This window comes from Paucibacter sp. B51, assembly GCF_027863535.1.
GTDB lineage: Bacteria > Pseudomonadota > Gammaproteobacteria > Burkholderiales > Burkholderiaceae_C > Paucibacter_A > Paucibacter_A aquatilis.
In genome coordinates, this window is the sequence record NZ_JAPIVN010000001.1 from 346030 (window position 1) to 571214 (window position 225185).

207 protein-coding genes, 1 tRNA gene, 3 pseudogenes and 1 riboswitch (2 of these 212 only partly in view) are annotated in these 225185 nt (G+C 67.1%); of the genes and pseudogenes, 112 read left to right on the forward strand and 99 right to left on the reverse strand.

All coding sequences use genetic code 11. From position 1 onward, the window contains the following. The 5 genes from OOB33_RS01380 to OOB33_RS01400 all read right to left on the reverse strand — a co-directional run. On the reverse strand, positions 1-1037 hold the start of the coding sequence (locus OOB33_RS01380; protein ID WP_102769213.1) for a PAS domain-containing hybrid sensor histidine kinase/response regulator. Its footprint begins 2161 nt before the window's first position; the window shows 1037 of its 3198 coding nt (coding positions 1-1037); its start codon is at positions 1035-1037; the stop codon falls past the left edge of the window. Between the two features lie 24 nt (positions 1038-1061). Further along, the gene (locus OOB33_RS01385) at positions 1062-2216 is read right to left on the reverse strand and encodes a response regulator (protein ID WP_165794679.1); all 1155 of its coding nucleotides are present in this window, start codon (positions 2214-2216) and stop codon (positions 1062-1064) included. 137 nt (positions 2217-2353) lie between these two features. Then, the gene (locus OOB33_RS01390; protein ID WP_102769211.1) at positions 2354-2935 is read right to left on the reverse strand and encodes a TMEM165/GDT1 family protein; all 582 of its coding nucleotides are present in this window, start codon (positions 2933-2935) and stop codon (positions 2354-2356) included. A gap of 96 nt (positions 2936-3031) precedes the next feature. Then, positions 3032-3164: riboswitch (yybP-ykoY riboswitch) on the reverse strand. Positions 3165-3185: 21 nt separating this feature from the next. Next, entirely contained in the window at positions 3186-4718 is a 1533-nt protein-coding gene (locus OOB33_RS01395) for a M16 family metallopeptidase (protein ID WP_271007358.1), read from the reverse strand. 11 nt (positions 4719-4729) lie between these two features. Continuing rightward, positions 4730-6151, reverse strand: coding sequence for a M16 family metallopeptidase (locus OOB33_RS01400; RefSeq protein WP_271007359.1), 1422 nt, complete (start codon positions 6149-6151; stop codon positions 4730-4732). A gap of 305 nt (positions 6152-6456) precedes the next feature. Here OOB33_RS01400 and OOB33_RS01405 point away from each other — a divergent pair, with 305 nt between their 5' ends. Genes OOB33_RS01405 through OOB33_RS01415 form a run of 3 tightly spaced genes read left to right on the forward strand, consistent with a single transcriptional unit; the run spans position 6457 to position 7724 of the window. Next, positions 6457-6846 carry a VOC family protein gene (locus OOB33_RS01405; protein ID WP_271007360.1) on the forward strand — a complete coding sequence of 130 codons (390 nt, stop codon included), beginning with the start codon at positions 6457-6459 and terminating at the stop codon, positions 6844-6846. Positions 6847-6851: 5 nt separating this feature from the next. Then, positions 6852-7100, forward strand: a complete 249-nt coding sequence (locus OOB33_RS01410; protein ID WP_171828424.1) for a TfoX/Sxy family DNA transformation protein — start codon at positions 6852-6854, stop codon at positions 7098-7100. A 27-nt stretch (positions 7101-7127) separates the two neighbouring features. Next, the gene (locus OOB33_RS01415; RefSeq protein WP_271007361.1) at positions 7128-7724 is read left to right on the forward strand and encodes a DinB family protein; all 597 of its coding nucleotides are present in this window, start codon (positions 7128-7130) and stop codon (positions 7722-7724) included. A gap of 25 nt (positions 7725-7749) precedes the next feature. On the opposite strand, the gene OOB33_RS01420 is transcribed toward OOB33_RS01415, so the two are convergent. Continuing rightward, a complete protein-coding gene (locus OOB33_RS01420) occupies positions 7750-9285 on the reverse strand; it encodes a hypothetical protein (protein WP_271007362.1) in 1536 nt (511 codons plus the stop codon). Between the two features lie 100 nt (positions 9286-9385). Further along, positions 9386-10081 (reverse strand): glutathione S-transferase family protein, encoded by a 696-nt coding sequence (locus OOB33_RS01425; protein WP_271007363.1) that lies wholly within the window; start codon positions 10079-10081, stop codon positions 9386-9388. Positions 10082-10373: 292 nt separating this feature from the next. Here OOB33_RS01425 and OOB33_RS01430 point away from each other — a divergent pair, with 292 nt between their 5' ends. Continuing rightward, positions 10374-12437 (forward strand): S9 family peptidase, encoded by a 2064-nt coding sequence (locus OOB33_RS01430; protein WP_102769203.1) that lies wholly within the window; start codon positions 10374-10376, stop codon positions 12435-12437. Positions 12438-13173: 736 nt separating this feature from the next. On the opposite strand, the gene ureG is transcribed toward OOB33_RS01430, so the two are convergent. From ureG to OOB33_RS01470, 8 genes and pseudogenes are all read right to left on the reverse strand, one after another. Next, a complete protein-coding gene (ureG, locus tag OOB33_RS01435) occupies positions 13174-13848 on the reverse strand; it encodes an urease accessory protein UreG (RefSeq protein ID WP_271007364.1) in 675 nt (224 codons plus the stop codon). Continuing rightward, positions 13845-14519 (reverse strand): urease accessory protein UreF, encoded by a 675-nt coding sequence (locus tag OOB33_RS01440; RefSeq protein WP_271007365.1) that lies wholly within the window; start codon positions 14517-14519, stop codon positions 13845-13847. The genes ureG and OOB33_RS01440 overlap by 4 nt, the downstream gene beginning before the upstream one ends. Positions 14520-14521: 2 nt before the next feature. Next, positions 14522-15067 (reverse strand): annotated as a pseudogene (gene ureE, locus OOB33_RS01445) (urease accessory protein UreE); the annotation flags it as partial. Then, on the reverse strand, positions 15064-15552 hold the full coding sequence (locus OOB33_RS01450; RefSeq protein WP_102769199.1) for a GNAT family N-acetyltransferase: 489 nt from the start codon (positions 15550-15552) through the stop codon (positions 15064-15066). The gene OOB33_RS01450 and the pseudogene ureE, both read right to left, overlap by 4 nt. Before the next feature lie 14 nt (positions 15553-15566). Beyond that, on the reverse strand, positions 15567-17318 hold the full coding sequence (ureC, locus tag OOB33_RS01455; protein ID WP_271007366.1) for an urease subunit alpha: 1752 nt from the start codon (positions 17316-17318) through the stop codon (positions 15567-15569). Continuing rightward, positions 17318-17623, reverse strand: a complete 306-nt coding sequence (locus tag OOB33_RS01460) for an urease subunit beta (RefSeq protein WP_271007367.1) — start codon at positions 17621-17623, stop codon at positions 17318-17320. Before OOB33_RS01460 ends, ureC begins: the two co-directional genes overlap by 1 nt. After that, positions 17620-18201: a HupE/UreJ family protein gene (locus OOB33_RS01465; RefSeq protein ID WP_271007368.1), complete on the reverse strand. Its 582-nt coding sequence runs from the start codon at positions 18199-18201 to the stop codon at positions 17620-17622. The genes OOB33_RS01460 and OOB33_RS01465 overlap by 4 nt, the downstream gene beginning before the upstream one ends. 46 nt (positions 18202-18247) lie before the next feature. Next, positions 18248-18550, reverse strand: a complete 303-nt coding sequence (locus tag OOB33_RS01470) for an urease subunit gamma (protein WP_102769195.1) — start codon at positions 18548-18550, stop codon at positions 18248-18250. Positions 18551-18648: 98 nt separating this feature from the next. On the opposite strand from OOB33_RS01470, the gene OOB33_RS01475 reads away from it, so the two are divergent. Beyond that, on the forward strand, positions 18649-22131 hold the full coding sequence (locus tag OOB33_RS01475; RefSeq protein ID WP_271007369.1) for a hybrid sensor histidine kinase/response regulator: 3483 nt from the start codon (positions 18649-18651) through the stop codon (positions 22129-22131). Further along, a complete protein-coding gene (locus tag OOB33_RS01480; protein ID WP_271007370.1) occupies positions 22125-23114 on the forward strand; it encodes a response regulator in 990 nt (329 codons plus the stop codon). Before OOB33_RS01475 ends, OOB33_RS01480 begins: the two co-directional genes overlap by 7 nt. Before the next feature lie 22 nt (positions 23115-23136). Here the strand turns inward: OOB33_RS01480 and OOB33_RS01485 are convergent, their stop codons facing one another. From OOB33_RS01485 to OOB33_RS01495, 3 genes are all read right to left on the reverse strand, one after another. Then, positions 23137-25311 carry a putative bifunctional diguanylate cyclase/phosphodiesterase gene (locus OOB33_RS01485; protein WP_271007371.1) on the reverse strand — a complete coding sequence of 725 codons (2175 nt, stop codon included), beginning with the start codon at positions 25309-25311 and terminating at the stop codon, positions 23137-23139. 151 nt (positions 25312-25462) lie between these two features. Further along, positions 25463-26404: a glucosamine inositolphosphorylceramide transferase family protein gene (locus OOB33_RS01490; protein ID WP_271007372.1), complete on the reverse strand. Its 942-nt coding sequence runs from the start codon at positions 26402-26404 to the stop codon at positions 25463-25465. After that, the gene (locus OOB33_RS01495; protein WP_165794675.1) at positions 26397-27497 is read right to left on the reverse strand and encodes a glycosyltransferase; all 1101 of its coding nucleotides are present in this window, start codon (positions 27495-27497) and stop codon (positions 26397-26399) included. Before OOB33_RS01495 ends, OOB33_RS01490 begins: the two co-directional genes overlap by 8 nt. Positions 27498-27826: 329 nt before the next feature. Here OOB33_RS01495 and OOB33_RS01500 point away from each other — a divergent pair, with 329 nt between their 5' ends. From OOB33_RS01500 to gtfA, 5 genes are all read left to right on the forward strand, one after another. Continuing rightward, on the forward strand, positions 27827-28948 hold the full coding sequence (locus tag OOB33_RS01500; RefSeq protein ID WP_333780308.1) for a LacI family DNA-binding transcriptional regulator: 1122 nt from the start codon (positions 27827-27829) through the stop codon (positions 28946-28948). Positions 28949-29169: 221 nt separating this feature from the next. Further along, entirely contained in the window at positions 29170-31479 is a 2310-nt protein-coding gene (locus tag OOB33_RS01505) for a TonB-dependent receptor (protein ID WP_271007373.1), read from the forward strand. A 13-nt stretch (positions 31480-31492) separates the two neighbouring features. Next, entirely contained in the window at positions 31493-32512 is a 1020-nt protein-coding gene (locus OOB33_RS01510; protein ID WP_271007374.1) for a PfkB family carbohydrate kinase, read from the forward strand. Continuing rightward, positions 32509-33840 carry an MFS transporter gene (locus tag OOB33_RS01515; RefSeq protein WP_271007375.1) on the forward strand — a complete coding sequence of 444 codons (1332 nt, stop codon included), beginning with the start codon at positions 32509-32511 and terminating at the stop codon, positions 33838-33840. Before OOB33_RS01510 ends, OOB33_RS01515 begins: the two co-directional genes overlap by 4 nt. Further along, positions 33837-35330, forward strand: a complete 1494-nt coding sequence (gtfA, locus tag OOB33_RS01520) for a sucrose phosphorylase (protein WP_271007376.1) — start codon at positions 33837-33839, stop codon at positions 35328-35330. Before OOB33_RS01515 ends, gtfA begins: the two co-directional genes overlap by 4 nt. Positions 35331-35923: 593 nt before the next feature. Here the strand turns inward: gtfA and OOB33_RS01525 are convergent. From OOB33_RS01525 to OOB33_RS01535, 3 genes are all read right to left on the reverse strand, one after another. Next, positions 35924-37471 (reverse strand): methyl-accepting chemotaxis protein, encoded by a 1548-nt coding sequence (locus tag OOB33_RS01525; RefSeq protein ID WP_271007377.1) that lies wholly within the window; start codon positions 37469-37471, stop codon positions 35924-35926. 188 nt (positions 37472-37659) lie between these two features. Next, entirely contained in the window at positions 37660-39705 is a 2046-nt protein-coding gene (locus tag OOB33_RS01530) for a S9 family peptidase (protein WP_271007378.1), read from the reverse strand. A gap of 225 nt (positions 39706-39930) precedes the next feature. After that, on the reverse strand, positions 39931-40830 hold the full coding sequence (locus OOB33_RS01535) for an SIR2 family NAD-dependent protein deacylase (RefSeq protein ID WP_271007379.1): 900 nt from the start codon (positions 40828-40830) through the stop codon (positions 39931-39933). Between the two features lie 155 nt (positions 40831-40985). Here OOB33_RS01535 and OOB33_RS01540 point away from each other — a divergent pair, with 155 nt between their 5' ends. Beyond that, the gene (locus OOB33_RS01540; RefSeq protein WP_102769185.1) at positions 40986-41135 is read left to right on the forward strand and encodes a DUF3149 domain-containing protein; all 150 of its coding nucleotides are present in this window, start codon (positions 40986-40988) and stop codon (positions 41133-41135) included. Positions 41136-41176: 41 nt separating this feature from the next. Here OOB33_RS01540 and OOB33_RS01545 read toward each other — a convergent pair whose 3' ends face one another. The 3 genes from OOB33_RS01545 to OOB33_RS01555 form a co-directional block, all read right to left on the reverse strand. Continuing rightward, entirely contained in the window at positions 41177-42574 is a 1398-nt protein-coding gene (locus OOB33_RS01545; protein ID WP_271007380.1) for a diguanylate cyclase domain-containing protein, read from the reverse strand. A 97-nt stretch (positions 42575-42671) separates the two neighbouring features. Next, positions 42672-42953 (reverse strand): hypothetical protein, encoded by a 282-nt coding sequence (locus OOB33_RS01550; protein ID WP_102769183.1) that lies wholly within the window; start codon positions 42951-42953, stop codon positions 42672-42674. Positions 42954-42966: 13 nt separating this feature from the next. Continuing rightward, positions 42967-43446 carry an SRPBCC family protein gene (locus OOB33_RS01555; RefSeq protein WP_271007381.1) on the reverse strand — a complete coding sequence of 160 codons (480 nt, stop codon included), beginning with the start codon at positions 43444-43446 and terminating at the stop codon, positions 42967-42969. Between the two features lie 213 nt (positions 43447-43659). Between OOB33_RS01555 and urtA the strand changes: the two genes are divergently transcribed. From urtA to urtE, 5 genes are all read left to right on the forward strand, one after another. After that, complete coding sequence (gene urtA / locus OOB33_RS01560) at positions 43660-44952, forward strand: urea ABC transporter substrate-binding protein (RefSeq protein WP_271007382.1); 1293 nt, start codon at positions 43660-43662, stop codon at positions 44950-44952. Positions 44953-45028: 76 nt separating this feature from the next. After that, the gene (urtB, locus tag OOB33_RS01565; RefSeq protein ID WP_442952980.1) at positions 45029-46657 is read left to right on the forward strand and encodes an urea ABC transporter permease subunit UrtB; all 1629 of its coding nucleotides are present in this window, start codon (positions 45029-45031) and stop codon (positions 46655-46657) included. Positions 46658-46982: 325 nt separating this feature from the next. Continuing rightward, positions 46983-48080: an urea ABC transporter permease subunit UrtC gene (gene urtC / locus OOB33_RS01570; protein ID WP_271007383.1), complete on the forward strand. Its 1098-nt coding sequence runs from the start codon at positions 46983-46985 to the stop codon at positions 48078-48080. Further along, complete coding sequence (gene urtD, locus OOB33_RS01575) at positions 48077-48934, forward strand: urea ABC transporter ATP-binding protein UrtD (protein ID WP_102769179.1); 858 nt, start codon at positions 48077-48079, stop codon at positions 48932-48934. The genes urtC and urtD overlap by 4 nt, the downstream gene beginning before the upstream one ends. A gap of 49 nt (positions 48935-48983) precedes the next feature. Further along, positions 48984-49697 carry an urea ABC transporter ATP-binding subunit UrtE gene (urtE, locus tag OOB33_RS01580; RefSeq protein ID WP_271007384.1) on the forward strand — a complete coding sequence of 238 codons (714 nt, stop codon included), beginning with the start codon at positions 48984-48986 and terminating at the stop codon, positions 49695-49697. A 19-nt stretch (positions 49698-49716) separates the two neighbouring features. Here urtE and OOB33_RS01585 read toward each other — a convergent pair whose 3' ends face one another. The 9 genes from OOB33_RS01585 to OOB33_RS01625 form a co-directional block, all read right to left on the reverse strand. Beyond that, the gene (locus OOB33_RS01585) at positions 49717-50694 is read right to left on the reverse strand and encodes a TIGR02285 family protein (protein ID WP_271007385.1); all 978 of its coding nucleotides are present in this window, start codon (positions 50692-50694) and stop codon (positions 49717-49719) included. 61 nt (positions 50695-50755) lie between these two features. After that, positions 50756-51589: an urease accessory protein UreD gene (locus OOB33_RS01590; protein ID WP_271010001.1), complete on the reverse strand. Its 834-nt coding sequence runs from the start codon at positions 51587-51589 to the stop codon at positions 50756-50758. Positions 51590-51718: 129 nt separating this feature from the next. After that, the gene (locus tag OOB33_RS01595) at positions 51719-52552 is read right to left on the reverse strand and encodes a hypothetical protein (RefSeq protein ID WP_271007386.1); all 834 of its coding nucleotides are present in this window, start codon (positions 52550-52552) and stop codon (positions 51719-51721) included. Between the two features lie 11 nt (positions 52553-52563). Continuing rightward, positions 52564-54093, reverse strand: coding sequence for a hypothetical protein (locus tag OOB33_RS01600; protein WP_271007387.1), 1530 nt, complete (start codon positions 54091-54093; stop codon positions 52564-52566). A gap of 53 nt (positions 54094-54146) precedes the next feature. Further along, a complete protein-coding gene (locus tag OOB33_RS01605) occupies positions 54147-55829 on the reverse strand; it encodes an OmpA family protein (RefSeq protein WP_271007388.1) in 1683 nt (560 codons plus the stop codon). A 291-nt stretch (positions 55830-56120) separates the two neighbouring features. Beyond that, positions 56121-56807 (reverse strand): PEP-CTERM sorting domain-containing protein, encoded by a 687-nt coding sequence (locus OOB33_RS01610; protein ID WP_271007389.1) that lies wholly within the window; start codon positions 56805-56807, stop codon positions 56121-56123. Between the two features lie 44 nt (positions 56808-56851). Next, the gene (locus tag OOB33_RS01615; RefSeq protein ID WP_271007390.1) at positions 56852-59068 is read right to left on the reverse strand and encodes a phosphocholine-specific phospholipase C; all 2217 of its coding nucleotides are present in this window, start codon (positions 59066-59068) and stop codon (positions 56852-56854) included. A gap of 73 nt (positions 59069-59141) precedes the next feature. Continuing rightward, the gene (locus tag OOB33_RS01620; RefSeq protein ID WP_171828393.1) at positions 59142-59720 is read right to left on the reverse strand and encodes a PEP-CTERM sorting domain-containing protein; all 579 of its coding nucleotides are present in this window, start codon (positions 59718-59720) and stop codon (positions 59142-59144) included. A gap of 136 nt (positions 59721-59856) precedes the next feature. Further along, a complete protein-coding gene (locus OOB33_RS01625; protein WP_171828392.1) occupies positions 59857-60531 on the reverse strand; it encodes a GNAT family N-acetyltransferase in 675 nt (224 codons plus the stop codon). A 156-nt stretch (positions 60532-60687) separates the two neighbouring features. Between OOB33_RS01625 and OOB33_RS01630 the strand changes: the two genes are divergently transcribed. From OOB33_RS01630 to OOB33_RS01640, 3 genes are all read left to right on the forward strand, one after another. Beyond that, positions 60688-61392 (forward strand): helix-turn-helix transcriptional regulator, encoded by a 705-nt coding sequence (locus OOB33_RS01630; RefSeq protein ID WP_102769727.1) that lies wholly within the window; start codon positions 60688-60690, stop codon positions 61390-61392. Between the two features lie 93 nt (positions 61393-61485). After that, the gene (locus tag OOB33_RS01635) at positions 61486-61680 is read left to right on the forward strand and encodes a YgaP family membrane protein (protein WP_102769172.1); all 195 of its coding nucleotides are present in this window, start codon (positions 61486-61488) and stop codon (positions 61678-61680) included. A 60-nt stretch (positions 61681-61740) separates the two neighbouring features. Continuing rightward, complete coding sequence (locus tag OOB33_RS01640) at positions 61741-62289, forward strand: lipocalin family protein (RefSeq protein ID WP_271007391.1); 549 nt, start codon at positions 61741-61743, stop codon at positions 62287-62289. Between the two features lie 8 nt (positions 62290-62297). Here the strand turns inward: OOB33_RS01640 and OOB33_RS01645 are convergent, their stop codons facing one another. The 4 genes from OOB33_RS01645 to selD form a co-directional block, all read right to left on the reverse strand. Beyond that, positions 62298-63425, reverse strand: a complete 1128-nt coding sequence (locus tag OOB33_RS01645; RefSeq protein ID WP_271007392.1) for an acyltransferase family protein — start codon at positions 63423-63425, stop codon at positions 62298-62300. Between the two features lie 198 nt (positions 63426-63623). After that, positions 63624-65492, reverse strand: a complete 1869-nt coding sequence (locus tag OOB33_RS01650; protein ID WP_271007393.1) for a S8 family serine peptidase — start codon at positions 65490-65492, stop codon at positions 63624-63626. A 143-nt stretch (positions 65493-65635) separates the two neighbouring features. Continuing rightward, the gene (locus OOB33_RS01655) at positions 65636-67984 is read right to left on the reverse strand and encodes a serine/threonine-protein kinase (protein ID WP_271007394.1); all 2349 of its coding nucleotides are present in this window, start codon (positions 67982-67984) and stop codon (positions 65636-65638) included. A 28-nt stretch (positions 67985-68012) separates the two neighbouring features. After that, positions 68013-69101 carry a selenide, water dikinase SelD gene (gene selD / locus OOB33_RS01660; protein WP_271007395.1) on the reverse strand — a complete coding sequence of 363 codons (1089 nt, stop codon included), beginning with the start codon at positions 69099-69101 and terminating at the stop codon, positions 68013-68015. Positions 69102-69223: 122 nt separating this feature from the next. Between selD and OOB33_RS01665 the strand changes: the two genes are divergently transcribed. Then, on the forward strand, positions 69224-70870 hold the full coding sequence (locus OOB33_RS01665; protein ID WP_271007396.1) for a sensor domain-containing diguanylate cyclase: 1647 nt from the start codon (positions 69224-69226) through the stop codon (positions 70868-70870). A 54-nt stretch (positions 70871-70924) separates the two neighbouring features. On the opposite strand, the gene OOB33_RS01670 is transcribed toward OOB33_RS01665, so the two are convergent. From OOB33_RS01670 to OOB33_RS01685, 4 genes are all read right to left on the reverse strand, one after another. Next, on the reverse strand, positions 70925-71230 hold the full coding sequence (locus OOB33_RS01670) for a hypothetical protein (protein ID WP_271007397.1): 306 nt from the start codon (positions 71228-71230) through the stop codon (positions 70925-70927). Between the two features lie 804 nt (positions 71231-72034). After that, positions 72035-72391: a hypothetical protein gene (locus OOB33_RS01675; RefSeq protein ID WP_133155288.1), complete on the reverse strand. Its 357-nt coding sequence runs from the start codon at positions 72389-72391 to the stop codon at positions 72035-72037. A 135-nt stretch (positions 72392-72526) separates the two neighbouring features. Continuing rightward, complete coding sequence (locus tag OOB33_RS01680; RefSeq protein ID WP_133155285.1) at positions 72527-72916, reverse strand: hypothetical protein; 390 nt, start codon at positions 72914-72916, stop codon at positions 72527-72529. An 857-nt stretch (positions 72917-73773) separates the two neighbouring features. Beyond that, entirely contained in the window at positions 73774-74802 is a 1029-nt protein-coding gene (locus OOB33_RS01685) for a LysR family transcriptional regulator (RefSeq protein WP_271007398.1), read from the reverse strand. A 216-nt stretch (positions 74803-75018) separates the two neighbouring features. On the opposite strand from OOB33_RS01685, the gene OOB33_RS01690 reads away from it, so the two are divergent. Further along, complete coding sequence (locus OOB33_RS01690; protein WP_271007399.1) at positions 75019-75969, forward strand: alpha/beta hydrolase family protein; 951 nt, start codon at positions 75019-75021, stop codon at positions 75967-75969. Positions 75970-76039: 70 nt separating this feature from the next. After that, positions 76040-76639, forward strand: a complete 600-nt coding sequence (locus OOB33_RS01695) for a DUF3617 domain-containing protein (protein WP_271007400.1) — start codon at positions 76040-76042, stop codon at positions 76637-76639. A 38-nt stretch (positions 76640-76677) separates the two neighbouring features. Here OOB33_RS01695 and OOB33_RS01700 read toward each other — a convergent pair whose 3' ends face one another. Continuing rightward, a complete protein-coding gene (locus OOB33_RS01700) occupies positions 76678-76818 on the reverse strand; it encodes a hypothetical protein (RefSeq protein WP_271007401.1) in 141 nt (46 codons plus the stop codon). A gap of 94 nt (positions 76819-76912) precedes the next feature. Here OOB33_RS01700 and OOB33_RS01705 point away from each other — a divergent pair, with 94 nt between their 5' ends. Together OOB33_RS01705 and OOB33_RS01710 are read left to right on the forward strand one after the other, a co-directional pair. Next, complete coding sequence (locus OOB33_RS01705; RefSeq protein WP_271007402.1) at positions 76913-77917, forward strand: XdhC family protein; 1005 nt, start codon at positions 76913-76915, stop codon at positions 77915-77917. Continuing rightward, the gene (locus OOB33_RS01710) at positions 77905-78615 is read left to right on the forward strand and encodes a hypothetical protein (RefSeq protein WP_271007403.1); all 711 of its coding nucleotides are present in this window, start codon (positions 77905-77907) and stop codon (positions 78613-78615) included. Before OOB33_RS01705 ends, OOB33_RS01710 begins: the two co-directional genes overlap by 13 nt. Positions 78616-78633: 18 nt before the next feature. Here the strand turns inward: OOB33_RS01710 and OOB33_RS01715 are convergent, their stop codons facing one another. The 7 genes from OOB33_RS01715 to OOB33_RS01745 form a co-directional block, all read right to left on the reverse strand. Then, positions 78634-79389, reverse strand: a complete 756-nt coding sequence (locus OOB33_RS01715) for a substrate-binding periplasmic protein (RefSeq protein ID WP_271007404.1) — start codon at positions 79387-79389, stop codon at positions 78634-78636. Positions 79390-79492: 103 nt separating this feature from the next. Beyond that, positions 79493-80107, reverse strand: coding sequence for a GNAT family N-acetyltransferase (locus tag OOB33_RS01720; RefSeq protein WP_171826753.1), 615 nt, complete (start codon positions 80105-80107; stop codon positions 79493-79495). After that, entirely contained in the window at positions 80104-80556 is a 453-nt protein-coding gene (locus OOB33_RS01725; protein WP_271007405.1) for a GNAT family N-acetyltransferase, read from the reverse strand. Before OOB33_RS01725 ends, OOB33_RS01720 begins: the two co-directional genes overlap by 4 nt. A gap of 105 nt (positions 80557-80661) precedes the next feature. Beyond that, positions 80662-82605, reverse strand: coding sequence for a serine/threonine protein kinase (locus tag OOB33_RS01730; RefSeq protein WP_271007406.1), 1944 nt, complete (start codon positions 82603-82605; stop codon positions 80662-80664). Between the two features lie 113 nt (positions 82606-82718). Further along, on the reverse strand, positions 82719-83582 hold the full coding sequence (locus tag OOB33_RS01735) for a c-type cytochrome (protein WP_271007407.1): 864 nt from the start codon (positions 83580-83582) through the stop codon (positions 82719-82721). Between the two features lie 61 nt (positions 83583-83643). Then, a complete protein-coding gene (locus OOB33_RS01740; protein WP_243392843.1) occupies positions 83644-84684 on the reverse strand; it encodes a helix-turn-helix transcriptional regulator in 1041 nt (346 codons plus the stop codon). Then, positions 84681-85595 carry a GGDEF domain-containing protein gene (locus tag OOB33_RS01745; RefSeq protein ID WP_271007408.1) on the reverse strand — a complete coding sequence of 305 codons (915 nt, stop codon included), beginning with the start codon at positions 85593-85595 and terminating at the stop codon, positions 84681-84683. Before OOB33_RS01745 ends, OOB33_RS01740 begins: the two co-directional genes overlap by 4 nt. Positions 85596-85820: 225 nt before the next feature. Here OOB33_RS01745 and OOB33_RS01750 point away from each other — a divergent pair, with 225 nt between their 5' ends. After that, positions 85821-88412 carry a TonB-dependent receptor gene (locus OOB33_RS01750; protein ID WP_271007409.1) on the forward strand — a complete coding sequence of 864 codons (2592 nt, stop codon included), beginning with the start codon at positions 85821-85823 and terminating at the stop codon, positions 88410-88412. Positions 88413-88414: 2 nt separating this feature from the next. Next, entirely contained in the window at positions 88415-89998 is a 1584-nt protein-coding gene (locus tag OOB33_RS01755; protein ID WP_271007410.1) for a phytase, read from the forward strand. Between the two features lie 50 nt (positions 89999-90048). Here OOB33_RS01755 and OOB33_RS01760 read toward each other — a convergent pair whose 3' ends face one another. The 6 genes from OOB33_RS01760 to OOB33_RS01785 form a co-directional block, all read right to left on the reverse strand. Continuing rightward, on the reverse strand, positions 90049-90615 hold the full coding sequence (locus OOB33_RS01760; protein ID WP_271007411.1) for a porin family protein: 567 nt from the start codon (positions 90613-90615) through the stop codon (positions 90049-90051). 78 nt (positions 90616-90693) lie between these two features. Continuing rightward, positions 90694-92451 carry an MFS transporter gene (locus OOB33_RS01765; protein WP_271007412.1) on the reverse strand — a complete coding sequence of 586 codons (1758 nt, stop codon included), beginning with the start codon at positions 92449-92451 and terminating at the stop codon, positions 90694-90696. A 118-nt stretch (positions 92452-92569) separates the two neighbouring features. Beyond that, positions 92570-93181 carry a response regulator gene (locus tag OOB33_RS01770; protein ID WP_171826744.1) on the reverse strand — a complete coding sequence of 204 codons (612 nt, stop codon included), beginning with the start codon at positions 93179-93181 and terminating at the stop codon, positions 92570-92572. Between the two features lie 164 nt (positions 93182-93345). Next, positions 93346-94038, reverse strand: a complete 693-nt coding sequence (gene aqpZ / locus OOB33_RS01775) for an aquaporin Z (RefSeq protein ID WP_102769138.1) — start codon at positions 94036-94038, stop codon at positions 93346-93348. 168 nt (positions 94039-94206) lie between these two features. Further along, entirely contained in the window at positions 94207-94845 is a 639-nt protein-coding gene (locus OOB33_RS01780; RefSeq protein WP_271007413.1) for a glutathione S-transferase, read from the reverse strand. A gap of 19 nt (positions 94846-94864) precedes the next feature. Beyond that, positions 94865-96322 (reverse strand): amidase, encoded by a 1458-nt coding sequence (locus OOB33_RS01785; protein ID WP_271007414.1) that lies wholly within the window; start codon positions 96320-96322, stop codon positions 94865-94867. Between the two features lie 264 nt (positions 96323-96586). Here OOB33_RS01785 and OOB33_RS01790 point away from each other — a divergent pair, with 264 nt between their 5' ends. Beyond that, positions 96587-97492, forward strand: a complete 906-nt coding sequence (locus OOB33_RS01790; RefSeq protein ID WP_271007415.1) for a hypothetical protein — start codon at positions 96587-96589, stop codon at positions 97490-97492. On the opposite strand, the gene OOB33_RS01795 is transcribed toward OOB33_RS01790, so the two are convergent. From OOB33_RS01795 to bufA2, 3 genes are read right to left on the reverse strand one after another with little or no spacing between them, the layout of a single operon-like run. After that, positions 97493-98365 carry an HvfC/BufC N-terminal domain-containing protein gene (locus OOB33_RS01795; RefSeq protein WP_271007416.1) on the reverse strand — a complete coding sequence of 291 codons (873 nt, stop codon included), beginning with the start codon at positions 98363-98365 and terminating at the stop codon, positions 97493-97495. It lies immediately after the preceding gene. After that, positions 98362-99225, reverse strand: a complete 864-nt coding sequence (gene bufB, locus OOB33_RS01800) for an MNIO family bufferin maturase (protein WP_271007417.1) — start codon at positions 99223-99225, stop codon at positions 98362-98364. Before bufB ends, OOB33_RS01795 begins: the two co-directional genes overlap by 4 nt. A 42-nt stretch (positions 99226-99267) precedes the next feature. Next, positions 99268-99531, reverse strand: coding sequence for a BufA2 family periplasmic bufferin-type metallophore (gene bufA2, locus OOB33_RS01805; RefSeq protein ID WP_102769132.1), 264 nt, complete (start codon positions 99529-99531; stop codon positions 99268-99270). A 927-nt stretch (positions 99532-100458) separates the two neighbouring features. Between bufA2 and OOB33_RS01810 the strand changes: the two genes are divergently transcribed. Both OOB33_RS01810 and OOB33_RS01815 read left to right on the forward strand, forming a co-directional pair. Beyond that, on the forward strand, positions 100459-101760 hold the full coding sequence (locus OOB33_RS01810; RefSeq protein ID WP_271007418.1) for an MFS transporter: 1302 nt from the start codon (positions 100459-100461) through the stop codon (positions 101758-101760). Further along, positions 101757-103361: a glycoside hydrolase family 10 protein gene (locus OOB33_RS01815; protein ID WP_271007419.1), complete on the forward strand. Its 1605-nt coding sequence runs from the start codon at positions 101757-101759 to the stop codon at positions 103359-103361. The genes OOB33_RS01810 and OOB33_RS01815 overlap by 4 nt, the downstream gene beginning before the upstream one ends. Here OOB33_RS01815 and OOB33_RS01820 read toward each other — a convergent pair. Further along, the gene (locus OOB33_RS01820; RefSeq protein ID WP_271007420.1) at positions 103334-105643 is read right to left on the reverse strand and encodes an ATP-binding protein; all 2310 of its coding nucleotides are present in this window, start codon (positions 105641-105643) and stop codon (positions 103334-103336) included. The genes OOB33_RS01815 and OOB33_RS01820 overlap by 28 nt on opposite strands. 81 nt (positions 105644-105724) lie before the next feature. After that, a complete protein-coding gene (locus tag OOB33_RS01825) occupies positions 105725-106837 on the reverse strand; it encodes a DUF2332 domain-containing protein (RefSeq protein WP_271007421.1) in 1113 nt (370 codons plus the stop codon). An 80-nt stretch (positions 106838-106917) separates the two neighbouring features. Between OOB33_RS01825 and OOB33_RS01830 the strand changes: the two genes are divergently transcribed. Then, on the forward strand, positions 106918-107616 hold the full coding sequence (locus OOB33_RS01830) for a Crp/Fnr family transcriptional regulator (RefSeq protein ID WP_165794668.1): 699 nt from the start codon (positions 106918-106920) through the stop codon (positions 107614-107616). Here OOB33_RS01830 and OOB33_RS01835 read toward each other — a convergent pair. Continuing rightward, positions 107613-108467, reverse strand: coding sequence for a sterol desaturase family protein (locus OOB33_RS01835; RefSeq protein WP_271007422.1), 855 nt, complete (start codon positions 108465-108467; stop codon positions 107613-107615). The genes OOB33_RS01830 and OOB33_RS01835 overlap by 4 nt on opposite strands. Positions 108468-108516: 49 nt before the next feature. On the opposite strand from OOB33_RS01835, the gene OOB33_RS01840 reads away from it, so the two are divergent. After that, positions 108517-109134 (forward strand): Crp/Fnr family transcriptional regulator, encoded by a 618-nt coding sequence (locus OOB33_RS01840; RefSeq protein ID WP_271007423.1) that lies wholly within the window; start codon positions 108517-108519, stop codon positions 109132-109134. On the opposite strand, the gene OOB33_RS01845 is transcribed toward OOB33_RS01840, so the two are convergent. Both OOB33_RS01845 and OOB33_RS01850 read right to left on the reverse strand, forming a co-directional pair. After that, positions 109124-109612 carry a glutathione peroxidase gene (locus OOB33_RS01845; RefSeq protein WP_102769125.1) on the reverse strand — a complete coding sequence of 163 codons (489 nt, stop codon included), beginning with the start codon at positions 109610-109612 and terminating at the stop codon, positions 109124-109126. The genes OOB33_RS01840 and OOB33_RS01845 overlap by 11 nt on opposite strands. 40 nt (positions 109613-109652) lie before the next feature. Then, a complete protein-coding gene (locus tag OOB33_RS01850; protein ID WP_102769124.1) occupies positions 109653-110555 on the reverse strand; it encodes a DMT family transporter in 903 nt (300 codons plus the stop codon). Between the two features lie 370 nt (positions 110556-110925). Between OOB33_RS01850 and OOB33_RS01855 the strand changes: the two genes are divergently transcribed. Then, on the forward strand, positions 110926-111861 hold the full coding sequence (locus OOB33_RS01855) for a hypothetical protein (RefSeq protein WP_102769123.1): 936 nt from the start codon (positions 110926-110928) through the stop codon (positions 111859-111861). 89 nt (positions 111862-111950) lie between these two features. Here the strand turns inward: OOB33_RS01855 and lplT are convergent, their stop codons facing one another. After that, on the reverse strand, positions 111951-113231 hold the full coding sequence (gene lplT, locus OOB33_RS01860; RefSeq protein WP_102769122.1) for a lysophospholipid transporter LplT: 1281 nt from the start codon (positions 113229-113231) through the stop codon (positions 111951-111953). 202 nt (positions 113232-113433) lie between these two features. Between lplT and alr the strand changes: the two genes are divergently transcribed. Further along, positions 113434-114549, forward strand: a complete 1116-nt coding sequence (alr, locus tag OOB33_RS01865) for an alanine racemase (RefSeq protein WP_271007424.1) — start codon at positions 113434-113436, stop codon at positions 114547-114549. Positions 114550-115211: 662 nt separating this feature from the next. On the opposite strand, the gene OOB33_RS24480 is transcribed toward alr, so the two are convergent. After that, positions 115212-115520, reverse strand: coding sequence for a helix-turn-helix domain-containing protein (locus tag OOB33_RS24480; RefSeq protein ID WP_442952981.1), 309 nt, complete (start codon positions 115518-115520; stop codon positions 115212-115214). 347 nt (positions 115521-115867) lie between these two features. On the opposite strand from OOB33_RS24480, the gene OOB33_RS01870 reads away from it, so the two are divergent. The 5 genes from OOB33_RS01870 (at position 115868) to OOB33_RS01890 (ending at position 118391) form a co-directional block, all read left to right on the forward strand. Further along, positions 115868-116248 carry a hypothetical protein gene (locus OOB33_RS01870; protein WP_271007425.1) on the forward strand — a complete coding sequence of 127 codons (381 nt, stop codon included), beginning with the start codon at positions 115868-115870 and terminating at the stop codon, positions 116246-116248. A gap of 112 nt (positions 116249-116360) precedes the next feature. Beyond that, on the forward strand, positions 116361-116993 hold the full coding sequence (locus tag OOB33_RS01875; RefSeq protein ID WP_271007426.1) for an antitoxin Xre/MbcA/ParS toxin-binding domain-containing protein: 633 nt from the start codon (positions 116361-116363) through the stop codon (positions 116991-116993). A gap of 24 nt (positions 116994-117017) precedes the next feature. Then, a complete protein-coding gene (locus OOB33_RS01880; RefSeq protein WP_271007427.1) occupies positions 117018-117218 on the forward strand; it encodes a hypothetical protein in 201 nt (66 codons plus the stop codon). 121 nt (positions 117219-117339) lie between these two features. After that, complete coding sequence (locus OOB33_RS01885) at positions 117340-117909, forward strand: Uma2 family endonuclease (RefSeq protein WP_271007428.1); 570 nt, start codon at positions 117340-117342, stop codon at positions 117907-117909. Then, positions 117906-118391 (forward strand): hypothetical protein, encoded by a 486-nt coding sequence (locus tag OOB33_RS01890; protein WP_271007429.1) that lies wholly within the window; start codon positions 117906-117908, stop codon positions 118389-118391. Before OOB33_RS01885 ends, OOB33_RS01890 begins: the two co-directional genes overlap by 4 nt. 613 nt (positions 118392-119004) lie before the next feature. On the opposite strand, the gene dgt is transcribed toward OOB33_RS01890, so the two are convergent. Together dgt and OOB33_RS01900 are read right to left on the reverse strand one after the other, a co-directional pair. After that, the gene (gene dgt / locus OOB33_RS01895; RefSeq protein ID WP_271007430.1) at positions 119005-120408 is read right to left on the reverse strand and encodes a dGTP triphosphohydrolase; all 1404 of its coding nucleotides are present in this window, start codon (positions 120406-120408) and stop codon (positions 119005-119007) included. Between the two features lie 58 nt (positions 120409-120466). After that, complete coding sequence (locus OOB33_RS01900; protein ID WP_271007431.1) at positions 120467-120637, reverse strand: hypothetical protein; 171 nt, start codon at positions 120635-120637, stop codon at positions 120467-120469. Positions 120638-120961: 324 nt separating this feature from the next. Here OOB33_RS01900 and OOB33_RS01905 point away from each other — a divergent pair, with 324 nt between their 5' ends. The 5 genes and pseudogenes from OOB33_RS01905 to OOB33_RS24485 form a co-directional block, all read left to right on the forward strand. Beyond that, positions 120962-121129: a ribbon-helix-helix domain-containing protein gene (locus OOB33_RS01905; RefSeq protein ID WP_271010002.1), complete on the forward strand. Its 168-nt coding sequence runs from the start codon at positions 120962-120964 to the stop codon at positions 121127-121129. Positions 121130-121155: 26 nt separating this feature from the next. After that, positions 121156-122073: a DNA adenine methylase gene (locus OOB33_RS01910; protein WP_271007432.1), complete on the forward strand. Its 918-nt coding sequence runs from the start codon at positions 121156-121158 to the stop codon at positions 122071-122073. Further along, complete coding sequence (locus OOB33_RS01915) at positions 122070-123845, forward strand: AAA family ATPase (RefSeq protein WP_271007433.1); 1776 nt, start codon at positions 122070-122072, stop codon at positions 123843-123845. The genes OOB33_RS01910 and OOB33_RS01915 overlap by 4 nt, the downstream gene beginning before the upstream one ends. Before the next feature lie 11 nt (positions 123846-123856). After that, positions 123857-125149 carry a 5-methylcytosine restriction system specificity protein McrC gene (locus OOB33_RS01920; protein ID WP_271007434.1) on the forward strand — a complete coding sequence of 431 codons (1293 nt, stop codon included), beginning with the start codon at positions 123857-123859 and terminating at the stop codon, positions 125147-125149. 266 nt (positions 125150-125415) lie between these two features. Then, positions 125416-125844: pseudogene (locus OOB33_RS24485) on the forward strand (N-6 DNA methylase); the annotation flags it as partial. A 360-nt stretch (positions 125845-126204) separates the two neighbouring features. On the opposite strand, the gene OOB33_RS01925 reads toward OOB33_RS24485, so the two are convergent. Further along, positions 126205-126495 (reverse strand): hypothetical protein, encoded by a 291-nt coding sequence (locus tag OOB33_RS01925; RefSeq protein ID WP_271007435.1) that lies wholly within the window; start codon positions 126493-126495, stop codon positions 126205-126207. 964 nt (positions 126496-127459) lie between these two features. Between OOB33_RS01925 and OOB33_RS01930 the strand changes: the two genes are divergently transcribed. The 10 genes from OOB33_RS01930 to OOB33_RS01975 all read left to right on the forward strand — a co-directional run bounded on the left by OOB33_RS01930 (position 127460) and on the right by OOB33_RS01975 (position 141045). Next, entirely contained in the window at positions 127460-128254 is a 795-nt protein-coding gene (locus OOB33_RS01930) for a sigma factor-like helix-turn-helix DNA-binding protein (RefSeq protein WP_271007436.1), read from the forward strand. After that, positions 128247-128858 carry a hypothetical protein gene (locus tag OOB33_RS01935; RefSeq protein ID WP_271007437.1) on the forward strand — a complete coding sequence of 204 codons (612 nt, stop codon included), beginning with the start codon at positions 128247-128249 and terminating at the stop codon, positions 128856-128858. The genes OOB33_RS01930 and OOB33_RS01935 overlap by 8 nt, the downstream gene beginning before the upstream one ends. Position 128859: 1 nt before the next feature. Continuing rightward, complete coding sequence (locus tag OOB33_RS01940) at positions 128860-132171, forward strand: ATP-dependent helicase (protein WP_271007438.1); 3312 nt, start codon at positions 128860-128862, stop codon at positions 132169-132171. A 92-nt stretch (positions 132172-132263) separates the two neighbouring features. After that, positions 132264-132746, forward strand: coding sequence for a hypothetical protein (locus OOB33_RS01945; RefSeq protein WP_271007439.1), 483 nt, complete (start codon positions 132264-132266; stop codon positions 132744-132746). Between the two features lie 9 nt (positions 132747-132755). Beyond that, on the forward strand, positions 132756-133205 hold the full coding sequence (locus tag OOB33_RS01950; protein ID WP_271007440.1) for a DUF7665 family protein: 450 nt from the start codon (positions 132756-132758) through the stop codon (positions 133203-133205). Then, entirely contained in the window at positions 133186-133659 is a 474-nt protein-coding gene (locus tag OOB33_RS01955) for a Mov34/MPN/PAD-1 family protein (protein ID WP_226881089.1), read from the forward strand. The genes OOB33_RS01950 and OOB33_RS01955 overlap by 20 nt, the downstream gene beginning before the upstream one ends. A 13-nt stretch (positions 133660-133672) precedes the next feature. After that, complete coding sequence (locus tag OOB33_RS01960) at positions 133673-134944, forward strand: hypothetical protein (RefSeq protein WP_271007441.1); 1272 nt, start codon at positions 133673-133675, stop codon at positions 134942-134944. Between the two features lie 569 nt (positions 134945-135513). Beyond that, entirely contained in the window at positions 135514-136959 is a 1446-nt protein-coding gene (locus OOB33_RS01965; RefSeq protein ID WP_271007442.1) for a hypothetical protein, read from the forward strand. Continuing rightward, positions 136956-140324, forward strand: a complete 3369-nt coding sequence (locus OOB33_RS01970; RefSeq protein WP_271007443.1) for a VPA1269 family protein — start codon at positions 136956-136958, stop codon at positions 140322-140324. The genes OOB33_RS01965 and OOB33_RS01970 overlap by 4 nt, the downstream gene beginning before the upstream one ends. A 1-nt stretch (position 140325) precedes the next feature. After that, positions 140326-141045 carry a hypothetical protein gene (locus tag OOB33_RS01975; protein ID WP_226881085.1) on the forward strand — a complete coding sequence of 240 codons (720 nt, stop codon included), beginning with the start codon at positions 140326-140328 and terminating at the stop codon, positions 141043-141045. A 324-nt stretch (positions 141046-141369) separates the two neighbouring features. On the opposite strand, the gene OOB33_RS01980 is transcribed toward OOB33_RS01975, so the two are convergent. The 3 genes from OOB33_RS01980 to OOB33_RS24490 form a co-directional block, all read right to left on the reverse strand. Further along, a complete protein-coding gene (locus OOB33_RS01980) occupies positions 141370-141774 on the reverse strand; it encodes a hypothetical protein (RefSeq protein ID WP_271007444.1) in 405 nt (134 codons plus the stop codon). A 513-nt stretch (positions 141775-142287) separates the two neighbouring features. Then, complete coding sequence (locus tag OOB33_RS01985) at positions 142288-143553, reverse strand: hypothetical protein (RefSeq protein WP_271007445.1); 1266 nt, start codon at positions 143551-143553, stop codon at positions 142288-142290. A gap of 36 nt (positions 143554-143589) precedes the next feature. Beyond that, entirely contained in the window at positions 143590-144045 is a 456-nt protein-coding gene (locus tag OOB33_RS24490; RefSeq protein ID WP_442952982.1) for an antitoxin Xre/MbcA/ParS toxin-binding domain-containing protein, read from the reverse strand. 27 nt (positions 144046-144072) lie between these two features. Between OOB33_RS24490 and OOB33_RS01990 the strand changes: the two genes are divergently transcribed. From OOB33_RS01990 to OOB33_RS02005, 4 genes and pseudogenes are all read left to right on the forward strand, one after another. Further along, positions 144073-145434, forward strand: coding sequence for an IS630 family transposase (locus OOB33_RS01990; protein WP_271007446.1), 1362 nt, complete (start codon positions 144073-144075; stop codon positions 145432-145434). A gap of 329 nt (positions 145435-145763) precedes the next feature. After that, positions 145764-146162: an alternative ribosome rescue aminoacyl-tRNA hydrolase ArfB gene (arfB, locus tag OOB33_RS01995; protein ID WP_226882496.1), complete on the forward strand. Its 399-nt coding sequence runs from the start codon at positions 145764-145766 to the stop codon at positions 146160-146162. 255 nt (positions 146163-146417) lie between these two features. Next, positions 146418-146756 (forward strand): annotated as a pseudogene (gene arfB, locus OOB33_RS02000) (alternative ribosome rescue aminoacyl-tRNA hydrolase ArfB); the annotation flags it as partial. 141 nt (positions 146757-146897) lie between these two features. Next, positions 146898-147314 carry a PspC domain-containing protein gene (locus OOB33_RS02005; RefSeq protein ID WP_171826727.1) on the forward strand — a complete coding sequence of 139 codons (417 nt, stop codon included), beginning with the start codon at positions 146898-146900 and terminating at the stop codon, positions 147312-147314. Between the two features lie 8 nt (positions 147315-147322). On the opposite strand, the gene OOB33_RS02010 is transcribed toward OOB33_RS02005, so the two are convergent. Then, positions 147323-148039, reverse strand: coding sequence for a hypothetical protein (locus OOB33_RS02010; protein ID WP_271007447.1), 717 nt, complete (start codon positions 148037-148039; stop codon positions 147323-147325). A 262-nt stretch (positions 148040-148301) separates the two neighbouring features. On the opposite strand from OOB33_RS02010, the gene fumC reads away from it, so the two are divergent. After that, entirely contained in the window at positions 148302-149705 is a 1404-nt protein-coding gene (fumC, locus tag OOB33_RS02015; protein WP_271007448.1) for a class II fumarate hydratase, read from the forward strand. Positions 149706-149788: 83 nt separating this feature from the next. On the opposite strand, the gene OOB33_RS02020 is transcribed toward fumC, so the two are convergent. From OOB33_RS02020 to OOB33_RS02035, 4 genes are all read right to left on the reverse strand, one after another. Beyond that, positions 149789-150304, reverse strand: a complete 516-nt coding sequence (locus OOB33_RS02020; protein ID WP_271007449.1) for a PEP-CTERM sorting domain-containing protein — start codon at positions 150302-150304, stop codon at positions 149789-149791. 135 nt (positions 150305-150439) lie between these two features. Continuing rightward, a complete protein-coding gene (locus OOB33_RS02025; protein ID WP_102769115.1) occupies positions 150440-151096 on the reverse strand; it encodes a PEP-CTERM sorting domain-containing protein in 657 nt (218 codons plus the stop codon). 177 nt (positions 151097-151273) lie between these two features. Beyond that, positions 151274-152164, reverse strand: coding sequence for a DMT family transporter (locus OOB33_RS02030; protein ID WP_271007450.1), 891 nt, complete (start codon positions 152162-152164; stop codon positions 151274-151276). A 91-nt stretch (positions 152165-152255) separates the two neighbouring features. Further along, positions 152256-152885 carry a LysE family transporter gene (locus OOB33_RS02035; protein ID WP_102769113.1) on the reverse strand — a complete coding sequence of 210 codons (630 nt, stop codon included), beginning with the start codon at positions 152883-152885 and terminating at the stop codon, positions 152256-152258. Between the two features lie 135 nt (positions 152886-153020). On the opposite strand from OOB33_RS02035, the gene radA reads away from it, so the two are divergent. Next, the gene (gene radA / locus OOB33_RS02040) at positions 153021-154388 is read left to right on the forward strand and encodes a DNA repair protein RadA (RefSeq protein WP_102769724.1); all 1368 of its coding nucleotides are present in this window, start codon (positions 153021-153023) and stop codon (positions 154386-154388) included. 10 nt (positions 154389-154398) lie between these two features. Here the strand turns inward: radA and OOB33_RS02045 are convergent, their stop codons facing one another. The 3 genes from OOB33_RS02045 to OOB33_RS02055 are packed head-to-tail and all read right to left on the reverse strand — an operon-like array spanning position 154399 to position 157692. Beyond that, a complete protein-coding gene (locus tag OOB33_RS02045) occupies positions 154399-154926 on the reverse strand; it encodes a hypothetical protein (RefSeq protein WP_133155278.1) in 528 nt (175 codons plus the stop codon). A gap of 34 nt (positions 154927-154960) precedes the next feature. Beyond that, a complete protein-coding gene (locus tag OOB33_RS02050; RefSeq protein WP_271007451.1) occupies positions 154961-156913 on the reverse strand; it encodes a sensor domain-containing diguanylate cyclase in 1953 nt (650 codons plus the stop codon). Continuing rightward, positions 156910-157692, reverse strand: coding sequence for a substrate-binding periplasmic protein (locus OOB33_RS02055; protein ID WP_442952983.1), 783 nt, complete (start codon positions 157690-157692; stop codon positions 156910-156912). The genes OOB33_RS02050 and OOB33_RS02055 overlap by 4 nt, the downstream gene beginning before the upstream one ends. A gap of 227 nt (positions 157693-157919) precedes the next feature. Between OOB33_RS02055 and OOB33_RS02060 the strand changes: the two genes are divergently transcribed. From OOB33_RS02060 to OOB33_RS02110, 11 genes are all read left to right on the forward strand, one after another. Continuing rightward, positions 157920-158321 carry a hypothetical protein gene (locus OOB33_RS02060; RefSeq protein ID WP_271007452.1) on the forward strand — a complete coding sequence of 134 codons (402 nt, stop codon included), beginning with the start codon at positions 157920-157922 and terminating at the stop codon, positions 158319-158321. A gap of 85 nt (positions 158322-158406) precedes the next feature. Further along, positions 158407-158613 carry a zinc-finger domain-containing protein gene (locus tag OOB33_RS02065; protein WP_102769108.1) on the forward strand — a complete coding sequence of 69 codons (207 nt, stop codon included), beginning with the start codon at positions 158407-158409 and terminating at the stop codon, positions 158611-158613. 5 nt (positions 158614-158618) lie between these two features. Further along, positions 158619-159071 carry a YybH family protein gene (locus OOB33_RS02070; RefSeq protein ID WP_102769107.1) on the forward strand — a complete coding sequence of 151 codons (453 nt, stop codon included), beginning with the start codon at positions 158619-158621 and terminating at the stop codon, positions 159069-159071. A 26-nt stretch (positions 159072-159097) separates the two neighbouring features. After that, on the forward strand, positions 159098-160123 hold the full coding sequence (locus tag OOB33_RS02075; RefSeq protein WP_271007453.1) for a YheT family hydrolase: 1026 nt from the start codon (positions 159098-159100) through the stop codon (positions 160121-160123). Between the two features lie 136 nt (positions 160124-160259). After that, positions 160260-161261, forward strand: coding sequence for an ABC transporter ATP-binding protein (locus tag OOB33_RS02080; RefSeq protein ID WP_271007454.1), 1002 nt, complete (start codon positions 160260-160262; stop codon positions 161259-161261). Further along, positions 161258-162028: an ABC transporter permease gene (locus OOB33_RS02085; RefSeq protein ID WP_102769104.1), complete on the forward strand. Its 771-nt coding sequence runs from the start codon at positions 161258-161260 to the stop codon at positions 162026-162028. Before OOB33_RS02080 ends, OOB33_RS02085 begins: the two co-directional genes overlap by 4 nt. 39 nt (positions 162029-162067) lie before the next feature. Continuing rightward, a complete protein-coding gene (locus tag OOB33_RS02090) occupies positions 162068-162628 on the forward strand; it encodes a DUF2946 family protein (protein WP_271007455.1) in 561 nt (186 codons plus the stop codon). A gap of 144 nt (positions 162629-162772) precedes the next feature. Beyond that, positions 162773-163672, forward strand: coding sequence for a TraB/GumN family protein (locus tag OOB33_RS02095; RefSeq protein ID WP_271007456.1), 900 nt, complete (start codon positions 162773-162775; stop codon positions 163670-163672). Then, on the forward strand, positions 163659-164753 hold the full coding sequence (locus OOB33_RS02100; RefSeq protein ID WP_271007457.1) for a sensor histidine kinase: 1095 nt from the start codon (positions 163659-163661) through the stop codon (positions 164751-164753). The genes OOB33_RS02095 and OOB33_RS02100 overlap by 14 nt, the downstream gene beginning before the upstream one ends. Next, positions 164750-165481: a LytR/AlgR family response regulator transcription factor gene (locus tag OOB33_RS02105; protein WP_271007458.1), complete on the forward strand. Its 732-nt coding sequence runs from the start codon at positions 164750-164752 to the stop codon at positions 165479-165481. Before OOB33_RS02100 ends, OOB33_RS02105 begins: the two co-directional genes overlap by 4 nt. Positions 165482-165583: 102 nt before the next feature. Next, entirely contained in the window at positions 165584-165949 is a 366-nt protein-coding gene (locus OOB33_RS02110; protein ID WP_271007459.1) for a DUF2845 domain-containing protein, read from the forward strand. Between the two features lie 15 nt (positions 165950-165964). On the opposite strand, the gene OOB33_RS02115 is transcribed toward OOB33_RS02110, so the two are convergent. Next, positions 165965-166756, reverse strand: a complete 792-nt coding sequence (locus OOB33_RS02115) for a hypothetical protein (RefSeq protein ID WP_133155277.1) — start codon at positions 166754-166756, stop codon at positions 165965-165967. A gap of 196 nt (positions 166757-166952) precedes the next feature. Beyond that, the gene (locus tag OOB33_RS02120; RefSeq protein WP_102769097.1) at positions 166953-167507 is read right to left on the reverse strand and encodes a c-type cytochrome; all 555 of its coding nucleotides are present in this window, start codon (positions 167505-167507) and stop codon (positions 166953-166955) included. 156 nt (positions 167508-167663) lie between these two features. On the opposite strand from OOB33_RS02120, the gene OOB33_RS02125 reads away from it, so the two are divergent. Continuing rightward, positions 167664-167738, forward strand: a tRNA-Arg gene (locus tag OOB33_RS02125). 104 nt (positions 167739-167842) lie between these two features. Here OOB33_RS02125 and OOB33_RS02130 read toward each other — a convergent pair. Together OOB33_RS02130 and OOB33_RS02135 are read right to left on the reverse strand one after the other, a co-directional pair. Continuing rightward, positions 167843-168508 carry a hypothetical protein gene (locus OOB33_RS02130; protein ID WP_271007460.1) on the reverse strand — a complete coding sequence of 222 codons (666 nt, stop codon included), beginning with the start codon at positions 168506-168508 and terminating at the stop codon, positions 167843-167845. A gap of 6 nt (positions 168509-168514) precedes the next feature. Continuing rightward, positions 168515-168736, reverse strand: a complete 222-nt coding sequence (locus OOB33_RS02135) for a hypothetical protein (protein WP_102769095.1) — start codon at positions 168734-168736, stop codon at positions 168515-168517. Positions 168737-169082: 346 nt separating this feature from the next. Between OOB33_RS02135 and OOB33_RS02140 the strand changes: the two genes are divergently transcribed. Beyond that, on the forward strand, positions 169083-169958 hold the full coding sequence (locus tag OOB33_RS02140) for a DUF1521 domain-containing protein (protein WP_271007461.1): 876 nt from the start codon (positions 169083-169085) through the stop codon (positions 169956-169958). Between the two features lie 189 nt (positions 169959-170147). Here OOB33_RS02140 and OOB33_RS02145 read toward each other — a convergent pair whose 3' ends face one another. Then, positions 170148-170843, reverse strand: coding sequence for a hypothetical protein (locus OOB33_RS02145; protein ID WP_271007462.1), 696 nt, complete (start codon positions 170841-170843; stop codon positions 170148-170150). Between the two features lie 64 nt (positions 170844-170907). Further along, positions 170908-172008, reverse strand: coding sequence for a hypothetical protein (locus OOB33_RS02150; protein WP_271007463.1), 1101 nt, complete (start codon positions 172006-172008; stop codon positions 170908-170910). Between the two features lie 253 nt (positions 172009-172261). On the opposite strand from OOB33_RS02150, the gene OOB33_RS02155 reads away from it, so the two are divergent. Together OOB33_RS02155 and OOB33_RS02160 are read left to right on the forward strand one after the other, a co-directional pair. Next, positions 172262-173350 (forward strand): LysM peptidoglycan-binding domain-containing protein, encoded by a 1089-nt coding sequence (locus tag OOB33_RS02155; protein WP_271007464.1) that lies wholly within the window; start codon positions 172262-172264, stop codon positions 173348-173350. Positions 173351-173474: 124 nt separating this feature from the next. Continuing rightward, positions 173475-174176: a lysozyme inhibitor LprI family protein gene (locus OOB33_RS02160; RefSeq protein WP_271007465.1), complete on the forward strand. Its 702-nt coding sequence runs from the start codon at positions 173475-173477 to the stop codon at positions 174174-174176. 20 nt (positions 174177-174196) lie between these two features. On the opposite strand, the gene OOB33_RS02165 is transcribed toward OOB33_RS02160, so the two are convergent. From OOB33_RS02165 to sctU, 4 genes are all read right to left on the reverse strand, one after another. After that, entirely contained in the window at positions 174197-174841 is a 645-nt protein-coding gene (locus OOB33_RS02165; protein WP_271007466.1) for a DUF6683 family protein, read from the reverse strand. 246 nt (positions 174842-175087) lie between these two features. Further along, a complete protein-coding gene (locus tag OOB33_RS02170) occupies positions 175088-176371 on the reverse strand; it encodes a hypothetical protein (RefSeq protein WP_271007467.1) in 1284 nt (427 codons plus the stop codon). A gap of 171 nt (positions 176372-176542) precedes the next feature. Next, positions 176543-177235, reverse strand: coding sequence for a hypothetical protein (locus tag OOB33_RS02175; protein ID WP_271007468.1), 693 nt, complete (start codon positions 177233-177235; stop codon positions 176543-176545). Positions 177236-177461: 226 nt separating this feature from the next. Beyond that, positions 177462-178769: a type III secretion system export apparatus subunit SctU gene (gene sctU, locus OOB33_RS02180; RefSeq protein WP_271007469.1), complete on the reverse strand. Its 1308-nt coding sequence runs from the start codon at positions 178767-178769 to the stop codon at positions 177462-177464. A 272-nt stretch (positions 178770-179041) separates the two neighbouring features. Here sctU and OOB33_RS02185 point away from each other — a divergent pair, with 272 nt between their 5' ends. The 21 genes from OOB33_RS02185 (at position 179042) to OOB33_RS02285 (ending at position 199702) form a co-directional block, all read left to right on the forward strand. Then, the gene (locus tag OOB33_RS02185) at positions 179042-179944 is read left to right on the forward strand and encodes a lytic transglycosylase domain-containing protein (RefSeq protein ID WP_271007470.1); all 903 of its coding nucleotides are present in this window, start codon (positions 179042-179044) and stop codon (positions 179942-179944) included. Further along, positions 179941-181971, forward strand: coding sequence for an FHIPEP family type III secretion protein (locus OOB33_RS02190; RefSeq protein ID WP_271007471.1), 2031 nt, complete (start codon positions 179941-179943; stop codon positions 181969-181971). The genes OOB33_RS02185 and OOB33_RS02190 overlap by 4 nt, the downstream gene beginning before the upstream one ends. 15 nt (positions 181972-181986) lie before the next feature. Then, positions 181987-183831, forward strand: a complete 1845-nt coding sequence (sctC, locus tag OOB33_RS02195) for a type III secretion system outer membrane ring subunit SctC (protein ID WP_271007472.1) — start codon at positions 181987-181989, stop codon at positions 183829-183831. Further along, entirely contained in the window at positions 183828-185102 is a 1275-nt protein-coding gene (locus OOB33_RS02200; protein WP_271007473.1) for a SctD/MshK family protein, read from the forward strand. The genes sctC and OOB33_RS02200 overlap by 4 nt, the downstream gene beginning before the upstream one ends. A gap of 51 nt (positions 185103-185153) precedes the next feature. After that, on the forward strand, positions 185154-185450 hold the full coding sequence (locus OOB33_RS02205) for a hypothetical protein (RefSeq protein ID WP_207795981.1): 297 nt from the start codon (positions 185154-185156) through the stop codon (positions 185448-185450). Continuing rightward, a complete protein-coding gene (locus OOB33_RS02210; protein ID WP_271007474.1) occupies positions 185447-185899 on the forward strand; it encodes a hypothetical protein in 453 nt (150 codons plus the stop codon). Before OOB33_RS02205 ends, OOB33_RS02210 begins: the two co-directional genes overlap by 4 nt. A 9-nt stretch (positions 185900-185908) precedes the next feature. Then, positions 185909-186697 carry a type III secretion system inner membrane ring lipoprotein SctJ gene (gene sctJ / locus OOB33_RS02215; protein WP_271007475.1) on the forward strand — a complete coding sequence of 263 codons (789 nt, stop codon included), beginning with the start codon at positions 185909-185911 and terminating at the stop codon, positions 186695-186697. Next, positions 186690-187286, forward strand: a complete 597-nt coding sequence (locus OOB33_RS02220) for a hypothetical protein (RefSeq protein ID WP_271007476.1) — start codon at positions 186690-186692, stop codon at positions 187284-187286. The genes sctJ and OOB33_RS02220 overlap by 8 nt, the downstream gene beginning before the upstream one ends. Continuing rightward, on the forward strand, positions 187283-187930 hold the full coding sequence (locus tag OOB33_RS02225; protein WP_271007477.1) for a FliH/SctL family protein: 648 nt from the start codon (positions 187283-187285) through the stop codon (positions 187928-187930). The genes OOB33_RS02220 and OOB33_RS02225 overlap by 4 nt, the downstream gene beginning before the upstream one ends. Further along, a complete protein-coding gene (locus OOB33_RS02230; RefSeq protein WP_271007478.1) occupies positions 187930-189273 on the forward strand; it encodes a FliI/YscN family ATPase in 1344 nt (447 codons plus the stop codon). The genes OOB33_RS02225 and OOB33_RS02230 overlap by 1 nt, the downstream gene beginning before the upstream one ends. Next, positions 189270-189785, forward strand: coding sequence for a hypothetical protein (locus OOB33_RS02235; RefSeq protein WP_271007479.1), 516 nt, complete (start codon positions 189270-189272; stop codon positions 189783-189785). Before OOB33_RS02230 ends, OOB33_RS02235 begins: the two co-directional genes overlap by 4 nt. Next, a complete protein-coding gene (locus OOB33_RS02240; RefSeq protein WP_271007480.1) occupies positions 189776-190513 on the forward strand; it encodes a hypothetical protein in 738 nt (245 codons plus the stop codon). The genes OOB33_RS02235 and OOB33_RS02240 overlap by 10 nt, the downstream gene beginning before the upstream one ends. Beyond that, positions 190500-191186, forward strand: coding sequence for a GNAT family N-acetyltransferase (locus OOB33_RS02245; protein WP_271007481.1), 687 nt, complete (start codon positions 190500-190502; stop codon positions 191184-191186). Before OOB33_RS02240 ends, OOB33_RS02245 begins: the two co-directional genes overlap by 14 nt. Continuing rightward, the gene (locus OOB33_RS02250) at positions 191183-192124 is read left to right on the forward strand and encodes a hypothetical protein (RefSeq protein ID WP_271007482.1); all 942 of its coding nucleotides are present in this window, start codon (positions 191183-191185) and stop codon (positions 192122-192124) included. Before OOB33_RS02245 ends, OOB33_RS02250 begins: the two co-directional genes overlap by 4 nt. Positions 192125-192136: 12 nt before the next feature. Next, positions 192137-193309 (forward strand): sensor histidine kinase, encoded by a 1173-nt coding sequence (locus tag OOB33_RS02255; RefSeq protein WP_271007483.1) that lies wholly within the window; start codon positions 192137-192139, stop codon positions 193307-193309. 6 nt (positions 193310-193315) lie between these two features. Next, positions 193316-194008 (forward strand): response regulator transcription factor, encoded by a 693-nt coding sequence (locus tag OOB33_RS02260; protein WP_102769074.1) that lies wholly within the window; start codon positions 193316-193318, stop codon positions 194006-194008. Beyond that, positions 194002-194904, forward strand: a complete 903-nt coding sequence (locus tag OOB33_RS02265) for a hypothetical protein (protein WP_271007484.1) — start codon at positions 194002-194004, stop codon at positions 194902-194904. Before OOB33_RS02260 ends, OOB33_RS02265 begins: the two co-directional genes overlap by 7 nt. Further along, complete coding sequence (gene sctR, locus OOB33_RS02270; RefSeq protein ID WP_271010004.1) at positions 194901-195545, forward strand: type III secretion system export apparatus subunit SctR; 645 nt, start codon at positions 194901-194903, stop codon at positions 195543-195545. The genes OOB33_RS02265 and sctR overlap by 4 nt, the downstream gene beginning before the upstream one ends. 11 nt (positions 195546-195556) lie before the next feature. Next, positions 195557-195826, forward strand: a complete 270-nt coding sequence (gene sctS, locus OOB33_RS02275) for a type III secretion system export apparatus subunit SctS (protein ID WP_102769071.1) — start codon at positions 195557-195559, stop codon at positions 195824-195826. A gap of 15 nt (positions 195827-195841) precedes the next feature. Beyond that, a complete protein-coding gene (gene sctT, locus OOB33_RS02280) occupies positions 195842-196645 on the forward strand; it encodes a type III secretion system export apparatus subunit SctT (RefSeq protein ID WP_271007485.1) in 804 nt (267 codons plus the stop codon). A 144-nt stretch (positions 196646-196789) separates the two neighbouring features. Then, positions 196790-199702 (forward strand): serine/threonine-protein kinase, encoded by a 2913-nt coding sequence (locus OOB33_RS02285; protein WP_271007486.1) that lies wholly within the window; start codon positions 196790-196792, stop codon positions 199700-199702. A gap of 18 nt (positions 199703-199720) precedes the next feature. Here the strand turns inward: OOB33_RS02285 and OOB33_RS02290 are convergent, their stop codons facing one another. Both OOB33_RS02290 and OOB33_RS02295 read right to left on the reverse strand, forming a co-directional pair. Beyond that, on the reverse strand, positions 199721-201163 hold the full coding sequence (locus tag OOB33_RS02290; protein ID WP_271007487.1) for a M56 family metallopeptidase: 1443 nt from the start codon (positions 201161-201163) through the stop codon (positions 199721-199723). Beyond that, the gene (locus OOB33_RS02295; protein WP_271007488.1) at positions 201156-201554 is read right to left on the reverse strand and encodes a BlaI/MecI/CopY family transcriptional regulator; all 399 of its coding nucleotides are present in this window, start codon (positions 201552-201554) and stop codon (positions 201156-201158) included. The genes OOB33_RS02290 and OOB33_RS02295 overlap by 8 nt, the downstream gene beginning before the upstream one ends. Before the next feature lie 309 nt (positions 201555-201863). Here OOB33_RS02295 and OOB33_RS02300 point away from each other — a divergent pair, with 309 nt between their 5' ends. After that, positions 201864-202484, forward strand: coding sequence for a hypothetical protein (locus OOB33_RS02300; protein ID WP_102769066.1), 621 nt, complete (start codon positions 201864-201866; stop codon positions 202482-202484). Between the two features lie 12 nt (positions 202485-202496). On the opposite strand, the gene OOB33_RS02305 is transcribed toward OOB33_RS02300, so the two are convergent. After that, on the reverse strand, positions 202497-204347 hold the full coding sequence (locus tag OOB33_RS02305; RefSeq protein WP_271007489.1) for a mechanosensitive ion channel family protein: 1851 nt from the start codon (positions 204345-204347) through the stop codon (positions 202497-202499). Positions 204348-204402: 55 nt separating this feature from the next. Here OOB33_RS02305 and OOB33_RS02310 point away from each other — a divergent pair, with 55 nt between their 5' ends. The 4 genes from OOB33_RS02310 (at position 204403) to OOB33_RS02325 (ending at position 208746) form a co-directional block, all read left to right on the forward strand. Next, positions 204403-205830, forward strand: a complete 1428-nt coding sequence (locus OOB33_RS02310) for a circularly permuted type 2 ATP-grasp protein (RefSeq protein WP_271007490.1) — start codon at positions 204403-204405, stop codon at positions 205828-205830. A gap of 207 nt (positions 205831-206037) precedes the next feature. After that, on the forward strand, positions 206038-207006 hold the full coding sequence (locus tag OOB33_RS02315) for an alpha-E domain-containing protein (protein ID WP_271007491.1): 969 nt from the start codon (positions 206038-206040) through the stop codon (positions 207004-207006). A gap of 123 nt (positions 207007-207129) precedes the next feature. Further along, on the forward strand, positions 207130-207960 hold the full coding sequence (locus OOB33_RS02320) for a transglutaminase family protein (RefSeq protein WP_271007492.1): 831 nt from the start codon (positions 207130-207132) through the stop codon (positions 207958-207960). 72 nt (positions 207961-208032) lie between these two features. Next, the gene (locus OOB33_RS02325; protein WP_271007493.1) at positions 208033-208746 is read left to right on the forward strand and encodes a proteasome-type protease; all 714 of its coding nucleotides are present in this window, start codon (positions 208033-208035) and stop codon (positions 208744-208746) included. Between the two features lie 22 nt (positions 208747-208768). On the opposite strand, the gene OOB33_RS02330 is transcribed toward OOB33_RS02325, so the two are convergent. Further along, complete coding sequence (locus tag OOB33_RS02330) at positions 208769-209488, reverse strand: YebC/PmpR family DNA-binding transcriptional regulator (RefSeq protein ID WP_102769061.1); 720 nt, start codon at positions 209486-209488, stop codon at positions 208769-208771. Between the two features lie 23 nt (positions 209489-209511). Between OOB33_RS02330 and OOB33_RS02335 the strand changes: the two genes are divergently transcribed. Continuing rightward, positions 209512-209709 (forward strand): hypothetical protein, encoded by a 198-nt coding sequence (locus OOB33_RS02335; protein WP_102769060.1) that lies wholly within the window; start codon positions 209512-209514, stop codon positions 209707-209709. Positions 209710-209804: 95 nt separating this feature from the next. Beyond that, a complete protein-coding gene (locus OOB33_RS02340; RefSeq protein WP_102769059.1) occupies positions 209805-209999 on the forward strand; it encodes a hypothetical protein in 195 nt (64 codons plus the stop codon). Positions 210000-210090: 91 nt separating this feature from the next. On the opposite strand, the gene OOB33_RS02345 is transcribed toward OOB33_RS02340, so the two are convergent. Beyond that, a complete protein-coding gene (locus OOB33_RS02345) occupies positions 210091-211125 on the reverse strand; it encodes an SdiA-regulated domain-containing protein (RefSeq protein WP_102769720.1) in 1035 nt (344 codons plus the stop codon). A 48-nt stretch (positions 211126-211173) separates the two neighbouring features. Next, entirely contained in the window at positions 211174-211881 is a 708-nt protein-coding gene (locus OOB33_RS02350; RefSeq protein ID WP_102769058.1) for a lamin tail domain-containing protein, read from the reverse strand. Between the two features lie 199 nt (positions 211882-212080). Between OOB33_RS02350 and OOB33_RS02355 the strand changes: the two genes are divergently transcribed. The 3 genes from OOB33_RS02355 to OOB33_RS02365 all read left to right on the forward strand — a co-directional run bounded on the left by OOB33_RS02355 (position 212081) and on the right by OOB33_RS02365 (position 215407). Continuing rightward, positions 212081-212845 (forward strand): ParA family protein, encoded by a 765-nt coding sequence (locus tag OOB33_RS02355; RefSeq protein WP_102769057.1) that lies wholly within the window; start codon positions 212081-212083, stop codon positions 212843-212845. 177 nt (positions 212846-213022) lie between these two features. Then, on the forward strand, positions 213023-213814 hold the full coding sequence (locus OOB33_RS02360) for a substrate-binding domain-containing protein (RefSeq protein WP_271007494.1): 792 nt from the start codon (positions 213023-213025) through the stop codon (positions 213812-213814). Positions 213815-213853: 39 nt separating this feature from the next. Continuing rightward, complete coding sequence (locus OOB33_RS02365; RefSeq protein WP_271007495.1) at positions 213854-215407, forward strand: methyl-accepting chemotaxis protein; 1554 nt, start codon at positions 213854-213856, stop codon at positions 215405-215407. Between the two features lie 64 nt (positions 215408-215471). Here the strand turns inward: OOB33_RS02365 and OOB33_RS02370 are convergent, their stop codons facing one another. The 3 genes from OOB33_RS02370 to OOB33_RS02380 all read right to left on the reverse strand — a co-directional run bounded on the left by OOB33_RS02370 (position 215472) and on the right by OOB33_RS02380 (position 217778). Next, the gene (locus OOB33_RS02370; RefSeq protein ID WP_271007496.1) at positions 215472-215972 is read right to left on the reverse strand and encodes an FxDxF family PEP-CTERM protein; all 501 of its coding nucleotides are present in this window, start codon (positions 215970-215972) and stop codon (positions 215472-215474) included. A gap of 197 nt (positions 215973-216169) precedes the next feature. Beyond that, a complete protein-coding gene (gene nadC / locus OOB33_RS02375) occupies positions 216170-217036 on the reverse strand; it encodes a carboxylating nicotinate-nucleotide diphosphorylase (RefSeq protein ID WP_171826669.1) in 867 nt (288 codons plus the stop codon). Between the two features lie 40 nt (positions 217037-217076). Beyond that, positions 217077-217778 carry a fumarylacetoacetate hydrolase family protein gene (locus OOB33_RS02380; protein ID WP_171826668.1) on the reverse strand — a complete coding sequence of 234 codons (702 nt, stop codon included), beginning with the start codon at positions 217776-217778 and terminating at the stop codon, positions 217077-217079. A gap of 145 nt (positions 217779-217923) precedes the next feature. Between OOB33_RS02380 and OOB33_RS02385 the strand changes: the two genes are divergently transcribed. The 6 genes from OOB33_RS02385 (at position 217924) to OOB33_RS02410 (ending at position 224457) form a co-directional block, all read left to right on the forward strand. Further along, a complete protein-coding gene (locus OOB33_RS02385) occupies positions 217924-218934 on the forward strand; it encodes a septal ring lytic transglycosylase RlpA family protein (RefSeq protein ID WP_271007497.1) in 1011 nt (336 codons plus the stop codon). A gap of 123 nt (positions 218935-219057) precedes the next feature. Then, positions 219058-220254: a GGDEF domain-containing protein gene (locus OOB33_RS02390; protein ID WP_271007498.1), complete on the forward strand. Its 1197-nt coding sequence runs from the start codon at positions 219058-219060 to the stop codon at positions 220252-220254. After that, the gene (locus OOB33_RS02395; RefSeq protein WP_271007499.1) at positions 220251-221426 is read left to right on the forward strand and encodes a GGDEF domain-containing protein; all 1176 of its coding nucleotides are present in this window, start codon (positions 220251-220253) and stop codon (positions 221424-221426) included. The genes OOB33_RS02390 and OOB33_RS02395 overlap by 4 nt, the downstream gene beginning before the upstream one ends. Before the next feature lie 117 nt (positions 221427-221543). After that, the gene (locus OOB33_RS02400; protein WP_271007500.1) at positions 221544-223031 is read left to right on the forward strand and encodes a PhoX family protein; all 1488 of its coding nucleotides are present in this window, start codon (positions 221544-221546) and stop codon (positions 223029-223031) included. Between the two features lie 37 nt (positions 223032-223068). Beyond that, positions 223069-223656 (forward strand): PEP-CTERM sorting domain-containing protein, encoded by a 588-nt coding sequence (locus tag OOB33_RS02405; protein WP_271007501.1) that lies wholly within the window; start codon positions 223069-223071, stop codon positions 223654-223656. Between the two features lie 33 nt (positions 223657-223689). Beyond that, positions 223690-224457, forward strand: a complete 768-nt coding sequence (locus OOB33_RS02410; RefSeq protein ID WP_271007502.1) for a DNRLRE domain-containing protein — start codon at positions 223690-223692, stop codon at positions 224455-224457. Between the two features lie 42 nt (positions 224458-224499). Here OOB33_RS02410 and OOB33_RS02415 read toward each other — a convergent pair whose 3' ends face one another. Then, positions 224500-225185 carry the end of a tetratricopeptide repeat-containing diguanylate cyclase gene (locus tag OOB33_RS02415; RefSeq protein ID WP_271007503.1) on the reverse strand. It continues 988 nt past the right edge of the window, so 686 of the gene's 1674 nt are visible here — the last part of the coding sequence; its start codon lies beyond the right edge, outside the window; it ends in the stop codon at positions 224500-224502.

A 225185-nucleotide genomic window follows, 5' to 3' on the forward strand; every position in this document is an offset into this window, starting at 1 on the left:
ACACAGGCCTGGCCGGCCAGGCGCATGCGGTCCATCTTCATGTCCCACCAGATCGGCGTGCCATCGCGACGGCGCGACTGCCACTCGAAATACTGTGGCCCCTGATCCAGGGTGCGCTGCACCCATTGCATCAGCTGCTCCTTGGCGTACAAGCCACCGGGGTACATCAAGGCCTCGGCCAGATCGGACGGTCGCGCACAGCCGAACTTCTCCAGGGTCTGCGCATTGGCAAAGCGCAGCGCGCCGGTCTCGCCTTCCAGGATCTGGATGCTGGTGATGGAGCTGTCCAGCAACATGCGCAAGCGCTCTTCGCTGTCGCGCAGCTCCTGCGCCACCTTCTGCTGCGCACGCACGGTATCGGCCAGCAATCGGCGAGAGCCCTCGAGCGAGGAGGTGACCTCCCAGAACACGGTGCCGTAGCGCAGCACCAGCCAGCCAATCATGACGGCGCCAAAGCTGTAGACGACCGCGAAGCTGCTCAGCGGCGGCGTGTTCTGCACCACCAGGCCCGGGATCAGGCCGCGCACCTCGGCCTGCCAGAGGCCGAGAAAGCCCAGACAGGCCAGCACCGTGCCGCGCATGGCGGCCCTTGGCCCGACCATCAGGCCCATCACCACCAGGGCCGCCAGCACCGCGCCCATGCCCGAGGAGCGCACCCCGTTGCCATGCCAGGCGGCCGAGGCAAACAGGGCCAGCATCACCGCAGCGCTGAAGAATCCTGCCGCCAGGCGCACGCCCCAGCGCAGCGCCAGCAACAAGGCCAGCGCACAGATCAACAACACGGCCGTGGCCGGCCCGGCGCGGCTCAGGCGCAGAGACCAGGCCAGCTCGGTCTGGTTCAAGGTACCGGCAATCTGGAGCAGGGCCCCCAGCATCACCAGCACCAGGAACACGCGCGCGCTGCGCAGCATCATCGCGTCCAGGCGCGATTTGAAACCGCGCAGGGATTCCTCCTGCTGCGCGGCGTTCAGCGGGGGCTCGATGGCCGAGGGCTCGTCAAAAGCCTCGGCCGGCGGTGCAGATTGGAGGGCGGCCATGATCTGGACGCAGCAGGCCTGGACTCAATTCGCAGCCTGGCCCAGCTTGTGGATCACACGGCCCAGGAAGGCCTCCACCTCCTGACTCTTGCCCAGCACCGCCAAGGCCGCCTCCAGATGCTGCTTGATGATGCTGCTGAGGTGGTCCTCCTGGCTCTGGGTCAGCCCCAGATGCAGAAAGCTGTTCTCGACCTCGGCATTGAGGCTGTCGAACACCTGCTTGACCTCGCGCTGCTGCGCCTGGTTGCGGGCCGAAATGTCGGTCAAGGCATTGCGCGTCATGCTGACCAGATGACGCACATCGGCCAGATCGCGGGTGGCGACCAGGGACTCCAGCGCCCCGACCCGCTGCACCGCGCCCTCGACCAGCAGGGCCACGTTGTCGATGGCGCGGCCCATGCGTTCGGATTCGGCCCGGTCCATGTCGGCGCCGCGGTCCATGCGCAGGTCGCGCACGAACAGCACCACGCGGTCGTAAGAGAAACCGGTGTGGTGGCCGAAGGGGCGGATTCGCTGGCCCTCGGTCTGGGCCTGCAGATGGTCGAGGATGGAGTTCTCGAGCGCGCTGCAGGGCCCGCGGGCATTGCCCGAATACACCTCGCCACCGCCGCGGATGCGCACGCATCCATCGAGCGAGTAGCGGTGCAGGGCATCGAGGATGGCCCGCGCCACGGCCGCGTTGTCCGCGCAGCCGACCAGGGCGCGCTGGAACTCCAGCACCACGCCGGCCTCACCCACCATATCGGCGGACGAGAGCACGGCATTCATCACTTCGTCGAGCTGGCCGCTGAGCTCGCGCTGCCGGTCGCGGTGGGCCAGCACCAGATTGATTTTGGCCAGCAGCTCGGGCGCATCAAAGGGCTTGGGCAGGTAATCGGCGCCGCCGGCGGCATAACCCTGCAATCGCTCGTCAATGCTGGTGCGAGCGGAGTGAAAGATCACCGGGATGTCGGCTGTGGAGAAGTTGTCCTTGAGGCGGCGGCAGGTCTCGTAGCCGTCCATCTCAGGCATGTCCACATCGAGCACGATCAGGTCGGGCGGGTCGCTGTCACAGCGACTCAGGGCTTCCGCCCCGCTGCTGACCTGACTGACCTTGAAGTCAGCTTCCAGTGTGGCTTCCAGCATTTGCAGCGTCAGCTCGTCGTCGTCGACCAGCAAGACATGAGATCGCACCGTCATTGTTAGAACTCCCCTGGCGAACTGTTCCATGTCCGGGCGCAACTCTGACTGTGCGTGTTGCGCCCGTCGAAGCATTGAACCAGCAAACCGGGCCGGCGACCAGCCCCGCTGCGCAACAGCATGCAGAAGTAAACGGCTCAGAAACCGAGCTTTTGTCCCGCACCAGCCAAGGTGGCCACCCCGATCACCGCAAAGATGGCTGCGGCAATGCCATGGACCAGGCGAACGGGAATACGACCGGCGATGCGCTCGCCCAGCAAGACGGCCGGCACATTGGCGATCATCATGCCCAAGGTGGTGCCTGCCACCACAGCCACAAAGGCGTGGTACTGAGCCGCCAGCGCCACGGTGGCCACCTGGGTCTTGTCGCCCATCTCGGCCAGGAAGAAGGCCACGATGGTGGTGCCCAACACGCCCAGCTTCAGGCCCTTGCCGCCCTCCTCTTCCTCGTCGATCTTGTCCGGGATCAAGGTCCAGACAGCCATGGCGACAAAGCCCACGCCCAGCACCCAGCGCATCACGGTGGGGCTGACTTGCGCGGTGATCCAGGCGCCCAGGGCGCCGGCACCGGCATGGTTGACCACGGTGGCGATGAAGATACCCAGGATGATGGGCAGGGGTTTGCGGAAGCGGGCAGCCAGCAAAAAGGCCAGGAGCTGGGTTTTATCGCCGATTTCAGCGAGGGCGACGATGCCGGTGGAGACGAGAAAGGCTTCCATGGTGGGCGAACACTGTTCCTGCGGCCGGCATGAAAACAACCGATGACCACGCACACGCCGGCCGCAAAGCAGGTGTGGGTGGCCAAAGGTCTTGCCAGGGGTCAGGTCTTGCGCACTGCACAAGAGATGACACTGCCCGCGCCATGGCCGAACGCTCGACCAAGTGTGTTGACGCGGGCCGGCAGCCAGGGCGGCTGCAGCGGCTACTCCCCAATGACCCGACCATTGTAGCCGCGGGCTTGAAGCCGGCCTATTTGCGGCCGCCGCGGCGCAGCGTCGGGCTGGCCAGGTCCAGCTCCTCGGCCTTGAGCACCAGGGCATCCGGGAACTGCTGGCGCAGGGCCAGACCGCCCTGCTTGAAATCGGCCACGATGACGGTGCGCAAGCGCTCGCCCTGCCAGTGGCGGGTGGCCAGGGTGCGCACGATGTCGCCGTCCAGGGCCGCCAGTTCATCCGGCACCCGGCCCAGCTCGGCCAGGGGTCGGCCGCGCATCAGGCCCTCGGCCGCCAGGGCGGCCAGGCCGGCCGTGGTTTCCAGCTGGCGGCCGAAGTCGCCGATCAGCACCGCGCGGCGTGCCACCAGCTCGGGGTCGGGCACACGCTCCGTAGACAGGCGGCGGATCTCCTGCTGCAGCAAGGCCGCCACCTCACCGGCGCTTTCATGCTTGGTCTGGGCGCTGGTGATCAGCTGGGCGCCCCCGGGCTGCGCGTCGATGCCGCTGGTGGCACCGTAGCTCAGGCCGCGTTTGATGCGCACCTCCTGGTTGATGCGCGAGGAGTAGCCCTGACCCAGGACCGCATTGGCCAGGGCGTTGGCCTGCTGGGTCAGCACCTCGGTGGCCTGGGCTTCGGGTGTCAGGCGGGCAAAGGGCACGGGGCTTGGGCCGGCGGTCGGGGCCATCACCTGCACCGCACTCTGGCCGGCACCGGGCAGGTCGACCAGTACCGTGCGCGCCGCCAGCGGCTTGGGCACCAAGGACGGTTGTTGCGGCAGTGCCATGCGATGGGCTCGCCATTTGCCGAAATGCTTGTCCGCCAGGCTGCGCGCCTGGGCCGGCGTGATGTCGCCGGCCAGGATCAGGGTGACCCGCTCGGGCCGCACATGCAGGCGGTGGAAGGCGCGCACATCGTCAAGCTGGATGCGGCTGAGGCTGGCCAGGGTGGGCTGCTGACCATGCGGGCTGTCGCCCCAGTAAAGGCGGCGGCCGATCTGGGCGGCCAACTGGCCCGGGTCGGAGCGGCCGAGCTTGAGCGCATCGACCGCCTGGGCCTGCAGGCGCTGGAACTCCTCTTCCGCCAGGCTGGGGCTGCGCAACATCTCGGACAGCAGGCCCAGGCTGGCGTCCAGGCGGTGGCTGGCCACCGTCACGCCCAGGTGGCTGCTGCGAGCGGCGCTGCCGATCTCCAGCTGCGTACCCAAGGCCTCGATCTCGGCGGCCAGGGCCGCGGCCGACACCGGGCCGGCGCCACGCTGCACGCCCTTGCCCATCAGGGCCAGGCTCAGCTCGGCCAGGCCGGACTTGCCGCCCGGGTCATAAGCCCCACCCGACTGGACCAACAGCCAGGCCGTGACCAGAGGCTGGGCATGACGCTCGACCACGGCCAGGCCCAGGCCATTGGCCAGGCGCTGCTGAATGAAATCGGGCACCTGCAAAGGCTGGGGCGAGGCCGGGCGGGGCGGCGACTCAAACCCGGTCTGGGCCCAGGCGCAGCCCAAGGAGGCGGCCAAGGCCAGGCCCAGGGCCGCAGCCAACACAGGCGGGCGGCGAACGAACGAAAACATGGTCCGGCGGCTCATGGCTTGCCCACTTTCTTGCGGGCCGGCGCTGCCTCGGCCTCGTACAACACGGTCACCCGGGCGCCGCGCAGCACATCGCGCTTGAGCACGCCTTGCACATCGGCGGCGCTGACCGCCTGCAAATCGTTCAACTCGCGGTTCACCCACTGCACATCACCGCGCAGCAAGGCCGCCTCGCCCAGCACCTCACCCAGGCCCAGCGGCGTTTGCCGGCGAATCAAGGCAGCGGTCAGCAGCTGAGCCTTGACCTTCTCCAGCTCTGCCGCGGCGATGGGCTCCTCGGCCAGCTTTTGCAGCTCACGCATCAGCGGCGCCACCAGTTCGGCGGCGCTCTGCTTGCCGCTGGCAATGGCATGGGCCACCAACAGGCCGGCGTCGGCATTGAGCTGGGCTTCGAAGCCGGCACTCTGCGCCAGCTGCTGGCGGTAGACCAGGCTCTCGTTCAGGCGCGAGGACTCGCCCATGGCCAGCAGCCCTTGGGCCACCTGCCAGACCGGCGCATCGGCGCTGGAGGCCTTGGGACCTTGCCAGATCAGCAAGGCCGCCGGCAGCGGCACATTGGGCGCCTTGAGCTGATGCAGCTCGTCGCGTGCACGCCGCGGCTCGCTCTGTTGCACCCGCGGGATGGCACTGGCCGGTTGGCGGATGCTGCCGAAGTAATGGTTCACCCAGCGATTCAGCTGCACCGGGTCAAACGCGCCGGTGACAATGAGCACCGCGTTGTCCGGCCGGTAGTACTGGGCATGGAAGGCACTGACGTCCTGCAGGGTCGCTGCGTCCAGCTCGTCGATGCTGCCGATCACCGGGCGGCGGTAGGGGTGCAGCTGGTAGCCCAGGCGCGGCACGGCGTGAAACAACCGGCCGTAGGGCTCGGCCAGCACGCGCTGGCGGAACTCTTCCTTGACCACGGCGCGCTCGCTGTCGAAATTGACCTGATCCACGGTCAGGTTGGACATGCGCTCGGCCTCGGCCCAGAGCAGGGGTTCCAGGTGGTTGGCCGGCACGACGCTGTGGTAAGCCGTCATGTCATCGGCGGTGAAGGCATTGTTGTTGCCGCCGACATCCTCGGTCATGCGGTCGAACTGTTCGTTGGCCATGTAGCGGGTGCGCTTGAACATCATGTGCTCGAACAAATGCGCAAAGCCGCTGCGACCGGCCGGGTCGTCCTTGCCGCCCACGCGGTACCAGACCTGCACGCTGACCGTGGCCCCGGCCTGAGGCAGGGCAATCAGCTCCAGGCCATTGGCCAGAATGCGGCGCTCGAAGGCCAGGGGCGCAATCTTGAGCGGCGCCACGGTGCCCTCGGCGGCGGTCTGCGCCCAGACCGCCGGGCTGGCGCCGGCCAGCAAGGCCGAGCCGGCCGTGCCGAGGCTCAGACCCAGGCCCAGGCTCAGAAAGCGGCGACGCGCGCCGCTCATGCCCTGCGCTTCCCCGGCCCCTCCCGCACCGACCTGCTGTCCTGGCTCTCGTCGTTCTCTGCTGTGCATGCTGCTCACGCTGATCCCATCATCGTCTTCTTCTGATGCGCCCACGGCGGCCGAAGCGCCGTGCGCAGGCGCCCATGCTGCCACAAGGAACCGGCTCGGCCGTGTCGGCCCGGCTGCGGATGCCGCCGCCGGGCGCCCTCCCCCTAACTGCTGACAGCCGATGTCAGCAGCGGGCAGGCAAGATGCGCCGCAGCCATCCCCCCTCCCCGTCCACACGCACTGCCGGAGACCCTCGCATGAACTATGCCTACACCATTGTTTACGTGGCCGATGTGGCCGCTTCCCTGGAGTTTTTCGAGGCCGCCTTCGGCCTGAAGCGCCGCTTTCTGCATGAATCGGGCGCCTACGGCGAACTGGACACCGGCGCCACCGCCCTGGCCTTTGTCGACCACGAAACCGCGCTGGAAAGCGTCGGCCAGCCCTATGTGGTGGCGGCTGAGAGCGCCCGCCCGCTGGGCATGGAGATCGGCTTCAGCACCGAGAACGTGCCCGCTGCCTTTGCCCGCGCCGTGGCCGCCGGCGCCGCGCCGCTGAAAGAACCGGTCACCAAGCCCTGGGGCCAGACGGTCGCCTATGTGCGCTGCCCGGATGGCAGCCTGGTCGAGCTGTGCACGCCCATGGGCTGAGGACCATGCGCGGTCTCGGGCCCCGCAGCCGGGAACAACTTGCTGCGCTCGGCATCCACGATCTGGACCAACTGCGCCAGCACGATGCCTATGCGCTCTACGCAAAGCTCAAGGCACGGTGGCCCGGGGCCAGCCTCAATCTTCTGTACGCTTTGATGGGTGCACAGGAAGATCGTGACTGGCGCGACATCGCCCGCGAACGGCGCAGCGAAGCCTTGCTGCGTCTGGACGACCTGGGGTTGGCACCCCGTTGAGACCTGACGACACTGGATACGGCAAGCATGAAGCCCAACCCCCACACCGACCCTCTGGCCCACCATCTGCTCAGCATGGCCTACAACAATGCCTGGGCCAACCACCGCCTGCTGGCGGCCTGCGCCCATCTGAGCCCGTCTGAGCTGCAAGCGACCCGCTGCAACTTCTTCCCCAGCATCCTCGCGACCCTGAACCACAATCTCTGCGTGGACTGGTTTTACGTCGATGCGCTGGAGCGCGAGCTGGCCGGCGACGCGCCGCACCCCGACTGCTACCAGTTCTTTGCCGTGGAGCAGCCGTTTCAGACCGCCGCCGAGCTGCAGCGCGAGCAGGCGGCCGTGGACCAGCGCCTGCGGGCCTACTGCGCCGCCCAGCGCGACGGCGAGCTGGGCCGCATCGTCACCATCGCCCGGCCGGGGGGCGCGCAGCAGGACAGCCGCACACGCCTGCTCGCCCATCTGTTCCAGCACCAGATCCACCACCGCGGTCAGGTGCACGCCATGCTGGCCGGCACCGCCGTCAAGCCGCCTCAGCTGGACGAGTTTTTCTGTGCCGGCGAGGCGGATCTGCGCGCCACAGAGTTTCAGGATCTGGGCTGGACCGAGGCGGACATCTGGGCCTGATGAGTCCGCTCGGGACGGGGCCGGATCACGCCTCTGGCGCCCCCAGGGCCTGCATGGCCTGGCGCGTGTCCTGGATCACACGCTGCGCCACCCGGCGCTCGGTCTCGGGCAGCTGGCGCGCCGCTTCGGCCTCCAGCAGCAACGGCCGCAGCAAGGCATTGGCGCTGGCACGGAACTCCTGGCCCAGGGTGTCGAGCTGGGCGAAGCTGTCGACGCGCATGGCGGACAGGCGCTCGCGCAGCGCTGCCTCAAATGCCTCGCGCTTGTGGCGCAGCTCTTCATCCTTGCGGCCGCTCTTGTCCATCATCCACTTGAGCAGGCCGGCCACCAGCAAGGCACCGCCCGCAAACGGCGCCACCGGCGCGATCACCGGCAGCACGGCGGCTGCACCCAGGGCATAGACCGCCGCGCCCGTGCCTGCGGCAGCCACCGCGCCGGCGCCCAGGGTCAGCTCGGCCGCACTCTCGGTGGAATTCTTCAGCCGCGTGCTGATCTGCAGGGCCGGCATCAGGCGGCGCAGCTGGCTGTGGTGCGGGCGCTCGAGCACGCTGGCGTGGACCAGGCTGAACTCTTCGCGGAACAGGCGCAGCTCTTCCTTCAGCAGGCGCAGCTGCCCCTCCTGGCGGCGGGCGGCACGGTCCAGGCGGCGCTCCAGCTCCTTGGCAAAGGTCGAGCGGGCCATCTCGGCCCAGACCTTGTGCTCGGTCCAATCGTCCGTGCGCAGGCGCTCCAGCATCTGCAGCTCGACGGCATTGCCGGCATCGTGGATCAGCTCTTCAAAGTCCTCTTCGAAGCTGCGTTTTTCATGCGCGATGCGCGCTTCCACCATGGCGATGCGCTGACCCACCTGCTGGAACAGCTGCTCCACCCGCTGCGCGTACGCGGCGGCCGAGCCGGCCTCCGGCGGCGGCGCCTGCAGGCCGCGCTCGAACTCGCTGAGTCGCCGCGCCAGCACGGTCAGGCTGGAGCTCATACCCTGCTGCAAGACCTGATCGCTGCTGGCGCCGTCCAGGTAACGGCCCACGCCCAGGGCCAGATCGATATCGCCCGACAGTCGCGCCGCCGTCTGCGCCGCCGGCAACAATGGCCGGCCGCCGAACAGCCGGGCCGATTGGCGGCTGACGGTTTTCCACAACGAGGGCGCCGGGCCCACCGCCTCGGCCAGGCGCGAAAGCTCCTGGCTGGGCAGCAGCAAGGCTACCGCCAGCTCCTGCGCAAACTTGTGCGCCTGCTCGCCCTGCAACTGCAGCAGAGGCTGGGCATCCAGGAAGGCCTGGCGGCGCTGGGCCTCGGGCAGCTCGGCGCTGGCGCGCTTGAGCTGAGCAAAGGCGGCTTTTTGCTCGCCAGGCGACTCCAGCGCCCGCAGGGCTGCGTGGGCGCCCAGGGCCGAATCCTGCAGCCGGGCGGCCAAGGCCGACACCCGCTCGAACTCCCCCAGCGTGACAAAGCCGTCGGCCGCGGCCAGCGCGGCCAGGGCGCGGATGAAGGCCTGCGGGAAGCCGCCATCTTCGCGTGCGAACTGTTCCAGATCGGGCCGATCCAGAGTGATAGCGACGGGCATGACGGAAGGGCTGGGCGGTGGCGAAGAAACACTCACGGGGACGGGGCTCCAGGCTTGAAGGTCAGACCCGCATCGTCCCAGATTCTGGGCCACCCAAGATTCATGCGGGCGCAGAGGCGCGCAAATCCTGCAGCCAGAGGCCCGCCGCCCGGGCCTCGGCCTCATGCGCTTCATCACGCCAGGTTTCAGCCAGGGCCGCGCGGTACCAGTCCTGCATGGCCGGCAGCTGCAACAAGCGCTGGGCATAGGCCTGCGCGGCCTCGCCCAAGGCCGGCCCATAGCTCTGCACCCGAAAAGCCACCGGGGCGAAAAACGCATCCACAGCCGTGAAATCGGGGCCGGTGAGGTAGGGGCCGCCGAAGCGCTTCAAGCCCTCCAGCCACAAGGCCTCGATGCGCTGCCAGTCGGCCACCAAGGCAGGCGACCAATCGCCCACCTGCACTCGCAGGCCGCAGTTCATGGTGCAGACATCGCGCAGGCGCTGGAAGCCGGAGTGCACTTCAGCGCAGACGCTGCGCGCCCAGGCGCGCGCCGCACGGTCCTGCGGCCAGACCCGCGGGTCCAGCTCGGCCAGATACTCGACGATGGCCTGGGAGTCCCAAACTGTCAGGCCCTCGTGATGCAGGCAGGGCACGCGGCCGCTCGGCGAGAACAAGCAGTAGTCCCCGGCGCTACCCGGCGCCTGGCCGAACACCACCAGTCGCTCCTCGAAGGGCAGTTGCAGCTGCTTCAGCAGCACCCAGGGTCGCAAGGACCAGGACGAATAGTTTTTGTTGGCGATGAAGAGTTGCAGCATGGTGGGCACCCGTGAGCCAAGTGGCGGGCGCCAGCATATGCCAGAGCGCGGCAGGGCAGCGGCCCCAGGCTGTCGATGGGTTGCACCCATCGGGCCGATCGGCAGCTCATGTCGGCCAGCCTCCCGTCTGTCGCCGCAAGCGGGTGGAGCTCTAGCAAGTTTGACTATGCTGCAAGCCTGCAGTTCCAAATCCTGGGCCCAGCGCATGCCCGACGTCCCCTTCCTCAGAATGGGCCGCCGAGCTTCGAAGGCCCGCACGTTTCCACCTGCCCTGTCTCTTTCTGAGGTGCACATGACATCGTCTGCTTCTGCGGTTCGCCCCTTCGCCCCCACCCTGTTGGCTCTGGCCAGCCTGGCCTTGAGCGCCACGCTGACCCAAAGCGCCGTGGCCGCCACGGCCAATGCCCGTGGCGAAACGCCGCTGATCGCCCGCTCAGCCTTGTTTGGCAACCCGGTCAAGAGCGGCGCCCAGCTGAGCCCGGATGGCCAGTGGCTGTCCTGGATGGCACCGGTGAATGGCGTGATGAACGTCTGGGTGGCGCCGGCTGACAAGCCCGAGGCGGCCAAGGCCGTCACCGACTCCAAGGACCGCCCGATCCCCGGTCATTTCTGGTCGGGCAACAGCGAGCAGGTTCTGTTCATCAAGGACAACGCCGGCGATGAGAACTTCCGCCTCTACGGTGTCGATTTGAAGAGCGGCCAGCAGCGCGACTACACGCCCTACAACAAGGTGCGGGTGCGCATGATGGCACGCTCGAACACGCGACCCGACGAGCTGCTGATCGGCATTAACAACCGCGACCCGCGCTGGCACGATGTGCATTTGCTCAATCTCAAGACCGGCGAGCTGAAGCTGCTGATGCAGGGCGACGGCTTTGCCGGCTTCCTCGGCGACGACGATCTGAATGTGCGCATGGCCCTGCGCCCCAATGCCGCGGGCGGGCAGGATTTCTTCCCGGTCCAGAACGGCAAGACCGCCGACAAGCCAGTGCTGAGCACGACGCTGGAAGACAGCGCCACCTCGCCGCTGGGCTACACCCGTGACGGCAAGACCCTGTACTGGATGGACTCGCGCGAACGCGACACCACGGCCTTGTTCGCCGAGGATGTAGCCAGCGGTAAACGCACCCTGCTGGCCGAGGACGCCAGGGCCGATCTGGGGGCCAGCTTGCGCGACCCGGTCAGCGGCGTGATCCAGGCCTATGCTGTGGACTATCTGCAGACCGAATGGAAGTTCCTTGACAAGACGCTGAAGGCCGACTTCGACTGGCTGCAAAAGCAGCTGGGCCAGGGCGAGGTGATCGTTTCCAGCCGCACGCGCGCCGACGACAAGTGGATCGTCGGCATCGATCCGGTCTCCAAGGTCGCTGCCACCTACCTCTACGACCGCAAGGCCAAGAAGCTGCAGGCGCTCTATGTCGCCCGCCCCGAGTTGCAGGACGCACCGCTGGTGCCCATGCAAGGCCTGGAGATCAAGGCCCGCGACGGCCTGATCCTGCCCAGCTACCTGAGCCTACCCAAGGAGGCCGACAAGAACGGCGACGGCAAGGCCGACAAGCCTGTGCCCCTGGTGCTGTTTGTGCACGGCGGCCCCTGGGCCCGCGACGGCCATGGTTACAACGGCTACCACCAATGGCTGGCCAACCGCGGCTATGCGGTGCTGTCGGTCAACTTCCGCGCTTCCACCGGCTTTGGCAAGAAGTTCCTGAACGCCGGCAACAAGCAATGGGGCCTGGCCATGCACAACGACCTGCTGGACGCCGTGGACTGGGCCGTCAAGCAAGGCGTCACAACCAAGGACAAGGTCGCCATCATGGGTGGCAGCTATGGCGGCTACGCGGCCCTGGCCGGTGTGGCCTTCACGCCCACCACTTTTGCCTGCGCCGTGGACATCGTTGGCCCCTCCAACCTGGAAACCCTGCTCAGCACCATTCCCCCGTACTGGGAGGCCGGCAAGAAGCAGATGTACAGCCGCATGGGTGACCCGACGACCGAGGAAGGCAAGGCCATCCTGCGCGCCGCCTCGCCGCTCTACAAGGCCGACCAGATCGTCCGCCCCCTGCTGATCGGCCAGGGTGCCAACGACCCGCGTGTCAAACAGGCCGAAAGTGACCAGATCGTCCAGGCCATGCAAGCCAAGAAGATCCCGGTCACCTATGTGCTCTACCCCGACGAAGGCCATGGCTTCAACAAGCCCAACAACCGCATCGGTTTCAACGCCGTGGCGGAGGCCTTCCTGGGCCAATGCCTGGGCGGCCGTGTCGAGCCCCTGGGCGAGACCGTGCGCCAGTCCACCGCACAAATCGTGACCGGTGCGGAGCATGTGCCGGGCCTGGAGGCGGCCGCGAAGAAGTAAATCGCTGAACCGCTGGCCCACTCATCGCCCGATCCTGGGCGGTGATCAGCGCCCTCGAGTCTGTCATGGCTCTGGGGCGCTTTTCTTTGCCGCGACAGCGAGAACCACCTGGGCCCAGTGGCGGGGAGCAGAACCCTGCGGTCGACTCTTGTGCGGATCGCTCACGCTGCGGTGGCTCGTCCCGCCGCCGGGCTCATGGTTCGCGGGTCGGCTCTTCGAGCCGACTCCGCTCGCTGCTCACTGCGCGGCTCAGCGGCGCCAAACTCCCTCCGTTCGCTGCGCTCACTGTGGTCAAACAGTGGCGCCGAGTCAGTTCTTGAAGCGCGCGAGTACGCGCACCTGAGCCGCTCCGCTGCGCCCTCGGCCGCGCACAAATCGCCCGTCGGCGGGCCGAGCCACCTCCGGATTCGGCGGGATCCACCGTTGATGGGGCCGATCGATCGCGATGCAAGCGCCCTGCAGCCCGGGCCGCTGCCGGGCGATTTGTGAAGGGCCGAGCAGCACAGCGCCTCGGGGCGCGCACGTACTCGTGCGCTTCAAGCTCTGACTTGGCGCTTCTGTCTGAACGAAGCGCACGCAGGGAGCGGAGTGAGTTATGCGCCAGCCCCGAGGCGCGAGCAGCGCAGGGAAGTCGGCCCGCCAGGGTCGACCCCGGAACCATGAGCCCGGTGGCGGCACGGGCTGCAGGGCCTCACGAGAAAGACCCAAATCAGTTTCGTAACGAACATGCCCTCGCTCAGCCTCCGGAGCTCAACATCCCCCGCTCTTCGATGAATCGCACCACCTCAGCCACACCGGCCAGGGTCTTGAGGTTGCTCATCACGAAGGGCTTGCTGGCGCCGCGCATGCGGCGGGTGTCGGCTTCCATGATCTCGAGGTTGGCGCCGACATGCGGGGCCAGATCGGTTTTGTTGATGACGAAGAGATCGCTCTTGGTGATGCCGGGGCCGCCTTTGCGCGGGATTTTTTCGCCGGCAGCGACGTCGATGACGTAGATGGTCAGGTCGCTCAGTTCGGGGCTGAAGGTGGCGGCCAGGTTGTCGCCGCCGGACTCAACGAAGACCACATCGGCGTCGGGGAACTGCGCGAGCATGCGGTCGATCGCCTCCAGATTGATGGAGCAATCTTCGCGGATGGCGGTGTGTGGGCAGCCGCCCGTCTCCACGCCCAGGATGCGCTCGGCTGGCAGGGCGCCGCTGAGGGTCAGCAGGCGCTGGTCTTCCTTGGTGTAGATGTCGTTGGTGATGGCCACCAAGTCCCAGCGCTCGCGCATGGACTTGCACAGCATTTCCAGCAAAGTGGTCTTGCCCGAACCGACCGGGCCGCCGATGCCCACGCGCAGAGGCGGCAGGCGTTTGCTGCGACCGGGAATGTGGTGCAGCGGGGTCGGGTGCGAAGTGCTTGGATTCATGATCGGAACAGGCGGGAGTACTGGGTTTCGTGGCGGGCCGAGAGAATCGCCAGCATGGGAGAAAAAGCCTGACGCCGAGATTCATCGGTGGCAAGCGCCTCGGCAACCGCCGCGGGAATCTCGGCGGCCAGGCGGGCCAGGATGCGCTGTCCAGCGCTCTGCCCCAGGGGCACCGACTTGATGGCGGCGCCGACCATGGCCTCGGCCCAGGCGAAGGCGTAGGCCAGCAGCGCATCCTCGGGCGCAGCCTCGCTGGCTGCCAGGGCCAGGGCCATCACCAGCGGGTAGCAGGGCTGGCCCAAAGCCTGGCACTGCGCGATCTGTGCCGGCGTGGCGGTGTCGTGGTTGCGCAGCCAGTCCAGCAGCGAACGGCCCATCTGCTCGGACTGCAGGCGCAGCTCGGCACTCTCGCGGGTTTGCAGCAACCAGTCGTTCAGGCGGCGCAGAGTCGCCCGGTCGTCTTCGCGCCAGGCTCGCAAGGCCTGGGCCGCCAAGGACAGGTCACCGCGCGCTTGGCTCAGGCGCAGCTGCTGCGAGAGCCAGTGCGCGGTGCTGGTTTCGTCATGCACCCAGCCATGGGCCACGGCCGATTCGATGCCCTCGGAATAGGAGAAGCCGCCGATGGGCAGAGCCGGCGAGGCCAACCAGAGCAGTTGCAGCAGGGCGCTCATGGATGGGCGTGATGATGATGGTGAGGAGGGTGAGCATGACCGTGGTCGTGCCCATGGTCATGGCTGTTCCCATTCCCCGCCGCATACGCCCCGCCCTCCGGTTCAAACGGCGCGTCCAGCGCCTGCACCTGCAGATGCGGCTGGGCGCGCAGCATCTCGGCCAGCACATGGTCGGGCTCGATCTGCAAATATCCGGGCTGCAGCTCGATGGGCACATGGCGGTTGCCCAGGTGGTAGGCCGCGCGAGTCAAGTCAAAGGGCGAGCCGTGCTCCGCGCAAGCGCTGATGCGCAGCAGCGCCTGGGGCGCCGCCTCGACGCGGATCAGGCTGCCATCCTCGGCCAGCAGCACATCGCCGCCGCGCAGCTGGGTGCCGCGCGGCAGGAACACGCCCAAGACTCGACCACTGGAGTCCTCAGCCTGAAAGCGGCTCTTCTGCCGCGTGTCCCAGTCCAGGCTGAGGCAGGCCGCACGGCGCAGCAGCACCGGCGCCAGGCCCTGGCCTTGCGGGATCAGACGGGCCACTTGCAAGAGCGCTGCGGCGCTCATGCCAGCGCCAAGGTCATGTAGCAGCTGTGGGGGTCGATCCGGTAGCTGCCGAAGGGCTCGCAGACGACAAAGCCCTCGCTGGCGTAGAGCTGGTGGGCCGGCTCGAAAAATGCCTGCGTGCCGGTTTCCAGGCTCAAGCGGCGATAGCCGCGCTGACGGGCCTCGGCCAGCACATGGCGCAGCATGCGGCGCGCCAGGCCGCGGCCACGCAGCGCGGCCGCGGTGCGCATGGACTTGAGTTCAGCGTGCTCCGCATCCAGGCGCTTGATCGCGGCGGTGGCCGCCAGCACCGGGCCTGCGGGCTCGTTCAGCCACGCCGTCCAGAAAGCGATCTCCGGTTGGCGCAGCTTGTTCATGTCCAGCGCGTGCACACTTTCCGGCGGCGAGGTGGCGCGCATGTCCTGCATATGCTCTTCCATGAAGGCGGCAATGCGCGGGTCGCTCAGGTCATCGAGGCGGATCAGCAAGTCGGTTTCGGTGGTCATGGCAAGTGGGGACATCAGAACAAGAAATAGCGTTGGGTCATGGGCAGGCTCTGCGCCGGCTCGCAGCTGAGCAAGAGGCCATCCGCCCGCACGGCATAGCTTTGCGCATCGACCTCCATGCGCGGCGCGTAATCGTTGTGGATCATGTCGCGCTTGCCCAGGCCACGGATGCCGCGCACGGCAGCCAGGGTCTTTTGCAAACCATAGCGCTGGCCCACCCCGGCCGCCAGGCCAGCCTGCGACACAAAGCTCAATGAGCTGCGCGCCAGGGCGCCGCCGAAGGCCGCGAACATGGGCCGGTAGTGCACCGGCTGCGGAGTCGGGATGGAGGCATTGGGGTCACCCATGGCGGCCAAGGCGATGCTGCCGCCCTTGAGGATAATGCTGGGCTTGACGCCGAAGAAGGCCGGTTTCCAGAGCACCAAATCGGCCCACTTGCCGACCTCGACGCTGCCCACCTCGTGGCTGATGCCATGCGCAATCGCCGGGTTGATGGCCAGCTTGGCCACATAACGCTTGACCCGCGCGTTGTCATTGCCAGGGCCGTCGCCAGGCAAAGGCCCTCGCTGCAGCTTCATCTTGTGCGCCGTCTGCCAGCAGCGCAGGATCACCTCGCCGACCCGGCCCATGGCCTGGGAGTCGGAGCTGAACATGCTGATAGCGCCGAGGTCGTGCAGGATGTCCTCGGCCGCAATGGTCTCGCGGCGAATGCGGCTTTCGGCAAAAGCCAGGTCCTCGGCAATCGCCGGGTCCAGGTGGTGGCAGACCATGAGCATGTCCACATGCTCGTCCAGGGTGTTGATCGTGTAGGGCCGGGTCGGGTTGGTGGAGCTGGGCAGCACGTTCGCCTCGCCCACCACCTTGAGGATGTCGGGTGCATGGCCACCGCCTGCCCCCTCGGTGTGGAAGGTGTGGATGGTGCGGCCCTTGAAAGCCGCCACCGTGTCCTCGACAAAGCCGCTCTCGTTGAGCGTGTCGGTGTGGATGGCGACTTGGGTGTCGGTGGCCTCCGCCACGTTCAAACAGTTGTCGATGGCGGCCGGCGTGCTGCCCCAGTCTTCGTGCAGCTTGAGGCCGATGGCGCCGGCCTCGATCTGCTCCTGCAAGGCCAGGGGCTGGCTGGCATTGCCCTTGCCGAGAAAACCCAGGTTCATGGGGAAGGCATCGGCCGCCTGCAGCATGCGCTCCAGATGCCAGGCACCGGGCGTGCAGGTGGTGGCCAGGGTGCCGGTGGCCGGGCCGGTGCCGCCGCCCAGCATGGTGGTCACGCCGCTGGCCAGGGCTTCCTCGATCTGCTGCGGGCAGATGAAATGAATGTGGGTGTCCACCGCGCCGGCGGTGACGATCAGCCCTTCGCAGGCGATCACCTCGGTGCCGGGGCCGATGATGATGTCCACGCCGGGCTGGGTGTCGGGGTTGCCGGCCTTGCCGATGGCGACGATGCGGCTGTTCTTGAGGCCGATGTCGGCCTTGATGATGCCCCAGTGGTCGAGGATCAGGGCATTGGTCATGACCGTGTCGACAGCACCCTCATCACGAGCACGTTGCGACTGCGCCATGCCATCGCGGATCGTCTTGCCGCCGCCGAACTTGACCTCCTCGCCGTAGCCGACGGCATTGCCGGCGGCGTCAATACGTCCTTCGCCCGCGCGCAGGGTCAGGTCTTGCTCGACCTCGATGATCAGCTCCGTGTCGGCCAGGCGCAGGCGGTCGCCCACGGTGGGGCCATACATCTCGGCATAGGCGCGTCGTCCCAGCGTGGCCATCACAAGCTCCCTTGCACCAGGCCGCGGAAGCCGTGGACGATGCGCGCGCCGGCCAGGTCCACCAGCTCCACGGTGCGCTGCTGGCCGGGCTCGAAGCGTACGGCCAGGCCGGAACCGATGTTCAGCCGCATGCCGCGCGCCGCGGCGCGGTCGAATTGCAGGGCGGCATTGGTTTCGGCGAAGTGGTAGTGGGAACCAACCTGGATGGGCCGATCGCCTGTGTTCTGCACCACCAGGCTCAGCGTGCGCCGGCCGGGGTTGAGCAGGTGCTCGCCCTCGGGCGTGAACAACTCGCCGGGAATCATGCGCCGACCACCCGGCTCATCAGGGCCAGGCCCAGCAGCGCAATGCCGCCACCCAGCACGCGACTCAGCGGCAGGGCCCAGCGCGCCTGCGTGCGGCGCAGCGACAGGCCCAGGCCCAGGCCGGCCACATGGAGCAGCCAGGTCGCCAGCACCATGCCCAGCAAGGCCAGGCCGCCGTCCAGCTCGCGGCCATGGGCCACGCCGTGGAAGCAGGCAAAAAAGCCCACCAGGCCCATGGCCAGGGCAGGCGCCAGGGCGCGCCGGGTGGCGGCCAGCAGACCCAGGGCCAGCACCGAGGCGGCGATCATGGGTTCCACCGCCGGCAGCTCCAGGCCGCTCAAGCCCAACAGCGCGCCGACGAGCAGCAGCACGGCAAAGGCCAGCGGCGCCTGCCAGGGCCGGCGCAGGGCCAGGCCGCTCCACAAGCCCACGGTCAGCATGGCCGCCAGATGATCGGCCCCACTCAAAGGGTGGAAGAAACCGGTAATGAAGTCATGGCCATGGGCGGCATCGCCGGTGTGCGACACGGCCACCAGGGGCAGCAAGCCAGCGAGGGCGGAGACGAGGGCGCGTTTCATGAGGGCGGGTTCCTGTCGGTGTCGTTGAAATGAATGCGGGGACGGCTCAAACGATGGGCTGATGCACAGTCACGAGCTTGCTGCCATCCGGGAAGGTCGCTTCCACCTGGATGTCGGGAATCATCTCGGCCACGCCGTCCATCACATCGGCGCGGCCGAGCAGTTCGCGGCCCTCGCTCATCAGCTGGGCGACGGTCTTGCCGTCGCGGGCCCCTTCCATCACGGCGGCGCTGATGAAGGCCACGGCCTCGGGATAGTTGAGCTTGAGCCCGCGGGCGCGGCGGCGTTCGGCCAGCAGGGCGGCGGTGAAGATCAACAGCTTGTCCTTCTCTCTCGGCGTCAGTTCCATGGTGTCCTGCTCGGGTGTTGCGAGGGCTGTTTGCAAGTCCCGTGCCGACTTGGAGACCGCCACGCGCAGGCGGCACGAAACCTGCTCGCAGTTCGCCCATGAGCGCCCTGCCCCACGATGTGCCGCTGCCCCTGCATCCGCCCCTTCATCCGCCTGAAGGCGGCCCGGCGCCGCAGCGCGTCATCAAGATCCGGCGCGACTACAACGCCTGGGTGGCGCGCGAAACGCTGGAGGACTACGCCCTGCGCTTCACGCCGCAGCGCTTTCGCCGCTGGTCGGGCTTCCGGGTGGCCAACACGGCCTTCGGCGCGGCCTCCTTCCTGATCCTGGAGGCCGTGGGCGCCACCTTGCTGCTGCAGTACGGCTGGGCCAATGCGGCCTGGGCCATCGTCGCCACCGGCCTGATCATCTTTCTGGCCGGCCTGCCCATCAGCATCTACGCCGCCCGCTACGGCGTGGACATGGACCTGCTGACCCGCGGCGCCGGCTTCGGCTACCTGGGCTCGACCCTGACTTCGCTGATTTACGCCAGCTTCACCTTCATCTTCTTTGCGCTGGAAGCGGCCGTCATGGCCTACGCCCTGGACCTGGCACTGGACATCCCGCCACGCTGGGGCTATCTGATCTGCGCCCTGCTGGTGATTCCCCTGGTCACCCACGGCGTGTCGGTCATCAGCCGCCTGCAGCTGATCACGCAACCGCTCTGGCTGGTCCTGCTGCTGCTGCCTTTCGCGGCCGTGCTGTGGCAAGAGCCGCAGGCCTTTGCCGGTGCACTGCACCATGCTGGCGCGCTCTCGGGCACGGCCGGCTTCGAGTTGCGCCACTTTGGTGCGGCGCTGACCGTGGGCATTGCCCTGATCACGCAGATGGGCGAGCAGGCCGACTACCTGCGCTTCATGCCCGCCCTGCCGAGCGATGCCGCGCCGGCGCAGCGGCGGCGATGGTGGGCGGCGGTGCTGGTGGGCGGGCCGGGCTGGGTGCTGCTGGGCGTGCTCAAGATGCTGGGCGGCGCCTTGCTGGCCTGGCTGACGCTGAGCCACGCCGTGCCGGCCGAGCGGGCGGTGGACCCCAACCAGATGTACCTGGCCGCCTACGAGTATGTGTTCCCGCACTACGGCTGGGCGGTGGCGGCCACGGCCCTGTTCGTGATCGTGTCGCAGCTCAAGATCAATGTCACCAATGCCTATGCCGGCTCGCTGGCCTGGAGCAATTTCTTCTCGCGCCTGACGCACAGCCACCCGGGGCGGGTGGTCTGGGTGGTGTTCAACACCTTGATCGCCTTCTTGCTGATGGAGATGAATGTCTTCGAGGCCTTGAGCGCCGTGCTGGGCCTGTACGGCAATGTGGCCATCGCCTGGATCATGGCCGTGGTGGCCGATCTGGTGATCAACAAGCCCCTGGGGCTGTCGCCGCCGGGCATCGAATTCAAGCGCGCCCACCTTTACGACGTCAACCCGGTCGGCGTGGGCGCCATGGCCCTGGCCTCGGCGCTCTCGGTCAGCGCTCACCTGGGACTGTTCGGGCCGGATGCCCAGGCTTTCTCGGCCCTGATCGCCCTGGTGACGGCCTTGATCGCCTCGCCCGTGATCGCCTGGGCCACGCGCGGGCGCTACTACCTGGCCCGTGCACCGTTCGGCGAGGACCCAGACGAAGGCCGCCCCCTGCGCGCGCGCCGCTGCGTCATCTGCGAGCGCGAGTACGAAGGCCCGGACATGGCCCAATGCCCTGCCTACCAGGGCGCCATCTGCTCGCTCTGCTGCAGCCTGGACGCTCGCTGCGGCGATCTCTGCAAGCCCCAGGCCCGGCTCTCGGCGCAATGGTCGGGCGCGCTGCGCTGCCTGCTGCCGCGGCCGCTCTGGCCGGTGCTGGACAAAGGCCTGGGCCACTTCCTGCTGTTGATGGGCGTGCTGCTGCCCCTGCTGGCGGCGCTGTTCGGCCTGCTCTACCACCAGGAGTTGCAAAGCCTGGGGTCCGGCGAAACGCCGGCCAGCCTGCGAGCCGGCTTCCTGAAGGCCTATGTGCTGCTGAGCCTGGGCCTGGGCATTGCCGCCTGGTGGCTGGTGCTGGCCCACCAGAGCCGCGAGGTGGCGCAAGAAGAATCCAACCGCCAGACCGAGGCCTTGATGCGCGAGATCGCCTCGCACCGCCGCACCGACGAGGCCTTGCAAGCGGCCCGCGTGTTGGCCGAGCGCGCGCAAGCCGCGGCCGAGGCCGCCAACCAGGCCAAGAGCCGTTACGTCAGCGCCATCAGCCACGAGCTGCGCACCCCCCTCAACAGCATCCTCGGCTATGCCCAGCTGATGGCCGAGGACACGCACGAGCTGCCGCCGCGCCGGCGCCAGGCCGTGCAGGTGATCAAGCGCAGCGGCGAGCACCTGCTGAGCCTGATCGACGGCACCCTGGACCTGGCCCGCATCGAGGCCGGCCGCCTGAGCCTGGAGCTGGCGCCCCTGCGCTTCGAAGACTGCATGCACGAGCTGGCCGAGATGTTCGAGCCCCAGGCTGCCGCCCAGGGCTTGCAGTTCCGCTTCGAGGTGCAGGGCGAGCTGCCGGCTTGCGTGCGCGGCGACGAGCGGCGGCTGCGCCAGATCCTGATCAATCTGATCGGCAATGCCATCAAGTTCACGCCGCGGGGTCAGGTCACCCTGCGCGTGCGCCATGCCCGCGAGCTGGCCCTGATCGAGGTGGAGGACAGCGGCCCCGGCCTGGACGCGGCCGAGTTGGCGCGCATCTTCGAGCCCTTCACCCGCGGCAGCAGCCGCGGCACCGGCGCCACCGTCGGCGCCGGCCTGGGCCTGACCATGGCGCAGATGCTGGCGCGGCTGATGGGCGGCGAGCTGAACGCACGCAGCACGCCGGGCCAGGGCTCGGTGTTCAGCGTGCGCCTGTTCCTGCCGGCCTTGCCCGACAGCGCCCTGCCGCCGGCGCGCGCGCCCCGCCCGCGTCTGGGCTATGCCGGGCCGCGCCGCTTGCTGCTGCTGGTCGACAACGAAGAGGCCGACCGCCAGCTGCTGATCGAGCTGCTGGCGCCGCTGGGCTTTGAGCTGCGCAGCGCCAGCAGCGGCCATGATGCGCTGGACTTGATCGTCAGCGGCGGCCTGCGGCCCGACGCCGTCCTGCTGGACCTGGCCATGCCCGGCATCGACGGCTGGGAGACCCTGCGCCGCCTGCGCGCCCTGAGCCTGCCCCAGCTGCCACGCGTGGCCATCGTCTCGGCCAATGCCTTCGAGAAAGGCCAGGAGCATGAGGGCGGCATCAGCGCCGTCGACTTCATCACCAAGCCGGTGCGCCATGCCGAGTTGCTGGACTGGCTGGGTCAGGCTTTGGCGCTGCAGTGGTTGGATCAAGCCACTGCAGCGCCGGCAGCATTGCCGCCGAAGCAGACGCCCCTGCCCGCTGAACACCTGCCGGCCCTGCGCGAGGCCCTGGAGCTGGGCCACTACCGCGGCGTGCTGGCCGCCCTGGACCGCATGCAAGCCAGCCAACCCGAATGCCAGCCTCGTGTGGAGCAGCTGCGCGAGCAGGCGCGGCAGTTCCAGTTCGAAGCCATGCTACTGAACCTGGAGGATGCGCCATGCTGACGCCGACATGCAGCGGCACGGAGGGGCCGCGCAGCGAGCGCGTGCTGATCGTTGACGATGTGCCGGACAACCTGGCCCTCTTGCACGACGCGCTCGATGAATCGGGCTACACCGTCTTCGTCGCCACCAGCGGCGAGGCGGCCCTGGCCCGCGCGCGCCAGGCCCAGCCCGACATCGTGTTGCTGGACGCGGTGATGCCCGGCATGGATGGCTTTGAGCTGGCGCGCCGGCTCAAAGCCACCCCGGCCACGGCCGGTATCCCGCTGATCTTCATGACCGGCCTGACCGAGACCGAGCATCTGGTGGCCGCGCTCGAAGCGGGCGGCGCCGACTATGTCACCAAGCCCATCAAGCCCAAGGAGGTGCTGGCGCGCATGCAGGTCCATCTGCGCGCTGCCGCGCAAGCCCAGGGCGCCGTGCAGACGCGGCGCGCGCTCGACGCCTTCGGCTACGCCAGCGTCACCGTGCGCCTCAGTGACGGCCGCCTGATGTGGCAGACACCGCTGGCGCGCGAACTGCTGCAGCGCCACTTCCCGGCCGAGCCCGGCGGCCTGCTGCCCGCGCCGGTGCGCGCATGGCTGGCGCAGCAGCCGCTCAGGGCTCAGGAGCACTTACGCGAGCCACCGCGCTTTCAGCATGAGCAAGGCGCTCGCCGCCTCAGCTTTGCCCTGCACCCCTCGGGCCTGGAGAACGTGGACGAAGGCGATGAATGCCTGCTGGTCATGCGCGAGCACAGCGACGCCGCCCTGATCGAAGCCATGGGCCTGAACTTCCGCCTGACCGCGCGCGAGGCCGAGGTGCTCTACTGGGTGGTCAAGGGCAAGATCAACCGCGACATCGGCGACATCCTGGGCGCCAGCCCGGCCACGGTGAAAAAACATCTGGAGCGCATCTTCGCCAAGCTCGGCGTCGAGACCCGCACCTCGGCGGCGGCCATGGCCTTGAACCGCCTGCGCCAGCTGCACCCGCAGTGGGAGTTGTGAATCCGCCCTCGGGCTGGCTTGATCAGCGCCGCGCGGCCAGCCAGTCCTGCAGCTCGGCCGGCGGCATGGGCCGGCCGAAGCAATAGCCCTGAGCCTCCTCGCAGCCGAGCTCGATCAGGATCTGGCGCTGGCCCTCGGTCTCCACGCCCTCGGCCACCACGGCCAGGCCCAGGGCCCGGCCGATGCCCAGCACGGCGCTGGCCAGAGCGCGGTCGTCGGCATCGGTTTCCAGATCGCGCACAAAGCTGCGATCCAGCTTGAGCTCGCTGACAGGCAGGCGCTTGAGGTAGCTGAGGCTGGAGTAGCCGGTGCCGAAATCATCGAGCGAGAGCCGCACGCCCATGGCGAAGAGCTTGGCCAGCTGCCCGGCGGTGCGCGGGTCGTGATCCAGCAGCAGGCGCTCGGTCACCTCCAATGTCAGCTGCTCGGGCCGCAGGCCGTGGCGCGCCAGCAGCGAAGCCACATGCGCGGCCACATCGTCCTGCTGGAAGCGGGTGGGCGAGACATTGACCGAGACCGCGCGGATGGCCACGCCCTGCTCGCGCCAGCGGGCCAGCTGCTCGCAGGCGGCCTCCAGCACCCAGGCGTCCAGCGCATTGACCAGGCCGCATTCCTCGGCCACCGGGATGAACTTGTCCGGTGGCACCGCGCCACGCTGCGGATCGGTCCAGCGCAACAAGGCCTCGGCACCGACCACGGCACGGTCGCTCAAGCGCAGCTTGGGCTGGTAATGCAGGCGCAGGGCCTGGGTGGACAGGGCCTGGCGCAGCGCCCCCTCCAAGGCCACGCGCTCATCCAGGGCCTGGTTCATGGCCGGCAGGAAGAAGCGCGCGCAGTTGCGGCCGGCGCGCTTGGCCTCGTACATGGCGATGTCGGCGTTCTTGAACAGCAGCTCGGGGTCCTGGCCGTCCTCGGGGAAGCAGCTGATGCCGATGCTGGCACTGATCAGCAAGGGCGCCTGATTGGGCAGTTGCAGGGGCGGCTGCAAGGCGGCCAGCAGCTTGTCAGCCACCTGCATGGCCTGGCTGCCGCTGCAGCCGGGCAGCCAGGCGACGAACTCATCGCCGCCGAAGCGGGCCAGGGTGTCGGCTTCGCGCAGGCAGGCCTGCAAGCGGGCCGCGACCTGGCGCAGCACCTCGTCGCCCGTCGCGTGGCCAAAGCTGTCGTTGACGGTCTTGAAGCGGTCCAGGTCCAGCAGCAGGAGCGCGGCCGGGCTGCCGCTGAGCATGGCCACCGGCAGGGCCTGGCCCAGGCGGTCGTGGAAGAGGCTGCGATTGGGCAGGCCGGTGACGCCGTCGAAATAGGCCAGGCGCTCGATCTGGCGCAGATGCTCGTCGTGCTTGAGCGCGACGCTGCAGAGCTGGGCGCAGGCCTCGACCATGCGCCGGTGGAAGGGCGCCACCTCGCGCGACTCGCGGTAGTAGAGCGCAAAGGTCGCGGCCACACGCGTGCCGTCGAGCAGGATGGGCGTGGACCAGCACGCCCCCAAGCCCACCGACAAGGCCAGGCCTTTGTAATCGGCCCAGAGCGGGTCCTCGGCGATGTCGCGCACCTCAACGGCCTGCTTGCGCCAGGCCGCCGTGCCGCAGGAGCCCACGGCCGGGCCGATGGGCAGGCCGTCCAGCGCATTGCTGTAGCTGGACGGCAGGCTGGGCGCAGCCAAGGGGCGCAGCCGCCCCTGGGCATCGACCGCCAGCACCGAGCAGATCACATCCGGCGCCAGCGACTCGACACGCCGGCACAGCAGATCCATCACCACAGGCAACGGCCGCCCCAGGGCCACGGCCTCCAGCACCTGGCGCTGCAGGATGGCCACGCTTTCGCGCTCACCCCGCTCGTCCATGGGGCGCAGGGCCAGCAGGGTCAGGACGCCGGGCACAGCCCCGGCCTGCGCCGGCTCCTGGCCCTGGGCCTGGACTTGCAACTCATAACTTGCCAAGCCACCGGCAGCCAGGCGCAGCTGGGCATGAAAGCTCTCGCGCTGGGCGCCGCGGCTGGGGTCGAGCAAGGCTTGCCAGCAGCTGTTCAGAATGTCGGGAAAACAGTCCGCCAGCCGATCGGCCGGCACGGCGCGCTCGAGGAAGAAACGGTTGGCGTGGCGGATGCAGCCCTGGCCATCGACCCAGACCAGGCCCATGAAGGCGTGGTCGAGAGAGGCACAGAGGGCTTGGGCGTCGAGCGACGCGAGTCGGGTCAAGGTTTGCACTTCAGCCTGCTCGCTCCGGGTAAGACTGCAGGCCATGGTACGCCGCCCACCGGCGCAGGGCTAACTTGCAGGCATGCCACAGCGGCACGGTGTGGCTTTCTCGCGGCGCCAGCGCCGGTGGCGCCGTGGTTCCGCCCTCAGATCAGACGAAGGGCGGCAGTGGTGCCGGACGGCCGATCAGGCGGCGGGCTCGGCGCTTCAAATCCAGCCATTGCTTGGCCCGCGAGTGGTCGAAGCGCTTGACATCGATCAGGGTCAGGTCTTGACAGGCGGACAGGGTGTGCAAGCCGTCTGCATGATCGGCGCGCGCGAGGGCACCATGCAGATGCAGCCCGGTGGGGGCGCAGTGCACGCGGTCCAGGCCCAACTGCTCGAAGCGCAGCATGCGGGTGGCGCCGCCATAGGTGCGCGAGCTGTCCTGCACCGGCAGCATCACCGCGCCATCGGCGGCGTGGAAGGGCCGGCCCGCCGGGCGCGCGCCGCTGCGGTCGACGCGGATGGGGTTGCCGGCATGGAGCTTCCAGGGCCCGGTCAGCGCCGGGGCATGGGCCAGATGCAGCTCGCGCTGGTCGCGCGCGCCCGGCCCCACCAGGGAGAAGAACATCCACCAACGGCCCTGGTGCTCGATCAGCGAGGCATCGGCCACGGGCAGATCGCTGAGCAGGGCACATTCGCGCTGCCAGTGGTTCAGGCTGTCGTCGCCGCAGTACAGGGCCACCTCACCGGCCTGGGCACTCTCGGGCACCATGAACGTGGCACCTTCATGCTCAAAGACCTGGGGGTAGGACAGATGAAAAGGCCGGGCCAGCACGGTACGCCGGCTGCGCCACTGCAGATCGGCCGCGCCCAGCTCGTGGCGCTCGATCACGGCGTGCTTGGTCCGGTAGTCGAAGGCCTCGACGAAGACATGCAGGGTGTCACCACGACGCAGGCCAAAGGGATCGGCCAGATAGCGCCAGGGCCCGGCCGAAGGCAGCCAGGTGATGGCACCGGCCAGGGCCTGCAAACGGGTGGCGTCGAGCGCCTCAATCGGTGCCGGCACGATGCCGACCTGCCAGAAATCGGTGCGCGGCCGCTTAAACATGGGCCGCGCCGCTCCGCAGACGCGGCTGCATTCGCGGCGCCTTGGCACGGCGGCTGAGCACATCGCGGTAGAAAGCGATCACACGGGCCACAGCCTGCGGGCGCTGGTAGGCCTGCAGGCAATACTCGACCCGCTGGCGGTCCACGGCCTGGCCGGGCAGCGCGCGCAAGGCCTCGATCCGTTCACGCAGCGCGCGGCCCAGGGCCACAACATCGTTCACTGGCACCAGGGTGGCCGGCTGCTGAGCCAGCATCTCCGAAGGGCCTTGAGTCGCCGTGGCCAGAATGGGCAGGCCGACGCGCATCGCCTCCAGGATGGCGAGCGGGAAAGCCTCTTCACGCGAGGGTGACACGAACAGATCCATGGACTGCAAGGCCTGTTCAACATCGGCGCGGTAACCCAGCAAATGGATGCGGGCATCACCGCCGCGCAGGCGCTGCAAGGCCTCCAGGTCCTTGCCTTCGCCGAGGATGGCCAGAGCGGCATCGGCCGGCGCGTGGTCGCGGAAGGCCTGGATCAGCAAGTCCATGCCCTTGCTCGGATGCAGGCGCCCGACCGAGCCGACCAGGGGCTGGTCGGGGCGCAAGCCCAGCTCGCGGCGCAGGCACAGCGACAGGGGCGCGGGCGCACGCTCGGGCGCCCAGTTGTGGATCACGCTGACCGCGCCGTCGAAGGCCGGCAGCTGCTGGGCCTGCGTGCGGTTGACGCAGATCAGGCCGTCCTGGCGGGCATGGTGATGGGCTTTGTAGCCGACATGCAGGGTGGCCACACGGGCCGCGCCGCGCACTGCGGCCACCGCCTTGCAGGCCGGGCCCAGGTGGCCGTGGCAGACATCGGCGCCCAGGCGACGGGCCAGACGGCGCACGCGGCAAGCACGCAAGAGCGGCAGGGCCAGGCCATGGAACTGGATGCCGGGGCCCAGCTCGCCGGCCACGGCCGAACCGCGGCTGCCGATCACGTGCACCCGGTGTCCGAGCGCGGCCTGGGCTTGGGCCAGATCGATGCAATGGCGTTCGCCGCCGGCGATGCGCGAAGAAAACACCACGTGAACGATGGTGAGCGCGGGGCTGGAAGCAGGGCTGGCGAGCGACATATCCGGGGCCTCAGAGCTGGGCGATAGGTGTATCAAATTGAAACCGCAGCAAATCTTAACAATGCTTAACATTGCAATTCCACCGTACAGACCCCGTGTTTGCTGGGGTTGGGGCGAAAGGCGCAGCGGGTGGAACGCCCGGGCGCGGCGGACAGGACGGCGGCCCGCCGAACGGCGCGATCTGCGCCCACAACAGAAGCGCAGCTCGCATCGGCCTTGCTTTTCGGACCCACAGGCGATGCTTCGCGTGGCCGCCGGCCCTGGCGGATGGCTGCGCAGCTCGCCCCGATCCCGCAGGGCCCACGGGGGCTGCGGCACAATCCCGGCCCATGTCCAAGCGCTCCTTGCCTTCGGCCTCACCGGCTTCGCCGCCGGCCGAGGCTGCCGCTGAATCTCCCGCCGCCAGCCCGGCGCCGCGCACCGCCGCCGCGGGCGGTCTGGCCGAACAACGCCGCCTGCAAATGGCCGACATCGCCCGCCTGGCCGGGGTGTCGGTGTCCACCGTGTCGCGCGCGCTGAGCGGCAGCAAGCTGGTCAATGCCGAGACGCGCCAGCGCGTGGCCGAGCTGGCCCGCTCGCTGAACTATTCGATCAACCTCGGCGCCCAGAACCTGCGCCTGCAGAAGAACCGCACCGTGGCGGTGGTCGTGCCCTTCGAGGCGGCTTCGCGCCAGCACATCTCCGACCCCTTCTTCCTGGCCCTGGTGGGCAGCATTGCCGATGCCCTGACCGACCAGGGCTACGACATGCTGCTCTCGCGCGTGGACGCCGAACACCTGGACCTGGCCGCGCAGTTCTACGACTCGGGCAAGGCCATCGGCGTGATCATGGTGGGCCAGTGGCGCCATCACGACCAGCTCAACGCCCTGGCCGCACGCCATCTGCCCCTGGTGGTCTGGGGTGGAGCGATGCCCCAACAGCTGTACTGCACCGTGGGCGGCGACAACACCGACGGCGGCCTGCAAGCCACCCGCCATCTGCTGCAGTTGGGCCGGCGCCGCATTGCCTTCCTCGGTGACGCTGCCCTGCCCGAGGTCTGGCTGCGCCGCGAGGGCTACCAGCAGGCCTTGCGCGAAGCCGGCCTGCAGGGCGAGCCCGCTCTGGAGCTGGCCCTGCCGTTTGAGCCCGGCGGTGCCCGCACGGCGCTGGAACGCTGGCTGCCGCAAGCGCCGGCCTTTGACGCCGTGGTGGCCTGCAGCGATCTGCTGGCCTTGCAGGCCATCCACACCCTGCGCGCGGCGGGCCGGCGCGTGCCGGAAGACGTGGCAGTGGTCGGTTATGACGACATGCCTCTGGCCGCCTACTGCGACCCGCCGCTGAGCACCGTGCACCAGCCGGTGGCCGAAGCCGGGGCCGAACTCGTGGCCACGCTGATGGCCCAGCTGCGCGGCGAGCGCAGCCCCTCACGCACCCTCGGCGTGAGCCTGATCGTCCGGCGCAGCGCCGCCTGACGATCGATTGCAATAAATTTTGCAAAAACCTTGTTGCTTCAAGGCAGATAGGCGTTTTCCCTTGTTTGCAATCGATTGCAAAAAGTTCCAGAATGGTGCCCAAGAAGACGGCAGTGGTGCACGATGCCCCAAAAGGCAGCAAGCCCGCCAGCGGTCTCGATGTTCCGCGGGTCGCGCCGCCTTCCCTGAGCGTGACCCGCCCCTCCAAGGAGACAGACACCATGCGACAGCACCAGCCCTCGTTCACCACCGCCACCTTCTCTCGCCGAGCCGCGCGCCCGGCCCTGGCCGCCATCACCCTGGCCCTGCTGCAACTGCCAGCCCTGGCCCAGCAAGCGGCCGCGCCCGCCGGCGAGGCCGAAGCGGCTCAGGACAATAAACAGGACAAGCTGAAACTCAACCAGGTGGTGGTGACCGGCAGCTCGGTGCGCACGACCAAGATGAAGCAAAGCCTCTCGGTCAGCTCCATCGACAGCGAACAGATCGCCAAGACCGGCGCCAGCAACGCGGCCGAGCTGCTGCGCAGCGTGCCGGGCCTGCGCTCGGAATCGACCGGCGGCGAAGGCAATGCCAACGTCACCGTGCGCGGTGTGCCGCTGTCGGCCGGCGGCTCGCGCTATGTGCAGATGCAGGAAGACGGCCTGCCCGTGCTGCTCTTCGGTGACATCTCCTTCGGCACCGCCGACCAGTTCCTGCGCGCCGACTACAGCACGGCCCGCCTGGAAGTGGTGCGCGGCGGTTCGGCCTCCACCCTGGCATCCAACTCGCCCGGCGGCCTCATCAACTTCATCAGCAAGACCGGCGCCGGCAAGCCCGCCGGCGCCATCGGCCTGAGCGTGGGCCTGGACGACCGCCTGATGCGCCTCGACGCCGACTACGGCGGCAGCATCGGCAACGGCACCAGCTTCCACATCGGTGGCTTCCAGCGCATCGGCGAAGGCGGCCGGCCAACCGGCATGAATGTGGAGAACGGCGGCCAGATCCGCGCCAAGCTGACGCAGAAGATCGACGCAGGCTATGTGAGCGTCAGCCTCAAGGCCTTGAACGACCGCACGCCCTCCTTCATGCCGGTGCCCGTGACCGTGGACAAGGGCACGATCCGCACCATCTCCGGCATCGACCCGCGCACCGCCTTCTTCATCACCCCCAGCCTGGCCAAGGACACCGGCTACAACAAGGACGGCGGCACCACGACCAGCAACACCCGCGACGGCCTGCGCATCAAGAGCCTGGCCCTGGGCTTCGAGGCCGGCCTGGATCTGGGTAACGGCTTCAGCGTGGAAGAAAAGTTCCGCAAGGCCAGCAACTCGGGCCGTTTCATCGCCCTCTTCCCGGCCGACAACGGCAACAACGGCGCGGCCAACTCCTTCACCGGCACCCTGTTCAACACCTCGCTGGACAACTTCGACAACACCTTCAACGACCTGAAGTTGAGCAAGGTGATGCAGAGCGACGGCGTCAAGACCACCCTGGTCGCCGGCCTGTTCTACGGCGTGCAGAACGTGGCCCAGACCTGGTTCTGGAACCAGTACAAGCTCAGCATGCAGGGCGAGGGCTCGCAGGTGCTGAACGCCGCAGGCCAGCCGGGCACCGGCCCGATCGCCGAAGGCTGGACCACCTGGGGCGGCTGCTGCACCCGCACTTTCGATGTGCAATACACCCAGACCTCGCCCTATGCCGCGGCTGCGGTCGACCTGGGCAGCCTGACACTCGACGGCAGCCTGCGCCGCGATGAGCAAAAGGCCAGCGGCTACACCCTGTCCGGCAACAACACGGCCAAGACCTGGGATGCAGCCAGCCAGAAGACGGTCAACTACAAGGTCGGCCACACCTCCTACTCGCTGGGCGCCAACTACAGCGTGACGCCCAATCTGGCCGGCTTCGCCCGCGTCAGCAACGGCGTGTCCTTCAGCGCCGACCGCCTGCTCTACGGCAATCCGCTGGACGGCTCGGTGCCCATCAGCGTCAACGAGATCGACCAGGTCGAAGGCGGCCTGAAATGGCGCCAGGCCGGCCTGAGCCTGTTCGCCACCGTGTTCAACGCCCGCACGACCGAAAGCAACTTCGAGGTCACCACCCAGAAGTTCAGCGCCAACAAGTACAAGGCCAGCGGCCTGGAACTGGAAGCAGCCTACAGCTGGGGCGACTTCAGCCTGAGCGGCGGCGCCACCTTCACCAGCGCCAAGATCAAGGCCTCGAACGACGCCGCCATCGTCGGCAAGAAGCCGCGCCGTCAGGCCAACTTCGTCTACCAGCTGGCACCGAGCGTGATGCTGGGCCAGATCGAGGTGGGCGCCGCCCTGGTCGGCTCGGGCAAATCCTACGGTGACGATGCCAACACCATCACCATGAAGGGCTACACCCTGGTCAATGCCTTTGTGAATGTGCCCCTGGGTGACAAGGCCCAGCTCTCGCTCTCGGCCAACAATCTGTTCAACACCCTGGCCTACACCGAGATCGAGGGCGATGGCCATGCCGCACGCGCCTTCAACGGCCGCAGCCTGCGCGCCACGCTGAAGTACAACTTCTGATCGCGGCGGCCTCATGCACAAGGAGCTGAACTCCGCCATCCTGCTGGTGGGCGAAGCGCTGGTGGACGAGTTCCACGAGCGCCAGATCGCCGGCGGCGCACCCTTCAATGTGGCGCGCTCGCTGGGGGCCTTGCTGGCCGACGGGGGCGGTGGCTCAGCCCCGGCGTGCCTGGTCAGCCGCATCGGCCATGACGATGCCGGTGGCGCCCTGATCCGCGCCAGCCTGCAACGTTTCGGCCTGGCGACCAAGGCGGTGCAGATCGACCCCACGCATGCGACGGGCCGTGTCACCGTAAGCGAGCAGTTCGCTGCTGACGGCAGCCCGGCCGGCCACAGTTTTCACATCCACACGCCGGCCGCCTGGGACTTCATCGCCGCCGAGCCGGCCTTGGCCGCGCTCGAAGCCTTGCGGCCGCGCTTCTTCTACTTCGGCACCTTGGCGCAGCGTGGCGCGGTCTCGGGCGCCAGCATCCAAGCCCTGGCCGAACGCGCCCGCAGCCTCGGGTGCACACGCTACCTGGACCTGAACCTGCGGGCCGGCACCGACACGCCCGAGCTGGCCGCCGCCTCGCTGGCCCAAGCCGATTGGCTCAAGGTCAATGACGAGGAGTTGGGCCTGCTGCTGCGCTGGTTCGGCCGCGCGGGTGATGCGGCGCTGAACCCGCTGGGCGAGGCCGAGGCCCTGAGCCCCGCCGTGGCGGCGCTGATGCAGCGCTTCGGCCTGCAGCGGCTGATCCTGACCCGCGGCAGCGCGGGCTATGCCGCCTTCGGCGCGGACGGTGGACTGCTGGCGCAGGGGCCAGGCCTGAGCCTGCCACGCATGATCGACACCGTCGGCGCCGGCGATGCCTTCAGCGCCATGCTGCTGGCCGCCCAGCTGAGCGGGCAAGCCCTGGCACACAGCCTGGCTTTGGCCAATGGCTATGCCGCCGCCCTGTGTGGCGAACGCGGCCCCATGCCCGAGGACGACGCCTTCTTCCTGCCCTGGCGGCAGGTCTTGAAGCCCGCAATGACCCAGGGCGAGGCCGCATGAATCTCTCCAGCAAACCCAGACTCAGCTTCTGGCAGATCGTCAACATGAACATCGGATTCTTCGGCATCCAGTTCAGCTTCGGTCTGCAGCAGAGCAATATGAGCCCGATCTACCAGTACCTGGGCGCGGACGAAGCCAGCCTGCCCTTGCTGTGGCTGGCCGGACCCATGACCGGCCTGCTGGTGCAGCCTCTGGTGGGTGCTTTCAGCGACCGCACGGTCAGCCGCTGGGGCCGGCGCACACCCTACTTCCTGATCGGCGCCCTGCTCTGCAGCCTGGGCCTGCTGGCCATGCCCTTCAGCCCGACGCTGTGGTTTGCCGCCGGCCTGCTCTGGATCCTGGATGCCGCCAACAACGTGACCATGGAGCCCTACCGCGCCTACGTCTCGGACCGGCTCGACGCCAGCCAGCATTCCCTGGGCTTCCTGACCCAAAGCGCTTTCACCGGCCTGGCCCAGACCCTGGCCTATCTCGCACCCACCTTGCTGGTCCTGATGGGCATGGACAAAGACGCGCTGGGCAGCAACAACATCCCGCAGATCACCCTGACGGCTTTTCTCATCGGTGCCGTGTTTTCCATCAGCACGGTCTGGTGGTCGGTGCGGAGGGTGCCCGAGTTGCCGCTCAGCGCCGAGGAGCTGGCGCAGATGCGCCGGCAACCGCGCGGCCTGGGCGCGGCGCTGCGCGAGATCTGGAGCGCGCTGCGCGAAATGCCGCGCACCATGCGCCAGCTCTGGTGGATGAAGCTGTTCCAGTGGTACGCCATGATGTGCTACTGGATCTACATCGTGCCGTCCCTGGCGCTGACGCTATTCCAGAGCAGCGACCCGCATTCCGCCGGCTTTCGCGAGGCCGGCCTGGTGAACGGGCAGATCGGCGGCTTCTACAACTTCGTGGCCTTCCTTGCGGCCTTTGCGATGGTGCCCTTCACCCGGCGCTTCGGCCCCAGGCGCGTGCATGCGCTGTGCCTGGTGCTGGCCGGCGCCGGCATGTGGGCCATCCCCGAGATCCAGAACCGCTGGCTGCTGCTGCTGCCCATGCTGGGCGTGGGTCTGGCCTGGGCCAGCATCATGGGCAACCCCTATGTGCTGCTGGCCGGCAGCATCCCGCCCGAACGCGCCGGGGTGTACATGGGCATCTTCAATATGTTCATCGTGATCCCCATGCTGATCCAGATGGTGACGCTGCCGCTGATTTATCACAGCCTGCTGGGCGGCCGGCCGGACCATGTGATCCGTCTGGCCGGCGCTCTGCTGGTCTGCGCCGCGATCGCGATGCTGCGCGTGCAGACCACGCCCCAGCCTTCCCCGTCCGAATTGAAATCATGAAGAACCAAGTCCAACTGATCACCTACGTCGACCGCCTCGGCGGCCGCCTCGACGGCCAGGACCTGCAGCGCCTGCGCCGCCTGCTGGGCCCGGGCGGCGCGCTCGGCGAGGTCTTCGGCGGCGTGCACCTGCTGCCCTTCTTCCATGCCATCGACGGCGCCGACGCCGGCTTCGACCCGATCGACCACACCCAGGTCGACCCGCGACTGGGAAGCTGGAGCGACATCAAGGACCTGACGGCCACCCTCGACGTCATGGGCGATGTGATCGTCAACCATATGTCGAGCAGCTCGCCGCAGTTTCTGGATTACTCGACGCACGGCGACGCCTCGCCCTATGCCGGCCTGTTCCTGACTCTGGATGCGGTCTTTCCGCAGGGCGCCACCGAAGCCGATCTGCTGGCCGTCTACCGGCCGCGCCCCGGCCTGCCGGTGCAGATGGCCACGCTGAAGAACGGCCAGAAAAAGCTGCTCTGGACCACCTTCACCGCCGCCCAGATCGACATCGCCGTGCACCACCCGCAGGGCCGCGCCTACCTGCTGAGCATCCTGCAGACCTTTGCCGAGCAAGGCATTCGCATGGTGCGCCTGGATGCCGTGGGCTATGCCATCAAGAAAGCCGGCGCCAGCTGCTTCATGATGCCGGAGACTTTTGCCTTCATCGACGAGTTTGCGGCACAGGCCCGAGGTCTCGGCATCGAGGTGCTGGTGGAGATCCATGCCTACTACCGGCGCCAGATCGAGATCGCTGCGCGCGTGGACTGGGTTTACGACTTCGCCTTGCCGCCGCTGGTGCTGCATGCCTTCTTCTTCGCCCAATCCGGCCCGCTGCAGCAGTGGATCGAACAGCGCCCCTGCAATGCGCTGACGGTGCTGGACACCCACGACGGCATCGGCATCATCGACATCGGCGCTGACGCCAGCGACCGCGAAGGCCAGCCCGGCCTGGTGCCGCCGGCCGAGCTCGATGCTCTGGTCGAGCGCATCCACAGCAACAGTGGCGGCGCGAGCCGTCAAGCCACCGGCGCTGCCGCCTCCAACCTCGATCTTTACCAGGTCAACTGCACCTTCTACGACGCCCTGGGCCGCGACGATGTGCGCTATCTGCTGGCGCGGGCGCTGCAGTTCTTCCTGCCCGGTGTGCCCCAGGTCTACTACGTCGGCCTGCTGGCCGGCCACAACGACATGGAGCTGCTGGCCCGCAGCGGCGTCGGCCGCGACATCAATCGCCACTACTACGATGAGGCCGAGATTGCCGCAGAGCTGCAGCGCCCCGTGGTGCAGCAGCTAATCCAGCTGATCCGCCTGCGCAACAGCCACCCGGCTTTTGCCGGCGAATTCAGCAGCGAGACCACCAGCCCGCAAGACCTGACCCTGCGCTGGCAAGCCGGCGCCCAGCAGGCCACCCTGCATGTGAACTTCGCCACCCTGGCCCACGAACTGAGCCACACCGACGCCAGCGGCCAGCTGCAAAGCCTGCAGTTCCACTGAGCGCGCCTGCTGGCCCTGGCCCTCGCTTGGTGCAAACGGGGCACGCCTCTGGTGCAGATGCACCGCCGCGAGCAGAGCATGGGTTCGCAGCCGAGATCGGCACATCGCGGAACTGCGCTGTGTTGATCGTTCGCGCTGCGGTGTTTCGGCCCGTCGTGGGGCAGATCGATCGCGATGCAAGCGCCCTGCAGACCGTGCCGCTGCCGGGCGATTTGTGAAGGGCCGAGCAGCACAGCGCCTCGGGGCGCGCGCGTACCCGCGCGCTTCAAGTTCTGACTTGGCGCTTCTGTCTGAACGGAGCGAACGCAGGGAGCGAAGTGAGTTATGCGCCAGCCCCGAGGCGCGAGCAGCGCAGGGAAGTCGGCCCGGCAGGGCCGACCCCGGAACCATGAGCCCGGTGGCGGCAGGGGCTGCAGGGCCTCACGAGCAAAACCAAAGGCGGCTTCGTACCCAAGGCCGTCTTGCCTGGCCCAAAAAAAAGCCCCAGGCACAAAGCCTGAGGCTGGAATCCACCCAGGGGCGGTGGAGGAGACAACTGAAGTTGAAAGAGCTAATGCAGCTTCCGTGCCAACTTTCAGAAGTCACCCACCCCATCACGAAGAAGATTGCAAACGGAAGGAGCCGACAATAGCCTCCAGCTGTTGGGCCTGCTGCTTGAGGCTTTCCGAGGCTGCGGCCGATTCCTCGACCAAGGCCGCGTTCTGCTGCGTGTTGTGATCGAGCTGGGACACGGCGGTGTTGACCTGGGTGATGCCCGCGCTTTGCTCGCGTGTGGCGGTGGAGATCTCGCCCAGCAAGGCGGTCACGTGTCGCACCTGGCCGACCAGGGACTCCATGGTCCGGCCGGCTTCGGCGGCCACTTCCGAGCCGCTCTCGACCTTGCTGACGCTGTCGCCGATCAAGGCCTTGATCTCGCGAGCCGCTTGCGCGCTGCGCTGGGCCAGGATGCGCACCTCGCCAGCCACCACGGCAAAGCCGCGGCCCTGCTCGCCAGCACGTGCGGCTTCCACGGCGGCATTGAGGGCCAGGATGTTGGTCTGGAAGGCGATGCCATCGATCACACCAATGATGTCGGCGATCTTCTTGGAGCTGCCATTGATCTGGTCCATGGTGCTGACCACACGATGCACCGCTTCGCCACTGAGCTCAGCCGTGCGTGAGGCCTGGTGGGCCAGCTCGTTGGCTTGCTGGGCGGTCTCGGCATTGGTCTTCACGGCTGCGGCCATCTCGTCCATCGAGGCGGCGGTTTCCTCCAGCGCGGCCGCCTGCTGCTCGGTGCGGGCGCTGAGGTCGTGGCTGCCCAGCGAAATCTCGCCCGAGGCACCGGACACGGCCACGGCGCTCTCACGGATCTGCTCCACGGTCTGCGACAGCTGGTCTTGCATGCGCTGCATGGCCTGCAGCAATTGCCCCATCTCATCGTCACTCTCGACCGAGATGGGTTCGCTCAAATCGCGCCGGCTGATCTGCGCCGCTACATGCAGGGCTTGACGCAGCGGCCGCATGATGGAAGCAATGATGCGCCAGGCCAGGCCCACGCCGGCCGCCAGGGCCAGGCCGAAAACCCCCATCACCACCCAGATCGACTGGCGGTAGCGCTGCTGGCTGGCCTGGTACTCCTGCTCGGCCACCAGCAACTGCTCGTCCACCAGGGCCGACACGGCATTGGTGAAGGGGTCGATGGCGGGGTACAGCTCCTGGGTGGCGAACTGCTCCAAACCGGCCGTATCGCCGCTCTGCAGCAGCGCACGCAGCTTGAGCGTGGCCGCATCGGCCTTGCCGCGCAGGGGCTGTGCCTCGGCCAGCAGGCGGGCTTCATTGCCTTCGATGCGGGTGGCGGTGTAGGCCGCCCACTGTCGCTGCACCAGCTCCTGGGCCTCATCCACCAGCTTGAGCCCGGTGGCGGCGTCCAGCTGCTTGGCGCGCACCTTGTGGGTGGTGTCGACGATGTTGACGGCGTAGGCGTCGGACACCTGTTTGAGCTGCTTGAGCGGAACGACCCGGTCCGAGTAGACCGTGTCCATGCTGTCATTCATGCGCCCCATGCTCATGAGGCACCAGCCGCCCACCACAGCCAGCAAGGCCATGAGCACAAAAGCCAGCAGAACCAGACGCGACTTGATGCTATTCAACTTCTTCATAGAGCACCCAATTCGTCGCAAAGAAGATCGCGACCGGTGATGCACTTTAAGGTGCCGTTATCTTTTGCGGGCGCGCTTCTGCGCCGACACCACACTCAAATCGGCAAATCGGCAAAAGTGCGCAATTCAGTTTCAGGCAAGAAAAAACCGCCCCTCGGGGCGGTTGCTCCTTCCGGCAGGCCCGCGGCTCAGGGTTTGGCCAGCAGGTTCTGTTGCATGAACAGAATCGTGGCGTAGAGCAGGTAGTCCTGGTTCTCCTTGCGGGCGAAACCATGGCCTTCGTTCTCGGCGCGCAGGTACCAGACCGGCGTGCCTTGTTCGCGCACCTTGGCGACGATCTGCTCGGCCTCGGTGTAGGGCACACGCGGGTCGTTCTTGCCTTGCACCACGAACAGCGGCTTCTTGATCTTGGCCGCATGGGTCAGGGGCGAGATCTGGTCCAGGAAGGCCTTCATCGCCGGATCGCGCTCGTCACCGTACTCGACACGGCGCAGATCGCGGCGGTAGCTCTCGGTGTTGTTGAGGAAGGTGACGAAGTGCGAGATGCCGACGATGTCGATGGCGCCGACGATGCGGTCCGCATAGTGGCTGGCCACGGCCAGGCTCATATAGCCGCCGTAGCTGCCGCCGGTGACCATCACGCGTGAGGCGTCCAGCCCGGGCTGGGTGGCGATCCAGTCCAGCAAGGCGCCGATGTCCTTGACCGAGTCTTCGCGCTGGTAGCCGTTGTCCAGGTCGAGGAAGGTCTTGCCGAAGCCGCTGGAGCCGCGCACATTGGGCTGGATGATGGCCACGCCCAGCTCCTGCAGGTAGTAGTTGCTGCGGCCCATGAAACCGGCCGTGGCCTGGCCCTCGGGGCCGCCGTGGATGCTGATCAGCACCGGGCGCTTGCCGCTGAACTTGTCGGCCGGCGGCAGGCTCAGCAGGCCCGAGATGCTGCGGCCATCAAAGCTCTTCCAGCGCACCACCTGCTGGTCGCCGAAGCGGCGGGTGTCGATGCCGGGCGGCGCGTAGGGCTCGGTCCAGCGCACGATCTTGCCCTTGGCATCAAGGCTGTAGATCTGGTTCGGGCCTTGCGCCCCGTTGAGGCTGAACATCAGCTCGCCGCGCTTGGGGTCGAAGCTGGCGGCGCTGATGCTGCCGCTGGGCAGGCTGGGCGAGGGCTGCGGCTTGAAGCTGCGGCCATCGAAGAAGCGCAGCTCGCTGCGGCCGTCGATATTGAACTGCAGGGCCAGGCGCTTGCCGTCTTCGGTCAGGCTGGCGCCGGTGACGTCCCAGGGCACGCCGGTGGCGATGCGCTCCAGCCGGCCATCGGCCAGTTGGTAGCGGGCCAGCTCATTGAACTCGCCGAAACGGTTGCTGACCACAAGCAAGGCCTTGCCGTCGGGCGTGAAGGCGCCGGGCGCATGGGTGGCGCGCAACTGCTCGCCAGGCGCAGGCAAGACCTGACGCTTTTCACCGGTGGCCAGGTCCATCAGCCAGATGCGCGATTCATTGGCCGAGATGTACTCGCTCAGCGCCAGCCGCTTGTCGTCGCGCGAGACCGCGCCCACGCCCCAGCCGCCGCCGGGCAGCTCGGCGAGCTTGCGCTTGGCCGACGGCTTTTCGGGGTCCATCAACCAGAGCTCGGTCATCACCTGGGCGCGGCTGCCGCCCTGGGCCGTGCGGTCCAGCGGCACCGAGGTCACCAGCATCTGGCTGCTCTGATGCAGCCAGCCATTCATGGCGTGGCGCTGGTCGGGGTCGGTCAGCAGCACCGGCTCCTTGCTGGCGGCATCCAAACGGTAGAGCTGGGCCACCTCATTGCCACCGCTGGCGCGGGCGAACACGATGTAGCGGCCCTGGCGCGGCTCGTAGCTGGCGTCCTGCACCGGATCGGCGGCATCGGTCAGCGGCTCCAGCGCGCCGCCCGGTTGGCTGAGGCGGAACAGCTGCGAGGTGTTGCCGCCGGCTTTGCGGTGGGCCACCAGCATCTCGCGCTTCTTGGGGTGCCAGTCGACAAAGCTGTGGCCACGGAAATCGTTGTAGCGGCCCACCGCATCGGCCAGGGCCTGGGGCACCGGCGGCACGCCTTGCAAGAGCAGATTGGCATTGGGACTGAGGATCGGGGCGGCCACGGCCGCGGCGGGTTCGGCCGCCTCCACCCAGCGCGGTGCGGCGGCCAGCAAGGGCAGGCTCAGTGCCAGCAGCTGCACGCTGCGGCGCAGACCGAGGCCGGTGTTCTTCATCATCATGGAAGGCGCAGACCGCGAGACGGGCGCGAACTCTGGAAGCAAGGCAGATGGCATGGTGAACCCTGTGTCGAGTGGAAGAGCGAGGTGGAAAGGTAGCGGCCAGGTCTGCCCCGCAGCCCGCCAGCAAGGGCCTGATTCTTTCCGCAAGCCGCCAAGCCGGCCAAGCCCATCAGACGAAGCGGGATTCTGTGGGCATGAGCGCCGGTTGGGCCCGACGCACGTGCTTCAGGCCTCGGCTCCGGTGCCGGCCGAATCCAGGGCTTGCAGCACCGCCAATGCCGCATGGGCCAGGCCCAGATCCATGCCACCGGGCACCTGAGGCTCGCGCGGGTTGATGCGCAGCAAGCGGCCCTGGTGATGTTGAATCACTCGGTGGCTGAAATGCCGCACCGAGGGCACGTCGCTGCCCGCGCCGATCTCGATCACCAGCGGCCGGCGGGCTCGGGCCAGCAGCGCCTGAAGGCGCTCGCCCTGCTCGGCACTGCGTTCGTCCTGCCAGCTCCAATCGCCGAACATCAGGATGTTGGGCCGGGCCAGGCCGCCGCAGCGCGGGCAGACCGGTGCGGCATTGAGCAGCAGGCAGGCCTCGGCATCCACCTCGGGCTCGAAATCATCGGCCGGCCAGATCGCCTGGCCACAGCCGGCCAGGCATTGCAGGTGGTGGATGGAGCCGTGGCATTCATGCAGCAGCTCCGGCGCGTAGCCGTCCTTCTGAAACTGGCCGTCGACATTGCTGGTGAACACCGCCAGGCCGAGCGGCAGACGCTCGCCCCAGCGGCGCAGGATGTCGAAGCCGGCATGGGGCTGGGTCTGGCGGTAGAGCTGCAGGCGGTGGCCGTAAAAGCCCCAGGCCAGGCGCGGCTGACGCTCGAAAGCCAAGGGGTTGGCGATGTGCTGAAAGCTCAGGCTCGCCCGGGCCAGGGCCGGGTAGGCACGCCAGAAGCCCTCGCGGCCGCGGAAATCCGGCAGGCCCGAATCGACGCCCATGCCCGCGCCGGCCGCCACCAGCAGCAGATCGGCCTGCTCCAGCAGCTCCAGGGCATGGGCGATCTGGGCGGCCGACAGGCCGTGCAACGGGGGCGACTCCAGGGACTCGGAAGACGAAGAAGCAGATGCGTCGCTCATGCCCCATTGTTCCCGAGCCACAGCCGGGTCGCAGACGCTTTCAGCTGTCTGCGCAGAATTTGCGTCAGCTCAAAGCGGCGCGGCGGCGGCAGGCGCCCAATGCTTGCATGGGCACGAACAAGCATGCCCGCAGCAGCAACAGCAAGGAGTGATCGATGTTGAACCTGTTCAAAGACCTGTTCTCTTCCGATGTCGGCCTGATGAGCGCCGCCGTGATTGCCATCACGCTGGGCATGGGCGCGTTCTATGTGCGCTACTTTCTGAGCCACATCGCCAGCGACACCGCGGCTCACCGCAACGATTGAGCGCTGAACGCTGAGCGTCGCGGCGCCAAGGCGACGCACGCTCAGAGTTCCAGCACGAAGTTGTCGCGTCCCTGCGATTTGGCGCGGTACATGGCGGCATCGGCCCGCTCGATCAGCGCCGCCGCGCTCTCGCCTGAACCGGCCAGAGCCAAGCCCAGGCTGGTGCGCACGGCCAGGCTCAGACCGTTGCTGAGCACAAAGGGCTGGCGGATGTGGGCGAGGATCTTGCTCGCCAGAGGCTCCAGCTCGTGGGCCTGCTGCACGTCTTCGAGCAGCACGGTGAACTCATCGCCGGCCAGGCGCGCGACGAAATCGGTCTGACGCAGGCTCTGGCGCAGGCGCCGGCCGAACTCCTGCAGCACCTCGTCGCCGATGGCGTGGCCGTGGCGGTCGTTGATCTGCTTGAAGCCATCGAGATCCAGGAAACCCAGGGCCAGCTGGGTGCCGTGGCGCTGGGCGCGCAGCAGGCCCTGATCCAGCTGCTCGTGAAAATGGCGGCGGTTGGGCAGGCCGGTCAGGGCGTCGAAGCGTGCCTCCTCGGCCAGCTGCAGCTGCAGCTGCTTCATCGCCGTCAGATCACTGGCCAGGACGAAAAAACCCTGCACCGGGCCGCTGCCATCCAGGCAATCGGGCACATGGCTGAACTGGAAAAAACGCCCGTCCTCCGGGTCCAGTGCCCAGAGCCCGAAATCGCGGCGCTGGCCCTGCAAGGCCGCCTCCACATGCTCGCGGTGGCGGGCGTACTCCGCATCGCCCAGCACCGCCTGCAGGGTCTGGCCCAGAACCTCGGATTCGGGGCGCCCGCACCAATCGATCAGCTTGCGATTGCAGAACTGCACCCGCTGCTGTGCGTCGACGTAGGCAATCACGGCCGGCACGTTGTCGGTGACGCCGCGCAGCCGCGCCTCGCTGGTGCGCAGGGTGCGCTCCTGCTGCTCCAGCCGGGCGCGCTTGCTGCGCAGCTCGATCAAGAGGCCCACCTGGCGCGCCAGCACCTCCAGCGCATGGACTTGCGAGGCCGTCAGCTCCCGCGGCTGGCTGTCGATGACGCAGAGCGCGCCCAGGGCATGGCCCTCGGTCGTCAGCAGAGGCGCACCGGCATAAAACCGCACATGGGGTGCCCCCGTCACCAGCGGGTTGTCGGCAAAGCGCGGGTCCAGCCGGGCATCACGCACCTGCAGCAACTCATGTGGATGCACGATGGCATGGGTGCAGAAGGATTCCTCGCGCGGCGTCTCGCGGATATCGAGGCCGCAACAGGCTTTGAACCACTGCCGGTCGGCATCGATCAGGCTGATGGCGGCCACCGGCACGCCGCACCATTCGGCCGCCAGCTGCACCAGATCGTCAAAGGCCGGATCACGGCCGCTGTCCATCATTTCCGATGCCTGCAAGGCCTTCAAGCGTTCGGCTTCCTGAGCAGGCACGGGGTAAGACATGAGAGGCTCCAGGCGGGGGGTCGGCGCCATATTAAGCGAGGCCAGCCCCGGCTGCTGAGACCCCGGTGCGGGACAGACAGGAGCCCAGCGCCAGGCCTCAGTTCTGCGTGATCTTGGAGCCGCGCAGCTTCACATCCGTGCCCGCCTTGACATCGACCGTGCCGCTGGCCTCAATCTGCACACGGCCGCCCTGGATCAGGATGCTGCCGTCTTTCTTCAGCAGCAGGCGGGTCTTGCCAACCACCAGCTCCAGAGAATCGGCCGCCTCGATGCGCAGCTTGCGCCCGACGGTGACGGTCAGGTCCTGATCGACGCTCAGGGTCTGCGAGCCCGTCAGGCTCAGGCGTTCGGGCGGGCGGGGTTTGGGATCGGTGGCCATGGGGTGAGTCCCCTCACAAGCCAGCGGCCACGGCCACCAGCTGATCCAGCGCCGCACCCCAGCCCTGATGGAAGCCCATGGCCTCGTGGGTCTGGCGGCCGGACTCATCGCTGTGCATGACCGTGGCGGTGTAGAGCGTGCCCCCATCGGCATGCGGCGCCAGGCTGATGACGGCGGTGAAAACGAAGGGATGGGCGGCCGCGTCGGCCGGGCGGAAACCGGCCTTGAGCGCGCCGGTCCAGACCAGGTGCTCGTTCGGGATCAATTCCAGATAGCAGCCCTCATTGGGGTGCTGATCACCGGAGGGCGACTGCATGACGGTGCGGAAGATGCCGCCCGGGCGCAGATCGATCTCGCATTCGACCGTCTGCCAGGGCTTGGGGCAGAACCACTGCATCAGCAGCGCCGGCTCGGTCCAGCAGCGCCAGACCTGGGCGACCGGGGTCGGAATGACGCGTTGCAGGACCAGGTCGAGATGGGGCATGGAGCTCATGGCGGGGTTCCGATCGGCCAAGTGTGGGTGTGGTGGGAAGGCTGCAGGCGATTGTGACCACCCCGGCCGCCCGCGGCAAACCGGCGGCGACTTTCCTGCGGCATGGCCAGCCCTGTACGCCATCCGCCGTATATGCCAGCGCGAGCCGGCTGCCTACATTGGCTTCGTCAGACCGCAGCTTCCCACCAACCCGGAATCCTTAGGAGCCCCGCCATGCCCGTCCCGTCCCAGACCCCCAGCCGCCGCGTCTTCTCGCTGAAAGCCCTGGCCGCCGTCAGCGCGCTGGCCGGCCTCAGCGTCACCAGCCTGTCGGCCCAGGCGGCCGACACCATCAAGGTCGGCGTGCTGCACAGCCTGTCCGGCACCATGGCCATCTCGGAAACCGTGCTCAAGGACACGGTGCTGATGGCCATCGACGAGATCAATGCCAAGGGCGGCGTGCTCGGCAAGAAGCTGGAGCCCGTGGTCGTGGACCCGGCCTCCAACTGGCCGCTGTTCGCCGAGAAGACCAAGCAGCTGCTCACGCAGGACAAGGTCGCCGTGATCTTCGGCTGCTGGACCTCGGTCTCGCGCAAATCGGTGCTGCCGGTGGTCGAGGAGCTCAACGGCCTGCTGTTCTACCCGGTGCAGTACGAGGGTGAAGAGCTGAGCAAAAACGTGTTCTACACCGGCGCCGCGCCCAACCAGCAGGCCATCCCCGCGGTGGACTATCTGATGAGCAAGGACGGCGGCGGCGCCAAGCGTTGGGTGCTTTTGGGCACCGACTACGTCTACCCGCGCACCACCAACAAGATCCTGCGCGCCTACCTCAAGAGCAAGGGCGTGAAGGACACGGACATCGACGAGAAGTACACGCCTTTTGGCCACAGCGACTACCAGACCATCGTTGCCGACATCAAGAAATTCTCGGCCGGCGGCAAGACCGCCGTGGTCTCCACCATCAACGGCGACTCCAACGTGCCCTTCTACAAAGAGCTGGGCAATGCCGGCCTGAAGGCCAAGGATGTGCCGGTGGTGGCCTTCTCGGTGGGCGAGGAAGAGCTGCGCGGCGTGGACACCAAGCCCCTGGTCGGCCACCTGGCCGCCTGGAACTACTTCATGTCCATCAAGAACCCGGCCAACACCGCTTTCATCCAGAAGTGGAGCGCCTACGCCAAGGCCAAGAAGCTGCCCGGCCATATGGACAAGCCGCTGACCAATGACCCGATGGAGGCCACCTACATCGGCATCAATATGTGGAAGCAGGCGGTCGAGAAGGCCAAGAGCACGGACGTGGACAAGGTCATCGCCGCCATGGCCGGCCAGACCTTCACCGCGCCCTCGGGCATCACCTCCAAGATGGACGAGAAGAACCACCACCTGCACAAGTCGGTGTTCATCGGCGAGATCAAGGCCGATGGCCAGTTCGGCGTGGTCTGGAAGACCCCGGCCCCGGTCAAGGCCAAGCCCTGGAGCCCCTACATCGAAGGCAATGACAAGAAGCCCGATGAACCGATGAAGAAGTAACGTTTTTATTGAGCTGACTCAACGGGCCGCGAGGCCCGTGGTTGGCTGCCTTCCCTTGTTGAAACGCGGAGCCCTCATGGCCACACTCGTGCACCGCGCGGCCTCCCTGCTGAGCGCGCTGCTGCTGAGCTTGCTGATGCTGCTACCGACACCGCCAGCCCAAGCACTGACGCTGGCGCATGCGCGCGCCATGGCCTGCGAAGAAGACAGCGAGGCCCGCATCGCCGCGCTGCATGCCGCCTTGCTCGCCGCCGCGCAAGCACCCGACCCACGCCTGCAGGCCTTCATCCAGGCCCTGGCCGCCGAGCAACTGAAGACCAGCGGCACGCGCCTGCTGATCCTGCACGCTGATGGCAGCGCCGAGGACGCCCTGAGCGGCGCCCCGCTCAACCCGGTGCCGCAAGACCTGGCCGAGGTGATGATCAACAACCGCCTGCGCGGCGAGTTGGACCAAGCCCTGGCCGCGCTGCAACTGTTCAGCGCCAAACCTGCCGAACGCCTGGCCGCCGCTCAGGCTCTGCAACCGAATGCCAGCGAGCAGCAGCTGCCCTTGCTGGACCGCGCGCTGGCCCGCGAGAGCCATGAAGACGTGCGGGCCGAGCTGAGCCTGGCGCGCGCCGCCGCCTTGGCCGGCAGCAGCGACCCGAGCCTGCGTCTGCAAGCTGCGCGCGAGCTGGGCCGCTCAAACCGACCCGCCACCCAGCTGCTGATCAACCAGCGCCTGGCCGAAGAGACCGACCCCAATGTCAAAAGCGCGCTGGCCGCCTCGCTGCGCAAGCTGGAGTCCAGCCTGGCCTGGGGCGAGCGCCTGGGCGAGCTGTTCACCGGCCTGAGCCTGGGCAGCATCCTGCTGCTGGTGGCCCTGGGCCTGGCCATCACCTACGGGCTGATGGGCGTGATCAATATGGCCCATGGCGAGCTGATGATGATGGGCGCTTACGCCACCTATCTGGTGCAGCTGGCCTTCCGCCATTGGCTGCCTGCCGCTGCGTTTGACTATTACTTGCTGGCCGCCCTGCCGGCCGCCTTTCTGGCCGCGGCGGCCGTCGGCGCGCTGATGGAGCGCCTGGTGCTGCGCTGGCTCTATGGCCGGCCACTGGAAACCTTGCTGGCCACCTGGGGCATCAGCCTGGTGCTGATGCAGGCGGTGCGCAGCCTCTTCGGCGCGCAGAACGTCAGCGTCGAAAACCCGGCCTGGATGAGCGGCGGCCTGCAGCTGCTGCCCTCGCTGTCCCTGCCCTGGAATCGGCTGCTGATCATGGGCTTCGCCCTGGCGGTGCTGGCCGGCATGAGCCTGCTGCTGCGACGCACCCGCCTGGGCTTGTTCGTGCGCGGCGTGACGCAGAACCGCGCCATGGCCTCCTGCATGGGCGTCAACACCGCCCGCACCGACACCTACGCCTTCGCCCTGGGTTCGGGCATCGCCGGCCTGGCCGGCTGCGCGCTGAGCCAGATCGGCAATGTCGGCCCCGACCTGGGCCAGAGCTATATCGTCGACGCCTTCATGGTGGTGGTGCTGGGCGGCGTCGGCCAACTGGCCGGCACGGTCTACGCCGCCCTCGGCCTGGGCCTGGGCAACAAGCTGCTGGAAGGCATGGTCGGCGCGGTGCTGGCCAAGATCGCCGTGCTGGTGTTCATCATCGTCTTCATCCAGAAGCGGCCGCAGGGCATCTTCGCGATGAAGGGGCGGGTGGTGGAGGCCTGAATGTTGAGGTCTTCCAGCCTGTGTGAAGGAAGCGGACTTCGGCCGAGTGCCTCCGCTCATGTCCCCCGGGCGGGGCGGCGCCCCGCCCTCCTCCTTGACTTCGCTTCGACACTCGGCCGAAGCCCGCTTCCAGCCAACGATGGGCGCTCGCGATGCATGGGTGGGGGTCTGCCCGAAAGGAAGGGTGGCTGGGTGCTCTGTGGAGCGAAGTCAAGGGGGAGGCACGGGCGCAGCCCGGGCCGGAGGACATGAGCGCAACAGAGCGCCCAGCCACCCTGACCACCCGAACCGAACAAGACCCCACTCAAGCGAGCCGGCAAAGACCATGAACTCCCCCTCCTTCCTCAGCCCCCGCGCCTGGCTGCTCGTCGCCTGCGCCCTGCTGCTGATCTGCGTGCTGGCGCCGGTGCTGAACCTGTGGGTGCCCGAGGGTCAGGTCTTGCATCTGAGCGACTACGGCGTGGCCTTGCTGGGCAAGTTCATGTGCTACGCCATCTGCGCCCTGGCCATGGATCTGATCTGGGGCTTTGCCGGCATCCTGTCGCTGGGCCATGGCCTGTTCTTCGCGCTCGGCGGCTATGTGATGGGCATGCATCTGATGCGCCAGATCGGTCGCGAAGGCCAGTACCAAAGCACCCTGCCCGACTTCATGGTCTTCCTCGACTGGAAGACGCTGCCCTGGCATTGGCAGCTCAGCGACAGCTTTCTCGCCACCCTGGTGCTGGTGCTGGCGGTGCCGGGCGGCCTGGCCTTTGTGTTCGGCTACTTCGCCTTCCGTTCGCGCATCAAGGGCGTGTACTTCTCCATCATCACCCAGGCCCTGACCTACGCGGCCATGCTGCTGTTCTTCCGGAATGAGACGGGTCTCGGCGGCAACAACGGCTTCACCGATTTCAAACGCATACTCGGTCAGCCCATCCACACGGCGCAGACCCGCATGGTCCTGTTCGCGCTCAGCGGCCTGGCCCTGGTGGGCTGCTATCTGCTGGCGCGCTGGCTGACGCGATCCAAATTCGGCCGCGTGCTGCAGGCCGTGCGTGACGCCGAATCTCGACTGATGTTCTGCGGCTACTCGCCCCTGCCCTACAAGCTCTGCATCTGGACCCTCTCGGCCATGATGTGCGGCCTGGCCGGCGCGCTTTATGTGCCGCAAGTCGGCATCATCAACCCGAGCGAGATGAGCGTGGCCAACTCCATCGAGATCGCGGTCTGGGCCGCGGTCGGCGGGCGTGGCAGCCTGCTGGGGCCGATCGCCGGCGCCTTCGTCGTCAACGGGGCCAAGAGCTGGCTGACGGTCAGCGCGCCCGAGTTCTGGCTCTACTTCCTCGGCGCGCTCTTCATCGCCGTCACCCTCTTCCTGCCGCAGGGGCTGGCCGGACTGGTCTCCCGATTCAGCACACAGCGAAAGGCAGGCCAGGCATGAGCCCCGATCTGCTCGAACAAGGCCAGGAACGTCTGGCCGAACAGCAAGGCAAACATGGCGGCGACCGCAGCCCCGGCTACGCCCGCCCGCACCGCGCCGGCGAGCTGGACCTGACCCACGGCCGCATCCTCTACCTCGAAGACGTGCACGTCGCCTTCGACGGCTTCAAAGCCATCAACGGCCTGTCCCTGGACATCGCGCCGGGCGAGCTGCGCTGCATCATCGGCCCCAATGGCGCGGGCAAGACCACGATGATGGACATCATCACCGGCAAGACCCGACCCGACCGCGGCGAGGTCTTCTTCGGCGGCACCATCGATCTGCTGCGCCACAGCGAGGCCGAGATTGCCTCCATGGGCTTGTGCCGCAAATTCCAGAAGCCCACCGTGTTCGAGGCGCTGAGCGTGTTCGAGAACCTGGAGCTGGCCCTGCAAGGCCCGCGCGGCGTGGCGGCGGCGCTGTGGCACCGGCTCAGCGGCGCGCAGCGCGACCGCCTGGCCGAGGTGCTGGAGCTGATCCAACTGCAGGCCGAGGCGCAACGCCCGGCCGGCCTGCTCAGCCACGGCCAGAAGCAGTGGCTGGAGATCGGCATGCTCTTGATCCAGGAGCCCAAGCTGCTGCTGCTCGACGAGCCTGTGGCCGGCATGACCGACCAGGAAACCGAGCGCACGGCCGAGCTCTTTCTGCAGCTGAAGGGTCGGCACAGCCTGATCGTGGTCGAGCATGACATGGGCTTCATCGCCCGCCTGGGCGGCACCGTCACCGTGCTCTGCGAAGGCCGCGTGCTGGCCCAGGGCCCGCTGTCCCAGGTGCAGGCCGACGAGCGCGTGATCGAGGTCTACCTCGGACGTTGAGCGGCATGCGAATCAGTTCCCTCAACCCATCATCATCCCTCTGCCTGCCATGCTGATCGCCCAGAACCTCCAGCAGTACTACGGCGGCTCGCACATCCTGCGCGATGTCTCGCTGCGCGTGCAGCCCGGCCGCATCACTGTGCTGCTGGGCCGCAACGGCGTCGGCAAGACCACCTTGCTCAAGTCGCTGATGGGCCTGGTGCCGGTGAAAAGCGGCGAGGTCCGGCTGCACGGCCTGGACATCACGCGCGCCAAGCCCTTCGAACGCGCCCGCGCCGGCATGGGCTATGTGCCTCAAGGGCGCGAGATCTTCGGCCGCTTGACCGTGGCCGAGAACCTGGCCCTGGGCCTGGCCACGCGGCCGGCCGGCACGCCCATCCCGCCCGAGCTGTTCGAGCTCTTCCCGGTGCTGCAGCAGATGCTGCAGCGGCGCGGTGGCGATCTCTCGGGTGGCCAGCAGCAACAGCTGGCCATCGCCCGCGCGCTGGCGGCCGGGCCGCGCCTGCTGATCCTGGACGAACCGACCGAAGGCATCCAGCCCAACATCATCCAGGACATCGGTCGCGTCATCCGCCGCCTGGCCGAGCGCGGCCTGGCGGCCAATGGCGGCCAGCCCATGGCCGTGCTGCTGTGCGAGCAGTACTACGACTTCGCCGAGGAATTGGCCGACGACTACCTGGTGCTGGAGCGCGGCGCCGTCATCTCGGCCGGCAGCCGCTCAGAGATGGTCAGCCGTGGCGTGCGCCAGCTGGTCTCGATCTGAGTGAAGCCCGCAAAGCGGCTCAGGGCCGCGGACCGAGCGCATTGGCGCGCGAGGGCGAGGGCAACCACTCGCGGTAAAAGCTCTCGAGGCGCGGCCCCTGCTTGCGGATCACCGCATTGATACCTTCGACCGCCCGCGCCCCCAGGGCCGAGCGCGAGCAACCGACATGCACGGTGGTGGCCGCGTCCGCGCCGCGCAGCGGCAGCAGGCGCAGCTCCTGGGTGGGCAGGCCCAGCTCGCGGGCGGCAAAGCTGAGCTCGGTGGGGAAGGCGATGATGGCGTCGACCTTGTCGTCCAGCAGCATGCGCAGCAGGCCCGACACACTCGGGTTGCCGTGGCGCACGCTCAGCCGAGCGCCGACCGGCAGGTTCTTGATCATCTGGTCATAGCGCTGCCCCAACGAGCGCCCACCGGCCACACCGACCCGCCAGCCCTCTTGCGGCAGATGGCCCGGCGGCACCGCTTGCAGCAGCTCGGCCAGATCGACCCGGCCCTGGCCATCGGGCAGCAAGGGCAGGCGGCCGGGGCGCTCGCGCTGCAAGGTGACCAGCTGGTAGGGCAAGGCGGTCAGATAGGGCTCGCTGAAATGCACAAAGGCCTCGCGCTCGGGCAGGCGCAAAAAGGCGGCCACGCAGACATTGGGCTTGTTGCGCAGCTCCACGGCGGCGCGGGCGTAGTTGGCGTCCAGCACCTGGTGCTGCAGCTCGGGCAGGCCGGCCTGGAACAGCAGCAAGGCCTTGTCGACAAAGCCCCGGCCCTGGCCCAGGCCTTGCAGAATGGCCGTGGGCGGCGAATGCACCATGACCCATTGCAAGGTCTCTTTCTCGATCACCGGGCCGGAGGAGGCCGCGGCCTGCGCCGCCTGCGCCCGCGCGGCGGGCGCTCCGAACAGCGCCAGCGACAGAGCCAGCGCGAGCCCGCGGGCACTGGCCCGGGCGCGTGCCCCGACCTGCTGCCGCCCGTCGCTGTCTTGCCACGTCTTCTTGCTCTGGTCCACGTGCCGTACCCGCCCCCGCCATCTGCTGGAGCCAGCATACCCGAGGCCAGCAGGGCGGTTCTCACATCGCCCAAAGCCGCGGCGAGGCCTCGTCCAAACCCCAGAGCTCGCGCCGCCAGGCGGCCCGGCACTGCCGCAGCAGCTCGAACGCCGGCTCGACCAGGGGCGCCAGCACGCGCAGCACCAGCAGGCGCTCCTGTGCCGCCGTCACACCCGCGGTATCGCGCAGCGGGTGGGCCTCGATACAGGCACGCACGGCCTCCAGCGCCCGCTCGCGCCGCTCACGCGACAGCACCTCACCCCCGGCAAACACCAGGCTGGCCAGGCAGCGCCGCCCGGCCAGGCCCAGGGAGCCATCCATCAGCAAGGCATCGCCGCCGTCGATCAGGCCACGCTCCAGCCAGATGCCTGGGATCTCGAGGTGCTGCTGGAACTGCCCCTCATCAAAAGCCTGGCCGGCCTGCTGCAGGCCCAGGGCCGTGAGGTCCCAGGCCATCAGCTCGGCGCCCGGCGCCAGTTCGAAGCGGGCCTCGTTGAGCGCCCGGCAGCCCGGGTAGGCCAGGGCTTCCAGCGGCAGCCATTCCAGCCGCGCGCCGGGGGACAGGCGGGCCTGCAGGCTCTGCGTGGCCAGGGCGCCAGTGCTGCTGCGGTAGAAGCGGGTGGCGCCCGGCGTGCTCAGCAAGGCATGGGCGCCCTCGCCCACGCTCAGTTCGATCTCCAAGCGGTCGCCCGCAACCAGGCCGCTGGGCGGATGGACCAGCACGTTGTGACAGATCGCCTCGCCCTCGGGGTAGAGGCTTTTCAGCACCCGCAGCGGCCCCTCGTGGCGGTGCCGCAGCAGGCAACGGCCGCCCTCCAGCCGGTAGTCCAGCGCCAGCCGGGCCCGCCAGCCCAGGCTGTCGGGTGTGCAGGGCAAGGCCTCGCCGCGCTCGGGCTGGGGTGTAAAAAGGGCCGAAGCCGATGGAGAAACGGGGATGCGCTGCATCCCCGTGCGGCTCGCAAGAAGCGGGCCAGTGTCGTCGAGCTACTGAACCGGGTTCAACAAGGCTGGCTGTCCGAACTCCTGCAATCGCGCGCTCGATTTCTCGAAATACTGCTGCCAAAAGGCCTTCAGAGCCGCCATGGTCTTGGGGTCCCGGTAGGCAGTCTTGCTCTTGCCCGCATCATTCAGCAAGCCCGCGCCCACGACATAAACCCGGGCTTGGTCAAAGTCGGCAAAGAGCTGCTGCTCTTGCGCCAGCTGGAGTTCCTTGACCGGGTCGATCTTGCGAACCGATTGGGCACTGTAAAAGCTGCTGACCGAAGAGTTCTCCAGCATGTCTGAGACCAACAGAACCACGCGCTCCTTGGCTTTGGACTGCCGAACTCGCGATGAAATGTCCTTAAGGCTGGCCATCACATCGGACTTGGCAATGCCGCCGCTGCTGCCCTGGAATGCATCTCGCAATGCCGCACCGATGATCTGCGCGGCACGTGGCGCTTGCGCAGACAGGCAGGCATCCAGCTTGCTCAAGAGTGGCTTGGGTACTTCGTTGCGCTGTGCCGCACTCAGCTGCGCATCGTGCTGAACCGCCACGAGCTCCCGGGTGTACATCCCTTGGGTGTAGGCGGAGAAGACGATCAGGGATACCGCGTGATTAGGCGCCAAAAAGGGCCGCACCTGATTGGCCACCTGCTGTTTCAGTCCGTCGTCCAGCAACACGGTCTGGTCGACCACGACAAACAGCTCCTTGCTCAAGCCGATCTGGGGGGCTGACAGCTTGCCGCCGTAGCAGGAGGCCAGACTTTCGGCGCGAAGCGGGGCCACGGCGCAAAGCAGGGCCAGACCCAGGAGCAGCGGTCGGCCGAACGAGTTCATGCCTGCGGTCTTCACAGCAAGCCGTCCAGCTCCGCATCGCGCTGATTGACGCGACGGGCTTGCTCGTCCTCCTTGCGGCGCTTGAGCTCAGCCTGAACCTGGTCACGCAAGGCATCGGGCAAGGTCTGGATCAAAGCCTTCTTGGCCTCCTTGTCCTGGCCCAGCTCGTCCAGCTGCTGCAACACGGAATCCACGCTGGCGACCTTCACGCTCGAAGCGCCAGCTGCCTGCGGTGCTGGTGCTTTCATGCGCTGGCCTTGCTGGGCGCGCTCCAGCTCGCGCCCACGCTCCTCGGTCTCACGTCGCCGCTCGGCTTCCATGAAATCGTAGAAAGTCTTGGTGGTGTGCGCGCCGTCATTGCCGGACAGGCTGTTGCGATTCATCAAGCGCTGCTGCAGATGCTCCAGCTTGGACTGCGCGGTATCGGCGATCTCTTTGTAGTGCTCGCGCACATCGGCATAGCTGGTGTAGCGACCCGCACCGATGGCAAGAAATGCCGCACGACTTTCACGGCCCGCAAAGCCCCAGCGATAGCCGAACAGGACGCCGAGGATCTGCAGGAACACAAAGATGAAGGCCAGCACGATGAAGGTGCCCCAACCGCCATGACGGTCAATGCTGACATCATCATCGCGGGCCTTGTCCACGGCGCGCTGGTTCTCCACCGAGTCGGCCGCCGGCAACTGGATCTTGCTTTCCTTGGCGCTCATGTCGAGCCCGTCGGCACCGGCCTTGACGGCGAGCTCGACCCCGGCACCGCCGGCCTGGCCCGTGGTTTGCTGATGCAGTTGCTTCTCCAGCACCTGCCCGCGGACATAGGTCGCACCGATGGCCACGATGACCACGAAGATCGCGGTGCCGATGCTGATGGCATAGCCGGGCTGGGTGCCGACACGATTCATCAGCTGGACATAGCCAGGCTGGGCATCGTCGACCGACTGCGGGCGAGCCAAGGCGATGTTCTCGGTCCGGGTCTTGCCCTCGCGGCCTGACTCCACCCAGTCTTGCCGCGCCTCCTTGATCTTCCCGGAGCGATACAGCTCATGGCCGGCGAAATGGGTGAAGGCAACCAGAATGACGGAAATCAAGAAGGCAATGCCATAGGCCCCCATCTGCTGCAGGTTCTCGCTGGCACCCGGCAAGGTGTAGCCCGCCAGCACATAGGAAAAACCCATGGCCTCGACAAACACCAGCGCCACGGTCAGCAGCCAGATCAGGTTGGGGGTATCTCGGCGCCCGTTGTCACCGGCCTTGGTCAGGTAGCTGATCTTCTCGTTGAAGTCATGCTCGTCCTGAATGCGGATGAACTTCTTGTAGTCACGGCACAAGGCTTTTTCCGCCTTGAACCAGGCCTTGTCGCTGCTGTCCCGGTTGGTGTCGCGGGACAGGCGCGTGATCCCGCCCAGCAAAGGCAGGCTGTACGCGGTGTTGTGCCACCACCAGCGGATGCGACTCCACAGCAGTGACACGGCCAACAGGGCCAGCATGCTGCTGACCAGGCTCCAAGCCAGCAGCGGTGATGCTTGAAAGAACTCCGTCATCGTTTGATCCTTGTTGTCCAGTTTTTCTTTGACCCGAATTTCCGGGAAGCACGCTACTGCATGCGGGGCTGAACGTTCGCCACGCGTCGCGCCTCCGCGCTGCCGTAAATGAGCTTGCCGCCGCGAGCGCTGGTCGAACCATCAAGCGCGAACAACACATCGACGCAGCGCAGGCCGCCTTCACCGCTGGGGAACATGCGATAGAGCAAGCCCTGGTTGACCAGATAGGTATTGACCGCCGGCTCCTCGCTGACATCCGGCTTTTTGTTCGAACCCGGCTTGTATTGCCCGTACACCTTGAGCTCCGGCAAGTTGGCCGGCGCCGCACCGTCGCGCAGCACAGCCAGACGATTGAGCACCAGCAGATGACCGTTCACATCGGCGGCCCAGGTCTTGCCGTACAGCTGCGGCAGATGCTCCTGGGTGCGATAGCTGCTGCCGTCCTTGAGTGAACGCACCGTGCCGGTGGCACGCGGGCGGTCCAGCGTGCAATCACCGAGCAAAACACTCTCGTCTGCACGCGCGGTCGAGATCAGGCTAAAGCCCGTCCGTGTCGGCGGCAAGCTCCTCAAGTTCAGCGAGGCTTCCTGCCGGCTGTAGGGCAGGCCGCCAAAGTCCAGACCCGGGGCTCGGCCTTCCTGAGCCTGAGCCGTGACAGTCGCGGGTGCGGCGGACTGGCCGATGGCCGCGGGTGGCTGAGCCGGCCGAGCGGGCTTGGCCGGCAGGGGCGGCACCACCGGGGCCGGGGCGGGTCGGGCGGGTTTGTCCGCGGCCGCCGCCATGGGCAGGTCGACCTGATGTCTATAGAACTGGTAGTTCGGGCGGCGGCCGGCCAGGTACTGCTTGAAAGCTGCCTCATCGGCGATCTCCACCAGCTCGACCCGACGATTTTCCGCACGACCGGATTCGCTGCGATTGTCGGCAATCGGAAGGGCTTCACCGGCACCCTGGTAGTAAAGCGAGTCTTCGCTGATGCCTTGCTGCCGCATGAAGGCCGCCACAGATTTGGCGCGTCGCTCGGACAGGGAGGCATTCAGGGCCGAGGAACCGCTGTCATCCGTGTGGCCGATCAGGAACAGGCGCCGCTGCTTCAACTGCCGCAAGATCTCATCGCGCTGCTTGGGTTCGTTCTGGCCCTGCAGCATCTGTGCGGCGCCGTACTGCCTGGCGATGGCGGCGAAGTACTCGCGTGCTCTGGGGGTGAGCTGGTCTGATCCCGATTCGAAATGCCCGCTGGCGCCGTCCAGATTGCGCACCACCAAGCTGCTGCCGACGATGGGGCCTGAGGGTGATACGTCAGCTGCCGCAGACGCGTCGCCCCCCTGTTCGCTCGCAGTGGCCACCGGCAACGATGGCGCACTGCCCGACGGTGATGGACCGGCTGCCGCGGCCCCTGCCTTGGTCGTCACCACATTGCCCTGTGCATCGATCGGAGCAAAACGGATGTCCAGCTTGTACTGCTGCGCAACTTTTTGGAGCTCGCAGCGTTTGCGGTCCATATCGGAACCGATCAAGCCGCCCACCAGCCCTCCCACCAAGCCACCGCCGATCACAGCGCCCTTCTTCCCATCGCCAAGCAAGTAGCCGGCCAAGGCGCCGGCAATCGCGCCACCAACAACACCCACATTGCGCGCCCTGTTGGAGCAAGGGTCATCGCTGGCGAAGGTCTCCTTGATCTGAGCACCCAGGCCCTGCTTCGGCGCATTGGGGTTGGTCGCACATGCAGACAGAAGCACTGCACACGCGAGGCCGACCCCTCGCTGCCGAAATCGATTCAATAAACTGCGCTGGCATGGCTCCCGATACCTCATGCTCGTACTCTCTTGTGGTGGCCGGTTGGGCCTTTGATTAATCGATTATCTAAGCAGCCATGACTTCTGGCCATCGCTCTGACCCTAAGCGCGAGGCCGGCAAGCGTAGCGCACGGAAACGCAAAAAGGGGGACGCAAAGCGTCCCCCTTTGGAGGGTAGGAGCACGAGCTGTGAAGCGGGCCCTCAAGCCCGCGCCAGCTCTCAAGCCCAATCTGTCAGCCGCGCTGGCGGCGGCGCACCACGGCCAGCAGGCCCAGACCCAGGGCCATCAGGGCATAGGTTTCCGGCTCGGGCACCGGGGCGGTGTTGATGACAAAGGACAGGTTGTCGGCGTAGCCGTCGTTGTCGCTGGAGTTCAGGCGTTCCATGGACAGGCTCAGGTTGATCGTCGTCGTGCCCACGGGCAGGAAGCCCTGGGTCTGGCGGTAGAGCAGACCGGTCTGGTTGCCCCGGTCGGCCGGGGTGACCGGGCCCAGGGTGGCGGAGCCGATTTCGGTGTTGCTGCCATCCAGGAAGGACACGTAAACCAGGGCGTTGTCGCCTTGGCTGGTCCAACCGCCCAGGTAGCCGTCGAGCTTGAAACTGGCGCTGCCGGTGGCGATCAGGCTGCTCAGATTGCTGACGTCAAACAGCTGGAAGCCCGCCGAGGCCGGCGAGGATTGGCCGGCAAACAAGAAGCTGCCACGGTCGACCGGGCCCGGCTGGCTGGGCAAAACCCAGTTGCTACCGTAGGCGACCGACTGGAACAGGTCCACGCCGGCAAAAGCGGTCCAACCGGCGACCCCGCCTTCGGCGTTGCCGTTGACGATCAGGTTCTGGCCCAGGGTGGCAGCGTGGGCGCCGAAACCAGCAGCGAACAGGGAAAGCGCCAGAGCGCCGCGGGTGATGAGCTTGTGGTTCATGATTTGAGAAATGCTTGAGGTTTCAAATAAAGAGAGCGGATGGATCAGGCGCCGAGGCGGTACTGGTCCAGCAGGGCCGGGCCGGACATGGCCGGATCGCTGATCGAGGCCTCGCCGGTTTCCATATGGCCGGCAAAGCGGCGGCTGTAGTCGCCCTGGCCGGCCACACGCACGCTGAAGTCGTACCAGTAGGCGCTTTCGCGCAGCGGCAGACGCAGGGTGGTGCGGGTCTTGGCGGCCAGGTGGATCTGCTGCGGCGCCACGCTGTAGTACTTGTTGGCCGAGAGGATGAAGGTGCAGGCAAAGCTGCCGTTGTTGCTCAGCTCGATCTGCAGCTCGCCATTGGCCACGTCCGGCGTCACGCGCACCTCAGGGTTGGGCTGGGCGGCCGCGGCCACGCGGCGGGCATTGCCGGTGAAGTGGCGGTGGTAGCCGTTGGGGCCCAGGACCCAGAGGTCGTAGGCGCCGTTGGCGGCCGGCTGCCAGCTGCCGGTCAGCTGCTTGCCGGCTTCCACGGTGTAGCGGCGCGGCAGAGCGGCCAGGTTCAGGCGGTCGTAGACATGGAAGACGGCGGCCGGGCCGCTGATGTCACCCAGGCCGTTGCCCGTGTGGGCAAACTGCAGCTCGACACGGGCGGCACCCACGCGGCCGGCGCTGACCTTGACCGCGGCCGTGGTGTGCAGCTCATACGGCAAGGCACGGGCCGGGCGCGGGCCGGCTTCCTGCACCGGCACGTTCAGCGTGGTCGGCGTGGGCGGCGTGGTGGTGCCCGGCAGGGCGCGGGCACGGTTGGCCAGCTCCAGGGTCTTGGGCAGCTGGGCGAAGAAGGCGCTGTCTTCCGGGTCGCGGAAGTTGAAAGCCGACGTCAAATCACCGGCCACGGCACGGCGCCAGGCGCTGATATTGGGCTCCATCACACCGAAGCGCTTCTCGATGAAACGGATCACCGAGGTGTGGTCGGCCACTTCGGAGTTGACCCAGCCGCCCTTGCTCCAGGGCGAGATCACGTACATGGGCACGCGCGGGCCAAAGCCGTAGGGCTTGTGCTGGTGGGTGGCCGCCGTGCCGTTGAGGATGTGGTGGTACTCGCCGGTGGTGTCGATGGTGGAGTCACCGGCCAGGTCGGCCTTGGCCGGGTCGGCATCCCAGCTGATGTAGCTGGGGGCGGCCGGCGGCGGCACGTGGTCGAAGAAGCCGTCGTTCTCGTCGAAGTTGATGAACAGAACCGTCTTGCTCCAGACGGCCGGATTGGCGGTCAGCGCTTCCAGCACCTTGGCGGTGTAGTCGGCGCCCTGGGCCGGGCTGGACGGGCCGGGGTGCTCGGAGCCTTCGGCCGTGGCCACGATCCAGCTGACCTGCGGCAGCTTGTCGGCCAGCACGTCTTCGCGCAGCTTGTCCAGGTCGCGCGTGCTGATGCCGCGGTCCTTCAGCTGCTGCGAGTAGCCGGGGCGGCCGTACCAGGCGTCGCGGAAGGGGCGGAAACCGGCCAGGGCGTTGTCGGTAAAGTTGTCCGCCATGTTCTGGTAGACCTGCCAGCTGATGCCGGCATCCTGCAGGCGCTCGGGGTAGGTGGTCCAGGTGTAGTCATCGGCCGGATCAGGCTTGAACCAATCGTGGCTGTTGTCGGTGGACGGGCCGTTGCCCTTGCGCAGCGGATCGTTGGTGCCGGTCCAGAGGAACAGGCGGTTGGTGTTGGTGCCGGTCTGGCTGGAGCAATGGTAGTGGTCGCAGATCGTGAAGGCGGTGGCCATCGCGAACTGGAAGGGCAGATCGGCCCGCTTGAAATAGCCCATCGAGTGGTTCTGCTTGGCCTTGGGCCAGGCGTTCATGCGGCCTTGGTCCCAGCCGGCCTGGGCATCGGGCCAGGAGTGCGGCGTGCCCGACACGCGCATGTGCGCAAAGGTCTGCTGCGTGTTCAGGTGGAAGGGCGCCAGCGCCAGCGGGTTGACCGGCGGGCGGCCGGGCGTGGCCGTCACGGCATTGGGCTGCATCCAGACGCTCTTGCCGTTGATGCCGGTCTTGTCGACCACAGGCACCGGGAAGGGATCGGCAAAACCGCGCACGCCGTTCAGCGTGCCGAAGTAGTGGTCGAAGCTGCGGTTTTCCTGGGTCAGGATGACGATGTGCTCGACATCATGGATGGTGCCGCTGCGGACATTGGCCGGGATGGCCAAGGCGCGTTGGATGGCGGGCGGGAAGGCGGTCAGCGCAGCGGCGGCGCTGGCGCTGCGCAAGAAACTGCGGCGGTCTTGGGTGGTCATGGAGGAGGTCCTGAGAATCAGAAAACTGGGGCGACCCGACGCTGAAGTCGGGCCGGGGCGAGCCGGGCTTGGATCAAACCGCGCGGCGGCGCAGGACGGCGGCAATGCCGATCAAACCGCCCAGCAGCAGCGCATAGGTCTGCGGCTCGGGCACCGGTGCGGCGGTGAAGCTGAAGTCGTCCATGACGAACTCGCCGTGGTTCTGACTCTTCACCTGCACGGCATCGACCAGGCCGGCATAGCCGCTGGCCAGAAAGCTCGGGGTGGCCGATGGGTCAAGGCTTTGCGAGCTGGCGACACGCTGGCCTTGGTAAAAGAGCTCGAAGCTCAGCACCGCGCCGCTCTGGCCGGCGAACCAGGCGCCGTCAAAGCGCACGGCCTGGCTGAAACCGATCCGGCTGGCGGCGTCTTCGGCCAGGAAGCCACTGGCCACGCGGCCGGCACCCGAGTGGGCGGTGTAGGGCTCGGCAGCGGTGGAGAAGGCGGTCCAGCCGAAACGCGACCAATCGAGGCCGCCATAGTTGAGCGGCACCAGACCATCGGCCAGGTCATCGAAATTCAACACCGCGGCATGGGCGCCGCCGGCAAAGGACAGGCTGGACAGCAGCGCAGCAGCGAGCGCCACGCGGCGCAGGGACTTGGAGCAGGACATGGGGAATTCCTCACAAAACGACAGCGGATGCCGCGCAATCTAGTGAGGCGATTTGCAGACCTGATGACAGTCCCTAGGCCGAATGGCAGGGGGTCTTTGCCATTCGCGTGCGAGGAGCGCGCGCAGCGCCCCGGGCTCAGTCGCCGGCCAGCTTTTCCATGAACAGCGCAAACGGGTCGGCGCGGTGCGCACCGAAGGGCCCGCAGCGGGCAAAACCCAGGCGCTCGAACAGGCGCTGGGCCGAGCGCTGGCGCACGCCCACCTGCAGGCGCAGCAGGGGCTGGCCGGCACGCAAGGCCTCGCGCTCCAGGGCTTGCAAGAGCATCTCGCCCAGGCCGCGGCCGCGCCAGCGGGGCTGCACCATCAACAGCTGCAGCTCGGCCCATTCGTCGTGCAAGAGCAAGGCTGCGCAGGCCAGCACCCGCGCCTGCGCATCGCGCAGCGCCAGCACGCGTGCTTGCGGGCTGCGCAGCAGGGCCAGGTCCGGGGCGCAGGCCGCACGGCCGGCAGGGCTGAGCTGTCGCGCCTCGGCCTCGAACTGTTCGAACAGCGCCCGCAGCTGCGGCTGATCGACGGTTTCGCGCAGCAGGCTCAGGCCTTGCAACTGGCCCGCCGGGCTGCGAATGGCCGAGCGTGGCGGCGGGTCGCCGGCACGCGCCACCCAGATCTGGGACGAACCAAGGCTGTGGAAGTTCATGGGTCGGGCCTCCGGTGAAACGCGCGCCGCCGGGGCGGCAGACACGAAAGCCATGCGCAGCGGCATGGCACCAAGAACTGGCAGGGCGGAGCGGGCGGTGGCAAGACGGGGCATGGCAGCAAGCCTTTTTGGGGAGACCTGCACCGCAGCCGGGCGGCGGGCAGGTCGATTCGGGAGATGCAGGGTTTGTACGCAAGCGCCATGCCAAGGCCGAGGCCTGGCCGCCGTCCACCCGCTCCACCCGCCCCGGCCTGGCCGACAATGCCCGCCATGCGCCGCGCCGACCGCCTCTTTCAAATCGTCCAGCTGATCCGTGGCCGCCGCCTGTCCACGGCCGAGTTCCTGAGCCAGCGCCTGGAGGTCTCGGCCCGCACTGTCTACCGCGACATCGCCGCCCTGCAGCAGCAGGGCGTGCCCATCGAGGGCGAGGCCGGCGTGGGCTATCGCATGCGCGCCGGCTTCGACCTGCCGCCGCTGATGTTCAGCAAGGACGAAGCCCAAGCCCTGGTGGCCGCCCTGCGCCTGGCCCAGGGCCAGCTCGACAGCGTGCTGGCCCGCCAGGCGGAAGAGGCCATGTCCAAAATCCTGGCCGTGCTGCCGGCGCCAGCCCGCGCCGCGGCGGAGAGCCTGGCCGTGTTCGCGCCGCTGACCGGCTTGGACGAGGCCATGCGCGAACGCCTGGCCCGCCTGCGTGAAGCCACCGAGAACCGCCACAAGCTGCGCCTCGATTACCTGGACCTGGCCGGCACGGCCAGCCAACGCACCGTGCGGCCCCTGGCCTGCTACTTCTGGGGCCCCAGCTGGACCCTGGCCGGCTGGTGCGAGGTGCGAGGCGATTTCCGCAACTTCCGCGTCGACCGCATTCAGAGCCTGCAGGTACTGGACGAACGATTCCGCGACGAGCCGGGCAAGACCCTGGCCGATATGCGCCGCGCCTTCGAGCAAAGCGATACCCCCTCGACCGATCGGGCTTGAGCTGGATCAATGAGGGTGCCGGGCTGCCGGCGCAGACTGGGAGTCCGCGAGCTCGGAATCGTCCGGCTTCGCCCTTCTCAGGAGCACATCCCCATGAAAGCCAATGTTGGAACTCTGGACCGCGGCCTGCGCATTGTGGGCGGCCTCACCCTGATCGCACTGGCCGCCACCGGCCAGGTGGGCGTTTGGGGCTGGATCGGGGTGGTACCCGTGCTCACCGGTGTGTTCCGCTTTTGCCCGGCCTATCCCTTGATCGGCATGAACACCTGCGCGCGCAAAGACCTCTGACGCTCGGGCCTATGGCAGACCGGCTAGGCTGCAGCCTTCTTGCTGCCTGAAGATCTCGCCATGCTCTTGCGTCCCCAACTGGCCTGCGCCCTGCTGGCCGCCTGTGCACTCGCCGTCGCCCTACCCGCTCGCGCGGCCGAATCGGCCGTGCCGCTGGAGACCGTGGCCCAGGTCGACCTGACCCGCTACGCCGGCGCCTGGTTTGAAATCGCCCTGCTGCCCAATCGCTTTCAAAAGCAATGCGCGGCCGACACGCAAGCGCGCTACCGCCTCGATGGCGAGCGCGTGGAAGTGGTGAATCGCTGCCGCAAGGCCTCGGGCGAGGTGGAGCGCACCGCCGGCCACGCCAAGACGGTTGAAGGCAGCGGCAATGCCAAGCTGCGCGTCACCTTCTTCTGGCCGTTTTACGGCAACTACTGGGTGCTGGACCTGGACCCGGACTACCAGCAGGTGCTGGTCGGCGAGCCCAGCCGCAAATACGGCTGGATCCTGTCGCGGACGCCGCAGATGGATGAGGCCAAGCTGCAGGCCTTGCTCGACAAGGCCGAAAGCCTGGGCTACGACAAAAACGCTTTCCGACGGACGCCGCAGACCCAGCCGCTGGACTGAAGCAGCTTTCAGGCGCGCAAGGTGCGCGGCCACAGACGTGCCAGCAGGGCCCCGAGGCGCAGACGGCCGGCCGGTTGCTCGATCCAGCGGTAGAAGGAGACCGCGGCCAGATTGCTCAAGCCCCAGGCGGCCAGCATGGCCATCAGGCCTGGCCAGCCATCGCCCAGATCATGGCGCTCGAACAAGGCGTTGATCAACAAGCAGATCGGGAAATGCACCAGGAACAGGGCATAGGAATGCGTGCCCAGATGCGCCAGCAGGGGCTGCAAGCGCGGCGGTGTCAGCAGCAAGGGCAAGCCAGCGTCGTGACGACGCTGCTGCCAGGCCAGCACCAGGGCGGTGGCCAGGGCCAGGGCGATGCGCTCACGGAAGTCCAACAGCAAGGCTGCCAGACCCAGCGCAGCCAGGAGCATCAGCCCCAGACGGCGCTGCGGCAGCAGGCCCAGCCAATGCACCAGCGCCCCCAGGCCGTAGGCGCCGAAGAAGTACAGGCCCCAGTTGTCCAACGCGGAATCGCGGTTGAAGACCAGCAAGGATGCAGCCGTCAGCACGGCCACCAGCCCCGGCCCGATCCAGCGCCGCCATGCCCGCGGCAAAGCCAGCCCGCGGCTGAAGGCGAGCACGCCGGCCAGCAGCGCAAACAGCTGCAGATCGATGGCCACGTACCAGGCACCGACCGTCAGCGCCTCATAGCCGAGCACGCCGTGCACCAGCCCGGCATGGGCCAGCAACTGGCCCCAGCCGACCTGAGCCGGCACCAGCTCGGGCAACCAGCGCGCCACCAGGGCCGAGCAGGCCAGGGTCAGCAGCACTGCGCCCATGAAGGGCAGAGCCAGGCGCTGGTAGCGACGCGCCAACAGCGAGAACCAGCCCCCCTCCAGCAACTGGCCCTGCGACGACAGCGCGCGCGCCGTCAGAAAGCCACCCAGCACCAGGAACACCTGCACCGCCATGCGACCGTACTGGTAGGCCCAGGCCATCAATGCGGGCAAGAGCTCTTCCACAGCCTCCGCCACCGGGCCGTAGGCGGACAGGTGGTGCAGCACGATCAGCTGGGCGGCGGCGGCCTTCAGGCCGTCGACATGCAAGAGACGAGTGACAGGGGGGCGGGCAACAGGGGTCTTGCTTGTGCTCATGGCCAAGCGCCCGAGGCTTGTGGCCGCGGGCGCAGATTGCGTTCCAGATCCAGGGTTTGGGGCTGCCCGGCCAGCAAGGCCAAGGCCCTGCGCACAATGCAGCAGGCCCCGGTGCCAGCCCGGGGCCCAGCCGCCCCAAGGCGGGGCGGGCACATCCGAGAAAACCCTAGATTCTAAACGCCGGCCAGGCTTGAGCGTTCAGAGGCGGATGCCGGCCAGCTCGGCGCTCTTGCGCGGGTGGATCAGGTTGACACGGCCCGGCTGGCCATCGGCGCCCTTCATGCGCTCGGCGCCTTGCAGGATCAGGGCTTTGAGTTCCACCGCCTTGAGCGCGGGCTTGAGGGCGATCAGCTTGGCCGCCAGATTGGCGACCTGGGGGCTGGCCATGCTGGTGCCGCTGAGCTTCATGCGCGCGCCGCCGGGGACAAAGCTGTCGACCTCAAAGCCGTTGGCATGCACGACCACGGTCTTGCCGAAGGTCGAGAAGCTGGTCTCCTGGCCGGCCGTGTCCACCGCACCGGCCGTGATCAGATTGGGCAGCTCAAAGCCGGCCGGGATGTATTCCTGGAAGTCGGCGCTGTTGTCCTCATTGCCCGAACCGGCCACGAACAGGATCTCCGGTGCGCCGGCGATGGCCGCGCGCAGGGCGTCGCGCTCGATCTTGAACAGGCGGCTCGCTTCCGCCTTGCGCGCCTCGGGCGTGCCGCCGGCGTTGTGGAAGGCCAGCGCGCCCTCGTAGGCGTTGGGGCCATAACGCCAGCTCATATTGACCACCCGCACGCCGGCCTTCTTGAAGCTCTCGACCATCTGGCCGTAGGCCAAGGCGGTGGCGCGGGCCTGGGCTTCGTTGGGCAGCTTGGGTTCCAGCTTGGCGCTCCAGAGCTGGGTGGCGGCGAACACGCGGGCAAAGGGGTTGCCCTCGACGGCAATGCCGGCGACATGGGTGCCGTGCACGTAGAGGCTGGTCAGGCTCATGTCCTCGCTGAAGCCCTTGACCTGCTCGGCCTTGAGGCCGGACATGGTGGCGCGAAACTGGCGCGAGTCCGGCGTGTCCAGGGCCGCACGCTGGTCCATGGCGCCCTTGATCAGGCTGCGCAGCTGCGGCCAACGGCTTTGCGCTTCACCCAGAGGGCGCAGCAGCTCGCGGCTGGGCTTGGCGTCCTCGTCAAAAGCCAGGCCGGCCAGCGGCGCGGCCGGCTTGAACAAGGCCATGTCCACGCCTGAATCCCAGACCGCCACCACCACCGGCGTGGCTTTCGCCTCGGCCGGGATGGCAAAGGTGCGCGGCGTCCAGAGGTCGGCACGCGCCTGCGTCTTCGTGTTGGCATCGATCACCGCCTGCAGGCCCGCCACGATGGCGGCCTTGTTGGGCGCGAACAGCTCGGCTTGCAGACGGTTGCTGATGATGGCCAGGGCGATGCTGTCCGGCACCACCATCTTGCCGTTGGTGGCCATGGCATCGATCTGGCTGCGGAAGGCACCCAGCACCAGCTCGGGGTTGTAGGTCTCGGCCCCACCCTTGCCGGACTTGACGTTCTCCTGCACATCGGCCCAGGGCAGCGTGCTGTAACGCTTTTCCACCTCGGCGCGCAGCCAGGCGGCATCACGCTTCTCCAGGCGCTGCTGCGAGAGCAGGTCGGTCAGCAGGCCGGCGCTGAGCTGACCGCCGATCTTTTCCTGCAGAGCGCGCGACTTGGCCGTCCAGGCCGGCACGGCCGCCCAGTCGCCACGCAGCTGGGCCAGCGTGGCCAGGGCGCTGTAGTAGCTGCGCAGTGTCGAGGCGTCCTGGATGTCGTAGCGGGCCAGGTCGGACTGGACCTCGGCCTCCAGCTGCGCGCCCATGGCCAGCAACTCGCTCAGCGGCGCGCTCAGGTATTCGCTGGGCAGCTTGGTCAGGGTGACGGTGCGGCGCGGCAGCTGGTCGGCCCGAGTGATGGGCTGGCGGGCGGCGCTGGCGGCCTCGGCCGGCGCGGCAGCGGCGCCCGAGCTAGCAGCGGAGGCGCTCATGGCCAGGGGGCTCAGCAGGCTCAGGGCGGCCAGCGAAATCAGGGTCTTGGCGTGCGACATGTCTGGGTCTGTCCAACAGGACAAAAAGTAAACGATGGCTGCACGATAGGGGCCAGTCCCGGCGGCGCGGGAGCTCAAGCGATGAGCTGCGGGTTCGCCGACATGGGCTGCAGGCGGCGCGCGATGACGCCGCCCGTCCAGGCTCAGCGCCCCAGCTCCGCCAGGGCGGCGCTGACCTGGGTTTCCAGGCTGTGGCCGGCGGGCCAACGCCGCTTCTGCAGCTCGGCCGCGGCGGCCACGATCAGCGGCCGGGCTTCTTGCGCCTCGCCCGCGCGCAGCAAGGCCCGGCCCAGCTGCAGCCGCGCCCAGGCCTGCTGGACCGGGTCCGACGGGGCCTGGGCCAGCTGGATGGCCAGGGCCTCGCGCCGCGAACGCAGGGCCGCGCGCGCCTCGCCCTGGGCCTCTTGCGCCTCGGCCAGCCACAAGAGCTCCTGCGCCACCGGCATGGCGCTGGCGCCCAGCAAGGCCTGCAGCTCGCTGAGGCCCTGCGCATGCAAGGCCAGGGCCTCTCGCCCCTGGCCGGCGCGCAGCAAGGCCCGCGCCAGCAGGCTCTGGGTTTCCAGCGCAAACACGCTGCGCTCGCCGTGGATGCGGCGGCGCTGCGCCAGCAGCTCGCGCAGCAGCGGCAAAGCCTCGTCCAGGCGCTGCTGGCCCAGCAAGGCCTGGGCCAGGCCGTGGCGTGAATTGAGGGTGTAGGGGTGGTCAGGCGGCAGGCGCTGGGCCTTGAGCGCCAGCGATTGCTCGAACCAGGCCTGGGCCTGGGCATAACGCTCCTCGCGCTCGGCCAGGGCGCCCAGGCTGTGCAGGGACGAGGCCACCTTGGCCGATTCCGCACCGTCATGCTGGCGGCGGATGTCCAGTGCGCGCTGGTAGTGGCGGCCGGCTTCCTCGAACGCGCTCAGCCGTGTCAGCACCAGGCCCAGGGCCGCGAGCGAATCACCGAGCAGGCTGCCCGTGGCCTGGCCCGGCCGCGCCTGGTAGGCGGCCTCGCGCAAGCCCAGGGCTTCGCGCGCCAGAGGCAAGGCGCGCGGGGCCAGGCCGGCGTTGACCAGGGCCACGGTCAGCTCGTGCAGGGCCAGGGCTTCCTTGTTCAGGTCGCGCTGGGGCAGGCCGCGCTGCAGGGCCAGGTCTTGCTCCAGCAGCTCGATGGCGCGCAGCGAGCGACCGCTGCGCTGGTAGACCAGGCCCAGCACATGCTTCATCTCGGCCTGCACGGCCGGCTGCTGTTTCAGATCGGCGTCGACCCGCGCCGCCGCATCGTCGATGAACTCGGCAAAGCTCTTGGGCTGGCGCCCGATCAGGAACGGATCGAAGTCTTCGAAAATGGCGATCACCACCTGGCGCACGCGCTTGGCGTTCTCGGCCTCCTGCTGCGCCTGCTGGCGCGCGGCCTCGGCCAGGTCGCGCTGGTGCATCAGGCTCCAGCTGAAGCCCAGGCCCAGCAACAGCACGCCGGCGCTGACCGACAAGGCCAGCCAGCGCCGCCGCAGCAGCTTGCGCAGCACATAGGGCCCGCGGCGCGGCAGCGCCTCGATCGGCAGCTGGCGCTGGAAGCGGCGCAGATCGGCCTGCAGCTCGGGCACGCTGCGGTAGCGCTGCTCGGGCCGCTGCTGGGTGGCCTTGGCGATGATGGCCGCCAGCTCGGCCCGGCGCAGCGGCGAGGGGCCCGGCCCCTGCGGCTGGTGCAGCTGCAGCAGCTCCTGCAGCAGGCGCCCCAGGCTGTAGACATCGCTGGCCGCGCTGACCGGCTGCCAGGCCAGCAGCTCGGGGCTGGCAAAGCGCGGCGTGGCGCCCAGGCTGCGCGGCCCATCGGTGGCGCCGGGCTGGCGCTCGCCGGCGGCGCTGCGCCCCTGCAGCTGGGCCACGCCAAAATCCAGCAGCATGGCCCGGCCATCGGCGCCCACCAGCACATTGCCCGGTTTGACATCGCAGTGCAGCACCAGCTGGCCGTGGGCGTAGGCCAGGGCTTCGCAGACCATGGAGAACAGCGCCAGGATGGCCGGCAGGCTCAGCTTCTGGCGCGCCACATAACGGTCAATCGCCTCGCCCTCGACATACTCCATCACCAGATAGGGCAGGCCAGCCGGCGTGCTGCCGCCGTCCAGCAGGCGGGCGATGTGCGGGTGGTTGAGCGAGGCCAGGATCTGGCGCTCGCGCGCCAGCTGATCGAGTGAGGCTGGGTTGCCGCTCAGCCCCAGCAGCAGCTTGATGGCCGCGCGCTGCTGGTAATGACCGTCGTTGCGCTCGGCCAGAAACACCTGGCCCATGCCACCGCGCCCGAGCTGGCCGACCAGGCGCCAGGCGCCCAGCACATCGCCGATTTCGGGGCTGGGCGGCGGCGGCGACAGGGCGTCGCCCACCCGGCCTTGCGTGGCAGGCCGGGTGGTCTGGGCCTCGGTGGCCTGGGGCAGCGCCTCGGGCGCCAGCGTGGCCCAGGCGTCCAGCGACAAGCGGGTGCTGTCCTCGTCGCCCGGTGGCGCGGCGGGGTTCATCGGCAAGCGATCCTCAAATCAGACGCACTCAGACCGCGGAACGCTGCAGCTGCAAGCGCGGCGCTGCACTGCGCTCCAGCACCCGGCCCAGCACGGCCGCCGGCCCAAAGCCATGGCGCGCGAACACCGCTTGCACGGCAGGCAGCGCCTCGGGCGCACAAGCCAGCAGCAGGCCGCCGCTGGTCTGCGGGTCGCTGAGCAGGGCCAGGTCTTCAGCCGAGAAGCCAGCCGGCAGCTCCACCTCGGCGCCGTAGGCCGCCCAGTTGCGGCCCGAAGCCCCGGTGATGCAGCCCTGCGCCGCCAACTCGCGCACGCCCTCGATCAGGGGCACGGCGGACCAGTCCAGGGCCAGGCTGCAGCCCGAGCCGCGCGCCATCTCCAGCGCATGGCCGGCCAGGCCGAAGCCAGTGACATCGGTCAGCGCATGCACGCCTGCCAGGGCCGCCAGATCCGGGCCCGGGGTGTTGAGCCGGGTGGTGCTGGCCAGCATGCGGGCATAGCCCTCGGCGCCGAGCAGGCCTTTTTTCAGCGCGGCACTGAGCACGCCCACCCCCAGCGGTTTGCCCAGCAGCAGCACATCGCCCGGCTGGGCGCCGGCATTGCGCTGCACCCGCTGCGGGTGGACCAGGCCCAGGGCGACCAGGCCGTAGATCGGCTCGACCGAATCGATGGTGTGGCCGCCTGCGATCGGGATGCCGGCCTCGCGGCAGACCGAGGCGCCCCCCTCCAGCACGCGGCCGATGGTGGCCGTGGACAGGCGCGCGATCGGCATGCCCACCAAGGCCAGGGCCATGATGGGGCGGCCGCCCATGGCGTAGACATCGCTGAGCGCATTGGTGGCGGCGATGCGGCCGAAGTCGAAAGGGTCATCGACGATGGGCATGAAGAAATCGGTGGTGGCCACCAGGGCCTGCTCGTCATTCAGGCGGTAGACGGCGGCATCGTCCGAGGTCTCGATGCCCACCAGCAGCTCGGGCGGCAGGGGCATGCCGGCCTGGCTGCTGCGCAAAATCTCGCTCAACAGGCCCGGCGCGATCTTGCAGCCGCAGCCGCCACCGTGGGACAGGGAGGTCAGACGGGGCTCGTCGACGGGTTCGCGGGGCGGATGGGCTGACATGGCAGGGCTGGTGAGACGACGCAGGGCCGAAAGCATAGCCGCAGCAGCCTGCTCCGAGATGGACGACAAATTCATCCAGGCTGCGTAAAGTGTTCCAGGCACTGCCGCTCCGACTGGCCACCATGCCTGAGTCCAGCCCCTCATCCTCTTCATCCTCATCCTCCGCTGCCACCTCCAAGCCCACCCCGGCACCCCCGAGCCCGCTGAGCCCGCTGAGCTCGCGCCAGCGCCGCGACCGGGCCGTGCTGCTGGGCCTGAGCGTATGCCTGCTGCTGGCCGCCTGGGGCAGTGTGCTGCGAGTGCGCGAGGGCATGGCCCAGGCGCAGGAGCAGACCCGGCGCAGCGGCCTGCAGCTGGCCGAGGCGCTCGACCATGAGCTGGACATCCACGTCTACAACCTGCTGGCCATGAAGTACCTGGCCGAGCGTTTTTTCAGCGGCCGCATCCGCGGCGCCGAGAACCCGGTGATCCGCCTCCATGCGCGCGACGGCGGCCAGGCCTACGAGTCGCGCCTGCCGCCCCAATTCGGCGACCCGGCCTCGCTGGGCCGGGTCACCGGCTTTGGGCCTTTGCCCGCGCTGGACGACCCGGTGGCCGAGGAGCTGACCATGGCCGTAGGCCTGACGCCGCTGATGCGTGCGATTCGCGAACGCAGCCCCGATGTGCCCTGGGTGCAGTACACCTCGGCGCGCCATTTCATGTTCGTGTTCCCGGCCAAGGGCGCGGAGACCTTCCAGTTCCGCCCCGAACTGCTGGGCCGCGAGTACTTCGCCCATGCCCGGCCCGAGGCCAACCCGGAGCGCCGCCCTTTCTGGAGCCAGCCCTACCTCGACGCCGGTGACCGCGAAGCCATCGTCACCGTCACCCAGCCCATCGACCAGAACGGCCAGTTCCGTGGCAGCGTCAGCATCGATGTGCGCGTCAGCAGCCTGCAGCGCGGGCTGGCCGCCACGCCCCTGCCCCATGCCCATGTCCACCTGGTCGATGCGCGAGGCCGCAGCATCGTCGCCGTGGCGCCTGCGCCGGGCCAGGAGGACGACAGCGAGCTGCGCCCCCACATCCGCCTGCGCCTGCCGCTGAAAAGCGCGCCCTGGGCGCTGGAGCTGCACCTCAGCGAGGACGACCTGCTGCGCAGCAGCCTGCACAGCAGCGCCGGGCACCTGGCCACCGTTCTGGTGCTGGCCCTGAGCCTGGGCTTTGTCTTCACGCTGACGCGCAAGAACCGCCAGATCGAAGCCCTGGCCCAGCACGACGGCCTGACTGGGCTCTACAACCGCCGCCATTTCGACACCCTGGCACCGCAGCAATGGGCGCTGGCCCAACGCCAGGGCTGGGCCCTGGGCCTGGCCTTGATCGACATCGACCACTTCAAAAAATACAACGACCACTACGGCCACGCCGAGGGCGACCAGGCCTTGCGCGCCGTGGCCCAGGCCCTGCAGGCGGCGCTGCGGCGCAGCTCAGACCTGCTATTCCGCGTGGGCGGTGAAGAGTTCGCGGTGCTGCTGATGCTGACCGAAGGCCAGGCCCTGGAGCCAGTGCTGGCGCAGCTGAACGCAGCCGTGCGCGATCTGCACCGGCCACACCAAGCCAGCCCCAGCGGCCAGCTCAGCATCTCCATCGGTGCCACCGTGCTGGGCCGACCCACCTGGCTGGACCTGGGCGCCGCCTACCGCCGCGCCGATGAAGCCCTGTACGAGGCCAAGGCGGGCGGGCGCGACCAGGTGGTGCTGCGGATGCCGCCGGAACCGCCAGCAGACGTGGGTTGAGGCGGCGAAAACTCGCCGCCTGCGCCTCGCCCCCCCCGGCTCAGGCGTCAAAGCTCAAGGCGCAAAGTAGCGGCTGGCCATGGCCAGCAAGGGCAGCATGGCGCCAAGGACCAGAACCAGCTTCTGCGTCCTGACCTTGAGCAAAGCCAGGTGTTGGCTCGGCGGAAAGGGCCGGCTGAACCCGCCCGTCCAGATGAGCGGGCAGCTGAACCCCAGCAAGGCCCACAGGCAGAACTGCAGGGCCAAGGCCCCGGCCACGCGGTCACCGGCGCCAGCCGCAAGCGTCGCAGCGCCCACGGCACATGCGGCAGGGATGGCTGCGCAGAGGATTCGATGCTTCAGGCCTTGCTGCAGAAGCAAGAGCAGAGGCTGCGATGGGCTTGTAGTTCTCACAAACGCTCTCCCGTAGAGGGTTCTGACCGGCAAGCAGAGTTGCTGCTATGGCTTGGTGGCCACAGCTGGCAGCCGAGCAGCAAGCGGCAGCTTGCCAGCATGACTCCGCTCAAGATGATAGCCAGGTCGCCAGACAGCCTGGAACCATGGGGAACCCCAGCCTCGCATTCATCAGAGGGTCGCCAGATAGTCCAGGCGGGCGCGCCCCAGCTCGACCTCGCACCCCATGCCCTCGGCGGGAGCCCCGGTTCCGTCGCCAAACCTGGCACTTCGAAAGCTGCACTCCGCATCTCGATAGGCGGACCACTTCGCCTTCCCAATCAGGTTCAAAGGCCTCCAGGTAATGCCGGTACACCGGTTCGGTGCGCCAGTCGTTCCGAGCGATCGCTGCACGCTGGCGCGCTTCGAACTCCACTCGGACGTTTGGCCAACGAAGGACATGCATGCAGACTTCGACAAACTCCGTCGGCGCATACGGAGGCATCTCAAGAAACGCCGCTTCAAACTCACCTTGCAATTCAGGATTCGCTGCGATGATTTCGAATGCTTCAGAGGCAAATGGCAGCGCATCAGGCGCGTCAAATATGACGCTCAGCTTCGCCTCCGCTTCGCGCGCCAACTGGACTAACTGCTCGACAGGTGTCACTGTGGGCCCAACGTTCGAGCTGAGTGGCCGCAGCCAGCTGGCCGCGCGGAGGTGAGAATGCAATGACAAAGTAGCGCGGCCAGATGGCGAAGGTCCACTCGAATGCTGGGTTAGGCCGCGAATTTTCAGTGCTTTGGCTGTGCAAGGAGTTTCTCCGCCACCAGGGCTACGGCGCTGACGATGCCGCCAACGACTTGGAGTTCTTTGTACACAGCACAACTAACACTTGGGAAGTCTCCTTCGATGGCGGCTGCAGTGTAGTAGCGGACCCAAGGAACCGGGTGTTCACGGGCGAGCCGAAGTACACGATCTTCTCCGTCGGGCAGCATCTTGCGAAGCATGTGGACGAGCGCCACGCACTCCGGAGCGATCAGGTCGCGAATCTCGTAGCGACCAGAATCCTCTAGATACCCAACACACGAAGCGCAAAGCACCAAGTTCGATTCGATCTCTTCAGCGGGAAGCAGGACAGGATCTTCCAACAGCGGCCTAACGTTGAAGCTAACCGGCCAGCGACGGCAGGACGCCGAAGGGCCAGAATGAAATGAGGCCCGAAGGCGGCATGCCGTTGCGGGTCCGGTTGAGCGGCAGGTTAGAGCGCATTGGCGATTCCGCACTCACGGCAGGCCCCTACTTCGCGCACTGATGGCTTGATTGATGCGCTGCGCAACGAATCGGCTGAGGTAATAGGAAATAACAAACGGCAGCACTGACACAAAAGCACCATATGCAATGGCGTATGGAATGACTTCAATAGATCTCGACCAAACAGCTGCAAAGACTGACAAGATGCCCAGGAATGCAGCGAATGGCCAAGCGAAGCTGAGCTTGGCGCGCTTGGCCACGACAGCAATGGGGCCGGCGACCAAACCACCACCTAAACCAAAGTAGACCAGTACACCAAGGACGACTGCTTCGCTATGCGCGTATGCCGGCGTACACCATGCAAGCGCTGCGGTGGCCGCTGCAAGGCGGAGAAGGCGATCCTTATTGCGCGGTGCAAGCATGTGCGCTCTAACGTTGAAGCTGAGGGGCCGCAGCCAGCTGGCCGCGCGGAGCTGAAAATATACAGGCAGCGTAGCGCGGCCAGCTGGCGTAGGTCCACTCGAGCGCCCGGTTAGGCTTCACTGCTCTGCCAATCCGTCCTTCTTCGAAAGCTGGACTAGCACCCCAGGCTAGCGCGCTTGGCTTGGTGGACTGCAATTGATCAGAATCGCCATCGATTTCTGACCGTGCAATAGCGAAAAGCAAAAAGATGGAGTGGCGCATTGAATGTGGTCCTAGCCTTTTTTGGCCCTGTTCAGCATTCGATTTGCAATCACACGCCCGAGGAAGTGACACAGGAATAAGACGGCGGCTGATGCTAGGAGGTAGATCGCATCGCCAGTGTGCCGCCTAGCGATTTCGAGTGGCGCCCCAACGATCAGTATGGAGAGCAGCCATAGGGCCACGCGGACTAGCCAGACCTTCAGATCAATAGACATAAGCGCGATGCCTAACGTGTTGTATGTCGCAGCTGCACGCCGCATATCACGGCCGCTGTCGCCATAACCGGCCAGGCGAAAACCCAAGCAAGTGCCTGTCGGATCACGCCTTTTCGCTGCTGGTTTGAGATTTCAAACGGCATTAATCTCCACGACAAAAGCCGCGCCTGTTACAAACACTCGGCTTGGGCTGCAACGCAACATCCAGCCGGTCGATGGCTCGCCATATTGCCATCAGTTCATGGCGTTAGTTCCTCAGGCCAACCCTCGAATGTCGCGCGCCCAAACTCCCGGCTCCGAGGCCAGCGGGGTCACCCAGCTGGGCGCGACAGCGGTGCCCAGCCAAACATGGCCGCGCCGGCCGGGCTCTGCCCCTCCCGCTAAGCCCCCGCCCCCTCCTCCGCCAAGGCCTCCTTGATGAAGCGCACCAGCGCACGGGCGGTCTCTGAGCCGGCGGGCATGGGCAGGCTCAGGGCCTGGATCCATTCGCCTTCCTTGACGGTCAAACGCCAGCCCGGCAGCACGTCGACCAGGCCGCCGCCGCTCTCGGTGGCGATGGGCACGCAGAAATCCGGGCTGAGCACCACGCCGCCGCCGGCGCGGGCCATGGCCAGCAGCACCTCGTGGTCATTGCCCCAGGCGGCGGCGCGCAGGCTGAGTGCGGCTTCTTCCAGCGGGCGGCCCTGTGGGTCTTCGCGCAGCCAGCGGCGTTCGCTGGCGTCTTCGTGCTGGCCGACCAGCAGGCAGGGCAGATGCAGCAGATCCTGCGGCCCTTGCAGCGGGCCGGCCGCGGCCGCCCAGGCTGGCGAGGCATAGGCGCGCACGGCATAACGCAGCAGGGGCTGGGCCACCCAGTCCTCGGGCGGCTGGGCGGTGGCGCGGAAGGCCAGGTCCACGCCTTCGGCGAGCAGATCGACGCGGCGGTAGGTGAACAAGAACTCATAGCGCAGCGCCGGGTGCAAGGCCTGAAAGCGCGCCAGCAGCGGCGGCAGCACATGGTTGCCGAACACCGGCGGCGCGCTGATGCGCAAGGTGCCGCTGAGCTGGTCACGCTCGCTGCGCAGGGCCAGGCGGGCACCTTCGGTGGCCTCCAGCACCACCCGGGCGCGGGCCTGCAGGCGCCGGCCGGCTTCGGTCAGGCTGAGGCTGCGGGTGCTGCGCGCGAACAGGGCCAGGCCCACCGCCGATTCAATCGCGGCCACGCGGCGGCTGACGGCCGCGCGCGTCAGCCCCAGATCCCGCGCCGCACGGGCAAAGCTGCCGGCCTGGGCGATGCGGGCGAACAGCTCCAGGGCATTGGCGTCCAGGGCCTGATCGGCGGCGGTGCGGCGGCTGCGCGACAGGCGCGGGGCGCTGCTCGTTTTTGCTTTTGTTTTTGTTGTTGCTGTCGTTGTCGTTACGGTTGCCACTGCTGCCGGGGTCGACGGAGCAGGCGATGGCGATGGCGAAACGGGCGGGTGGCGCGGCTTGTTTGTCAACGTTTGATTACCAATGTGTCGATTCAACGCAGTCTAGTCGCTGAAATCTCGCCAATCTAGACTGAGTTCCCGTGTCCTCCACGGCCTACCACTTGGTTCCACAGCCCTCCACCGCCATCCACCGGCCGCCACCCGCCAAGAATCCCGATGAAACCCACTGCCCCCTCCCTGCCCCACGCCTTGCCCCCGGTCCAAGCCGTGCAGCTGCGCTGCGCCGACGGCCGCCTGCTGCACGCCAGCTGGCAAGAGCCGGCGGGCCCGGTGCGCGCCCTGGCCGTGATCAGCCCGGCCATGGCCGTGGCCAGCGGCTTCTACCGCGGCTTTGCCGAGTGGCTGGCCGGGCGCGGCTATGCCGTGCTCAGCTACGACTACCGCGGCATCGGCCGCAGCTTGCAGGGCTCGGTGCGGCAGGAGCGGGCCGGCCTGCGTGAATGGGCGCAGCTGGACATGGCCGCCGCCCTGCGCGCCATCGAACACCGGCGCCAGCGCGAGCAGCGGGCGCAAGGCCAGCCGCTGGGCGTGCTGGCCATCGGCCATTCCTTTGGCGGCCAGGCCATCGGTCTGGCGCCCGGCTTCGAGCAGCTGGACGCGGTGCTGGGCGTGGCCGCCCAGGCGGCCGACTGGCGCTTCTGGGCCGGCGTGCAAAAGGCCAAGGCCGCTCTGTTTTTCCATGCCTTGCTGCCGGGTTTGAGCCATCTCTTCGGCCACGCGCCCGGCTGGGTGCTGGGCGGCCGCGCGCAAGACCTGCCCAAGGCTGCGGCCCTGCAATGGGCGCGCTGGGGCCGGCGGCGCGGCTATCTGTTCACCGACCCGGCAGTGCAGGCTGACCTGGGCTACCACCGCTTCACCGGCCCGGTGCACCTCTGGAACATCAGCGACGACACCTTGTTCGGCCCCGGCCCGGCGGTGGACCACCTGGGCCAGCAGTTCCGCAGCGCCGCGCTGCAGCGCCACACCCTGGACCCGCGCCAGCTGGGCCTGCGCGCCATCGGCCATTTCGGCATGTTCCGCCGCGAGCTGGGCGCCCAGATCTGGCCGCTGCTGCTGGCGCCCGTGGAGCAGGCCACACCGCAGCTGCGCGAACGACTGCTGGCTTGATCGGCAGCGCTGGCTACACTGGCTCTTCACCCCCCACCCGCCACGGCCCAACGGGCCCGAGGAGCCGCGCATGAAGACCCAGCACGCCCCCACCCAGGCTCGCCCTCCTGCCTTGCTGCTGATCGCGGCCTGCTTGCTCAGTGCCAGCGCCTTCGCGCCCACACGAGCCCAGGCCCAAGCCATCAAGCCGGGGCTGTGGGAAATCAAGATGAACCCCCAGCTCAGCCCCGAGCGCCAGGCGGCCATGGCCCAGGCCCAACAGCAGCTGGCCCAGATGCCGGCCGATCAGCGCAAGATGATGGAAGAGATGATGGCCAAGGCCGGGGTCAACGCCAATCTGGCCACCGGCGCCGTCACGCTCAAGGTCTGCATCACGGCCGATCAGGCGGCCCTCAATGAGCTGCCAGTGCACAGCCAGGGCCAGGGCTCATGCAAGCACCAGATTCAGCGCAAGGGCGCGCACATCCTCAACCAGTTCAGCTGTAGCGACCCCGAAGTCAGCGGCCAGGGCACGACCACACTCACCAGCCCCGAGGCCTACACCTCGACCTTGAACACCGTCAGCAAGAACAAGAGCAGCGGCAAGAACGAAACCCTGGTGGTGAACGGCAGTGGCCGCTGGCTGGGCGCCGGTTGCGGCAGCATTGCGCCGATGAAGACGCCGAAATAGGCAAGTCCAAGGGGTCGACGCGGGCCCGGCAGGCCGGCTCAGAGCTTGCCGGTGAAGATGCGCCCCAGCCAGCCCAGATACCAGGCCAGCAAGGCCTCGAACCAGCGCGGCTTGGCCACAGGCGGCGGCGCCGTCGTCGCAGGCTCGGCGCTGAGCGGTTCTTGAGGCTTGGGTTTCATGGCGGGCTTGGCATGCGCGGGGCAGCCACAGCAAAGCAATCGGGTAAGCGTATTGTGCGCCGCGGGCGCCGGGCCGAGCGCATAGGATGCCGCCATGGACAACGTCGACTTGCAAGTGTTGCGGCAGCTGGCCGCCTGGCGCCGTGAGAGCCGCGGCGCGGTGCTGGGCACCATCACCCGCACCTGGGGCTCGGCCCCGCGGCCGGTGGGCTCGCTGGTGGCGGTGCGGGATGACGGGCAGATTGCCGGCTCCGTCTCGGGCGGCTGCATCGAAGACGATCTGATCGCCAAGCTGCGCGAAGGCGCCCTGGCCTTGCAGCGGCCCGAACTGCTGCGCTATGGCGTCGGCGCCGAGGAGGCCCAGCGCTTCGGCCTGCCCTGCGGCGGCACGCTGGAGCTGCTGCTGGAGCCGGTCAGCCAGGCCTCGCAGATCGAAGCCCTGCTGGAGCGCCTGGACCGCGGCGAGCGGGTGCAGCGCCTGCTGGACCTGCACAGTGGCCGGGTGCAGCTGCTGGCGCCCAAGCACGGGGCCGACACCTTGCTGCTGGACGCCCGGACGCTGCGCAGCCACCACGGCCCGCAGTGGCGCCTGCTCATCATCGGCGCCGGCCAGATGACCCAGTATCTGGCGCAGATGGCCCTGGGCCTGGATTACCGCGTCACCATCTGCGACCCGCGCGAGGAATACGCCGACGGTTTCGCCGTGCCCGGCTGCACGCTCAGCCGCGACATGCCCGACGATGTCGTCACCGCCATGCAGCCCGACGGCCACAGCGCCATCGTCGCCCTGACCCACGACCCCAAGCTCGACGACCTGGCCTTGATGGAGGCGCTGCAAAGCCCGGCCTTCTACGTCGGCGCCATCGGCTCGCGGGTCAACCAGAGCAAGCGCAAGGCGCGCCTGGCCGAACACTTTGGCCTGACACCGGCGCAGCTGGCCCGCCTGCATGGCCCGGTGGGCCTGCACATCGGCGCCCGCACGCCGCCCGAGATTGCCCTGTCCATCCTGGCCCACATGACGGCCGAACGCTACGGTGTCCGGATCCGCAGCCAGGGGCCCGAGCCGGGTGCGCGCGGCGAGGTGGGATGCGCGCTTTGAAGCGCCTGCGCGGCCGGGCTCGTGCCTGGCCGGTGCTGCCCCTGGCCCTGGCTGCGCTGTGGGGCCCGGCCCTGGCGCAAAGCCCCGAGCAGATCCGCCTGCGCGAGCAGGAGATGGCGCAATGCCCGCTGGCCGAGGTGCCCACCTGGGGCGATGGCCGCGACCGCCCGGCCCTGGCCTCGCCGCTGCGCCTGCGCTATGCCCACGCCGGCGCGCCGGCCTGGTTCACGGCCGAGCAGGTGATGCAGGCGCTGCAGAGCGCCGCCAGCAGCTGGTCGCGCTGCGGTGTGCCCAGCGAGGTGCGGCGGCTGCAGGCCAGCGACGAGCTGCCGACCGGCGCCGTGTTTGTGCACTGGAGTGCGGCGGCCAGCCGCGGCAATTTCGGCCTGGCCGATCTGGGCCAGCGCAGCCTGGCCCTGAACCCGGCCATGTTCACCCTGCTGCGGCAGCGCAACCCCAGGCACCCGGCCGGCGAGACGCTGCAAATGGTCGTCTCGCACGAGATGGGACATTTCTTCGGCCTGATGGCGCACTCGCGCCGCTGCATCGATGTGACCTCCTACTACACCGACGGCAAGGGCGGCCAATGCCAGACCACCGACCCGGGCCTGCTCAAGGCCTTTGGCGAGTACCGCGCCACCCTGCCCACGGCCTGCGACATCGAGCGTTGCCGGCGCGCCAACGCCCAGGCGCGCTGACGAGGCCCGGCGCCGCGCTCAATCGGGCGGGAACATCCAGCGCTCGTAGATGCGCCGCGCCGTGCCGTCGTCCACCATGGTCTTGAACACCGCATTGACCTGGGCCTCGGCGCCGATCTGGCTGGACTTCTTGGAAAAGGCCACGGTCAGATGCGTGGTGTTGAGCACCAGCACATCGCCAAACTCCGCCTCCAGCCCGAGCTTGCGGATGATGTGGCCCAGGGTGGACAGAGAGCCGGCCACGGCCATGGCGTCGCGGTCGGCCACCGCCTTGCGGATGGCCAGGGTGTAGTCCAGCACCAGGTCCTTGCGGATCTCGGGGTCCGCATCGAAGCGCGGGTCGACCTTGAGCCCGCGGGGCGCGCCGACGATGATCTTCTTCAGGTCCTCATAGCTGCGCACCCGCACGCCCTTGCGCGCCCGGACACCAAATTCCAGCGGCACAAAAGCCGTGCCCCGGTTGGCATAGGCTGCGCGGGCCTCGCCCCAGGCCATGATGGAGAAATCGCAATCGCCCAGCTCCAGATCGCGCTCCACGCGGGCATAGGGCGTCAAGGTCTTGATCGTGCGGTGGCCGCTGCGGCGCTCGAACTCCTTGAGCAGGTCGACGACGATGCCCACATAGGGTTCGGCGGCATCGGGGTCGGGGTTCTTTTTGGCCCAGGGGTCGAACTGGATCAGATCCACGCGGAACTCGCGGGCCTGGGCGGCCGACGCCAGCAGCGCCAGACAGAGGCAAGCTCCGCGCAGCCAGGAAAACCAAACACCATTCACCTTGTCACGCCTTTGCCGGCTCCGAAGTCTCGGGCCGACCCATGCCTGGCCAACCCTTGGGTCTGAATCTAACAGAGGGGCTGCCGGGCTGCGGCAACCCGGCTCAGGGCTCGGGCCGATCACGTGCCACTTGGCACAGGTAGTCGGCGATTTCGTCTGCCTCGGCCTTGCCCGCCGCGCCGGCCGCAAGCAGGGGCTTGAGCATCACCCGCAAGGTGTTGAGGCGGCGACCGGCCGGCACGCCGTCGCGCCGACGCAGCTCGACAAAGCCCTGGCCTTGCCAGAAGCGCTCAGCCCGCGTGTTGCCCAGCACCACCCCCAAGCGCATCCAGCGGGCGCCCTGCGCGCGCGCCCATTGCTCCAGGCCCTGGTAGAGCGGGGCGGCATCGCCGCGGCCATGGCGCGCCGTGGCGACGATGAACAGGGCGAGGTGGCAGACCCCGGGCCGCATCAGGTCCTCGACCACGCTGCCATAGGCCAGCAGTTCACCCGAGGGCTCGGCGTAGAAGCCGAGCTGGCGCAGGCGGCTGTAGCTGAGCTCGGCCGGCGGGCGTTCGTCGAACTCCTGCTGTGCCTCATCAGGCCGCGGCGGCTCGTCTCCGACGGTCCAGAAGTACTCCGGGTTGGCCTCCAGAAAGCGCTGCACCGCCGGCACATCGGCCGCCGTCAGCTCCCGGCAGTATCGGCCGGCGCCGCAGGAAAACAGGATGGAGCTCAACTGGCCCCCTGGGGCGCACGCAAATAGATCTCCGGGTCCAGGCGCTCCATGAAACTCTGCGGCTTGGACGCGGGGCTGAAGCCGTACTTGGCGTAGAGCCCGGCCGCCGTGCTGGTGGCCAGCATGAAGCGGCGCAGCTGTTGCAAATCGGGGTGGGCCATGACGGCATCCATCAACGCCCGGCTGCAGCCCTGGCCTTGGTGCTCGGGCAGCACAAACACATCGCAGAGGTAGGCAAAGGTCGTGCGATCGGTGATGACGCGGGCAAAGCCGATCTGGGCGCCCTCGCGGTACGCACCGAAGCACAAGGATCCAGCGATGGCCTGCGCCACCGTGGCCTTGGGAATGCCCAGGCACCAGGGCGCCTGCTCGCTGAGGAAGCGGTGGATCAGGTCCAGATCCAGGCGCACCGGATCGCAGCTGATGAGAAAGGGGGAATCAGGGCTCATGCCGAGGATTTCAACAGAAGCGCAGCCGCAGTCCCAAGGTCATGCCCGTCAGTCGAACACCGGCAAAGCGCCAGCCCAAGCCCAAGCCCAAGCCCAAACCCAAGCTCAGCGCTCGCGGCGCTGCTCGCGGATCTCGCGCAGGCGCACGCACTCGGCATGGCCGGCATAAGCCGGCTTCTCGCAACGGCGGTCCACGCACCAGACGCGCAGCAGGATGTTCTCCTTGGCGCAGGCCTGGCGTGGGTCCAGGGGGGCGGCCGGGGCCTCCTCGTGGCCTGCGGCCTGGACGGCCGACGCAGCCTGGGTCGCGGCCGCGGCGATCTGGGCCGGCGTGGCCACAGCCAGGCTGGCATCCTGCTGCGGCATGGGCGGCAGCTTGTTGGCCGCCCCACCGGGCGCCGGGGCCGAGGCCACGCCCTCCTTGCCGGGGCGGCGCGCATCGGTGCGCACGGTCTGCACCTGAGATTGCGAAGGCGCCTGCGCGGCCAGGCGCGAGGACGAAGCTGCAGCCGCGGACGGCGAGGCCTTGTTGCCACCGTTCGGGTTCAGCAAAGGCGCCGGCGCAGGGCCCAAGACCACGGCCGCAGGGGCCGGCACCATGGTCTGAGCCGGCGCCGAGGCGGGCGCGCGTCCGGCCTGTGCCAGTGCTGGATCGGTCGCCGGCGCGGATGCCGGGACAGGCACAGCCGAAGCAGCAGAAGAAGCCGACGACGGCGCGGAAGCCGCCGCCAGTTCCAGCGACGGCGCAGCACCTGTATCCCTGGACTTGGCCCACCAGCCGCCCGCAGCCAGCACGAGCAAGAGCGCCACCGCCGCCATCGCCAAGGGCGGCACCGACCGGGCCTTGCCGGCCACCGGGGCCGACGCAGGGGCAGGCACCGGGGCCGGCCCGGGCGCCACGGCCGCCTTGGCGGGGCGCGACACCGGCGCCGCGGAAGGCGGCGGCTGCACCAGGGTGGCAGCCTCGGCCAGGGGATTCGGCGCGGGCTTGGCGAGCGGCACGGTGCGCGGGCGCGGCTGGATCACCGTCACATCGTCATCCGCGCCATCGCTGCCGTCCTCACTCAAGGGCAAGGGCAGATCGGCCTCATGCAGCCCGGGTGCTTCGCGCTGGCCGGTCAGGGCGTCGCGGAAGGCCTCCATGCTTTGCGGGCGCTCCAGCGGCCGCACGGCCAGGGCCCAATCGACGGCGGCCAGAAACGCGCGCGAGCAGCCCGGCAGGGCCCGGCCCGCCAGCGGCTCGTAGTCATCGACCACGGCGCGCGCCGTGGCCGGCGGCGGCGGCTGGCCGGTCAGCAGGTAGTGAACGACAGCACCCAGGGCATAGACATCGGTCCAGGGCCCTTGGCGCAGGGCCGAGCTTTCGGCGTACTGCTCGATGGGTGCGTAGCTGGGCTTGAGGATGGCGGTGAAGGTCTGGGTGCGGTCGCCGATGGCGCGGCGCGCCGCACCGAAATCCAGCAGGATGGGGTCGCTGCCATCGGCCGGCATCAAGATGTTGTCGGGCGCGATGTCGCGGTGGTAAACGGCCGAGGCATGCAGCAGGATCAAGGCCTCCAGCAGCGGCAGCAGCAGCGCCCGCAGCGCCGCCTCGTCCAGCGCAGGCGCCCGGCCGGCGTTGATGTCCTCGCGGCGCTGGCGCAAGGTCTGACCCTGCAGATAGGGCATGGCCATATAGGCCGTGCCATTGGCCTCCCAGAACTGGTAGACCTTGAGCAGGGAGCGGTGGTCGAAGCGGGCCAGCAGGCGCGCCTCGTTGACGAAGGAACGGCGACCGATCTCGAAGGTTTCGCTCAGCGAACCCGAGCGCACCGACACCACCGAGCCCTCGCCACGCTGGGCCAGCTGCCCCGGCATGTACTCCTTGATCGCCAGCTCGCGCTCCAGCGCATGGTCGCGCGCCAGGTAGACGATGCCGAAGCCGCCCACACCCAGGGTCCGCACAATCTCCAGCGCCCCGAAACGGGTGCCGGGGGGCAAGGCATTGACGTCGTCGACAGGCAGGCCTGGCGAGCGAAGTCCGGTGCGGTCAATGGGGGTGTCCGACATGAGCGAGCCAACAAGCGATTCGGAAAGTGGGCAAGGGTACTCGATGTGCGAGGGCGTGCGGTAGGCGCATCACCCCCTAATGGCAAGAGTCACACGCGCCCGGAGGCGCCGCCTCAAGGCGCCACCGGCAAGGCCTTGAGGTAGTCGTGCAGTTGGCTGGCGATGCGCTGGCGCTCGGCCGCGCTCAGGCCATCGGGCAGGGCCGGCATGGCGGTGCCGGGCTTGACGGACTGGGGCTGCAGCAACCAGCTCTGCCAGGTACGGGCATCGATCAGCTTGGCGCGAACGGCCAGATTGAGCGGCATCTTGGCGCCGCCAAAGCCGTTGATCTGGTGGCAGCTGAGGCAATAGGTCTGCGCCAGGGCCGCATGCTCGGCCCAGCGCGCACTGTCCATGCCCGAGGGCAGCAAGGCCTCGGGGTTGACGGCGCGCAGGCTGATTTCGGCCACCTGGTAGGGCCAGTGCGTGCCACCCTCGGCCTGCAGGGCGGGGGCACTCAGGTTGTCCCATATCAGGTAGTAGGGACCGAGCGCCACGCGCTTTTCGCCCTGCGCGAGGTTGTCCACCCTGAAGGGCTGGCCATCGGCCAGGCCCACGGCCAGGTAGGCGCGGTACTTGAGAAAACGCGCCACCGGCATGCGCGCGATGAAGCCATCGAGCGCCTTGAACTCCAGCTCACGGTCGGGCTGGGCCTGCCAGCTGGGGCCGAGGGTGGCGCTCAGCACCGCCTCCACGGGATAGGCCAGATAGCGCCGCTGCACCGGCTGGTCCTTGCTGCTGAGGTGGGGCTCGACGACGGTCACGGCCTGCGCCTTGTGACCCTGGGCCAGCAGCTGGCGGTGCAAGGCGGTTGGCGCGGGCAGGGTTTCGGCGCTGACGGCCCAGGGCGCGCTCAGCGCAGCGCTCAGCAGCAGCCAGGCGGCACGGCGCCGGGCACTGGAAGGGGAAACAGGGTGGGATCTCGCGGGGATGCTCATGCCAGGCTCCTGGCCCGGAACGGGCCTGAGCTGCATTGCAGCACAGCCCGGCCTTCATCATTCAAGCCAGCAAGCTGGGCACCAGGCCGGTCCAGCGCTTGAAGGAGCGGCGGAAGTTGCTGCGGTCGTGAAAGCCCAGGGCCTGGGCCACGCGCTCATGGCTCTGGCCTTGCAAGAGGAGCAGATAAAGCGCCCAGTGGGTGCGCACCTGGTCGAGCTGGGCCTGAAAATGCGTGCCATGCTGGGCCAGATGGCGCTTGAAGGTGGCGCTGCTGACGCCAAAGGCCTGGGCGCTCTGCTCCAGCGTGGGCGCTTCACGCAGGCGCGGCAGCAAATGGTCGTAGAGCGCAGCCAGCAGACCGCGGCCGGCGGCGCCGGGGTCGGCGCCCTGGGCCAGGGCCTGGGCGGCCATGCTGTCGGCCACGCCGCGCGGCCAGGGTTCGTCGAGGCAGGCGGCCGGCACGCGCATGGCGTCGACCTGGCAATCGAACTGCAGGTCGGCGCCGAGGAACACCGCATGCTGCGAGAGATCGCGCGGGCGGCTGCGGTTGAAGCTGTAGCGCCAGGGCAGGCGCCGGCCGCCCAGCCACTGGCACAGGCCGGTGACGGCGCTCATCTGCATGTCGACCACGAAGTTGCGCTGCGCCGCGCCGACGCCGCAGGCCTCGGTCCAGATCAGCAGCAGCTCGTCCTCATGCCAGAGCAGGCGCGGCGTCAGCAGGGGCGAGAGCCGGGCGCTGTGCGCGGCCAGCAGCTCCAGGGCCTGGCGGCCGTTGCGCGCCTGAGCCAGGGCATGGCTGGCCAGGCCGGCATGGCCGGGCAGGCTGAGCTGGCCCAGAACAAAAGCCGTATCCGGCGCCTGCAGCTGGGCTTGCAAGGCGGCCAGCAGATCGAGCAGCTGCTGCGGGCTGAGCAGGCTCGGCATTGAACTGAAGCCAGCGGCTGCCAGCAGATCGGCCGGCGCCAGGCCGCGGCTGCGCGCAAACTCCAGCAGCAGCACGGCCTGGTGTTCCCAGACCAGGCAGCGTGTGCCCAGCTGATACACATTGGCCGGCGCCACGGCGCTCAAGGCCGGGCTGAGACCGGGTAGGGCCGCGTTCACAGCCGGGCCGCCAGCCGAAGCAGCTGCTGCGCACCGGGCTCGTCCGCATCAACCGCACTCCACACCACCCGCGCCGGGCGCTGGATGCGCTGGCCCTGGCGGCTGTGGTGGGCCAGGCTGCCCAGGGCCTGCTGCAAATGGCCGGCGGTCTGCGCCGCCAGGGCCGGGCCGGCGCCGGGCATCAGCAAGGCAAAGCGGTCAGCGGCATAGCGGCAGAGCAGGTCCTCGGGCCGCAGGTTCAGGATCAAGAGATGGCCGGCCGCCTGCAGCAGGCGATCGGCCTCGGCCAGGCCATGCTCGCGGGCGATGCTGTCAAAGCCGTCCAGGCTCAGCATCAGCAGGGCCGCGCCGGGCTGGCCCTCGCGCTGCTGTTCCAAGGCGATCTGGCGGGCCAGGTAGTCGGCATCGCCGAGCTGGGTGATGGCATCAAAACTGCGGTGCTCGCGGATCAGGCGCTCGCGCTTGAGCAGCTGGGCGCTCAAGGCCCGCTCTTCCTCGCGCCAATGCTGCAGGCCGATGGTCAGAACCAGCATGCCCAGGGGCGTGAGGCCCGATTCCAGCCAGTTGTCCCAGAGCACGGCCTTGGGCAGGCGCCAGAACTCGTCCAGCACATCGACCCATTCGCCCAGCAGGATGCCGGCCAGACCCAGGCACAGCCAGCTGGTGACGCGGCCACCGGGCCGGCTGCTGCGCAGCTGGGTGATCCAGATGGCGGCCATCAGCACCATGCCGCCCTCGCCGGCCACATCCATCCAGCGCCAGTCCTGCAGCGGCTTGGCCTCGCCGCCCCAGGCGAAGGCCGCCATCAGGCCGGCCATCAGCAAGGCCAGGAGATGGCCGAAATGCGCCAGGCCCAGCACGGGCGCCTGGGGCACGGGCTGCAAGGCCTTGAGCAAAGGTGAGATGAGCATGGGCTGGCGATCCTAAAGAGGCTTTGTGACAGGCCGTCATGCAGCGGCGCGCTGTGGACGGCGGGGGTCGAAACAGCTCAGTCCGGGGCCGGATCTGCGCTCTTGCAGCCGCTGCGGCCGCCCGAGGGCTGGTCGTCACGGAACTGCCATACCGCCTGCCTAAGGTGCGGAGCCATTGCCGATCCGGCGCTTGTCTGTGCTCCGCTGCGGAGCCCCCCACCCACCATGTCCCACTCCTTCCGCCTGCCCTGCCCAGCCCTGCGCCGCCCACGCCTGACGCCGCTGAGCCTCGGCCTCAGCGCCGCCCTGCTGTCCCTGGCCGCGTCGCCCGCCTCGGCACAAAGCGCCGCGCCCGCCCCGGCCGACGCCGCCAGCGCGCCCACCACCACGCTGGAGACCGTGCAGCTCAGCGGCCAGGCGGCCAATCTGCGCAATGCGCTGGACAAGCAGCGCGCCGCCACCGGCGTGCTGAGCGTGGTCCATGCCGACGGTATCGGCCAGTTGCCCGACATCAATGCCGCCGAGGCCCTGGCCCGCCTGCCCGGCGTCTCGGTCGAGCGCGACCAGGGCGAAGGCCGCTTCATCCGCGTGCGCGGCCTGGGCCCGGATCTCAACGCGGTCAGCATCAACGGCACCCTGGTGCCCTCGGCCGAAGCCGACCGCCGCGCCGTCGGCCTCGATGTGGTGCCGGCCGGCCTGATCCGCTCGCTGGAAGTGCGCAAGACCCTGAGCCCGGACCAGGACGCCAACTCGCTCGGCGGCTCGGTGGCGGTGAACACCGTGTCGGCCTTCGACCAGCCCGGCCGCGTGCTGAACCTCAGCGCCGGCGCCAGCTACGCCGCGCTGAGCGGCAAGACGCGCCCGAACGGCGCCCTGATCTACAGCGAGCGTTTCCTCGCCAACACCCTGGGCCTGGCCCTGGCCCTGAGCAGCGATGAGCGCAGCTTCGGCTCCGACAATGTCGAGACCGGCGGTGCCTGGAACCTCAGCGGCAGCAGCCCGGCCTTGAGCAAGCTGGAGCGGCGCAGCTACACCATCAGCCGCGTGCGCCACGGCGGCGCCCTGAACCTGGACCTGCGACCCGACCCCGGCCAGAGCTACTACCTGCGCAGCTTCAGCAGCCGCTTCACCGACACCGAGCAGCGCCAGGCGCAGACCCTGGAGTTCTCGCCCGCCCTGGCTGCGGGCCAGACCGATGGAAAGGCCAAGGCAGCCCGTTCGCTGAAGGCGCGCGAGGAGATCTCGCAGGTCGATTCCCTGAGCCTGGGCGGCGAGCGCCGCTGGGGCGACTGGAAGCTCAGCGCCGCCCTGGGCGCCGGCCGCGCCAGCGAGAACAAGCCCGACACCTTGTCCGGCGCCACCTACAAAAACGCCACGGCCTTCAGCGGCCTCGGCTTCGCCGACAGCCAGAAGCCCGTGATCAGCGGCCCGGCCGGCCTGGCCAGCAGCAGCGGCTTCACGCTCGACAAGATCAAGCTGGAGCAAAGCCGCGCCACCGACCGCGAGCGCAATCTGCGCGTCGACCTGCTCAAGGACCTGGATCTCGACGGCGCCGAGCTCGAGCTCAAGGGCGGCGTCAAGATCGCCCGCCGCCAGAAGGACAACGGCCGCGAGGTCTGGAGCTACAGCGGCAAGACCTTGGCCAAGGCGCCGTACGGTTTCAGCAGCACGCAGCTGTCCATGGCCAGCGTGGTGGCCGAGGGCATGCCGCGTTATCCCTGGGGTGAGCTGGGCCCCAACCTGAGCGAGCAGGCGGTGCGCCAGCTGGTGGCCGGCCTCAAGCCGGCCGAGTTCCGCGAGGCCAGCGATTCGGCCATTGCCGACTACCGCATCAAAGAAGAGAGCGACGCCGCCTACCTGCAAGCCACGATCGACTGGAAGCACACCCAGCTGATCACCGGTCTGCGCCATGAAACCCTGCGCCTGGAGGCCGATGGCACCGGCAACAGCAAGGGCCAGTTCAGCGCCCAGCACAGCGAGAGCCGCAGCCGCCACTGGCTGCCGGCCCTGCTGCTGCGCCAGCAGCTGAGCAGCGAGAAACAGCTGCGCGCGGCCTACACGCAATCGGTGGTACGCCCCACCTTCGGCCAGCTCAGCCCGGGCTTTGTGATCGAGGACAAGAGCGCCGAGTTCGGCAACCCGGCACTCAAGCCCTTGCGCTCGCGCAATCTGGACCTGGGCATCGAGCAGCGCCTGGACCGCGACGGCAGCTTGTCCGCCTATGCCTTCCACAAGAGCATCCGCGACTTCGTCTACCGGACCAATCTGGCCGGCCAAGGCACATGGGCCGGCTTCGATTCCGCCCTGACTTACGCCAACGGCGAGGACGCCAAAGTCAGCGGTCTGGAGCTGGCCTATGGTCAGGCCTTGCGCGGCCTGCCGGCACCTTTCAACGGCCTGGTGCTGGGCGCCAACGCCACCCTGGTGCACTCCAAGGCCACCATCGCCGGCTACAAGAACGGCCAGCTGCAAAGCCGCCAGCTGGCCCTGCCCAGCCAATCGGACCGCAGCCTCAACCTCAGCCTGGGCTGGGAAGGCCAGGGCCTGAGCACCCGCCTGGCGGTCAACCACAAATCGGCCTATCTGCTGGAGGTGGGCGATGTGCTGAACCCGGCCAAGGACTTGTGGGTGGACGGCCAGACGCAATGGGACTTCTCGCTGCGCTATGACCTCAGCGCCAAACTGCAGCTCAGCCTGGAGCTGCTCAATCTGAACAACAGCGCCTACTACGTCTACGCCGGCCAGCGCGCCCTGAACGCGCAGTACGAGCAGTACGGCCGCAGCGTCAAGCTGGGTCTGAAACTGGCGGTGTTCTGAGCATGAGGCAGCACACACTCGCACTCTTGATGGCACTTGGCTTGCTGGGCCCGGCCCATGCCACCCAGACAGCCGACCTCAACCCGACCCAGCTCCAGCTCGACAAGAAGGGCCTGCAGCTGCTCGACCGCCAAGGCCGGGAACTGGCCCGTTATGCCGTGCGCGCCAAGCGCTGGGATCAGCGCGCGGAAGGCGCCCAGGACCATGTCGCTGTGCTGCTCGATGCCGACCGTGGCCGGCCGGTGCTGCTGCGCAGCGAGGGTCAGGTCTTGCGCGCCCAGGACCTGCCCGAGCCCAGCTTTGCCGTCGAAGCGCTCTGCCTGCACCGCGACCCGCAAGGCCTGCTGCAGCTCTTCCTGCTCGGCGAGGAAGGCCTGAGCGAGCAATGGCTGATCGCCGGCCCCGAGGGTGCACGCCCGCTGCGCCGCCTGGCCACGGCGCCCGGCGCCAAGGGCTGCGTGGTCGATGACAAGCAAGAGCTGCTGCACATCGATGAGCCCGGCCTGGGCCTGTGGGAACACAGCACGCGCGTCGAGGGCAAGCCGCAGCGCCAGCTGCTGCGCGCAGCGAGCCGCAAGGCCAAGGCCCCGGTGAGCAAAACCTGGGACTGGCCGGTGCTGCAACCCAGCGGGCAGACCGCGCCGGTGGCGCGCTTCGGCGACGCGGCGGACGACCCGGCGATCTGGGTGCACCCGAGCGACGCCCGTCTCAGCCGCATCCTCGGCACCAACAAGAAACAAGGCCTGCTGGTCTACAACCTGCAAGGCGAGGAGCGGCAGCTGCTGGAAGTGGGGCGCATCAACAATGTCGACCTGCGCCAGGGCCTGCAAGTGACGCCGGGGCAGTCCATGGACCTGGCCGTGGCCACCCAGCGCGATGAGAACGCGCTCCTGCTCTTCGGCATCGATGGACAGGGCCTGGTGTCCGAGCTGGCCCGGCTGCCCACCGATCTCAAGGACATCTACGGCCTCTGCGTGGGCCGCAGCGCAGAGGGCGAGCTGGACGCCTTCCCCAACGACAAGGACGGCCGCGTGCAGCAGATCCGCATCACGCGCGCCGCCGAAGGGCAGTGGCAGTCACGCCTGCTGCGCCAGTTCCAGCTGGCCAGCCAGCCCGAGGGCTGCGTGGTGGACGAGGCGAACGGACGGCTCTTTGTCGGCGAAGAGAAGCGCGGGATTTGGCAGATTGACATCGGAAGCAGTGCCGGAACAGGCAAGCCAAGGTTGATCATGCCAGTCGGCGGCGCCCTGGTCGCCGATGTGGAAGGCCTGGCGATCTACCGCGCCCGGCCGGGTGACGCCGGCTATCTGCTGGTGTCCTCGCAAGGCAATCACAGCTATCTGGTGCTCGACGCCCAGCCGCCCTACGCCTTGCGCGGCGGCTTTCGCATCGGCATCAATGCCGAGCTGGGCATCGACGGCGCGTCGGAAACCGATGGCCTGGAAGTGAGCGCCGCCAACTTCGGCGGGGTCTACGGCCAGGGCCTGATCGTCGTGCAGGACGGCCACAAGCGCTTGCCCGACGGGCCGCAGAACTTCAAGCTGCTGCCCTGGAGCGAGGTGGCGCGCGCACTCAAGCTGCCCTGAAGCCGGGCTCAGGGCTCAGGGCTCAGGGCTCAGGGCTCAGGGCTCAGGGCTCAGAAGCGCAGCTGCACGCCCAAAGAGAGCACGTTGATGTCGTTCTTCAGGAAACGGTTGTATTCCAGCTGCAGGCCCCAAGTGGCGTTGAAGTCGTAGCCGAGGCCGGCGCCGACGCTGGCCTCGGTGAGGGACTTGGCCTGCATACCCACCCGGGTGGCCTTCATCGAGGTGCGACCCAGGCCCAGGCGGCCGTAGACCTGGAAGGACTCGTTGAGCGGCGCGCTCAGGCGCAGGGCAGTGCCGACATGGCTGTCGGGGTAGACATAGTCCTCGCGCTCGAACAGGCCAGGAATGATGTTGAAGTTGAGGTTGCGAGCAAACAGCTCGGCCGACAGATGGGGGTTGAAGCGGTAGCCCACGGCCAAGGCCACAGACGGGTCCGAGTCGCCCAGATAGACCTTGGACTTGCCCTTGGCGCTGCCGAAGCTGGCGCCCAGGTACAAGCCCTTGCCATCGAGCTCCGGACCCGCCTGAGCCACGCCCTGCAGCATCAACAGGCCCGCGGCCGCCAGGGCCAGCAGGCGGGCGCCGTCTGCTTGTTTCCTCTTCTCGTTCTGTAACACAAGCCTCTCCTCGTTTGTCTCTGGAGGTGGCAGGTTAGCAAGCCGGGCTGTCGCCGGCCATCGCCCCCACGAGGGTGTTCACACAGTCGCGCCGGATGCAACTTTCGGGCTCAGAATCTGCCAGTCCTGGCGTGCCAGCTGGATCAACACCAGACCGGACAACAGGGGCAGCAAGTAGATCAGGCTGTCGGCCACCATCAGGCCGACCGAGTTCTGCGCCCAGGGCGCAACACCCGCCTGCAAGCCGTCCACCCATTTGCGGCCGTAGATGGCCAGCAGTGGCAAAGCCAAGCAGGCAGCGCTGCGGCGCAAGGCCGGACTGATGCCCGCACCCAGCACCTCACGGCCGGCCAGCAGGAACAGCGGCGCGATCACAAACAGCATGGTGAAGAAGACATTGGCAATCGGCAGGGCAGCGCCGAGCTCGGCACGCAGGGCCCAGAAAGGCAGCCAGGCCAGGCACAGCAGACCAATCCCCCAGGCGCTCTTGCGGGCGCGGTGTTCGGCCAGGGAGTCGCTGATCTGCGCGGCCTGCGAGGCCGGCTTCTTCATCAGATGCATCAGCGCAAGGCAGAACAAGCCCACAGTGGCGTCGATGGCCAGGGTCACCGGGTAGCCGAAAGCCTCGATGGACAGGCCTTGCCAGGTTGCGGTGTAGGCGATGGACAAATTCATCAAGGCCATATAAGCCGTGAACTGGGTCGCGGCAACCTTGGGGTTGGTCACATCCATGAACAGGGCCGAGCGCACACCGTACATCAGGCCCATGAAGACATTGAAGCCCAGCACCGCCACCCACAAGGCCGTGACCAGGGCCGGTTCCACCGCCGCCTTGCTGTCGGCCGCACGCGGCATCACATAGCCATGCTGTTGCAGCACCAAGGCCAGGTAGGCGACCGGCAGGCTCATCAGAATCACTGCCGCACTCAGAACCACACGCCGGCCAATGCGGTCGGACAGCAAGCCGCCCAGCACCATGGCCGCACCGCTGACCACGCTGGTGGCCAGATTCATCCAGGCGACCTGGTCGTCGTTGAGGCCGAGTTCGACCGAGAGGTTGGACTGCAAGGCCAGACTCAGCGACATGGCGCCGCAAGGCAGCAGGGCGAAGAACACCCCGGCGTAGGCGCCGCGCGTGCCGATGAAGGAGCGGAAGGCGTCCATGGCAAAGCTGCGCATCTCGCCCAGGGCGTGGCGCAGGCCGCGGCCGGCCTGGTGGGCCGCATCACCGGCCTGGGCCAGGGCTTCCTTCATGGGCAGGACAATGAAGCCCGTCACGGCCAGGATGCTCAGGGCCACGAAGACAAAGCTGTTCTGGAAGCCGATGTAAGCCATCAGGAAGAGCACGCCACTGCCCCCCACCGCCTGGCCCACGGCCGCACCGGCGAACATCAGGCCATTGGCCAGACCACGCTCCTCGGGGTGCAGGGTGTTGCAGGCCAGGGCATCGATGGCCACGTCCTGCATGGCCGCAAAGGTGTTGTGCACCAGCAGAATGGCCGTGAACAAGGCCAGCTGTTCAGGCAGCTTGACGAAGACCAGCACCCCCAGGGTGGCGGCCATGATCAGCTGCGTGAACAGAATCCAGCCGCGACGATGGCCGAAGCGCTGCGAGCGGAACACATCGACCAGAGGGCCGAAGGCCCACTTGAAAGCCCAGGGCAGGTAGAAGGCGGCGACAAACGCCCCGATCTCGGCGGGCCCCACGCCCATGCGGCGCAGCTGGGTGGCCACGGCGGTGGCGGCGAAACCGAGGGGAATGCCCTCGGTCATGTACAAGAAGAAAAAGGCCGACAGGCGACCGTTGCGGCTTCCCAGCAGATTGGGCAATCTCATGCGCTCATCCGCGCGCCGGCGGGCGCGCCCCTCGTGTTGTTGTGGGGCAGATTATCCCGGTCGGCCGCAGACCCGGCCATGCTGGCCTACCCGGAGGGCCGGCCCGGCGGCGCCAGCCTCAGCGGCGGCGCAGGCTGGCCAGGGTTTCCACGCGCTTGAGCAGCTCGCGGTCGTTCCAAGGCTTTTTGAAGATGCCGTACAAACCCTGCACCTGATGCACGCGGGCCTGCATTTCATCGTGGCCGGTGATGGCGATGATGGGCAGGTCTTCGGTCTCCAGGCTGCCCTGGACATCGGCGATCAGCTCGAAGCCGTCCTTGTTGGGCATTTCCAGGTCGGTGATCAACACTGCAAAGCGCTGCTCGGCCAGGCGCTGCAAGGCCTCCAGGCCGTCCTTGGCCACGGTCACCTGGTAGCCCACGCCTTCGAACAGACGGGCCAGCTTGGCCCGGGCCACGGCCGAGTCGTCGACCACCAGCAGCGGGATCGGGCCGCTCGCCTGCACCGGGGCCGTGGCCACCGGGGCTTCCGGCGCCAAGGGCGCGGTGGCCACGCGCTTGACCGGCGCGTAATCCTCCGGCAGCGGCGGCATCACGGTGTTGTGGCCGGCCGGCGGCACCTCATGGTCACCCCGCCGCAGGCTGATGATGAAGACCACGATGGCCAGCGGCACCGCGATCAACAAGGGCAGGAGGTAGGGACCGAGCAGGTCCGGCACTTCAAATGACATGGTGAGCATTCCCCGCCCGTCCCGGGCCTGGCAGGCCTCAGGCGCATGGCAACGGGCCTTGATTCTTTGGAAGCGCTGAATCTACCACCGCAGCGCGCCCGACGGACCGGGAAAAAAGCCGGGGTGGCCGCCGGCAAGCCGGCAGCCCCATCCCGCTTGCGGCCTCAGTCCTTGCTGCCCACCACGCGGTAGGCGCCGGCGCCCAACAGCGCACCCACGATGGGCGCCACCCAGAACAGCCACAGCTGCTCGATCGCCCAACCACCCACGTACAAGGCCACGCCGGTGCTGCGCGCCGGGTTGACCGAGGTGTTGGTGACCGGAATGCTGATCAGGTGGATCAGGGTCAGGGCCAGGCCGATGGCGATGGGCGCAAAGCCGGCCGGTGCGCGGCCGTCGGTCGCGCCCAGGATGATGATGAGGAAGAAAGCCGTCATGACCACCTCGGTCACCAGGGCCGCCACCATCGAATACTGGCCCGGCGAATGCTCGCCAAAGCCGTTGGAGGCGAAGCCGCCGGCCAGATCAAAGCCGGCCTTGCCGCTGGCAATCAGGTAGAGCACGCCGCCGGCGGCCAGGCCACCCAGCACCTGGGACACGATATAGGGCAGCAACTGGCCGGCCGGGAAACGGCCGCCGGCCCACAAGCCCACCGAAACCGCGGGGTTGAAGTGTCCGCCCGAGATATGGCCCACGGCATAGGCCATGGTCAGCACGGTCAGGCCGAAGGCCAGGGACACGCCATGCAGGCCGATGCCCACGCCGGGAAAGGCCGCGGCCAGCACGGCACTGCCGCAGCCGCCCAGCACCAGCCAGAAGGTGCCCAGAAACTCCGCGCCATAGGCTTTTGTATTCATGCTTGCTTCACTCCATCCGTTGATTTGAAAGGTTCGCAACCATCCGAAGGATGGCCTTTTCGCAAACCATGATGGCGCAGCAAAAATGTCAAAGCAAGCGCGGATACCCCGGGGCATTCGGCCCCCTCCAGGCGCCCCAGCCCTGAAATCGGCCCCAGCCGGGTCGTCTCAAGCCGGCGGCCAGTGACGCGCAAACACAGCGCGTACCGCGGGCTCGTCTTCGGTGGCGCGAAGGGCCGCGAAAAATTCGGGCCGCTGCACCTGCAGATGCGCGCGGCTGCCCGACCATTTCGACACCACCGCCGCCAGCAAAGCCAGGGCGCTGAGCCGGCCCGCGCCGGCGCAGGCGCTGCCGTATTGATCGGCAAACAGCTCCCAGAGCCGGTGCAGGCGGGCGCGCGTGCCTTGGCGTATGCGCTCCTGGACGGCAGCGTCGCCGTCGGCGTCGGCACACCAGCGCTGCGGGTAGTCGATCACGCCGATGGCGGCATAACAGTTGGCCGCCACATACACCAGGCCGCTGAGCGCCTGTGCCCGCTCGCCGGCCTCGGCCGGCAGCAGGCCGGACCCGGGCGCCGCGTCCAGGCCCAGGTGGATGAGGATGGCCGCGCTCTCGCTGATGGCCCGCCCATCGGGCAGGCGCAGGGTGGGTATCTGCTGCAGCGGGTTGATCCGGCTCAGGGCCTCCAGGCCCGGGCTGGGCTGCCAGCTGGCGGCCTCCACCAGACGGTGGGGCAGACCGGCCAGCACCAGGGCCGCCTCGATGGCGGCCGAACCCGTACCGCGGCTTCCGTACAACTCGTACATCGCACAAACCTCCTGTGGATCACCCACCCAAGACCACGGGGTCGACCGGCCAAGGCCGCTGCGGCCCGCGCAGCCGCTCAAACTCGGCGCACAGCTGCAGCACGCCCAGATCATCGAAACGCCGACCGATGATCTGCAATCCGATGGGCAGACCCTGCGCGCTGTAGCCGGCATTGATGCTGGCGGCGGGCTGCTCGCTCATGTTGTAGGCCAGGGTGAAGGCGATGTGCTCGAAGGGCCGCGCCGGGTCGTTGAGCGGGCTGGCCCATTCGGCCGCGAAGGCCGGCTCCGGGCTGACCGGGCTGAGCACGTAGTCAAAGGGCTGGCAGGCCACCACCGCCGCCTCTCGCAGCGCCTGCATCTGGCTGTAGCCCTGGAACAACTCGTCCGCCGCCAGATCGGCCGCGCCCTCGACCCAGGCGCGGATATAGGGCAACACGCGCGCCTGACGCTCGGGCGGCAGGGCGCGAAAGTCCAGCCAGGAGCGCATGCGCCAGAACTTGTCCAGGCCGTCGATCATGGCCCGGCTGCAAAAAGGCGCCAGCCGCTCGACCCGGGCCCCAGCCTGCTCGAAACGACGCGCCGCCTCCTGCACCACCGCGCTCACCTCGGCGCTGGCCGGTGTGCCCCAACCGGCATCGAGCAGCAGGCCCAGGCGCAGGCCGCGCAGATCGCGCTTCAGGTCCTGCCAATCGATGGGCTGCTGCGGCAGGCTGCTCGCGTCGCGCCAGTCAGGGCGGCTCAGATGGGCCATCAGGCGCGCCGCATCGTCCACGCTGCGCGTCATCGGCCCGGCCACACGCCCGGCGTAGGCCGGTTTGATGGGGATGCGACCCAGGCTGGGCTTGAGGCTGAAGATGCCGCACCAGCCCGCTGGCAGGCGCAGCGATCCGCCAATGTCGGTGCCCACGTGCAGCGGGCCATAGCCGGCCGCCGCCGCCGCGGCCGCGCCAGCGCTGGAGCCGCCGGGGTTCTTGCTCAGATCCCAGGGGTTGCGGGTCAGCGGATGGAAGCTGGACAGGCCGGAGCTGAGCATGCCGTAGTCCGGCATGGTGGTCTTGGCCAGCAGCACGGCGCCGGTCTCGCGCAGGCGGGCGGCCGGGGGCGCGTCCTCCTCGGCCGGGCGCAGCTCGCTGGCGGCGCATCCCAGGGGCATGGGCGTGCCGCGGGTGGCGATGTTTTCCTTGAGCGTCAGCGGCACGCCGTCCAGACTCAGGCGCGGGTCCAGGCCCGCCGGGCAGAGTGGCTGGCCGCGCAGCCAGCGCGCCTCGCTGGCGCGTGCCTGGGCCAGCGCGGCCTCGGCATCGAGGGCATAGAGCGCATGCAGCCGGGGCTCGCAGCGCTCGATCTGGGCCAGCACCGCCTGCGTCGCCTCAACCGGAGATAGCTGTCGATCGGCAAAGGCCTGCGTCAGCTCGACCGCCGACCACAGATGCAGAAGGGGCTGCGAGGGGGAGATCGGGACGCTGGAAGACATGGGCTCGCTCCGGACTTGGGGCCGGCCGCGGGCCGACGCTCGCGGCCATTGTGGCCCAGCCCGAGGCCGGCCCGGCGGTGGCAAGCGATGCACCAAGGCGAGGCAGGATTCGGTACTTGTTGCAGGGCCCAAGCCGCTCCCCCTCATGGGGGTGGCGCGGGCCCAGGCGGCATGACACAGTCCGCCCGGTTTCCGCGTCAGGGCTGCAGTCGGGCCGACACGGACCTCACCCTCCCCACATAAAGCCAAGATTCGAGGAAGCCCATGAAGCCCCTGCCCGCCACCAGCCCCTGTCCCGTCAGCACCCGAAGCGCCCTGGGCCTGCACGGTGGCATCAGCCTGCTGGCCCTGGGCTGCGTGGCCAGCATGTTGGCGGCGTGCGGCGGCAGCCCGGGCGCCGAGATCGTGGAGGTCTACGACTGTGTGCTGACCAATTGCAAGGACTCGGAGCTGCTGTCCACGGACGCCTTGAGCCCGCATGCCGTGATCCGTGGTGAAGGCAACGTGCTGAACATCAGCGCCCAGCTCGGCCAAAGCGCCAATCTGCTGACCCGTGTGCGCCTGACAGGCGCTGACCGTTTTTTCGCGCAGACCAGCAGCCAACGCATCGAGCTGCGCGACAGCGATGGCAAGGGCAGCAGCTACACCGGCTCGCTGACGGTCAGCGCTGAAGAGCCCAGCCTCAGCATCGTGCTCGAACGGCGCGGCGAACAGCATGTCAACAACGTCACCCTGCCCAAGAGTTTCAGCGTGCTGGCGCCGGTGGGGCCGGTCAATCTGGGCCTCAAGACGGGCAAGCTGATGGTCAACCTCGGGCACGCCAGCGGCAGCTCGGTGGACAACCTCAGCAGCCTGCGCTGCACCCGCAAGGACGGCAGCAGCTTCTCGGGCGGCCGCAGCGACAACTACAGCCTGCCCTTTGTGATCGAGAACGTGAATGGCTCGCCCTGGGTGCGGATCAACACCGCCGATCTGGACCTGTCGCTGAACCAGCACAGCAGCAGCTTGGACACGAATGCACCCAACACCTCGCCGGTGCAAACCTGCGAGATCGCGGTCAGCTGGCGCGTCTACCGCATGGGCAGCACGGCCAGCACCCTCTCGCGCCACAGCACGGTGCGCGGTGAGCGCGCGGCCAGCCAAAGCATCAGCTACGACGCACGGCTCTGATCAAGGCCGCGCCAAGGGCAGGAGCAGGCGCTCCTGCAACCAGCCCTGCAAGCAGCCGACCACCACACCGGCCGGGTCGGCACCCTCCACATCACGCAGCTGCTCGGCGGCCAGTTCGCACAAATCGCTGAAGCTGCAGCCCGAGCGCAAGCCTTGCAGAAGGCGACCTTCCAGCGGCGCCAAGGAGCGCCAGCGCGTCTCCTGCAACGGCCGCCAGACCAGGCATGTGTGCGGGCCAAATTCAGGGGCGGCCAGCGGCTCGGCCTCGGCCCCCGCCTCCAGACCTGGCAGGTCCTGCGCCTCACGGCGCAGGCGCCGCCAGGCCGGGCCCACGGCCCAATTCAAGCTCAGAAGCTGCACACCCGGTCGCAGGCGCAAGCGCAGCGCGGGCCAGGCCTCCGGCTGCACCGCACGCAAATCCTCGGCCGCCAAGGCCTCGCTCTCGGCCGCGTCAAAGGCCATGCGCAAGGCCCAGTCCATGCGGGCCAGATCGACCAGGGCGGCGTGAGGCAAGACCTGACCCTGCTGCTGCCGCAGATCGGCCTCATTCGATCCCTCGCCGGCCACCGGCAAGCTCGCCATGAAATCGGCCAAGCCATCGCCCCACCATCGCAGGGATGCGTGTCGCGGCGGCTGGGCACGCAGATAGGCCAGCGCCAGGGCCTCGAATTCAGCGTCACCGAGGGCGCGATGCAGCGCCTCGTGGTTGTCGCGCAAGGCGCTGATCAAGCGCGCTCGGTAGGCCTGCTGATAAACCGACAAGCCCCGTTCGGCCTCGGGCTCGCGCAAAAGCCCCGCCGTGGGCAGGGCCTGCGGGCTGCACACCAGCGCTTGCAGCTCACGCTGCTGCTGGGCCAGCAGGCTGACGCTCATGCGGCCTCCTGCTGAACCGCCAGGGCTTGGGCGCTGCACTGGCGTGCGTGATCCAGCTCATCAAGCAAAACATCAAGCGGAGGGATCTGATCGTCTCGCTCGATCATGGTCGGCCGCGCTCCAAGATGCACGATAGTCTGGCGGTAAAGCTGCCAGACCTCTTCACAGACCGGCTGGTCATGGGTGTCCACGCGCAGATCGCCATGCTGCTCATGACCGGCCAGGTGAATCTGCAGCACCTGGGCGGCAGGCAGGCGCGCGATGTAGTCCCAGGCATCAAAACCATGATTGCAGGCCGAGACGTAGACATTGTTGACGTCGAGCAGCAGGCCACAACCGCTGCGCCGCATGAGCTCGGCCACAAACTCGCCTTCGCTCATCTCATCACCGGCAAAACGGACATAGCTGGATACGTTTTCCAGCAAGAACGGTCGCTGCAAAGCATCCTGCACCTCGGCCACGCGTGGCAGCAGATGCTGCAGCGCCGCTTCGGTATAGGGCATGGGCAGCAGGTCGTGCAGCTGCTGGTGGTCTACACCGGTCCAGCACAGGTGATCGGACACCCAGCCGGGCTCGATGCGATCGGCCAGGGTCTTGAGTTCTCGCAGGTAGCCACGGTTCAGCGGATCGCTGCTACCGATGGACAGGGACACGCCGTGCATGACCATGGGGTAGTCACGCCGCAGGCGGTCCAGATGGCGCAGCGGCGGGCCGCCGGGCACCATGTAATTCTCGGAAATGATCTCCAGCCAATCAGGCCGCCGACCGGGCGGCAGGGCTTGGGACAGCGCCGCGTAATGCTCGCTACGCAGGCCCAGACCGAAGCCTTGGATGCCGTGAAGGGGTGAGCGGGTCGTCATGGCTGGAGAGGGTCGTCCAAAGCGGTGGCGGGTTATGCCTGCTTACTTCAGCACCGTGCCACCGGCAGCCTTGCACTCGTCGGCGGTCTTCTTGGAGACCCAGCCCTGGCCCTTGCAGCTGTTGTGGCCCTTGCAGGCGCTCTTGGCGGTCTTGCATTCCGAGCTGCCCTTGCAGCTGTTGATGCCGGAACACTTGACCATGCCGTCCTCGGCCGCCTGGGCGGCGCCGCTGAAGGCGGTGCTGGCAAACAGGGCTGCGGCGGCGGTGGCGATGCTCAGGCCGGTCTTGAGGGTGCTGTGGTTCATAGGAACTCCTGTTGAGGGTCAAGGGAAAACGATGAGGGAAGGCGACAAGCACGATCAATGCATCACGCTGTCCTGGTGTGAGTCGTGGTGGCAGTCGCAGCCTTACAGCGCTTGCTGAACTTTTTTCGACTGCGGCAACAGGCCCGGAAACTGCCGGGCGGTTTGCAGTGCGCGGTAGCCCCAGGATTTGCGCGTGAGGCCCTGCAGCCCGTGCCGCCACCGGGCTCATGGTTCCGGGGTCGGCCCTGGCGGGCCGACTTCCCTGCGCTGCTCGCGCCTCGGGGCTGGCGCATAACTCACTCCGCTCCCTGCGTTCGCTTCGTTCAGACAGAAGCGCCAAGTCAGAACTTGAAGCGCGCGGGTACGCGCGCGCCCCGAGGCTCTGCGCTGCTCGGCCCTTCACAAATCGCCCGGCAGCGGCCCGGGCTGCAGGGCGCTTGCATCGCGGTCGATCTGCCCCTTCGACAGTGGAGCACGCCACCTCCGGAGGTGGCTCGGCCCGCCGACGGGCGATTTGTGCGCGGCCGAGGGCGCAGCGGAGCGGCTCAGGCGCGCGTACCCGCGCGCTTCAAGCTCTGACTCGGCGCCACTGTTTGACCACAGTGAGCGCAGCGAACGGAGGGAGTTTGGCGCCGCTGAGCCGAGGAGTGAGCACCGAGGGGAGTCGGCTCGCAGAGCCGACCCGCGAACCATGAGCCCGGCGGCGGGCCGAGCCACCGCAGCGTGAGCGATCGACGCAAGGAAGGCCCGCAATGTGCCGAAAACCGAATCCGCCTCCCGCCCGCAAGGGTTTGTCTGCGCCCACCGCACCCAGCGGCGGTGGCCGGCGGCCAAGATAATGTGCGGCGCGCATTGAATTCGTTGGCTCGGGCCCGAGCGCAATGCGCATATCCCAGCTCCGCTGCCCCTGGATTGCCTGCCTCCCGCATGACCGCCCCTCGTCCGCACGATCTGCCCCGCTCCCGCCAGCCCTGGCTGTGGATCCCCTCGCTGTACTTCGCCCAGGGCCTGCCCTATGTGGTGGTGATGACGCTGTCGGTGGTCATGTACAAGAACCTGGGCTTCAGCAACACCGACATTGCGCTCTACACCAGCTGGCTCTACCTGCCCTGGGTGATCAAGCCGCTGTGGTCGCCGCTGGTGGAGCTGCTGGGCACCAAACGGCGCTGGATCGGCGCCATGCAGTTCCTGATCGGCGCGGCCCTGGCCGGCGTGGCGTTGACGATTCCCGGTGAACGGGCGCTGCAGATGACGCTGGCCCTGTTCTGGCTGATGGCCTTTGCCTCCGCCTCGCACGACATCGCCGCCGATGGCTTTTACATGCTGGCCCTGCCGCAGCGCAGCCAGGCGGCCTTTGTCGGCGTGCGTTCCACCTTCTACCGCCTGGCCAATATCGGCGGCCAGGGCGGCCTGGTCTATCTGGCCGGTGAGCTGCAAGAGCGCACGGGCAGCATGGTCACGGCCTGGTCCTGGGTGTTTGGCGCGGTGGCGGTCGTGTTCGGCCTGCTGGCCCTGTGGCACAGCCTGTTCAGCCTGCCCCGCCCGGCCAGCGACCGGCCCTCGGGTGTGCAGCCCGCCCAGCTGCTGCCCGAGTTCGTGCGCGTGTTTGCGCTGTTCTTCCAGAAGCCCGGCATCGCCGTCATCCTGGGCTTCCTGCTGCTCTACCGCTTCCCCGAGGCCCAGCTGCTCAAGCTGGCCACGCCCTTTCTGCTGGACCCACCCACGGCCGGCGGCCTGGGCCTGAGCACCAAGCAGGTCGGCATCGCCTACGGCACCGTGGGCCTGACGGCCCTGACCCTGGGCGGCCTGGTCGGTGGCTGGGTGATCTCGCGCGTGGGCCTGAAGCGAGCGCTCTGGCCGCTGGTGCTGGCCATGCATGTGCCCAATATCGCCTTCCTGGCCATGGCGCTGTGGCTGCCCGCCAATCTGTGGCTGATCAGCGGTGCCCTGGCCGTGGAACAGTTTGGTTATGGCCTGGGCTTCACCGCCTACCTGATGTACATGATTCTGGTGGCCGAGGGCGAGCACAAGACCGCGCACTACGCCATCTGCACCGGCTTCATGGCCCTGGGCATGATGCTGCCCGGCATGTGGAGCGGCTGGCTGCAGGATCAGCTCGGCTACACCGCCTTCTTTGTCTGGGTGCTGGTCGCCACCCTGCCCTCTTTTGCCATGGCCGCCCTGCTCAAGATACCGGCTGATTTCGGCCGCAAGGCGGAGGCCCCGTGAAGCGCCGCCAGCTTCTGGCCTGCGGGCTGTCTCCCGTGATCGGCAGCGGCCTGGGCTTGGCTGGCTGCGCCGAGGCCCCGCTGCGCCTGCCGCCCCTGCCCGGTGAGCTGCGCCTGGAGCCCGCGCCCGAGTTGCTGGCCCAGGCGCCGCTGCCGCTGCGCGAGTTCCGCGCCGTCTGGGTGGCCACGGTGGCCAATATCGACTGGCCCAGCGGCAAGGGCCTGAGCAGCGCCCAACAGCAGGCGGAAGCCATCGCCCTGCTGGACCTGGCCGTGCAGCTGCAGCTCAATGCCGTCATCCTGCAGGTGCGGCCCAGTGCCGATGCCTTGTTCGATTCGCCGCTGGAGCCCTGGAGCGAGTACCTCAGCGGCAGCCAGGGCCAGGCGCCCGAGCCCTTCTACGACCCGCTGGCTTTCTGGATCGATCACGCCCACCAGCGCGGCCTGGAGCTGCATGCCTGGCTCAACCCCTTCCGCGCTCGCCAGAGCCAGACCAGCAGCGCCGCCGCCGCCCAACACCTGAGCCGCAGCCAGCCGCAATGGGTGCGGCGCTATGGCGACCAGCTCTGGATCGACCCCGGCGAGCCCGCCGCCGCCGACCACACCCTGGCCGTGGTCGAGGACCTGCTGCGCCGCTACGAGATCGACGGCCTGCACCTGGACGATTACTTCTACCCCTACCCGGTCAATGACACGGCCGGGCGCGAGCTGGATTTCCCGGACGAACCCAGCTGGGCCCGCTACCGCGAGGCCGGCGGCACGCTGAACCGGGCCGACTGGCGGCGCCAGAACGTGGACCAGCTGGTGCAGCGCCTGCAGCAGGCGGTGCGTCGCGTGCGCCCCGAGGCGCGCTTCGGCATCAGCCCTTTCGGCATCGGCAAGCCGGCGCTGCGCCCTGAGGGCATCGCCGGTTTCAGCCAGTACGACAAGCTGTATGCCGATGTGGAACGCTGGCTGGCCGAGGGCTGGGTGGACTATCTGGTGCCCCAGCTCTACTGGCCGATCGCACAAAAGGCCCAGGCCTTCGGCCCCTTGCTGGACTACTGGCATGGCCAGAACCCGCTGGGCCGCCACATCTGGCCGGGCCTGTTCAGCAGCAAGGTGACCGACAAGGCCGACAGCTGGCCGGTGGACGAGTTGCTACAGCAGATCGCCCTGCTGCGCGAGCGCCGGCCCGGCAGCGGCCACGCCCACTTCAGCATGGTGGCCCTGGCGCAGAACCGGCGCGGCCTGGCCGATGCGCTGCGCCAGCAGGCCTACAGCCAGCCCGCCCTGGTGCCGGCCACGCCCTGGCTGGCCGGGGCCGCAGCGCCCGACGTTCCCGCCCTGGATTGGCGCTGCCATCGCGACGTCCAGAACAACGGTGAGGCGCAGCTGATCTTGCGCCTGCAGCCCGGCACCCGGCATGCCGGCAGCTGGCGCTACTGGGTGCAGATCCGCCATGCCCGCGAAGGCTGGCGCAGCCGACTGATGGGCAGCCAGGCCGACGGCAGCGCCGAGCTGCGCCTGCCGGCCGCGGGCGTCGAGGGCCTGGTGCTGCGCGCGGTGGGAGGTCTCGGGCAGCTGGGGCCGGCTCAAGCCTTGCGTGTGCCGGCCGACTGAGCGTTCGACTCCTCGGCCTCCGTCAGGCCAGCAAACTGGCTCAGCGGCAGCGGCAAGGTCTCGGCCTCGGCGTGGTTGGGTGCCACGCGAGGCAGCAGCAGCTCAAAGCAGCTGCCTGCGCCGGCCTCGCTGTGCAGATGGATCTCGCCACACAGCACATTGCTGACCAGGTTGTGGCTGATATTCAGGCCCAGGCCGCTGCCGCCACGGCCCATGCGGGTGGTGAAGAAGGGGTCGAAGACGCGCGGCTGGATCTCGGCCGCGATGCCGCAACCATCGTCACGGATGCGCAAGCGCACATGCCCGGCATCGGGGCAGTCGACCAGGATCTCCAGCCGCCCCTGCTCGCGCCCCTCGAAGCCATGGATGGCCGCGTTCTGGATCAGATTGCTCAGCACCTGGCCCAGCGCGCCGGGATAACTGTCCATCTCCAGGCCCGCCGGGATGTCGACCTGGATGTCCAGCGGCAGGCGCTTGAGCGTAGGTTGCAGCGTCATCAGGATGTCGCGCACCAGCTGATCGAGCGCAAACACGCGACGCTGAGCACTGCTGCCATCGACCGCCACCTGCTTGAAGTTCTGCAGCAGCTCGCTGGCCCGCTCCAGATTGCCTTGCAGGATCTGGCTGCCGCTGCCCAGGCGCTGCAAGAACTTGCTCAGCTGCGAACGGCGCAAGCCTTGCTCGACATCGCGGGCCATCTGCTCGGCATCGGCGGCCAGGGTGCTGGCGGCCAGGCGGGCATTGCCGATGGGCGTGCCCAGCTCGTGGGCCACGCCGGCGACCATACGGCCCAGGCTGGCCAGGCGCTCGGCACGCAACAGGCTGCTCTGGGTCTTGCCCAAATCGTCCAGCGCCAGCACCAGCTCGGCATTGCTGGCGTGCAGCTCGGCGGTGCGCTCCTGCACCCGGTTTTCCAGCTGATCACGCGCCTCCTGCAAGGCCTGGGCGTCGCGCTTGAGCCGCGCCTCGCGCTGCGCCAGCTCCGCGCCCATCTGCGCGAAGCTGCGGCCGAGGTCACCGAGCTCGTCCTCGCGCAGCTCCGCCTCGCCGTGCGCGATCTCAAACCGCCCCTCGCTGACCCCCTGCACGGCGCTGCGCAGCTCGGCTATCGGCCGGCTGATCTGGCGCCGCACGATCCAGCCCAGCAGGCTCATCAGCACCAGCAAGGCCACGGCCCCGACCATCAGGATGTTCTCGCTGCTGCGCGCCACGCCCGCATCGAGGTGCGCGCGGGGATAGACGCTGACGAACAGCCAGTCGGGCCCGGCAATGCGGGCCACGCCCAGCAGGTGGCGGCCATCGGCGCTGAGGCTGACGGCAGCCTGGCCTTCGGCCGGCGGCGCCAGGGCGGCGATTTCATCGAGCAGGGGATCGCGGATCTGGTCGAGTTTGAGCTTGCCCTGGGCCGCCTCGATGCGCTCGGCAAAACCGGGGTGGGCAATCAGGTGGCCATCGCGGCTGAGGATCAGGCTGTAGGTGCCGGGTAGGCTGTCGCTGACGGTGCGTTTGAGCAGACTGGCGACCGACACATCCTGCGAGACGCAAGCGATCCAGCGCCCCTCGAAATCAATCGGCAGCACGGTCGACACCATGTAGATGCGCGCCTTGTCGTCGTAGTAGACCGGGGTCCAGCGATTGCTGCGGCTGGGGTTGCGTTCAGGCGAAGCGCCAGCCACCGGCGGGTAGTCGAAGTTGTTGGTCTCCGGCGTGGCCTCGGCGCCCCAGTTGACCGAGGGCGAGAACATGATCAGGCCCTGGCCCGGCAGGTCGAAGTAGGCGGAGTAGTAGCGCGCCGTCAGCGGCGGGCCCCATTCGCGCAGCAGATCGAAGGCCACCTGGGTTTGCCACATCAGGCTGTCGTTGAGCTCGGCCTGCGCGCGCAGGTAGACGCTGGGCAGACGGCGGTGGTCATCGAGCTCGGGGCGCAGGCGCAGCAGCTGGTCGGGCGAACGGGCAAACCAGCGCCGGAACTCGCCCTGCCAGCCCGGCGGCCGGGCAGCCGCCAGGCGGCGCAGGTACTCGGCGCGCAGCAGCTCGACATTGCGTTCGGCGAGGGCAAAGTCTTCGCCACTGGCGCGCGCCCGCTCCATCACGGTGCTGCGCAACTCCTCCATGGCCTGGGCCTCGACATCGCGCTGGCTGACATGCTGAACCAGCCAGGTCAGGCCCAGCATGCTGCAGATCAGGGCCAGGCTGAGCCGCCACAGCAAGCCACGGGCCAGGGTCGCATCGACATGCGCCCACGCTTTCGCCCGCTGCCACCCGCCCGTCCATCGCCCCATCCGCCATCACCTGCTTCAAGTGGAGGAGGCTGGATCATGCCGCAAGCGCGGCGCCACGGCTGTGGCGATTTCCCCCCGTTTTCAGCCCAGCCAGTGCAGCCAATGGCCGTGGGCATGGGACCAGGCCAAAACCCAAGCGCTGAGCTGGCCATCGGGCGCCAGGGCTTGAACAGTCCAGAGTGAGGCACTCTCGGCCGACTCGCCCTCGGGCGCGGGCGGCAGAGCCAGACCGGGTGGGCGCAGCGAGGCGGTTTCGGCACTGAGCCAGAGCAGGCTGTGCCGGCGCATCAAGCCCTCGACCTCAGCCCGGTGGGCGGCCAGGCTGGGTGTATCGAAATAGGCCAGCACCCAGCTGTTGAACAGCACCGGCTGCACGCCGGCAGGCAGCCCCTGCAGCCAAACGGCCAGGGTCTGCAGCCCCTGCTCGACCCGCTGCACCGGGTGGCGGTCGGCTCGCGCCTGGGCCAGGGCCTGGTCCAGACGGCGCGCCCGGGCGCGGTCGTGCGGCCAGAGGCAGGCGCGCAGCCAGCGCACCGCATCTTCGTCCTGCACATCGACCGGCGCCAGATCGACGCCCAAGCGGGCCCGCAAGCGCCAGGGCGTGCGCGGCGGCTCGGCAGCGCCGCGCCACTGGCAGGCCACGGTGGGCCGCTCTGGCGCCGCCGGGGCGCCCAGCTGGAACCGGCCGTAGTCATAGCGGTAGGCATCAACGCCCAGATTGAGGCCGGCGCTGCAGCCGAAATCGAACAGGGCCAGGTCTTGCCGGCCGGTCTGGGCGGCGATGGCGCTGAGCGCCGGCCAGAGCACGGCGCAGCGCCCGATCTCGTTGGTCTGGGTGCTGCGCAGGCGCAGATGCTCGAGCAGGCGCGGCCGCTCGGCACGCACAAAGCGGTGCAGGCTGTCCGCCAGTGCCGCATCGGGCGCGCGTTCGCCGCCCACGCTGGGGTAGTAAGCCGCCAAGTCATGCGGCACGCCGGCCAGCACCCGCTCGTGCAGAGCTGCCAGCAGCAGATTGGGCCGGGCCTGCGGGGCATGCCGCACATGGACCATCAAGGCCAGCAGCTCGGGCGAATCGGCCACGATCTGGCACAGGGCCACGTAGAGCGGGTCGTTCGGGCATTCCTGCACCGCGAACTGGCGGTACTGCCGGGCCCAGCGCTGCAGATCGGTGGAAGGGGTCAGGTCGTCATCCATGCGCCCAGCTTACGAGGCCGACGCCCGGCACAATGTCGGGCACCCGACAATCGCGAAAGCACGCGTCTTTTGCCTTCACCATGGACCGCACGCCCCCAGCCACCAGCGCCAACGCCGCCCTGCGCGCCTTGATGTGCGCCAATTTCCCCGAGCTGGACGGCGCGCAAATGCCGGCCGAGGCCGTGCTGCAAGGCAGCGTCAGCCTGCGCCGTCTGGCCCGCGGCCGCACCTTGTTCGCTCAAGGGCAGCCGGCCTTGGCCTTCTACGGCCTGGTGACGGGTGAGATCGAGGCGCGCTTCACCGGCCTGGACGGCACGGTCTCGGTGCTGGAGCATGTGCAGGCGCCGCGCTTGTTCGGACTGGCCGCCTTTGCAGCCGGCCAGGCGGCCAGCTATGAAACCCTGGCCACGCAAAGCAGCCAGGTGCTGGTGATCGGCTCGGCGGCTTACACCTTGCTGATGGACCGCTGGCCCGGCTTTGCCCGCGCCCTGATGGCCGAATTTGCGCGCCGCTACGACGGCACGCTGCGCCTGCTCGAGGCCTCGCGCCACCGCAGCGCGCCCGAGCGCTTTGCCCTGGCCCTGGCCCAGCTGCGCCGCGACCGCGCCGCCGGCCCGCCCGATGCCCAGGGCTGGCAGACCTTGCGCGCCACCCAGGCCGAGCTGGCCGCCGTGGCCAACCTCTCGCGTCAGACCGTCAACCAGCTGCTGCAACAGGCGCAGGCCGAAGGCCGGCTGCACTGCAGCTATGGCCAGCTGCATCTGCGCGTCATGATCTAGCCGCGACAGCAGGCCGGCAGCCAGGTCGGCGGCGCCGTACCGGCAAACAGACCCAGCCGCGCCGGCGCCTGGCCCGGCCGGTGCACAAAGCTGCCGAAAAGCTGGTCCCACAAAGGGATGGCCGTGCCGTAGTTGTGGGCCTCGGCCTCGACCACGCTGTGGTGCCAGCGGTGCAGCTCGGCGCTGCCGATCAGCCAGTTCAGCGGCCCCAGGCTGCCGCGCAGATTGGCATGCACGGCCAGGCCCTGAACCTGCAGAAACAGCGCCGCCCACAGCATCACCTCGGCGCTGAAGCCCAGCAGCAGCCAAGGCAGCAGACGCGCCGCCTGGTTCCAGGCGGCATTGAGCGGATGGGCCAGCACGGCATTGGCGGCGTTGAGCTTGGTCGGCTGGTGGTGCAAGGCATGAAAGCGCCACAGCCAGGGGCTTTGATGTGCCCAGCGATGCAGGGCAAAGGGGCCCAACTCCCCCAGAGCTATGGCCAGCGGCAGGGCCAGGCCGGGGTGGAGATCCCCGGCCAGCCCATGCCCTCCCAGGCCTGAGCGCAAAGCCAGGCTGCTCAGCAGCAGGCCGGTGAGGCTGTCCACCAGGGCATTGAGGCCAAGAAAGCCGCCATCACGCGCCAGCTCCGGGCCGCGGGCCTGCCAGTCCTTGCGCAGGGGCCAGAGCCGCTCGGCCAGCATCAAAAAAGCCAAGGAGGCCAGACCCAGCAGGGCCAGCACCTGTTCGGGCGGCCAGTCGCGCAAGGCCCAGGCCGCTGGCGGCAGGGCGGCCAGCAAGAGCAGATGCGGCCAGTTCACGGTGTGCAAGCGGCGCGGCACGCTGGCGCCTGTTTTCAGATCGGTGTTCATGGGAGTGCATGCTGGGGCCGCCCGGCGCGACATGCATTAACCTCGGTTCATGTCGCACCCCGAGATCGCCGAGAGCCCCGCCCCCTGCCCGATTTGCGGCGAGGCCTTGCTGGCCCAGCTGCAGCAATCGCCCGCGCGCCTGGCTCGCTGGGCGGCGCTGCCGCGGCTGCCGCTGAAGCGGGGTCAGGTCTTGCTGCGTGCCGGCGACACGCCGAAGGCACTCTGGTGGGTGGAGCAGGGCCTGCTGCGCGCCAGCCTGCTGGACGCCAGCGGCCGCGAGCGCAATCTGGCGTTCTACCCGGAGCAGCAATGGCTGGGGCTGCCGGGCGCGCCACAAGCCAGCGCAGTCACCCTGGAGGCGCTGGAGCCCAGCCGGGTCTGCGTCCTGCCCTATGCCGAGCTGCAGCGCTGGCAGGCCGAGGAACCGGCCCTGGCCGAGCTGCTCTGGCAGGGTTTGAACGCCCAGCTGCAAGGCCAGCTGCGGCGGGAACAGCAATGGCTGATGCTGGACGCGAGCCAGCGCTATCTGCGCTTTCTGGCCGAGCAGCCCGCGCTGGCCCGGCGCCTCAAGCAGCGCCAGCTGGCCAGCCATCTGGGCATCACCGATGTGGCCCTGTCACGCATCCGGCGGCGCCTGCGCGAGCAGGCCGAGGGTCTCAAGCCTTGAGCGCAGCCTCGATGTCAGCGCTGATCTTCTCGGGTGCGTCATTGGGCGCATAGCGCTTGATGACCTGGCCATCGCGGCCGACCAGGAACTTGGTGAAGTTCCATTTGATGCCCTCGGTGCCCAGCAGGCCGGGCTTCTCGGACTTGAGCCACTGCCATAGGGGGTGGGCTTCGGCGCCGTTGACCTTGACCTTGGCCATCATGGGAAAGCTGACGCCGTAGTTCAGCTGGCAGAAGGAGGCGATCTCGCTGTTCTCGCCCGGATCCTGGCCGCCGAATTCATTGCTCGGGAAGCCCACCACCACCAGGCCCTGGTCGCGGTAGCGCTGCCACAAGGCTTCCAGGCCGCCGAACTGGGGCGTGAAGCCGCAGGCGCTGGCGGTGTTGACGATCAGCAGCACCTTGCCGCGCTGGCTGGCCAGGTCGGCGGGTTTGCCGTCGATGGAGAGGGCCTGAAAGTCGTAGACGCTGGCGGCCATGGCGAGGTTCCTTGTGATTCTTGGAAGGCGGAAATTCGCCTCAAGCCTGCATGGTAGCCGGGCTGGCCGGCGCTTGCTGAGCCGGCTTTTGCGAGCGCTCCAGGGCCGAGAGCAGGGCAGCCGCCAGGATGCAGGCGCCACCCACCGCGGTCTTGAAATCCAGCTGCCCGCCGCCCAGCCACAGCGCCGACAAGGCCGCCACCGGCACCTCGATCAGCATGACGATGGCGGTGACATTGGCCGGCAGACGCCCGGCGCCGTACTGCAGCGAGAGGTTGGACAGACAGAACAGCACGGCCATGCCCGCCAGCGGCAACAACCAACCGACATGCGGCAAAGCCGGCCAGGCCACCAGGCCCGCGCCCGCCATGGCCGCGGCCGCGCCGCCGGCCACAAACACCCCGCCGCTGAACATGGCCAGGGCCCGGGCATGGGCGCCGCGGGCCGCCTCGCGGCGCAGCATCACATTGTTGAGGGCAAAGCAGAAGCCACCGAACAGGCCCAGGCCGTCGGCCAGGCTGCGCGGCCAGGGTAGGCCGCCGCCCTCGGGCGCCAGCACAAAGGCCGCGCCACCCAGGGCCAGGGCCATGCGCAGGCCGGCCAACAGGGTCAGGCGCTCACCCAGGATCAGGCGCGCCAGCAGCACCGCCCAGAGCGGCATCAAATAGAAGAGCAGCACCACGCGCAGCACATCACCCAGGGCCACGCCCCAGTTGAAGGCGGTGTTGGTCAGGCCGGCCGCCAGCATCACCAGCCAGAGCGAGGGCGTGCCCAGGAACTCACGCCAGGCCTGGCGCTGGCTGAAGGACACGGCCAGCAAGGACAGCAGGTAGAGGCAGACCGTGGTCCACAAGGGGTGCAGGCCGGCTGCCTGGAACTGGCGGAAGGGCCACCAGGACAGGCCCCAGACCAGGGCGTTGAACATCAGGGCAAGAACGGGCATGGCAAGGAGAGCGGGCCGCGGTCAGGGCGGCCGAGAGGGGTCGGAATGAGGGAGAGGGAGGCGGCCGCGGGCGCAGCTTTCATGACAAGCCGGCGACGCAGCGCGGCAGGAGGGCCAGGCGAACACAGGCTCGGTTGGGCGGCCGCAACAGGCCGGGAAAAAAGGGCTGGAAAGCGCCGAAAACAACTGGCAAGAAGACCGCTCGCCAGCCAACAATGCCCAGGGTTTATAGCATGGCGAAACAAGGCCGCCTGGCTTTCAATCGCAAGCAATCCGCAGGGGGTGTTTCACGCGTTGGAAGCCACCGTCTGCCCGTCCGCAAGCTCGAGTTTTCTTGTTGTCGTTGTTCGCTACAAAGGGAGAGTCTTCCTTGGATCATCTGGCCTGCTTCAAGCCGGGGGACCTGTCGTCCACCTCGGCGCCCGACCTGACAAGCTACCGCTGGCGCCTGCTGGCCCAGGGCGACTCCTGGTTCTCCACCTCAGCCGCCAAGCTGAACGCCCATGCCAATCTGCTCCAGGAAATGGTGTTCAAGGACCCGGCCTGTGCCGTCAACTGCGCCGGCTCGGGCGAGGCGCTCAGCCATATGGTGGACCTGGAATCGGCCGCCGATTTCGTCAGCCTGCTCAGCGACGATGGCGCGCCGGTCTGGGACGGCGTGCTGCTTTCGGTCGGCGGCAATGACCTGATTGCCGCCGCCCAGACCCCTGCCCATGCGGCCGACGGCAGCGATGTGCCTCTGCACCTGCGCCTGATCCGCCACCAGACCGAGTGGGGGGCCCCATCCGCCGGGGTGGCGCGTTATTTTTCAGAGCCCGGCTGGCAGACCTACAGCGACTACCTGCGCACCAATGTCCGCCACCTGCTGACCCTGCGCGACCAGGGCCCTTCGGCCGGCAAGCCGGTCTTCATGCACTGCTATGCCGTGCCCATGCCACGCCCGGCCGGCGCCGACGACAGCGGCCTGGGTGCTTCCGGCCCCTGGCTCTACCCGGCCCTCAAGGCCTATGCCCTGCCCAGCGCCGACTGGGCCGCGGTCAGCCGCCTGATGGTCTTCCACCTGGCCCAGCTGCTCAAGAGCATGGCCGCGGACAAGGAGCAGTTCCCGGGCCTGCATGTGTTTGACTCGACCACCGTGCCCCTGGCCCCGGCAACACCCGGCACCAGCGGCAGCAGCGGCGACTGGCACAACGAGATCCACCTCAATCACAGCGGCTGCTTCAAGATCGCCCGTGCCTGGTCGGAGCACATCGAGGCCGTGCTCAGCGGCGTCAAGACCGTCGAACCCGTGCGCAAGCGGCCCTGAGCAAACTCGCCCGCCAGGGCGCCGCACAAGAAAATCCCGCCGGGGCGTACAGCCTGCGGCGGGATTGTTCTTTTCAGCCTTCCGACGACTCAGTGGCACTCGTCACAGCGCGCCAGCACCAGCAGGCGCTCCACCTCTTCGCGGTGCTCCACGCAGTTGCGCTCATGCCAGCGCTTCACCAGCCACATGGTCACGGCCACGATCAAGCCGAGGATGGAGATGGCGATGTAGGCCGACAAGCCGATGCGGGTCATGCCGGTGTAGAGCGCGCCCAGGCCCAGGATGCAGGCCTGTTCGTTGAAGTTCTGCACCGCGATGGAGCGGCCGGCGCCCATCAGGTTGTGGCCGCGGTGCTGCAGCAGCGCATTCATGGGCACGACCAGGTAGCCGCCGATCATGCCCAGCACGATCAGGAAGGGAATCGCTGCCCACAGATGCGTGATGCCGTTCAGCACGATGATGAGCACGCCCATCAAAATGCCCAGCGGAATGACCTTGGTCGCACGGTCCAGGCGCATGTAGATGGAGGCCACCACAGCACCCACCGCCGTGCCCACCGCCACCACGCCGCCCAGATTGGAAGCCTGAGTGGTGCTGTAACCCAGGGCCAGCGCCGCCCACGAAAACACGATGATGCGCAGATTGGCCGACACGCCCCAGAACAAGGTCGTGGTGGCCAGTGAGATCTGGCCCAGCTTGTCCTGCCAGAGGCGGGAGTTGCAGGAGGCGAAATCACGCACCAGCTCCACCGGGCTGTGCGCCAGCGGCTGCAGCGGGGCCTGGGTGCGGGGGATGCTCAGATTGAAGAAGGCCGCGATCAGGTACAGGATCACCAGGCTGCTGATGGCCGCCTCGGGCGCGGTGTCAATGCCGGTGTTGATAAATGGCAGATCCAGGCTCAGCAAGATCGGCGAGAGATGCGGCCCCACCAGCTGTCCGCCGAGCAAAATGCCCAGGATGATGGATGCGATGGTCAGGCCCTCGATCCAGCCATTGGCCTTGACCAGCTGCGAAGGCGGCAGAAGCTCGGTCAGGATGCCGTACTTGGCCGGCGAGTAGGCCGCAGCGCCCAGGCCCACCACGGCATAGGCCAGCAGCGGGTGGGCGCCGAACAACATCATCAAGCAGCCAAAGATCTTGATCAGGTTCGAATAGAACATGACCTTGCCCTTGGGCACTGCATCGGCAAACGCGCCAACAAACGGCGCCAGCACCACATAGAACAGCGCAAACATCGGGCCCAGAGCCGGAATCTGCCAGGCCGGTGCCGCTGTGCTCTTCAACAACTCGATGGCGCCGACCAGCAAGGCCTGGTCCGCCAGCGAGCTGAAGAACTGCGCCGACATGATGGAAAAGAAGCCTTTTTTCATGAACCCAATCGGTACTGCGGGGAAATGTCGAGCAATGAGCGAGACGACGGATGCGCGCCGACGGTCAAGCTGGGACGGTTGATTCCGGGTTTTCCCCAGGCTGCAGCCACGCCCGTGGCCGCGCCCGGTTTATAGCACGCAGCACTTTCACCGAACTTTTGCCATCCCGCGAAGCACAGGCGCGGGTGCCACAATATCGGGCATGCCACGTCCGATCGAAGCCCTCATCCACCTCCCCCACCTGGCCCACAACCTGGCCCGCGCCCGCGCCTGCGCGCCGGACGCCCAGGTCTGGGCCGTTGTCAAAGCCAATGCCTACGGCCACGGCATCGAAAATGTCTTCGAGGCCTTCCGGGCCGCCGACGGCATTGCCCTGCTGGACCTGGACGAAGCCCAGCGCGTGCGCGCCCTCGGCTGGCGCGGGCCCATCCTGCTGCTGGAGGGTTGCTTCGAAGCGCGCGACCTGGAGCTGTGCTCCCGCCTCAAGCTCTGGCACGCCGTGCACTGCGAGCAACAGATCGACTGGCTGGCCATGCACAAGACGCACGAGCCGCACCGCGTGTTCCTGAAGATGAACAGCGGCATGAACCGCCTGGGCTTCAGCCCGCAAGCCTTCCGCGCCGCCTGGACCCGGCTCAACGCCCTGCCCCAGGTGGACGAAATTTCTCTGATGACCCACTTCTCCGACGCCGATGCCCAGCGCTTCGGCCAGGATGGCATCGCCCACCAGGTGTCCGCCTTCCAAACGGCTACCGCCGACCTGCCCGGTGAGCGCTCACTCTCCAACAGTGCCGCCACCTTGCGTTACAACCAGCTGGGCCATGTGCGCGCCGACTGGGTGCGCGCCGGCATCATGAGCTATGGCGGCGTGCCCGATTACCCCGAGCATGACGCCACACACTGGGACCTGAAGCCCGGCATGAGCTTGCGCGCCAAGGTCATCGGCGTCCAGCAATTGCAGCCCGGCGACACGGTCGGCTACGGCAGCAGCTTCACCGCCGACAAAGCCATGCGCATCGGCACCGTGGCCTGCGGCTATGCCGACGGCTACCCTCGCCATGCCGGCACCGGAACCCCGGTGCTGGTCGATGGCCTGCGCAGCCGCACGGTCGGTCGGGTCTCCATGGACATGCTGGCGGTGGACCTCAGCGATCTGCCCCAGGCCGGATTCGGCAGCGAAGTGACGCTTTGGGGCCAGAGCAGCCGAGGCGCCGTGCTGGGCATCGACGAGGTGGCCAAGGCCGCCGGCACCATCGGCTATGAGCTGATGTGCGCCCTGACCAAGCGCGTGCCCGTCACCGTGGTGCACGGTGACTGAAGCCCAGAAGGCGGGGCTGCGATGAACCTCGCCTGGACACCCGCCGACTGGGAGCTGGATTTCAGCTTCATCCGCGCCAGCGGCCCGGGTGGGCAGAACGAGAACAGGAACGTCCCTAGTTTTTATACTTATTATTCTCCAGCAACAACTTAGCGGCAGTACCTTTACCGAAGATGCTACTCTTTCTTGATGCTCTTCGGGCATCTACTCAAACTGCTGTGGTATCGCTTCTGCGGCGCTCCAAGCGCCGCATCGAATGGGGGTTTAGTGCCCTTCGATCTGAGTGCTTACTTAAAGCTTCCAATCGCCCGCGTTGAACCAACGGTGGAAGTACACGTTCTGACATCTCATCGACGGTCTACCCTACGAAGTTCTGCACTGCCTCCCGGCGTGCACGGCAGTCTGCCTGGTTGCACTGGAGGTGGCTCGCGTCGTTGCAAATACTCGGCCCGGTCAGTCATCACCTCTTGGTGGCGGTGCCTGACGCAGCCCCAAACAATCGCGCGATAGTCGGGTTTTGTGGTGGGACAAGCCCTGTCGGGGCTATTGGGAGTCAAGGACGTATGGAGGAGGAGAGCTAGGTTGATAGCTCTTCCCGTGTCCACTTGATTCACCAATCGCCGAGCAGATCAGCTTTGACCACGACCCGCATCGCGATGGCACTAGCGGCTCACCCTGGGCCGGCCACGGCGCCGCAGTGGCAGCGCAGCAAGCGCAGCATCCCTCTTGTTTGGGTCATTTAGGTAGCCCAGCGCTTGGCGGGCTAGCTTGTCTGGCGTGGTTTGGAGCGCCAACGACAGCGCGAAGAACACCCCCATCGTCGGGCTCTTCTTGCCCCTCTCAACGTCGGCTAGGTAATTCCGGTGAATGCCTGCGGCGTGGGCTAACTCTTCCTGGGTCTGCGACGTCTTGAAACGCAGAGTGGCCACGGCGAGGCCGACCGCAAAGTCCCACTCTGGTGAAGAAACCATACCTGCCCATCGTTAAAACGGGACAGTCTTCCTATTCTGTTAACTTGAATAAATCCTCTATAGTGTGCATTATTGAGGAGAGTGGGCGCTAAGCGTGTCGTTACGGCCGGGTCGCCTTCGGCCCAATGCCTCGCCTTCTGACGGCTTCACACACTCGCCCCGCCCGCACCCGCCCCCCTTCGACAACCGGATTTGCCTAGATGGAGTTCGCCTTGCACACAACCTGCTACTCACCAAGCATCCTCCAGATTGCCGAATCTGCCTACCGGTCCCCAGAGACAACAAAACCTTGGGTCATCGTCCTCAGAGTGGGCAACCCTGGCGAGGAGTCGCACATTGACACATCCATGTTTGACTCCGGCAAAGAAGTCGCGCACGACCTGGCAAGTTCTCGAACGCCAATCCTGCACATCCTGTGCTTAACAGCCAATGGCAGTGACTGGGTGCTTCGTTCAATTCGTGAAGTTTGGATCGGCACACTCGGCGAAGCTGCAGTTGCCGTATTTCTCGATGACCGAGGATTCGAATTCTGCCCAGACGCCCCTGAGCAAGCCGTCTCTCAGTTATCTGAACTGATCTGTTGCGGTGTAGTCGAGGGCGCCCAGCAAACAGAGCGGCCGGCTCGGGGCCAGTCGTACGGGAAGTTGCTCCACAAAGCAATCGAGCGAGAAGTCCTGTTGCGCCAAGTCGCAGAGTTCAAGGGCACCAAGGCGTCCGCCGGACAGTGACGCTCTGGGCAAAGGCGGGCTCGGAGACATGTGTGTCGACCTGGTCGGTCTGCTAGTGAATGCCGCGGGGCCAGCGTATGCGTTGGCTCGGGCGCGGAAAGGATCAACTCTAATGACACTTGCCCTATGCCCAGTTTGTCGGGTGCTCCATCAAATTGTTCGCCCGACCGCACTCGTCGACGTGGATGAGGAGCGTGCTTACAGCATCACCCACTGCCGGCATTGCGAATGCTCTTCCGGCCAGTTCTTGCCACTGAAAGACGCCGACGACACCGCGCCCAACGACATCGGCTATCCCGCGGCGGTCGTCCCGCTATTCGAAGGTCAGTATCGTGACTGGTGGTTGGTTGGCCCGGAGAAGTTGGCGCTGCTCGCGAAGGCTAGTCTGCGCGTGCGACTGGTGCGCTACTTGGCTGATGAGATGCGCGTTCCGGCAGAGCGCGTTGCCGAGTGGGCCGGACTGTCCGTAACGGCAGCCATGAAGCCGGTGCCCGGTAAGACGCTCGAGTTGGACCAGGGGTTGCGCCTGCTCTGGATGGCCCGGCTGATTGGTCAGGCCGAGGAGATGGTCGACCGTGCAGGCAAGTCCGCGGGCTTCAACGCGCCGGCATGGATGGGCGCCTGGCTGCAAGCTGCGCATCCCGCGTTGGGCGGGGTGAGCCCAGGTGACTACCTGCTCCGCTCGGACGGGCCACAGATCGTCAGTGAGCTACTGGCGCGCTTGGAGAGCGGCGCGTACTCATGATCCGGAAAGCATCAAGGCACGGTGATGAATTCGCGACCGAACGACGGGGCACCCAGCAGTGAAAACCCGGATCAGCTCAACGAGTTGTCCGAGCGTGCTGCCTTGGCCCTTGCCCACGCCGCTCTCGAGGGCCTGGTCGACATGACCAAGGGCCGTTTGCTGGAGGACAGTGAGCTCGACCAAGCCCTGGCGGTTGTGTCGCCACAACCTCGATTGAAGGATTGAGGCTGCATGTCGGTGGCTGCATGCGAAAGGGACGCAATTGAACAACCGAGAGGCCGTTGTCACGTGGCACTCCCGCCGTGCGGCTTGGCATCCATCTATTCCGTTCCGATGAGGCGGCGCAATGAGCATGCTCCTTCAGAAAATGACCTTGGCGGAATTTCTCGCCTGGGAAGCGTCCCAACCCGCGCGCTTCGAGTTTTGTCGAGGCCACGTTCTCCGCCTGGGCGACGTCCCTGCTCGCCAGAACCGGGTCGCCATGAATTTAGCGAGCCGCATCGACAAGCACCTCGACGGCTCAGCTTGCCAAGTCTTTGCCATAGGCATGAAAGTGCAGGCAGATGAGTCGATTCTGTACCCCGATGTCCTGGTGACCTGCGGTAAGACGGCGGCAGGCGATGAACAGCTTGTCCATGACCCGAAGCTCGTGATCGAAATCCGGTCGCCGAACAAGCGGGGCGACCGGCACGATAGGTTCAACGCGTATCGCACGCTTGTGTCGTTGCAGGAGTACGCGCTGATTGATGCCGTCGACCGTCGGGTCGAAGTCTTCACGATGAGCGAGACCGGTGCGTGCTCCTATGCGGACCAGACGAGGGACGGCGTGATGACACTGCGCAGCATCGACCTTTCGATGCCGTTGGAGGCGGTATTCAAAGGTGTCGAGGCAGCCGAAGGGAACGCAACGCTATGACATCGGACAAGCCCGTCATCGAGCTCGTACCTGCTGACTTCCCACGTTCAAGCGGTGGCTCCGTCAGCGGGGCGCAGAGCAAGCTCATCGTCCGCAAGATCGACGGTCGGTTCGTTGGTGGCATGACCGATGAAGAGCTTTGGGTGCGCTACGACGCCTGCCGGGACCTGGCCATGAAGCTGACCGAGCACGCGCAGCGCAAGCGTGGCCAGTACGCGAAGTTGAGCCAACGGGAATTCCTGCGGCGGCTTCGGGCTGGCGTTGTGAAGCGCGGCTGGGACCTTGCTGTCGAGGAATTCGACTGGGTGATGCAGCGCGTTGCGGTCGCCATGGGTGGGGAACCTGGCGACGTGCAGAGCTGGGCTGCTTTGGATGTCAGTCCGCTCACGCCCGGCACATGCTTGACCGAGGCGCAGGTCGAAACTCTGGTCGACTGCGTGCGTGCAAAGCTGCTGCAGGGAATGCTAAGCACCTCAGATTGAGCAAAGGCACTGGCGGGGTGGCCGCTTGGGTTCGAATCGTGCCAGTATCCAGTACACCAGTACGGTACGGATACGGTATGAATCGCGCTTCGAGCGTTATCTCTGTATGAGGTCGTTTAGAAAGGAACAGCCGTGTCTGAGCGCGTCAGCTACGTGGTTCGCGTGCCGGGTGGCAATGAGAGTTCCGGATGCATCGAGATCGTTGCGATGGTTCCTGGGTCGGGCAAGCCGGATGGGCTCGTGGGCCGTGCACAGCGTGCCGTGGCAAGAAGGCTGAGGGTGCCAATCAGGGCCATCAGCATCACTGGTCTCATGACGTACTAAACGAGTGGCCACGCGCAGCCGTCGTGCGCGGAAAACGGCCGTGCAGCGCATGGACTCCAGCCACCCCTTCGCTTGGAGCCCTGAATGTCCACTTCTGCCAACGCTTGAATGAGTTACTGCGCCGACAATTCGGTGGCCCTCCCGAGCCGGGCGAAGACCTAACTGCCGTGCTGATCGCCTTGCACCGTACTCTTTCCCGCGTTGGGTCCAACACCTACCCGTTAAACAGGGGGCTTCATCTCGCATGACCCAGGCGGCCGCACTACTGCGGCCCCTACAAGCGCGCCTGTCAGATGGGCTTGAAAATCGAGGCGCCGGATTCTTTGAGTCGGCTGTGAAACTCGACGGCATAGCGGTCCGTCATACCGGCCACGAAGTCGCAAATCAAACGCATCCGGCCTTCGACGGATGTAGCCCGGCCATGCATCTGGCGATAGTCCTCCGGGAGCAGCAGGTGCCCATCGTCGTTGTTCAGCGCATCGAAGATGGTCTGAACGAGTTCGTAGCCCCGGTACTCAACGACCTTAAGTCGGGGCGACATAATCATCAGCTCGTAGTTCAGGTGCTTGAGCGCCTCAATTTCGAGCTGCGTGCTTCTCTCTAAGGATACTTTCGAGAACCTCAGCGCCGTGCCGGATAGCGGCTTGACGCTAATGCTGCTGACGAACTTTTGAACTAGATTCGAGGTAAATCCTACTCGGGCGTTGCCTTGACCGGCGACTAACATCGAGTGATTGAATGCCAACAGCGTTGCGGCATCGGCGGATGAACTGCCCTCGGTCGAGCCCAAATCAAAGAGTGCCTGCAATGTCCTGAAGACTTCAACTTCCGTTGCATCAGGAATTTCTTTCTGAACCTTCGCGTGCACTCGCTCGACAAGTTCCTTGTCAGTTCCGAGCCTGGTCCGGATGGCCAGCGGATGCGAAAAGCCCCCTTTCATTGCGTCCTCAAGGTCGTACGTCGAGTAAGCAATATCATCCGCAAGGTCCATGATTTGGCACTCAACGGTCTTGAACGTCTTCAACTCGGCCGGTGGCTTGCCAACGTGGGCCTTGATCTTCTTGACCAAGTCGCTCTGCGATGAGTAATACCCCTTCGCCAGTGAGTCAGATGCCTTGCGTTGTACTGGAATGGCCTTGTCGTACTTCAGGACGGCGGCAAGGGACCGGTACGCCAAATTCAGCCCCAGGCGCCGGTCAGTGCCGTCGCGGGAAATTCCGCATAGGTCCGAGGCATCCGCCTCTGAGCTAGGGTCGTCGAGAACTTTTTTCTCGATCCGACTGAGAAGCCTCAAAGTCTGCGCGTTGCCCTCGAAACCTCCGGCCCGTTTCATACAGTCATCGAGAGCTCTCTCACCATTGTGGCCGAATGGCGGATGTCCCAAATCGTGTGCCAATGCTGCGAGTTCGACAAGGTCAGTATCAATGGGAAACTCACGGAAGCATTCAGTATCCGCGTTCAGCTTTAGCGCAATTCCTTTGGCGACCTGAGCGACTTCCAGCGAATGCGTAAGGCGATTCCGAAAGAAGTCAGATTCATGACCAGGGAAGAGTTGCGTCTTCCCTTGCAGACGTCGAAACGAGGGGCTATGAAGCAGCCTGCCGTAGTCGCGCCGGAAGTCGCTGCGTCCGAGTTCTTGCGCTGGACTTTCCTCTGGTTTCGCGCGCTTGAAATCACCGTCTGAGTACAGCATTGCTCCCCCCTGAAAATAAAGCCACCTCACGGGTGGCTTTTAGCGGTCTCTGCGGACTTCACTTCTTCGGGTTCTTCCCCGGAGCTGCCTTCACGGCAGCCTTTTTCGCCGGCTTGGCAGCCAACTTGACAGCCTGGGGTGCCATCATCGCTTGGTAGTAGCCCAACTGGCTAGTAGCGGCGCGCTTCGCTGCCACTACTGAGGGGAAGCTGGATGTCTTTGTGTTCAAGGCGCTCTCCCAGTTGGTCATCAGTAGTCCGATGTTATAGCACGCGAACCTACCTCATCGCGTCGACTCTGCCTCGGTTGTGACATCGGCTGCCTTCCGCCTAGATGATGCCCTTGCCGCATTCAGGCTCGGTGACTAAAGCTTCGCTGCCTAGGGCGACGTGGTCAATCCCACGACCATTCTCACTTGATGGCTCACGCCATGAGCCACCTCTGCTTCACACTACGCGCTGGGCAGAGACTTGAGGTACAGTCTACTCATTGTAAAGGCAAGCTGTAGGCAAGCAAGATGTCTGAGCGTAAGACTGAAGTGGTCAATTTGAGGATGGCCCCGAGTGTTAAGGAGCTTTTGCGGCTTGCCGCCGCGCATGAGCGGCGAACGCTGTCCAACATGCTCGAGGTACTCATCGAAGACTATTGCCAAGCCAAAGGGCTAGGAGTGCCGGCGGGCCCAGAACGGATCGAAAAAGAAATGACATCAACGCCTCACTGAGTACGGACCAGAGAAAAGAAAACAACATGAATGAAGCCGTAATCCAAGTGGAAAGACTAATTTCACGCCCAGCAGCGCAAGAGTCGCTGCTATTTCAAGACGTAAATGGGGTCGAGCAGGCGCCCACGGCAAAACCCTTTTTGCGCTGGGCGGGAGGCAAGTCCCGTCTTCTTGGCGCCCTTCTGCCGCTAGTTCCTTCAAAGTTCCGCAACTACCATGAGCCGTTCCTGGGGTCCGGTGCGATGTTCTTTGCGCTGCGCAATCGAGCGCAGGCCTGCTTCCTGGCGGACCTCAACACCGAGCTAGTCAACCTCTGGCGCGTTATTCAGCGGGAGCCGAGGGCATTCTGGGAGCACATTCAGCCCTACTACAAGAGGCAAGGCGAGGACGCCTACTACGTTATCCGCGACGAGTCTCCTGACCATCACCTTGAACGCGCTGCTCGGTTTTTCTATCTCAACCAAACCGCCTGGAATGGCCTCTGGCGAGAAAACCAAAAAGGTATCTTTAACGTTCCTTGGGGTGCTCGAGATTTCCGCGGGGTGGACGTCGAATTTCTATCCGCTGTGAGTCTCGCGCTTCAAGAAGTGACGATTCGAGAAACAGATTTCCGTGATGCAGCGAAGAACACTGAGCGCGGCGACTTTATCTATTTTGACCCGCCATACCTTCCCATCTCGGACACCAGCAAGTTCGCTGGATACAACGGGAAGCGCTTTCGAAAGAATGACCTCGAAGAGCTAGCCGACCTTTGTAAACACCTCACTAAGAAGGGTGTTCATTGGATGGTATCGAACCGGGATAACGAGCACATCAGAGAAATTTTCTCGCACGCTACCGTTGTGCCCTTCACAACGAGGCGTTCAGTCGCTGCTCAGACGAAGCGACATGTGCAGCCTAAGGATTCGCCAGAAGTGGTGGTTGTGGGAGGACCCAAAAGTTGACTATCCAGGCCGTACAAGCTGTTTTCTTCGCGAAGTACACCGCTTCGAATTTTCGCGCGGTGTATGGGCGGCTCCCCACTGACGCAAACGCGACATACACCAAGGACTTCTTCCAAGTTCTTCAGGCGGCCGGCGACGCCTTGGCAGGTGTGCTGCCGGCTTCGCGCACTCAAGACACCGACATTGAGTACGTGTGGCCCACGGGACGTTGCCCAGGAAAATTCCTTTGGCGTGACCCACGTTGGCAGATGAAGTGGCCAACGGGCCAGAAGCCGCTGCCCTGGACCATCGGGAACACAAACACTGCAGAAGTCAGCATTCCAGGTAACCCTGGACTCCAGGAGCCGGCGGCGGCTGACGCTGAGCACGCGGCTATCAACGCGTCTGGTGTAGAGCCATGGCTGGTCGCCGTGAAGCTAGCTGGCGAGGACCACAAGCTGCATGTGCGAACTTACTTCCGCAATCCGGCTCCTCAGTTTGCGGACAGAGCTCTCGCTCAACTGCCCACAGTCGTACTAGACGCCATCAACGCACTCCCGAATGGCGACGGGTCCGGGACCATAGTTCTGCCAGCCATCGCAGCACTGGGACCGCGTCCTACCCCCCGTGTTCCTGCATTGGTATCGCGGATTCAAGAGGCCCTGCAACGTGAGCCCAACGTTCTGCTCGTTGGCCCCCCTGGAACAGGGAAGACCGTCGCCCTTGAAGACCTTCAGGCGCTGTACGACTATCCCGCTCCGGTCGGTACCGTGTTGTTCGACACGACAGCCTGGGGCAACAGTTGGTCTGTCTGGAACGCGCCTCAGTCCAGAAGCGAAGTTCTCGTCTTCCATCCTTCATACAGCTACGAGAACTTCGTTGCCGGTCTCTACCCAACTTCGAGCCAACATGGCATCTCGCTTGAGGCCAAGCCGGGTCCGTTGCTTTGTCTCAGCCATTGGGTAGGCAAAGGGAATCGCCAAGCCCTTCTCGTCATCGACGAGTTCAATCGTGGCTCGGCTGCGGCCATCTTTGGCGATTGCCTTAGCTTGCTGGACAAAGACAAGCGCAGTTCCTCGTCCCATGCGGGCGCACGCATCACCAGGCCATACCCGGGACAGAAGATGCCCGTCCCAGAGCCATATTGGGACGTCCCCGGAACGGCCGAGAACTTCGCAAGCGAGGTGCGACTTCCAGCGGGCGTGCACATCCTTGCGGCGATGAACAGCACTGACCGGTCCGTGGCTCCAGTGGATGCTGCTATGCGACGGCGCTTCACCGTTATTCGCGTGGGACCAGACTATGAAGCACTGGCTCAGCACCTGGGATTGGCAGCCAACAGCGTTGACCAAGGATTGCCGCCGGTCGCGCCTGTCACGGGGTGGCAGCTCGACGATGTATCTCGTCTCGCCGTCCGTGTACTGCGAGCCGTGAATGCGCGCATCGAGTTCTGCCTTGGTGAGGATTTCGAACTCGGTCACGCTTTGCTTTGGCACCTCACCGCTACAGCGGTTGCCGAACGGCTTACGCAGCTGTGTATGCTTGTCGACACCAAGGTCGTGCCGACCCTTCGCATGACCTTTGTGGATCAGGACGAAGCGCTGGCGGCCGTGCTGTGTGTTAGCGACGCCTCGCGCGCGTCCCTTGGGCAACCCGCGCCCACTGGACTCATCGCGTATTGGAAAGAGGCGCCGCAAGGCTTGGCATCTATTGCTGACAAGCGCCTATCCGTGCGTAGTCTGACCGCCATGGACAGCCAAGAACAACTGGCCGCTCTCAACGCGCTCTTGTAGCAGGTGGCCTCTTGTTCCCACTGGACGTTCGCGAAGGAGACGAGTTCTCCCTTGACCTGCAGCATGCCCAGCGCCTTCGGCAGTCGGCTGAACGGGTGCGCGCTCAGCTCAACCCGCGATTTCAAATACTCCATGAGCGTGCCGGCACATTCAGAATCTCCAATGTCATTGGAACCATCGACCTCGGTGGCGGCGCGCTCATTCACGTCTCACCGAAAGTTCCCACTTCGACAGATTGGGTAGCCGCTGCCACTTGGCTGCTGACCGGGAGTGAGGACATTGAAGTGGCAGGCCAACGCCGGGCCGGAACGTCCTCGCTGCACAAAAATCTGCTCGAGGCCCTGGCGCGAATCTACTTGACCCGACTGCAGAGGGCGTACCGTCAGGACGGGCCCATCGTTCTGATGGAGCGTGTCTCAAGAACACTGCCCTACCTTCACGGGAAGCTGGATGTCACACGTTGGGCAAGAGCGGCCGCGTGGCGGCCGCACATGTTTCCGGTCAGCCGGACCGAACTAGCACAGGACAACCCGTACACCCGAGGGCTGATGCATGTCGCGGACAGGCTCGCCCACATCTCCGCGGACCCGACAGTCAGGAACGGCCTCCATACTGTGTCACGCGACCTTTCCGCTGGCCTACCCATGTCGTCGCGTCCAGTCGCGCCCAGCACGCTTCTAGCCCTCCCTGAGCAGTGGAAGGCCTACGAGCCAGCCTGGTCTCTCGCTAAGGCGATCCTGACCAGGACTTCGCTGTTTGGCGCCAGCGGGAGTCTGACCGGCGTTGGTCTAGCTATCGAGGCCTGGCCTCTCCTCGAGACCTTGTTGGCAAAGACCCTGGCCGATGTTCAAAGGGTGGAGCGTGCCAGCGGGCACACCTATACGTACCGTATGCAAGGGTCCGTGCCCTTGCTCACTCCCTCCGGCGCCCTTCCTCAGCGCCCCTTTTCTCCCGAGCCGGATGGTCGCCTCTTTCGTGACGGTCAATTGCTGGCGACATTTGAAGCAAAGTACGCGCGCTTCGACGGCAGCGTTCCTAGCCGCGAGCACATCTATCAAAGCCTTAGCACGGCGGCCGCGTGCGGCGCATCGACAGCCGTGCTTGTATACCCCGAAAAATTCCCCCCCATGTCTTGGAACGTTTCCGGCTTCCAGAGCCGCCCATCACGCCTCATCGCAATCGGTCTCGATATGTTTCGTTGGCCGCCGCCGTCGCATGCCGATTCAAGGGCTGCACAGCTCATTGCAGCGTTGAGCGGCGGCCAGGGCGGCGCTGCGAGCTCGGTTCAGTTGGTGGCAGCATGAGTTCGGTTTGGGATGCGGTCCACATAGTTGCTCGCGAAGTCTGCCCATCTGACTCCTTCCGCCTAAGCAACTTGTCCATTGCCGCAGCTGCGCGGCACTCTAGCGCTACCAATAGGAAATCGAACTGGGGTGGGGCCACCGCCGAAAGAATCGTTCGGGAACTCGCACTCACACCGTTGCCCGACTACTCAACCGACGCGTTACTCTGGGCTAGGTTGGCAGAGCGCGCCCTTGAGGCCAGTCATCTCGGAGCAAGTGCTGAAGGCATGCACTCGTGGGCAGCTGCGTACCAGAGAGCGTCAACGACTCAGAAGTCGCTCGGGGCCTATGCGACGCACAACTCGTTTGCGAGCGCGCTTGCGCGAATCACGCTGAAATCTCTTCCCGCGAGCGGCACATATCGCATCGTGGACCCAAGCGTTGGCGCTGGCAACCTTCTGCTTGCTGCGCTAGAGCTGCGAGGCAGGACCGCCACCGATGCCGACCGTAAGAGGCTCGTCCTGTCCCTGCACGGCATGGAGCTGGACCCACGAGCGCGCGAACTGTGCTGCCTACTGATTTGGCTCGCAGGAGCGTCGGTTGGCGTCACTTTGAAGCAGGTTGCCAAGAACATCGTTTTGGGTAACGCGCTTACGCACGACTGGTGGGCGAAGCAGGACTTGTTCGAAGTTCTGCTGATGAATCCGCCATGGGAGTCCCTGCGGCACCAAGTAGATGCCGACGAAGAGCACGCGCAAGAAAGGGCGGCGACGCTCGGCAGACTCTCCAACCCGGCAGAGGGGCATCCAGACTTGCCAGCACTGTTCACCGCTCAGGGGTCTGGTGACCGAAATCTGTTCAAGGCATTTGTCGAGTTGGCCCCCCATCTGCTAAATGACGGCGGCCGTTTGGGTGCCCTTCTGCCAGCTGCATTTGCGTCCGATGCAGGTCTCACAGACTTACGCAAGCGCTACTTCAGCCAGTTTGAGATTGCGCGCTGGACAAGCTACGAGAATCGAGCGGGATACTTCCCGATTGATGGGCGCTACAAGTTCGGCCTATTGGCGGCCACTCGCTCACGCAAAGGAACCCGCCAGCTTAGCGTCCGTGGATTCGCCGTTGAGCCGGATGAGGTCGACGCGCCCCATATTGCGCTTCAGCGTTCTGACATAAGCCTGATCGGTCGTAAGTACCACATCATTCCCGAGTTGTCCCAGCGACGCGAACTTGACTTGCTCCGAGTGGTGTTGTCCAAGGGCACCCCCTTGTTCGACGGTGGAGCGCTTGGAAAAGTTACGTATCGACGGGAAGTGGACCTTAGTTTGGCCAAGGATCAGTTCAGACCTGTAAGTAGTCTGAAACTTCATGCCTGCGGGGATGGAACCTTCTTGGACACTAAGGGGAACATGTTGGTTCCTCTGCTAGAGGGCCGGTCCGTTGGAGCATTCGACTGCTCCCAAAAGAGCTGGGTATCTGGAAGCGGTCGAACAGCAGAGTGGAGAGAGAACGGCGAAGACTCTCTTGGAGAGTGCAAGCCACAGTACGTAACAACGCCGGCCGTAGCGGCGCCACCACGCATAGCTATCTGCGACGTAACGGCTGCCACAAACACTAGAACAGTGATAGCTACCTGGGTGCCCGAGACTTGGCGCTGCGGCAATACGGCGCCTGTGCTGGAGTTCGAGAGCTACGTGGCTGCTTTTGCGGGCCTCGGAATCCTCAACTCGCTTGTCTTCGATTGGGTTGCCCGACGCCTCACGAGCGGTCTGCACCTCAACAAGTTCATTCTCGAGGGCTTCGTTTGGCCGCAGCTGACTCATTCCGAGCTTGAGCTCGTCGCGCATTGCGCCTGGAGCATTTGCGTCGCACAGCCTCGCAGTGGGTTGACGAAAGATCAAACTACGACGGTTCCCTGGGCGCACGAGTCTAGGGTAAGAGGCGCTAAGCCGAAGTCGGCAAGGCACGCTGCCGCGACCATAGAACACATTGTCGGCCGAGCCCTTGGGCTCTCGGCATCGCAGCTCGAGACGATGTTTGATCCTGACCCATCAGACCGTCGCGGATTCTGGAGGTACTTTGCATCCAACGAAGAAGCCGTAGGGATTGCCAAGTCGGCGCTTGCGCTGGCTTCAAAGGCCTCGGCGCACATAGAGTTGCCTTTGACTAACACGACTAGCAGCCCAGGACGGCCAGGGTAGTCGCAGCTCATCTGCGCAGCAGCTTGGGGGAAATCAATAACCCTAAGAATCCTGCGGAAATTCCGATTCGGCGGAGATGCCTCGATTTACAGAGCATGGGAGGGCATCGGGGTGCTACGACGAGAAGGAAATCATGATTCCAGCAGCAGTAGATGAAGCGGACGTCGACATCGACGCAGACGACGCGGAAAGCCTGAAAAGCTACCAGCGGCTGCCTGAGCACGAGCTCTGGTTGGCCCAGGTGTTCAAGATGGACAGCGACCAGCTGCTCGCAGCGCTTGCCATCAAAAAGCACAGCCTAGCGGGCTACATCCCATCGGAAGTGCTCGTGACATTGGCTCGCAACGGCTATGGCGGTAGCGCGCGAGTGCGGAATGCCATCGCCATCGCCTTAAACGAGCGCCTGGTTATCGGGTTCAAGGGCTACTTGAACCGCAACCTCAAATGGTTCAAGGTGGTGACGCGCAGCAGCGAGGCGCAGGTGGAGGGCGTGGCGTACGTACGCGAACGCATCTTCCGGAGTCGAGCTGAGGTGAGCTTTGCCGAGGTCCGGTTTGGAATGTTCGTCGGCATGCGGCTGTTGGACTGGTTCAAGTCGCAAACGGCGCTGAAGAACAAGGCGCCGTCGGTGGACGGTGAGCTGGCACCAAAGGACGAGGACGGAAACCAGCTCTCGTTGGCTGACCAGGTGCCCGATGAGGTTGGGCTCACCCCCGAGGCCGCCCTGCAGCAGAAGCAACTCTTCGCAAGCTGCCGCAGTGCCGTTCTCTCGCTGCCGGACAAGCAGCGAACTGCAGTGCTCCTTTGCTTTCATCAGAACATGACGCACAAGGAAGCCGGCAAGGTGATGGGCCTGGGCGAGAGCTCAGTGCAAAAGTATGTGACGGCGGCGCTGAACGCGCTGCGAAATGGAGACTGGCATGACTGACATGACGCGCTCGGCCAGCAGTGAAGCTTCGGACCTGATTGAAGCCTTCCTTGCGGCCAACCCGCTCCCCTCCTCGGAGCAGTGGAAGGCGTTCACCCTTGCGAATCCGGAGCATGCGGCGCAGATCGCCGATACCGCGCTGATGCTGACGCTCGATGACGCTGACTTTGATGCCGAGGAATTGGATGTCGAACTGTTCAACGCCACTCGTAGCGCGATGCTCAACGCCGTCCACCTGAGTAGTGTCCCGGTCGCGGCAGCCAAGACCGCGCTGAAGGTATGTCGGGGGCCAATTGCACGCCGATATGCGCGAGAAATTGGACTGGGTGAGCGTGTCGACCTATTCAACCAGATGCTTGCCGGAGAACTCTCCGCCCCGTACGTGCTCGTGAAGCGCCTCGCTAAGACCTTGCAGGTGCGCATGACGGCCCTGGCGGAGGTGTTCGCCTTGAACTTCCAGAACCAGCCGGTTCAGTCCTATAAGGCGGATGGCAAACCGAATGCTCTTCGGCAGCCCGTGAGCTGGGAGCAAGCGGTCAGGGATGCTGGGATCACCGGGGAGGAGGCCGCTCGCCTGCTCCACCTGGAGAAAGAGATGGACTGAGGTGAATCCTTTTCTGCGTGCGCGTGAAGAGGCGTTGAAGCTTCGAGAAGAGCTGGTGGGCAAGCAGGCGGGGTCGCCGGTTTCCTCGAAAGACCTGTTGTCCCGGGTCGAAGAGGTCATCGGCGAGCTTGGCATTCAACCAGTGCCAAAGGCCAGCGGAGTTCTGCGGGGCGCCAAGGCGACGCTTAGGCGCAATGAAGGATTCATCTACTACCGCGACGACTACGACTGGCCCAAGCAGGCATATCTCATTGCCCATGAGTTGGGGCACTTCAGGCTCGATCCGGATGTCGATGAAGACGACCTCCATCGCGACGCTGAGGAGTTCGTGCCGGCGTCACCCACGGCGGCACACGTCGAAGCCTACGGGGCAAGAGAACGCGACGAGTTGCAGAAGAACGTCTTCGGCAGAGAGTTGCTGTTGCCGCGCCAGGTTGCTCGTGCGATGTTCTTTGCGGGCCAAGGACCCCGAGCTATCGCGAAGGACCTGGGCATTCCGCTGGAGGTTGCCCGGCAACAGGTGCTGGATGCGGTGCTGCTGCCACCCTACGTGCCTCTGCCTCCAGGGCCCCTTCCAAAGCCAAGCGCGGACCAGTTAAAGGCCATTTACGCGACGGAGAAACACGTCCATGTAGTTGCCGGCCCAGGAACCGGCAAGACGACTACGCTTGTTCATCGGGTCAAGAAGCTCATCGAGGAGGACAACGTCGATCCACGCAAGATTCTGGTCCTCACGTTCACAAACAAGGCCGCGGCGGAGCTGGTCGACAGGCTGCAGCGGGCCGGGGTCAGAGGCGCGTCCGAGATTTGGGCAGGCACCTTCCATGCCTTCGGACTGGAGTTCCTACGCAAGTATTTCCAGCACTTCAATGTGTCGCAGGACGTAGCTGTAGCGGACAAGATTACCCAGCTGACGCTCACAGCTCGGGCGCTGGCGAACGCGCATCTCGAGTTCTACAAGCGCACCGACGACCCCTACGAATGGCTGCCACCGGTCCTCGAGACCGCGCTGCGCGTCAAGGAAGAGCTAGTTCCCATCGACGAGTACCTCGCAGCCGCGTTGGAAACGACGGATGACGACATAGAACGGGCTCGCTTCCGCGACGTAGCGACCGTCGCACGGACCTACGAGGACGCACTTCAAGAGCGAGGCGTTGTCGACTTCGTCGACCTGGTGGCCATGCCAGCGCAGGCCATAGCAGTGGACCGAGCGAAATTCACTGATGTCGCTGACCGCTACGAGCATGTGCTGGTGGATGAGTTTCAGGACCTGACTTCCGCCATGCTTGCGATGACCGCAGAGCTGTCCAGGAATGCTCAATCCCTTTGGGTGGTGGGAGATGTCCGCCAAGCGATCTATCACTGGCGCGGAGCATCCTTGGATGCCCTGTTGGGTTTCGAACGGCGCTTCGCACGCGCGAAGCGGTACGACCTCGTTGAGAACCGACGCAGCGTGCAGGAGGTGATCGACCTCACCGCATTCGCCGGTGAGGTGCACCCCCTACAGGACAAGTTTCCGCTGACCGAAGCCAAGTGCAAACGAGGTCCCAGCAGGCGCCCACCGGTCATCTACCGGTCTACGTCTCGGCCTGCAATGTGGACCGCGTTGGCGAACAACATCCGGCAGGAGCTCAAAGACGGAATTGCGCTGCGAAACCAGGTGGTACTAGCCCGCAAGGGTGCTGTCGTTGCCGCAGCCGCCAAGGAGCTGAAGGAAGCGGGCATCCCAGTGGTGTACGTTGGCGAGTTGATGGAGCGTCAGGAGGTGAAGGACCTGCTGGCGTTTATTCAGCTGGTCGTCGAACGAAGCCCGCGGGCCTTGCTACGCATCGGCGAGCTCGTCGAGCCAAAGATGGGCACCGCGGACATCATGGCGACCCTTCAGGCCGTTACCGATGACTCTTCGCTTCACCGAGCGGAGTGGGTCAATTCAAGCGAGGTTCCGTTGTCGCGGGGCGGGCACGCAAGCAGACGTGCCCTCGCTAGATTGATGCGTGGCTTCTCCTGGTCTTCAAGTCCCTGGGACTTCTTGTGCGAGCTGCTACTTGAGCGACGATTCCTCCTTGCAGACCTCGACGACCATTCAATTGATGGGCACCTTCGGAGATTGGCTCAGTGGCAGTTCGCCTACATGGCCCGCGTGGGCGATGGCGACAGGAAGCGAACGACGCTGTTCCGATTGCTCCACCGCATCCGACTGCGTCAGCAAGTCCGCGACATCTACGTGGACCGCGAGCTGCCGCCTGAGACGAACGGACTGGAAGGCGTCAGAGTCCTGACCGTCCACGGCAGCAAAGGCCTTGAGTTCCAGGCTGTGCATCTCGCGTGTGTCAACGGCCGCGACTTTGCCGGCGACGATGAAGCTAACCCGTTGTTGCCGCCCGAAGCTATCCGCAGCACCGTGGAACAGCACCAGTTCGAAGTGGAGGTGGAGAAACATAACCTGCTGTACGTCGCCGTCTCACGCGCGAAAGATGCAATCTCCATCTACGAAAACAGCAAGGAGTTCCCCTTTCACCATGTAGTTGCGCTTGAGGAGGCAGTGGAAAGTGGGGGCCTGATCGAGCAAGATGGGCCCATCGGGAAAGGCGCAACGTCCTCTGCTACCAAGCCGACAAGCGGCACTGCGCCGGCCTACGTTGCACATGAGCAACTCATGGCCTATGACCGCTGCCCACGTCAGTATCTCTATCGGTTTGGCTTCGAGCTGGGCCAAGAGCTGTCGCCAAATCCGGCGCTGCAGGCTCGTGCGCTGGTACGGCGAACATTGAAGGAGCTCGCCGAAGCCAATCAGTACGACAGGCTTGCGGAGACTTTTGCTCGGGCCTGGGCGCAGGCGCGCCTTCCGGACACGAGTGCCGACCCCCAGCTTTGGTCACAAGCCTGGGCGTCAGCCGTGAGCGGTTCAACCTACCTATCGGGGCTCCAAGGAAAGTTCCTTCAGGCTTCAGCGGACGTTCGAAGCCTTGAGATTGGACTGCCATGGGGTGTGGTGATCCGTGCACCTGGCGGATGGCACCTGCATTGCGTTGACTTCTACAGCGCATCGAAAACCACGCTCGAACGGCATGACAAGTTCCTCGGCCAGCTGATGCACCTCACCCCCATTGGGGGCAAAGTAGTCGCCGCGTCATTGCTTGATCTAAGTCGAGGTACTTCGCGGGACGTTACGCCTATCTACGTGGCGGATAGGTCGCTGCTCTCGACGCGCTCGCAGGGGCTCGCGAGCGGCGACTTCAATCCCAGCGGAGGCCGCTATCCGTGCGCGCGTTGCGCGTACTCGTATGTCTGCCCGTCCCTACCATCCACCTGAGGTTTTCGAGGTAAGAGCAATTCGGGTTTGGGAGAGATGCGTCGATTGAGTAGGTGAGGGCCACATGTTGCATGGCCCGCTGAAAGAAGACCATGACCCAAGTTTTCCTGCAGTCCGAACTGCTCTCCGACGTCGAGGTTCTCGAACTCCACGAGGGTGCCACAAAGCATGACCTGCGCCAGGCTTGCCTGGCACGCATGCCCTCCAGCGAGCACCACGAGGCGCTCATCCTCTTCATCGAGGACGATGACGACGAGGGCGCTATCGACAAGCTCGAGGCCATCGTGGACGGCCTGCGTCTGCACCTGCACCGGCTCAAGGCCATCACGGTCAACGTTCGTTACGCCGGCCGTGAGGCGCACCGAACCTTCCGTCCCAACGCCACCATCTCTCGCGTCAAGCGCTGGGCGACAGATGAGTTCGGCATCGTTGCCTCCGACGCAGCGGAGCTCATGCTCCAAATCGCCGGCACTGACATCCGCCCGGACCCGGATGTGCACCTCGGTAGCCTGGTCAAGGCGCCACAGCAATCGGTCAGCTTCGACCTCGTGCCTGCTCCTCGCGTCAACGGCTAAGAGGACGCAATGAACCAGGAACTCCAAGCGCTGGAGGCGCACCTCGCTCAGGGCCGCTTCAAGGCGGGGGTCAGTCGCGGAAGGTGGCGACTGGTCACTCTCGCCTGGCCGTTCGCCTTCATTGAGATTTTCGACCGCGACGGGCGGCCAACCTGCATCCGATTCGATTGCAGCGGCTACCCGGCGCGACCGCCTCAAGGAACACCCTGGGACCGCAGTTCGCAGCAGCAGCTCCCTGGAAACCTCTGGCCGCGCGGCGGCCGCGTGTCCCAGGTCTTCAACCCTGGCTGGAAGGGCGGCGCTGCGCTCTACATCCCCTGTGATCGTGAGTCCATCGTGGGTCACGACAACTGGTATTCCGAGTTGCCGCACCTCATCTGGAATCCCGCGCGCGGGCTTGTCCAGTACGTCGAAGCAATCCACGAGGTTCTGCAGAGCAATGAACTCCAACCGGCTTGAAGTATCGAAGGGGACGTGGCTCGACCTGATGGCGGACCTCCGCCAACGCGGGGGTGGAAGGAGAGAGTCGGGGGCGTTCTTGCTCGGACAGGTGCAGGGAAATACCCGGCATGTGCACTCTTGGGTGCCGTACGACGACCTCGACCCGGAAGCCTTGACGAAGGGCTACGTGAGGTTGGGAACAGCAGCCTTCACGAGGTTGTGGGCCGTGTGCGCTGCCCGCCAGCAGATGGTGGTTGCAGACGTGCATACCCACCCGCGAGGGCCGTATCAAAGCCTGTCTGACCGGACGAACCCGATGGTGTCCCAGGCCGGGCACATGGCGTTGATCGTGCCGCGCTACGCGCAGGGCAAGGTGACTCCCCGCTCCGTCAGCGTCAATGTTTACCTGGGCGCGAAGAGTTGGGCCAGCTACCTGGACCTCGAGGCCGAGACACGCATTCACTTGGTTTAAAGGGGATACCTTCATGCATGCAGATTCGTTCCATCGGTTGATGAAGATGCTCGTCGACAGCGGTGAGGTGGCGACTATCGACGAGGCGATCATTACTTTCTCTGGCTACGGCGTGTGCCTGACGCTAGGCGAAGACGTCGCGCAAGACAGCGGGCTTCAGATCATGGCGCTGACCGTTATTAACACCGCTGCGAGGAGCTTTCAGGGCAATGTCCACATCGTCGGTGACCTCAGCTTGACGCTGAACTTGCCTGGGTTTGAAGGCTCCACATTGGCTTCATTCGTCGAATGGGCAGGTGTGAACGCCGCCTGCATCCCTACAGAGGCCTGGCCGGAAATTCGAGTGGGGCGTTGTCCAGGTCCGATCTGTCGCACGTCGCTGGAGCCTTGGGCAGCGGGTTGGAGCTTTGGCATCGGTCCGGCCCCCGCATCCAGGCACGAAGTCTTCGCGCCGGCCTGCATCGCAGCCGCGTCGCTCGCTGTGAGTGAGGCCTTCTCCCTGCTCCGTAGCGACAACCCGTATGCGGGGCGCCGCCCTCTGGCGATGTCCCTCTGGTCGATGAAAGCCGATGCAGCGCAACCTCCTGAAAACGTTGGCAGTGCGGTTGGTGGCGACCTTTGGGTCGTCGGACTTGGTCACCTTGGACAAGCCTACTGCTGGACGTTGAGCATGATGAAGCGCAGCAGCTTCACGCGACTGGTTCTGCAGGACATTGACATCATCACGCAGTCGACTCTGACCACCTCGGTGCTGTCGAGCCCGAACGACATCGGAAGCAAGAAGACCAGAACCGTGGCCTACTGGATGGAGGCACGTGGCTTCGATACGCGAATCGTTGAGCGGCGGTTTGACGCAAACACCCGCCTTGCGGCCGGCGAGCCAACAACTGCGCTCTTCGGCGTGGACAACCCTAGCGCACGCCGAGTCTGCGAGGGCGCCGGCTTCTCTCTGGTCTTGGACGCCGGGCTAGGCTCGGGTCACAGAGACTTCAGGGCATTGCGGGTGCGGGGATTCCCGGGCGCGTCGTCGGCCTCGAGAGTCTGGGCTAGCGACGACCTCGGAGCCTTGCCTCAACTCGCGCCCGCGTACCTGGAGCTTCTGCAGTCTGGCCGCGACCCTTGCGGCATTACGACCTTGGCCACGAGGTCCGTCGGAGCTTCCTTTGTGGGGTGCTATGCCGCAGCTATCCTCCTCGCCGAGTTGGTTCGCCGTCAGGCCGGCGCCCTTGCACACAGCGTCATCGACGTGAGCCTCCGGGCGCCCGACCGGCTTGAGGTTGCCTGAGTGAAGTCGGCTGCACTCCCATTCGGCGTCGCGCTATCGCTAAACCTCTGCGACTCACTGGATCACGGTCGAGGAGCGGCTGCCAGCTCAGGGCATCCGCGACGTCCGAGCCATGTGCTAGGCCAGCGAGAAAGCCTGCCTGCAGAAAAACGCCTGTAGGCCGCCGGCTCCATATAAGTCCTGGAGGCCACGCATGACCTGCGGCACGAGGAGTACGCCGGCTAATGGGAGGCCGCTTTGTCGCACACGCGCAACGACCCGCATAGCGCGAAATTATCCCTTTGCCAAACACCCCTCTACAAACATTGCCCCCCCGTCATGCGGGGTCATAAATTGCCAATCGGAAGTTGGTTTGGGCAGGTCCGTCTCATCCCGAGACGGATCAATCCTACACATTTTTTGTCGTCGAGGGGACGAAAGCGAATGTTGGGTGCATTGGGAAACTTGGGCATGCGTGATAACGACGGAGTTCACTGGACGGAAAGACACGCCTGGTCAGAAGTGGCATCCGTAGCTGGCAGCAGCCCGCCTTTCAGTTACGCCGATGCATGCCTTTGAGCAAGTGCGCCATGACCATCTCCCCATCACGGGTTATCAAGTCCAGTGCGATGGAGAGCGTGGCATCAACAAGCGGTCAGACCCAGACGGCTTCGTACTTCCTTGTGCGGTGCAAAGATGCCACCTTGGTACCTGTATTCGTTGTGGATGAAGTTGGTGGCCCTCCACGAATTGTTGAAGAGGTTGTCGCCTTCATGCAGACACTGGCTATCCGAGGCGAATCGGCGGCGACGCTTCGAGGTATTGCGAACACTCTGGCCTTGCTGCATGACTACATACACCTAGTCCAAGGATCGGCATCTGTTTCCCCTGAGTCGCTGGCCGCGGTCGTCGCAGGATTTTTGCGTCGCCGCAGAGGCTTGGGCGCGGACGCTGACAACCTCTCCTGGCTTCCGGTCAAAGTGGAGACCGTGCGGCGAGACAGACACTACCTAAGTCTGTTTTCGACGTTTTGCGCCGAAACGTACGGTCACTGGCCGCTAGTCCCCATGCGGGCCAAGTTCCCGTTTGACGTCTCCGGACAATGCTTCCAATCAGTAAGTCGGGAACTGGTTCGGAAGAGTTCGATGCTCCTTCGACACGTCGCGGGCACGCGAGACTGGGCCAAGTTCAAGCCTGAAATCGAGCTTCAGGAAAAGGTGGTCCGTCGACGGAGTATGGGCAAGACCTTCATGTCGGCTGCATTGATCGAAGACCTGGTCTCGTCAACACCGAGCATCGTTCAGCGGATGGTTTTCATTCAGGCGGCCTACGGTGGCCCGCGCATCTCTGAAATCCTTCAGGAATGGCGCTGTGACGTGCTACCCGGCCGATACCGGCCGGTGCTCTTCCCCGACGATAAAGCGTCCGACGTTCCGCTGGTAGTCCTAGCCCATCCTTCCCAGTCTCGCTTTGTTGGAGATACGCGCCCTGGCGTCACAGACAGGTTGCAGCACCTTTGGCTGCAATATGGACTCAAACCCAGACCCATGTTGGAGTCCGAGCCGCTGTGGGCGGGGTGGAAAGGCATTGCCTTCGACAACGAAGAACTACTCATCTCTCAGATATTTTGGGCTGATAGAGGCTGGGCTCGAGCCTACTACGACCTGTTTCAGCAACTCAGGGATCGAGTCCTGCCCTTAATGCCTGAAGCACTTCGTGGCAGTCATCCTTATCTTGCAATCAACGACGACCCGCATCGACAGGAATTTGGGCAGCCGATGAAGATGAGCAACATTCGCAAGGCATTCGCTCGCGCATGCGCCCGCATTGGCGCGGATGTCAGCCGATTTCACGAAGGAGTTCACGGCCTTCGACATTTCTACAAGGCAAGACTCGAACGGCTCGGACTTACGCCAGAGGAGATTCGTAAGGCAATGCATCACGTCTCCGTTATGAGTCAAGGAAATTACGGTCAATCCTCGGCGCTACTCAACGAGAGGATGTCCCCTGCCCTTAGCCAATGGAGCGCGTCATGAGCGACGTCGCTAGCTTCACTTCATTCGGCGGCCAGCAGACCTGGCTGAACAGGGGATCAAATCATCGCGTCTTACGGGTGCCGACAAGAGATGAGCTTCGGGAGCTCCTAGAGGAATTTCGGCGTCACCAGCTTGCGTGGCTACGCGAATACCTTTGCGCGCCAGTTCCCGGCCGAGACTACCTGTTTGGCCTGACCTGGTCCAAGGTCAAAGGCCAGTCCGCAAAGAATGGACAGCGCCCCACACTTGCGAGCCTACATGTGATTGGCGTAGATGCCGTCCCGCCCAATGCTTGGGAAGTGTTGAAGGATGTCCAACCGGAGCCCGATTCACCGGACTCAACGAGACTACTCAACGCCCCCTTGGAACTACAGAAAAGTTTCCTGCTTGCAGCGATGGGAACCAGTCTTGACTCTATCGGAGCGTTGCTGAGACCGGTCTATCGCGATGCCCTTGTGTTCGGTTGGCTCACCGAGGCATTCGAAAAAAATCGCGATCCTTCTTCCTTCTTGGACGCGTTGATCGCCAGGTCCGCATACGAGCGGTCGCGTCAGCGAAGCTCGCGGAACTTCATGCGCTGCTCGATTCCGGATTTGTTCCTCTATTGGCTCGCACAACATAGCATCGTCCTCTTTCCGCTCGCCTCTCAACCAATCATTGGCGATGTCAGAGGCAACATTGAAGATCGGCTAACGAGCCCAGAAATCCATGCAACCTGGAACGCCCTAGCGGTTGCGCACGCTGACGCGATTGCCAAGAGTCCTGCGACCGTTCTCCCTCGCCTGCGTGTGGCATTCAGGACGCTTACTCTCGCATCCACATTGCGGACGGCAGATGATGTGAGCCTTGAGCTGTTCGAGGCAGCATACGCGTTGATGAATCAGCGCTTCGACCGTGCCGTTGTTGACATGCTTCATCGAATTTATCGCCCGTTGCGAGACGGCCTCGGACGCAAAGAGCTGCCAACCTTCAAGCCTAGGAGGAGCCTTAACCCTGAGCTTGAACATCCTTTCGCGTGGACTCGTCTGGATACGCGAGACTACCGAAAGAGTACCTTTCCGAAAGGGCTCGCCGGCCCTTACAGCCCCATGCCGCACGTCATTGCGTGGGGAGACCGTTTCGCGACGCTGCTAGCCAAGTTGCCCATTAAGAGTGTCGGCAATACGGTCAGCACGCTCCAGAGATTTCTTGTATGGCTCGCGATGAGCGGGGCGCGTGTGGACACCCTCTCTCAGCTAAGACGTGAACATATCAATGATGGCAAGGCGTTGTCCGACAGCCAATGTTTTCGCGCTCATCTGTCCCGAGACGGGACAATTCCTGAAACGTCCAATGCACATCTTTTGAGGCTGTCTTGGAGCTTCCAAGCAATTATTGAAGAAGACCGGCTAGATATTGCCAACCCAGTGAACATTCGGTTTGATGGCTTCAAGGTCCCTTTTACTCGAGGAAAAAGCCCGCGACGGCCGATGGGTCGTGACTTGATGAACCTTCTGAGGAAATTGAATAGGCAGGACGACTATGCTCTATCACGGAGTTTCGAGGCACACCATCGGTCTACGCTCAACGCCGAAGGGAAATATGAGCCGATATGGTTCCCGGGCTTCGCAGTCATAGTTGACCTGCTCCTGCAACTCCCGTTGCGCGGATTTCAAGCGCGTTTCCTGGACTCAGGCGAAGGCGACGAATTGATAGCAACTGCGGGCGCCGACGGATTGGAACTGCAGCCAAACCCGCTATCTACAGCCACCGTCAAGCGCCGAGAAGGGCTTTTCTACCTCTTTGATGCCAAAGATGGAACGCCGACGCTCGGAATTTATGTCAACACGAACAAAACGTCGGTTGACCGCGCATCGGGCTATGAAATTGCATGGTGTTCGCCTGAGCTGCAGGAAAGCCTGAGGATGTTGAGAGACTGGCAGATTGAACACAACCCCGTAGCTAAGCCCGTGCATTGCATGGAGAAGCATGAATACAGCGCGACAGAGAACCCAGAGGTTATAGCTGGAATCAAGACTACTTTTGCACTTTTCCGAGACCCTGAAGACCCACAGGGATGGCCCATTAGTCGAGACAAGCTTTTTGACTACTGGAGCAGATTGCTTGCGTATGCCGAAGATGTGTTGACTGCAGAAGGCAAGCCGGTCCGACTAACGGAGACGAAGGAGGTCAGCAAGGGGCCGAACAAGGCGCCAGTGACAAAGCGCTTGGCCGCGTATGACATTCACACACTTCGGGTGTCCGGAATAAGTGCGCTGATTGAAGCGGGCATGCCTCCGGACCTTGTGCAGGAGGTCGCAGGTCATGCAACCCTCGTCATGACCCTCTACTACAACAAGATCAAGGCAGCCCGGCTGAATGAGTCACTATCCAAGCACCTCGATCTGCTGAGCAAGAACCTCGACAGCATTGACGGGATGGAGGAGGCTGAGTATGAGCGACTGGCAGCGCTTCTCGTAAACAACCGGGCTCCTGAAGACGCCTTTGGCAAGACTCTGCTTAGAGAGCGTCGGGGAAAGGGGGATGGCGCAGTTGAAGTCATGATTCACGGCATATGCCCGGGTGGCGATTGTTCAACGGGGGGGGATTTCCTCAATCAGGCCCTCGGATACGGCCCGGTACCCCGCGCGGCCGCTTGTTCGCTCTGTCGTTACCGGCTCACGGGGCCTATGTTTTTGCCAGGGCTCGTGCTAAATGCGAACCGCCTCGTACACGAGCTTCGGACCAAGGGTAAAGAAATTGGCGCGCTGAACGAAGAACGCGAGCGGCTGGACGATTGTGGAAAACCGACACATAGCGTTAAGGCTCGCATCGAAGAGCTGTACCGTGAAACTGACATAGTCGCCACTGAATGGGCCGCCGAGGTTCAATACGTACACGTTGCTGAAAGGCTTTTTGAAAGCTTCCTTGCAGAGCAAAGCTCCACTTCGGATGTCCTACCTGCGCTCATTGGTGGCGTCGACTGTGATGCGGTCAAAAGCAAGATCACGAATCAATCTGAGTTGAATCTATTGCAGTCTCTCGCAGAGGGCGCAGACTTTTGGCCTGGGTTCCGGCCTACCGCGGCTCTCACAGATCACCGAGAGTTCCTAAATGAGGTGTTAACGGCGTCTGGAGTCGATCCATTCCTCCTAAAGCTGCGCGGAACAATTCGCGACAAGGCCGCTGTAATGCTAGGGCGCATCGTGACGACCCTTGTTCCTGATGAGCGCCACAACGACCTTCGATCTGGTACCGAGAAACTGGAAGACTATCCCAGTGCCGCTGCGCTGCTCAACGACCTCCGAAAGCAGGTTCAGCGCCTCGCACTGCCGAACAAGTCGGCAGATGGGGTTGAGGCGGAAGTCATTTCTATGGAGCTGTGACATGAGCACTCTTACTTCGCAGCACCCGGTGCAGTCCACGTCCGAGATGATCTTTAACAGCCTGATAGCTGAGGCAGGAAATGATCGACGGCGGCAAACACTCCAGCGTCTCAAAGAGGCATGTGATGCGATTGCGGCTAAGGGGACTCCAATCACGCTGTCCGACGTGCAGCGCATGGTGGAGGCGAAATATGGACGCGATGCTGGGCCTAAGGCGCAATCAATCTCTAACGAGCGACGCAAGCCGTTAGGGATGCACCACTACGTTGACGCTCGTGGGCGTGAACTTAGTGCGGCCCAATCCCCCCGGCGTCCTCGGCCGAGTGGGGCGGCAGAGACGACTGCGATTGCTACGATTGATCTCATTCGTGACATAGATGTTCGGTCCACGATGTACGACATACTTGACCGAATGGTCATTGCCGAAAGGGCGCTTGCCCGCGCGAAGTTGCTGTTCAAGACGTTGCAGCCTGGAGCGGATTTGGATCGGCTCCTTTCGGGTCAGGCCGCGCTGCCCGATCAGACAAGAGCGGAAATCCCTGGTGTGCAAGTCGATGCATTGCATCGGTTGGTAACGGCCTTAACCGACGAGGCAAAGCTCAGCACTGTTGGCCTAACTTTTACGGGAGGTAGGGTCCGGCGTAAGTCCGGTACTCGCGACGAACTTGTTGGGCCCGACACCCTTTCAGAAGTGCTGGCCCTAAGTAAGAGTTTGATGTGACTTTTCAAAGAATCTGCCGCAAGATTAAGCGAGCGCATGCCACGAGTGGCCGGTATGTCGAAGGACGCACCGACAAAGAGCTTTACGCCCGCTATGACACTTGCGTGGACTTGGTCGACCAGTTAACCGCATACCGCCACCGGAAGTTGGCCGAATAACCGGGGACGATCCTCGTGACGCTGCTGCCCAAGGTACGACGCGGCGTTGACAACAAGGGCTGGGACCTGGCGGTCGAGGAACTGACTGGATTCATGAACCAAGTGGCCGCTCGGATGAACGCATCCGGCTGAAAGTGCTCGGCCCTCTCGCGACTGGCGCCGACGGTCATGCAGTTGGCGGCTTGCGACGGCGGTGGTATTTGCTTCCGGCAAGAAGCTGAGGGTTAACAGCGATCTGCAAGAAGTGGCGGACCCTCAGTACGGACAGCAGACCTTCCAACTCCTCGCCGGACAGCCCAATCGTGCTGCGTGCAACGGCGGTCCGGAGATGCTTCAGTTCGTTCTGATCCACGGGGCCGCGTTGGTAGTGCTCGACCCAAACGTCAGAGATGGCAAGGCCAAGCCTTTCGCGGGCGTCAGCTCGGTACTGCTGCAGTTCCGTGCTTTGTTCCTTGGCGCGACGTCCCTCGGCCTCGAGGCTTGGCAACACAAAGCGGTAGTGCTCAAGCACCGCCGAAATCTCGTCAGCGACGGGGGAGATGAACTCGGACTCCAATTGTTTGGGTGGCATCGCGACCTCCAGCGTTATGCCAGGCGGTCGTCGCTGCGCCCTGCGGCGTCCAAGCGTTGAGCCCAGCGGACTACTGCGATTGTCTCGCGCCGATGGCCATGCTCAATTTGCGACCCTGACCCTTGCAGCACATCCGGGGCGAGGGCGGGGGGCCTTTCTCATCCGTCTCTTCTGAACGAAACCGGAACAAGGATTGGCTGGGTCCACGCCACAGTTGCCTGGCGGTCGGCGTGACCGCATCAACAGGAGCAGATGATGAGCAAGAAGCCCACAGGACCTCGCCAGGCCCCGACGGTGGCTGACGTCGCAAGAATGAAGTCCGGCTACGCGAAGACCCTTGGTGGCGGCACCCTGCCACCGCAACATGTCCGCCGAATCGAAAGCGCCGCATCAAAGGCGGCCACGAAAGGGGGGAAATGACATGGCGGCCGGCCCTCGTACCGGCGGCTCCGAGCCGCCCAGCAAGCATAACGAAGACAACCGGGCTGACCAACTGAACCCCAACAACGACGCCTACTGGCAATCGCGGGGCGAAGGCGGCCGGCCGGGCGACTGGGAAGACCGCATCCAGTCAGGCCAGGACGACTGAGCTAACAACCAATCGGGCCAGGGAAGCTTCCCTGGCTCGGGGAGTCGGTCTGCCCAGCGCTTCCGGTGGCCCGCCCAGATGGCTTGGTAGGCGATGTCCGACAGAAAGATGACCGTGCCCGGCTTGGTGGAGTTCTCCTTCGACGAACGTTTCACAAGCGCGCGTTCCATCCACAAGGCAACGGCGATCCATGGGAATGGCACCTCGAATTTCGTTCCCCCTGACAAGTTCGCCGTGAGGCTCGCCCAAAGCTCGGCCACTTGGTCGAGTCGAATGGGCTTCGCGCCATTTGTCCACTTCCGGATGACACCATCGGCTGTGTTCTCATCGGCAATGTCCGCGGCCAGCCCCGATGGGTTGGGCGATTTCGCAGGCCACCTGGCGTGCTGGCTGGTTCCCCTCTTTGCGACGGCCCAGAGCAGATCGAAAAGCTTGGACACCGGGCGGGTGACGACGTTTCGCTTCATCCCCTTGGAGTTCGAGGCATCGAAGTCAGGATGAAACTGCGGGGCGAGCCACAAGAAGGTCGGTGTCGGCGCAAGGCTGCCGAAGTAGCGGGCACCCCACTCGACGTCGATGGCGGCAAGAACCGCGAGCAGAACATGCTGAACCACGGCATCAGACGGACCTTGCAGGCTTGCCCAATCGGTGGCAGCTGAAAGCGCGCGACGGATTTCGGCAATATCAGCGGTGTACTTTTGGTCCTCGACGAAGTGCTTTTCCTCATCCAGGAAGTCAATCAACAGGCACTGGTACTCGGATACCTCATCGTTCTCGACGCACCTGAGTACGTCCAGTACCAGTCGATCCAAGCGTGCGCCGAGGGACATCGCCAGCGAAAGGGGCGCCGGCCCCGCATGACCAAGTCTGTAGGCGAGGCCAGCCAGCGCGGTCTCCGGACAGGCGGCGATGTACTGTTCGATTTCATCCGGCGCGTAGCCCTTGGCCGCCAGACCGTTTCGGGCATAGTCAAGCGAGTCCTGTCGGAGCCTACTCAACCGCTTTTGGTTCTTGATTTGCAGCCCGCTGCTGCTCAAGTGCGCTGGCGATAGACCTGTTGCTTCGGCCAGAAAGCTCTTGGTCGATTTGCCCTCGCATGCCGCAATCACTTCCAGCGGAAACAATCCGAGCCCAGCCCACAACCTGGCGACTTCGCTCACCATGGCCTGCCCCCGATCAACGGCATGCATTCTCGGAAGCGCTGCGTCCGACGAAGCATCGGACCGTTACAGGTAAGCACCACTCTGCTGCTGACGAAGCAGGGTCGACAGCAATTCGCGACCGTCGCCGCAGTCGACGTAGTCACAGGGCGCTGCGCCACCAAGAGCCGGTTGGGGCTCAGTCAGCCACCTACCGACCCAGCGCGCGGCATCGAAATCTACTTGATAGGACGACTCAAGCATGATTTGCTCGACCTCACCGACAAGCTTGGCTAGGCCCAGCAGACGCTCCGCCTTTATGCGGGCAGCCCGGGTACGTACGGCGGGCCCCCTCGGCGAAACGTTCAGCCATTTGCACAGCAGGGCTTGGGGAACTCCAAGGTCCCGAGCGAGACGATGCGTCAGGCCCGGCGAGCCCCATGCTTGGACAATTGCGATGCGGTCGACGGGCGCCATTGACCAAGAGCTTCGGTAGCTTGGTGCCTGCCCCTCAACAGCGTCCATACCGGTTTCCCGTCTCATCGCGCCAAGCCTACACCAGGAGGAGCCATGTACTCGAACCCTGCTCAATGGCGCCGTCTGCGCACCCGAGTGCTGGTCAATGGCGAGTCGATGCGCTCTGTAGCCAAGTGCGAAGGAATGAGTAGAAACACCCTCAAGCGCCTGCTGGCGTTGGATGCACCACCAAGGTACCGGCGGGCCAACATGTTGACCAAGGCACCGGCCGAACAGACCGGCCCACCTCGCGCCCCCAAAAGGTCCGACATCGAGCTACAGCGATGGAAGGACTGGCTCTACAGCGTAGAAGGTGACAATTCGGGCTCCGACCCGTTGGGTGCGGAGCTTGCGCAGCAAAGCGGGCACGCCCGCAAGCTCGTGCTCGCTGCAATGGCGCGCAAGGGTGGATTTTCCGAGAGAGCGATTGCCGAACACCTGGCGCTTGCGCGCGGTACGGTCCGTACGCGCCTTGCAGCCTTCCGTGTGGGTGGCGTCAGTGCGTTGCTCGAGCGAAAGCCGCGTCCAAGAAAGGCCGACGACCCATTGTTCATTTCTGCGCTGTTCGCGCTGCTTCACGAGCCGCCGGCGCTGTCCGGCTACAACCGGACCACCTGGCGTCTTGCGGACCTTCAGGAGTCCCTGGCACGTCGCGGCGCCAGCGTCAGCAAGGGCGTCATCCGGCAAGCCATTCAAGCCGCCGGCTTCAAGTGGCGTTCAGCCAAGGTTGTTTTGACCAGCACGGACCCCGAGTACCGAGAGAAGCTGGACCACGTCCAGTCCGTCCTGTCGAACCTTGCGGACGACGAGCGATTCTTTTCGATTGATGAGTTCGGCCCGTTCGCTGTGAAGGCAAAGCCCGGGCGCTTGCTCGCTGCCCCCGGCGAATATCCCAGTGTTCCCCAGTGGCAGAAGTCGAAGGGATGGCTCATCCTGACGGCCGCCTTGGAGCTGTCGCGGAACCGGGTCACGCACTTCTACTCGCGGGCCAAGAACACTCAGGAAATGACAAAGATGGCCGAGCTCCTTATCGAGGAGTACCGGGATGTACGCACCGTCTACCTTTCCTGGGATGCAGCGTCGTGGCACATGTCCAAGGAACTCCTCGCATTCATCGAGAAGCACAACGCCAACGGGCTTGGGCTGCCGAAGCTCGAACTCGTACCGCTGCCTGCGTCCGCGCAATTTCTGAACGTCATCGAATCAGTCTTCAGTGGCATGGCGCGAGCCATCATCCACTCCAGCGACTACCCCTCCGTAGACGCCGCGCGTGCAGCTATCGACCGCTACTTCGCGGATCGCAATCGCCATTTCGCCAAGCACCCCAAACGCGCCGGTTCGAAGATTTGGGGAAAGGAACGGACTGCGGCAACGTTCGACCCGTCGAACAACTGCAAGGACGCAGCATATCGGTGACCTGCGAGCAGGCGCGGTTGCTTGATGGGCATCGTCCTGGCTGCCGGCCCTGGGCCGTTCAAGGTGAGTTGGCCGGACGGATACGACCTTCGCCGGCCAATGTCGAGGCGGATGCTCAGGAAGCTCCTGGCTCGAGGTCCAGCACCACGCCCACCCAGCATACCGTGCTGAACGGAGCCGCTGCCCTGGCGGAGGCGACAGTGGACTGAGTCCGTTCTGCGGCATCATCGGTTGAGCTGGCTAGTAGCAGGCAAACAATGAGCAGCAATGCGGAGGTTTGAGCCTAGCAGCGCCAATGGATGGTCAGTCGAACCCAAAAAGGAATACCTATGCCGGCAAGAGCGTCCGAGCATGACGTTGATTTTTCCGCCATTCGCTCGAGTGGGCCTGGCGGTCAAAACGTTCACAAAGTTTCAAGCGCGGTCCACTTGAGATTTGACATTCGCGCTTCGAGTCTCCCCGCCGACGTAAAGGCCCGGCTACTTTCCCTTTCGGATCATCGCGTGACCAAGGACGGAGAAATTGTCATAAAGGTTCAAACATCGCGCAGCCACGAGAAAAATCGAACGGAGGCCCTGGCAAGACTAAACGACATGATCCAGTGCGTCAGCCTAGTGCGGCAGCCTCGCCGAGCGACAACACCAACGTTCAGCTCGAAACAGCGTCGGCTTAAGACAAAGGCCTCCCGCTCTGAGGTGAAGGCGGGCCGTGGCAAGGTTTCGGCTTGAGAATCCGGCCCCAACTTATCAACATATTACACACACGTTATGAACAGGCTGTTCAACCCTCTCGCGCTCTCCCCAAACTCCGAACAGCCCTGACGCGTCCCCTTACGGGGACTTGCCCCACTAAGCCAGTCATGGTCACCCTATCAAAGCTTCTGGTTTGAGTATGGGTAGCACGAGGGGCAACACTGGACTACTCAAGTGCCGGGAAGTCGCAGCCAACGGGGCGCTTTAGCGGTTTGAGTACCTTGCCTACTAGGGTCAATAATCAACAAGGTGTCGAGCGCCGTGCATCTGCGTTTTGACATCCAGCGCTCCAGCCTGCCACCGCTGATCAAGCAGCGCTTGCTGGCTCTGTCGGACCAGCGCATCAACAGCGAGGGCGTGGTCGTCATCAAGGCCCAGGACTCGCGCAGCCAGGAGGCCAACCGCGCCGAGGCCATGGCCCGGCTGCAGGAGCTGGTGCAGAGCGTGGCCCACACGCCCAAAGCCCGCCGGGCCACCAAGCCCACCTGGGGCTCGCAGCAGCGCCGCCTGGCCGGCAAGGCCTTGCGCAGCGGCGTCAAGGCGGGGCGGGGGCGGGTCCAGGGCGACTGATACCTAGGGTTCACCCTCGGTGCGTGCAGCTGGGTCGGCGCAGTTTGCAGTTCGTCGCAGCCCTCTGGCCCGGGGCGGGCTGCTTGCGCACACTGGCTTCCATGGCAGCTCGCCATGCAAGCAAGACCGGAGCCCACCATCATGTCCCTCAGCAACGAACTCGAACGCCTGGCCGAACTCCATCAACGCGGCCAACTGTCCGACGAAGAGTTTCAGCGCGCCAAGGAGCGGCTGTTGCAGGGTCAAGCGGCCAGCCCCGAAGCTGGTGCACAGAACCGCAGCTCGTCCGCGGCCGACGCCGGCCTGGGCTCAGCCATCAACCGCCTGCAACGCAGCCGCGAAGAGCGCTGGCTGGGCGGCGTCTGCGGTGGCCTGATGGCCGTCAGCGGCACGGCCGCCTGGATCTGGCGCCTGCTCTTCCTGGCCTTGCTGTTCTGCCACGGCGCCGGCCTGATCACCTACCTGGTGCTCTGGCTGCTGGTGCCCGAAGCACCCAAGCCCGTCCCGGGCCTGGGCTGGCACAACGACGAGAGCACTCGCAAGGCGCCCTCGCTCTGAGCCCCAACTCAATCGACGCGGAAGGCGAACTCCTGCTCGAAACGATGGTTGCCCGGGCAGACGTAATGCTCACGCAACGTGCCATCCACCGCCGCCATCAGCAGGCGGCGGGTCTTGGCATCCATCGCGCCGCGCGCGAGCAGGACTTCGGTGGCCACCACCCGGCCCTCGCGCACGGTGGCCAGGATCTTGAACACCGCCTCACCCGTCCAACTGACGGCCGGCAGCTCGGGCCGGGCCATCTGGGTGCAGACCATGCCGGCCTGGCGAATCGCCGGCTCGGCCACCGGCGGGTTCAGGACCGGCTCGACCACGGCCGGCCGCGGCGTGAAATCCACCACCGGCGGTCCGTCGTAGCGGGTCACGATGTCATTGGGGCTGGGATCGCGCTGGATCACGAATTCAGGCACCGGCACCTGGGGCGGCAAAGGGATGTCGCGCAGCTGCTGAGGCAGATCCACCGGCACCGGCTGCCGCACGGGGTCGGGCGGCTTGGGCGTGTCGATCAGCACCTGCACATCGGTCTGGGCCGGTGGCTTGGGCAGGCCGGGCCGGGCAAAGCCCTGGATCAGACCCACCACCAGGGCCACGTGCACCAGGGCCGCAAACCCCAAGCCGGTGTAGCGAGCCAGACCGGGCTGAGGCTTCAGCCCCGCGTCGAACACCGTCAAGGTGGAAGAGGACGTAGAAGAGGAACCGAACTGCGGGGCATGCTGCGGAGTCATGAGAGCCATCCTTTCGATCAAAGCAAACGCGTCTTCAAGCCAGGGCCGCGGCTCTTCGGAACCGCCGGCCTGAACCCAGGCTAAAGACGCGCCCGGCCCGGCGTCAACGGCGAAAGCGGCCGCGCGCTGCGTCTGTGGCCGCACACAAACAAGCGCGGCCATGACCTCCGGGACCCTGGCGCCCCTGTGCCAAGCTCGGGGGTGCGCCGCCCCCGCTTTCGCTGCCGCAAAGCCCGTGGCGCCCATTTCTGGAGCGCCCACCATGCCCGACACCCACACCGCAGCCCAGCGGCTTGAGCACGACAGCTTTGGCGACATCGCCGTGCCGGCCGATCACCTCTGGGGCGCGCAGACACAGCGCTCGCTGCAGTTCTTCGCCATCTCCACCGAACGCCAGGCCCCCGAGCTGATCCATGCACTGGTGCTGGTGAAGAAGATCAGCGCCCGCGTCAATGGGGAGTTAGGTCTGCTGAGCGCCGACAAGGCCGCCACCATCGTCGCGGCCGCCGATGAAGTGCTGGCCGGGCGCTGGGCCGAAGAGTTTCCGCTCTCGGTCTGGCAGACCGGTTCAGGCACGCAGACGAACATGAACGTCAACGAGGTGCTGGCCAACCGCGCCAGCGAGCTGCTCGGCGGCGTGCGCGGGCCGGCGCGGCGGGTGCACCCGAACGACGAGGTCAACCTCGGCCAGTCCTCCAACGATGTCTTTCCCACGGCCATGCACATCGCTGCCGCGCTGGCCATCGAGCAGCAGCTGATGCCGGCCCTGGACGAGTTGCGCGGCCAACTCGACCTCAAGGCCCAGGCCTTTGCCGACATCATCAAGATCGGCCGCACCCATCTGCAAGACGCCACGCCGCTGACCCTGGGCCAGGAGTTCTCGGGCTATGTTGCCCAGCTGGAACAGGGCCGCTTGCACCTGCAGGCCGCCCTGCCCCACCTCTACCAGCTGGCCCTGGGGGGCACGGCGGTTGGCACCGGTCTTAACGCCCACCCGGCCTTTGCCGCCCGGGCCGCGGCCGGCATCGCCGAGGCGACCGGCCTGCCCTTTGTCAGTGCGCCCAACAAGTTTGAGGTGATGGCGGCGGCCGATGCGCTGGTGCACGGCCACGGCGTGCTCAAGACGGTGGCTGCCAGCCTGATGAAAATTGCCAACGACATCCGCTGGCTGGCCAGCGGCCCGCGCTGCGGCATCGGCGAGCTGCAGATCCCGGAGAACGAACCGGGCTCCTCCATCATGCCGGGCAAGGTCAACCCGACCCAGAGCGAGGCGCTGACCATGATCTGCTGCCAGGTCTTCGGCAATGACGTGGCGCTCAATATCGGCGGCGCCAGCGGCAACTTCGAGCTCAACGTCTTCCGGCCCATGATGGCCCACAACTTCCTTCAAAGCGCCCGCCTGCTCAGCGACGGCGCGCGCAGCTTCGCCCGCCACTGCGTGGCCGGCATCGCGCCGCGACGTGCGCGCATCGAGCAGCTGCTGAACGAATCCTTGATGCTGGTGACGGCGCTGGCGCCGCACATCGGCTACGACCGGGCCAGCGCCATCGCCAAACACGCGCACGCGCATGGCCTGAGCCTGCGCGAGGCGGCCCTGCAACTGGGCGAGCTCAGCGGCGAACAGTTCGACCAATGGGTGCGGGTCGAGGATATGGTGGGGCGCTGAGCTGAAACGAAAAAGGCGAGCCGCCCGGTGCGGGCGCTCGCCTTGTGGCCTGCGATCGGCAGGCTTGAATGCAGGTTTCTCGATCAGGCCGAGGTGGCGACGCCACGGCGACGACGGCTCAGTGCACCCAGACCTGCCAGGCCCAGGGCCATGTAGACATAAGTGGCAGCTTCAGGCACGGCCGTGACGGAGAAACTGATCGGAATCTCGATCGCCTGACCGTCGATCACTTGCAAGTCGAAGTGCTGGCCTTCGAAAAAGTACACATTGAAGTGGCCGGCATCGCCGCCGCCCACGTCGAACAGCAGACCCGCTTCGCTGAAGTAAGCGCCATCGTTGACGAACTTGTTGTCGTAGAGGAAGTTGCTGTCTTGCCCCAGCGGCACCAGGCCGAGGATGGTCTGGCCATTGCGCGTGCCGCTGATGCTGAGGATGTCCTCGGGCACCAGGGCGGCACCGCCGGTGGTCAGGGTGCCGGACGCGGTCACGCCCGAGCCGCTGTAGGACCAGGCCCAGACCGTGTCCGCGTGGGCCAGGCTCGAGGCCAGCAACGCGGCACCACTCAGCAGCAGAGCTGCAGCTTGCTTGAACAATCTCATGACTTTTCCTTTGTTTCAGACGGCCTCACGGCCCGTGAGCACTCAACAACAAAAACCCCGGTCCCAAGGTAGGCCGGGGCATGGGCAGCGTCAAGCGGGCAAAGCCGGAGAGGGCTTGCCCGGGGGTGTCGGCGATCAGCCTTCGCGGCGGCGGCGCGCCATGAAGCCGAGCACGCCCAGACCCGACAGCAACAGGGCATAGGTGCCCGGCTCCGGCACCGCGGCGACAGCGGCCAGGGTCAGGTTGTCGGCCGTGGGCCAGAGGAAGCCGGAGGCCGGTTGCACTGCCGCCAGGGTGGCCGACAGCAGCGGGCCATCGGACACAAAGCCGAGGAAGCTGCTGGTGGTGGCGCCGGTGATGGACTGGGTGTAGGTGCCGCTGGCATCGGTGGCGGTCAGCACCACATCGCCGGCCGCGAACAGACCCGCGATGTTGGAGCCAAAGAAGTTGCCACCAAAGGCGCTGACGCCGCCGGTGAAGTTGTTGAAGGTGATGGTGTCGGTGGCGGTGTTGGTGGACAGCCAGGGATTGGCCGTGGTGCCGGCGCCGAAGAAGGAGGTGGTGGTGACCGAGGCGGTGTAGCCGTAGGCGCCCGCACTGCGGGTGATGGGGCTGGGCGTAGAGCCGGTGATGGAGAAGCCGGTGAAGGTGTCGACGCCGGGCGCAGTCACCGCCGCCAGAAAGGCGGCCTGCGAGGTGTAGACGGTCACGGAAGCTTGCGCAGCGCCGGCGGCGGCGACCAGTGCGGCCAAAGCCAGAGGCTTGATCAGGAATTTGGAGGTGAGCGACATGGACAGTTCCCTTGAAGTCATTGCGTGGTGTTCGCGATCCGAGGCGTCACAGGCAAGCGGCGCTTCGTGGCTTCAGTGTCAGCAGCGTGACAGGCGCTCACAAGACTGCGAGCTAGGGGGAACTGTCCCGGTCAAGAGTCTCGGGCCAACCCTGTGTGCCAGAGTGGCACGAGCCTTTCAGCGCACGGGTCGCGTGGCCAGATAGATGCTGCCCAGGCACAAAGCCATGCCGGCCAGCGAGAGCAGGCTGGGCGCCCAGCCCTCCAGCGCCGCCGAGATCACGAGGGCGATCACCGGGATCACCACCCCGGTCAGCGCGGCGCGCGCCGGCCCTTGCAACTGCGCCAGCTTGAAATACAGAACAAAGGCGGTGACCGAGCCGAACACCGCCAGGTAGAGCAGGCTCAGCACATAGGGTGCATGCCAGTCGAAATGCAGGCCCTGGCCGCTGAGCAGCGACATCAGCAGCAGAAAGGCGGCGCCATAGCCCATGCTCCAGGCGAGGATGGGCACCAGGGGCAGGCCGCGCCGCGTCAGCGTCAGGGTCAGCACATTGCCGATGCAGGCGGCCAGCACGGCCAGCAGCCCCAAGCCCAAGCCCAGGGCGGCCGTGGGGCGCGCGCCGGTCTCGGCGATCTCGGGCCAGAAAATCAACACCACGCCGACCACGCCACCGCTGGCGCAGAGCAAGAAGCGGCGGGTCACCGTCTGACCGAAGAAGATCCGGCCACTCAGCGCGTTGCCAAACACCATCAGGCAGAACAGCACCGCCACCAGGCCGCTGGGGATGTGACGCTCGGCCTCGTAGACCGAGTAGTAATTGCCGCTGTACTGCACGATGCCGGTGGCCAGCATCAGCAGATGGGCCGAGCCTGGCATGGCCAGGGACTCGCGCCGCCAACGCGCCAGCGCGAACAGCAAGGCCGACGCGATGGCAAAACGCCAGCCCACCGAATTGAGCACCGGCACGCCGCTGTCCAGCTGGTAGAGGATCACATGCCAGGTGCTGGCCCAGATCAGCGTGGGGCCCCAGAACAGCCAGCGGGTGGAAATCGCAGAAGTCGACATGACAGCTCGCCAAAAAAGCAAAGGCCGCCCGGAACAGGCGGCCTGCGGAAGATGAATCGGAGCAGAGGTGGCTCAGGGCAGGCGCGGCGCCTCAGACACTGCGCTTGAAGCTGGCCAGCAAGGCCCCGGCGGCGACAAAGAGGCCGCCGAAGGTGCGGTTCATGGCCTTGATATGCGCCGGTGAACGCAGGGCCGAGAGCACCCTTGCGGCCAGCACCGTGTAGCCGGCCATCACCACCAGATCGGTGAAGCCCAGGGTGGCCGCAATCACCAGGTACTGCTGCACAAGGCTGGCCTTGAGATCCAGAAACTGCGGCACCACCGCCAGCAGGAAGACCGTGCCCTTGGGGTTGACCGCGTTGATGGCCCAGCCGCGCAGCACCAGTTGGCGTCGCGTCACCTGGGCCGCGTCGTTGTCGGCCGCCACCATGGGCGTGGCTGGCGCGCGCCATTGCTGGATGCCGAGGTAGACGAGGTAGGCCACGCCCAGCCATTTGACGATGGCAAAGCCGATGCTGGAGGTGGCGATCAGGGCGCCCAAGCCCGCGCCCACCAGCAGGATCTGGGTCAGGATGCCCAGGATCAGACCGAAGGTGGTGAAGTAGCCGCGCCGAAAACCGTGGTTGAGGCCCGAGCTCATGGCCGCGATCGCGCCGGCACCCGGCGACAGGCTGATGGCCCAGGAGGCGGCAAAAAATGCCAACCAGGTCGAAAACTCCATTGACTGCTCCTTCGGGCCTGCACACGACGTCGGCCAGGCCGACATTCTGGCACCACGGGCCAGCGCCTGCTTGGGGCGAGCATCGCCCGCGCAAGCGCCGCCGAGGTGGCGACGGTGAACGAGGACAATCGCCCCATGGCCAAAGAAAAATCCATCTACACCTGCTCGGACTGCGGCGGCATCAGCCCCAAATGGCTGGGCAAATGCCCCAGCTGCGGCGCCTGGAACACCTTGATCGAGGGCGTGGCCGAGGCGCCCGGCGCGGGTGGCAAGAACAACCGCTACCAGGCCCTGGCCAAGAGCCAGCCGGTGGCGACGCTGAGCGAGATCGAGGCCACCGATTTCGAGCGCACCCCCACGGGCCAGGACGAGCTGGACCGCGTGCTCGGCGGCGGCATCGTCGCTGGCGGCGTGGTGCTGATCGGCGGCGACCCGGGCATCGGCAAGTCCACCCTGCTGCTGCAAGCGGTGGAAGACCTGTCGCAGAAGCTGCCCGTGCTCTACGTCACCGGCGAAGAGTCGGGCGCGCAGATCGCCATGCGCTCGCGCCGCCTGGGCCTCTCGGGCCACAAGGTGCGCGTGCTGGCCGAGATCAGCCTGGAAAAAATCCTGGCCACGCTGGAAGCCGAGACGCCGGCCTTCTGCGTCATCGACTCGATCCAGACCCTGTACTCCGAACACCTGAGCTCGGCCCCCGGCTCGGTGGCCCAAGTGCGTGAATGCGCGGCCCAGCTGACGCGCACGGCCAAGGCCAGCGGCTGCGCCATGGTGCTGGTCGGCCATGTCACCAAGGAAGGCTCACTGGCCGGGCCGCGCGTGCTGGAGCACATCGTCGACACGGTGCTGTACTTCGAGGGCGACACCCACAGCAGCTTCCGCTTGGTGCGGGCGATCAAGAACCGCTTCGGCGCCGTCAACGAGATCGGCGTCTTCGCCATGACCGAGAAAGGCCTCAAGGGCGTGGCCAACCCCAGCGCCATCTTCCTGAGCACCCACGGCGAGCCGGTGCCCGGCAGCTGTGTGCTGGTGACGCTGGAGGGCACACGGCCCCTGCTGGTCGAGCTGCAAGCCCTGGTCGATGGCGGCGGGCCCAGCCCGCGCCGGCTCTCGGTCGGCCTGGACCGCGACCGCCTGGCCATGCTGCTGGCCGTGCTGCACCGCCATGCCGGCGTGGCCACCCAGGATCAGGATGTCTTCATCAACGCCGTCGGCGGCGTGCGCATCAACGAGCCGGCGGCCGACCTGGCCGTGCTGCTGGCCATCCAGAGCTCGCTGCGCGGCCGGCCCCTTCCCAAGGGCTTCATCGCCTTCGGCGAGGTCGGTCTGGCCGGTGAGGTGCGCCCCGCACCGCGGGGCCAGGAGCGCTTGAAAGAAGCCGCCAAGCTGGGCTTCAGCGTCGCCGTCGTGCCCAAGGCCAATGCGCCCAAGAAGCCCATCGAAGGCCTGACCGTGCATGCGGTCGAGCGCATCGAGGAAGCGATGGACTGCGTCAGGGGGCTATAAAGCTCTTGAGTCAAGAACTCTGCAACACCATGTCAACGTATTCCCAGTAGCTTTGAGTTGGGTTGGGAGGTCTTTTCCGCAGTACCTCTTTACACGACTCGCGATAGCTCTGATCCGCTGTGCTGCTATCTACGGGAATTCCGAGCCGAGCAAAAAAACTCTCTCGACCCTTTTTATCGAAATAGATTGGCAACAAGCAGAATTTCGACCAATCGTTGGTAGGCTCATAGCTCAAGAACGCAACTTTCCGCTTTAGGGTTGCAGCCTTGATCTCGTTCTTCCAGATCAAGTCTTCTCCCTCGCCCAGCCCGATCTCTCGAACTGCCTGAATCAAGTCCGGTATCGCTTCCCGATACATATCAAGCTTGTTTTCGACCCCATTTTTTGCTTTTGTGTCGGGACTGACTCCCAAACCCCGAACTTCAAATACTGCCTGTAAGAAGTCGCGTGTTTCATCCGCACCCCATGGACCAGGAGTGGACATTAGCTCACCCCAACTCGCCCGAAATGCACTCCAAACCGCTTCTGCTGAACTCATTGACCCTCCGCTCCTTGGTCTGCGCATTGTAGGGTTATGTTTGAAAACGGCCTCGATTCAGCGGGCGCGCCAAGTCGTCTCGCAGCCAGGGCCGGCCGGCGCGCTTGTTGCGATACATGGCATCGTCGGCGCTCTTGGCCAGGCTCAGCTCGTCCTGACCGTCGTCGGGGAACAGGGCCAGGCCCAGTGAGCAGGTGATCTCCAGACGCACGCCGCCCAGCTCCATGGGCTGGGCCACCTGGGTGTAGATCTTGTCCGCCACGCCCTGAGCCGATTCGCGGCTGAGGGCCCCGCTGAGCAAGACCACGAACTCATCGCCGCCGATGCGGCCCACGGTGTCGGTCTCGCGCACCGCAGCCTTGATGCGGCGCGCCACCGTCTGCAAGAGCTGGTCGCCCACAGCATGGCCGAACTGGTCGTTGATGGGCTTGAAGCGATCCAGGTCCAGCAGGATCAGGCCCACCGGCTCGTGGTAGCGCCGGGCATGGGCCAGGGCGAAGCGCAGGCGCTCGTCGAAATGCGCGCGGTTGGCCAGCTCGGTCAGCGGGTCGTGCAAGGCCATGAAGCGCACTCGCTCCTCGGACTGGCGGCGGGCATTGATGTCCGACAGCGTGCCGATCATGCGCAGGGGCTGCTGCTGGCGATTGCGCTCGACCACGGTGCCGCGAGCCAGCACCCAGTTCCAGCGGCCCACACCGCCAGCCACCCGGTACTCGGTGGAGAACTGCGCCTGGCTGCCGTCCAGGCAGGCCTGGGCCTCGCTGCGCACGCGCGGCAGGTCCTCGGGGTGGATCAGGCTCCAGAACTGCTCCATGGGCAAATCGGCCGGCAGCGGTGGCAAACCCATCAGCTGCTTCCAGCGCACCGAGCTGCTGAGCCGGCCGTGCGGCAGGTCCCAATCCCAGACACCATCGCCCGCACCTTCTACCGCAAAAGCCCAGCGCTGCTCGCTCTCGCGCAGGGCGCGGGTCATCTGCTCGGCCAGGGCCTGGGCGCGCTCGCGGGCATGACCCAGCATCCAGGCCAGCAGGCTCAGCAGCACGCTCAGCAGCACGCCCATGCGCAAGACATTGGGCGCGTAGTCGGCGCCATGGCGGGCAGCGAAAGCCGGGCCGGCGGACAGTTGCAGGGTCCAGGTGCGACCGCCCAGCACCAGATACTCACGCGCCTGGCGATCACTTGCCGGCGGCGCCTGCACGCCGGCTTGGGCACTGCGCTGCCAACTGGCGTCGGCACGCCGGTAAAGCAGATGGCGTTCCAACAAATCCTGGCCGTCGTACAGCGCCAGCGAGAGCGCGGCCGGCAGCTCACCGTAGAGGCTGGCCATCAGCTCGCCTGCCGCCACCGGCGCCAGCACCCAGGCCTTGAGCGCCTCGCGGCGGGCAGCGGGCGTGTCGGGCAAGGCCACACCGCGGTAGACCGGCAGCGCCAGCACAAAGCCGGGCTGGGCGGGCAGCCCCAGATCGGCCAGATTGAGACGGGCCGACAAGGCCAGGTGGCCGGACTCCTGCGCCTGCTGCAGCAGCTCGCGCAGCGCCGGCTGGGCAGCCAGATCCAGCTGCAAGAGGGCCTGGTTGCGCGCCACGCCGGGCTCCATCTGCATCACCCGGTAGGCGGGTCCGCGCGGCCCGGGCTGGGCCTGCACCCAGGCCAGACCTTGCACCCCGGCGAAATCCGCCCCCAGGGGCAGGGCCTCGACATAACGCCGAAAAGCCTGAGCATCGACTTGAGGGCTGGCCGCGAGAAAGCCCTGTGAACCTTGCAACAGGTGAGCATGGGCGGCCATGCGCTGCTCGATGCGTTCGCTGACGTCGCGCAGGCTGGCGTCAAAAGCCTGGCGCTGCACGGCCTGCTCACGCCTTTGCTCGGAATGCCAGAAGCTCAAGGTCAGGCCCAGACTGATCAGGAACACGGCCAGCGGCAGGCCGCGCCAACGCAGCCAGCGCGCTTGCGAATTCAGGCCCGGCAGGGTCCAGCGCAGTTTCATGGTCGCGCCACCATGGCCCGCGCCAGCTCGGGCTTGAAGTACTTTTCAAAGATGCGCAGCAAACTGCCGTCGGCCTGCATGTCCTGGATCAAGGCGCGCCAGCGTGCTTGCTCGGCGTCGCTCAAACTGGCGCGCGACATGATCAAGCCATGCGGCACCGGCGCATCGCCGAACTCCAGCACCTGGGTCTGCTCGCGTATCCGGGCTGACTCCAGGCTCGGCAGGTCAAAGGGCTCAACGATCATGGCCTGGATCTGGCCGGCCACCAGGGCATCGAACAGTGCCGTCAAGCCGTTGGCGTGGACCAGACGCTGCTGCTCGGCCAGGCGGTCGACCAGACGGTTGGCGCTCTCGCTGTAACGGAAGCTGCGGATCACGCCCAGCTGCAGCTTGCGCTGGCGTTCAAAGTCTTCGAGCGTGCGCACCTGAGCGTCACGCCGCAGCAGCAGCTGGTAACGGTTGCGAAAGCACCAGGCAAAGCTGGCGAACTTCTCGCGCTGCGGATTGCTGATGCCGGAAAGGCTGAAATCGAGCGCCCCGCTTTCGATCAGCTGCCAGATGCGCGCACGTGGCATCAGCGAGACGAAGAACTTGCAACCGCTGCGCCGGGCCATTTCGTCGGCGATGTCCTTGTCGATGCCGCTGCCGGTGGCCGCCGAGTAGAGCAAGCCGTGCTCATGCAAGGCCAGGCTGAATGGGCGCGAACAATCCGGCCCCGGGGTCGGTGCTTGGGCCTGCACGGCCTGCCCGATCAGGCCGAAACCGAGGGCCGCAAACAAGCCGTCGGCCCACAGCCGGCGCCGCTGCCTCGACCCTGAACTCCGTAAGCGCCACCTCACCGTGCGGACTCCCTCATGCCGTCGTTCCCGTGGTCGCTCTTTTCCTGCCGGCGCCTGGATTCGGGATTTCCCTTAGGGGGACTGAGGATACGCCAAAGCCATGACTTGCCCAAGCAGCTTGTGCGAAATCACGGCCGTCCGGGCGCCTTGCACTACCATGCCGGCCCATGAATACATGGATTGGAAGCGCCCTGGCCCTGGTGGCCCTGGTAGGCGGTGGCTTGGTGTACGGCTGGCAAGGGGTGATCCTGGCCCTGACGGTCGTGGTGTTCTGGCTGCTGCTGCAGTTCTCGCGCCTGATGCGGGTGATGCGCGCCGCCTCGGAGGCGCCGATCGGTCGGGTCGAGAGCGCCGTCATGCTCAATGCCAAGCTGCGCGCCGGCATGAAGCTGGTCGATGTGCTGCCGCTGACGCGCAGCCTGGGCCAGAAGATCAGCGAGCAGCCCGAGGTCTATGGCTGGACCGACGCCGGCGGCGTGCGGGTCGAGCTGCACATGGAAGGCGGCACGGTGCGCAGCTGGAGCTTGCTGCGCCCGGAGGACGCTCCGAAAGAGCAACAAGCCTCGTAAAATCAGGGTCTTTGCCGCCGCCGCCCGGGTGCGCTGGCCCGGCCCTCACCTCCCGCCCCTGTTGTTGACACGAAAGAAACCTCCCATGAGCGAAGCCAAATCCATCGTCGAAGTCACGGCTCAGGATGTGCAGGGCCCGGGCGTTGTGGCCTGCCCCAACCCCAAGATGACGCAGTGGAGCAGCCACCCCAAGGTCTTCATCGACCTGAGCCATGAAGGCCAGGGCAAGTGCCCCTACTGCGGCACCGTCTACAAGCTGAAAGCCGGCGAAACCCTGCACAGCCACCACTGAGCCGCATGCAGTCGCGCAGCAAAGCTCAGGCCGCCGCCCTGCTGGCCTCGCCCGAGGACACCGAACAGCAGTTCTACGAAGCCCTGCAGCAGGCCGATCTGGACCGGCTGATGGAGGTCTGGGCCGACGAGGAGGAAATCTCCTGTGTCCACCCCGGCGGCCCGCGCGTCGTGGGCCTGGGCGCGATCCGCGCCGCCTTCGAGACCGTCTTTCTGCAAGGCGCCATCCCAGCCCACCCCGAGCGCGTGCGGCGCCTGCACACCGGCGACACCGCCATCCACCAGGTGCTGGAGCGCGTGCAGGTGGACGGCCCGGACGGCCAGCAAAGCGCCTGGGTGATCGCCACCAATGTCTACCTCAAGACCGCCTTCGGCTGGCGCATGGTGCTGCACCACGCCAGCCCGGGCAGCGCGCATGACATCCAGGAAGTGATCGAAGAGCCTTCGGTGCTGCACTGAAGGCCGACACCCCGAACCGTTCCGAGATGCAGTACTCCGCGCCGCGCTGGCTGCCCGGCGGCCACGCCCAGACCATCTGGTCTGCCCTCTGGGCCCGCCACCACGGCGGCCCGGCCCTGCGCTTCCAGCGCCAGCGCTGGGACACGCCGGACGGCGATTTCATCGACGTCGACTGGCTCAACTACGCCCCGCCCGAAGCCGGCGACGACGCCTTCTGGCCCCTGCCCGCCATCCCGCCCGAGGGCACGCCACGGCCGCCGCTGCTGGTGCTCTTCCATGGCCTGGAGGGCAGCTCGCAAAGCCAGTACGCCCAAGCCTTTGCCACCGTCGCGCGCTCGCGCGGCTGGGCCTGCTCCCTGCCGCATTTCCGCGGCTGCTCGGGCGAGCTGAACCATGCGCCACGCGCCTACCACTCGGGCGATTTCGAAGAGATCGCCTGGATCCTGGCCCGTTGCAAGCAGCAGCACGGCGGCCCGGTGCTGGCCGTGGGCATCTCGCTGGGCGGCAATGCCTTGCTGCGCTGGGCCGAGGAGCATGGCCAGAGCGCCGCCCTGACCGCCCGCGCCGTGGCCGCCGTCTGCTCGCCCATCGACCTGGCCGCCTCGGGCCGGGCCATCGGCAGCGGCTTCAGCCGCCTGGTCTACACCCGCATGTTCCTCAAGACCATGGTGCCCAAGGCCCTGCGCAAGCTGGAGCAGCACCCGGGCCTGTTCGATGGCGAACGCCTGCGCCGCGCCCGCGATCTCTACGAGTTCGACAACATCTTCACCGCCCCGCTGCACGGTTTCCGCGACACCGAGGACTACTGGGCGCGCGCCTCGGCCAAGCCGCATCTACGCCGCATCGGCATCCCGGCCCTGGTGCTTAATGCCCGCAACGACCCCTTTGTGCCGGCGCACAGCCTGCCGCAGGCGCGCGATGTCGGCGCCTTCGTCACGCTCTGGCAGCCGGCCCACGGCGGCCATGTCGGATTCACCCACGGCAAGCCGCCGGGCGAGGTCTTCACCATGCCCGAGCAGGTCTGCGACTGGCTGAGCCGGGCGCTGGGTTGAGTCGCCACGGCAGCCATTCATTGCGGACTTCCTGCCATTCAACGGCGTAGCAGCCTGCTCGTCCGGCCCAGGCTGACACCGTCAAGTTGCGCCCTTATGCTGCCTCCGACCCGATCAAGGGCAGGAGGAACAGGGCATGGACCCAGAACGGTCGACGAACGACACAACAGCCGGACTCTTGCTGCAGCTCCAGCAGGCCAGCAAGCACTACACACGGGGCGGCGGCTCGGTCCAAGCGCTGGACCAATTTGACCTGGAGCTGAAAGCCGGCGAAGTGATCGGCCTGCTCGGGCCGAATGGCTCGGGCAAGACCACCTTGGTCAAGATCCTGACCGGGCTCTGCGACGCCGACCAGGGCGAGCTGCGCTGGCGCAAAGACCCCGCTCGGGCGGCTGGCCAGCCCGGCCCCCATTTGCGCGAGATCGGCGTGTTGCTGGAGGGCCGCGGCGCCGCCTACGAGCGCCTGACCACCCTGGAGAACGCGCGTTACTTCTGCGAGCTGCGTGAGCAGCGCTTCAGCCTCGATCGCTGCCGGCAGATGGCCGATCTGCTGGGCCTGAGTGATCTCGACACGCCGATCCGCCAGCTTTCCACCGGCAACAAGCTGCGCGCCGCCCTGATCGGCGCCCTGATCCACCGGCCGGCCCTGGTGCTGCTGGACGAGCCGACGCTGGGCCTGGACCTGGAAGGCGTGGAGCGCCTGCACGCGCTGGTGCACCAGGGCGCGGCCGAAGGCCAGACCTTTCTGATCGGCTCGCACGATCTGCATTTCATCGAGCGCCTGTGCCCGCGCATCGTCTGCATCCACCGCGGGCGCAAGCGCTTTGACGGCGCTCGTGAGGCCTTTGTGCACCAGGACTACCGCTACCGCCTGGTGGTGCGCAGCGAGCAGGCCTGCCCGCCGCCGCCCGAATGGCTGGGCCCGAGGGACTGGCAAGCAGCGCCGGGCGAGGCCGGCGGCTGGAGCCTGCCCTTGCGCGACCCGCCCGAGGCGGCCCGGCTGATGGCCGAATGGGCCGCCTGGCTGGGCCGCTGCAGCGCGCTGCAGCTGCGCGCGATCGAGCTGCGCGAGCATTACCTGGAACACCTCGGCCTGTCCGCCACTGAAACCTCCTTCGAGGGAGCACCCACCCCATGAGCACCCGCCGCCCCTGGATTCGCCATGGCCTCAACGAGGCCCGCCGCAGCCTGGCCCTGGCGCGGCGCTACTGGGTCGAGGCCGTGCTGGGCATCGGCTTCATCTTCAGCCTGTTCGGCGGCCTGGTCTTCGCCGTGCTCAAGGCCAGCGGCCAGTCCCTGGATTCGGGCCAGGCCGATGGGCTGATCATCGGCTTTGCCCTGTGGATGTTTGCCAGCGGCCTGGCCCATGGCAGCGCCCAAGAGATCGTCGAAGAGACGCAGCAGCGCACGCTGGAGCAGCTGCAGCTGGCACCAATGAGCCTGGGCCAGCTGTTGACCGTACGACTGTTGCTGCAAAGCGTGGTGGGCCTGATCTTGCTGGTGCTCACGCTCGGTGTGATCGCCTGGCTGACCGACGGGCGCGTGCAGCTGAGCCTGCCTGCCCTGGGCCTGGCCGTGCTGGGTGCACCGTCCATGGCCGGCCTGGGCTATGCGCTGGCGGGCCTGAGCCTGCTGGTCAAGCGCGGCGAGCTGCTGATGATGGCGGCCTATCCTTTGGTGATCGGCCTGGTGTCACTACCGGCGCTGCCGCTCTCGGGCTTGTCGGCCCTGCCCTATGCCCTGGCCGCCGCCGCAGCACGCGCGGCCGCGGGCGGCCAGACCTTTCCGGTCGAGGTCTGGGCCTGGGTGGCGCTGAACAGCGCCGTGTTCCTGGCCGCGGGTCTGGCGATCTTTCGGGCCTGCCTGCGACAGGCGCGCCATCTGGGCGTGCTGGGTCACATCTGAACGAGGCGCGGGCCAGTCCGCCGAACCTACACTGGCGGCATGGATGCAATCGTCGAAGCGGCCCTGAAAAAATGGCCCAATGTGCCGCACTGCTACGGCTGGCTGGCCCTGGATGCCCGGGGCGATTGGTATATGCGCGACGAGCGCTGCCAGGCGGCGGGCTCGTTTCCGCAGGTCAAGGGCAGCCGCGTCACGCACGAGAAGCTGCGCGAGTTCATCGCCCGCAATTACGCGGCCGACGCGCGCGGCGCCTGGTTCTTTCAGAACGGCCCGCAGCGCGTGTACCTGCAGCTGGAGGCCGCGCCCTGGGTCTGGCGCGTCGATGCCGCAGCCCTGCAGCCGGGCGGCACGGTGCAGAGCCACACCGGCTTGAGCACCACCGTCAGCGCCAGCTGGCTGGATGAGCAGGACCGCCTGTTCCTGAGCACGCCGCTGGGCCTGGGCCTGGTGCACAGCCTGGACATGGACTGGGCCGCCCAGGCCGTGGAGCAGGGCCTGTGGGCGCCCGAGTTCTGCCGCCATGCCGATTTGCTGCAGCGCTTTGGCGTGTGCCTGGCGCCCGAGGTGAATGTGGCCGCAGGGGCCGCAGCGGCCGGCTGACCGTTCGGCCCGGCTTTGCTGCCGCTGGCCCTGAAAGCAGGCGACAGGCGCGAAGGTGACCGGCACAGTGCAGCCGGCTGACACCCCCACAGCGCCATGTTCGACCCTCTTTCACTGCCTGATTGACCGCACGATTCACCGCCCATGAAACCGTCCCGCCTCGCCATCGCTTGCCTGCTGCCCCTGCTCACCGCCTTCACGGCGCCGAGCCTGGGCAGCCCGGCCGCCCCCGACACCCCGCCTGCCGCGCAGGCCGATTACCGACCCGCCCTGTGGTCGGTGGAGCATCAGGGCCGGCGCTCCTGGCTGTTCGGCGCCCTGCCATGGAGCGAAGCCGGCGTGACGGCGCTGCCCGGCACGGTCCAGCAGGCCCTGACCGAGAGCGATCAGCTGGCCAGTGAGTTGCGCATGCCGGTCGCACCCAGCGAGGCCGCCCCCTTGCTGGCTGCACTGCGCCAACCCGGTGCTTCCTTCCGCGCCACCCTGCCGGCCGATCTGCTCGGCGACTTTGATCAGCTGTGCAAGCAGCAAGGCCTGCCCTGCAGCGCCCTGGACAGCCTGCCGCCCTTCTTCGTGGTGGCCGCCCTGCACAAGCTGATGGCCCAGAAAGCCGGCCTGCAAAGCCAGGAACAGCACAGCAGCATGAACCTGGTGCACCGGGCCATGAAGGACAAGCCCTTGCTGGAGCTGGAAGGGCTGCAGGCCGGCTTCCAGCTGCTGCAGTCCATCCCCGAGGCCGACCAGCAGGCCCTGCTGCGCCGCCTGCTGATCAGCCAGGGCCAGGACAGCGTGCAGAGCTATGCCGCCTGGCGCCGCGGCGATATGGCGGCCTTGCAAGCCAGCTTCGAGAGCTCGGCCTTCGCACCGGCCACGCGCGAGCGCATCCAGCGCGAACGTGACCAGGCCTGGAGCCTCAAGATCGCCCAGCGCCTGCGAGAAGGCCAGCGACTGTTCGTGGCCGTGGCGCCCGCCCATCTGGGCAGCGAGGGCCTGCCGGCCCTGCTGCAGGCCCAGGGTTTCAAGGTGACGCGTGTCGCGTACTGAGACCCTCGCTCGCGACACCGCCTCCACGGCCTGGCCCCTGTGGCGCCAGGCCGGTTTGCTGCTGTCCTTGTGCGGGCTGCAGGCGCTGCTGATCCTGCTGATCCAGTTCGCCCTGTTCGGCGACCCGGGGCTGCGCCCGGGCACGGTGCAGCGCGTCGGCCTGATGGCCTTGCTGCGCTGGGGCCTGCTGGGCCTGCTGGTCAGCCAGGCACGGCCAGGGCAGCCCTGGGCGCACCGCCTGCCTTTGCTGGCCGCCCTGGCCGCCATCGACGCGCTGTGCATCCACACCCTGACCCAGTGGCTGGGCAGCGGCGTGCCCCTGGACCCCCAGGCCCTGAACCTGAGCCCCGTGCAGCTGCGTTGGATCAGCCAGGGCGGCAGCTGGGTGGTGGCGCTGGCCCAGTACCTGCTGTTCAGCCTGGCCTGGCAAAGCCACCTGGACCGCCGGCAGCGCACCGCGCTGGAGCAGCAGGCGCGCGCGGCCCAGCTGCAGGCCTTGCAGAACCAGCTCAAGCCGCACTTTCTGTTCAATGCCATGAACACCGTGCGCGGCCTGATCTTCGAGAACCCCGAGCGCGCCGCCCATTTGCTGACCGAGCTGTCCACCCTCTTGCGCGCCAGCCTCGAACAAAGTGGCAGCCTTTGCCGCCTCGACGAGGAGTGGCAGCTCTGCCAGCGCTACCTGGCCCTGGAAGCGAGCCGGCTCGAAGATCGATTGCAGCTGGCCATCAGCCTGCCGCCCGCGCTGATGGCCCAGCGCCTGCCGCGCTTTGCCTTGCTGGGCTTGTGCGAGAACGCAATCAAGCATGGCATTGGTGCGCGCCGCGAGGGCGGCCGCCTGCGCATCCATGCGGCGCATGAGGCCGGCAGCCCGCTGTGGACCCTGCGGGTAGAGAACCCGCTGGCACCGCAGGCCGACCCTGCCGCGCGCACCGGCCTGGGCAGCGGTTTGGCCCATCTGAGCGAAAGCCTGCGCCTGCAGCTGGGCAGCACGGCCACATTGCATGCCCGCCCGGAGGCCTCGGGCCTGCAGTTTCACGCTGAACTGCGCCTGCCCTGGCAGGACGCCTGCACCCCATGACGATGATGAAGCCCCCTCACTTGCGCCTGCTGCTGGTGGACGACGAACGCCTGGCCCGGCTGGAGCTGCGCCGCCTGCTGGCAGCGCATGAGGATGTCGAGGTGCTGGCCGAGGCCAGCAGTGGCGAGGAGGCCCTGGCCCTGCACGCCCAGCTGCAGCCCCATGCCCTGCTGCTCGATGTGCAGATGCCCGAGCAGGATGGCCTGGCGGTAGCCCGTGCCCTCAACGCCGAGGCGCGCATCATCTTCTGCACCGCCCATGCCAGCTTTGCGGTCGAGGCCTTCGACCTCAATGCCCTGGACTATCTGGTCAAGCCGGTCGCGGCCGAACGCCTGGCCCAGGCGCTGCAGCGCCTGCGAGCCGAGCTGGAGCCGCGCAGCAGCCCCTATCTGAGCGATGAGCATCGCGTGCTGCTACGCCGCGGCGAGCAGATGGCCCTGATCCGCCTGGGCGACATCGCCCTGATCGAAAGCCGCGACAACTACCTTGAGCTGCACACGCCACAAGGCGTCTTTCTGCTGGCCGGCAGCCTCAGCCGCCTGCTGCCGCGCCTGGACCCGCAGCGCTACCAGCAGATCAACCGCCAGGCACTGGTGCGCCTGGATGCCATCGCCCGCCTGCAGCCCGGCGACGACAGCAGCCTGCAGCTGCAGTTGCACAGCGGCCCGTGGCTGACGGTGTCGCGCCGGCAAAGCCAGGCGCTGCGACAGCGCTTCAGCCTCGGCTGAGGAGGCCCAAGGCCGGCCTCGGTCAACGCCCGCAGCCTGGCGCGCGTTGCACAGGACTGCCGCTTCCCGGGGATTGCCATGCCACCGCTGTTTCGCTCGCCCATGCTTGCCCGCAAACCCTGCCTGGCCGCGCTGGCCTTCAGTGCGCTGCTGCTGACCCCCTCGGCCTGGGCCTTTCGCTGCAATTCCTTTGTCATTGACGCCGGCATGGCCAAGCCCGAGGTGCTGCGCAAATGCGGCACGCCCAGCCTGCAGGAGCAACGCCTCGACCGCCGCGTCATCCGTCTGCGCGTGCCCGCCGCGCCCAACAGCGGCCTGCCACCCGGCAGCACGGTGGAGCTGGAGCGCGAACGCCAGGTGCTGATCGAAGAATGGGTCTACAACTTCGGACCTCAGCAGTTCATGCAGCAGCTGGTGTTCGAGGACGGCCGTTTGGTGTCCGTCAAGGACCTTGGTTACGGCAGCTGATCCTGTTGCACCGACTCAGGGCGCTGTGCGATGCGCCTCGGCCTCGCGCAGCTGGGCAATCGCCGCCCACCAACGCTCCATCAGTGCCGCCCGCTCGGCACCGGCATCCTTGCGCTGCACGAGGTAAATGTCCATCTGCAGCAAGGGCTTGCTCAAGACGGCCAGGCCGTGCAGGCTTTGCGCATCGGGTGACAGATTGAGCTCTGGCGCTGCAACCACCGCCAGATCGACGCGACCGGCGCGCAACTTGGCCAGCAACTGCGCCATGCTGTGCGCGGAATCCTCGACGCGCAGGCCGAGACCGAGCAGGGGCTCCGCGGTGATGCGCACCCCAGCCCGCACGCCGATCACGGGCACCTTCCCGCCAGCGCCGAGTCCCCGCAGAGCCTGGCCATCCCAGTCGAGCGTGGAATCCTCGCGCTTGAGCCAGACCAGATGGAGTTGCATCAGGCTGCGTGACGCATCCAGCTGCCCGGCCCGCAGAGGGAACTGCAGTTCCTGCAGATTGACCGGCGTGGGGCCGGCGAGCGCTGCCTCGATCTGCCCCTGATCCAGCATCAGGCGGCAACGACGCGGTGGCAGCCGCAGCAACTCCAGCTCCAAGCCCTGCTGGCGCGCACTGTCCTGCAGCATGCGCTCTACCGTGCCGGGATGCTCCGCCTGGTTGTTCAGGAACGGAGGCGCTTGAAGGTCGGTGACACACACCCGCCAGCGCGTGGGCAGGCCCGCCGATTCGGCCGCCCGAACGGCGGCCGGCCCAGCCGCACACAAGGCCAGGATCAGCATGAGCGGAGCAAGCCGGTTCATGGCCTTGAGCTTACTGCAGGCTACCACCGGCAGGCCAGCCGCCCCGGCACAAGGCGTCGCGCGCAAGACCTGGCCCCGCGGCCCGAACGGCAGGCGCGCACAAAGCCAAAAACACGCGGCGAAAAAAAGCCGACCCGAGGGTCGGCTGTCGGTGCGGCGCATGCTCGGGACATGCCCGAGCTCGCCACATTGCGCATCAGTTGGCGGCCGAAGCTGCCGCGGCCGGGGCCTTGGGCTCGTCGAACTTGGCACCGCCCTGGTTGGCCATGTAGACCACGGCGCGGGAGATTTCGAAATCGCTGAAATCGCCACCGCCCTGTGCGCCCATGGCGCCCTTGCCCTTGAGGGCCGAGGTCAGCAGTGCGTCATAACCAGTCTTCACGCGCGGGCCCCAGGCGGCTTCGTCGCCCAGCTTGGGGGCGCCGGCAGCGCCGGTCGAGTGGCAGGCCGCGCACTGGGCCTGGAACACCTGCTCGCCGGTCTTCAGGGCGGCGACATTGTTCATGTCCTTCAGCTCGATCGCGCCGATGGGCTGGATGCGGGCGGCCACAGCCTGTGCTTCCAGGGCCTCGGTACCGGCAGACGGCTTGGAGTCGCTGGTCACATAGTTGGCCAGCAGAATGATGACGATGACAGGAACGACAAAGGCAAAGAACACGGCCCAGGCCAGTTGCTTGGGCGTCTTGATCGGGCCTTCATGGGCTTCGTCAGCATGATCGTGCTCGTGTGCGTGATTCTGGTTTCCGCTCATGAAATCCTCGTTGGCGTCGGCAAGGGAAGATGCAATGCCCGGCGGTTCACCGGACGCAAAACCGGCAGATTATATCTGTCAGCACCTGGGGCTGACTGCAAGGATTGACGCTCGTCACGGCGGGCGCGGCCGCTGAGGTTAGAATGCGCGCTCCCGGCGACCGTGGTGAAGTGGATATCATTGGGCCCTCCGAAGGCTTAGGCGCAAGTTCGATTCTTGCCGGTCGCACCACCGGATACCTCCCTGTCAGCAAGCCCCGATATTGCGGCGCTTGCTGAAGACCCGCCGCAAGCTGCGGCGCGGCCCCGATCTCCCCCACACCCAGAGCCCAATGTTCAGCGCGAGCCCCAGCCGGCCAGTGCGCTGAGCCCATGAGCTCGCACCGGCATGGCGCCAAGCACCTGCTGGCACAAGGCATCGGGCGACTGGCCCTGGGCCCAGGCTTCGGCGAACCGCGTCAGCACTTGGCGGGCATGACGGGACAGGCCGCCTTCCACCGGATCGGCCGCCAAGGCCTGCAGGCGTTGAATGTAAAGCTGCCGAGCCGCCTCGCTGCTGTTGATCAGGCGCAGCAAAGCCTGCCCCTGGCGCAGGAACTCAGGCTCAGCCAAGCCCGCCCCCCGAGGCTCATCCTGGCTCAGACAGACCCAATACTCCAAGGGCCCCAGGGAACGCCAGGCACCAAACTGTTGAGCAGCCAGCGAGGCGGCCGAGCCGGAGTGGCTCGGGGCGCCCCAGGCCTGGCGGCGGCCGCTGGGCAGGCGGCCGGTCTGCAGCCCGGCCAACAAGGTCTGGGCCAGCACCGCGCAGGCCTGGGCATCGCCGCGCTCCCCGACCACGGCCAGCAGGTTCAAGAAATCGGGATACAGGGCATCGCCCAAGCTGCGGCAGACCTGGTCCAGCAAAGCCAGACGCAGCTCCTCGTCAGGCAGATCCACACATCCGGACAGCAGGGCTTGGGCTGCGGCCGTCCAGTCGGGCTCGCGGCGCGCGTCGGCCATGGACGCTCAACCCTGAGTCCGCATGGCCGCCAGCACGCGCTCGGCATGGGCTTGCACCGAGAGCCCGCGCGCCTGCGGCTCGACCTCGGCGCGCAAGAGTGCCGCAGCCCCACCCATGGACGGAGTCGAAGGCGAACCCAGGGAGGCCAACCCTGCCGCGGGCGCAGCCACAGGCAGCGCCCCGTGAGGGAGGCTGAAGGCAAACGCAGAGCTGGCAAGCGTGTTCATGAATGAAGAGGGGCTGGGTGCATCGTTCGAGGCCCGAAGCCTAAGCCGGCAGAGCTGCTTTGGAAATTGCGGCTGTTCCTAATCGCCCGCCGCTGCGGCACTGCATTCGATCGATTGCGGACAGCCCTAGTTGCGGTCATCCGCATTGCGAACGCCCCCAACTTACGCGTCGGCTTGCAAATCGTTTCAATGACCAGGCAGTTGATCGCGGTTGGCTACTGATGCCACTGCGACGCCCAAACCTTGCATCCCGACGGATGCAAAACGGGCGAGGTTCCAACACCCATGAGTCTTTTCAAGCACTCATTCATTCATCCACTGAACTTATTGCAAGGAGAGCCCGACCATGTTCACCAACTCTGTTTCGTCGGCCAGCGCCGGTATCGCCATCGGCGGCTGCGGCCCCGTCGACCGCAGCAACCCCAGCCACGCCAGCACCTCGATGCAGGGCGGCAAGGCGGTGTTCGAGAACGACAACTACCGCATCACCGCGGCCGATGCCAACCGCGTGGAGATCACCAACAAGAAGACCGGTGAAAACTATGTGGTCTGGGGCGACCCGCATGTCAATGTCGATGGCCAGCATGCCTTTGACTTCTGGGGCACCACCACCTTCAAGCTCGATGACGGCACCAAGCTGACCTTCGAAACCGTGCCGGCCGGCAACGACATGACCCTACCCAGCAAGCTGACCATCACCAATGGCGACTACGGCGTGCGCATCAGCGGCATCGACACCAACCAGCGCGGCGACCTCAAGATCGACGAAGCCAAGGGCTGGGGCCAGACCCTGGACGGCGTCACCGACGACGGCAATGTGCTGCTCGAGAACGCCAACGGCAAGGGCTTTGTCGCCGTGGACGGCAATGGCAAGCTGGTGCAGGTGAACCAGAACTACATCAACGGCACCGACCTGCAAAAAGGCGGCGCCGCCGCCGCAGCGGCGGCCCAGCAACAGCAGCAGTTGCAGCAGCTGGCCCAGATCTTCCAGGGCGCCTTCCAGGCCATGAGCAGCATCCTCAGCATCAGCCTCAGCGGCGCCCTGCTGCGCAATCTGCTGGGCCAGGACAGCGAAGGCTCGCGCGCCAACACCGGCGTGGCCGGCGGCGGCCGCGCCTGGACCGGCGGCACGGTCAACTTCAACGAAGCCGCCAACCCGCAGGGCTGGGCCCTGAGCGCGCAGCTGAGCTTGAACCTGACGCTGACCCGCTGGCAGGCCTGAGCCGCCATACCGGCCCCGCGGCCGCCAGCCTTCGTCGGCGGCCTTCATCGGCGGTATTCACGGGGCTTGCAGCCCGCTCACCGCACTGGGGAGCGGGCGTTTGCGTTTGGATGGGCGAACCCGCAAGACTTGAGGATGGGCAGCCCCTTCATTTCAGGTGCAAGCCCGAACACCGGCGGCCGCAGCGATCTAGAACACGCGCTCGTAGGCCCCGCTGCGGGCGTCCTGGACGAGTTGGGCCCAGCCATTCATCCACTGCAGACTGGGGCTGTCGGGCTCGCGGTAGCGATGGACGACGAGGGCCTCGACATCCAGCTGCACCGGGGGCATCGAGGCATCACCGGCAGCGGTCGAGGTTGGCAGGAACTGCAGCACCGGCCGGCGCACGCTGTCCATGCCGTCCAGCAGATTGCCCTCGTCCAGATCCAGCGCCCACTGAAAGGCCGGGCGGCGGATCAGGATCAGCTCGCCCAACAGCAGCGCCAGATCCATCAGCAGGGAATACACGATCTCCGGGCCACGCCGATCGCTGGCCAGCCAGACCTCGTCACGCGCCAGCTGCGGCGCGGCTTTCTGGAGCGCGGGAAACACACGCAAGCTCCAGCGGTGCAGGCCATCCAGCAGCGCCGCCGGCTCAGCACCGGCCAGAGCCACCGCCACATCGACCCCGGCCTCGGTGTGCAGGAAGTCGCCGACGATGCCCAACCGCGTCGGGCGCTGAGTCCGCAGATACTCGAGGTTCTCCTGAGCCTGAGCCAGGCTCAGCAACTGCCCATCTCGACGGTAAGCATGGGGCGCCGCATAGACGGGATAGCGCTCACGCAGGCGCTGCAGCAGCGCCTGGCCTTCAGAACGCTCGGTTTTTCGTGTGAGCCAGGACCACATGGAAGGCATCATGCCATGGGGTGCGCGGCGCGGAACCCGGCTCCGATGCAAGCGAATCGCGGCATCAGAACCAGGACTTGAGCGTGTCGAACAGCCCGCGGCCGGCCTGGTCGCCGACCACAGCGCCGGCGATACCTCCGACAACGCCGCCGATCACCGTGCCCACGCCGGGGAAGATGGCTGTGCCCAGGGCTGCGCCGCCGACGGCCCCGCCCCAGCCGCCAGCCGCCCCACCGGCCAGGCCGGAAGCGGCCCGGCCGGTGTGAACCCCGACGCGGTCGCCATCCTTGCGGAAGGCGCTGCCGACCTCGACGGCATCCATCACCAGACCAAGCGGTCGTGCCACCTTGCCCACGCCCTCGAGCACGTGGCCGGCACCACGCAGCAGGCGGTTCTCGCGCAGGGCTTGACCGTCCAGCCCGGCCTGGCGGGCCAGGTCGGAGTCCATGCTGTTGCGACCGACCTTGGATTCGATCTCCAGACGCTGGCTCCGGCGCGGATCCGCAGCCGGGCGATCCACCACCACATCGACCACCCGTGCGCCGCCCTGGCGCGGCTGCTCGATCTCCACCTGCAGGCCCTGGGCACGCCAGCGGTCCGCAATCGCATCGCGTGCCAGGTCGCCGTTGCGGTTGTTGGCCAGGGAGGCTGGGACCCCGGAGCTCTTGCCGAGCGAGCCCGGCGGCACCGGGTTGGCCAGGCGTTCCACGGTAATGCCATGGCTCTCGAGCATGGCACGCAGGCCATCGGTGAAGCCGCTCTTGCCCGTCCAGGCACTGGTCGTGGACACCCACTGCTTGACCAGGATGGGGTTGTCGACCAACAAGCGTCGGCCCTCGCTGGCCCAGGCCTGGCCTGCGGCCGCCAGACCGTTCGGCGCGGCCTCGGCCAAGCCCGCCACCGCGGCCACCACATCCTGGTTGAAGCGCGCCAGCGCGCCGGCATCACGGCCGGCCAATTCGGTCTCGATCGCGGCATGAGCGGCCGAGGCCTTGCCAAAGTCATGCTGGCTGGCCTGCGCCACCCAGCCGGCCAGGCGCCGCGTGTCCAGCTGACCGCTGGCAGAGTCGCGGGCCAGGCTCAGCAGTTCACCGGCGGAGCCGGTTGCCGACGCGGCGCTGCCGGACCTGCCAGCACTGCGGCCGGTGTCGATGGTGGTACTCATGATGATGGACCCTTCTTGCGTGTGCGTGTGTGTTGGCATGTCACTGACCGAAGTCAGCTCGCATCGCTGCGATTGCAGCCCGTCTCGCTGACTCGCGATAGCCGGGGCCGCTCCCAGCTAGCAACGCCCCTAATCGGCGGCATGGGCTCCAGACCCGATTGCGGATGGTCCCGTCTTTCGCCGGCAGCGCACTTCTTCTCCAATGCATGGCATCGGGGCACCGCCCCAAGAGCCAAGGCCAAGGAGCCCAGACATGAACCTCACGAACCCGAGCTACCGCGTGCACAGCGGCGACACCCTCAGCCGCATTGCCAAAAACCATGGCATCAGTGCCGAAGCCTTGATGCAAGCCAATGGCATGGATCCGAAGCTGGCCGACGGCCGTGTGGGCAGCAGCCCCCGCGACCCGGACCGCCTGCGCGTCGGCCAGGTCTTGCGCATCCCGGTGGCCACGCCGGGGCTGGAGCGTGAGCACCGCGTCGTGCCCGGAGAAACCTTGCCCGGCATTGCCGAGCACTGGGGTGTGGATCTCAAGAAGCTGCTGCTGGCCAACCCCTTGGTCGAAGCCGTCAAGTCCCTGCTGGCACGGCTGGAGGCCCCGGCTGCCTCGGCACAGGCAGCAGCAGCGCCGTCTGCCGAACGACCCGCGGCAAACAACAACGGCGGCGGCCTCAACGCCGATACCGAGCTGGGCAAACTCAGCGCTCGCTACGAATCGGGTCGCCGTGGCAGCGCGGCCATTGGCTACGACAACACCGGCGGCTGGTCCTACGGCAAGTACCAGATCGAAACCCAGCGCGGCACCATGGCCAAGTTCCTCGACCACGCCGCCACGCACGCGCCCGAGATGCATCAGGCTCTGAAAGCCGCAGGCGGCCTGGAGGCCGCTCGTGCGGGCACGGCAGAGTTCAAGAAGGCCTGGGTGACCTTGGCCGCTGACCCGCGCTTCGCAGCCCTGCAGCACAGCTTCATTGCCAGCCGGCACTACGAGCCACTGGCGGCCCGACTCAAGGCCGAACAGGGCCTGGACCTGTCGCAGCGCTCAGCAGCGCTGCGCGATGTGGTCTGGTCGGTGGCGGTGCAGCATGGTTCGGGCTCCTCGGTCATCGCCAAGGCGCTGGCGGGACGTGATGTCAGCCAGCTCAAAGATGCCGACATCATCAATGCCATTTACGATGAGCGTGGCGCCGAGAAGCTGGACAAGTCCGGCAAGACGGTGCTGAAGTACTTCTCCAAATCCACGGATGATGTGCAGGCCGGCGTGCGACATCGCTTCGAGCAGGAGCGCAAGCAGGCCTTGCAGATGCTGTCGCCTTTCCCGGCGGCGCCGCATCGTCCTTGACCCCGGCGATCGCCGCTTCCCACCCATGCCTCTCGCTGCCGCCCGCCCTTCTGCCTCCACCTCGGCCCGATCGTGTCGCTGGGGATCACCACTCAGCCGGGGCTGGCGCCTGAAACCACTGAGTTTGCTGCTGCTCGCGCATGCCGCTGCCCTCTCGGCTTCGGCCGTGGGGGCCGCTGCAGAGTCAAGCGCGAGCTCAGGCCCGGCCTTCGACTGCCGCAAAGCCAGCAGCTCGACCGAGAAGGCCATCTGCGCCAGCGCCGAGCTGAGTCAGCTGGACCGGCAGCAGCAGAAGGCCTGGAAGGCCATGAACAGCGCGCTGCAGGAGCATCCGCAGCATGGCGCGCTCAAGCAGGACCAGCTGGCCTGGCTGAAGGCGCGCGATCGCTGCGCGGCCGATGCGGCCTGCATCACCGAGGCCTACCAGGGGCGCCTGAGCCAGCTGCGGGGCGGCGGCCCGCTGCCCTGGGCGGGGGTGTTCGAGCTGCCCGGCACGGGCAGCCTGGCCCTCTACCCGGTGCTGGCCACACCAACCGGCCCGGCGGCTGCAACGCGCTACCGCGTCAGCCTGCAGACGGCCGAGCCCAAGACCTCGCGCTGGACTTGCGAATGGCAGGGCGAGGCCGATCTGCTGCCTGCCAGCGCCACGCAGCCTGCCCGGCTGCAGCTGCTCATGCCCGGCACCAAGCCGGTGGCCGCCAGCCTCCAGGCTGACGGCACGCTGGAGATCGCCAACGACGCGGCCACCCAAGCCGCGGCCGATTCGCTGTGCGGCAACGGCGGCAGCTTTGCGTTTCGCTACCGCCGCAGTTCAGCGGCTCGCTGACGAGTCGCCCCGCCCAACAGTCACTGCCACACCAAACCGTTCGGCCCCAGGCTCAGGCGCTCGGGCTCGCGGCCCAGCACCCGCTGCAGATTGGCGCGGGCGGCATCGCGCAGATGCTGTTGCTGCGCCGCGGGTTGGGGGTTGGCCTTCTGGCTCAGCTGGGCCAGGGCCATGAAGGTGCCGACCATGGCGCATTGCTCGTAGAGGCCGCGCAGGGCTTGCGGCGTCTGGGCGCCCAGGCGGGTCACCATGTCCGGCTGAGCCGCCAGCTGCTCGGCCAGGGCCTGGGTGTGGGCATCGCTGACCTCGACGCCCCGCATCACCATGTAGTTGCCCACGATGAACGCCGCCATCGCACCGGCCACATCGTTGCGCGGCCAGCCCAGGCGCTGCTCGATCTGCACGAACACATCCTTGCTCTGCAGATAGGCCTTGCGCATGCGGTCCTGGTGGGCGGCCGGGAACACCTTGGACAACTGCTCGGCATTGCTGTGCCACTGCTCGGCGCCATCGGCCGCCAGGCGCAGGCCCGAGGAGATCGAGAAACCAGAGATGGGCGTGCGCGAATCCGCGCCCGCCTCGGCGGGCGCCACGGGATTCAAGACCTGGGCCTGGGCCTGCTGTGCCAGCAGCACCGGCAGCGCGAGGGCCAGGCGCCAAATCAAGGCGTGGGCTCGAAGCTGGAGACGAAGAGACCTGACTTGCCGAGACCTTGGACTGGCGAAAGGCTTCAAAAAACGCATGGACAACATGATGGGGCTTCCCTCTCGCGCTGGCGGGCTTGTTCAATTCGTGGGCGTCTGCATAGGTGCCGACACTCAGCGGTACGCTGCCTCGGCCGCAGCGCGGCTGGGCTCGGTATCCAGGCTCAAACCCTGGCTCCCGAGACGCAGCCGATTCAAGCGCAGGGATCAGAACCAGCTCAACAGGCCACAGCTGTACACCGCCTCGCGCCCGCCTCCCGTGCTGGCGGCACGCAAAGCCTTGTCGCTGTCACGAACGCCATCGATCAAAGTGGGCGTGGAGGCCGTGGCAGACACGGCATAGGCCAAGGGGCATCCGCTGACGCCCAGGCCGCCGCCGTAGCGGTCATCGCCCACCTGCGCGACAAAGCTCAGCCATTGACCGTCCGCCGACCAGGACAGGTCGAGCATGGACAGACGCACCGGATCATCGATCCGCTCCGGGCTGGCTTGAGCGACCACGCTCACAGCACCACCTAACACCGGCGCACGATAGAGCACCGGCACCTCACGGGTCTCACCCTTGCTGTTGCGCAGACCCGCCCATTTGACGACGGCCAGGGTCTTGCCGTCCGGGCTGACCGCCAGGTTCTCATTGCCGGCACGCGCCTCCGGCGGAAACTGGATGGCCACAGCGGCCGACTGATTCTGAACCGGGTCGTAGATCAAAACCTGGCCCTTCTCGAAGTACGCGAGGCGACCGTCCGGCAGCCAGTCAAACCCACCGCCACCATCCGCCTCTTGATAGGAGCCGGTCAACAGAATCTGGCCCTGACGATTGAAGACCAGCGCCCGCGTCTTGCGAGAGGAGTTGGTGGCAAATTCATAGGCCGCCAGGTACTTGCCATCGTGCGACATGCGCAGGCGCAAGAGCTTGGCCTTTTCGTCGGGGCTGGTCTGCGTCGCGAGCTTGAAACTGGCACCGAGTGTGAGCGCGGGCCAGTTGAAGATGTCCACAGTTTCGGCCCCGTCTTCACGGATCAGTTCCCGTGTGGGCCGACTGACCGCCCAGGCATCTGACACGCCGAGCGCCTGCGCCCGCGCGCTGCGCGGCAGGTCGATCTGTTGCCCCGTCGCCAGATCCAACACCTGCGCATCGACACGCGTGTCCGCCGGGTCACGCACCAGCAGGCCAAGCACACTGGGCGAAGCAGGATCGGGCGCAGGCGCAGGCGCGGGTGCGGGTGCGGGTGCGGGTGCGGGTGCGGGCGCGGGCGCGGGCGCGGGCGCGGGTGCAGGTGCAGGTGCAGGTGCAGGTGCGGGCGCGGGCGCGGGAGCTGGAGCTGGAGCTGGAGCAGGGGCAGGGGCCTCGCCGCCACCGCCGCCACCGCCGCCTCCACAGGCGCTCAGGGCCGCGAGCAGGGCGACGACCAGCAGCCGCGAACCCGGCTTGTTGGGCATCGAGGTGCCCGGCCTGGGCGCTGGGGCTGAACCGAAGGCTTGGACTTGCATGACAAAACTCCCTCACTCTGGATTGAAACGGAACCACAGCACACACATGAAACCGCGGCCACACGCGCACCACAAACACCAACGGCGAAGAGAGCCAAAGCTCCCTCCGCCGCAGGGCCCCCTCGCGGGCGCCCACACCCGGGGCCAGGAGCCCCGGGCTTGCTCGCAGACTTACTGCTTGCGAGCCATCGAAGACAGGGCTTCGCCCAGCGACTTGATCGCGGTCGAGAACACGCTGTTCAACATGCTGTATTCCTGACCGGTGGCCTGGAACTCGGTCATGGTCTTGTTGAACTCTTGAGCGTTCTTGCCGTCTTCTTCCTGCTTGACCTTGGGGTCGGTGGCCGTGGACTTGGCTTGCTGCAGATCGGTCATCTTGGCCGACAGCTCCACCAAGTGCTTGGCCTTGTCGCCCAGGGCTTGGCCCATGGCCTTGGCAATGGCTTGCAGCCAGCCACCGGCGCCGTCGGACTCTTCGCCACTGCCCTGGGCCTTGCGGTTGCCCAGCACGGACTGCACGAAGTCTTGCTGGAAGTCGGTCTTGAATTTGGCAATCGCGCCGCCGAACTGCTGCTGAGCCAGGCTCTGCACATCGGCCGGAACGGCGTTGTTGCGCAGGCCGCCGAGGACGTTGTCGGCACGGTCCTTGATCAGGTCGCCCAGGAACTTGGGCATGCCGTGCTGCTGTTGCAGCTGGTTGATGCCGTCCTTGATGGCATCGCCGATGGCCGACTGGACCAGGTTGCCCACGGCTTGGCCGATCATGGCGCCCAGCGGGCCGCCAAACGCACCACCGATGACGCTGCCGATGCTGCTCAGCAGACCACCACCGCCACCCACCACGCTGTTCAAAGCTCCAGACATTGCAATTCTCCTGAGGGGGCCTTGGCCGGTCGTTTGCTTAAGAAGACCTGGTGGCAAGGCCGGGTTTGAAAACAAAGGTTCACTTCCTGTCGGAAGCGAGCTGCTTGAGGGCCGCTGCCTTGAGTCCGTGGATCACGGGTTGGTGATTCGCGGGCTTGGCTTGCAGTGCCGACGGAATGAATTTCACGCCTTTCAACTCACTTTCGTAAGTCAGGACCATCGGCAGTCAGGAACGGCCCCAACTAGGGTTGTCCGCATTCGAAGCAGCGGCAGCAGGCTCGGGTCGATAACGGCCACGCAGTGCGGCATAGGGCGTCAGGTCTTCACCGGGGACCGGGCTGCGCCTCGCGGTGGAGTCGGCCTCGGCGCCCGGCCCGGTCTGAGCGCCTGCGGCCGGCTCCGAAGCCCGCACCAGGTCCTCACGCACCTCGGCGGCCCAGAGGATGACCTCGGCGATGATGTCGAACAGATCGGGCGGGATGGCTTCGCCCACTTCGGCGCGGGCCAGCAGATCGCGGGCCAGGGGCACATTGCGCACGATGGGCACCCCCGCCTGCTCGGCCGCGGCGCGCATGCCCGCCGCCACATCGCCCTCGCCCTTGGCGCTGATCAGGGGCACGGGGCAGCGCTCGCGCTCGTAGTCGATGGCGATGGCCACATGGGTGGGGTTGACGATCAGCGCATTGGCCGTGCGGGCGGCCTGGTTCGAGTTCTGCTGCGCCCACTCGGCATGGGCCTGGCGCCGCTGGGCCTTGATCATGGGATCGCCCTCGTTGTCCTTGTACTCCTGCTTGATGTCGCGCAGGCTCATGCGCATCTTCTTGGTGAAGGAGTGGCGCTGCCACAGCAGGTCCAGCAAGGCCACGATCAAGAAGGCGCACAAGGCCCAGGCACACAGCCGCCAGCTGGCATCCCAGAGCAGGGCCGCCAGGGGCCGCAGGTCTTCGCCGCCCTGGCGTGCCAGGCCCAGCCACTGCGGCAGGCGTGAGCGCAGCAGCAGCCAGGCGAGAAACAGCAGCAGGCTGGCCTTGATGATGTTCTTGAGCAGTTCGATCAGGCTGTCCATCGAGAACATGCGCTTGATGCCGGCCGCCGGGTTCAGGTGTTCCATCTTGGGCGTGACCTTGTCCATGGCCCAGATCGCGCCCACCTGCAGAAACTCGCTGAGCAGGCCCACCGCCACCACGGGCAGCAGCAGGAGCAGGCAGATCCAGAGCAGGCTCTCCAGCGCCGCCCCGCCCAGGGAGCGCGCCACCAGGATGAAGCCACCGGCATCCCAGCCCTGAGCGAGGGCATGGAAGAGCTGCTCGCTGAGCGCCTGCAGGCGCTGGGCTGCAGGGCGCAAGAGCGCGGCAAACAAACCCAGCCACACGAGCAGGGTCAGCGTCGTGCCCAGGTCGCGGCTCTTGGGCACATCGCCCTTCTTGCGCGCGTCCTGCAATCGCTTGGGTGTGGGCTTCTCGGTCTTGTCGCCGCCGCTCTCGGCCATCTCATGCTTTCTGTGCGCTTGCCAGGGGCTGTTGTCGCTGCTCAAGCGAGGCAGAGCCAGGACCGACCCCGCGCAGAAGCGCGTGAACAAACGCACACTTTGAAGCAGGGCCGACAGGCTGCCGATGACAGATCCGTATCTTTTGTAAGCAACTATGTCCTAGGGGGGATGTACAGCTAACCCGCTATTTACACACCTGAAGGCGAAGTCTCGACCCATCCGCTGACGCTCACACTTGATTACAAACTCCGCTTCCGGGTCTTGAAGCCAGCACATCGCGCCGGGATAGTGCGAGGCATTCAGGGAGTGGTCAAAAAATGCAGTACCCACAAGACAGCGGTCACCCGGTGGACCGCGCGCATGGTCGCCTGGCCATGCCGGAAATGCCTTCAGCCTCCAGCGCACGACGCTGCGGTCTGCAGCCATTGCGAGCCCTGCTCGCTGTGTGTCTGGGTGTCACCCCACTGACCCTCCAAGCCATGAGCTGCAGCTTGCCTTCGACGGCCGATGCCATCGCCGCGCCCAGCCCCCGCCAGTTCCACGCCGGCAGCAAATTCCGCCTGATCGAACAAAGCTGTACCGAACTGGCACAGACCGAGCCCACGCCCGCATCGGCCGCTGCGGCCAGCCGTTCAGCCCAGCTGGACCTGTATGAGGGCGGCCCGGTCTCCGGCATCTTGCAGCTGGGTTCCTTGCAGACGAACACCCAGTCCCAGTCCGAGGCCCCCGTCGCCGCGACCACGCACCTCAGCCGCCGCGCGCCCATCACCACCAGGAACGGTCAGTCCGGCCAGACACAGCGCATCGTCGGCGTGGCCGGCACCTTGAGCGCCGCCGCCGAGCGGCATGACATCGACCCCCTGCTGCTGCATGCCATTGCGCATGTCGAATCGCGCCACAACCCTCAGGCGATCTCACCGGCCGGCGCACGCGGCCTGATGCAGGTGATGCCGGCCACGGCCAAGCGTTTCGGCCTGAAAGACCCGGTGCGCGAGTTGATGCAGGCACCGCTGAATGTCGAGGCCAGCGCCGCCTATCTGAAAACCCTGCAGGCTCGTTTTGGCAATGACCTGCGCCTGGTGCTGGCGGCCTACAACGCTGGCGAAGGCGCGGTGGAGCGCCATGGCCGCAGGGTGCCGCCCTATGCCGAGACACAGGCTTATGTGCAGCAGGTGCTGGGCGCCTACCAGGGCCTGCGGGACTGGGCGGCCGCGCCATGAGCGCCCTGCACGCCTACCTGCGCCAGGGCGCTGGCGCCGCGGCCCTGGGCGAAGACAGCCTGCTGGCGCGCTACGTCGACCTGCTGCTGGTGGCGGGCGTGATCGCCATCATCGCCCTGATGGTGCTGCCCCTGCCGCTGTGGCTGCTCGATCTGCTGGTGGCCGCCAATATCGCCATGGGCGTGGTGCTGCTGCTGGTGGCCATCTACATCAGCAGCCCGCTGGAGTTTGCGGTCTTTCCCAGCGTGCTGCTGATCACCACCTTGTTCCGGCTCTCGCTGTCCATTGCCACCACGCGCCAGATCCTGCTGCACGCCAACGGCGGCCACATCATCGACACCTTCGGCAAGCTGGTGGCCGGCGGCAATCTGGTGGTGGGCCTGGTGGTGTTCCTGATCATCACCGTGGTGCAGTTCATCGTCATCGCCAAGGGCGCCGAGCGGGTGGCCGAAGTGGCGGCGCGTTTCTCGCTGGACGCCATGCCCGGTAAGCAGATGTCCATCGACTCCGACCTGCGCTCGGGCCTGATCGACAAGGACGAGGCCAAGCGCAAGCGCCGCACGCTGGAGATGGAATCCAAGCTGCACGGCAGCCTCGACGGCGCCATGAAGTTCGTCAAGGGCGATGCCATCGCCGGCATCATCATCATCGCCATCAACTTGCTGGGCGGGCTCTCGGTGGGCGTGCTGCAGCAGGACATGAGCCTGAGCCAGGCCATGCACAGCTACTCCATCCTGTCCATCGGCGAGGGCATGGTGGCGCAGATCCCGGCCCTGCTGGGCGCCATGGCCGCCGGCCTGATCGTCACCCGCACCGCCGACGAAGACGAGCGCCACCTGGGCGATGCCATCCGCCGCCAGCTCAGCGCCAAGCCGCGCGTGCTGGTGGTGGCGGCCGGGGTGTGCATGCTGTTCGCCACCGTGCCGGGCTTTCCGGCCGCCGTGTTTGTGCTGCTGGGCGCGGTGCTGATGGCCGCCGGCCTGCTGCTGATGCCCGAATGGGCGGCCCGCTGGCAGCGCGCCAGCGGCCGCGCCCTGCCGCAGCTGCAGGCCGCCCGGGCCCAGGCGGCCAAGCCGGTGGCGGCCGCGCCGCAAGCCCAGCTGCCGCCGGCCCTGCCCCTGCTGCTGCTGTTGCCGCCGGCAGCCTTGCAGGGCGAGGCCGGCCAGCGCCTGGCCCAGGAGCTGGGCGAGATGACCGAGCAGTTCCAGCTGGCCGCCGGCCTGCAGCTGCCACGCATCGCCCTGCATGGCCGCACGCCCCGCATCGCAAGCGCCGATGCGAACGGGCAAGCGAACGCCAGCCAGGCCGAGCCCGGCTGGCAGCTGCTGGCCTACGAGGTGCCCATCGCCCAAGGCCCGCTGCAGGAAGGCATGGACCGCCAGGCCCTGCTGGCCCAGCTGCAGCAGGTGCTGCGCCGCCATGCCCAGCTCTTCCTGGGCATCCAGGAGACCACGGCCTTGCTGACCCGCGCCTCCACCGAGCTGCCCGATGTGGTCAAGGAGGTGCTGCGCAGCCTGCCCATCCAGCGCGTGGCCGAGGTGCTGCGCCGGCTGGTGGCCGAGGAGGTGTCGATCCGCAATCTGCGCGATGTGCTGGAGTCGCTGGCCGAAACCGGTCAGCGTGAAAAAGACGTGCAGACCTTGACCGAGTTCGCCCGCATTGCACTCAAGCGCCAGACCAGCCACCGCCTGGCGCCCGATGGCCGCCTGCCCTGCCTGATGCTGAGCCCCGCGCTGGAGGACCTGCTGCGCCAGGCCATCCGCGTCAACGGCGGCGTGGCCCAGCTGGCCCTGGACCCGCAGCTGGCCCAGCAGATCAGCGCCGCGCTGCAGGCCAGCCTGGCGCGCAGCGGCGCCCGCGCCATCGTCACCGCCGTCGATGTGCGCTGGCATGTGCGCCGGCTGATCGAGGCCGAGTGCTTCGACCACCCGGTGCTGTCCTTCCATGAATTGAGCCCCAGCCTGCAGCTCGATGTGGCCGAGCGGGTGGACCTGCCCCAGGCGCCGCTGCTGCAAGAGGCGGCCTGAGCGATGAAGCCCTCCATGTTCCCCTGTGCCCTGCCCCCTCTTTGCCCATTGCCTGCGGCCGGTCGCGCCCTGCTGCTGAGCCTGGTCCTGCTGGCCAGCCCGGCCCAGGCCGTGCCCTGGCCGGTGGGCGAGCGCCCGGTCACCCTCTCGGCCCGCGAGCAGGGCCTGGACGCCTTTCTCGAAGACCTGTTCGCCCAGGTGGAAGCGCCGGTGGCGCTGAGCCCCGGCGTGCGCGGCCAGGTCAACGGCCGCTTCAGCCAGATGCCGGCGCAGCAGCTGCTGCGCGAGATCGCGCGCGCCTACAAGCTGCTGGTCTTCCACGACGGCAACACCACCCACATCGCCAGCGCCCGCGAGGCCCAGCAGCGCAGCTTCAGCCTCAACGCCCTGGCCGCGCAGAAGCTGCTGCGCAGCGCCGAGGAGCTGCAGCTCGTCGACGCCCAGAACAGCCTGCGCCGCAGCGCCGATGGCGCCATCCAGGCGCGCGGCCATGCCGCTTTCATCGAGATGGTGGCCGAGCTGGCGCGCGCCCTGGACCCGGCCCAGGCCCCTGCCAAGCCCAGCGTCGGGCGCGAGGACTTCCGCGTCTACTACCTGCGCTACGCCTGGGCCCAGGATGTGAACATGGCCATGGCCGGCCGCAGCCTGACCGTGCCCGGCGTGGCCAGCATCCTGCGTGCCCTGGTCGGCGCGGCGCCCAGCGGCGTCAGCCACAGCAGCAACACCAGCCGCGAGCGTCCCAGCAACCAGGCCGGCCTGCGCGGTCAGGGCCTGGCAGCCCAAGGCCTGCAAGCCGGCAGCGGCACCCTGGGCCTGCCTCCCGCAGGCGCTGCCAACGCCGCAGCCAAGGACCGCGATGCCGATGCACTGAAGACCGCCCTGGCACCGCGCAGTGTGGCGGCCGAGCCCAGTGCGGAAAGCGCCGGCCCCGGCCCGGGCCCGCGCATCGAGGCCGACCCGCGCCTGAACGCCATCATCGTGCGCGACCAGCCCGAGAAGCTGGAGCGTTATGCCGCCCTGATCCAGGCCCTCGATGTGGAGCCGCAGGCGCTGGAGATCGAGGCCACCGTCATCGACATCAACACCGACCGCCTGCGCGAGCTGGGCATCAACTGGCGCTGGTCGGGTGGCGGCGGCAGCGAGCTGCTGTTCGGCCGCGGCACGGCCAGCGATCTGGTCCTGCGCGGCGACCGTGATGTCACGCCCAGCGGCCGCGGCGGCTTTGTCTCGGCCGTGCTGGGCAACCGCAACCAGTTCGTCGCCCGCATCAATGCCCTGCAGGGCAGTGGCGCGGCCAAGGTGGTGTCCAGCCCGCAGGTGCTGACCCTGTCCAATGTCGAGGCGGTGTTCGACCACAGCTCCACCTTTTACGTGCGGGTGGCCGGGCGCGAACAGGTGGACCTGTTCAACATCACGGCCGGCACCTCGCTGCGCGTGATGCCGCATGTCTTCGTGGACAAGGAGCGCACCCGCATCAAGCTGCTGGTGCAGGTGGAGGACGGCAACGTCACGCCCAACCAGGTGGACCAGATCCCCGTGGTCGAGCGCGCCACCATCCAGACCCAGGCCCTGATCGGTGAGGGCGAGAGCCTGCTGATCGGCGGCATGGTGCGCGACAGCAGCTCCAGCGGCCAGGACAAGGTGCCGGTGCTGGGCGATCTGCCCCTGCTGGGCTCGCTGTTCCGCAGCCAGAGCGAGAAGGGCTCGCGGGTCGAGCGCATGTTCCTGATCACGCCGCGCCTGGCCTCGGCCGGCCGCCTGGCGGCCGCAGAGAGCGCACTGGGCCGGGCCGCCGAGCCCAGCCCGGCGCCGGCCGCCAGCGACAGCACCCTGCCCCCCGCCGGAGGCAGCCAGCCATGAGCCGCCCCGCGCAGCCCCACGCCCAGGAACCCAGCTTCGCCGCCCTGCCGGCGCTGGAGCTGCGCGTGCTCAGCGGCACGCAAGCGGGCGCGCGGGCCGATCTGCGGCCGGGCCGGGCCCTGAGTCTGGCGGCCGGCCCGGCCCTGCACTGGCCCGAGGCCGAATCGGCCGATCTGCTGCTGCAGGCGCGCGAGCCCGCCCTGCTGCGCCTGCAGCTCGAAGGCCCGCTGTGCCGCGCCGAGCTGCTGCAAGGTCAGGCCCTGCTCGGTGAACAGCGTTTGCAGGCCGGCGAGGCCTTCGACTGGCCGGCCCACTGCGCCCTGCAGCTGGGGCCGGATCTGGTGCTGGCTTTTGGCGAGCGCACGGCCGCCATCTGGTCGCTGCACCCGGTCAGCACCCGGGCCGCCTCGACGGACGAGCCCCTGGCCGTGGCGGAGCTAAGTGGCGATACCGGCCACGGAGCAGGCCACACAGCGGCCCCCGCAGGCCCGACGCGTCGCCACGAGCTCTGGCTGGCCGCGGCCGGCGCCGGCCTGGCCCTGGCCGGCCTGGCCTGGGCCTGGCAGGGGCGGCCCGCCGCGCCCGCGCCGGTGCGCGACCCCATGCCCGCCTTGCAAGCCCTGATCAGCCAGCTGCAGCGTGAGCCCGAGTTCGCGGCCCTGCAGCTGAGCCGCGATGCCCAGGGCCAGCCGGTGTTGAGCGGCCGTGTGGCCGGCCAGAGCCAGCAGGCGCAGCTGCAACAGCGCCTGCTGGCTCTGGGCCTGCGGCCGCCCCTGCCCTCGATGCAGGCGCTGCAGGTCGACAGCCAGCTGGCCGCGGCCGTGGAGGAACTGCTGCAGATGCAAGGCTTCCAAGCGCGTGCAAACGTTTTCGGCCTCGGCCAGGTGCGGTTGGAGCCGGCTGCGCCCGCGGCCTCCGGCGCCCAGCCCGGCCCCTCTCCCGAGGCCTGGCAGCAGGCCCTGGCCCAGCTGCGCAGCGCCCTGCCCCAGCTGCGCAGCCTGGAGCTGAACGCGCCACCCGCCCCGGTGCGGGCAGACGCCAGCGCCCAAGCCGCCAGCGACAGCCGCCTGCCCACCCTGCCCTCGGCCGGCGCTGAGCCGGGCAAGCGCATCGTCGCCCTGGTCAGCCAGGGCCTGCCGCATCTGATCACCGCCGATGGTGCGCGTTACTTCGTCGGCGCCGTCCTGCCCAGCGGCCACCGCCTGGTGGCTGTGCAGCCCCAGGCCTTGTTGCTGGAGCGCGAAGGCCGCACCAGCCGCATCGACTTCTGAACCGCCTTCACCCCCACCCCAGAACCACAGCCCTTCACGAGGACCACGATCATGAGCAACAACATCCAACGCAGCAGCATCAACAACACCTCTTCCATCGCCGGCGGCAGCAGCAGCGGCAACGGCAGCTGGTTCGAAGCCATGGCCGACGCCTGGGGCAAGGTGCTGGACGCCAAGGCCGACGCCATCAGCACCAAGTCCGCCGCCATGGACCAGGGCCAGGACAAGCCGGCCGATGTGACCCAGCTGACCGCCATGTCCATGGAGATGGGCTACCTCAGCAATGCCTCGCACACCGCCCTGGCGGCCGTGGGCTCGGCGCTGGAAACCATGGCGCGCAAGCAATGAGCAGCCTGGCCATCGCCTCCTCGTCCGCGGCACTGGCAGCGCCGCTGGGCGCCGGCCCCACCCTGGGGCTGGGCGCACCCAACCCGGGCCAGTCTGCGGGCCTGTCCGCCGGCTATGGCTTGTCGCTGGCCGACCTGGGCGGCTTCGAGCAGGCGCTGCAGCGCGCCCAGCTGAAGAGCCAAGGCTCGGCCCTGGGCCCCGAGCCGGTGTCCGCCCCGTCCACGGCCGTGGCCCAGGTCTTCAAGCCCTTCGACCACATCAACAGCGAAGCCAGCAGCCTGGCCCAGATGGCCGAAGCCGCGCGCCAGGCCGGCGCCGACCTGAGCCCGGGCGAAGTTGTGCAGCTGACCCTGCGCTGCCAGGAGTTCATGTTCCATTGCCAGCTGACCTCGAACATTGCCAACCGCAGTTCGGACGGGCTGCAGCAGCTGTTCCGCCAACAAGGCTAGGAGCCCGATATGCGACGCCCTCTGAGCGCTTTGCTGATCTGCCTGCCCGCCCTGCTGCCCCTGGCCGGCTGCCAGGAGCAGACCCTGTACGCCGACCTGAGCGAACGCCAGGCCAACGAGGTGGTGGCCGCCTTGCGCGAGGCCGGCATCGAGGCGCAGAAGCTGCGCGAAGAAAAAGCCTACGCCGTGCAGGTGCAGGCGGCGGACTTTCCGCCCGCCGTGCGCCTGCTGCGCGCCCAGGGCCTGCCGCGCGAGAGCTTCGACAACCTGGGCCAGGTCTTCAAGCGCGAGGGCTTTGTCTCCACGCCGCTGGAGGAACGCGCCCGCCTGCTCTATGCCCTCTCGCAAGAGCTCTCGCACACGGTGGCCAGCATCGACGGCGTGGTGGCGGCGCGCGTGCACCTGGTCGTGCCCGAGAAGCATCCGCTGATTGACAAGCCCCAACCCTCGGCCGCTTCCATCTTCATCAAGCACCGGCCCGATGCCGACCTGGCCCTGCTGGCGCCCAAGATCCGCGCCCTGGTGGTGAACAGCGTGGAGGGCCTGCCGGCCGAGAAGGTGACGGTGGCCCTCTTTCCCGCGAGCCCGGCCAGCCCGGCCCAGCGGGGCCCGGCCGCCGAGGCGCCGGTGGCCACGCAGGCCTCGGCCCTCTGGCCCCTGAGCCTGGGCCTGGCCGGCCTGAGCCTGGTCGGCGTTGCCTGGCTGCTGCGCCAGCGTCGCAGTGCGGCCACCCGCCAGGAGCCCGGCGCCGAGCTGGCCCTGCCCACCAGCGCCCCCGGAGGCACGCCCCATGCGTGATCACCACCCCCATCTGCAGGACCGCCGCCGGCTGCGCGAGCACCAGGCCGCACTGGCCCGCCTGGCCCTGCGCCTGATGCGCAGCGCCCCGCGCGCCACGCCCCAGCTCAGCTGGCAGGCGCTGGAGACCGCCCCGGAATGGCTGGCCCGCCCCGAACCCGAGCTGCGCCAGCTGCAGATGCAGGTGGGCGCGGTGTTCTGCGCCCCGGCTCTGCGGCGCTGGATCTGCCGCACGCGCGTGCAGGCCCTGCTGCAAGCCCTGGGCCCGAGCTTTGTGCAAGCCCTGCTGCAAGAGCCCGACCGGGCGCGCGATGCCAGCTTGCCGGCCGAGCTGCCCGACTGGCCGCTGAGCGAGCCCAGCCCCCAAGACCCGGCGGCCGTGGCCGAGCTGCTGCGCAGCTGTGGCGCCGCCGTGCTGATCGGCACCCTGCCGCACGGCGCCCTGCGCCATGCCGCCAGCCAGGCCCTGGCGCCGCTGGCCGAGCTGATGATGCCGGCCGCCCATGCCCAGGCCCTGCTGCAGCGCGCGCAGGCGCTGGCGCAAGGCCTGACCCTCTCGATTCCGGACAGCCCGGGAGACTCGCGATGAGCTATCTGCTGTGGCATGAGCACGCCCCCTCGCTGGCCAGCCCGCGCCGCCTGTTCGCGGCTCATGAGCTGCCCGAGTTCGAAAGCCTGCAAGCCCTGCGCGAGCGCCTGCTGGAGCTGGCCCGCGAACAAGAGCTGCGCTGCCAGCAAGCCCATGCCGATGCCCAGGCCCTGGGCCTGGCCCAAGGCCTGCAACAGGGCCGCCAGGCCGCCCTGGCCGCCGTGCAGCAGGAATGGGCCGCGGCCCTGCAAGCCTGGGAGCGCAGCCAGCAACAGGCCCTGCACAGCCGCCGCGAGGACGCGGCCTTGCTGGCCCTGCAGGTGGCGCGCAAGCTGATCGGCCAGCTGCCCGAGGCAGAGCAACTGGCCCGCCTGGCGCAGGAAGCCGCACGCAGCCTGCTGCCCGAGGCGGCGCCGGTGCTGCTGCGCGTGCACCCCGCGCATGAACAGGGCTTGCGCGAGCTGCTGGCGCCCAGCCTGGCGTCTGGCCAGATGCAGCTGCTGGCCGACGCCGCCCTGCCGCGCGAGGCCTGCCGCCTGAGCTCGGCCCTTGGCGAAGCCGATGCCGCCCTGGCCACCCAGCTGGCCCGCATCGCCGCCAGCTGGGGCCTGGGCGTGGCGGTGGACATCGAGGTACAGCCCTGATGGACACAGCCACCCTGCCCGCAGCCGAGGCCCGCCCCACCGCGCAGCTGCTGCACCAGCTCCAGCATACCCAGGCCGTGGCCGAGCAGGGCCGGGTGGTGCAAGCCCTGGGCACCTTGCTGCGCGTGCGTGGCCTGCGTGCGCGCATCGGCCAGAGCTGCCGCGTCTTCGACCCGGCCCGGCCCGAGCATCCAGCGCTGTGCGCCGAGGTGGTCGCTTACCTGGACGGTGAACTGCTGCTGGCGCCTTTTGGCTCGCTGCAAGGCCTGCCGGTCGGCGCCCTGGTGCAGGTGGCGGCCGAGCAGGCCAGCCTGCCCTGCGGTGCCGGCCTGCTGGGCCGGGTGCTGGACAGCCTGGGCGAGCCCATGGACGGCCGCCCCCTGCCGGCCGGGCTGGCGCGCGTGCCCCTGATGCGCCCGGCGCCCCACCCGCTGACCCGGCGCATGGTGGCCCAGCCCTTCTGCACCGGCGTGCGCGCCATCGACGCCCTGCTGACCGTGGGCGAGGGCCAGCGCGTCGGCGTGTTCGCCATGGCCGGCGGCGGCAAGTCCACCCTGCTGGGCATGCTGGCCCGGCATGCGCGGGCCGATGTCAATGTGATCGCCCTGATCGGCGAGCGCGGCCGCGAGGTGCGCGAGTTCATCGAGGACGCGCTGGGCCCCGAGGGCCTGGCCCGCTCGGTGCTGGTGGTCTCCACCTCGGAGCGGCCGGCCCTGGAGCGCGCCCGCGCCGCCCTGGCCGCCACCGCCCTGGCCGAGGGCTTCCGGGCCCAGGGCCAGCGGGTGCTGCTGATGATGGACTCGGTCACACGCCACGCCCGCGCCTTGCGCGAGCTGGGCCTGTCGGCCGGCGAGCCGCCGGTGCGGCGCGGCTACCCGCCCTCGGTGTTTGCGGAGCTGCCCCAGCTCTTCGAGCGCGCCGGCAATGACGACCAAGGCTCCATCACCGCCTTCTACACCGTGCTGGCCGAGGACGAGGACGGCGAGGACCCGATCGCCGAGGAGGTGCGCTCCATCCTCGACGGCCATGTGCAGCTCTCGCGCAAGCTGGCGCAGCAGCAGCATTACCCGGCCATCGATGTGCTGGCCAGCGTCAGCCGCGTGTTCCAGCGCGTCACCACGCCCGAGCAGCAGGCGCAGGCCGCCCATCTGCGGCGCCTGCTGGCCCGCCATGCCGAGGTGGAGTTCCTGCTGCGCGTGGGCGAGTACCGGGCCGGCGGCGACCCACTGGCCGACGAGGCCATCGCCCGCCTGCCGCAGCTGCAGGCCCTGCTGCGCCAGCCGCCGCTGGAGGCCAGTCGCTGGGAGCAGACCCAGGCCGCCTTGCGCGAGGCCCTGGCATGAACCCGAGCGCCTCCCCGCACGGTCAGCTGCGCGAGCTGCGCCATCTGCAGCTGGAGCCCGCGTCTGCCCAGCAGCTGCTGCAGCTGCGCCAGCTGCGGCGGCGCCGCGCCGAAAGTGCCTGGGCCCAGGCCGCGCAAGCCCTGGCCGAGGCGCAGGAGGCCGTGCAGCAACGCCAGCGGCGGATCGAGCAGCGGCGCCGCGAACGCCAGCAACTGCAAGAGGACCTGGGCGGCCGCCTGGCGCCGCAGCTGCCGCGCTGGAGCGCTCAAGCCGGCGCCCGCCAGGCCCAGCTCGATGAATGGCTGGAACGTGAGGAATACGCCTTGCTGGACGACGAGCACGCGCTGGAGCGGGCGCAGGACACGCTGCGTGCGCGCCAGCAAGAGCTGGCCCGGCTGCAGGAGCGCGAGGACCTGGCCCAGGGCCTGTTGCAGGCCCAGCGCCAGCAGCGCCTGGCCGCTCAGGAGAAGCGCCGCGAACTGGCGCTGGAGGAACGCCGACCATGCGCCTGAGCCCCGCCTCATCCGAAACGCCGAAGGACACCGGCGCCCCGGAGCGTTCGTCCGGCACCGAGCCCGGGACCGCGCTCGACAGCCTGGCCCTGCGCTTTGAGCGCAGCCTGCGCCAGCGCCAGCAGCCGCCGCGAACGCCGCAGCGCGAGTCCGCGGCCCCGACACCTCGCAGCCACAAGCGCGCGGCAAGCGAGGAAGAAGCAGCCCGCCTGCCCGCCGAGGCCCTGGCCCAGCTTGCACTGCCGACTTGGTCACCCCCGGCCATGCCTCGCCCTATCCCAACAGATGCCCCGCCCGCCGCCAGCGAGGGCCCGGCGCCGCTGCGCCCGCCGGCGCCCGCCGAGCCGGCAAGACCTGGCCCCAGCGCCGCGCCTCTGCCCGAGCCGGCGCGTCCGATGCTGCCCGACGCGTCCAGCTCCGCGGAAGCGAAGCAGTGGCAGCTGGAGCTGAATCCGCAGCCCCTGCACAGCGGCTGGCTGCTGCAGGCCGAGCGCCAGGCCCTGGCCCCGGGCGGCGGCAGTGCCTGGACCCTGCAGCTGGCCGCGCCCGCGCTGGCCCACACGGCCGGGCAGGAGCAGCGCCTGCTGCTGCAACAGCAAGGCCAGGCGCTCAGCGAGCGCCTGCGTCGCAAAGGCCTGCAGCTGGAGGGCCTGAGCCTGCAGGGCCGCGCCCCGAGCCGGGCCGATGAAGACAACAGCGCCGAGGAGGACGCGCATGGACACGATTGAGGCCGACGCCCGCCCCATGCTCACGCCGCTCCTGTTGCCCAGCCCCTTGCCCAACCAACGGCCCGAACCCTGGCTGCGCGGCCCACGCCTGGCCCTGCGCGAGTTCTGGGGCGAGGACTTGATGGACCTGGTGGCCATGCACCAGGAGCCGCGCCTGCGCGCCTGGCTGCTGGACGATGCCGCCCTGGACCAGGGCCTGGTGGCCTGGCGCTTTCTGCACAACATCCAGGCCCTCTACCGCCAGCACGAGGGCCTGGGCATCTGGCATGCCTCGACGCCGCAGGCCGAGCCGGGGCTGACGCCGCGTTTCATCGGCTGGTTCAACCTCATGCCCCTGCCCGCCCGTGGGCCGGAGGCGGTGGAGCTGGGCAGCCGCCTGCTGCCCAGCGCCTGGGGCGGTGCCCTGGCGCTGGAAGGCGGCGAGCTGCTGCTGCGCCATGCCTTCGAGGGCCTGGGCCTGGCGCGCGTCTGGGCCACCTGCCACCCGGCCAACCGTTCGGCCCGGGCCTGTCTGGCTGCCCTGGGCTTTGCCGAGCAGGGGCTGGACGCGTACGAAGGCCAGACAGCCGTCTACGCCCAGCTGGAGCGCAGTGCCTGGCAGGACAGCCTCGCCCTGTCGCCACGTGCGCGCCGTGCCCGCGGCTTGCGCGCCCATCGCGAGGGGCGGGCATGAGTGGCGTCGAAGGACTCGCTGCGGTGAGCGGCCTGAGCCCTCTCGACCAGAACCTGCGCATGAGCGCGCTCTGGCGCAGCGCGCAGGAGGGTCTGGGCGCCAGCAGCCCGATCACCAGCACGGTCGGCGGCGCGGACGGCAAGAGCGCCGAGCCGGCCGAACAGGCCCAGCTGCCGCCCGAAGCCGCCGCGGCCCAAGCCGTGGCGCCCAGCCAGCCCCTGCGCCTGAGCAGCCTGCTGGCCGACCCGACCCAGCTGGCGCGCACACGCCCGACACCGGTGCAGGCCGAGCTTGAGGAGGAAGAGGAGGAGCAGGAACACCGCGCGGCGAAAGAACACAGAAGCCCGGCCCGCCCCGGCGCGGCCGAAGAGGCCGAGCCAGCCGACTGGCGCCCCCTGCTGCTGCGGCGCTGGCAGCAATCAAGCCTGCCCGAGGCGCGGCTGATCCTGCAGCGTGCGCGCGAGCAATGGGCGCTGGGCCGGCGTGTGCTGCTGGCCTGCCCGGCCGAGTCCCTGTCCACGCAAGGCTCTGAGCTCGGCGCCCTGGCCGGCTGGGCGGCCCTGCTGCATGGGCAGACTGGGCCCGCGGGCTTCAGCCTGAGCGGTCCGCGCTGGCGGGTGCAGATGCAGTGGCGCCATGCCGCAGCGGCTGGCCGCCCTGACGCGGGCCCGGCCACCTGCCTGATCGCCCATGCGGTGAAAGAAGCCCCCTCGCCCGGCCTGGCTTGGCAGCTGCGCCCCAGCCCCGAGCCCGGCCAGGCGCGCGCCCGCATCGCCCTGCAGCTGGGCCCGCTGTGCGAGGCCGGGCAGCGCTGGCAGGACCTGGGCCTGCGCCTGGATGCGGCGCGCGCCTTTCGCAGCGCCCTGGGCCCGCAGTGGAGCGTGTGGCTGCTGGCCAGCCCGGAGCCCTGGATGTGCGGCTCGACGGACTGGAATTGAACGAGGATGACGATGAACGCTGCTGTTTGTGACACCCACACTGACGCCGAAGCCGGGAGCGAGCGCCTCTCGGCCGACAGCCTGAGTCTGCTCAGCCGCCTGGGCGAAACCGCTGCCTTGCTGGAGCAAGGCCGCCTGGTCTGGGCCTCGCGCACCTGGCAGGCCGCCTGGCCCAGCCTGCCGGAAGGCAGCAACCTGGCAGCGCTCGATGCGGCCCTGCCTGGCCTGCTCTTGGCCCTGCAGGCGCTGGCGCCGAGTGGCCTCTTGCAGCCGCTGAGCCTGAGCCCCGCCGCGCAGTGGGAGGCCAGCGCCCTGCCCCTGGCCCCGGGCCGCTGCCTGCTGCGCCTGAAGGACCGGCGCGAGCGCGCCCGCGTGCTGCAGCGCCAGCTGGACGACCGCGAGCAGCTGCTCTTCACCTCGCGCGTGATCTCGGTCGGCGAGATGGCCACCACCCTGGCCCATGAGCTGAACCAGCCCATCGGCGCGGCCAGCAATCTGCTGCGCGGCCTGCGCATGCGCCTGGCGCGGCGCGCGGCCGAGAAGCCCGCCGCCGCGCTCAGCAGCGAGGAAAGCGGCGCGCTCGAACGGGCGCTGGAACAGCTGAGTTTTGCGGCCCGGGTGATCACGCGCATCCGCGAGTTCACCCATTCGCGCCAACCGCGCCTGCAGCGCCTGGACCTTGCGGCCCTGCTGCGTGAATCGCTGGGCCTGCTGGACTGGGACCTGCAGCGCAGCGAGGTGCAGCTGAGCCTGGACCTGCCCAGCCAACCCCTGCTGGTGCGCGGCGACGCGGTGATGCTGCAGCAGGTGCTTGTCAATCTGATGCGCAACGCCCTGGACGCAATGCGCCAGCCTCCCGCCCAGACGGTACCGCGCCTGGGTCTGCGCCTGCGCAGCGAGCAGGGCCAGGCCCTGCTGCAGGTGCAGGACAACGGCTGCGGCCTGAGCGAGGCGGCGGAGAAAAACCTGTTCGTGCCTTTCGCCTCGACCAAGCCCTCGGGCATGGGTGTGGGCCTGGCCATCTGCCGCTCCTTCATCGAGCTGCACCAGGGCCGGCTCTGGTTCAGCCGCAATCCCGAGCGCGGCTGCAGCTTCCACATCGACCTGCCGCTCGACAGCGGCGCCCCCGCCAGCGCGGCGGATCGCTTGGCCGCGCCCTCTCCCCAACCCATCCGCCTGGAGTGAAGCCCGATGTCCCAGCCCTCACCCACCATCTACCTGATCGACGACAACGCCGATTTCCGCGCCTCGGCCGAGTTCTGGCTCGATGCCGCCGGCTACCAGGTGCAGGCCCTCGGCGACCCGGAGCAGGCGCTGCAAGCCCTGGGCCGGCATCCGAGCGCCGAGCGCGGCTGCGTGCTGATGGATGTGCGCATGCCCGAGATCTCGGGCCTGGATCTGCATGACCGCATGAACGAGCGCGGCCTGGACCTGCCCGTGGTCTATATGAGCGGCCATGCCGATGTGGCCCTGGCGGTGCGCGCCATGCAAAAAGGCGCGGTCAGCTTTCTGGAAAAGCCGCTCGACGAGGAGGCCCTGGAGCGCGCGCTGCAAGCGGCCTTTGCCCGCATGGAAGCGCGGCAGCAGCAGGCCAAGCAGATCGCGCCGGAGGACGAGGCCGGCCCGCACAGCAAGGCCGAGGCCGGCGACAGCCCCGGCGCGCAGGAGTTCCGCCGCCGCGAGGCCACGCTGGCGCCGCGCGAGCGCGAGGTGCTGGGCTGGGTGATCCAGGGCATCTACAACAAGAACATCGCCGACCGCATGCAGCTCTCGGTCAAGACCATCGAGCTCTACCGCGCCCGCGGCATGGGCAAGATGGGCGCACGCTCGGTGGCCGAGCTGACGCGCATGATGGTCAGCCGCCAGGTGGAGGGCGCATGCTGAGCCCGGCCCCGCAAGCACCCGCAGCGCGGGGCGAACGCCTGCACGAGCCTGCGGCGGAGGGCCATGCGACCCGGCTCAGCCTGGCCGCCGACAGCCCGAGCGGCCCCGTGCAGCTGCTGCTGCCGCCCGAGCTGCACAGCCCCGCCCAGGCCGCCCTGCTGCTGCACCGCGCAGCCACCTGGCTCGATGCGCTGGAGGACTGGCTGGCCCCGGGCGAGCTGCTGCACTGGGCACCGGCCGAGGCGGCGGGCCCCGGCACCGCACCGGGCCGGCTGCGCGCCGCCATCGCCTGGGGCCACCGGACCGACGAGTTCGGCGGCCCGCAAGGCCTGGAGCTGGAGGCCGCGCCCCTGTTCCAGCGCCCCGCGCCGCCGCCCCTGCTGGGCCTGCAATGGCCGGCCCTGGCGGCCGAGCTGCTGCTGGGCCGGCAAGACCTGCCCCCCGAAGACCTGGCCGGCCTGGCCCTGGGCAGCGTGCTGCTGATCGAGGCCAGCTTCTGCAGCGATTGGCAGGCCTGGCTGCGCCTGCCCGCCGCCTGCACCGCCATGGCCCCGACCTGGGGGCGCAGCCTGTGCGCCGGCAGCGAAGCCAGCTGGTTCGACCGCCCCAGCGGCCTGGCCGCGCGCGCGCCGGGCAGCGGCGTGCTGGAGTTCCGCCAGGCCCTGGCCGAGCCCCTGCCGGCCGAGCGCCTGTTCGGTTGGGCGCCGCTGGCCACGGCCTTGCTGCCCTCCACGCTCATCAGCCTGTGGTGGGTGGACCGCAGCGGCCAGCAGCCCGACTGCGAGTTGGCGCGCGGCGAGCGCCTGGCCTGGGGCCGGGGTCAGGCCTTGCGGGTGACCGAGCTGTGCGCGCCCGAGCGCTGCGCCCAGCTGCAGGCGGAGCGTGCATGGATCTGAATCAGTTCTCGCCCGCCTCGGCCCTGCTGACGGTGGTGCTGCTGTCGCTGGCGCCTTTCGTCGCGGTGATGGTGACCTCCTTCACCAAGCTGGTGGTGGTGTTCGGCCTGCTGCGCAATGCCCTGGCCTTGCAGCAGACCCCGCCCAATATCGTGCTCAATGGCCTGGCCCTGGTGCTGAGCGTGTATGTGATGTACCCGGTCGGGGTGCAGATGCAGCAGCGCATCGGTGACAAGCCCCTGGGCAGCAATGCCCAGGCCATGCTGGCCGCGGCCGACCAGGCCAAGGAACCGCTGCGCGAGTTCCTGATCCGCCACACCCGGCCGCTGGAGCGCGCCTTTTTTCTGAAGACCGCGCAACGCTCCCTGCCCCCCGATGCGGCAGAAGCCCTGAGCGAGCGCGACTTCATCGTCGTGGTGCCGGCCTTCACCGTGAGCGAGTTGTCGGTGGCTTTCGAGATCGGCTTCTTGATCTTCCTGCCCTTTCTGGTGGTCGATCTGGTGGTGGCCAACATCCTGATGGCCATGGGCATGCAGATGCTTTCGCCCACCACCGTGTCCCTGCCCTTCAAGCTGCTGCTGTTCGTGCTGATCGACGGCTGGGTGAAGCTGGTGCACGGCCTGATCCTGACCTACCACTGAGGCCCAAACCCATGAACAACGAAGTGATCCAGCTGACGCAACAGGCGCTGTGGTTTGTGCTGCTGCTGTCGGCACCGCCGATCCTGGTGGCGGCCGTGGTCGGCTTGCTGGTGGCTTTTGTGCAGGCGGCCACGCAGCTGCAGGAGCAGACCCTGCCCTTTCTGCTCAAGTTCCTGGCCATTGTGCTGACGCTCTTCGTCACCGCCTCGCTGCTGGGCGGCGGGCTGTACCAGTTCAGCGACCGGGTGTTCAGCGACTTCGCCAGCCTGGTGCGGCGCTGAGCGCGGGCGCGCCGCATGGACTTTCTCGCCACCCTGGATCTGGGCCAGGCCCTGCTGCTCTGGGGTCTGTGCGCCGCGCGCATCGCCACGGCCTTCCTGCTGCTGCCCCTGTTCAGCCAGGATGTCGTGCCCAGCCTGGTGCGCAATGCCATCTTCATGAGCCTGGCCGGCCTGGCCATGGCCTTGCAAGGGCCGGCCCTGCTGCAGGCGAAGCTGCCCTGGGGTGATGCCTGGGGCCTGCTGCTTTGCCTGGGGCGCGAGGTGTTCATCGGTGCGGCGCTGGGCTTCTTCTGGGCCCTGCTGCTTTGGGCCTTTGAGGCGGCGGGCCAGATCATCGACACCAAGATCGGCGCCACCACGGCGCAGATCGTCGATCCGCTGGGCGGGCACCAGACCTCGCTGAACGGCGCCCTGCTCTCGCGCCTGGGGGGCTGGGTGTTCATGAGCAGCGGCGGCTTCATGCTGATGGTGGGCAGCTTGCTGGACAGCTATGCCCTGCTGCCCCTGCATGGGCAAGACCTGACCCTGTGGCCCGGCGGCGCGCGCCTGTTCGAGACCGGCTTCGGCCGCCTGATGGCCTTGAGCCTCTTGATCGCAGCGCCCGCCCTGCTGCTGAGCTGGGTGATGGACATGGCCATGGGCTTGATCAACCGCTTTGCGCCACAGCTCAATGTGGCCTCGGTGGCCAGCTCGCTCAAGAGCGTGGCGGTGGTCTGGTTGCTGTGGCTGCAGCTGGCCTTTCTGGCCGAGCAGCTGGGCGGCCAGCTGATGCAGCAGCCAGCGGCCTTGAAGGCCCTGCTGCTGCAGCTCTGGCGCTGACACCGGCCACGGTCGGGCCGGTGCGGAGCGGGGCTCATGGCTAGGGGCAAGTGGGGGGTTCGGCCGTCACAAGCTTGGCGTACAGTCGCCCAGCCCTTCCCCTGATGTTCCTGCTGATCCGGCCTTGCGCCCCTCTACCCACCCATGTCTGCCGATCGTGCCCAATGGCAACGCCTGTCCGCCCTGCTCAATGAAGCGCTGGATCTCAGCGCCGGCGCGCGGCAGGCCTGGCTGACCCGGCTGCACCAGGAAGATGCAGAGCTGGCCCGGCAGGTGGCCGATCTGCTGGCCAATGAAGCCACCTTGCCCAGCATCGGGCCACGGGTGGCTGCAGCCCCAACCACCAGCCCACGCGAGCCGGCACCGAGGCCGGCTGCCGCCGTATCGGTCGATCGCGAGCCGGCCACGCACGAAGCCACGCCCACCACCCCGGTGCCCGCCCCGCAGACGCCGGCCCAGCGCCTGGGCGCCTGGTCTTTGCTCTCGCGCATCGGCCAGGGTGGCATGGGCGAGGTCTGGCTGGCCGAGCGGGCCGATGGGCTCTACCATGCCCGCGCCGCCATCAAGCTGCTGCGCAGCGACCTCGATGCCCGCCAGCTGGGCGCCCGCTTTGCGCGCGAACGCGCGGTGCTGGGCCGGCTCAACCACCCCGGCATTGCCCGCCTGCTGGACGCCGGCATCGGCGCCCAGGGCCAGGCCTATCTGGTGCTGGAGCATGTCGAGGGCCGCGCGCTCAACGACCATGTGCTGCACCAATGCCCGCGCCTGACCGAGCGCGTGCAGCTGCTGATCCGCGTGGCCGAGGCGGTGGACCACGCCCATGCCCAGCTGATCGTGCACCGCGACCTCAAACCCACCAATGTGCTGGTGCAGGCCGATGGCCAGCCCAAGTTGCTGGACTTCGGCATCGCCGCCCTGCTGGAAGACGAGCAGGGCGACGCCAACCACGACCTGACCCGCCAGGCCGGCCTGAGCCTGACGCTCAACTACGCCGCCCCCGAGCAGCTGCTGGGCGACCTGATCGACACCCGGGCTGATGTCTTCGCCCTCGGCGTGATGCTGTTCGAGCTGCTCAGCGGCAGCCTGCCCTTCGCGCCGCGCGGCAGCAAGCGCACCGCCACCGAGCGCGCGCTGCTGCATGATGAACCGCTGCGCCTGGCCGTGGCCGCGGAGCACACGGGCGCGCACTACGACCCGGCCAGCCCGGGCCTGCCGGCCGATGCCCAGCTGGCCCAAGGGGATCTGGAGGCCATCGTTGCCAAGGCCTTGCGCAAGAAGCCGGCCGATCGCTACGGCAGCGTGCGCGAGCTGATCAACGACCTGCAGCGCTGGCTGGAGCACCGCCCGGTGAGCGTGCGCCGCGAAGACTGGCGCCATCGCACCCGCCTGCTGCTGCGCCGCAATGCCTTGGCGGTGGGCGCGGGCAGCCTGGTGCTGCTGAGCCTGGGCGCCGGCCTGGGCGTGGCCACCTGGCAGTGGCAGCGGGCCGATGCCGCGGCGCGCCAGTCCGACCAGGTGACGCGCTACCTGACCGACCTGCTGGCCACCGCCACGCCCGAGGCCCATGGCGGCCAGTGGCCCACCGTGCTGCAGCTGCTGATGGAAAGCCGCGACGAGCTGCCGCAGAAGTTCGCCAACGACCCCGACACCCGGCTGCGCCTGCTCGAGGTGCTGAGCAACACCTTTGGCGCCCTCAACCATTTCGACGCCGCCTTTCCCCTGGCCGAGCAATGGACCCAGCTGGCCCTGGAGCGCCACGGCGCCGGCAGCCCGCAGGCCCTGCAAGCCCAGCTGGGCCAGGCCTGGTTGTGGCAGATCAGCGGCCACCATGTGGAATCCATGGCCTTGCTCGAGCCCTTGCACGGCGCCATCGTCAAGACCTTTGGCGAGATCTCCGAACCGCACAGCCTGACCCTGCAGGTGCTGGCCGCCAATGCCATGCACCTGGGGCGGCTGGACGACGCCGAACGCATCCTGACCCAAAGCGGCGCCCTGCAGCAGCGCCTGCACCCGGGCGGCGCGCTCGAGCGGGCCGACTATCTCAACAATCTGCGCGTGCTGCGCAACGAGCAGGGCCGGCCACGCGAGGCCCTGGCCGCGCTGGAAGCCACGCGCGACCTGTGGGACACGCGCGATCCCAAGCTGGCCATGCAGATGCTGGTGATCCGCCAGAACCACCTGACCGATCTGCTGCGACTGAACCAGTTCGAGGGCGCGCTGCAAACCCACCGCAAGCTGATCGATGACATGAACCGTGTGCTGGGCCCGGGCAATGACCTGAGCTTCCTGGAGCACCGCGGCTTCATTCCCGAATACTTCCTCGCACGCGGCCAATACGGCGAGGCGCAGCGCGAGGTGCAAAGCCTGATCGACACGGCAGCGCGCGACAAGACCTGGCCCGAGAGCGCGCAGCTGCGCCTGCTCAGCATGGCCTTGATCGCCCAGACCCGCCACCAGCTGCAGACCGCCGGCGGCAGCAACAAGCCGCCGCAGGCCCGCAGCGAAGTGCCAGCCATGCCAGGCCGCACGCGGCAGGAGCTGATGCAGCTGCTCGATCGCCTGCGCCAGAACAGCAGCCTCACGCAAAGGCAGCGCAGCGGCATTGCCCTGGACCTGGCCGAGGTGGCCCTGGCCTTCGACGAGGCCGCGCTGGCCGAGCTCTGCATGCAGTCCATCGACGCCAGCAACCGCCGCGAAGCGCATGGCAGATCACGCTTGCTGATGGTGGAGGCCCAGCTCGCGCGCGGCCAGGGCGATTTGGCCCGCAGCCGCAGCCTGCAGGACAAGCGCGTGGCGGCGCTGGAAGCCAGCACCGACCCGGCCACCGCCTTCAGCTGGTCGGCCCATCTGGACCTGGCCTACACCCAGCTGCTTCAGGGCGAGACCCAAGCCGCCCAGGCCAGCCTGGACCGTGCCCTCACACGCCGCCCCGCCACCCTGCCCAGCGGCCACCCGCTGGACAGCCTGGGCGCCAGCCTGCAGGCCTGGATCCAGGCCGGCAAGCCACCGTCGGCCCGGCCGCGCGCTTCACTGGGAGCGGCCTTCATCAGCTCGTGAGGGTGGGCCGGCAGTGCCTCAGGGTTGAGGGCGGTCCACCACTGGCTTGAGGACGGTCAGGCTTTCGGCGATCACCCAGTGGGTGTTCAGATCCAGGCGCAGCACCTGGCCGTCTTTGTCGTCGCTGACTTCGATGCGGGCCGGCTCTCCGGCCTTGACGATCAGCGCCGGCTTCGCAACCACGCGCAGATTGCCGTGCCAATCCTCACCCGAGGCGTAGGGCACGCTGGCGTCTCCGCGCAGGATGACCAAGTCGAGACGGAATTTGTCATCGGCCAGCGTTGTGGGTTCCATGCGGATCAACCACGACGAGTCCTGACGCGATTCACCCGGCTTGTCGGTGAAAAAGAAATTGGGTTTGGACTGCCAGGTGGTGCCGCGCAGGGCACGCTTCAACTCGCCATTGATGCGGATGTCGATGTCGGTCTCCACCAGGTGATAGCCCGCCTGCACCGGCGGCACGGCTGGCTTTTTGGCGGCCGTGGCCGGCGCGGGCTTCAGGGCATGAACCAGGCCGGCGCTGCCGAGGCTGAGCCCCAGGGTCAGGGAAAGGGCCAGGCGGCGGCGCCATTGCGGCAGGCGGTGGTGGGCTTTCAACATCTGAACTCTCTCCAGCAAAGGGTGTTGGGCCTGCCAGCTGCAGGCCAAGGTACTGCCACGGAAATGGGGCGTCAGGGACTGCAGGTCCTGGGCCTTGAGCAAGGCGCTGGCGTAGGCGGCCAGGGCGGCGCGCGGCTGCGCTTGCAGCACACGGGCATCGCAGGCCAGCTCCTGGTCGGCGCGCAGGCGGCGCAGGCCCCACCAGGCCAACGGGTTGAACCAGTGCAGGGCGCAGATCAGATGAGCCAGCAAATGGCTGAGGTTGTCGCGGCGCTGCTGGTGCACGGCCTCGTGCGCCAGGATCAAGCGCTGCTCGGCGGGGCTGAAGCTGGACTCAAAATCCTCTGCCAGGCACAGGCGCGGGCGCAGCAGGCCCACCAGGGCCGGGCCGGTGCCGGCCGGTGAACGCCAGCAGCCGCCCTCGGCATCGAAACGCAGACCCGCCATCAAGCGGGCATGACGCGCGGCCAGCAGGCCCAGGCACAGCAGCACCCCAAGCGCCCAGATCAGGACGAGCAAGACAGGCCAAGCGAAGCCGGCGCTGTCGCCCGCCGCCTCGGGCAAGGCCGACCAGTCGAGCAAGGAGTCCGGGCTCCAGGACCCCAAGGCCTGGGCTTGGAGGCGCAGCACCACCGCGGGCACAAAGGCGTCGGAGCGCGGCCAGGCCATGCCGAGCAGGAGCAGCGGCAGGGCCAGCCAGGCCGCGTAGGTGGCGCCTGCGCCCAGCAGACGCAGCAAAGCCGGCCGCAGCAGCCACAGCAAGAGCAGAGCGCCGCTGAGCACCAGGGTTTGCAAGCCCAGGCTGGGCAGCAGCTGTGTGGCCAGATCGGCCGGGGCGGTGCCGAGGGAAGCCTCAGTCATTTTCATAGTCCTGAATCAGTTGCTTGAGCGCCTTCAGCTCGGCCGCGCTGAGCTTGCGCTGGGCCGAGAAATGGGCCACCAGCGGCGTCAGCCGGCCCTGGAACAGGCGGTCGATCAAGCCCAGGCTCTGGCTGCTCAGCCAGTCTTCGCGGCTCAGCAGCGGGCTGTAGAGGTAGCGCCGGCCGTCTTTCTCGGCGCTGATGGCGCCTTTGGTGAACAGGCGGTTGACCAGGGTCTTGACGGTGGCGAGCTGCCAGTCCTGGCGTTCGGCCAGGGCCTCGGCGATCTCGTCGGCGCCTTGCGGGTGGCGCTGCCAGAGCACCTCCATGACCTGGGCTTCGGCGTCCGAGATGCTGATCGGTGGCGGCGGTGCTGCGTCTTTCTTGGCCATGGCAAGCGGGCTCAGTCGGGATATCGAGTTACTGGTTTATCGATTACTTTCGTAAACGAAGCGTATGTTTACCGATGTAATCGAATTCGTCAAGCAGGGCGGGCAGGCTCGATCTGCAACGAGTCGCAACAACAGGGCCTCCAGTCGCGCCATAGCAACATCTGACACCCCTGGCAAGCCCTGATATGCGGGTGTCACAGAGCCCTCTTAGACTCGCGGCCCGAAGCGTGAACAAAGTCACATCCTCAAGACAAGGGATGCTTGTCAACGCAACGCGGTTTTTCAACACCCCAGGGAAGGGACCTGCTCGTGGAACTGCTCGATACCTCGGCCTTGTTGCGCATGCTGGCCCTGTACACCCATGTATTGGCCTGTTTTGCGGCGGCAGCCAGTGTGGTTCTGGGTGATGTGGCCATCTTCATGCCCAAACGGGTGGATCGGGTGCTGCTGCGCAAGGCCTCGCGCCTGGTCTTTCTGTCTCTGCTGGCGCTGTGGGTCTCGGGCCTGGTGCTGATCGGCATCGACACCGGATTCGATCTGACCGTCATCCTGGACAAGCCCAAGCTGCTGGCCAAGCTCAGCGTCGTATCCATCCTCACCCTCAATGGCTGGGCCTTGCACCGCTGGGCATTTCCACGCCTGGCATCGCCTCAGGAAGCGCCGCACAAAGCCGCCGGCCTGCCGGCCCTACTGGGTGGTGTGAGCAGCGCGTCCTGGCTGTTTGCGGCCTTCCTGGGTGTGGCCAAGCCCCTGGCCATCGTGCTGCACTACCCCGGTTTCATGGCGCTCTATGCCGCCAGCCTGGCCCTGGCGATTGCCATTGCCCTGGGTCTGATGCGGCAGCGCCTGGCGCGCCAGTTGCTCATCAGCGACGACGACACCATCTACAGCGTGCTCCAGGACGAGCCCCGGGGCATGCCAGCAGCCTGAGGCAGCCTGCCCTCACCGGGCTGGCTGCGCCCCTTCGGGCCGGGCCGGCGCGCTGAACCAGGCGCTGCGCGGCACAAACTTCGGGCTGGCCGGGTCGCCCAGGTAATGCGGCGACATGATCTGCACGCCGTACTCGTTGAACACATCCTGGATGTTCGCGTGCAGCTGGCTCAACACCTCGGCGCGCGGGCGCGGCTGGCTGGGCGCGGCCTGGCAGACCAGGCGGTACTCGGGGTAGAAGTCCGACAAGGCGGTCTGGAACACCCGGGCCGGCGGCAGCTCCAGCACGCCGGGCGTGCGCCGGGCCGCCTCCAGCAACATGGCCTCGACCTGACGCCAGGGCGTGTCGTAGCCGATCGTCACCGTGGTGTCGACGACATAACCGACGCCCTGCACGGCGCGCGAATAGTTCTTGGTGACCGAACCCATGACCAGAGAATTGGGCAGGGTCAGCTCCTCGCCCAGGCCGGTGCGAATGCGGGTGGTGAACATGCCCAGCTCGGTGATGGTGCCCTCATGCTCCTGCACCCGCACGTACTCGCCCACGCGGATGGTGCGCGAGAACATCAGGATCAAGCCGCTGGCGCCCTGGCCGACGATGCTGGAGGCGCCGAGGGAAATCATCAGGCCCAGCAGCACCGACATGCCCTTGAAGGCCTCGCTGCCCGAGCCCGGCAGGTAGGGATAGGCCATCACCAGGGCAAACAACCAGATGCCAGTGTTGATGATGCGGCGCGAGGGGCGCACGGTGTCGCGGTCCATCCAGCCCAGGCTGGCCTGGCCGGCCTCGATGCGGTCGAACACCGGCTTGAGCAGGCCGGTGGCTGCGCGTGCCATGGCAAAGATCACCAGGGCGATGAAAAGATCGGGCAGGGCATGCAGCACGCCGCTGCCGATCTTGAGCAGCACCGCCAGCAGGTAGGCGCTCAGCTGCTCGCCCCAGGGCCGGGTGTAAGGGAACTGGCTCAGCACCAGGCTCAGCCACTGGTAGCTGATCAAGGCCATCAAGCCCCAGCCCAGGCCCAGCACCAGCCAGTGGCTGAAGCTCAAGAGCTTGTCGCGCTGCAGCAGCGGAGTGCCGGCCAGGTGCAAGGCGCCGCTGCGCGAGGCCATGCGGGCCGCCAGGCGTGCATCAAGCGCCCGCTGGCCGCGCCGCACGGCCCAGAGCAGGCCGACAAAGACCAGGCTGGCCGCCAGGCTGTAGAGCGCCGCATGCCACAGCCGGCGCTGGTCGCGGCTCTCGCGCGTCTCGGCAATCAGCTGCTCCAGCTGGCGCTTGGCCTCGGCCACGGTGCTGTCCAGGGTGGCACCGCTGGCCACATCGACATCCTCGGGCGTCAGGATCAGGGCCATCTCGCCGTCCAGCATCAGCATCTGGCCCTGGGCTTCCTTGCGCACCGTCACCTCGCCGGCTCCTGAGCGGGCCAGCACCTCGTTCATGTAGAGATGGGTGCGGCGCGCCCGCTCGGCAGGGCTGACGCCCAGAAAGGGCGCGCGGTACTCGGCAATGCGGCGGTTCAGGATCTGCACCGGGGCGCTGGGCGCCGCGCTCACTGCGGATGCGGCTGGCGCCGGTGCCACCACCTGGGCCGAGGCGACCGCGCCCGTCAACCAGAGCAGGAGCGACGCGAGAACATGCCAGGGCCGCAGACGGCAGCCCCCGAAACGGAACACGTGCATCAACTCGGCTTCTCCCTCGTTCACATGGCCTTGCAAGCATAGCCGCAGCGCTGCGCGCACCAATCTGCGGCAAGCCCCATGCACCAGGCCCAGGCAGGCCCGCGCCGCGCACCAAAGCGGCGCATGCTCGGGCGAGACCGTGCGCAAGCCAGCGCCAGCCGCCTCGGCCAGCAGCGATCCCAAACGGGCACAGGGCTTGCATTCAGCCCCCCGCAAAGGCCACGGAGACGACCACGCCATGCACGCCCTCACCCTGCCCGCCCCGGGCCATTACGACGAGATGCTGCTGCCCAGCGGCGCCCTGCGGCCGCATTACCAGTCCTTCGCGCACTGGTTGCATGCCCAGACCCCCGAAGCCCTGGCCAAGAAACGGGCCGAGGCCGACCTGCTCTTCCACAAGGTCGGCATCACCTTCGCCGTTTACGGCGACGAGGCCGGCGCCGAGCGCCTGATCCCCTTCGACACCGTGCCCCGCATCGTGCCGGCCGAGGAGTGGCGCATGTTGGAAGCAGGCCTTCGCCAGCGCGTCAATGCGCTGAACCGTTTCCTCTGGGACATCTACCACGACCATGAGATCGTCAAAGCCGGCCTGGTGCCGGCCGAGCAGGTCTTCGCCAACGCCCAGTACCAGCCGGCCATGCAGGGCCTGGATCTGCCGCACGGCATCTACGCCCACATCACCGGCGTCGACCTGATCCGCCACGCCGACGGCGGCTACTACGTGCTGGAAGACAATCTGCGCGTACCCAGCGGCGTCAGCTACATGCTGGAAAACCGCAAGATGATGATGCGGCTCTTCCCCGAGCTCTTCGCCAAATACCCCGTGGCGCCGGTGGCCCACTACCCCACCCTGCTGCTCAACACCTTGCGCCATGCCTCGGTGGCCGAGAACCCGACCGTGGTGGTGCTGACCCCGGGCCCCTTCAACAGCGCCTACTTCGAGCATGCCTTCCTGGCCCAGCAGATGGGTGTGGAGCTGGTCGAGGGCCAGGACCTGTTCGTCAAGGACGAGTTTCTCTACATGCGCACCACGGTCGGCCCCAAGCGGGTGGACGTGATCTACCGCCGCATCGACGATGCCTTCCTCGACCCGATCGCCTTCCGTGCCGATTCGATGTTAGGCGTTCCAGGGCTCTTGTCCGTCTACAAGCAGGGTCACCTGATCCTGGCCAATGCCATCGGCACCGGCGTGGCGGACGACAAGTCCATCTACCCCTATGTGCCGGACATGATCCGCTTCTACCTCGGCGAAGAGCCCATCCTGCACAACGTGCCGACCTGGCAATGCCGCAAGCCGGCCGATCTGGACCATGTGCTCACCCACATGGCCGAGCTGGTGGTGAAGGAAGTGCATGGCGCGGGCGGCTACGGCATGCTGGTCGGCCCGGCCTCGACGGCGGCCGAAGTGGCCGATTTCAAGCAACGGGTCAAGGCCAACCCCGCCAACTACATCGCCCAGCCCACGCTCTGCCTGTCCAGCTGCCCGACCTTTGTCGAGGCCGGCATCGCCCCGCGCCACATCGATCTGCGCCCCTTCGTGCTGACCGGCCGTGAGGTGAATATGGTGGCCGGCGGCCTGACCCGCGTGGCCTTGAAGCAAGGCTCCCTGGTGGTGAATTCGTCCCAAGGCGGCGGCACCAAAGACACCTGGATCCTGGAAGCATGAAGGCCCACCCCCGTAGCGCTTCGCGCGCCAGAGCACAGAGGTTCTGGCCATCGCCAGGCACAAGCGGCCCTCAGGACCGCCTGTGTCCGGGCAATGCCCCCTGCAAGGGGGCAAGCCCGTGGGCCCGGCCAAGCCGGAGCCCCGGGCTCCGCTGGGCTCGGCCACTCTTGTGCCAGCCGCGCCCCCATCCAACCACGGAGTGCTTCCATGTTGTCTAGGACCGCCGCCCAGCTCTACTGGATGAGCCGCTATGTCGAGCGCGCCGAGAACCTCGTGCGCATGCTGGACGTCACCCATTCCCTCTCGCTGCTGCCGCAGTCGCGCGGCGCCATGACCGAGCTGGCGGCGCCGCTGGCCGTCACCGGCACGCTGGAGGCCTTCACTGCCAGCCAGCAGCCGCTGGAGGCCGAGCGCCTGTTCAACTTCATGGCCCTGGATCTGAGCAACCCGGCCTCGGTGCTGAGCTGCCTGCGCCAGGCGCGCGAGAACGCCCATGCGGTGCGCGGACAGATCACCGCCGAGATGTGGGAGGCCATCAACAGCACCTGGCTGGAGGGGCGCGAGTTCCCCAAGCGCGGCATCGCCAGCGTCTCCAGCTTTTTCGACTGGGTGAAGGAGCGCTCCCACCTGTTTCGAGGCGCCACCTACGGCACCTTGCAGCGCAGCGACGCTTACTGCTTCATCCGCCTGGGCACCTTCATCGAGCGGGCCGACAACACCGCCCGCCTGCTCGATGTGAAGTCGCAGCTGATCGAGCCGGCCGTGGACAGCCTGATGCCGCTGGACATGCCCACCGAGAGCGCGCCCGATTTCTACGCCTGGAGCGCGCTGCTGCGCTCGCTCTCGGCCTTCGAGGCCTATCACGCGGTCTACCGCGACGCGCTGGACAGCAGGCGTGTGACCGAGCTGCTGATCCTGCGCCCCGATGTGCCGCGTTCGCTGCGCGCCTGCTGCGACGAGATCCGTGAGATCCTGCCCCTGATCGAGGCGCGCAGCGGCGCGCTCGACGCCGGCCGCCAGGTCAAGCTGCTGGCCGGCCGCCTGGCCCTGCGCCTGGCCTATGGCGAGGTGGGCGAGATCCTGGCCACCGGCGTGCACCGCTGGCTGACCGGCTTTCTGGAGGAATCGGCCCAGCTCAGCGACGCAATCCGCCTGGCCTATCTGGAGGCGAACTGAGTCGTGGGGTGAACGAGTGAACAGGTGAACCAGTGAACTTGTGAATACCAAGCGAGCACCTGCGACAGCACCCTCTCACCATTCACCCATTCACCCATTCACCTGTTCACCTGCCCCCCCACCATGCACCTCGCTATCCACCACGAAACGGTTTACCGCTACCAGCACCCGGTGCAGCGCAGCACCCAGGTTCTGCGCCTGACACCGACCGATGGCAGCCGCCAGCGCGTGCTGCGCTGGGAGCTGAACCTTCCGGCCGCGGCCAGCCGCGGGCTCGATGCCTACGGCAACACCATGCATGTACTGACCCTGGACCGGCCGCACAGCGAGATCCACCTCCATGCCTGCGGCGTGGTCGAAACCGACGACGGCCCGCCCACGCCCGACCCGCGCGACGGCCGCTTCCCGCCCGAGGTCTTTCTGCGCGACTCGCCCCTGACCCAGGCCGATGCGGCCCTGCGTGACTTCGCCGCCGCCCATGCCGCCGCCGTGTCGGCCGACGCCCGCGAAGGTCTGATGGCCATGCTGCAGGCCCTGGCCCTGCACATGCCCTACACCCCCGGCTCCACCGACGCGGCCACGCCGGCGGCCGAGGCCTTTGCCGCCCGCCTGGGCGTCTGCCAGGACCATGCCCAGGTCTTTGCCACCTGCGCGCGCCTGCTCGGCATCCCCACGCGCTATGTCAGCGGCTACCTTGCGGCCGACACCGAGCATGTGGCCAGCCATGCCTGGGCCGAGGCCCGGCTGCCGGGCTCGGCGGAAGAAGGCGGTGGCTGGCTGGGCTTTGATGTCAGCAACCAATGCCTGGCCGACGGCCGCTATGTGCAGCTGGCCATGGGCGCCGACTACCTCGACGCCTGCCCCGTGCGCGGCATGCGCCTGGGCGGCGGGCAGGAGGCGCTGCGCGCCGCCGTGCGCGTGGCACCCACACCCGCGCCGGCCGAGCAGCAATGAGCCCACGGCGATAATCGCCCCGCTCCTGCTCTGACCCACTCCCCGGGCTGCACCATGACCTACTGCGTTGCCATGCGTCTCGACGCCGGCCTCTTGTTCGCGTCGGACTCGCGCACCAATGCGGGCGTCGACCACATCGCCACCTTCCGCAAGATGAATGTCTTCGAGGCGCCCGGCGAGCGCCTGATCGTGCTGCTGAGCGCCGGCAACCTGGCGACCACGCAAAGCGTGATCAGCCTGCTGCGCCAGCGCCTGGAGCATGAGGGCGAGCACCTGCTCAACCGCCGCTCCATGTACGACGTGGCCGAACTGGTCGGGCGAACGGTCAAGGAAATCGTCGCCCGCGACGCCAATTCACAAAGCCTGGGCCAGGGCGTGGATTTCGGCGGCAACTTCATCGTCGGCGGCCAGATCCGCGGCGAGGAGCCGCGGCTTTTCCATGTCTACGCACAGGGCAACTTCATCGAAGCCTGCGAGGACACGCCCTACTTCCAGATTGGCGAATCCAAGTACGGCAAGCCCATCATCGACCGCGTCATCAACACCGGCACCTCGCTGAAGGAAGCGGCCAAGTGCACGCTGATCTCGTTCGACTCGACCATCCGCAGCAACCTCTCGGTCGGCCTGCCGATCGACATGCTGCTCTACCGCGCCCACAGCTTTGCCCCGGCCGCACCGCACCGCGTCACCGCCGACGACCCCTACTTCAACAAGCTGCGCCGCGGCTGGGGCGAAGGGCTGAAGCGGGTGTTCGCCAAGCTGCCGGACGAAGACTGGTTCGCCTGAGAGCCGGGCGGCTCAACCGGCGTCAGCCCGCCAGGCCGACGTAGACCTCCTGCACATCGTCATGCTCGTCGATGGCGGCGAGGAAGGCTTCGACCTCTTCCAGCTCGGCGCCGCTGAGGCTGACGGTGTTCTTGGGCCGGTAGCCCAGCTTGGCCGAGACGACATTGAAGCCATGCTGTGGCAGGGCACGGCAGACCAGGTCCAGATCGGCGGCATCGCTGAGGAAGACGGTGGGGGCCACTTCGCCGTCCTCATCCGCCTCGCCAAGCTCGAAGTCCTGGGCACCGGCCTCGATGGCGGCGAGTTCGGCATCGGCCCCAGGCTGCGCCGGCGTGGCCTCGATCAGACCCAGATAGCTGAAGTCCCAGGACACCGAACCCGCCGCGCCTAGTTGGCCCTTGCGGAACAGCACGCGGATCTCGGACACCGTGCGGTTGATGTTGTCGGTCAGGCATTCGACGATGACCGGCACACGGTGCGGGGCAAAACCTTCGTAGGTGACGCGCTCGTAGTGCACGGCATCACCGAGCAGGCCGGCGCCCTTCTTGATGGCCCGCTCCAGGGTTTCACGCGGCATCGAGGCCTTGCGCGCCTGCTCCACCACCATGCGCAGGCGTGGGTTCAGGTCGGTGTCGGCGCCGCTGCGGGCGGCCAGCTGGATCTCCTTGGACAGCTTGCCGAAGATGCGACCCTTGGCATTGGCCGCCAGGTCTTTGTGTTTGGCTTTCCACTGTGCGCCCATGCGGCTGTGTCCTTGTTGGCTGGATGAATCTGTTGTTGATCAGCCGCATCGACACGGCCGCGAAGGCCTTGATTGTCGCGGACGCGCAAGCCGCCCCCGGCGGTATCGAAAAATGCGCACCACGGGCGCTTGTGGTGCATGCAGCGCACCTTCGGGGGGCAGGTCTTGCCTCGGGGCGGCCTTGCAAACCCGAGTTCGGCGTGCAGTTTGACAAGTTTTGAAACAAATCAAACCCGCATGAGGAATGGCATGGCGTGCGCCAGCGGCGATATTGGCAACCATGTCATCCCACCCCAGCTGAACCCAGGAGCCAGCCATGAACACCAGCGGTCCCGCCGCCCCCAGTTTTCTCTACCGCAGCGAGGCATTTGCCGAAGACCTGCCTGACTTGCCCGTGTGGAGCGAGTCGGAACGCCGGCCCCGCCGCGTGCTGAGATCGCTGTGGGTCGCCGCCGCCCTGTTCGTCGGCGCCGGCAGCACTGCCCTGGCCTGGATCGGCTACCGCATCTGAAGCCGGGGCACAAACGCCACCTGGAATGGACAAGGGGCTGCTCACGCAGCCCCTTTTGCTGTCACTTCGGCGCCCTCAGCGCCTCAGGTCTTCAGACCTTGCGACGGCGCTTGGCGACAGCCAGCAGACCCGCCAGGCCGAGCGCCATCAGCGCATAGCTGGACGGCTCCGGCACCGGGGCCGTCGCTGACAGCACGATCAGCTGGGACTGCGCGCCTGGCAGGGCTGAGCCGGTCTGGTCTTGTTCGGCCACCAGATAGATGGTGCCTTTTTCGTCGATGGTGACACCTTCGATGCCGTTGTTCGGCAACACCTGGCTGAGATCCAGGCTGCTCAAGACCTGACCCTGGCGGTTCACCTCGACCAGCTTGCGCGAACCCAGGCTCAGCAGCAGCAGGTTGTCGGCCGCCGAGCTGCCAGCCAGGTGATCCACGCCCGAGAGCGTGGCCACATCGGACAAGCTGCTCAGACCCAGCGAGGCTGGATTGAACAAGGCACTCATCGCCGCCACGCCTCCGCCGGGCGGGGTCGAGCCGTCGCCCGAGCTGGACGGCGGGTTGCCGGTGGCCGCCGCAAAGCTCAGGCTGCCGGACAAGACGTTCTGCGGCGACTGCTGCTTGACGCTGATGAAGCTGCCGCCGTTGCGGGTGTCGTAGGCCAGACCCTCGATGCCGTTGTTGCCGACCGAATTGTTGGCGATCGAGACGAAGTTGCTCTTCAGGACGGCGCTGCCACCATTGACGAAGCTGAAGCGGTAGACATCTTGCAAGCGCTCTTCGCTGACGGCCAGCATGCCGCCGCCCAGGTAGGCCAGGCCTTCCGTGTCGCGCTTGGTGCTGCCGGTGCCGCTCCAGTTGAAGGCCATCTTGCCCAAGGTCTGGCCGGTCAGCGAGATTTCGACCACGCCGGTGCCTTCATCACCGACATAGAACAAGGTGCCGCGGTCGCGGGCGTAGCTGACGGCCGAGGCCTCCAGGCCCGAGACCTGGTTGGCGCTGCTGCCGCCCAGCAGATCCAGGGCATAGCTGGCCTTGACCTGGTAGTTGCCGAGATCGAGGCGATCGCCGGCCTGGGCCAGGCCGCTGGCGGCGGCCAGCAAGGCGAGAGCGAGGGATTTGAGTTTCATGTTCAGCTTCAAGGAATAGGTTTCAGATCGGGCGCGTGCAGCGACAGCTCAGCGCGGGCGCTTGCGCGCCACAGCGGCCAGCAGGCCAAGGCCGGCCAGCAGCAGGGCATAGCTTTCGGGCTCCGGCACCGGGGCGGCAGCGATCAGACCGGGCGAGCCGATTTCCTGGCCATCGGCCGACCGGAAGGCGCCGTTGACGCCGACCACGCTGAGCTGGCTGATCAGGGCGTTGTTCAGGCCGGCTGCGTTGTCAAAGGTCTGCAGGGGCGCTGTGGTGCTGGACACACCGAACTCCACACGGGCCTGCAGCACGCCGCTGGCGTTGAAGATATTGACCGCATCACCGCCGGTGCTCAGGCCGACACCGGCCCCCTTGTACAAGCCGATCTGCAAGCCCACCGGCGCCTGGGCGCCGAACCAGGTGCTCAGGAAGCTGGCCGTGACGTCCTTCTCGGTGAAGATCACCGTCTCGCCCGCGGCGATGCTGGCGATGCCGGTCAGGGCCACCTTGGCCGTGCCGTTGGAGTTGTCGTCCATGGTCCAGCCGCTCAGGCTGATGGCGGTGGTGCCCAGATTGCTCAGCTCGAACCAATCGGCGCCGTAGGCGGAGTTGCCGCTGGACCAGGCCGAGACCTCGGTGATCCTCAGCTGGGCCAGGGTCGGCGTGCTTGCCAGCGCCAGCAAGGCTGCCACAGGAGCCACCAAAGGAGCCGCCCGAGGGGAGAAGCGGAAAGAGAAGAAGCGCGCTGCGTTCATGGGGTCTGCCTTGTCGAGTCGTTGCGAGGGTGGAGGAGAAAGCCGCGCGCCAGTGTCTGCAGGCCGTATGACAGGCCGATGTGGACAGACCACCTGAACACGGGGGGCTGGGCGTTGCAGCCGGCATGAAACAGGGGGCATGCGGCGCGCAATGCTGCAGTGCACAATAGACCCGTCTGCAACAAGCCAGGGGTCAGGGATGCGCCGTGTTGTGTTCAATCAAAAAGGCGGGGTCGGCAAATCGACCATCACCGCCAACCTCGCCGCCATTGCCGCGGCCCAGGGCCGACGCACCTTGCTGGTGGACCTGGACCGGCAGGGCAACTCCAGCCGCTACCTGCTCGGCGAGGGCGCCGATGAAGCGCCAGCCGGTGCGGCCGAGTTCTTCGAGACGACGCTGGGTTTCAGCGTTCGCAAGCCCAAGACCAGCGACTTCATCGTCGAGACGCCCTGGGAACAGCTCCACCTGATGCCCGCCAGCCCCCTGCTCGACGAGCTGCACAGCAAGCTGGAGAGCCGCTACAAGATCTACAAGCTACGTGACGCCCTGGCCGAGCTCGGCGAGGACTACGACGAGATCTGGATCGACACCCCACCCTCGCTGAACTTCTACACCCGCTCGGCCCTGATCGCCGCGCAGCGCTGCCTGATCCCCTTCGACTGCGACGAGTTCTCACGCCGCGCGCTCTACGAGCTGCTGGACAACGTCAAGGAAATCCAGGCCGACCACAACCGCGAGTTGCAGGTCGAAGGCATCGTCGTCAACCAGTTTCAGGCCCGGGCCGCCCTGCCCCAGCGCACCGTGCAGGCCTTGATCGACGAGGGCCTGCCGGTGCTGGCGCCTTACTTGAGCGCCAGCGTCAAGGTCAAGGAGTCCCACGAGCTCTCACGGCCCATGATCCACCTCGACCCGCGCCACAAGCTGACGCTGGAGTTTGTCGAGCTGTACCAGGGCCTGGCCTGAGGCGCGGCGGCGCCCGGCGTTGCCAAACCCGCAGAAACACCGGCCAGCGCCGGTCGCTGTCACGGTTGCGTCACAGAGCGTCCAAAGAATGGTCCGCAGGTCGTGACGGGGGTGCCATAGCGCACACCCCGATGCTCCGACCCTCGCCCTTTGTTTGCCCCACTCTGAGGACTTTGCATGCTGTCTGCACTCCAACTCAAGCTGGGCAAGCGCCTGGCATCCGCCCTGCCTGCCGCGCTCTTCCTCGCGCTCTCGACCGCCCAAGCGCAGGTCGTGGAAGTGGCGGGGTCATCGACCGTGGCCAAATCCATCGTCGAACCCAGCCAAGCCAAGCTGCGCGAGGCCACCGGCATCGAGCTGAAGATGCTGTCGGTGGGCACGGGCAAGGGCATGCAGATGCTGTTTGACGGCAAGGTCAAGGTGGCGGCCGTGTCTGCCTCGCTGGACGAGGCCGTGGACGATGCCAAGAAGGCCGGCGCGAGCGCAACTCCGGCCGGGCTCAAGCTGCACACCTTGCTGACCGATCAGCTCGTGCCCATCGTGCACAACGACAACCCGGTCAAGGAACTGAGCCGCGAGCAACTGCGCGGACTGCTCAGCGGCAAGCTGCAGAACTGGAAAGAGGTGGGCGGGCCCGACCTGGCGGTGCTGGTGGTGACCGGTGCCCCCGGCTCGGGCACGCGCGGCGTGATCGAAAAGCAACTGCTGGCTGGCCAGGCCTTTGCCAGCACGGCCAAGGAGCTGCGCACCAGCGCCGCCGAGTTGTCCGAAGTGGCGCGCGAGAAAGGGGCCATCGGCTACGTCGGCTCGGGCACTGCCGAATCGGCCAAGGGCAAGATCAAGGAAATCAAAGCACCCACCCTCTCTCGCCCCCTGGGCCTGGTGACCGTCGGCGAGCCCTCGCCCGAGGTGCGCAAAGTGTTGGACTACCTGCAAAGCACGGAGGCCAAGAAGCAGTTCCTGCAATAGCAACACAGCCTCAGCCGGTTGGGATCCAGGGAGTTCAACATGACCAACAAAGAGATCACGATCCAACACACGCTGCTGACGGCCTTTGCTGCGGTCATCCTCAGCCTCTCGGCCTTGGCGGGCCTGGCCTTGTGGCAGGTTCACGCGCTCAGCGCACAGCTGCAGTCGGCCACGCAGAATCTGGTGGCCAAGCTGGCCTCGGTGGCCAGCCTCGAAGCCGTCAACCTGAGCCGCGCCATCACCGTGCGCGACCTCGCCCTCAACGAGGACATCAAGGTTCAGGCACAGCTGCAGGTCGAGCTGAAGACCCAGGCCGAGGCGCTGAGCGCGCTGAACGCCGAGCTGGACCAGACGCCGTGGACCGCCGAGCAAGCCGCGCAATGGGCTCGGCTCAAGGCCGGCACGCAGACCATGGCGACCCTCACCAGCCCCCTGCCCGGCATGATCGATGAGGGCCGGTTTGATGAGGTCAAAGCCCTGGTGGCCGACAAGGTGCGGCCGGCCCAGCTGGCGCTGAACCAGGTGACCGCGCAGCAGCGCCAGCTGGTCAATCAGGAGGCACAGCAGGTGCGCGCGCAGGCCGAGGCCGCCATCCACGCTGCCGAGCGCTCACGCACCGGCATCGTCCTCGGCCTCGTGCTGCTGGCCAGCGCCTCCATCGGCATCAGCCTCTGGGTGTCCCGGCGCATCAGCCGCCAGCTGGGGGCCGAACCACAGGCCTTGATGCGGGTCTGCCAGGCCCTGGCCACGGGCGATTTCAGCGTGCCGCTGCAGGGCCGGCCGGGCAGCGTGATGGACAAGCTGGAACACACCCGCCAATCGCTGGCGCAGCTGGCTGGAGGCATTGCGCAAGCGGTACAAAGCATGAGCCTGGCGGCGCAGGAAATCAGTGCCGGCAACCACAGCCTCAGCGGCCGCACCGAGCAGCAGTCTTCCTCCTTGCAGCAAACCGCGGCGGCCATGGAGCAGATGACCGGCTCGATTCGCGAGGCCGCGGACCATTCCCGCTCGGCCACCGAGATGGCCGATTCGGCCCGCAGCGTGGCCGAGCAGGGTGGCCAGCATGTGCAGCAGGTCGTGCACACCATGAACGAGATCGCCGGTGCCAGCCACAAGATCGCCGAGATCATCGGCGTGATCGATGGCATCGCCTTTCAGACCAACATCCTGGCGCTCAATGCCGCGGTGGAAGCCGCCCGTGCCGGCGAGCAGGGGCGCGGCTTTGCCGTGGTGGCCAGCGAGGTGCGACAGCTGGCCCAGCGCAGCACCCAGGCCGCGCGCGAGATCAAGTCGATGATCACGAACTCGGTCGAGCGGGTCGAGCGAGGCAACCGCCTGGTCCATGAGGCCGGGGCATCGATGGAACGCATCGTCGACGAAGTGCGCCAGGTTTCCGCCCGCATCGCCCAGGTCACCCGGGCAGCAGAAACCCAGAGCCGGGACATCTCGCAGATCAATGCCTCGGTGTCCAGCATCGATGCCGGCACGCAGCAGAACGCCGCCCTGGTCGAGCAAACCGCGGCGGCGGCGGAGAGCCTCAAGTTCCACGCCGAGAAGCTGGCGCAGGCGGTGGCGGTGTTCCGCTTCGCCTGATGCGGCTCGGCCGGGCATGAAAAAAGCGGGCCGAGCCCGCTTTCTTTTCGGTGTCCGAGCCGACTCAGCGCTTGCGGCTGCGCCGCGCCATGAAACCCACCACACCGAGACCGGCCATCAGCAAGGCATAGCTGCTGGGCTCGGGCACCGGCGTCACGTCGATGCCGAAGGTGTAGAAGCTGTTGTTGCGGTTGGAGATGCCGCTGACCGTGATGGTGTAGTTGCCGGCAATGGCTTGACCGGCGCCTTCCAGGATTTGGAAGGAATTGCCTGTCGTCAAATTCAGGGCCTCGGGGCCGGGGAAAGCGCCGCCACTGATGGTTGCCTGGAAATTGCTGAAGGCGAATTCAGGGCGCGAAAAGTTGGCGCTGATCAGCACCGACGCATCGCTGAAGCTGCTCAGCGTGAAATTCCAGGTATCGCTGAAGCTGACCCCATTGCCGAAAGGCGCTGAGTTCTGCAAGGCGCCCGTGGCCGTGATGTCGCCGAGGTTGTAAGTGGCAGCCTGTGCCGCGCCAGCGCCCAGCGCCAAGGTGGCGGCCAAAGCCAAAGTCGAGAATTTCATGCCGGAGCCCTTCTTTCTCTGTGTGACGATCTGCGGACCGAACGATCCCACAAAACCATCGCTGCGGCAAAACAGCCGCTGTGTGGTCAAAGAATAGCGCAGCGGCAATAACCTGGGATCCGCAAAAACAGGGGGGATGGGAAAACACCGGGGCCGGCCACTGCGGAGCCCAGCCCCATCCTGCACATGGTCCAGGCTCAGACCGGGCCGTCCACCCGCATCGAGAAGTCCACCGCCTTGATGTCCTTGGTCAGGCGGCCGATGGAGATGCGATCGACACCGGTGGCGGCGATCCAGCGCAGCTGATCCAGGGCCACGCCGCCGGAGACCTCCAGCAGGGCGCGGCCGGCATTGAGACGCACCGCCTCGATCATCTCGGCCTCGCTGAAGTTGTCCAACAGCACACTAACGGCACCGGCGGCCAGGGCCTCCTGCAGCTCGGCCAGGGATTCGACCTCGATCTGGATGTCCACGCCTGCGTTCAGCGCCTGGGCGGCGCGCAAGGCCTCGGACACACCGCCGGCCGCGGCGATGTGGTTTTCCTTGATCAGGATGCCGTGATACAGCGCCAGGCGCTGGTTGGCGCCGCCGCCCACGCGCACCGCGTACTTTTGCGCCAGGCGCAGCCCGGGCAGGGTCTTGCGGGTGTCCAGCACCACGCAGCCGCGCGGGTTGCTGCTGGCGCCGGCGATGGCGTCGACGTGGGCGCGGGTCAGCGTCGCGGTGGCCGAGAGCAGTTGCAGAAAGTTCAGCGCCGGGCGCTCGGCCGTCAGCAGCAGGCGGCCATCTGCCTCAATCTGGCACACCAGGGTGTCGGCGGCCATGCGCGCGCCTTCGGCGTACAGCCACTCGATGCGGCTGCTCGGGTCGAGGGCGGCGAACACCGCCTCGAACCAGTCGCGGCCGCACAGCACGGCGTCCTCGCGCACCCGCACATGGGCTTTGACGCGCCGGCCAGCCGGCACCAGCTGGGCCGTCCAGTCGCACACGCCGACATCCTCGAACAGGGCGTCGCGCACATTGCGCTGGCGGGCTTGGTCCAGGGTTTCGTTGTGGTCAAACATGGCGGGCGGTCTCGGTCAGGAGCAAAGAAAGGGCGACAGTCTAGTCCGGCTCGCCAATGCGCAGGCTGAGCGGCGGCAAGCCGTCGATGTGGCCGCTGATCTCGTCGCCGGGCCGCACGGCGCCGACACCGTCGGGCGTGCCGGTGTAGATCAGGTCGCCCGGCTGCAGGTGGTAGTACTGCGAGAGATTGGCCACGATCTCGGGCACGCTCCAGATCATGTCGGCGATATCGCCGCGCTGCTTCTGTACGCCGTTGACGGCCAGGCTGATCGTGCCCGCGCGCAGCACACCGGTGTCACTGACACGCACCAGCTCGGTGATGACGGCCGATTGCTCGAAACCCTTGGCCGTGTCCCAGGGTCGGCCGTTGGCCTTGGCCTCGGCCTGCAGGTCTCGGCGCGTCATGTCCAGGCCGGCGGCATAGGCCCAGACGGCGGCGCGCGCCGCCTCGGGCGTGACCTTGAAGACTGGCGCGCCGATCGCGATCACCAGCTCCATCTCGTAGTGGTAGTTCTGCGTGCCGGGCGGATAGGGCACGGTGGCGCCCGAGGGCACCAGGGCGCTGGCCGGCTTGCTGAAGTAGAAGGGCGGCTCGCGATCGGGGTCGGAGCCCATTTCGCGGGCGTGGGCGGCGTAGTTGCGGCCGACGCAGAAGATGCGGCTGACGGCATAGCGCGCCTGGCTGCCGCGCACGGCCACGCTGGGCTGCTCGGCGGGGGGGAAGATGTAGTTCGTGCTCATGGCCAATCGGTCCTGCAGTGCCGGTGTGAGGTTGCCAAGCATACGACCGCGCCGGCCCGATTCGCGGCTGCACTTGGCAAGTGCGGGCGCCCTGTGTAGGGTGGCGGCCATGTCAAAGTGCCGCACTGCCCTGCCCCCACGATCCATGCCCCCGCGGCTCCACTGGACCCATGCCCTGAGTGCCTGCTGCCTCGCCGCCCTGGTAGGCTGCGCCAGCAGCCCCAACCCATCCCCGGCCGGCAGTGCCGGCAAGCCCCGGCCCTCGCCCGCCAGTTCCGACCGCGACGGACCCGAGGCCGTCATCCCGCCCGGGCTGGATCAGGTGCCCGACGCCACGCCCAAGCTGGAGCCCATCCGCAAGGGCGGCCCCAACAAGCCCTACGAGGTCTTCGGGCAACGCTACGAACCCATGACCGAAGACCTGCCCCTGATCGAGCGCGGCCTGGCCTCCTGGTATGGCAAGAAATTCCATGGCAAGCCCACCTCCAGCGGCGAGATCTACAACATGTACGCCATGACCGGGGCCCATGCCACCATCCCCATCCCCGGCTACGCCCGCGTGCGCAACCCGGCCAATGGCCGCGAGGTGCTGGTGCGCATCAACGACCGCGGCCCTTTCCACCGCGGCCGCATCATCGATCTCAGCTACACGGCGGCGCTCAAGCTCGGCATCCTCAAGGGCGTGACGCCGGTCGAGGTGGAACGCATCACGTTCGAGGACATACGCACGGGCGCCTGGCAGCGCAAGGACAACAAGCCCGCGCCGGGCAGCCCACCCCTGCCCGACAGCAACCCGCCGGTCTATGCCGCGGCCGGTGCCGCCGGTGCAGCCGAACTGGAAAACACCCAGCAGCTCGCCCTGGCCGAGGCCGCACGCCCGGCGGCCGAGCCACCCCTGCCAGCCGCGCCACGCGCCGCCAGCCGCGGCTTCTGGGTGCAGCTGGGCGCTTATTCGCGCATGGACGGCGCCGAGGCCATGCGCCGCCAATTGCTGGCCGAACTGGACTGGCTGGCGCCCTTGCTGGCCGTGTTCAAGGACAGCGGCCTGCACCGCCTGCAGGCCGGGCCCTACGCCTCACGCGAGGATGCCCGCCAAGCGGCCGAGAAGGTGCGCGGCGCCCTGGCCATGAATGCGGTGGTGGTGGAGCGCCGCTGACGCGGGAACAACAGGGCAAATTGCCGCCTGTTCGGGCCGGCGGGCCATTGTGTCGCCCCGGGGGCTCGGCGATCATGAGGGCCGGCCCCGCCTCGCGCGGGTCGCGCCCCTACCGAGCCGTTGATGACGCAGTCCCTCGATGCCAACACCCTGCTGCAGGTGAACGCCGTGTTCCACGGCTTCACGGCCCTGGTATGGCTGATCATGGCCCAGGTCTTTCGCATCGCGCCGCGCGCCGCCCTGCTGCTGGCCACGGCCTATCTGTGCATCATCCCGGCCCTGCTCTGCCTCGACTGCCAGGCCTGGTGGCCGGCCGCGCTGCAGGGCTGGGTTCAGAAACTGCTGAGCCTGCTGGGCTTCGCGCTCATGACCCTCGGCATTCGCCGCATGATGCGGCTGCGCATGCGCTGGCTGGACATCGCCGGTGTCGCCGGGCTGGCCGCTGCGGCCATGCTGGCCCTCAGCTTCAGCGGGCACCCAGCGGCTGCCCTGGCCCTGAACTCGGCCGGCATGGGCGCACTGACCTTGTTGGCCGCACGCGATGTGCTGACCGGCGGACGCGCCACCTTGCTGCCCTGGGTACGGGCCTTCATCGTCTTTCCCTATCTGCTGATGGCCTTGATGCTGCTGGGCCGCAGCCTGAGCCTGCTGTGGCTGAACGAGCAACGGCCCTTCTTCGTGCAAGGCCAGCATGCCAGCGTCTGGCTGGCCGGGGCCTATCTGGTGCTGAGCCTGGCCATCGGCATCGGCCTGGTGGGCGTCGTTGTGACCCGCTTGATCGACCGCATCCGCTACATGACCCTGCGCGACCCGCTGACCGACGCGCTGAACCGCCGCGCCCTGGCGGCCGAGCTGGCCCAGCTGCAGGCCCAGGTAGAGCGGGGCCAGACCCACAGCCTGGTGATGCTGGACGTGGACCATTTCAAGCAGATCAACGACAGCCTGGGCCATGCCGCGGGCGATGCCGCCTTGCTGCACCTGGTGAAGGTGTTGCGCGCCTCGATGCGCGAACTCGACCGCCTGGGTCGGCTGGGGGGCGAGGAGTTCTGTGTGCTGCTTCCGCACACCCCACTGCCCGACGCCGCGCGGGTGGCCCAGCGCATGTGCGAAGCCCTGCGTCGCAGCCCCCTGGTCTGGCGCGAGCAGTCGCTGCCACTGACGGCCAGCTTCGGCGTGGTGCCCTGCCAGGCGGGCGATCCGCAGGGCGACAGCAGTCTGGCCATGGCCGACTGGCTGGTCTACCGGGCCAAATCCTTGGGCCGCGACCGCGTCTGCGTGGCCGAACCGGGCGCCAGCCTGGGTCGGGAGCTGTCAGCATGAACCTCGGTGGCGGCCCCACGGATGCACTGACGCTGCTGGCCGCCACGGTGCTGGTGTTTGCCGTGGCCAGCCTGTTCTGGTGGGTGATGGCCCAGGGCGCGCGCCTGGCGCCGCGCGCGTCCTTCGGCCTGGCCCTGGTCAATGCCATGCTGGCCGCCTCGCTGACCTTGCATGCCCTGCGCGGCGAAGCGCCGCACTGGCTGAGCTTCTGGGCCTCGGACGTGCTGTCCATCGGCGCCCTTGCCGTGCTGCGTGCGGTGGTCCCGACCCTGGTCCGAGGGCGCCTCGCCTGGCGCAGCGCCCTGGCCCTGCTCGTGCCGGCCGCCCTGCTGCTGGCCCATCTGCCCTACAGCGGCGATATGCGCAATGAAACCCGGGTGGTCTTCGGCAGCCTGGGTGCCCTGGCCCTGATGAGCGCTCTGGACGCCTGGCGGGCGCTGCGCCAGCGGGTGTCGGTGGACATGTCCCTGCTGCTCTCGGGGCCGCTGTTCCTGATCAGCGTGCTGCTGGTCGGGCGTTTGATCGAGTCCCTGGTCCTGCCGGGCAACAACACCGACATCCTGGGCTCGGGGGATTTCAACATCGCCTGGCTCTGGTCCATGCTGGCCATGAATCTGGTGCTCAACACCACCATGGCTTTTCTGATCCTGGCCAAGCTGATCCGGCGCATCCAGCGCCTGACCCGCCACGACCCGCTGACCGATGTGCTGAACCGGCGCGCCCTCAGCGAGGCCATCGACACCGAGCATGCCCGCCTTCAACGCGGCAAGCCCTATGCCCTGGTGATGATCGACATGGACCGCTTCAAGCAGCTCAATGACAGCCTCGGCCACGCCGCCGGCGACGCGGCCCTGCAGCGCCTGGTCGAGGTGCTCAAACCCTGCGTGCGCGAGGTCGATGCCCTGGGCCGCCTCGGCGGCGAAGAGTTCTGCGTGCTGCTGCCCCTGACAGACATTGCAGGCGCCGCCCTGGTGGCCGAACGCATGCGCCTGAATCTGGAAGAAAGCGAGTTCCTCTGGCAGGGCCAGAGCTGGCCGCTGACCGCCAGCTTCGGCATCGCCGAGGCAGAGCCCGGCGACATCAGCGCCGACGCCGTGCTGAGCCGCGCCGACCGCGCCATGTACCGCGCCAAGGCGCAGGGGCGCAATGTGGTGCAGGCGCTGGACGCCTGACGACCATGAGCCGAATGGCTTACAGAATCGTGTGAGGGCTTCCACGGAGCTGTCGTGATGGCTGAACAGAATGCGCCGGGCTTTCAACCACCCGGTCGCCACGCTGCCACCCCCATCATGTCCGAACAAGAATTCGCCCCCTCCCGTCGCCATCTGCTGAAGAGCGCCTCGGCGGCCGCCGCGCTGCCCTTCATCGCCACCCTCGGCGCCCTGCACAGCCGCGAGGCCCAGGCTGCCGGCAACACCCAGCTGATCGACAGCCCCTACGGCCCGATCGCACCGGTCAATGACCTGAGCACCGGCCTGCCCCTGCTGCAACTGCCGGCCGGCTTCAGCTACAAGAGCTATGGCTGGACCGGTGATGCCATGAGCAATGGCAAGCCCACGCCGCGCGCCCACGATGGCATGGCCGTGGTGCAAAGCCGCCGTGTGGGCCGCAGCACCGAGCTGGTGCTGATCCGCAACCACGAAGTCTCGACCGGTCCGGACGCCAGCTACTTCGGCGCGCCCGCGGTGTACGACACCGGCATGTCCGGCAGCAACTACTTCAACGGCGGCACCACCAATCTGGTCTTCCGTGACGGCAACTGGGTGCGCACCGACGCCAATCTGGGCGGCACCCGCAGCAACTGCGCGGGCGGCCCCACGCCCTGGGGCAGCTGGCTGAGCTGCGAGGAGGTCAGCTCCGACAGCATGAGCAGCCAAGGCAAGAAACACGGCTATGTGTTCGAGTGCGCCGCCGACCCCAGCCAGACCACCGGCCAGCCCATCGTCGGCATGGGTCGCTTTGGCCACGAGGCGGTCGCCATCGACCCCGTCTCGAGCATCGCCTACCTGACCGAAGACCTGTCGGGCAAATCCGGCTTCTACCGCTACATCCCCCTGGTCACGCCCGGCAGCGTGGGCAGCCTGGCGCAAGGCGGCCGCCTGCAGATGGCCAAGGTCAAGGGCCAGAACAACGTCAACATCGCTCCGGCTCAGCTGGAGCAAAGCTATGAGCTGGAGTGGGTGGACATCGCCGATCCCGACCAGAACCGCGGCACCGCCAGGGGTTTGAACGGCGTCAACATCAACGACTGCGCCGGCCCCTTCGTGCAGGGCTGGGCGCAGGGCGCGCTGCGCATGAATCGCGGCGAAGGCATCTGGCACCACGCCGGCAAGATGTATGTGATGGACACCTCGGGCGGCAATGTCGGCCGTGGTGCCATCTGGGAACTCGATCTCGCCACGCAGACCCTGGTCTGCATCTACGCCAGTGCCTCCGAGCTGGTCGGCGATGCCGGCGACAACCTGACTGTCAGCCCGCGTGGCGGCATCGTCATCTGCGAGGACGGCGGCGGCGCCACCGACAGCTTTGGCTTCGGCAGCCGCCTGATGAGCCTGACCCCGGAGGGCGACACCTTCATCCTGGTCAAGAACAACGTCAACGTCAGCGCCGCCCAACTGACTGCCGCGGGCAAGCTCAGCAGCCTGGCCGGTGACCGCCGCAGCTCCGAGTTCTGCGGCGCCTGCTTCGACCCGACCGGCCGCTACCTCTTCGTCAACATCCAGACCCCCGGCATCACCCTGGCCATCACCGGCCCCTGGGGCAAGGGCCCGCTCTGAAGCCGCCCCGCCCATTCACCGAACCCAGGACCCTTCCATGAACAAGATTTCCTCCATCGCCGCAGCCGCCCTGTTCGCCCTGGCCGCTCAGGCCCAGGCCGCCGTCTACACCGGCAGCAGCGCCAACACCGGCTCCGCCAGCGTGGACAGCAGCTTCGCCAGCGCCAGCCAGCTGTTCTTCGATCTGAGCTTCGCCCGGCAAGGCCAGGTCACGCTGAACTTCCTGGTCGAGGCCCAAGACCTCGGCCAGACCCTGAGCTTCAACGCCCTGGTCAGCAACCTGTCCGGTCTGGGCTTTGAGGCCGCCAGCGTGCGACTGAACGGCGCGCGCTTTGCCGCGCCGGCCGGAACGGTAAGCACCGATGGCTTCCAGCCGGTGCTGGCCTCGGGCCACAGCGCTGACAGCCTCTGGGCGCAGTTTGGCGGCCCGGGCGTGACCACGCAGTTCTACATCGGCAACCCCTTGCTCGAAGCCGGCGCCCAAGACTGGTCGCTGGACCTGAGCGGCCGGCAGGTCGGCGAGACCTTCAGCATCACCGTGGCAGTGCCGGAGCCGCAAACCTATGCCCTGCTGCTGTCCGGCCTGGCCGTGCTCGGCTGGGCCGCACGCCGCCGCAGCGTTTGAGCCCGAGTTCCAGAACCCACCGAACGCACCGTCATGAAAACCACCCTCGCACTCACCACCGCCCTCTTGCTGGCCCCATGGGGCCAGACCCTGGCGGCCGACGCGCCCGTCACGCTGAAGTTCCAGCAAGGCGTGAACGGCTACACCGGCACGCAAGACGCCCACATCCGCAGCAATGAAACCAGCGGTGGCGACAGCCGCGGCGTCAACTACGGCAGCCTCGATCACCTCAGCATCGACGGCGACGACGGCAGCCCGGGCGCCAAGCCCAACCAAGGTCTGATCCGTTTCGAGCAGCTGTTCGGCACGGCTGCCGGCCAGATCCGCGGCGGCGACACCATCGTCTCGGCCACCCTGCAGCTGCAGGTCTTCGACGCCGGCAGCGGCTTCACCGTGCACCAGATGCTGCGCGACTGGAGCCAATCCACCGTGAGCTGGAACCTGGTCGGCGCCGGCATCCAGACCCATGGTGTTGAAGCCAGCGCCAGCAGCCTGGCCAGCGTGGGCGCCAACAACAGCAATGCCAATATCGGCACCGGCCTGTTGAGCATCGACGTCACCGCTTCGCTGCAAGCCATGCAGGCCGGCACGGTGGCGAACCATGGCTGGTTGCTGCAGCCTTTTGCCGCCGGCAGCAACGGCATCGACTTCCACAGCAGCGAAGCCAGCAACGCCAGCCTGCGCCCCCTGCTCAGCGTGCAGCTGGTGTCCAGCGTGCCCGAACCGCAGAGCTGGGCCCTGCTGGGCGCCGGTCTGCTGGCGATCCTGGGCCTGCAAGGTCGTCGCAGCCGCCGACACTGAGACCGACCGGGCTCAGGCGCGGCCCGTGCCGCGCGCCGTCCCTCAGGCCAAGGCCACGCGGTTGCGGCCCAGGTGTTTGGCGCGGTACATCGCGCTCTCGGCGCGCGCCACCAGCAGGTCGGTGGCGTAGGGCGGCGCATTGGCCAGGCCGATGCTCAGGGTGACATCCAGGCCCTCGGCCAGCTGCGACCAGGGGTAGAGCTCGACGGCGCTGCGCAGGCGTTCGCAGACCTCGACCGCCCGATCGGCCACGGTGTCGGGCAGGGCGACCAGGATCTGGTCATCGGCCAGGCGCAGCAGCAGGTCGCGCGCCCGGGTGTTGTCGCGCAGCATCTGGGCCAGCACCTGCAGCACCTGGTTGCCCACGTCCAGGCCATGCTGGCGGGTCAGGGCGGTGAAGCGATCGACATCGATCAAGGCCAGGGTCAGGGGCGCGGCCGTCAGCTCGGCGGCGCGCACCAGGGCCGGCATGCGCGCCGCCATGCATTCGCGGTTGCCCAGGCCGGTCAGCGGGTCGCGCCAGGACGCGTCCGGCGGCTCGGCCACTTCGCTGCCGAGCGCGGCCTCGCGTCCGCTGGCCGGAGGGGGGCGCCGCTCTTCCAACGAGCGCTCCGCCTCGACCCGGGTGACAAAGAAACGCGCCTGGGCCGCCAGCTGGGCCACAGCGCGGCTGCGCGCCACGGCCAGGTGTTGCTCCAGGTGGTGCAAGGCCTGGGCGGCGTCGCCCA

Bases quoted from the DNA above. Each gene is read 5' to 3' on its own strand.
- OOB33_RS01725 (WP_271007405.1), bottom strand. From the start codon at position 80,556: ATGAGCCCTGATTCCCCCTTTCTCATCAGCTGCGATCCGGTGCGCCTG.
- OOB33_RS01755 (WP_271007410.1), top strand. From the start codon at position 88,415: ATGAGGCAGCACACACTCGCACTCTTGATGGCACTTGGCTTGCTGGGC.
- OOB33_RS01845 (WP_102769125.1), bottom strand. From the start codon at position 109,612: ATGGCCGCCAGCGTCTACGACTTTCAGGCCCTCTCCATCGACGGCAAA.
- OOB33_RS01925 (WP_271007435.1), bottom strand. From the start codon at position 126,495: ATGAAGTTTCAGACTACTTACAGGTCTGAACTGATCCTTGGCCAAACT.
- ureC (WP_271007366.1), bottom strand. From the start codon at position 17,318: ATGGCCACGCTGGGACGACGCGCCTATGCCGAGATGTATGGCCCCACC.
- OOB33_RS02190 (WP_271007471.1), top strand. From the start codon at position 179,941: ATGAGCGCCCTGCACGCCTACCTGCGCCAGGGCGCTGGCGCCGCGGCC.
- OOB33_RS01390 (WP_102769211.1), bottom strand. From the start codon at position 2,935: ATGGAAGCCTTTCTCGTCTCCACCGGCATCGTCGCCCTCGCTGAAATC.
- OOB33_RS01745 (WP_271007408.1), bottom strand. From the start codon at position 85,595: ATGCTCATCTCACCTTTGCTCAAGGCCTTGCAGCCCGTGCCCCAGGCG.
- gtfA (WP_271007376.1), top strand. From the start codon at position 33,837: ATGAAGAACCAAGTCCAACTGATCACCTACGTCGACCGCCTCGGCGGC.
- OOB33_RS02365 (WP_271007495.1), top strand. From the start codon at position 213,854: ATGACCAACAAAGAGATCACGATCCAACACACGCTGCTGACGGCCTTT.
- OOB33_RS01840 (WP_271007423.1), top strand. From the start codon at position 108,517: ATGTCGCACCCCGAGATCGCCGAGAGCCCCGCCCCCTGCCCGATTTGC.
- OOB33_RS01505 (WP_271007373.1), top strand. From the start codon at position 29,170: ATGCGACAGCACCAGCCCTCGTTCACCACCGCCACCTTCTCTCGCCGA.
- OOB33_RS02355 (WP_102769057.1), top strand. From the start codon at position 212,081: ATGCGCCGTGTTGTGTTCAATCAAAAAGGCGGGGTCGGCAAATCGACC.
- OOB33_RS02095 (WP_271007456.1), top strand. From the start codon at position 162,773: ATGAAACCGTCCCGCCTCGCCATCGCTTGCCTGCTGCCCCTGCTCACC.
- OOB33_RS02045 (WP_133155278.1), bottom strand. From the start codon at position 154,926: ATGAGTTCAGCAGAAGCGGTTTGGAGTGCATTTCGGGCGAGTTGGGGT.
- OOB33_RS02135 (WP_102769095.1), bottom strand. From the start codon at position 168,736: ATGAACACGCTTGCCAGCTCTGCGTTTGCCTTCAGCCTCCCTCACGGG.
- OOB33_RS01440 (WP_271007365.1), bottom strand. From the start codon at position 14,519: ATGAGCGCCCTGCTGCAACTGCTCTGGTTGGCCTCGCCGGCTCTGCCC.
- OOB33_RS02325 (WP_271007493.1), top strand. From the start codon at position 208,033: ATGCGTCTCGACGCCGGCCTCTTGTTCGCGTCGGACTCGCGCACCAAT.
- sctJ (WP_271007475.1), top strand. From the start codon at position 185,909: ATGCGACGCCCTCTGAGCGCTTTGCTGATCTGCCTGCCCGCCCTGCTG.
- OOB33_RS01655 (WP_271007394.1), bottom strand. From the start codon at position 67,984: ATGAACCCCGCCGCGCCACCGGGCGACGAGGACAGCACCCGCTTGTCG.
- OOB33_RS01610 (WP_271007389.1), bottom strand. From the start codon at position 56,807: ATGAACCACAAGCTCATCACCCGCGGCGCTCTGGCGCTTTCCCTGTTC.
- OOB33_RS02235 (WP_271007479.1), top strand. From the start codon at position 189,270: ATGAACCCGAGCGCCTCCCCGCACGGTCAGCTGCGCGAGCTGCGCCAT.
- OOB33_RS01470 (WP_102769195.1), bottom strand. From the start codon at position 18,550: ATGGAACTGACGCCGAGAGAGAAGGACAAGCTGTTGATCTTCACCGCC.
- OOB33_RS02345 (WP_102769720.1), bottom strand. From the start codon at position 211,125: ATGAAACTCAAATCCCTCGCTCTCGCCTTGCTGGCCGCCGCCAGCGGC.
- OOB33_RS01525 (WP_271007377.1), bottom strand. From the start codon at position 37,471: ATGAAGAAGTTGAATAGCATCAAGTCGCGTCTGGTTCTGCTGGCTTTT.
- OOB33_RS02295 (WP_271007488.1), bottom strand. From the start codon at position 201,554: ATGGCCAAGAAAGACGCAGCACCGCCGCCACCGATCAGCATCTCGGAC.
- OOB33_RS01905 (WP_271010002.1), top strand. From the start codon at position 120,962: ATGGCCCCGAGTGTTAAGGAGCTTTTGCGGCTTGCCGCCGCGCATGAG.
- OOB33_RS01930 (WP_271007436.1), top strand. From the start codon at position 127,460: ATGATTCCAGCAGCAGTAGATGAAGCGGACGTCGACATCGACGCAGAC.
- OOB33_RS01830 (WP_165794668.1), top strand. From the start codon at position 106,918: ATGGACCGCACGCCCCCAGCCACCAGCGCCAACGCCGCCCTGCGCGCC.
- OOB33_RS02185 (WP_271007470.1), top strand. From the start codon at position 179,042: ATGCAGTACCCACAAGACAGCGGTCACCCGGTGGACCGCGCGCATGGT.
- OOB33_RS02230 (WP_271007478.1), top strand. From the start codon at position 187,930: ATGGACACAGCCACCCTGCCCGCAGCCGAGGCCCGCCCCACCGCGCAG.
- OOB33_RS01880 (WP_271007427.1), top strand. From the start codon at position 117,018: ATGAATTCGCGACCGAACGACGGGGCACCCAGCAGTGAAAACCCGGAT.
- OOB33_RS01625 (WP_171828392.1), bottom strand. From the start codon at position 60,531: ATGCCCCGTCTTGCCACCGCCCGCTCCGCCCTGCCAGTTCTTGGTGCC.
- OOB33_RS01680 (WP_133155285.1), bottom strand. From the start codon at position 72,916: ATGCTTGCACCGCGCAATAAGGATCGCCTTCTCCGCCTTGCAGCGGCC.
- OOB33_RS02370 (WP_271007496.1), bottom strand. From the start codon at position 215,972: ATGAAATTCTCGACTTTGGCTTTGGCCGCCACCTTGGCGCTGGGCGCT.
- OOB33_RS02400 (WP_271007500.1), top strand. From the start codon at position 221,544: ATGTCCGAACAAGAATTCGCCCCCTCCCGTCGCCATCTGCTGAAGAGC.
- OOB33_RS02050 (WP_271007451.1), bottom strand. From the start codon at position 156,913: ATGAAACTGCGCTGGACCCTGCCGGGCCTGAATTCGCAAGCGCGCTGG.
- OOB33_RS24480 (WP_442952981.1), bottom strand. From the start codon at position 115,520: ATGGTTTCTTCACCAGAGTGGGACTTTGCGGTCGGCCTCGCCGTGGCC.
- OOB33_RS02240 (WP_271007480.1), top strand. From the start codon at position 189,776: ATGCGCCTGAGCCCCGCCTCATCCGAAACGCCGAAGGACACCGGCGCC.
- OOB33_RS01410 (WP_171828424.1), top strand. From the start codon at position 6,852: ATGCGCGGTCTCGGGCCCCGCAGCCGGGAACAACTTGCTGCGCTCGGC.
- OOB33_RS02130 (WP_271007460.1), bottom strand. From the start codon at position 168,508: ATGGCCGACGCGCGCCGCGAGCCCGACTGGACGGCCGCAGCCCAAGCC.
- OOB33_RS01420 (WP_271007362.1), bottom strand. From the start codon at position 9,285: ATGCCCGTCGCTATCACTCTGGATCGGCCCGATCTGGAACAGTTCGCA.
- OOB33_RS01405 (WP_271007360.1), top strand. From the start codon at position 6,457: ATGAACTATGCCTACACCATTGTTTACGTGGCCGATGTGGCCGCTTCC.
- OOB33_RS01545 (WP_271007380.1), bottom strand. From the start codon at position 42,574: ATGTCTTACCCCGTGCCTGCTCAGGAAGCCGAACGCTTGAAGGCCTTG.
- OOB33_RS02340 (WP_102769059.1), top strand. From the start codon at position 209,805: ATGAACACCAGCGGTCCCGCCGCCCCCAGTTTTCTCTACCGCAGCGAG.
- OOB33_RS02320 (WP_271007492.1), top strand. From the start codon at position 207,130: ATGCACCTCGCTATCCACCACGAAACGGTTTACCGCTACCAGCACCCG.
- OOB33_RS01530 (WP_271007378.1), bottom strand. From the start codon at position 39,705: ATGATGATGAAGAACACCGGCCTCGGTCTGCGCCGCAGCGTGCAGCTG.
- urtA (WP_271007382.1), top strand. From the start codon at position 43,660: ATGCCCGTCCCGTCCCAGACCCCCAGCCGCCGCGTCTTCTCGCTGAAA.
- OOB33_RS01705 (WP_271007402.1), top strand. From the start codon at position 76,913: ATGGACAACGTCGACTTGCAAGTGTTGCGGCAGCTGGCCGCCTGGCGC.
- dgt (WP_271007430.1), bottom strand. From the start codon at position 120,408: ATGCTGTACTCAGACGGTGATTTCAAGCGCGCGAAACCAGAGGAAAGT.
- OOB33_RS01400 (WP_271007359.1), bottom strand. From the start codon at position 6,151: ATGAGCGGCGCGCGTCGCCGCTTTCTGAGCCTGGGCCTGGGTCTGAGC.
- OOB33_RS02385 (WP_271007497.1), top strand. From the start codon at position 217,924: ATGCCCCCGCGGCTCCACTGGACCCATGCCCTGAGTGCCTGCTGCCTC.
- OOB33_RS02390 (WP_271007498.1), top strand. From the start codon at position 219,058: ATGACGCAGTCCCTCGATGCCAACACCCTGCTGCAGGTGAACGCCGTG.
- OOB33_RS01810 (WP_271007418.1), top strand. From the start codon at position 100,459: ATGACCGCCCCTCGTCCGCACGATCTGCCCCGCTCCCGCCAGCCCTGG.
- OOB33_RS02205 (WP_207795981.1), top strand. From the start codon at position 185,154: ATGAGCAACAACATCCAACGCAGCAGCATCAACAACACCTCTTCCATC.
- OOB33_RS01495 (WP_165794675.1), bottom strand. From the start codon at position 27,497: ATGTCGCTCGCCAGCCCTGCTTCCAGCCCCGCGCTCACCATCGTTCAC.
- OOB33_RS02410 (WP_271007502.1), top strand. From the start codon at position 223,690: ATGAAAACCACCCTCGCACTCACCACCGCCCTCTTGCTGGCCCCATGG.
- OOB33_RS02025 (WP_102769115.1), bottom strand. From the start codon at position 151,096: ATGTCGCTCACCTCCAAATTCCTGATCAAGCCTCTGGCTTTGGCCGCA.
- OOB33_RS02075 (WP_271007453.1), top strand. From the start codon at position 159,098: ATGCAGTACTCCGCGCCGCGCTGGCTGCCCGGCGGCCACGCCCAGACC.
- OOB33_RS01695 (WP_271007400.1), top strand. From the start codon at position 76,040: ATGAAGACCCAGCACGCCCCCACCCAGGCTCGCCCTCCTGCCTTGCTG.
- OOB33_RS01885 (WP_271007428.1), top strand. From the start codon at position 117,340: ATGAGCATGCTCCTTCAGAAAATGACCTTGGCGGAATTTCTCGCCTGG.
- OOB33_RS01515 (WP_271007375.1), top strand. From the start codon at position 32,509: ATGAATCTCTCCAGCAAACCCAGACTCAGCTTCTGGCAGATCGTCAAC.
- OOB33_RS01615 (WP_271007390.1), bottom strand. From the start codon at position 59,068: ATGACCACCCAAGACCGCCGCAGTTTCTTGCGCAGCGCCAGCGCCGCC.
- OOB33_RS02310 (WP_271007490.1), top strand. From the start codon at position 204,403: ATGCACGCCCTCACCCTGCCCGCCCCGGGCCATTACGACGAGATGCTG.
- OOB33_RS01710 (WP_271007403.1), top strand. From the start codon at position 77,905: ATGCGCGCTTTGAAGCGCCTGCGCGGCCGGGCTCGTGCCTGGCCGGTG.
- OOB33_RS02360 (WP_271007494.1), top strand. From the start codon at position 213,023: ATGCTGTCTGCACTCCAACTCAAGCTGGGCAAGCGCCTGGCATCCGCC.
- bufB (WP_271007417.1), bottom strand. From the start codon at position 99,225: ATGACGACCCGCTCACCCCTTCACGGCATCCAAGGCTTCGGTCTGGGC.
- OOB33_RS02150 (WP_271007463.1), bottom strand. From the start codon at position 172,008: ATGAGTACCACCATCGACACCGGCCGCAGTGCTGGCAGGTCCGGCAGC.
- OOB33_RS02140 (WP_271007461.1), top strand. From the start codon at position 169,083: ATGTTCACCAACTCTGTTTCGTCGGCCAGCGCCGGTATCGCCATCGGC.
- OOB33_RS01450 (WP_102769199.1), bottom strand. From the start codon at position 15,552: ATGACCACCGAAACCGACTTGCTGATCCGCCTCGATGACCTGAGCGAC.
- OOB33_RS01985 (WP_271007445.1), bottom strand. From the start codon at position 143,553: ATGCATGCCGTTGATCGGGGGCAGGCCATGGTGAGCGAAGTCGCCAGG.
- OOB33_RS02120 (WP_102769097.1), bottom strand. From the start codon at position 167,507: ATGAGCGGAAACCAGAATCACGCACACGAGCACGATCATGCTGACGAA.
- OOB33_RS02335 (WP_102769060.1), top strand. From the start codon at position 209,512: ATGAATCTGTTGTTGATCAGCCGCATCGACACGGCCGCGAAGGCCTTG.
- OOB33_RS02030 (WP_271007450.1), bottom strand. From the start codon at position 152,164: ATGTCGACTTCTGCGATTTCCACCCGCTGGCTGTTCTGGGGCCCCACG.
- sctT (WP_271007485.1), top strand. From the start codon at position 195,842: ATGGACTTTCTCGCCACCCTGGATCTGGGCCAGGCCCTGCTGCTCTGG.
- OOB33_RS01945 (WP_271007439.1), top strand. From the start codon at position 132,264: ATGACCCAAGTTTTCCTGCAGTCCGAACTGCTCTCCGACGTCGAGGTT.
- OOB33_RS01690 (WP_271007399.1), top strand. From the start codon at position 75,019: ATGAAACCCACTGCCCCCTCCCTGCCCCACGCCTTGCCCCCGGTCCAA.
- urtC (WP_271007383.1), top strand. From the start codon at position 46,983: ATGAACTCCCCCTCCTTCCTCAGCCCCCGCGCCTGGCTGCTCGTCGCC.
- OOB33_RS01535 (WP_271007379.1), bottom strand. From the start codon at position 40,830: ATGAGCGACGCATCTGCTTCTTCGTCTTCCGAGTCCCTGGAGTCGCCC.
- fumC (WP_271007448.1), top strand. From the start codon at position 148,302: ATGCCCGACACCCACACCGCAGCCCAGCGGCTTGAGCACGACAGCTTT.
- OOB33_RS02255 (WP_271007483.1), top strand. From the start codon at position 192,137: ATGAACGCTGCTGTTTGTGACACCCACACTGACGCCGAAGCCGGGAGC.
- OOB33_RS01910 (WP_271007432.1), top strand. From the start codon at position 121,156: ATGAATGAAGCCGTAATCCAAGTGGAAAGACTAATTTCACGCCCAGCA.
- OOB33_RS01550 (WP_102769183.1), bottom strand. From the start codon at position 42,953: ATGGCCACCGATCCCAAACCCCGCCCGCCCGAACGCCTGAGCCTGACG.
- OOB33_RS02260 (WP_102769074.1), top strand. From the start codon at position 193,316: ATGTCCCAGCCCTCACCCACCATCTACCTGATCGACGACAACGCCGAT.
- OOB33_RS02245 (WP_271007481.1), top strand. From the start codon at position 190,500: ATGGACACGATTGAGGCCGACGCCCGCCCCATGCTCACGCCGCTCCTG.
- OOB33_RS02285 (WP_271007486.1), top strand. From the start codon at position 196,790: ATGTCTGCCGATCGTGCCCAATGGCAACGCCTGTCCGCCCTGCTCAAT.
- OOB33_RS01500 (WP_333780308.1), top strand. From the start codon at position 27,827: ATGTCCAAGCGCTCCTTGCCTTCGGCCTCACCGGCTTCGCCGCCGGCC.
- OOB33_RS02175 (WP_271007468.1), bottom strand. From the start codon at position 177,235: ATGTCTGGAGCTTTGAACAGCGTGGTGGGTGGCGGTGGTGGTCTGCTG.
- OOB33_RS02350 (WP_102769058.1), bottom strand. From the start codon at position 211,881: ATGAACGCAGCGCGCTTCTTCTCTTTCCGCTTCTCCCCTCGGGCGGCT.
- OOB33_RS01950 (WP_271007440.1), top strand. From the start codon at position 132,756: ATGAACCAGGAACTCCAAGCGCTGGAGGCGCACCTCGCTCAGGGCCGC.
- sctC (WP_271007472.1), top strand. From the start codon at position 181,987: ATGTTCCCCTGTGCCCTGCCCCCTCTTTGCCCATTGCCTGCGGCCGGT.
- urtE (WP_271007384.1), top strand. From the start codon at position 48,984: ATGCTGATCGCCCAGAACCTCCAGCAGTACTACGGCGGCTCGCACATC.
- OOB33_RS01795 (WP_271007416.1), bottom strand. From the start codon at position 98,365: ATGAGCGTCAGCCTGCTGGCCCAGCAGCAGCGTGAGCTGCAAGCGCTG.
- OOB33_RS01770 (WP_171826744.1), bottom strand. From the start codon at position 93,181: ATGTCATTTGAAGTGCCGGACCTGCTCGGTCCCTACCTCCTGCCCTTG.
- OOB33_RS01960 (WP_271007441.1), top strand. From the start codon at position 133,673: ATGCATGCAGATTCGTTCCATCGGTTGATGAAGATGCTCGTCGACAGC.
- OOB33_RS01475 (WP_271007369.1), top strand. From the start codon at position 18,649: ATGAGCGCCCTGCCCCACGATGTGCCGCTGCCCCTGCATCCGCCCCTT.
- OOB33_RS02060 (WP_271007452.1), top strand. From the start codon at position 157,920: ATGAATACATGGATTGGAAGCGCCCTGGCCCTGGTGGCCCTGGTAGGC.
- OOB33_RS01665 (WP_271007396.1), top strand. From the start codon at position 69,224: ATGCCTGAGTCCAGCCCCTCATCCTCTTCATCCTCATCCTCCGCTGCC.
- OOB33_RS01935 (WP_271007437.1), top strand. From the start codon at position 128,247: ATGACTGACATGACGCGCTCGGCCAGCAGTGAAGCTTCGGACCTGATT.
- OOB33_RS02080 (WP_271007454.1), top strand. From the start codon at position 160,260: ATGGACCCAGAACGGTCGACGAACGACACAACAGCCGGACTCTTGCTG.
- OOB33_RS01465 (WP_271007368.1), bottom strand. From the start codon at position 18,201: ATGAAACGCGCCCTCGTCTCCGCCCTCGCTGGCTTGCTGCCCCTGGTG.
- OOB33_RS02010 (WP_271007447.1), bottom strand. From the start codon at position 148,039: ATGACTCCGCAGCATGCCCCGCAGTTCGGTTCCTCTTCTACGTCCTCT.
- lplT (WP_102769122.1), bottom strand. From the start codon at position 113,231: ATGAAAAAAGGCTTCTTTTCCATCATGTCGGCGCAGTTCTTCAGCTCG.
- OOB33_RS02090 (WP_271007455.1), top strand. From the start codon at position 162,068: ATGGATGCAATCGTCGAAGCGGCCCTGAAAAAATGGCCCAATGTGCCG.
- OOB33_RS01650 (WP_271007393.1), bottom strand. From the start codon at position 65,492: ATGTCGCACGCCAAGACCCTGATTTCGCTGGCCGCCCTGAGCCTGCTG.
- OOB33_RS01825 (WP_271007421.1), bottom strand. From the start codon at position 106,837: ATGGATGACGACCTGACCCCTTCCACCGATCTGCAGCGCTGGGCCCGG.
- OOB33_RS01790 (WP_271007415.1), top strand. From the start codon at position 96,587: ATGAAGCCCCTGCCCGCCACCAGCCCCTGTCCCGTCAGCACCCGAAGC.
- alr (WP_271007424.1), top strand. From the start codon at position 113,434: ATGCCACGTCCGATCGAAGCCCTCATCCACCTCCCCCACCTGGCCCAC.
- OOB33_RS01970 (WP_271007443.1), top strand. From the start codon at position 136,956: ATGAGCGACGTCGCTAGCTTCACTTCATTCGGCGGCCAGCAGACCTGG.
- OOB33_RS02085 (WP_102769104.1), top strand. From the start codon at position 161,258: ATGAGCACCCGCCGCCCCTGGATTCGCCATGGCCTCAACGAGGCCCGC.
- urtD (WP_102769179.1), top strand. From the start codon at position 48,077: ATGAGCCCCGATCTGCTCGAACAAGGCCAGGAACGTCTGGCCGAACAG.
- OOB33_RS02250 (WP_271007482.1), top strand. From the start codon at position 191,183: ATGAGTGGCGTCGAAGGACTCGCTGCGGTGAGCGGCCTGAGCCCTCTC.
- OOB33_RS01700 (WP_271007401.1), bottom strand. From the start codon at position 76,818: ATGAAACCCAAGCCTCAAGAACCGCTCAGCGCCGAGCCTGCGACGACG.
- OOB33_RS01980 (WP_271007444.1), bottom strand. From the start codon at position 141,774: ATGCCACCCAAACAATTGGAGTCCGAGTTCATCTCCCCCGTCGCTGAC.
- bufA2 (WP_102769132.1), bottom strand. From the start codon at position 99,531: ATGAACCACAGCACCCTCAAGACCGGCCTGAGCATCGCCACCGCCGCC.
- urtB (WP_442952980.1), top strand. From the start codon at position 45,029: ATGGCCACACTCGTGCACCGCGCGGCCTCCCTGCTGAGCGCGCTGCTG.
- OOB33_RS01630 (WP_102769727.1), top strand. From the start codon at position 60,688: ATGCGCCGCGCCGACCGCCTCTTTCAAATCGTCCAGCTGATCCGTGGC.
- OOB33_RS01875 (WP_271007426.1), top strand. From the start codon at position 116,361: ATGACACTTGCCCTATGCCCAGTTTGTCGGGTGCTCCATCAAATTGTT.
- OOB33_RS01415 (WP_271007361.1), top strand. From the start codon at position 7,128: ATGAAGCCCAACCCCCACACCGACCCTCTGGCCCACCATCTGCTCAGC.
- OOB33_RS02070 (WP_102769107.1), top strand. From the start codon at position 158,619: ATGCAGTCGCGCAGCAAAGCTCAGGCCGCCGCCCTGCTGGCCTCGCCC.
- OOB33_RS01430 (WP_102769203.1), top strand. From the start codon at position 10,374: ATGACATCGTCTGCTTCTGCGGTTCGCCCCTTCGCCCCCACCCTGTTG.
- OOB33_RS01640 (WP_271007391.1), top strand. From the start codon at position 61,741: ATGCTCTTGCGTCCCCAACTGGCCTGCGCCCTGCTGGCCGCCTGTGCA.
- OOB33_RS01460 (WP_271007367.1), bottom strand. From the start codon at position 17,623: ATGATTCCCGGCGAGTTGTTCACGCCCGAGGGCGAGCACCTGCTCAAC.
- OOB33_RS01765 (WP_271007412.1), bottom strand. From the start codon at position 92,451: ATGAGATTGCCCAATCTGCTGGGAAGCCGCAACGGTCGCCTGTCGGCC.
- OOB33_RS02155 (WP_271007464.1), top strand. From the start codon at position 172,262: ATGAACCTCACGAACCCGAGCTACCGCGTGCACAGCGGCGACACCCTC.
- OOB33_RS01955 (WP_226881089.1), top strand. From the start codon at position 133,186: ATGAACTCCAACCGGCTTGAAGTATCGAAGGGGACGTGGCTCGACCTG.
- OOB33_RS01850 (WP_102769124.1), bottom strand. From the start codon at position 110,555: ATGCCCGTTCTTGCCCTGATGTTCAACGCCCTGGTCTGGGGCCTGTCC.
- OOB33_RS01490 (WP_271007372.1), bottom strand. From the start codon at position 26,404: ATGTTTAAGCGGCCGCGCACCGATTTCTGGCAGGTCGGCATCGTGCCG.
- OOB33_RS02115 (WP_133155277.1), bottom strand. From the start codon at position 166,756: ATGAACCGGCTTGCTCCGCTCATGCTGATCCTGGCCTTGTGTGCGGCT.
- OOB33_RS01645 (WP_271007392.1), bottom strand. From the start codon at position 63,425: ATGAGCACAAGCAAGACCCCTGTTGCCCGCCCCCCTGTCACTCGTCTC.
- OOB33_RS01480 (WP_271007370.1), top strand. From the start codon at position 22,125: ATGCTGACGCCGACATGCAGCGGCACGGAGGGGCCGCGCAGCGAGCGC.
- OOB33_RS02225 (WP_271007477.1), top strand. From the start codon at position 187,283: ATGAGCTATCTGCTGTGGCATGAGCACGCCCCCTCGCTGGCCAGCCCG.
- OOB33_RS01890 (WP_271007429.1), top strand. From the start codon at position 117,906: ATGACATCGGACAAGCCCGTCATCGAGCTCGTACCTGCTGACTTCCCA.
- nadC (WP_171826669.1), bottom strand. From the start codon at position 217,036: ATGTTTGACCACAACGAAACCCTGGACCAAGCCCGCCAGCGCAATGTG.
- ureG (WP_271007364.1), bottom strand. From the start codon at position 13,848: ATGAATCCAAGCACTTCGCACCCGACCCCGCTGCACCACATTCCCGGT.
- OOB33_RS01870 (WP_271007425.1), top strand. From the start codon at position 115,868: ATGTTTGACTCCGGCAAAGAAGTCGCGCACGACCTGGCAAGTTCTCGA.
- OOB33_RS01510 (WP_271007374.1), top strand. From the start codon at position 31,493: ATGCACAAGGAGCTGAACTCCGCCATCCTGCTGGTGGGCGAAGCGCTG.
- aqpZ (WP_102769138.1), bottom strand. From the start codon at position 94,038: ATGAATACAAAAGCCTATGGCGCGGAGTTTCTGGGCACCTTCTGGCTG.
- selD (WP_271007395.1), bottom strand. From the start codon at position 69,101: ATGTCAGCCCATCCGCCCCGCGAACCCGTCGACGAGCCCCGTCTGACC.
- OOB33_RS01750 (WP_271007409.1), top strand. From the start codon at position 85,821: ATGTCCCACTCCTTCCGCCTGCCCTGCCCAGCCCTGCGCCGCCCACGC.
- OOB33_RS02395 (WP_271007499.1), top strand. From the start codon at position 220,251: ATGAACCTCGGTGGCGGCCCCACGGATGCACTGACGCTGCTGGCCGCC.
- OOB33_RS02020 (WP_271007449.1), bottom strand. From the start codon at position 150,304: ATGAGATTGTTCAAGCAAGCTGCAGCTCTGCTGCTGAGTGGTGCCGCG.
- OOB33_RS24490 (WP_442952982.1), bottom strand. From the start codon at position 144,045: ATGAGACGGGAAACCGGTATGGACGCTGTTGAGGGGCAGGCACCAAGC.
- OOB33_RS01620 (WP_171828393.1), bottom strand. From the start codon at position 59,720: ATGTCCTGCTCCAAGTCCCTGCGCCGCGTGGCGCTCGCTGCTGCGCTG.
- OOB33_RS02265 (WP_271007484.1), top strand. From the start codon at position 194,002: ATGCTGAGCCCGGCCCCGCAAGCACCCGCAGCGCGGGGCGAACGCCTG.
- OOB33_RS01425 (WP_271007363.1), bottom strand. From the start codon at position 10,081: ATGCTGCAACTCTTCATCGCCAACAAAAACTATTCGTCCTGGTCCTTG.
- OOB33_RS01780 (WP_271007413.1), bottom strand. From the start codon at position 94,845: ATGTACGAGTTGTACGGAAGCCGCGGTACGGGTTCGGCCGCCATCGAG.
- OOB33_RS01595 (WP_271007386.1), bottom strand. From the start codon at position 52,552: ATGAACTCGTTCGGCCGACCGCTGCTCCTGGGTCTGGCCCTGCTTTGC.
- OOB33_RS01785 (WP_271007414.1), bottom strand. From the start codon at position 96,322: ATGTCTTCCAGCGTCCCGATCTCCCCCTCGCAGCCCCTTCTGCATCTG.
- OOB33_RS02035 (WP_102769113.1), bottom strand. From the start codon at position 152,885: ATGGAGTTTTCGACCTGGTTGGCATTTTTTGCCGCCTCCTGGGCCATC.
- OOB33_RS02220 (WP_271007476.1), top strand. From the start codon at position 186,690: ATGCGTGATCACCACCCCCATCTGCAGGACCGCCGCCGGCTGCGCGAG.
- OOB33_RS02315 (WP_271007491.1), top strand. From the start codon at position 206,038: ATGTTGTCTAGGACCGCCGCCCAGCTCTACTGGATGAGCCGCTATGTC.
- OOB33_RS01540 (WP_102769185.1), top strand. From the start codon at position 40,986: ATGTTGAACCTGTTCAAAGACCTGTTCTCTTCCGATGTCGGCCTGATG.
- OOB33_RS02200 (WP_271007473.1), top strand. From the start codon at position 183,828: ATGAGCCGCCCCGCGCAGCCCCACGCCCAGGAACCCAGCTTCGCCGCC.
- OOB33_RS02105 (WP_271007458.1), top strand. From the start codon at position 164,750: ATGACGATGATGAAGCCCCCTCACTTGCGCCTGCTGCTGGTGGACGAC.
- sctS (WP_102769071.1), top strand. From the start codon at position 195,557: ATGAACAACGAAGTGATCCAGCTGACGCAACAGGCGCTGTGGTTTGTG.
- OOB33_RS02065 (WP_102769108.1), top strand. From the start codon at position 158,407: ATGAGCGAAGCCAAATCCATCGTCGAAGTCACGGCTCAGGATGTGCAG.
- OOB33_RS02170 (WP_271007467.1), bottom strand. From the start codon at position 176,371: ATGCAAGTCCAAGCCTTCGGTTCAGCCCCAGCGCCCAGGCCGGGCACC.
- OOB33_RS01555 (WP_271007381.1), bottom strand. From the start codon at position 43,446: ATGAGCTCCATGCCCCATCTCGACCTGGTCCTGCAACGCGTCATTCCG.
- OOB33_RS01735 (WP_271007407.1), bottom strand. From the start codon at position 83,582: ATGAGCATCCCCGCGAGATCCCACCCTGTTTCCCCTTCCAGTGCCCGG.
- OOB33_RS01835 (WP_271007422.1), bottom strand. From the start codon at position 108,467: ATGAACACCGATCTGAAAACAGGCGCCAGCGTGCCGCGCCGCTTGCAC.
- OOB33_RS02005 (WP_171826727.1), top strand. From the start codon at position 146,898: ATGTCCCTCAGCAACGAACTCGAACGCCTGGCCGAACTCCATCAACGC.
- OOB33_RS01965 (WP_271007442.1), top strand. From the start codon at position 135,514: ATGACCATCTCCCCATCACGGGTTATCAAGTCCAGTGCGATGGAGAGC.
- OOB33_RS02330 (WP_102769061.1), bottom strand. From the start codon at position 209,488: ATGGGCGCACAGTGGAAAGCCAAACACAAAGACCTGGCGGCCAATGCC.
- OOB33_RS01730 (WP_271007406.1), bottom strand. From the start codon at position 82,605: ATGTCGGACACCCCCATTGACCGCACCGGACTTCGCTCGCCAGGCCTG.
- OOB33_RS02405 (WP_271007501.1), top strand. From the start codon at position 223,069: ATGAACAAGATTTCCTCCATCGCCGCAGCCGCCCTGTTCGCCCTGGCC.
- OOB33_RS01990 (WP_271007446.1), top strand. From the start codon at position 144,073: ATGTACTCGAACCCTGCTCAATGGCGCCGTCTGCGCACCCGAGTGCTG.
- arfB (WP_226882496.1), top strand. From the start codon at position 145,764: ATGCCGGCAAGAGCGTCCGAGCATGACGTTGATTTTTCCGCCATTCGC.
- OOB33_RS02110 (WP_271007459.1), top strand. From the start codon at position 165,584: ATGCTTGCCCGCAAACCCTGCCTGGCCGCGCTGGCCTTCAGTGCGCTG.
- OOB33_RS01600 (WP_271007387.1), bottom strand. From the start codon at position 54,093: ATGACGGAGTTCTTTCAAGCATCACCGCTGCTGGCTTGGAGCCTGGTC.
- radA (WP_102769724.1), top strand. From the start codon at position 153,021: ATGGCCAAAGAAAAATCCATCTACACCTGCTCGGACTGCGGCGGCATC.
- OOB33_RS02145 (WP_271007462.1), bottom strand. From the start codon at position 170,843: ATGTGGTCCTGGCTCACACGAAAAACCGAGCGTTCTGAAGGCCAGGCG.
- OOB33_RS01395 (WP_271007358.1), bottom strand. From the start codon at position 4,718: ATGTTTTCGTTCGTTCGCCGCCCGCCTGTGTTGGCTGCGGCCCTGGGC.
- OOB33_RS02380 (WP_171826668.1), bottom strand. From the start codon at position 217,778: ATGAGCACGAACTACATCTTCCCCCCCGCCGAGCAGCCCAGCGTGGCC.
- OOB33_RS01385 (WP_165794679.1), bottom strand. From the start codon at position 2,216: ATGACGGTGCGATCTCATGTCTTGCTGGTCGACGACGACGAGCTGACG.
- OOB33_RS02290 (WP_271007487.1), bottom strand. From the start codon at position 201,163: ATGACTGAGGCTTCCCTCGGCACCGCCCCGGCCGATCTGGCCACACAG.
- OOB33_RS01975 (WP_226881085.1), top strand. From the start codon at position 140,326: ATGAGCACTCTTACTTCGCAGCACCCGGTGCAGTCCACGTCCGAGATG.
- OOB33_RS02210 (WP_271007474.1), top strand. From the start codon at position 185,447: ATGAGCAGCCTGGCCATCGCCTCCTCGTCCGCGGCACTGGCAGCGCCG.
- OOB33_RS01635 (WP_102769172.1), top strand. From the start codon at position 61,486: ATGAAAGCCAATGTTGGAACTCTGGACCGCGGCCTGCGCATTGTGGGC.
- OOB33_RS01820 (WP_271007420.1), bottom strand. From the start codon at position 105,643: ATGGGGCGATGGACGGGCGGGTGGCAGCGGGCGAAAGCGTGGGCGCAT.